This is a genomic window from Pedobacter gandavensis (assembly GCF_032678465.1).
GTDB lineage: Bacteria > Bacteroidota > Bacteroidia > Sphingobacteriales > Sphingobacteriaceae > Pedobacter > Pedobacter gandavensis_B.
The window spans coordinates 403,701-634,386 of record NZ_JAVTSK010000001.1 but is presented as its reverse complement, the minus strand read 5'-3'; the positions used below and the strand labels follow the sequence as shown (position 1 = coordinate 634,386).

The following is a 230,686-nucleotide window of genomic DNA, read 5'->3' as shown; positions in this document are numbered from 1 at the left end:
ATTGGATCACCAAGTGGAGCAAATCTTTCTACCTCTACAACTTCCCCAGGCAAGCAGCCCATTTCCATTAGTTTCACAGACATTTCAAGATCTGTAAATGCAACTATAGTACCTCTTTCCCCTGGATTCAATTGTGATAGCTTCATCTTTCTATAGGTTATTTATGTTCGGAGCGGATCTGATTTCCTTTCCTGAACAGGCGCAATTTAGCCTTAATTTATAATAATTCCAAATACCAGACCCTGCATGTGTTCAGTTAAAATCCCGTTTAAGAGCGTTATAAGGCTCATTAGATAATTCTAAAGTCACAGTAGGGTAACTATTTGGATACGCGTTGTTTTTATCGCTGTGGATAGCTGTTATAACGTACCGGAGGGCACTGACAGCCTGGCTTAAAAATACTACAGCTACTGATCGAAACTACGACAGATAACAGCAAGATTTTAATACTTATTTTTTTCATGTTGAAGCGTTTTATGATCCAGAGACTTGTGGTAATCCGACTTATGTAAGAGCACAAAACTAAACACACCCATGAACACCCCAATCATATCACAACCGAAATCCCACCATTCTGCAGACCTATAGGTAAATACCTTCCATTGCAGAAATTCAATTCCTGCACCTAAAAATGCGGTAATCACAATAACCTTAAAGATGGTTAAGGAGCCAAAGCTATAACTGTGCTGATAGTTGATTCTACCATAAAACAGCAGGATGGTCAATACAAAGAAAAAACCAAGATGTACCAGTTTATCAAATCCTTCAAAAAAAATGCCTGACCCCGAAGTAGAGGCAGGCATTTTCATATTACAAAGGATTAAAATGACCACGGTCCACAGGATGGACCAGATCTGATATTTTAAAACTTTAGTATTCATTGATTAAGCTCCTACAAGAGCTTTATAAGCATCCGCATCTAATAGACCTTCTACTTCAGCAGCGTCAGAAAGCGTTACTTTAACCATCCATCCTTTTCCATAAGGGTCAGAATTTACCAACTCAGGGTTGTCATTCAATTCAGGATTAGTTTCAGTTACTGTAGCAGTAACTGGCATAAACAAATCAGAAACAGTCTTAACAGCTTCCACTGTACCGAAAACATCGTCTTTGCGTACTTCATCACCCACTGTATTAATATCGATGTATACAATATCACCTAGCTCACGTTGTGCAAAATCAGTAATACCGATATAAGCTTCGTTACCTTCAACTTTAACCCATTCGTGGTCTTTAGTGTACTTTAATTCTGATGGAAAATTCATGTGTATAATTTTTTATTGTCGTTGCTTAAACTCTTGGCTTCTACATTACGCTTCTGCCGTTTCAAAGGTAATTAATATAAGCATTTATCACAATGCCTAATTCAGGGTAACTCTCAAACTAAATCCGAAATTACTAAATGAAGTATTGAAGGTTTGGGAAGTGTATGGCTTGGTGATGTTGGAATCATAAAACAAACGTACATTAAAACGCTGATTCAGGATATAATCCACACTAGGCCTTAAGGTAATATTCTTGGCACCTGAAGAAACCTCTGCTTCCAGGATATCTGCACGATAGATCACCGTTTTGTTATCTCTGATCGCTACATCCAGTTTAAAGTCCATATTGTTGTCCATTTTCAAGCCTTTGAACAAACCAAATGGGAACCTGAACTTTGTGGTACGATAGCCCATTCCAAACACCATGTTGCTTTCCGTTAACTGAGCCAGTTGACTATTGGCCATATTCAAGCCCAGCAAACGTGACCTTCCAATCTCAAAATTAGCCGTCAGGTTATTCTTTAAGCGGGTATCAATTCCAATCAATGGCGAGAACTGCTCTGCGATCGTTACCTGTGCATACTGGAATTCCGGAAGGAAGTTGTCGTTCAAATCTCTACTCACCACCGCACCGTCCTGCTCCTGATACTTCAACAGGGAATTAAAGCTGCTGATACTATACACAGAGCGATAAGAATGCCTTAGATCAAAAGAGCTGAAACGCTCAGCAATAAAAGGAATGCCTACCAAACCTCTGTAATTTAAGCGCCAGTTTGGTAATGGAATATTAGGCATGGAATTCAAACTGGATTTTTTAGCGTCTTTACCACTATAAGCGGCAAGGAAAGCAGCAGTTAGTACATCTTGCGATTCTCCACCATAACCATCAGCATATACACCATTTCTCACACCTGCTGAGTTTGGATTCAAAGCACCTAAACGTTGCGAAATGATCACCCTGTTCGACATAAACTGATTGAACAATTTAGAGATGGTAGCACCAGATTTCTCCGAGAACGCGGTACCTAAACTGATATAGGAAATACTGTAGTCGCCAGTAGTGAAAGGGCTAAAATTTGAAAAGCCTCTCAATTCTTCATCATATCTGAAATTGGTAGAATAGTTTCTCGTTTTATTTCTATTGGCGGTAAGCGTGATTGACAAATCTTTGATTGGTTCCACTAAACTGGTTAAGCTCAGGTCTTCCCTCATCGTATTGATATACAACTGCGACTGCAAGGTGTCCGTAGTAATCCAGCCTTTCAATAAAGCTTCATTTCTAATGTCGCGCTGACTACCCAACACGAAACCTAATCCTGGTGCACCCGTTGCCTGATCAATTCCGAAGAATTTTGTTTTTGGCAGGTAACCTGGCAGGAAAATACCTTTGGATTGAGTATAGGCACCCACCACGTTTTTCACACTGGTTAATAAACCTACCCAAACATTTTGTCCATCTTTTCCGCTTCCCTTACGCACAAAACCGAATTTATTGTAAAGAGATGCCAGATTTAAATTAGGGTTGAGTTGAATCGTTCTCGAGTTTTGAATGGTATTTCCCAGATTGATATTTGGATCTCTCAATGTAGAAAGCGGTTCGGTCTGCCAGTTAAAGGTAGTACCGTATCGGGTTGCTACACTTACCCAATCCATTCCTGGTATTTTATTGATAGGTAAATTATAAGTAAAGTTCAGATTATGGTTATAATCAGTAGTACGTCCTAACCTCATCATATTCTGCCATAGAGTATCTCTTTTCAACCCTTCAATCCTGCCATATGGCTCATCAATGATGGAGTAATTCGTAGCATCAATATCCATAGTCAAGGATTTACTCAAATTCCAGGAAATCCCGTATACTCTGGACACCAGGAAGTTTTTATTGAAAGTGGTATTCACAGGAATAGAATTCAAAGGATCATTGTTTCTCAGGCTGTTCTCTGCATAGAACCGGTCTACATCAATTCTGAAATTGATTGAGGAAGGCATCAGACTAAAATTGAAATCCTTTAAAAGGGCCAGTGTATTGTTCTTGATGATCTTTTTGAATGGCTCATAATTGCGCGGCATACCCGAGTAATTATAACCTAAGGAGGCCCTGTAAGTTTTTTGGTAATTGCTTTCTATGATAAAATCACGGTGAGAATACTTGGTGTAGGCATAGCTCACGTTAAAATTTTCTATATCCCAAACTTTAGGTTTTGCTTCCGGATCAGTTCTTTCTTTTCTCACATTGGTGAAGTTGATACTGCTTCTGGTGGTATAATCCTGTGCAAAGTTTAAAATAGAATCCCGCTGCGATTTCGAGGCTGCGTCCAGCGCATTTTTCAACTCAATATCGGGCATACTTGGATTATATTGAGGTGTAGCTACCTGGCTTGAATAACTCACAAACATCGGGACTTTAATCCCTGTTTTCTTAGGGAAGAATTTTCCAAGCTCCATAGCAGAAGAGATGTCGAAGAACACATTATCTGCCCTGTTTCTTTCGCTCACCCTGGTTTCTAAAGAACCAAAACCAATCGTTGATTTACTTCCGGACACATTAATGTCTGCAAAATCGGCTAGTTTGGCATTCATTCTGGCCGTAGCAGCCCATCCGCCACGCTCATCAAACTCTGTTAAACGAAGCTCGTTGAACCAAACAATAGCACTCTTATCCATTCCATCATCACCATTGTTCCGGTAAGGATTTTTAACCCCCAGCATATATACCCTCACCTTACTCATATCTGGCTGCCCCTTCACGGTAATTGTTCTGCCATCTACAGTATAATTAAAGGGGATATTGATTGGCCAGGGTGCACCGGTACTGGTTTTTGCATTATTCCTGGCGAGTTTTGCTTTCTGGAAAAACTCCAGTGTGATGTCCATTTTATTCTGTTCCGGCCAGATACCGTAAGGATCACTGGTTCCTGGAAGTGTTACCTTTAAAGGCTGTGTATACTCATAATAGTTATCCTGATTATCGGTACCAATCCTAAGGAAGGCACTCAGATCGTTATCTCTCAGATTACTTGAACCTAAAGCTTCCGCATGAATGTACATCTCCAGGTGTTTATAAGACCTGAAATCATTAAAACCGGTTTTAAAGGCGGCCCTGCCATAGCCATCTTTCAGATTCTTAATGGTCACTGAAAGCGACTGCTCATTCTGACGCGTATCTCCACGATAGTTACTGAAATCACGTTCTCTTTCAATTCCTGGAGGAATCACATAAGGAATCGGCGTACGCTTACCATTCTCTTCAATATTTACTGTAGCCACTTCAATGGTTGATCCATCTGGTGCATTTGTTCCTAAAGCAGGATCTACAATCGTTTGAGAAGCCTCATCATTGGCATTGTATTGTCTCCATTCTCCTCTTACCAATTGAATTTTTCCAAACCTCAATACGGTAGTGTCAGCAAAATTGGTGAGGAACATACGAATGAAACGGATGGATTTGAAATCCTGAATTCCACCAATACGGTCCTGATACTGTGCTAAAGGAATCCGGATCTGATACCAGGTTACCGGTTGTGTATTCCCATTTACAAGCTTCACCTGAGAAGTTACTTTATCCGTTACAAAATTCTGCCCCACCATCAGGTCTCCAGGACGCATAGACACTTTATACTGAAAATACTCATCAGACTGCGTCATATTGTTATCTCTGTTGATGTCTTCGCCATCAGGTAAAGCAGTGGAGGCCGAGTTCTCCACACCCAGCTCAGCACGCGATTGTTCTGCCGTTTTAGAGTTTCCTTCTGTTCCGTTATAGCGTTGGTAACGCTTTAAAATCCCCGCATTTTCACGGTCCAGTTCCGGTCCTCTGAAATAAGAATAATCATCCGAAGAAGGGTCATTTTGAATAGCAGCTGCAGCATCTGGATTTAACTGGCCTTTGATCTGGTTGATCAATGTAGAGAACTTAGCTTGCTCGTCTATATTTGCCAATCCATCTAATCCCACATCCTGTGCTTTTCTCGCATTCGGATCATTGTCGAAAGCCTGAACTACCGGTTGCAATTTAGGAACCCTACCCCAATTCGTCTCATCATATGCCGAAGGATCACCATTGGCAGGAAGGCCATTCTCCAACGACTTTCTACCGTCTTTCAAAATGTCTTCCGAAATATTACCAATATTGAAATACAAATCACCACCTAAGCCATTCGGTTTATAGATGTTCGGATCCATTACCCAAAGTTCAATAAACTCGATATTCAAGGCTTCGAAATCATTGGTTTCAATTCTTCTAAACAAACCGCCCCAGCGGGTTCTTGGATTATTCAACCTTCCATCAGGATTAAATCCTGTAGGCGTATAATTATACGGACCACGGACTGTCGGATAAAAAGCCACATCCAGGGTTGGCAATGCGAAAGGCTGTCCTGTCCCTGTTTCTTTAAAAGGAAACACCTCCTGTTCAATCACCTGACGTACATAATGATTGGAAAGTTCTTGTTTATTAGTTCTTAAACTATTGGGTAGACTACCATCAGTTCTATTATAGAAAATAGGGTCAATGTTATAGAAAGCGATTAATGCCCTATTGAAACCATAACTCAGATCGTCGATCCTCTGGGATTCAGAGAACAGTTGTGGAGTTCCTGATAATTGCCAGGCCATTGCACTCTTTAAATCGATCACTGATCGCGAAGCTTCAAAATCATCCAGGTAACTCACGCCACCTTTCTGACCGCCAAAATTCAATGCTTTTGGGTGACCAGGGATCAACTGTGCAAACTCTCCGGAAAAAGTAAGGCTAGAAGGTACTTTAGTGGAGATAAATGGTAATTTATCCACCAATTTCGTTAAGAATCTTGAAGGTGTACTATAATTCAGGTCCATTCCCCACATGGTATTGGAAATTGGTTCCTCCCCCACATTCACCTTAGGCGTTAGCGGTTTTTCCGTGAGATTCATCAAGGTTGCCCCTAAATTCAATTTATTGTTTACTTTGTAATCAAATCTGGTCCCGAATAACGAACGTTGCTGCAAACCAAAAAGCTCATTATTTTCTGTTGATATCCTAATTGGCTGACCAGAAATCAAGATCGCCGTGTTCAAAATTCTTACCCTTCCACCCTGATAATCTACAGTGAAGTCAACACCTTCCTGCAAAGGAATTGTACCAGCAAATACTTTTACCGATCCTTCGGGAACATTGATAGAGTTTAAGCTAAATTCTGAAGCCACCTGGCTTTGATAAGCTCCTTTAATAAAATAACGGTTCTGACTACTAAACAACTGTTGGGCTACTACTTTGGTAGAATCATACAAAGCAGGAAAAGTATACTGATTAATCAGCGCCAGTTCTGAAGGATCAAACTGATCCGCTAAATCCTGCCCGAAGGGTTCAAGTAAAGGAAAGATCACCCGGCCGTTTAAAGGGTCAATAGTAATATAACCGTTAATAGTATTGGTTGAGAAATTAGTCAGATTGGAATTAGAGCCGGTAGTATTCCCGGGATTGTTATTCACCGGCGTATTGAACACGATATTTTCATTCGTTCCGAAAGGTTTGTTTTCAGCCTGAAAATCAAAAACTCCATCCGGGCGACGTTCCTGTTGTTGATTTAAACGGTCTAAACCTGTCACCTGAATCCATTGTTTATTTTTTAAAGGAACCCGATCGGCATCTAATTTCTCTCCTACCTCGATATAAGGTTTTTCTACGCCTGATTTGTCGTCAATACGGAAAACATCCAACCTAAAGTTCATAGGACTAATCTGATATCCTCCGATTGAATAAATATTCTTCATCATCAGGTTCCAAATTGGCAGTCTCGTTTTCAGGGTCTCATTTTTCAACATCTTTGTGAACAAAACCTTTGGCTGAGCAGCATCAAACACAACATCAGTAGAAAACTCCCCAACCTGATATTCTACACCTCTGTACGTATACCTATAGGCTACAGACAATACCTCATCAGTATTCAAAGCATTATTCAGGGATATATAACCCAACTGTGGATGAAAGGTAAACTCTCTATCGGCCAATTTCCTGGCATAGGTTAATTTGGCATAGTTATCTGTAGCACCAGTCGCAGCAAAAAAAGGAATGATCGAATTAGAATTGGTAAAACGGGCATCCGCCGGCAATTGAGATAATAAGGTATTCGACTGTCTGGGAAACTGCGGATTGTCAAATCCGGAAGGAAGTGCTGAACCTCCACCTACAATACTCTGATTATAGGGTGTATTCTCTGCCAGATCCATCAAAGCCATAACATCTCGTGAACCCTGTGTATTTCCGGTTTTATTTGTAATCCAAACCTCTACTCTGGTAATCAACACCCCAGATGTAAGTGTTGGTGGTGTCGACAATATTTTTTTATAGTTATTTCTAAAGTATTGTGCCAGGAAATAATGCTTATTGGCTTCATAATTATCGGCACTCAGTCTGAATTCATTCTGCTGAGCGCCATTATTAATCTTGATTTCTCTTGATTGGGATTTTTGCTGGGAGAATACAGTGCTCACATTCAGTTTCCCAAACTGCAATTGTGTTTTGACCCCAAAAAGGGCTTGTGTACCGTTGATCAATGAGGTGCTGAGCGGCAAACTCACATTACCTGCCTCGATCTTCTGAATAATATCATCTTTACCACCTACATAATCCAGCTTCACCTGATTCTCAAAATCAAACTGTGCTTCCGTATTGTAGTTCATATTGACCTTCATTCGGGTACCAATATTTCCAATCACATCCATTTGGATACGCTGGTTAAAATCAAAATTACCCTGAACGCGCTGACGTTCATTAAACAGCGGATTTTCATTCTTGTTGATTCTGCCAAGAAAGGTGAGTTCCGCCTCTCCACGTGGTTGGATATCTATTGTAGTACCGCCAAAAATCCGTTCAAAAGCTTTACTGTTAACTTTTAAACTAGGGATAACCCCATTTTTTCTGACTTCATTAATTTCTTCGTTGGAATACATGCGCCAATTGTCGCGCTTCATCTCAGAGTTTACCAAACGTTGATATTCTTCAATCGTAAGGTATTGTGGAGCAGCAAACAACTGATTGCCAATCAGCTGACGAATGATATATCTTTTATTTTTCGCATCATACTCTACTTCCCTTTTTACATTGTCTGGAAGCGGTTTAAAGGAATTATTAAGATTTCTAAGGCCTAATCTTTGTTTTTCCTTCAAACTGAAGGAGTTTCTGGTTGTATCGGAATTTCTTACCTGTGGTCTCACTGTTTGTGAAAAACCATTTTGTCTGCCAAAGCAGAGTAGGAAAGTAAAGAGGAGCGTTAATAGGGTTCTCAAGGTAATGCTATAAGTTCTTCAATGCGATTTTTATCATTTGTTCTACTGTTAAATCTATACCTCCATTTTTCACTGCACTGTCAATTGATTTCTCCGCTGGTTGTTTTGCAAATCCAAGCATCATCAATGCAGATAAGGCTTCTTCTCTAGCAGTATTATTTAATGGTGCAGCGATCAATGATCCTGTACCTTCTTTTTTCAACTTATCTTGCAACTCCAATACCAGGCGTTGAGCAGTTTTTGCACCAATTCCTTTAATCCGTTGGATTAGAGGCAAATCACCATTTACAATAGCAGTCTGAATTTCTACAGGAGTAATTGAAGAAAGCATCATTCTGCCCGTATTAGGGCCGATTCCAGAAACGGAAATCAGATGGAGGAAGAGCCTGCGCTCTCCCTCCTCTGCAAATCCATATAAGGTATGCGCATCTTCCTTGATATGTGTCCAGAGGTAAACCTTACATCTTTCCACATCTGCCAGACTGCTATAAGTATTTAGCGAAATATTGATATGGTAGCCAATTCCTCCGGCCTCCACTACAATATAAGCGGGGCATTTAAAGGTCAGCTTACCATCAATATATTCGAACATGTCTTATTTCTTAATTAATTTTTTTAATAGACCACCTTTTTTAGCTAGGGCTTCCTGCTCTTTCGATTGCACATCTAAGACTGCTAAAGTTACCATATTCACAATCTCACGAACTGAACTACCTAATTGTACAATATGAACAGGCTTGTTTAATCCTAATAAGATCGGACCAACTGCTTCCGCACCACCTAGTTCCTGCAATAATTTATAGGCAATATTTCCAGATTCCAGATTAGGGAAAACCAATGTATTAGCCGGTGCATCTACTAAGCTACTAAAAGGAAAGTTATCTTTCAATAAAGAGTTATTAATTGCAAAATTTCCTTGCATTTCACCGTCTACGATAATCTCAGGGTGTTTTTCGTGAAGAATTTTCACTGCTTTTCTCACTTTTTCAGGAACGACACCTTCATTTGACCCAAAATTAGAGTAAGAAAGTAAGGCAATACGAGGCTGAATATTGAATTTACGTACAGCCTGATCTAGCAATAAAGTAATATCCACCAGTTCTTCTACTGTAGGATCTACGTTTACCGTGGTGTCACCAAAGAAAACCGGACCTTTTTTTGTCATCATCATGTACATTCCAGCCACACGGTTCACACCAGGCTCAGTACCGATCACTTGCAAGGCAGGCTTGATGGTAGAAACATAATTTTTAGTCAGACCAGAGATCATGGCATCTGCTTCACCAAACTCTACCATAGAAGCACCGAAGTAATTTCTATCACGTAAAAATTTATTGGCTTCGAACAAGGTCACACCTCTTCTTTGTCTCTTTTGATACAAAGATTCTGCATATTTTTTCATGCGTTCAGGCTCCAACATTGGATCTACGATTTCTACACCATCCAATTCCAGTCCATTTTCTTCTATGATCTGCTCGATAGTCTCCTTTTTACCTAATAAAACAGGAATCGCGATATTATCATCCTTAACGATTTGTGCCGCTTTCAGGATTTTGTAGTTATCCGCCTCGGTAAAGACCACACGCTTCGGATTAGATTTAGCTTTAGTAGTGATGGCACGCATAATCGCATCATCCATACCCAATCTCGTTTTTAATTCCTCAGTATAAGCATCCCAGTCGGTAATGATTTTACGTGCAACACCAGATTCGATTGCTGCTTTAGCTACTGCCGAAGAAACATTAGTCATTAAACGCAAATCTACCGGTTTAGGAATGATATAATCTTTACCAAACTTGATATTCTTCTCATTGTAGGCCATATTTACAGCCTCAGGAACAGGTTTTTTAGCCAGTTCAGCAATTGCTTTTACTGCAGCAATTTTCATTTCCTCATTGATGCTGGTTGCCCTAACATCTAATGCACCTCTAAAAATATATGGGAAGCCCAACACGTTATTCACCTGATTAGGATAATCAGAACGCCCTGTAGCCATAATTAAATCTTTACGGGAACTGATGGCCAGTTCATAGGCAATCTCTGGGTTAGGATTAGCCATTGCAAAAACAATAGGATGCTTAGCCATAGATTTCAACATATCCACCGTTACGCAATCTGCAGAAGAAAGACCGATGAATACATCCGAATCTTTCATTGCTTCTTCTAAAGTATTCAAATCTCTTGAAGTCGCAAATTCAGCTTTGATCTCATCTAATTTTTCTCTGTCTGCCCGGATGACACCGCTACGATCACACATCACGATGTTTTCTTTTTTAGCACCTAAAGAAACATAAAGACGAGTACATGAAATGGCTGCCGCACCTGCGCCATTTACCACGATCTTAATCTTGTCCATTTTCTTTTTCTGCAATTCGCAGGCATTGATTAATGCTGCAGCAGAGATAATGGCAGTACCGTGCTGATCGTCGTGCATTACAGGAATATTCATCTCCTCTTTTAGGCGACGCTCAATTTCAAAGCATTCTGGTGCTTTAATATCCTCTAAATTTACCCCACCGAAAGTCGGTTCCAGGGCCTTTACGATTTTAACAAAGTCGTCAACGTTTTTAGTATCCAGTTCCAGATCAAAAACGTCGATATCAGCAAAGATTTTGAAAAGAAGGCCTTTACCTTCCATTACTGGTTTGCCAGCCTCCGGGCCAATATCACCAAGACCTAATACAGCTGTACCATTACTAATTACAGCTACCAGGTTACCTTTAGCGGTGTACTTATATACATCTTCAGTATTTTCTGCTATTTTTAAACAAGGCTCAGCAACCCCTGGAGAATACGCCAATGCCAGATCTCTCTGAGAGTTCGTTGGTTTGGTCGGTATAACCTGTATTTTTCCTGGTCGCCCTTGCGAGTGGTAATCCAAAGCATCTTGCTTCCTGTTAATTTTACTCATAAATCAGTCATTTATAAAGGGCCAAAGTTACAATCTTTTAATTAGCCCTGAAATAAAAAAGGAATCAGAATTGGGAAGTAGAGATTAGCCTTTAATGGCTACTTGTTTTCGTTTACCTGCCTCAGGATTATGGATTTTCAATTTCTGACCCGGAACAATGGAGGAACTTTTCAGTCCATTCCAAACTTTTAAATCCTGCACTTCTACATGATATTTATCAGCGATTGCACTCAATGTTTGTCCAGGGGTAACTTTATGGTAGCTGACGGCCGTAGCTGGTTTTACTACAATTTTCTTCTTTGCTTTACGACGATCATCATTTGAGGCCAGAAATACATTTTGATTTATATTCAGCTCTGTATTGTTCAATACCTCATAGATCTCTGCAAACTGAGTCATACTCACTTTAGGAATAATGATACGCTTAGGTTCGAGCTCGGTACCGTTCACAATCTTCTTCTTATAAGCAGGATTTAAGCTGTACAATTCATCTTCTTCGATACTTAGCGCAGTGGATAATTGTTGCAGAGAGACAAAACGGCTGACATGAATCGTATCTGTATTTTTAATGAATGGGGAAGCTTGTGCTTTGATCTGATGTTGATTGGAGCATTTCATCACGTAAATGGCTGCAATAAATGCGGGTACATAATTACGTGTTTCCAGAGGAAGGTAAGGCCTGATTTCCCAGAAATCATGAGAATCAGCTTTAATGATAGCTCTTTTCACATTACCCATTCCGCAGTTATAGGCGGCAATCGCCAGAAGCCAGTCGCCCAACTCCTGATATGCATCCCTAAAATAAGCCGCAGCGGCGTAGCTGGCCTGGGTAGGGTCCTTTCTTTCGTCCACAAAGTTATCCATATTCAGTCCATAATCTTTTGCTGTAGCAAACATGAACTGCCATAAACCTGTAGCACCTACCCTAGAAACCGCATGTGCATTCATAGAGGATTCAATGATGGGCAGATATTTAATTTCTTCAGGGATGTTATAATATTTCAGCGCTTTTTCAAAAACGGGGAAATAGTATTCGGACAAGCCGATCATTTTCCCCATCATATCTTTGCGACCGCTGTAAATATCAATGTACTTCTGTACATGCTCGTTGTAGCTCAGTGGGACCATTTTTTGAATGGAATCCAGTCTGGCTTTAAAAATATAATTGTGGTTGTAGAAACTGGGCGTTTCTGCTAAAATCGGTACAGCAATAGTATCAATTATTTGTAGGGATTGTCGTTGTTGCTGGGCTGCTGCTGAAAAGCTGGATAATGCTAAAATACAGGATGCAAATAGTACATTTATTTTCATAGGCAATGTTTGGTGACATGGGTCTAGGTTAAAAATGTATGGGACAGAGACAAGAGCTCCTGTTCCTTAAAGTGCTTTGCCATAAGCTGTAAACTTAACGGTAATCCTTCATTATTATTGCCCAAAGGAATTGCAATTGCCGGAATTCCTGTCAATGATGCCAGCACGGTAAAGATATCGGCCATATACATCACCAATGGATCATCTATGTTTTCTCCGATTTTAAAAGCTGGAGTTGGGGCCACCGGGCTTAATATCACATCATAATTCACAAGCATTTCTTCCATTTTTTCTCGGATCAATCTTCTCACCTGTTGGGCTTTCTGATAGTAAGCGTCGTAATATCCTGCACTCAGAACGAAAGTACCAATCAGGATGCGTTTTTTCACTTCTTCTCCAAAACCTTCCGCTCTGGAAGTCTTATATAAGTCGTTCAAGGTGACCGCTTCCATATTGCGATGCCCATAATGAACCCCATCATAACGGGATAGATTGGAAGAAGCTTCGGCGGTTGTTAAGACATAGTAGGCAGGAACAAGGTAATCCAGCAAATCAAATGACACATAGTCTACTGTATGTCCCTGACTTTTAAAACGCTCGATAGCGTTAAGGATAGCAGCTTTGATTTCAGGATCTAAAGCCTCACTTTCCATAGTTTCTTTTAATACCGCAATTTTTTTCGGTCCTCCAGCTGCTAGTTCAGTAGTATAATCTGGCACCTCCTTTTTAGAAACGGTACTATCATATTCATCTGCACCTGCAAGAATTTCCAACAATAAAGCGGCATCAGAGATAGAAGAAGTAATTGTACCGACCTGATCAAAGGAAGAGGCATAAGCGATTACACCATATCTGGAAATCCGACCATAGGTAGGCTTCATTCCTATACATCCGCAAAAAGCAGCCGGTTGTCTTACAGAACCACCGGTATCAGTTCCTAATGCTGATAAGCATAGATCTGCCTGTACCGCCACGGCAGAACCTCCTGAAGAGCCTCCTGCAACGCGTTCTGCATCTACTGCGTTTTTCACTACGCCATAATAAGAAGTTTCATTGGAACCACCCATCGCAAACTCGTCACAATTGAGCCTCCCGATAATGATGGCATCTTCGGCCAATAGACGCTCTACTACGGTGGCAGAATACGGAGAAACAAAACCTTCCAGCATTTTAGAGGAGGCAGTAACAATGTGGTCTTTATAACAAATATTGTCTTTAATACCAATTACCATCCCTGCCAGTTTTCCGGCAGTACCATTGTCTATTTTCTCTTGTACTACTTTAGCCTGAGCGGCCGCAGAATAAAAAAACACCTCATTAAAAGCATTGAGGTGTTCATGAGTTTCTATTTGCTTAAAATAGTGATCCAATAGCTCAGTTAAACTTAGTTTTTTTTGAGCAATAAGGGTTTGTATCTCTGATAAGGAGTTATACTTCTTCAAATTTCAAGAATAGGTTAAATTTAAAAATCGGATTAAAACCTATAGTGGTTTGTTGGTGCGGTTTTGTTCTACTTTGTCAGCAGCATCATCCATCCCGTCTTTTCCGTCTTTAAATTCTTTAATGCCTTTACCTAAGCCACGCATTAGTTCTGGAATTTTTTTACCCCCAAAAAGCAATAAAACAATTACAAGAATAATGGCGATTTCCGCGCCACCTAAGCCAGCTATTAAGAATGTGTTTAACATGATATTTTAGTTAAAGTTGTGTTTTATCTGTTTCAATTTTTGGATTTTCATTGCTTGTTGCTGCAACTACATCCTTTTTTTCTAAATCAATTCCTTCTGCAGCAGATGAAGTACTAGTGCTACCAGGATACATTTGTTCCTCCAGGCTAGTTTCCTTTGGATGATGACGGGTATTGTCATTGATGACATCATTAAGATCATCCACAATACCTACGGAATTTATATTGCGGTGGATTTCTCTTTTCACACCTTCCGAAGCATCTTTAAAATCGCGGATTCCTTTTCCTAAGCCTCTTGCCAATTCCGGAAGTTTTTTACCTCCAAATAACAAAAGAACAACAGCCAGGATGAGCATAATCTCACCACCGCCCATATTTAAGAATTCCAATACTGTTCCTGAATACATTTTAAGCTCTATTTATTGATCAATATACAAATATAAACATTTCTCGCGCAATCCTCTATTTTGCAGACAGCCATCCTGCAGGATTTTGCGCAACCTGACCTCTATAGATCTGGAATTGAAGTTCCGGAATATCGCCTGAAGAAGCTACTGTTCCTATCGTTTGTTTGGTACTTACATCCTCTCCTTTGCCTACGCTCACAGATTTAAGGTTCTGATACACGGTAAAGTACTGTCCGTGTTTGATCAGTACATAGTACCTGCCCATTGCATTTCCTATCTGGGTAACTTTTCCGTTAAACACCGCTCTTACCGCGGCACCTTCGTTAGTTTGTATGGTAATACCGGCATTGTCGTAGCTGGCCTGTCCCTCTTTATGCTTACCAAAACTTTCGGTAGTCGTCCCTGTGGCTACCGGCCATGGCAGGGAGCCCCTGTTGCTTTCAAATGCAGCTGAAAGTTTTGCTGCCTCTGGTGTGGCGGTCAGATAATTATTGCTGCTGTTTGCTGTGCTTGCTTTAGCCTTCGCTATAGGAGCAGGTGCAGTAGGGACTGGTTTATTTTCGGCTTTTGCTTTCGCAACAGCCGCAGCTCTGGCCCGTTCCGCCGCCGCAAGAGCGGCTAATCTGGCGCGTTCAGCAGCTCTTGCCTCTTCTTCCGCCTTTTTCTTGGCAATAGCAATCTCACGCGCAATTGCAGCACGTATACTTCTGTCTATCTGTGCCTGTTGTTTCTTACGTGCTACTATGTCTTGCTTATATTGCTTTTCCTGTTTGTTGAACTTATTTAATACCTGAGCCTGTTCATTTTTATTTTTACCCAGTTTGTTTTTTTCTGTTTCCTGCTCATGCAGTAAACTACTTTTTTCCTTTAAATTCTTATCCAGTACTACAATCTTATAATTCAGGTCTTTTTGCGTACCCTGAATATATCCCGCTTGTTTTTTCCGGTATTGGCCAAACTGTTGCAGGTATTTTATCCTTTTATACGCCTGATTGAAATCGCTTGCCGCAAATACAAACATCATCTTATCATAGGCATTTTGGTTGCGTTGTGCAAAACGAATCATTCCTGCATACTCTTTTTTAAGCTGAGAGAGCTGACCTTTTAAATTGATGACTGTGTTTGTATTTTCATGAATCTGATTGTCCAGATTCTTAATCTCAGAATTGATGACCGTAATTTTGTTCTGCATTAAACTGATCTGAGTGTTTAAGGCATTGATCTGGCTTTGTGTAAGTTTCTTGTTTTTAGCCGTTTTAGTCAGATTTCGCTGAAGCAGCTCTATCTCCCGTTGTATCGCTTCTTTTTTTCTTTTAAGCTCTGAACTGTTCTGTGCAACGGCAAAGTTTGCGGATAATAAAAATAAGAAGAGGAATAATAATTTATTTAGCTTCATTGCGTCAAAAGTATAAAAAAAATCAGTTTATTACTTCATACTTCCCTGGAACATTAAACGGAAAATCTACTGGAAGATTGCTCTCTACCTTTGAAAAATCAATATTCAACGCTATTTTTTGCGTTCCCGCCATAGAGTTGATCCGGATTGCCGTGGGGAACAAAGTACCGTTCATATTTTGGTAATCGCCATAAACTACCTTCAATGCTTTTGCAGCATTCAGGTCGTTCAATTGATATTCTGAAACTTTAAACAAGGTATTGAATAAAAGGAGGTAAACCAGTTGTGCCTGCTTCCCTGTAATTTCCCAAACCCCATTTTTATAGGCTAAATCTGCATCCTGACTCATAAATTCTGGAAAAGTATTTCCAGATAAAATCGCCTGCAATAATTTATAGCTGACCTGAGGGTTGGTGAAGCGATGTACATAACTAAAAGGCTTGGCCAAATAAACACTTTGCCATTTATTCAAGACTTTAATACTATCAGGTGTGATCAATGCCCTACCTAGTTCAATCCCTACCGGTCCGCCAATGGAAACCCAGATTCCTTCATCCTTACGGATTCTGATGTTCATATTGACATTATTCGCATTTCCGTTAATATCGAGACGTGCCTTACCTTTTAAAGATAAGGTCGTATAGGAAATATCCTTCTCTTCCAACAGTTTTAGCGTCTCCACTTTTTTAGTATCTACAGGAGCGGCGTTAGTTACAGGCGGTGCCACCACAATCTTTTTCTTGGTTTTACAGGCCATCGTTAAAAAAATCAGGACCAGAAAAAGCAAACTATTTAATATATTTCTTCTCATTTATCTTTCGTTTTAAATTGGCTGCATCATTTCCTGCGTCGTTTGCTTTTTGCCATTGGATCAATGCGGCCTCCTTTTCTCCATTTAAGAATAGGATATCGCCATAATGTTCCAAATAAAGACCATTTTCAGCCCCATCATGCTGTATTGCCAGTTCTGCCCAGCTTTTAGCCTGAACATATTTCCCGCGTTTAAACAACACCAATGCGTAAGTATCCGCCACAGAGGTACTCCCGGGCATCGCTGCCGCGGCTTTCGCGATCAATGTTTCTGCTTTCTCCAGATCCTGATTACTTAAAGCCAGATAGAAAGCATAATTGTTCAATAACAAATAATTTTTAGGCGCCAGCGATACCGCCTTATCAAAAGCAGTGTTTGCTTCCCTAAACTTCTGTTCATCGAGGAAAATCTCTCCTTGTAGTGCAAAAACTAGGGCCTGAAGCGCTGGATTGTCACCATCCAACTGCATGGCAGCCTTGATATTGGTCATCGCCGCCGCATTCTGCTGATCACGATGCTGTGCAAAGGCAAGGTAATAATAAAGAATCCCCTGATTTGGGAAAATGGCCAGTGCCTCTTCACCCGTTTTAGCAGCCTCTTTATATTTCCCTATGTTATTCTGGATGACCAGTACACGTTCCCAAACCGGATACAGCTGATCGCTCATTTTCAAGACTCCCTGATATTGTTGTAATGCAGCTAACAATTCTCCCTTTTGATATAGCAAATCTCCGTACAAAGCATGCATATTAGGATCATTAGATGAAGTTTGCATGGCCAGTTTCGTCAATGCCAAAGCTTCTTCAATCAATATTGGATTTTTAGCGCCTCCGGCAATCATCAAAATAATCTTTCCTTTTCTTTGTTGCGGCATTTCAGGATTGGCAAAAGCTGTTCTTAAGGCCAGGCCAGCTTCAATGCTATTTTTTATATTTTGGTAATAATCGGCAAGGGCCAGATCAATTTCATAATTTTCAGGTGAAATACTTTTCGCTTTTTTCAGCAGGATCAGTGCATTTTCGGTTTGTCCTTTTTCTATCATAGACTGGCTGAGGTCCAGCATTCCAGGGACATCATCAACCCCTGCGGAAAGCATGTTTTCCAATTCGGCTTTAGTTGCCTCTTTTTTATTGCCTAGGTCAATTCGATGCCTGGCCTGGACCAATGCTTTTGAAACCCCGAATTTCTTCTCTAATTCGTCATAAGTTCTTAAAGCCTCCGTTGTTTTACCCAATAACAAGTAAGCGTTACCTTTATCAAAATAAAAAGCATCATCATCGGGCGACAGGCGGATCAATTCGTTAAAAACAGCAACCAATCCTTCCATATCCCCTTTACGCTTATACAATTCAGCCATCATTTTCCAATACCAGAGGTTATTCGCATCCAGTGCTACTGATCTTTTGATGGCTGTTTCTGCTTCCGTTAGTTTATTCTGGCGATAATTCAGACTGGCCAACTCATAATAAACTGCGGCATTTTTAGGATCAATGGCGAGGATCTTTTGAAAACTCTCTCCTGCCCTGCTGTAATTTTCATTCAGCTTCTCCCTGAGTCCGGCGAAGAAAAGGGTCTTCAGTTCAGTACTATCCACTAATGGCTTTTGGGGTTGTTGCGCCGCAGCCGACATGCCCGTAAAAAGTAATGACACTAAAAGAGACCTTTGCTTCATCCTTATTTTATTTATTATCCATGCCTTTAAATTCATGGATTTTATTGAGTATTCCTATTTACCAGTATGGCCATAACCACCAGCACCACGTGCGGTGTCCGACAATTCCTCTACTGATTCCCAGGAGATGGTTTCATGTTTTGCAATGACCATTTGCGCAATGCGATCTCCATTGTTTACTACAAAATCCGTATCCGAAAGATTCACCAAAAGAACTTTAATCTCTCCACGATAATCCGCATCAATCGTTCCCGGAGAATTCACAATACTGATGCCATGTTTATAGGCCAATCCGCTACGGGGACGAATCTGTGCTTCAAAACCTACAGGCAATTCAATGTGTAATCCTGTTGGAATCAATACACGTTGTAAAGGTTTAATGGTAATTTCAGTTTCCACAAATGCACGCATGTCCATACCTGCTGCATGAGCAGTTTCATATTGAGGTAAAGCGTGTCCTGAATTGTTAATGATATTGATTTTCATTCTGATAATTGTTTTTATTATTTTAAAAGCGATCAGCCTGTATCTTCATACCTAAGATGAAGCATTTACTGATCATACCCCATTTTAACATGTTATTTTTTTAATAAAATTGATTTTATCTGGTCTTTCTCGAAATATATAATTCCCCCAATAAAAGCAATCAGCAAAGCATTTCCAATATAAATGTTCCTATTGAATACCCAAAAGGATAAAACTACCAGTACCACCGAAATGATTAAATAGCTCAGAATTCTTTTTAGGTTATACGGTATAGGGTAATATTTCTGTCCTAAGATATAAGAGATCACCATCATCACAAAATACGCCAGCATAGAAACCCATGCAGACCCCATGTAACTGAATTTCGGAATCAGCACAAAGTTAAATACAATTGTAATCAACGCTCCAACGATGGAAATATAGAGACCAAAACGAGTTTGATCTGATAAACGATACCAGATGGAGAGGTTTGAATAAATCCCCAGACAAACATAACCGAACAGTAGGTAAGGAACTGCAGGTAATCCAACCCAATACTCTGGCTTACGAATAAAATACTTTAGGATCTCAATATTGGCAATTAACCCAACAAAAAGCAGCACCAATGCGATCACAAAATAATGCAGGATGATGGCATAAGTCTGCCTTGCATTTTCCTTTTTAGCATGACTAAAAAAGAAAGGTTCTGCACCTAAGCGGAAAGCAGTCACGAAAATACTGATAAAGATGGCGATCTTACAAACTGCCCCATAGACACCTACTTCATAATCCGCAATACTATCAGGCAACAACTGACTCAATACAATCTTATCCAGGTTCTCATTTACAATAAAGGAAAGATTGGCGATCAACACCGGCCAGGAGTAGGAAAACATTTTACCGAAAAGTTCTTTATCAAACTTCAATTCAAGCTTTAAGAATTCCGGAAGGAGGAGTACCAATGTAACCACACTGGCAATCAAATTGGCAACAAAGACATAGCCGACCCAGATACCGCGATACCAGGACGACAACCATTCGGCCATTGGCCAGTCGTGTTTAATGAGCCAGGGAATCACATAAATAAACAGCAGGTTGAAACCTACAAAACTCCCAATGTTCAAAAATTTGATCAGACTGTACTTTATTGGTCGCTCGTCTGCCCTTAATTTAGCAAATGGGATCACACAGATCGCATCTATAAACAGGATTCCAATAAAAAATTGCACGTAGTGTTTATAGTCTGTAAGCTGTTTCGGGTCATCCGTTAAATAGGATGCAATCGGATTTGCCAGGACAAGCCCAGTGATTAAAAAGAGCGTTGAAATGAAAGCGATCACCAGGAAAGAATTGTTGTAAACCTCCTGTTTCCTATCCTCGTGCTTATTCAGATACCTGAAATAGGTACTCTCCATCCCAAATGCCAAAATCGCATTGATCATGGAAGCATAGGCATACATTGTAGTAAAAATACCATACGTCCCCGCAGCAAATTTACTCGTATAGATTGGGGTCAGGATAAAATTAAACAGCCTGGAAAATACAGTACTTAAACCATAAATCGCAGTCTGACCGAGGAATTTTTTAATGAAAGACATGCGTTATTTTTTGATGATTTCGAAGTTACGGTAGCCTTTCATCTCTCCGGGAGTTACTTCTACAGTTTCAATCTTTGCTCTGTCTGGCCCCTCATTACACCATTCTTCAAAAACTTCTAATGAGGCATCATCGCCCTCTGCTTCCAGATACAATGTACCATCCTTTTCATTTTTCACTATTCCGCGAACCCCCATTTGATCTGCGATTGCTTTTGTGGTCGCTCTAAAAGATACGCCTTGCACCTTTCCGGTTACTCTTATATTGATGTGTTTCATTCTTATTTTTTTAGTTGATTCAATACCAGTTAAGCAATTAAGCTGGAAATTCCAGCCGATTGAGTCTCTCTTTTTCAGTTAAAAACTCCTGCCAGATGGTTTTCAAGATCTTCGCAGCAGGTTTAATTTCCTTTAGCAAGGCCGATACTTGTCCGATTTCCAGCTCGCCCTCTTCCATATTTCCTTCAAACATACCTAATTTCGCTCTTGCCCGACCTAAAAGTTGCTTAAGCGCTTCCGGATTGGCCCCTTCTGCCTCCGCAACTGCAACTGCATCGGCAAAGGTATTCTTTAGCAGCCTGACAGGAACCAATTTTTTCATCTGAAGTTTCGTATCTCCTTCGTTAGCAGCAATGATTCCCGATTTAAAATTATTATGAGCAGAGGACTCTTCTGCTACGGCAAAAGCGGATCCAATCTGAACGGCTTCAGCTCCCAATGCAAATGCAGCAAGCATGGCACTTCCACTTCCAATGCCACCAGCAGCAATCACCGGAATTTGTACTGCATCAGCAATCATTGGAATCAGACACATGGTTGTTGTTTCTTCCCTTCCATTATGTCCGCCGGCCTCAAAACCTTCCGCCACAATCGCATCCACACCGCAAGCTTCCGCTTTTGTGGCAAATTTAGTATTCGCGATGACATGGACCACCGTAATTCCATTTTCCTTCAGCAAGCCTGTCCATGTAGCAGGGTTTCCTGCAGAAGTAAATACAATTTTCACCCCCTCTTCTACAATGATCTGCATGATCTCTTCAATATTCGGATAAAGTAATGGAACATTAACCGCAAAAGGCAGATCAGTTGCGGCCTGACATTTTTGAATGTGTAACCTGAGTACTTCCGGATACATTGAACCAGCGCCTATAATTCCCAATCCTCCTGCATTCGATACAGCTGAAGCCAATCTCCAGCCACTGCACCAGACCATTCCGGCCTGAATGATGGGGTATTTGATTTGAAATAAGGTCGTAATCCTATTATTCATTTATGCTAATCTTTTAATCTGGCCTGTAATCCTCATTTCCCCATCTTTTTCCACAAATTCAAGTAGATTGATACCAGGAGTCTTTCCAACAACTAAACTACCAAAACGATCCTCAATTCCTAAAAATTCGGCACCATTTATCGTGGCCCATTCTAAAAGTTTAGATAAAGGAAGCTGGAAATGTTCCTGAAGCGTTTTCATTTCTTCAACGATACTCAACTGATCATTACTCGCCAGACTATCTGTTCCTAATGTGATCTTCAGTCCGGCTTCCAAAAACAAGGGAAGTTCCGGTAATTTATTTTCAATATATAAATTTGCGTTCGGGCATAAGCACCAATATAAATCAGGATGAGTTTTTTGTGCAAAATCCAGATCAGCAGCACTGCTGAAAGTATTGTGTACCAATAGCGTTTTTAGCGTAGCTGAAAGTTTAGGCAAATAATTGCATAAGGAGCTTTTCCCCGTTGCTTTAAAGAAATCAATATTTAAGCCCAGAAACTCGTATAACTTTAAAAAGCTCCCGCTTTTATGTTCAAAAAATTCATTCTCTTCCTGAGTTTCCTGGTTATGAATACTAATGAGGTCCTGATGTAATTCTGCTTCTCTGCAGATTTCCGCAAACAAATTATCGGATACAGAATAAGGCGCATGAGGGACGACCGAAGCATTTAAAGGATGAAACGCAGCTTTCATCATTTTAGCCGCTTCGATGATTTCAACCGCTTTTTGCGGATTGAAACCCATGGTTTCTATAAAAGTATGATAATAAATATTGCTGATTTCTTTGACTGCTTTAGAGATCAATTTATTAGAAATATCTCCCACTGCCACAATTCCTTGCGCGTACATCTCCCGATCTGCACTTTTCATGGCTTCAATTTGCTCTTGCTCATCTGCCTGTCTTTGTCGGATTATCTGCTCCACAAATCGGGGAAGACCGGTATGCTTTCCAATTTTTCCTTTCAGGTGAGAAAGTTCCAGGTGACAATGGGTATTCACAAAACCAGGAACAAGGATTCCTTCATGAAATTTAACATCTGTTATCCCTTTACCTGCTGCCTCTGTGGCCGTCAAAATCTGTAAAATTAAACCACTGGAATCCACAGCAATTACTCCCTCTTTTAAAGGGGCAACAGCCACCGGACAAATATATGATGCAGAAAGGTAGGAAATCATCCTACAAAGGAAAGGTATTTCCACTAAAATAAGGCTATAATCTGCTGTCGTTCTTCAGCCATAAACCCAAACCCAGAAAATTAATTTGAAATAATCCAGGAGACCTGACATAGGGTTGTCAGCGTCCCTTCTTTTCTTTGTTCTATAATTTTAAAACAAGCAAAATGGAAATGACTAAAATCTTATTAGAGGAACTTGAGCAGGAAGCTCAAACTACACGCAAAATGTTGGCAATTGTACCTGCCGATAAGTTCGATTGGCAGCCGCATCCAAAAAGCATGACTTTAAAAATGCTTTCTGCACATGTTGCAGAATTGCCTGTCTGGATTGCTCTTGGCCTTACTACTTATGGCCTTGACTTCGGTGTAAGCCCATACCAACCAAAAGATGTTAAAAACGAGGCTGAATTGATGGCCTATTTTGAGGAATCATTAGCAGCCGGACTAACACAATTATCTGCTGCAAAAGAAGCAGTCTTATCGGAACCATGGATTTTAAGGAACGGAGCTCAAATTTATCAGACATTCACAAAAGCGAGTCTGATCCGACACAGCTTATCCCAACTTATCCACCACAGAGCCCAATTAGGCGTCTTTCTGCGACTGTTAGACATCCCAATTCCGGGTAGTTATGGGCCTAGTGCTGATGATACTCAAGGTTAGAATCCATAGCTTTACATTTTTTTGATAGATATATGGGTATATTTTGATTTCTTTGTAAACTGAAACAATTTATACCCATACCCATGTCTGATTCTACCACCCGATTAAATAAATACATTAGTGAGAGCGGTCTGTGCTCCAGAAGAGCTGCAGACAGATACATAGAACAAGGAAATGTATTTATCAATGGCCGGAAAGCCAAGGTAGGCGACAAAGTATTTTTCGGGGATATCGTTACGGTGAATGGCCAGACCATAGAGCCAAAAGAAGTTGATAATTCCATATTAATCGCTTATAACAAACCTGTAGGCATTACCAGTACTACTGAAGCCGGAGTAAAAAGTAATATGGTGGATCATGTAAACCATAGCGACAGGGTTTTCCCTATCGGTCGTCTGGACAAAGATTCACAAGGTTTGATTTTCCTGACCAATAATGGAGATTTAGTAAACAAGATCCTTCGTGCAGGAAATAACCATGAAAAAGAATATATCGTAACCGTTAACAAACCGATCACGGAGCAATTCATCTCTGGCATGGCCAAAGGTGTTCCGGTATTGGGTGTAATGACTAAAAAATGTAAGGTAACTAAAGAAAGTACTTTTACATTCAAGATTATTCTTGTTCAGGGATTGAACCGTCAAATCAGAAGAATGTGTGAGCATTTCGGATTTGAGGTAACGAAACTGGAACGTACCAGAATCATGAACATCACGCTAAAAGGAATTCCAGTTGGCGAATGGAGGGAACTGACAATGGAGGAACAGACAGAGATTTTCAACCTTGTAGCGAAATCAAGTTCTCTGGAGGCCGCATCGTCTGCTAAAAAAGCAAGTAAAAAATCAGCTATTTCCAATTTTGACGAGCAACCAGCTCCTAGAAGAAATTCTTCTGGAAGAGCAGCTGGACCAAGATCAGGTGGCTCAAGATCAACATCTGAAGGCGGATCAAGGTCTGCTTCAGGTAAACCAAGATCGGAACAGAAATCAGGCTCTCCTTATCGTGGGTCCTCATCTACTCCAGATTGGAATAAAACCAACGGCCCCAGCAAAAGACCAACAAGACCTTCAAGGGGACAATCTGGAGCTCCAGCTGGAAAAAGCAGAGGACCAAAGCGTTAAACATAATTACACTGTCATAATCAAGCAGTAATCACTTACATTTTAAGCCAGCAAAATCAAATTTTGCTGGCTTATTCTTTTTTTAGGTAACTTTGCAACAAATGCTTACGACAAAAAAAACAGACATACGTTCACTGGATCTTCCACAGTTGCAACAACACTTTATAAACATGAAGGAACCTGCTTACCGTGCCAAACAGGTTTATCAATGGCTATGGGAGAAATCTGCACGTTCCTTTGAGGAGATGAGTAACCTTTCTAAAGACCTTAGAAAGAAGCTGGATGAAAATTATGCAATCAATGTAGTCGAAGTGAATAACTCTCAATTTAGCAATGATCAAACCATCAAAAACACATTCAGACTCTATGATGGCAATATTGTTGAAGGCGTGCTGATTCCTATGGACGAACGCATGACGGCCTGTGTTAGTTCTCAAGTGGGTTGCAGTTTAACCTGTAAATTCTGTGCGACAGGATATATGGACCGCAAACGTAACCTGAATGCAGATGAAATCTATGATCAGGTAGTTTTGATTGATCAGCAGGCAAAGAAGAACTATAATGCTCCCCTAACGAACATCGTTTACATGGGAATGGGAGAACCTTTGCTAAATTATGCGAATGTTCTGAAGTCTATCGATCGTATTACCTCTCCAGATGGACTTAACATGTCGTACAAACGCATTACTGTCTCTACTGCCGGTATTGCGAAGATGATTAAGAAACTGGGTGATGATGGGGTTAAATTTAATCTTGCCCTTTCCCTGCATGCCGCAAATGATAAAAAAAGAAATGAAATCATGCCGATTAATGAGCAAAACTCATTGAAAGCATTGGAAGAAGCTTTAAAATACTATTTCTCTAAAACAAAGAATCCGATCACTTATGAATACATTGTATTCAACAATTTCAATGATGAAATTCAGGATGCAATGGAACTGGCGAAATTCTGTAAACACGTACCTTGTAAAGTTAACCTGATCGAATACAACCCGATTCAGTTTGCAGATTTCCTAAATGCCGAAGGTGATAAAATCGATGCTTTCTCTGCTTACCTGAAAAGTCAGGGTGTAAATACCAATATCAGAAGAAGTAGAGGTAAAGATATTGATGCTGCCTGTGGACAGCTGGCTGTAAAAGAGCAAAACTAATTCCTGGAATTTAACCAAGCATGGACTAATCCGCATAGATTAGCCCATGCCATTCTTCAACCCCTATATTTCTGACCTTTTACATTTGCTGTTTCCAGCAGAATGTCCCGGTTGCGCCTTGCCACTAAATAATGTTGAATTGTGTATTTGCAGCACATGCCTTTATAACTTACCCTATACTGACCACCATCTGGATCAGGATAACCTGGTAGCCAGACAATTTTGGGGCCGACTACCCTGTCATGCCGCGATGGCAATGCTATTCTTTAAAAAGGAAGGCATAGTACAACAACTCATCCATCAGCTAAAATACGGTAACCAACCAGAGCTGGGCGAAAGACTAGGTATCTTACTTGGAGAACGGCTTTTGTACTCCCCCTATTATCAGGACATTGATTTCCTCATTCCGGTACCTCTTCATAAAAAAAGATCAGGAACTCGTGGCTACAACCAAAGCGAATGCATCGCCAGAGGAATTTCCCAGGTTTTAAAAGCTCCTGTTAGCAATCGGCATCTTGTCCGTAGTACTGCAACCGACAGTCAGACAAACAAAGGAAGGTTACTTCGATTTGAAAATATGCTAAGTGCTTTTGAACTGAAACAGCCTGAAGAATTAGCAGATAAACACCTATTACTAATCGATGATGTACTCACGACCGGCGCAACATTGGAAGCTTGTGGAATCAGCCTTCTTCAATCCATGCCTGCAAAGATCAGCATCGCTGCCCTGGCCTTTGTGCGCTGAATTAGAACCGGCCTATTAAACAATCTTCAATATAATTATATTATTGAGAGCGTTAATTTAGATGGAAAAGATCGGCAAAATTCTAAATTGGAACAGCTCGTCTTTTATTTTACAACATTTCATAGGAACTCTCAACTCACACTTTTAAACCTTATTTATCAAACAGATAAGTCTACTCATTCAATTAGGTTCCAAAATAAAATTTTAAAAGATTTTGAATATTAAAATATATTCCGTTACTTTGACCTTGAGAGCGTTAATTTAAGGGTCGATAGCTTCACACTCGTGAAATATCGGCCCTTTATCATTTCTAATAAAAACGTATTTTTAATACCCCCCATTAAAAAAAACATTTAGATCAATCCCAACTTCCAGGGAGTAAAAAGATTTATTTTTCAGCATGACTCACTGTCTTTTTATACTCAATTTGAAAACGAGAAATAACCAGGAAAGTGTTCGGGAAGATTGGTTGGAATCGGGTTCGTTTATTTTTGGTATTGTCAAACCATCTAAAGCCTATCAGTCAGCCTCCTCTGAACTAAGACTTTTGTACGGCAGTTATTCCTGCATTTTTCAAATAAATCTTAATCTTAAAAATCTTGCATCTATATTGAGATTTACAGCCTTTTAGCTGAGGTATTCAGAAAGAATATTTCTCATATCTTCAGGTTTGAAAGGTTTTAAGATATGTCCGTTCATACCAGACTCAGCAAACTTATTGTGTTCATCGTGTAAAGTAGATGCGGTTAAAGCAAGTATGGGAACTTGCTTATAATAGTCTCCATCCATAGCCCTAATCAACGTACAGGCTTCAAAGCCGTCAATTCCCGGCATTTTAATATCCATAAAGATGAGGTCGTATACCTGGTCGCGCACTTTTACAAGTGCTTCTTCCCCTGTAACCGCAAAATCCAGTTTTAGTCCCCATTTACCGAAAATTCTTTTGGCAATTAAAGAATTGATTTCATTATCGTCCACCACAAGAATCCGTTTATTGCTAAACCTATCTGGCTCTGTGAATACTTTTACCTGGGGTACATAATCAGCTGCTTTTTCAAAAGATATACTGAAATGAAACTTCGTTCCTTTTTCTTCTTCACTTTCTACCTTAATGTCTGCTCCATATAGTTCCAGCATTTTCTTCGTAATGGTAAGTCCAAGCCCCGTGCCTCCATACTTTCTGGAAATATCTGTTCTGGCTTGAATAAAAGGCTGAAAGATGTAATCTAGCTTTTCTGCAGCGATGCCAATTCCGGTATCTTTTACTTCAAAATAAATAGATACGCGATCCTTAGTCTCATTCAGCATTTTGATTTCCAATACAATCTTCCCATCATGAGTAAATTTAATGGCATTCCCCAATAGGTTCATCAATACCTGATACAGACGGGTTTTATCCCCTTTAACATATTCCGGAATATTTTCATCACAGATCAATTCCAGTTTATTATTACCGGCTGTAACATTCAATTGCAAAGAATTGATCACATCAGAAGCGAGGGCTCTGAGGCTAAAAGGAATCGTTTCCAACTGCACATTTCCGGTTTCCATTTTAGTTAGATCCAGGATATCATTGATGATATTGAGCAGATTTTCTGCGGAAAAGCGCAAGAGGTTTAAATCAGGAAGCTGCGATTCCTTCGGGTCATTATCAAGAAGCAAATGTGCCATTCCTATCACTGCATTGAGGGGGGTTCTAATCTCATGACTCATCACCGACAAGAACATTTCTTTGGCAGCACTCAATTGTAAGGCCTGCTCTTTCGCTTCTACCATTTCCTGCTCAACCTGCTTCCTTTGGGAAATATCAGTGATCAGATCAATTTGGCGCTCTACTTTTCCTTTTTCATTGACGATAGGTGTATTGGAAACAGAAAGCCAGATCGGTTCTCCGGATTTCTTTTTCGCTTGCACCTCTATGGAATAAGATTCCCTATTGTTCGCTTTCAGTCTGGATGCTACAATCAGTTCTCTCTGTGCCTCATCCTTAGAAAGAATATCACCTAATCTGAGTCCTTGTAATTCATTCAATGAATAACCAGTTAACTTTTCCATAGAATGATTAATCCAGGTGGTATAACCTTCTCCATCGGAAATATTAACTCCAGTATCGGTTTTGCTGGCGACTAAAGAAAGGAGTTGTAATTCTTCTTCTGCCTTTTTCTTTTCAGTAATGTCGAGTATGATTTCTACCTCTATTTCGACCTTTCCTTCGTCATTGAAGACGACCGTATTATAAATAGATAGCCAGATAGGTTGCCTGTCTTTGCGGTAGGCCAGCAGGTCGACAGTAAAAGACTGGTGTTTATTGGTGAGTTCACGTGCTTGTTGAATCAGCTCCAGATCCGTTCCCGGTCCCTGAATCAAATCCCCAAGGCGTTTTCCTTTGATATCTTCCAGTGTAAATCCTGTAATTTTCTCAAAGGCCGCATTTACCCAGGTCACATGGTTATCAGAATCATTGATCACCACAGCATTGTTGACCTTACTCGCCACAAAGGAGAGTTTCATCAGTTCATTTTCTACTCTTTTATTTTCTGTAATATCTCTTCCATAAGCATACCAGCGTCTGTTTTTACACACCATGTTCCAGCTCAACCAGCGGATTAACCCACTTTTAGTGACAATTCTGAAATCGATATTAAACTGTTTGGTACCATTAGACAGACCTACTTCTATTGCATGGACTACCCTATTGATATCCTCGCGATAGCAGAAAGTCCAGGCCGTTAAACCTACAGCTTCTTCCACTTCATATTCCAGCACTGTGGTAACAGCATTGTTGACAAACAACAATTCACCATTATCATCGAGGATGCAATGAATTTCGGGAGATACAGTGGAGATATTCAGGAGTTCTTCAAAGCGCTGATTTTTAAGGTTCAGCTCTTTTGCTTTTTTACGGAGGGAGATATGGGTGATAATTTCTTTGGCAAGGATCTGTAATCCTTCCTTCTGTGCGCTGGTCATTTCTTTACGCACCTGATCAAATACACAGATGGTCCCTAAGCGGTAACCATCATCGTCAATCAAAGGAGCGCCAGCATAATAACGTAGATCTGGAAGGCCAATGACGTCTAAATACTTGCTATACCGTTCATCCTCCATCGCATCACAAACTTCAAATACGTTCTCCGACTGGATAACCTGTTCGGCAAAGGAATTACTTCTGGGCAATTCTTTACGGTCAAGCCCAATCACAGATTTAAACCATAACCGGTCTTCATCAACTAATACAATGACAGCTACAGGCGCGTTGCAGATCAAGCTAGCCAGCTTGGTGATATTATCGAATTCCTGTTCTGGAGGAGTATCCAATATATCGTATTCCTGCAACGCCTGTAAGCGTTCCATTTCATGAGTTGATGAAGTCTGGTTATTCGTTAACATGGAGTAAGTTCTTCCCGTTTATTTATACAAAGGGAACTGACCTACCAGATTGATTACTTTTTCTTTTACCACTTTTAAATTATTCTCATCCTCAGAATTCGTAATTACCTGATCAATCAGATCAACAATGATATCCATTTCTTTTTCTTTGAAACCTCTGCTTGTGATGGCAGCAGTACCTACACGAATACCTGAAGTTACAAATGGTGACTTATCGTCGAAAGGAACCATATTTTTATTCACGGTAATATCTGCTTTTTCAAGCGCATTTTCTGCTGCTTTTCCAGTTATATTTTTGTTGCGCAAGTCAATCAACATTAAATGATTGTCTGTACCACCAGAAATAATACCATAACCTCTGTCAACGAAAGCTTTGGCCATCGCCTGAGCATTGGCTTTCACCTGCGTAATGTATGTTAAATATTCGTCGCTCAATGCTTCGCCGAAAGCAATTGCTTTTGCAGCGATAATGTGTTCTAATGGTCCACCTTGTGTTCCAGGGAAAACTGCCATGTCTAAAACTGATGACATCATTCTGGTTTCACCTTTAGGAGTTTTGATTCCGAATGGGTTTTCGAAATCTTTTCCCATCATGATCATACCACCACGAGGCCCGCGAAGAGTTTTGTGTGTAGTAGTGGTCACGATATGACAATGAGGAAGTGGGTTTGCCAATAATCCGCGGGCAATCATACCTGCAGGGTGTGAAATATCAGCCAATACCAATGCACCAATTTTATCTGCAACACTACGGATGAAAGCGTAATCCCACTCTCTTGAATAAGCAGAAGCACCGCAAATGATCAACTTAGGACGTTCCGCCAACGCGATTTCTTCCAATTTTGCATAGTCGATCAAACCATCTTCTTTCTTTACTCCATAAAACAATGGCTGATACAATTTTCCTGAAAAATTAACCGGAGAACCGTGCGTTAAGTGCCCCCCATGAGAAAGGTCAAATCCTAAAATTTTATCTCCCGGCTGGATCACAGCAAGCATTACTGCTGCATTTGCCTGTGCGCCTGAATGCGGTTGAACATTTACCCATTCTGCCCCAAAAAGCTGCTTTGCACGCTCAATAGCTATGGTTTCCACTTCATCTACTACCTGGCAACCGCCATAGTATCTTTTTCCCGGAAGGCCTTCAGCATATTTATTTGTTAAACATGATCCTGCGGCCTCCATTACTTGTTTGCTCACAAAGTTTTCAGAAGCGATCAGCTCGAGGCCATTTTCCTGACGGTCCAATTCCCTGTCAATCAAATCAAAAATTAGTGTATCTCTAGTCATTTATTGAAGTATTAATTTGTAAAATTAACGATTTTCCTTCTTAGTTTGGTAACAAAATACCTTACTTTGTAGTTCTATTCTATAAATCACTGCATGGAAGATATCACCCGTCCATTATTACCGAACATTAATTATCCTGCTGATTTAAAGCAGTATAAAGAAGAAGATCTCGAACAAATCTGTCAGGAACTGCGCCAGTACATCATAGATGTAGTGAGTGTAAACGGAGGACATTTTGGCGCAAGTCTGGGTGTAGTGGAACTCACAGTAGCCTTACATTACGCTTTAAATACACCTTACGACAGACTGGTCTGGGACGTTGGCCACCAAGCTTACGGACATAAAATCCTTACCGGAAGAAAATCAGTATTTCATACCAACCGCCTCCTTAATGGGATTAGCGGATTCCCAAAAATCAGTGAAAGTGAGTACGATACATTTGGTGTTGGTCACTCTTCTACCTCTATTTCCGCCGCATTAGGAATGGCTGTAGCTTCTCATTATAAAGGAGAAACAGACCGTCAACATGTTGCTGTAATTGGTGACGGAGCGATGACTGCTGGGCTTGCCTTTGAAGGTTTAAACCATGCAGGTATTGAAAATTCCAACCTTTTGGTGATTCTGAACGACAACTGTATGTCGATCGACCCGAATGTAGGGGCTTTAAAGGAATATTTAACGAACATTACCACTTCCAAATCATACAATCGCTTCCGCGATGATATTTCCAGTGTTTTAATCAAACTTTCTGAACTTGGCCCAAATGCGCATAAGTTTGTAAAGAAAATTGAGAAAAGCATTAAGGGTACCTTACTAAACCAGAGCAATTTATTTGAATCCTTAAATTTCAGGTATTTTGGCCCTGTTGACGGCCATGATGTGGTGCGTTTGGCACAGGTCATTAAGGATTTAAAAGACATTCCAGGCCCAAAAATCTTACATTGTGTAACGGTAAAGGGCAAAGGTTTTGCATTGGCAGAGAAAGACCAAACCAAATGGCATGCCCCGGGTTTATTTGATAAAATTACTGGTGAGATCAAGAAATCAGCTGTAGATAAACCTCAGCCACCAAAATATCAGGATGTTTTCGGACATACTCTGGTAGAACTTGCAGAAGAGAATCAAAAAATTGTAGGTATTACCCCTGCGATGCCATCAGGTTCCTCTATGAATATCATGATGAAAGCAATGCCTAACCGCGCATTTGATGTTGGCATTGCAGAGCAACATGCCGTTACCTTTTCTGCCGGACTGGCTACTCAAGGACTTGTTCCTTTCTGTAATATCTATTCCAGCTTTATGCAAAGGGCTTATGATCAGGTGATCCACGATGTGGCAATTCAAAACCTGAACGTAGTGTTCTGTCTAGACCGTGCAGGATTTGCGGGCTCTGATGGAGCGACTCATCATGGTGCATACGATTTAGCATACATGCGTTGCATTCCAAATATGACGATTGCCGCACCAATGAACGAAGAAGAACTCCGAAACCTGATGTATACTGCTCAATTGGAAAATCAAGGTCCTTTTTCTATCCGTTATCCGAGAGGAAATGGTGTTTTAACGGATTGGAAACGTCCTTTCAAAGCATTAGAAATTGGTAAAGGCCGAAAAATATGTGACGGAGAAGATGTGGCGATATTGACCATTGGTCATGTGGGTAATTTTGCTTTAGAAGCTTGTAAAGAGTTAAACAGTGAAGGTATTCATCCTGCGCACTACGACATGCGCTTTGTAAAACCTCTAGATGAGGCATTATTGCATGATGTATTCAAACGCTATAAAACCGTTATCACTGTAGAAGACGGTTGTCTGCAAGGCGGCCTTGGAAGTGCTGTGTTAGAGTTTATGGCCGATCACCAATATAATGCTACTGTAACCCGCCTTGGCATTCCTGATGAGTTTATTGATCATGGTGAACAACAGGAATTGTGGGCGCTTTGCGGCTATGATACTGCCGGCATTATTACCATAGTAAAAAAAAACGCTATAAGGAGAACAACTGAAACGATCGCTTCTTAACTGATTAACTTTCCTAGTTCAGGATCAAAAAAACATCAAAAAAGCCCTGCCTGCACATTTTAAAACTGCAGGCAGGGTTTTTTACTAAATATCTGATCATGTACATGATAGATCAGGATTCCATTGTTATTTCTATCCGATATGTGGCTTGACAGGTTGATTCGCAAACTCCAATAATGATTTTTCAATAATGACCAGACATTCATTGATCTGTGCTTCAGTGATCACCAAAGGAGGTGCAAAACGGATCTTGTTACCCTGAGTCGGTTTTGCCAATAATCCATTCTCCTGGAATTTAACACAAATATCCCATGCCATATTAGAATCTTCAGGGCAATAGATTACAATTGCATTTAGCAATCCTTTGCCTCTCACCTGCTCAATAATTCCTATTCTTTTGGCAATAGCTTCCAATCCATTTCTTAAGATTTCACCCAATCTCTTTGCGTTATCAGTAAGATTTTCGTCCAGTACTACCTGTAAAGCTTCCTGAGCTACGGCACATGCTAGCGGATTTCCCCCATAAGTTGAGCCATGTTCACCAGGTTTAATCGTCAGCATAATTTCATCGTTAGCCAATACTGCCGAAACGGGTAGAACTCCTCCCGAAATTGCCTTTCCTAAAATAATCATATCCGGTTGATTGGTTTTATCCTTTGAATTGATATCATAAGAGGCCAGCATCTCTCCAGTACGAGCAATGCCAGTTTGAATTTCATCTGCAATAAACAGTACATTGTATTGTTTACATAAAGCGTTAATACGGGATAAGTAATCACTGTCTGGCACCACTACCCCTGCTTCACCCTGAATGGGTTCTACGATAAATCCTGCAATATTTTTATCTTCCTTTAATAGGGTTTCAAAAGCTTCCACATTATTATAAGGAACACGAAGAATTCCGTCAACAAATGGGCCGAAGTTAGTTGTTGCACTTTCGTCGTCAGATGCAGAAATCACAGAAATGGTTCTGCCATGAAAATTTCCATTGGCAAAAACAATCTTTGCCTGATTAGCTGGAACACCTTTTACCTGATAAGCCCATTTTCTACAAAGCTTCATAGCACTTTCTACCGCTTCCACTCCAGAGTTCATTATCAGCGCTTTATCATAACCAAACAGCTTACACATAAATTCTTCCAGGTCTCCTAACTTATTATTATAAAAAGCACGGGAGGTCAGGGTCAGCTTTTCTGCCTGCTCTTTTAAAGCGCCAATAATTCTTGGGTGACAATGACCTTGATTTACAGCGGAGTAAGCCGACAGAAAATCATAGTATTTTTTTCCTTCTACGTCCCAAAGAAAAACGCCTTCTCCTTTTTCCAGTACTACTGGTAGGGGATGGTAATTATGGGCACCGTATCTGTTTTCTTTTTCGATAACTGTTTCGACTTTACTTAAATTTGCTGAAATTCTCATGTGTAACTATATGATTTGGTAGGCTGGCTAAGTTAATGATATTTATTATTTAACGCTACTAAAAAAGAGAATTTGACTTTTTATACAATTAAAAAACGTTATTTAACTTTAAACTGCCGATATTCGGCAATAAACCCAATCTTAAAACAGCGCAATGGATGCTATTGATGAATTTGATGTTCAAATTTTAAAACAACTTGAAAAAGATGGCCGAATGGCCTATTCGGCTATTGCAAGCACATTAGGTGTATCGAACACCATGGTACATCAAAGGGTATCCAGGTTGATAGAACAGGGGATATTAGCAGGGATTAAACCTGTACTGGATGAAAAAAGAATAGGTTATGATTGGGGAGCTTTTACCGGGATCTCTCTGGAAAAAGATAGTGACTCTAACCGGATCATTGAAGAATTAAAGAAAATACCGGAGGTCACCGAGTGTTATTACATTACCGGTATTTACACCTTGTATATCAAAATCATTGCTAAAAATCATGAACATATGAGGAAGATTCTTTATGAAAAAGTGGACAGTATTCCGGGAATTTCGAAAACAGATTCGATTATAGAATTGGGTTGTGCTTTTAAAAGAAACATCATTTTATAATCAGATCTACTACTGAAAAATATCGCTGGTACTGATAAAATACCAACCATTTTTTTTATCCTTAATTTAGAAGGCCGTTTACCTCATTTAAGGAAACGGCCTTCAGCTGATTTATTTTTCGGAACAATTGTGTGGATTAGTTATATCCAGGGGTTTGTACCAGTACCCCTTTTGACCTATCAATCTGTACCTGTTGAACAGGCATAGCATATAATTTATCTGACCATACCCGGTTCTTTACCAATCCGTTGTTTACAACAACAATAATAGTCTTCATTCCATCGGGAGCGATTTTCTACCTTCTGATGCCCAGCAAACGTTGACCTTCCTGTGCGAGCTCAACTATGCGTTCTGCCCTGATAAGCTCTCTCCATGTTTCTTTCAAACCATATTTCGTTCTGTTCAGGACTGGCATTACTGCCCGTGTTCTGATTTGATCCAAAGCATCATAAATAGTAATATCCCGAACAGAAACCTCATTTTTAGCCTCAGCATATGTCAATAAAAGCTCCGCATAACAAATAAGGATAGCATTTGCATACTTATCTACCAATTTACGAAATCCATAACCCGTTAAAGAATAGCCACTTCCTGTTTTCCAGTTAAAAGAAGCTTCCTACTACAGATACGCATGGTAATGGACCTTCACTGTATTTCAAAGTTCCTTTCACAACAATATCGGCAAGCTTAATCCTCAGGTTGTTTTTTTGAACCCAGGGCTTAACCAGAGCAAGGGCATCCAACACAAATAGGATCATCACTGCCATTAAAACCCAGATCCCTGCGGTTTTAAGAGGTTGTTTTTTTCATTATAATTTGTTGTTAAGAAATATTTAAATCAATATTACGTATAGTAATCACTATTTAAAGTACTTTAAAGGGCTTTCGTTTACGCAAACGGTTGTGTAAAAACATAACTGATAAAGAAACCAGATCACCCACCCCCCCTTAAAGTTCTAAAAACAGACTTTCAAATTCTCAGCTAACTATTTAATTAAGAGCACTTAGCGAAGACTAAGGATTCAGAACAAAAAAAACACCTTTATAATTATTTCATTAAAAAGAAAATACAATTTAGTAAGCAAGATCTCTTCGCGCAAACGTTTGAATAAGCCTTTTTAATATTTTTAAAGGGAGCGCCAGGCAACTTTATTCCATTATTGTTTTCTAAAAAGAACACTATTCTAAAGCGCTTTCAATTTGAAACAGAAAATGCTAAACCAAATTGAAACATCTAATTTCACACATACAAATCACTCTATAACTGAACGTTCTTCCTCCTCTCCAGTGACAGATTAAATTAATTAGTTAGATATTCAATCCTAATGAACAGAGAGTCCTTTCAAAACAAAAACAAATAGAAATACAGCAAGTTATAACTAAATAACTGGCAATAACACACCTATAAAATCTATTAAGACTATTCTTTGCAGCTTTAATTTTCAAGTCAATTAACAGTAAAGCCAAATTTGAAGATGCTACTTTTACTCACAATACAGCAACCGGTATATCTTAAAAGAACACAGCTAAAGTGTGATCAAGTGACTATTTATAGATTTTGCGTTGTAAATAAAAACTGACCTGATCAGTTATAAGAATTATGATGGCGGTTTAAACAGAATAATATACAACATATTTAAACCGTCTCCATTTTTCAAATGATTGCTATTTCAACCATTTTTTGAAAACCATTGCAATCTCTTCTTCCAGGACTGGTTTTGAAAGAAAGTCATTCATTCCTGAAACCATACATTTTTCCTTTTCCCCCTTCACATTTCCTGCGGTTAAAGCGATAATAGGTACATCCAAAAGGTCTAGTTCATTCCTAATATAGGCGGTTGCTTCATAGCCATTCATTTCTGGCATTTGAACATCCATAAGAATGAGGTCAGGAACCTGCACTTTACAATGCGCTAAACATTCCAGCCCATTAGCCGCTTCATGAATTAATGCCATTGGCACTATCCTTTTAACGATAGTTTTGGCAAGCAGCATATTGATCAGATTATCTTCAGCAATGAGTACGTGAATCTGCTGCTGAATACGCTCCATATTCGTCATCAAATGGTCTATTCCCCCATTAGCCAGGGATTTTTTCTTTGCGGCATCAGTGTTCCAGTCCACAGCAGCGAAATCTTCTACTTTTAGCTGGAGATCAAAGAAAAAAGTACTTCCCACTCCAAGGCAACTGATGAGTTCGAGTTTACTTCCCATCAGACCTAATAACTGGTTAGAAATACTTAACCCCAACCCGGTTCCTCCATATCTTTTAGTAGTTGAACCATCTTCCTGAGAAAAAGCTTCAAATACTTTACCTTGTTTATCTGATTTAATGCCGATTCCGGTATCTCTTACCTGAAAACGAATGTTCATTAAACCTTCTTCCTTAGGGGCTAAGGCCATTATCTTAAGTTCAATTTCACCTTTCTCTGTGAATTTAACTGCATTACTTAGAAGGTTGATCAGTATTTGTCTAAGACGAACCCAATCCGTCCAGATAAAGCCGGGCAAAGCTTTGTCGATGTTCAATTTGATTTCCAAGGCTTTCCGTTGTGCCTGATACATATTGATGTCGATTGCCTGGTTCCCTAACTCAAAAAGATCACACTTTTCGATTTCAAGTTCTAGTTTTCCAGATTCGATCTTTGAGAAGTCGAGGATATCACTAATGATTCCCAACAGCGCATTGGCAGACTCATTTATAATGGTGAGGTATTGCTCCTGGATAGGATTCAGTTCTGTTTTCAACATCAGATCTGAAAAACCAATCACCCCATTAAGCGGCGTACGAATTTCATGGCTCATATTCGCCAGAAATTCTGATTTTGCCAGACTCGCATGTTCCGCCTGCTCCTTGGCTTTATTCAGCTCAAGTCCTTGAGTACTACTTTCAGTGATGTCCTGACTATAGATCATAATCCCTCCAATTTTCCCATCAAACTGATACCATGGACGCAACTCCAGGCGAATATACTGATCATGATCCCAACCTTCAGGCCTCAAAATATCGGTTTCATTTTTGATCACCTCCCCCTCAAGGCAACGCTTAAATACTTCTTTTCGATGTCTGCTGATTTCCGGAAGAACGTCATAATGTGATTTCCCATACAAATCGGTTCCTTGCAACTGATACTCTTCCAACCAACGGTTACTGACCACAATATAACACAGTGCACTATCCAGCATCGCCACAGCTGCAGGCGCATGGCTTACAAAAGCAGAAAGACGGGCCTTTTCTTCTGACAATGCAATTTCTACACGTTTCTTCTCGTCAATGTCCTGAAATGTACCATATAAGCGCTTACAGACACCTCTTTCAAAATCTGCGTGTCCAAGCACGCGTACCCATATTTCTTTTCCTTTATTTGTGATCAACAGCAGCTCCAGGTCCCAGGATTCACCGAGTTCGATCGCCTTCTTTATGGTATTGGTTATTTTCTCGCGGTGTTCACCTTCTTTATAAAATTTTAATGCAGTTTCCACCAATGGTTCAAAATCTGAAGAGACTTCATGGATTTGCCTGGTGATTTCCGTCCAGCTTAGCAATTGATGCCCCAAGTCTAAGTCCCAACCTCCAATTTGTGCCACCTGACTGGTTTGTTCCAACATTTTGGTAGTTCTTTCCAACTCCCTTTCCAGGCGATGTTTCTCGGTAACATCTATTGCATTAACAATCACATACTTTTGTCCGGAAAGGTCATGTTCTACCACATTATTGTAGAATAAAACCCTTGAAGAACCGTCTTTATGCAGGATGGTCATCAAACCCGAAGCTCTCCCTTTTTTCTCCATTTCTTGCAGATACGCCTCCACAAAAGGTTGTTGCTTTTCTAGCGTAAGGTTAAACAGACTCATTTTTGAAAGCTGCTTTGGGGTATACCCTAACAACAAGGCTCCTGCAATATTTACGGAGATGAAAGCCCCTTTCATATCATGGGTACACATCAATCCCTGCGAGTTTTCAAAAAAGGATCTCATGTTATTTTCACTCAGACGAATCTTTTCATCCCGTTCATTTTCCAGACTAATGTCCCGGGCAATCGCAAATACATGATCCGTTCCGGGTTCTGGTGTGGCTGTCCATTGCAGCACTTTATACTCACCACCAGATGCTAAAACACGGGCCACAAAATTAATTGTACTTTTTCCAGCACTGAGCTTTTCCAGCTCTTTAAAGCTACTCACCAAATCATCCGGATGGACCAGACTAAAAAAACTATGAGACATCAACTGTTTTGATTTCCAGCCAAGTATTCTTTCAAATGCAGGATTAATTTTTTTAAAGAAGCCGTCCAAACCGGCAATACAAATCAAATCGTTTGACAATTCGTAGAGCTGATCAAAATACTGATGCTCTGCTCGTTCTCTACGATATAGGATGAGTGCCATGGCTTGTTTGGCCAATAAAATGAGGGCGTTCTTTTGCAAATCAGTCATGACTTTTGGCTCTGGGCCCAGTACACATAGTGAACCGATCGCAAACCCAGAAGGATCAATTAATGGGTAACCCGCATAAAATCTGATATTTGGAGCAGCAGTAACTAAAACATTATTTTTAAACCTAGCGTCTTTAGTGGCATCTTCTACCTCTAACAGGGATTCAGAAAGGATGGTATATTGACAAAATGCAATTTCCCGGGGCGTTTCCATCTCAGAAATGCCTTTTTTTGATTTAAACCACTGCCTGTTTTCATCCAATAAAGTTATCAATGAAACTGGAGCCTCACAAATCAGCGCAGCTAACTCCGTAATTCTGTCGAACTCTTTTTCAGCAGGTGAATCCAGGATTTGATAACCTTTTAACGCCTGGACACGTTCCTTTTCGTTTAAGGGTAGACTAGGTATTTTCATGGGGATAATCAATCTATGTTGAGCAATTCTCATGCCCTATAACAAATATAACATTTAGAAATAAACATCGATAAATGCTAAACAAATCAAGAATGCGATTATTTTAACAGGATGATTTCAAGTGAAAGCAACAAAAATTCAGCAATTTTGGCACTGAACCGTATTTAGACATAAGGGCAGTAAACAAGAAAGGCTCCTGGATTTAATTCAGGAGCCTTTCTTGTTTAAAGTATTTCTTATTTAATGCCTTAATAATTAAGCCAATAAATGTGGCCTTTCTTTGTAGGTTTTCCAAAGGAATTCTCCAAAGATCGTATTTGTCCAGGCAAACCATGCTCTGGTGAACTTCTTCGGATCGTTTTTATGGAATGATTCATGCATGAAACCAGTATCTCCATGGCACTTCTGCAACATATCCAGGCATAACTTAATCTCTTTATCATCTGAGCTGGTCAGTCCCCTTGCAATGATACTCATTGGCCAGATCATATCCTTACCGATATGTGGCCCACCGATTCCTTCTCCAGCTGTCCCTTTAAAAAAGAAAGGGTTATCATCTAAAGAATGAATCATTTTACGTGTGTTCTGGTAAATTGGATCTTCGGCAGCAACTGCGCCAAGGTATGGTAACGCCAATAAGCTAGGGATATTCGCATCATCCATAATGTTATAACTGCCCATGCCATTCACTTCAAAAGCATATACTTTACCATATTTTTCATGATTAAATACCGCATACTTCTGCAGGGCATCCTGTACCTCAAGCGCCAATGCATCGAGGTCTTTGGCAGTTTGTTCATCAGCTTTTATAGCTCTAAAAATCTCCGCAGCTTGTTTTAAACTCACTACAGCGAAGAAATTTGAAGGGACTAAAAATGAAAAAACAGTAGCGTCATCACTCGGACGGAAAGTAGAGCAGATTAATCCTACTGGTTTTACAGGATATCCATATCCCATCATTGGTACACCATCAGTAGCCCATGAAGTATGACGCTGGAAAGAATAAGGTCCATCGTTTTCTTTACGTTGCTGCTCTTTAAAAGTCTTTAAGGTCAGTTTTACCGATGACTGCCAGTCGGCATCAAATGGAGTAGTATCATTTGTTTCTTTCCAGTAACGGTAGGCTAAACGAATTGGATAACATAGTGAATCGATCTCCCATTTACGTTCATGTAACCCTGGTTTCATATCTGTGACGTCGTTCTTCCACTCTCCTAGTTTATTTGGATCGTTATAAAAGGCATTGGCATAAGGATCTTTCAGGATACATTTCACCTGATGATTGATCACCCCATTTACCAAATTTTTCAAAGGTTTATCTTTTTTAAGGAAAGGCAAATAAGGCCAAACCTGTGCAGTACTGTCGCGCAGCCACATGGCATCGATATCACCAGTGATCACATAGGTATCTGGTTTACCAGCCTTTTCAGTATAAGTTACAGTGGTATCTAGCGTATTTGGGAAACAGTTATTAAATAACCAGGCCATTTCTTTGTTTTTCACATTAGCAGAAAACTCCGTAATTGCGCTTTCTACAGCTTTACTATTGAAATGACGTGAAGCAAGGGGAACCCTTACAGTTGGGAAAGTCGACATTGCCCCTGAAACATCTGGTGCAGTAGCAAAAGATACCAGGTCGCTGGCCATTAACCCTGCCCCAAGGAGGCCTGCTTTTTGAATAAATGATCTTCTTTTCATTTCGAAAAAATATTTGGTTGTAATGATACTATTTTAAAAAGGCAATATACTACAAAGATCCTAAATCACAATCCTTCCAAATAGCCTATAAACGAATATATAAATAGTTTTAGCAAAAAGAATCAATTATAGAATTATACTGTCGGAGATACCATAAAGACTTAGCCTTACAAGCCGTAGAAATGACTATTGAAGTTAAAATTTAAAGCCAATAGAAAGGTACATTCTCCAGGGATTCCGTTCAAAACCGTTAGTTTTGGCAATGGCAAAATTGATCGGTCCTATAAATGACATGTATCCCAATTTTGCACCATATCCAAAAAGATAATCATTATCGAAAGCTACATTAAAAGGATTAAACCCTCGGTTTTCCCAGGCCAGATTTACCTGTGGCGTCAGGTAAAGATTACCCCTCAGGTTATATTGCAAGGCGAGGCCGAAACTAGTCAAATTTGCCAGCCCAAACTCACCGCGCTTTAATCCGATAAAATTGCTTTGTCCGATATCCTGACGAGGATCGATCCCCCCCATAGTGAAATTGGCATTTTCATACATATACAAAGGGTCGAAACCATATTTGGCCGAATAATTAAATCCCCAGGTTGCATTTGCATTCAGGGAGATTCTCCCGTTCAATTGTGCCACATAGTTTTCATTCAGGAAGAACCTGAACACCTTTCCAGGTAAGCCATCTGGTGGCGGATTTAGGAAATCATAAATCAATTGACCTTTTGTATCTGTAGAGTCCGGTATTTTGGTGCTAATTCTATTGTTAAATATATATTTTGCCTGGATGGTCAACACATTTCCTCGTTTAGGATAATAGAGATTGTCTAGTGTATTCTGCCTGAATAACACTGCCATGGCCTCATTGCTATGGCGATACAAAGTACGAATGTCATTCCCTTCCCCAAAGAAACGTTTAAATAGATTGGGGCCACGTTTGATGGCCTCATTTTCATTACTGATGCTTAATGCAATAGAACTGGAGCGCCCAAGGCTATAGCCTAGTGCCAGCTCTGTATTTAATGTATTATTGAAATAATTCTCATCAGAAATCAATCTGTAAAGGATAGAATTGTTTTGTAATGCCTGATAATTAAAAGAAGCTTTTAGCCATAAACGACTGCTGCTATTGATAAATTTATAATAGTCAAAACGCCCTTTAAAACGTTCTGAAAGATCCACAGTAGCCAGAAGCCTCGATTTTCTCAGAAAAATATTCCGGTAGGTATAATTGATAATCAGTCCGGCGCTCTGTTCTGTATCATAATGTACAGCGGCTTTAAACACACCAGGTTTCCCCTGTTTAAGCCTTATATTGAGTGTTAAAGCCGTATCCGCATTATTCTCAAAAGTGTAATATACTTTATCAAAAAACTGTGTTCCAAAAAGATCTGCCACTCCTTCGTTCAATTTTTTCACTTTTATGGCCCGCCCTGTTTTAAGATTGAGGCGGGATTTAGCAAATTGTTCCATTACCGGCAAGTCTAAAGGAAAACCTTTATCATTCATGTAGACAATTCTTGTAACTGGTAAATTAGGGTCTGCTACTTCTCTTGAAAGACTATCTTCAAGTTTGTATTTTTTCTGGTCTTCGGCGATCTTTATCAATTGGGGCAAGTATTTCCTGACTTCCTGTTCTCCGATTTCAATAATACGCTTGTTTTTATAAAAGTCGGCGGCGGAAAAATCACTAAGTGCCTGGGTAAAGTCGACCACCACATCTGCCAGAGCCTCCTGCTTTTTTGAATCCTCTACCGATCTGAAGGCATGGGTCTGATAGATCAGTTTCATTGGGTTTTCAATTTCCTTCTCCGTGAACAAACGAAAGCCTGTGTAACCACCAATAACAATATCAGCTCCCATATCTTTGACTTCCTGAACCGGAAAATTACGTTCTAATCCTCCGTCAACTAATAGATGTCCATCTATATACACTGGTGCAAAAGCGGCTGGAATAGCCAATGTTGCCCGGATTGCCAATGGCAACGAGCCTTTATGTTGCAAAATCAATCCTCCATTTACGATATCTGAAGAAGTAATGGTAGTAGGAATTGGAAGTTTATTAAAATCGTTAATGTGTTTGGCCGGATAAGTTAATGTATTGAGGATTTCAGAGATATATTGTCCTTCAATCAAGGCACTAGGCAATCTCGGCCTACCTCCCAAAACCGGAAATTCAATCATGTAATTGTCGTACTCATCTTTTTCCTCAATATTGATTTGTCTCAAGGAAACCTTATTACTCAATACTCTACGCCAATTGATCCTTAGCGCAATCTTTTTCAAAGTATCCGGAGAATAACCAATCGCATATAACCCCCCAAAGATACCGCCTGCACTCGTGCCGGAAATGTAATCAATTTTTATTCCTAAGGAATCAATAAGCTTTAACAAGCCTATATGGGCCATCCCTTTTGCTCCACCCCCACTTAAAGCCAGTCCGATCTTCGGTCGGCCAGCACCTTTACCTTTTTTTTGAGCAAATACAGGGTTACTATAAATGCAACACAAACAAAACAGCAAAGATAAACAGCAGATAACTCTCTTGAACATAAGCCTTTCATTAGGGAATTCTAAATATCAGAATTTTAATAATGAAAAGTGCTCTTGTTTAATAATCTACATGATAATCTTTCGGGAACCGCTGACTACTCCAAGCCTTTTTTGCGGTCCAGTCTACTTCCGGTCCAGTCCAAAACTCATTCGCAGCAGGTAATCCAAGAGGCAAAAAAGAAAGTGTAGCCATATACAAACTTCCTGTAGAGGTATAGTAATCTGCAATATCCGGATCATGGCCTACAAAGCCTAGTAATAGCCATCCGTTTTGGTCAAATGTTCCAGGGACATCGTACATATTTTTCTTCACCTGGGTTAATGCGGAACGTACCTGTGCAGGTTTTATGCTATCTGGAAGTTTTTCCATCAAGGCCACCTGACTTAAAGCCTGAAAAGCTCCGGTACGATAGGTAATGGATCTTCCTATAGGTGGGAAGGTGCCTTCAGGAGAAATCATACGCTCCTGTCCGACAGCATACCTGACCATCCTCGACAAAGCCAATTCATATTCTTTTGCAGTGACCATGCCCTTATCCATCATGATTTTCATGACATCAACCATCATAGGGTGAATCACAAAGGAGTTATAGTAATCAAAAGCAAAATTTGGCCCATCGCCATAACAACCATCACCTTTATACCATTCATTGAGTTTCTTAGGACCTTTATTTAATCTTTCTACATCGGGTTCTTCTCCAATTGACAGAAGGAATGCCTCAGTAATCGATCCGAACAAAAGCCAGTTGCTATTGAAAGGCTTACGGTTTCTCAGAGATTTAAAAGCGGTGATAACGCTGTCTTTAGTAACCGCATTTAAGGGTTCCCACAGGGCTTTTGGTGCCCGTATAAAAGTCTGCGCCAAATAGGCTGCATCCACAATAGGCTGATAATCGGTTTTAAAATTCAATTGATCCGGGCTGGAAGGGTCAAAACAGCTTGTCAGCCCTTGCAGCACCTCATTTCTCATCTTTTTTCTAAAAATCCCTTCCTCGGTAGCGTCGTCGGGTAAGGATAACCAGGGCGCAATGCCGGCAAAAGTTCTGCCTACAGCCTCAAGATAAGTGACGTGTATAGACCTGTTGTCGAATTTTGGAGATTTCTCCACCAGCATATTCTTTTTTAAGGTTCCATTGGCCAGGTTCTCTGTTACCGGGTTGGCGATTTTATACAAAAGCCTCCACCAGTATTCACGGTCATTTTTAGACTTGTTTCCAGTAAGTGCAGCTTGTTTTTCTATTGCTAAAAGTTCGCCTGGCTGTATTGCTCCAGCCATTCCTACCATTGATACTGTCGCTAAAAATTTCCTTCTTTCCATATCGTTTAATTAAATCTCTTTTCCGAATATAGCCGGGATAACCCGAAAAATTCCGCGATGGACTGCGCAAACGTTTGATATTCCAAATCAAGTATGATTATGTTAAAAACCAGATTTACGGGTGATCATAAAGTCACAAATCTTATTAACTTAAGGACCAATTCATACAACTTGACTATCAGAAACACCAAAATAACCGACCTAGAAAACCAATCAATAAAATCACAACCACAAATTAGAACCAAATATTTATGCAAAAAACCACCCATTATTTGCTTTTCGCTTTTTGCGCGGTCTTACTGCTATGTAATCTGACAAGCAGCCAGCTTAAGGCGCAAGCTAAATCAAAAACACTCAAAGTGATGACTTACAACATCCATCACGGAAACCCTCCCAAAAGTCCAGGGACAATAGACTTACCTGCTATTGCAAAGGTTATTAATCAGCATACGCCAGACTTAGTGGCCTTACAGGAAATCGATAAACTGACTAAAAGAACCGGACAAATTGATCAATTGAAACAACTGGCCGAACTTACAGGCATGTTTTATTTCTTTTCCAAAGGGATAGATTTTGAAGGCGGAGAATATGGTGTAGGTATACTTTCCAAATATCCGATTAAAAATGCCACACGTTATCCACTACCTTCAAAAGAAGGGCTGGAAGCTGAAGCCCGTAGTCTGGCACTGATCCAGGTTAGCATGACCAATGGAAAGCCCTTAACATTTGCATGCACACATTTGGATCTGAACAATGAACATCGAATGCTCCAGGTACAGGAGATCAATCGCATTCTAGGGAAAAGTAAAACCGATGTGATTCTGGCAGGGGATCTAAACCTAACTTCAACTACTCCTGCCATGAAAATTCTGGAACAACATTTTACCCGCAGCTGTACAGAAAATTGTGCTCCCACTATCCCTCAGGATGAGCCCAAAGAGGAAATCGACTTTATTTTATTAAAAAGAGGAAGTCGGATGAAGGTAGTTTCGCATCAGGTATTTCCAAATATTGAGGCTTCCGACCATCTTCCGGTAATGGCAATTTATCAAATCCCTGATTAAAATATCCCTGCCCTTTCTGACTTTTCAGTTTTCAAAAAATTTTCTTCAGAAAGGGCAGTCACTAAAATTGTTGATTTTTAATCAGTTAAACATCAATCAGCACAAACACCTTTAAAAACTCTGAAATTATTCAAAAAATAATTTGTCAGAACAAAAGAAAATCCTACTTTTGTGGCCTCACCAGGAAATCAAGGGCATTTATTTACTCTTGACCCACAATAAAAGCCTCCTTAGCTCAGCTGGTAGAGCAACTGACTTGTAATCAGTAGGTCATTGGTTCGATTCCGATAGGAGGCTCTTTATTTCCCTAAAAATCATTTCATTTTCAAGGTAATTTTGCAAACATGACTTCAACAGGTTAATGTTTATGCTACATTTTTTCCATTTAATCTTTCTTTGGTTTTACGGTACCTCTCTCTTCCACAAATTATACACAGATCTTTAAACATCATCAATGATTTCAAGAAGAAACCAAAGAGCCTTTGTTAAATATTAAACAGGCCCAACCTCCAACAATTAAGAGAGCTGGGCCTGAAAAATTACAGCAAAGAATTACAAAGGCTTAGTCCCTTACAAAATGTTCTCTTTCTGCTTTAAACTGTTCAATTGGCATGTCATACAGCCAGGAATGCCTTTCATCTTTACGCTCCACGAAATGAACGAAAGAGATGTCATTTTCCACGATATGTATGTTATCACTAGGTGTTACGACAAGCAATTGTAAATGCAATTGTCTACACAATGTGATCAGATAGCGTGCTTTATCTTCATCCTGTGCCTTGAAAGCCTCATCGATGGCAATAAAACGGAAGGAATTGTTTTGTAATCCTTCTTTTGTGAGGCCGAACTGGTATGCAATTGCAGATCCCAGGATCGTATAAGTCAACTGTGCCTTTTCTCCACCGGACAGCTGGCCCATGTTCTCATAAGTTTTGTATTTCTGACCGGTTTCCTTATAAAACTCTTCTGCTTTATAACTGTACCATGAACGTACATCCATCACCTTCTTGCGCCACTCTTCTTTTTCTAACTTCTCGATTAATGGCTCAATGTGCAGGTCAAAATGACGTTTCTTTCCTTCAATCAAGTCATCAGCTTCCTGTCCATTAGGAATGGCATTATTCAATAATGTTCTAAAAGTTCTCACATCTTCATAGATGCGATCCGGAGCTACCAGTTGAATATAAGTTTTAGGAGTACTTTTAAAGTCAATCTCAAATAATGCTTCATTCAAGACTTTGACGTTTTCTTTGATAGACTCCGCCCAGTTTTCGAAGAACATCCTGAAGTCACCAATTTTATTAATGATCGTTTCCTGCAGATAGGCCTCAAATTTCTGCTCGTACTTAGGCAGATTGTCTTCCTTGAGCTGCTGTAGTCTTCTTTGATACTCCGCAATGAATTCCAGATTCGTAGAATCCGGTAAGCCATTGACATCAGAACGCCAATCTTTAAAACGCTGTACCAATTGCTCATTGGGTTGTTTAAAGTTATTGATCTTAATTCTGGCGGCATTTTCTTTTTTAACCTTATCAGAGCGCAGGTCATTTCCAAGATTCATATTTTGCTCACGGAAACTGTCCTGAGTAGCTTTAAAATTAGCATGCTGAATATTCAACAAATGTTCATGACTAGCTTCAAAAGTTGTAACATCCAGCTCGTGCCCATCAAAAACAGCTAATGTTTCCTTATTCATAGCCAACTCTTTCTCCAGGCTTTGCTTCATCCATTCCGTATCGTGCTTTAGCTTCACGCTACGCTCTTTTTCTTTATCAATAGCGTCTAACTGCCCTTTTACGATTTCCAATTGTTTCTGCAGTTCCCTAACCTTATCATTGGTTTTCTCCAGACTTTCTTTTACAACCTTTTTCTCCTCAATCTCCTGTGCATACACTACCCAGTTCAAATCTTCAAAGACCGCATAATCAGAATACAACTGGTAAAATTTCTCCTTCAGTTCATCAATCTTCTTAATCGATTGGTTGATGAATTCCAACTGCCCATGGTTTTCCTTTTGCTGTTCCTGGAAAACTGATATTTCCTTTTTTAGGAGGTTTATTTTATCCTTATTGTCCCAACCAAGTACAAAGTTTTCTCTTCTGGTGATGTGCGGACGGTCGTCTTTTTCGTGCTTTCCTTTAACTGCATTGATTAGCCCTTCTTTCGTCAGTGCTTTCTCTTCATAGCGGTTAAACTCTTCCAGACTTTCGGCACAACTGTAATTGTACTGTCCAGCAATCGCATCTTCTAACCATTCAGAATACTCACTACCTTCTTTGAATTCCAGCTTGTTGACCAACAAATCTCCATCATAGGACTTTTTGCGCAGGCTTCCCATAGAGGTAAAACCTTTGTATCGCTGATAAGTAATCCGTCCTTTCAGATTGGTTCTATTTACATAAGCATTGACTTCATTGTAATATCTTTCGGGCACAATCAGCCTTAATGCGAAATTATGAAGCACTTTCTCTATGGCTGGCTCCCATTCCAGGTCTTCTTCCCTTACACGAATCAGTTCCCCGATAAATGGCAATTCATCCTTAGTGGCACCTATATGAATAAGGATATCTTCCCTAATATCAGCTTCTCTTCCGGAGATGTTGTTTTTATTTTTCTGCAATGAGCCAACAACTGCCAACAAGTTATCTACTTCTTCCTGTAGGCGATCGATCTCATTCTTGATCTGTCTTTTCTTTTCTTCTTCCAGTTCGCGTTGAGCATCTCCTTCTGCGCGCTTTTCCTGCGTTAACGCTCTTGAATCTGCAAACACCAGCGCATCTGGATTTTGAGGAAGGCCCAGCTCATTTACCAAACGGTTGTAGCTGTCTAGTTTATGCTGACGGTGATTCCTCAGTTTCTCAGCATGCTTGATCTCCTCTTCAATCTTTTCAATTTGCTTCCAAACTTCTTCATTTTCTATGGACATAGAAAGGGCTCTTTCCTGCTTTCTTGCTGCTTCATCTTTTTCCTTCAGTTGAATAAGATCGGTTTTTAGCTGCAATAGCACCTCTTTGTTTTTCTCGAGTTTGGCAGTAATCAGTTCCACACCTTTTCCGGCAAACCAGAATACGGCAGTGTCTTTATCTTTTTGCAGAACATCCAATTTGGTTTCAATTTCCGAAAGCTGAGTCGCCAGGTCATTGATAGGTGTCAACTGTGCAATCTGTTCCTTTGCCTTTTCAATGTTAGTTTTCGCATCCATTAAGGTGATAAAACTTTCTTTCAGCTGGATAAACTCCGCTTCTGCATCCTGATATTCCAGCATGTTCATACGGATAAACTCATCCAGATCCTCGAGTACTTTTACCCCTACTACCTGATTGAACAGGCTCAACGCATTTACAGAACGCATCCCAAAAAGATGCGCCAGTCTTTCCGCATATTTTGTTGGACCGTCTAAAAACTCTATACGCTTTTTAGAAACGGCATAGTTGTATATTTTCTCCAGGCGTCTTTTCCAGATCCCTTTACCATCAAACTGGCCAAAATCCTTTTCTATTTCCAGTGGTACATGAGCAATTCCGAAACTTCTTTTCAATTCCCCATTGCTAAACCAACGCACCTGAAACAAGGTGATTACCTGTCCTTCTGTATTTTCAAATGATGCCAATAAAACCGAGTATGCAGTATGATCTCTCAATTTTTGAGTTGTTGCCTTCAGCTCTCCCTCATTTTGAATGTTACCATAATGGCCATACACATAGGTTTCTTCTGTTCTATCCCCTTTTTTCTCTACACCAGAACTCTGGTTGTAAAAGCGATCCCCTTTCACCGGAACCAATAAAGTGAGTAGGGCATCAATAAATGTACTTTTACCAGAAGCATTTGCACCTGTTAACAGGGAATTGTTTCCTTTAGGCGAAATTTTAAAAATTTCCCCATCAAAGGTACCCCAATTATACACTTCCATGTATTGCAATCGGTATCCCGCTTTATCTGAACTTGTGCTAAATAAACTATACATAATCCTCCAGTTTCAGTTTAAAATCTTTTAACACATCCAGGGTTACTTTTTCCTTGATGATGCGTTGAATTCTGTAAAATGGCTCTGCATCTGCTTCCTGTAATTCTTTTAAATAGCCCAGTTCTACAATTTTTCGGATATAGCTATCCAGTTCTTTGAGGAATTTCACGCGGTTATATTTTTCAGGTAGGAACAATTCAATCTCTTCACGAATCTCTTTATGGCTCACAAACTTTTCATTGCCATCGATCAGTGTGGGGTTGTTATCGAAATCCTCGAGCATCTGGCGTAAAATCACCAGTACAATGGAAGTTTCAAAACCTATCTGGCGACGGGAGATCAAGCCCATGGTATTGCCTTCATTATTTTCAAATTGTTTAAAGAAAGCCAGACCTTCTTCTTTTTTCAGGATCAGCTCCAGACCAATTACGTTTAAATAGTGTTGAATTTCCCGCTGATAATGAATGATATCGTCCCAGACACTCGACTGAGTATATACCGGGCCTTTCAACAGTCTGATGACTGCCTTGGAATAAGGCTTTATTTTATCTTCAAAATTACTCATTGTCAGAATATATTTGTTTCTATAAGTGATGAAGCCATCATAAGGGTGTATGATGATTTAAAAGCATTTTGCTTATGATGGTTTCAATATAATTACTTCAGGTACGTTGATTGATTTCTGCCCATGGGCATCAAATAGAATACGCTGTGTGTTTTCCGGATTGATGGTATGTTTAAATTCCTTGGCTACGGATAAATAACCAAACAGCTCTGGAAGGCCATCTGCAATCCCTCCATCTGCTTCAATAATCTCAAACAGGGAAACCCGGGCTCTACCCGACAATACCGTTCTGATTTTTTTTCGCAGTACTTCCTTATCGATCTTTGTCTGGCCGAATAATTTACCCAGATGACGCGAACTGAGGATATCTTTATCCGCCAGTTTCGGTCTGGTTTTATATAGCAGTTCCTCCGGTTGCTCCAGCATTAAACGCTGTTCAAAGAAAGGATAGATTTCCAGGTTCGCTTCCAATACCAATCCGATATCCGGGCGGTTCTCCTGCTTCCCCGCCGCGATTAACATGGTTTTAATCTCCTGAATAATGTGGTGTGTGACCTGGATTTTGGAACCCTCAGATTCTCTAATGATACGACCAAGCTTCTCCGCCATCTTATCATTTGCCTTGTAAACCTTCTGACCAGAGGCATGCAAGTATTTCTTCATGTTTTTCAAGAAGAAATCCCCCACTACAATACCTCTTTCATCCAGTCTCTCGAATAACGAGGTAGATAATGTAGTCCATTCTTCCTGTAATACAGGATCCAATAAGAAAGACCAAAAGGCGTAAAAACTTTTTCCCTGCTGACTGTCCTTAATCTGATCCAGAGCATCAAAAGTAAATTCCAGGATGTGGTCTTTTGTTAAACTACCTTCTGCATGTTTCTGGTAAATCTGGCGGGTGATATTTTTAAAATTATCCTCGACCTCTTTAAAGTCAGACAATAATTCTTTTGCACCCTGATTCAATTGATTGTATCTGGGAATGACTTCATAATCCTGGTAAACCTTTACTTTTTTACCCGCTTTCAGCTGTTCAATCTGGTGTTCAATTTCCAGGCGTTTCTCTTCTAAAATGGCCAGACGATTATCCCGATCACCATTGGTGAACTCCACCAATTCTTTCAACTGATTGACAATATCTTTAAACCTGGATTCTGTACCTACAAATTCCTTTTTTTGAAGGCTCATTAACCAGTCGATGGTCTTACTGGAATGTGCAGAAATCTCGTAAAACACTTCACCCTGATCATCCTGATAATTGGTTAAAAAACCACTATCTGTCCATTTCCTTATATATTTTCTGGCCTTTACCTCATAAGAGTCGAAGCTTTCAATTTCGTTCTCTTCATCATTATCCACCTGCTTAATTTCCAGGAAATCAGCCAGCAAAGAATGAACATGATCAGAGGAAACGGTAGGTCCATCATTTATAAAAGTATAGATAAGGAATTCTATCACAATATCCCTGTTCCTCAGCTTTAGCAAATTCACACTTGCGGAGCTATTGAGTACTTCAAGAATCCTGGCACTGTCTATCATCGGCTTAAATTAAAAGACCGCAAAAGTACGTAAATTCCTCCCTAAAGGCCCATTTTACGCTGATATTTTAAAGAATTACCTGATGAGATTCCCAACTGATCAGGAGCTCAGTAAAGCTCCTGATCAGTTGGATTAAAACTACTGTCTACCAGACAGATTGCAAGAATTCCAGGAGGATCTCCGCAGCTATTTTCAGTGAAAATTCCAGGAATCAAAAATTACCTTGGCAATTCTGGTCTTCTCATATGATACTGAGTTGCGGTAATCGCATTCATAAAAGCAACCACTGCCTTGATCTCTGCATTGGTTAATTTCAATGGTTTCAGCAAGGGATCTGTTTTTGGAAATAATGGATCAGCCTTAGCTTGCGCTTCGCTTGGATCAATCATGTGCATTCCGCTATTGTAAATATTGACTACGCCTGTGATGCTATCAAACATCCCATTGTGCATCCATGGACCGGTATGCATGACATCTCTAAGTGATGGTGTTCTGAATTTCCCTACATCTTCTGCCTTTTTGGTGATGAGGTGAAGTCCTAGATCTTCATACTTGCGCTTGTAATAGGTTAAGCCGATATTATGAAACGCTTCATCTGTCAGGTATTTACCATTGTGACAATTCATACACCTTGCTTTGGTGCGGAAAAGGTGTAGTCCATGCAATTCCTGATCGTCTAAAACTTTGGTTTCTCCGTCAAGAAAGCGGTCAAATCGACTTCTTCTGCTGCGTATGGTTCTTTCAAATTCGGCTATGGATGCCACAATTTGCGGATAAGTGATCTTTTCCTGTCCATAAGCTTTCTTAAACAATTCTCTATAACCTTTTATTTTCCCTAATTTCTTAGGCAAAGCCTGAGGCTTCATATCCATTTCATGGTGTGCTGTAATCGGGCCATCTACCTGGCTTTCCAATGTTGCTGCTCTGCCATCCCAGAAGAGCGTTTTACGTTCCGCTACATTGAGTAAGGATGGTGTATTTCTATTTCCTTGCAGGTGGTCATTACCTAATGCGACTGCACGTTTGTCTGCCCAGGAAATCTCCGGATCATGGCAACTGCTACAAGAAACCTGGTTGGAACCAGAAAGCAAAGGGTCAAAAAATAGCAGTTGACCCAGCATCACCTTTGGTTCTTCCATCTTCGCGAAGTAATTACTGTCTATTGCAGGAAGCGAGCTCATTTCCGTCCAGTTTACACCGCTGTCGATTATTGGTTTTGGCCACTGACTGACTGGCTTACTATATTGTGCTCTTAAAGTATCCTGCTCATCTTCTGAATAAAAAGCAGATCCGATCACAAAGATCAAAAGGAAAGAAAAAATGATAAATATTCTGTTCATTATAAAATTTTAAAAGGTAATCCCTGCTGTTATCAGGAATTGGTTTCCGCTATACTTTGAATCAAAAGCAGTGTAACTATAAGCCGATTTCAGTGAGAGGGCAATTCCCTTGTTCAGGGGATAATCCCATCTGGCCGACAAATTTAACTGTTGGTAATCAGAAGTACGGTACTCATAATTACTTTCCAGCATCCTGTAAATCTCGCTGGAGGTTTTTAAATCTGACCATGAACGACTTGCATTTGTATTTTTTGAAAGCTTTCCGCCAATCAGAGCCTGTATCATTGATTGCCCAAAAGTACTGGTTAAACCCAGATTTAAGCCTCCACTTAGTGCAGAAAAGTCCATACTTCTTACCGGATCCACATAATCAGTTCTATCTGAGGAGTACCCAATATCAGCCAAAACCTGCCAGGATAGTGCATTTTGTTTTTGCACATTATAAATCCCCATTAGACGAAAGTCGGATTGTTCATGCAGGTAATTCTTACTTTTCGAAATGAGTAGATAATTGTCTTGTCCACGGTTGTCAAACTTTCCTTCAATTCCAGTTCTTTGTTCTGTACTTGCAGCTAATTTCAGTCCGTATTGACGTTCCTGGTCACCCAGCAAATAAGCCAATTCTCCTTTCCAAAGTTTCGATTTCAGTTCTGATACTGGTAAAGCCTGCAAATCAAGGATCGTCTTTTCAAAAGAAAAATTCCGGTATTCCAGATTGGTAAACAAACCCACTTTATCTTTTGGTGCCAGCTGGAACTGCAGGCCGTATCCTCCACCATTATAATACGTTTGTGTTTTATTACCTGCAATCAGTTTATTATCGACCCCCAGACCGCTCATATGGTAAACCATTGGGGAGCTAAATTCTCTGCTAAACTTCAGCGTATTCTCCTGGGTATATTTCCTCACTGAAAGTCCAAAGGACAACTGGTATTTCTGATTAAGTGAACGGGCTGCAGCGAGTTCAAACTCCATATCCGAAACCACATTTTTAGGCCTTGGGTCAATGTCTCTGTATTCTAATAAAGCTCTATATGTTCCGGAGATACCGAGCATCGTTTTACCAAGCTGAATCCCATATCCGCCACTAAATGAATATTCCTCATAAGATAGGTCGCCACCAACAGTATCAGCCATCACATAAGGAGCTACAATTGCATAATCAGAACTTTCGTTCCACAGCACATTTTTCCTTTTTCCATTAGAATAGGCTGCAGAACCCCAGAGCACATCTTTGTCTTTATGTTTCAAAAACGCTTCCGTATCAAAACCAAATTGCTGTATGCCATCACCTTGCTGTAGTTCATACCTTTCCTGCTTATTTTCTTTATAACCAAGATTGAACTCGGTTAAGGAATAATTACGGGAATAATACTTCATTGCCGGACTGCTAAAAAAGCCATCAGTAAAGCGATGGATTGGGGCGTAATACGCTTTCAGTTTTTGTTGTAATCCAAGGCTATCCGCTTTTTTTAGTTGGGTACTATCCAACGAAACAGTATCGCTGGCATAGGAAAAACCGATGCCAGCGACCATGATCACTATAAAAACTTTTAATTGTTTAAACATTAGGTTATTTCATTAAGGAAGGCTTCACTTCCGCATCAAAATCCAGGCTGGAGTTATTGGTATCTTTAAGAATCACCCTACCTTCAGTTGTAGTAGACAACACTTTACGTCTTACACTTTTACCATATCTGGTTTTATCACTGGCTAGTTTACCACAGAAAGTCCATCCCATATCCAAAGAAGGGTCTGTTACGATCCATTGGAATGAAGCCTGTACACTTAAGTTAACTGCATCAATGATCCAGCTGTTTGGAATTTTATATTCTTGCTGATCCATTGGATACGTGATGCCGTTTACTATCAGGTTATAATCATAGTTGTATTGGTAATTGGTCAGGAAATCATCGGTTCCATTTGGAAAACGAGCCAGAACATAACTGCTAAAGCCTCTGTTATGAAAAACGAATTTATCGTAAGTATTTTCCATATTGATCACCTGAGGATTATCAATGTCATCCATATTTTTATTGAAAATTTCAAAATCTGCTTTACTCAAGTCTATAGAACCAGGGTTAAATTCTTTATGGTTGATGCCATCATCAGCGATTAAAATGGACTTTCCTGGTAATACCGGATGATCTTTTCCAGATCCTGGGATTCTGATGACGCCTGATACCGCTACTGCCTGAGACATTACATCTGGTGTATAATTTCTTTTCTCCGTAGTTAGAAAGGCCGATTGTGCGATCACCAGGCCATCCGCAAATAATGTTTCTGATGAATTGTTATAAATCAGAAAATACTTATCTCCTGTATATTGTTTGTTTTCTGCTGTTACCGTTCCGGTGAAGAAAATCTCCTGAATTACAAATCCAGAACCTTCCTGTCCAATAAACAGGCTTAGGTTTTCCGCAGCTTGTGCACCTTTAAGTATCATTCCTTGTTTAAGTGCGGCTACTTTTCTGGTCGTTATTTTACCTTCAAGGGCATATTCAGCCGTACCATCGAGGCTCACATCATAAGAACCTTCGCTCAAGGAAATATTTAATTTCTGGTCGATTACATTGGTGCTTACCGTTTCTTTACCCGAATTAATCTCTTTAAAAGTTATTTTTACATTTGAAAGTTTAGCCTCTTTAAGGCTTTCCGGATTTTCTAGCGTCAGGGTTAGCGCTACTTGTTTTAATTCCAAAGTACTGTCCTTCTTACAAGCGCTAAGCATCATTAATGCACACAAGGGCATCCACAAACTACGTAAAGTCATCTTCATCATCTCTTTTATTATAAATTAAAACTCAATTCCATTCCAAAATAAGGGCTGTTAAATCCAGACCTCCGGATTGTAAAACCATTCACCTTATAATCTGGTGCATAATTAAAAATCCTGTTCACAAACATCCCGACGCGAACTTTGTCTTTAAAGTTTTTGACCACTTTAAAATTAACGTTGACATCTAATGGGATGGTGTTTTTCACAAATAGCTCTTCAGAATAATCCGTATTGAGCCATTGCAGGTATTTATCTTTTTTATCGGCTTCCGTATAAGGGCGAGTAACCCCGTTTACATCAACGTATTCGATTGGCGTCCCACTTTTCCTGGCATTCTGGCTGGAAGAAAACCATCTGCTTTGAATCGAGGTCGAAAATTCCAATCCAATTTTTGGCAGATAAGTGTCAATGGTAGCATTGGTATTCAATTGAGATCTGATATAACCATTATCATCATTATACAGACCTGCGTAAATGAATTCTTCATTATCGATCACCAGGCCCTTTGTTTTATAAACGGGCAGGCTATTTTCATAAACAGATTTAAACCAGGCACCATCAACCGTAATCCGGGTATTAATTTTATTTATCCTCGGACTATTGTAGCGGTATTCAATTCCTTCCTTATAAATGGCGCTTCCATTTGTCACTAAACCTATGAGCTTCATGGCTTTCAAATCCCGGTATGGAAGATCTTTAATATCCGGCGCTGCGGTGATTTTATTGGGATCAAGAACCGATGCATCGTATCTTTTAAAGTCCATAAACTTTAGTTCCGTACTATTTCTAAAGGCGTTGGACATTGATTCTTTAAAGTAGGTTATGCTCAACCGATTTCTGTTCATGGAGAAATGCGCTTTTAATTCCCATTTTCTATTTCTTGCTGGCTGAAGATTTTTATTTTCCGCCAGGAATTTATAGGTCATCACGCTGGCCGTCCTATACTCCGGATTATTGTGATAATAGTTGAGCTGTTCCAAATCAGAATAGGTATAATCCGGATACAATTGAGCAATTACCGGGAATTTACTTTGCCAGCCAATACCCGCACCCAGGTTAATCTGTAATTTTTGTGCCCCTATATTGATTTTTGGCAAGGCCCAAAGTGCATTTACACGGGGATCAATTGCTGAAAGGCCTGCCATGGTAGTCGCCCGAACCCCTGCAGCCATTTCAAGTTTATGTTTACCTAAGTTAACATCCACAAGATCCTCCGCAAAAACCGATAGGTCTTTCGTTGCAGGAATATTTTTATAGGCTCTCGGTCTGGTGCTCATCCCCGCTGCAGGTGGAAGATACGGGTCGAAAACTTGTCCACGTCCCAGGTTTTTACTATAATTTGCTTCTACTCCTACTAAAATTCCATGGTTGATTTTCCCTGATTTAAAACCCATTTTCGCCATCGCCTTAAGGAAAACATCCACAGGTTTTCCATCCACCAATAAGTGCGCAGTATAATTTGCGGGAAGAAAGCCAACCGTATGTACCCCAGCTTCTGTATAAGGATTTAAAATTGAGGCCGCTCCCGTCTGTACCCATTTGGTCTGATTGATCTGGTCGTGCTGCATGCTCAATGAAGACTTCAGATGAATGGATTTCAGGAAACGCTGTTGATGGAAATCAATATCCAGGTTATTGCTTAAAGCCAGTCGATTGTACTCAGACTTATATTTGTCTATTCCCAATACATCCACATCCGGATCAACACGCTGATTATCGAAGGAAGTCCCATAATCCAGGTCACTTTTAAAATTGATGTCCCTGGTATTATTTTCCCAAAGCTTGTTGAAGCGGATGGAGGTATTTACTCTTTTAAAATTTTCAAAACTATTGGTGGGATCGGACTTGGAATTCAGAAAATCGAAGTCTACATTCAGGAATGTTTTCTTATCCGGGAAGGCGAAACCTTTTCCAACATAAGCAAGTTTACTAAAGCCATCCGCTTTAATTCTTGCCTCAACACCACTTTCTCCCTGCTTACGGATGATCTTTACCACACCATTGGTGATATCGCCGTATTCAACAGATGGGATGCCTCTGATGATTTCTACGCGTTCAATCTGATCGGTAGAAAGCGTACGCATATCTACTCCTTTACCGGTAATATCTCTTTTATAATTCGCATCACTTTGATTCATTAAACCAGCGGTGTATTGCATATTTGCACGGGTACTGATTGGAGCCCCGTCAATTAAAAATGAAGTTCCCAGTGAAGAAATATCGTAATCTGTACTTGGTGTTCCTGTTTGCCTTAATCCGATCAGGTTGGCTGACCTTAGGTTGGGATCTTGTGATCTGCCACCAGGCAAGAGCGAAAGTAAATCTGTAAAACTAGAAGGCTGCAGGTGTTTCATTGCCCTACGATCAATAATCGAAGAGGTACTTAACCCTTTTGATTCCTTAGCCGTGATGACTACTTCATCCAGCGAAACCTGCTTCGCCTTAAGGCTGTCTAATGTAGTACTTACTGTATCTTTTTTTGAAGAACTGCTTTTTTTGTCTTTTTGCTGAGCCTGAGCCGGTAAAACGAGTGTTACTGAAATCAGGAAAAAAAACAAAAAAAGATAATATTCGCTACCCCGCATCCCTTGTTAATAATTGAAAAATAGCGAGTTAATCCCAACCCGTTATTTAGAAGAAATCTAATTAAATGCAAAAGTAGGGTTTATTATCTAAAAAAAAAGGGTTAATTCAAAAATTACAGTAATCGTTTATATTCACATTAAGAATATTATTATTTGCAATTACCACAGAAAACAGCGTATAAATAAAAAGGCCAGCATTACTGCTGGCCTTATAAAATGCTTTATTACAATTGGGATTAAAAATCCTGATATAAGTTTCTAAAGGTACTTCTTAAACCAAATGTGATCAGGCCAGTATTTTTGTTTCCAAGACTATTGCTTTCTTTTCTATAAACCCCACCTACTTCTAAGCGCAGGTTATATTTTGGATTTAAAAGATAGGCTACACGTCCTTCGGCAAAGTATAGGTTAGTTTTAATCCCTTGTCCGATATAGTTGCCATAATCAGCTACTCTTGTATCATAAGGCTTAAAAATATCCTTACCGTAGTTCTTTCCTTCCGGATCCAAACCATATCTGGCATACATTAACTGCCCCTGAAAATCGAATCGCTTATAGGTATAGTTCATCAGGCCCAATACTTCTCTAAAGTTTGCCCCCATCGGGTGAGCTAATGGTTGATTCATAGCTGCATAATTTGATACTCTATCAAAGTGTGCATAGGTATAAGGCCGCGCGGTATTAAACTCAGCAAGGTAGTTCAGTCCTTTAACCTTGAATAAGTCGGAGCCTCTGAAACCTAATTGCAAAGCCCATTTGTTTGCCCAATAGCCCTTGTTTCCAAAAAACTCTTTGGCTGTAAACTCATCTATCATAAACTGACCGTAAACCGTAGTTTTATCTAGAATCTCATATTTAGTATTGATCCCCAGGCGCATTTTATCTGGTGATGTGGTATTGGCACCTTCTACTGATCTAAGGAAAATGAATGGATGAATGTAATTAAAGTCAAAGCCCCTTTTACCTTCTGGTTCTGCATCTGCCCAGGTTACTGCCTGGAAAAATCCGATAGAGAAACGATTCGTCGCATTCCAATCAATATAATGCATTGCTGCCCATTTCCCCCTGTCTCCCAAACGTCTATCTGTAGTTAACTTATCAGCTCCAGGATCCAGCATATAGCCAAAAACAGTCTGGTATTGTACATTACCTAAACTTGCTCGCAACCTCACAAAAGAATAATTGGCTGCTACATCAGAAAGCAGCATAGAGCGGTATCCATCTCCAATAAAATTCTTGTCATAACCTAATGCAAGATTCAAATGCTTATTAGGTGTATAAGACAACAGAGCGGTTGCATAAGACCAGTCTTTAGTTGTACCTGATAATTTACCCGACATCTGACTGGGCACAACTTGATTCGTGTTGATAAAATCCGTCAGGTAATTCGCAAAAACTCCTTGATTTTCATACACATTTGTATAAAATGAGAATTCTTTACCAACTTTTCCACCCAGTTGCACACCCCTGGTATTTATCCAGGTTGTTTTACCCTCTTCAAATTCCCGTCCAATCTGAAAATCAGGCAAAAAATCTGCGTAGACTTCATAGTCTTCCCCTTTAAAATTCAAGAAATGTTCTTCAGTAATTTTTCTTCTTAGCCAGGAACGACGGTTTAAAGAATCGGTACCCATTTTCATCAATTCGTTATAGCGATGAACCAGTAAGGAGTCATCTGCATAAAAACCTTTTATAGAAGAATGAGACCGGGTATTCACATCATAAACCGATTTATTCAGTTTCTGATAGAACTGGTAAGAATATGGAATATTGACATTGGGTGTCTGTGCTTTTGCACATATGCTACCAAATAATAGGGCTCCTATCCAGGAGATATGTTTGATTTTAAAATTCATGTAGGGGATTTAATTTTGTGGCACTTCAGGAGCTTCCTGACGGCTCACATCCAACTCTTCAAAGATGGAATTTTTACTCTTAAATTCAGGTACCATGACTTTCATCTGCTGTACTACTTTGGTGGTATGATCGGTTATTGCATAACCAGCCAATCTTACCAATTGTAATTGTACTTCATTGAAATCATATTCTCTGACCTTACCAATCATGATTTTCTCATGGTGGGTCGGCATTGTATTTTCATTGTCGTTTAATAATTCTTCAAATAGCTTTTCACCTGGTCTTAAGCCAGAATAAGCTATCTTAATGTCTTCATTAGGCACCAAACCTGCCAAACGAATCATTTTTTTTGCGAGTTCCACAATCTTCACCGATTTGCCCATGTCAAAAACAAAGATCTCTCCGCCTTTACCCATACAACCCGCTTCTAGTACTAAACGGCAAGCTTCAGGAATGGTCATAAAATAGCGTGTAATTTCAGGATGAGTTACCGTCACCGGGCCTCCCTTCTCAATTTGCTGTTTAAAACGAGGAATTACCGATCCATTTGAACCTAAAACATTTCCAAAACGCGTGGTAATGAATTTGGTGATCGGTTTTGTATTGAGCTCATTGATATAACTTAAGCCATTGCTAAAAATATGATTGGTATGGTGCAAAGAATTGTTCAAGGATTGTACATAAATCTCTGCAATTCTTTTGGAAGCCCCCATTACATTGGTAGGATTTACCGCTTTATCCGTAGAAATCATGACAAACTTTTGCACACCATGCTTCACTGATTTATCAGCAATCATCTTAGTACCCATTACATTTGTTTTGATGGCTTCGGCAGGATTATCCTCCATTAAAGGCACATGCTTGTATGCCGCAGCATGGTATACATAATGTGGCTTATAGGTTTCGAAAAGAAACTCCATTCTCTTTTCGTCCCTTACATCTCCAATAAAAGCATGGAAATTGGTATTGACATGGGTTTCCTCTAATTCTAAATAAATATTGTGTAGGGGGGTCTCACTTTGATCACAAAGAATAATTAAGCCTGTTTCAAATTTTAACAATTGGCGAACGATCTCAGATCCTATAGATCCGGCAGCACCAGTAATCAAAATCCTTTTGTCTTTCAGCTGATTTTGGATTCCATTGATATCAATTTCAATGGTCTTTCTGTTTAGGAGGTCTTCAATATTCAAATTCTGAATCTGAGCAGTGGTTACCTGTCCTCTTGCCCATACATCCGGAGAAGGGATATTCAGGATTTTCACGTTATGCTCTAAACACACGTCTACTACCCGATTTTTTGTGTCGGTTGGAATGGTATAAGACGCGAAAATGATCTCATCGACTTCATGTTTTACGATCAAATGATCCAATTCTGAGGCATCTAAAATTTTCACCCCGTCAATCGTTTTTCCAACTTTTCTCAAATCATCATCCACAAAAGCAATGATGGTTTTATTTACCTTAGCATCGTGATCAAAAGTTCGTTTAGTAGCTACTCCAGCCTCACCTGCCCCGTAAATGATTACCCTGATTTTATCCAGCTTCGCATTTTTTAGGTACATAAAGAAGTATTTCACAATAATTCTATAGGTGATTAACATTAAGAAACTAAACAAGGTATAAATGACTATGGCCACATTACTCACCACAGAAGAACCAGTTCCTACTATGATCACTGCATTTGTAAAGAAAATCACTAAGGAACTCAGGATAACTGAAAACAAAATTCGGAAAGAATCTTGTGCTGAAGTATACCTCACAATGCCAGCAAATGTTTTCACACTGTAGAAAACTAAAGTATTGACGGCAATGACCAAAAGAATTGATTTGTAAAATCCTACAAAATTGATCTTATCAATGATAAAGTTGTGTTGTAGAATAACAGCAAACAATAAAGCCAGGAGACTTAAGCAAATATCAATAGTAAAGATAATCCAACGGGATACAATTTCAAGTTTAGTGAACATAGAGCTTAATTAGTACATCTTGCCAAATTTAATAAAAAATAAACCATAAAGTAATACCAAATCTTAAGTATAAATTACATTTCAGTTACTACATATATTCGAGGTTTAATCAAGATATAGATCAAAACCAAAGGTATGATTGTAATTAAAAAAACTGGCAATAAACTCCATGGTAAACAAATCACTGCAACAATAATGCCCAATTGCAATAAAGCGTATACAGAAGAGACCAGTAAATGTGGCCATTTTTGCTCGTTGGCTAAAATCTGATAAAAGTGGAGACGATGCGCATCAAAAATATTTTGTCTTAATTTTAAACGATGTATAATTGTTAATATGGTATCTACTCCATAGACTGCTAAAAATAAGACATATGTATAGTTTTCGGAAAGCAACACCAATTTTAGTAATAAAAATATGATCCAAAAAGCAACGGTCACACTTCCTACATCCCCGGCGAAACACTTTGCTTTTTTTCTGAAATTAAAAAATAAAAAAACCAAAGAGGCCAAAATAGGCAACCAAATTAGATCAGGATGGATAAAATTAACCACTCTGTAATTTACATATTGTAATCCTCCGAGAACTACCATACTATAAGCACCTGTAATCCCATTTATCCCATCCATGAAGTTATAAGCATTGATGATTCCTATAACCAGAACATAAAGCATTATAGTAGCCCAGATGGGCAAGATTTGGAAAATGTTTAAAAAAATAAAAAGTAGTGAAACAGCTGCCAAATGGAAAACAAGCCGAATCTTCCCAGACAAGCTAATTCGGTCATCCACAAAGCTAATTATGCCGATAATAAATAAGCCCAAAATAGGTATCCAGAATTCTGGATGTATAACAAGTCCTACCAGTGCGGCGAAAAGATAGATAATTCCACCTCCTCGAATGGTAATCTCCGAATGAGAACTTCGCTCATTCGGATGATCAATAATATTATAATGGTCTGCGACCTTGAAATACAAAAGCATCCCAACAAAAAAAATCGGAACTAATATCAAATAAAGCATCACTTAATTTGTTTCAATAAATAACTTCCATACCCACTTTTCACTAAAGGCACAGCAATAGTTCTTAACTCTTCTGCTGTGATGTAGCCCATGCGATAAGCAACTTCCTCAATACAACCAATCTTAAGTCCCTGTCGCTCTTCAATCACCTCAACAAACTGCCCAGCCTGCATTAATGAGGCAAAGGTTCCTGTGTCTAACCATGCCGTTCCACGACTTAAAACACCTACTTTTAACATCCCTCTCCATAAATATTCTTTATTTTCATCCGTAATTTCATATTCACCACGAGGCGAAGGCTTTATGTTTTTAGCAATTTCAACGACATCATTGTCATAAAAATACAAACCTGGGACAGCATAATCAGATTTTGGTTGCTGAGGCTTCTCTTCTATTGAAATCACATTTTTGTCATCATCAAATTCCACAACACCATAGCGTTCTGGATCGGCCACCTGGTAAGCAAATACAACACCTCCATCAGGGTTAGAACTAGACTGTAACAACTTAGCCAAACCATCTCCATAAAAAATGTTATCACCAAGCACTAGAGCAACTTTATCCTGACCAATAAATTTCTCTCCAATTACAAAAGCCTGAGCCAGTCCATTTGGAGTTTCCTGTACTGCATAAGTAACTTTACATCCTAGTTTAGAGCCATCACCTAATAGTTTTTCAAAATTTGGTAAATCATGTGGTGTTGAAATAATCAATATTTCATTAATCCCTGCCAGCATTAAAATAGAAAGCGGGTAATAGATCATTGGTTTATCATAAACAGGCATCATCTGCTTGCTCATTACTAAAGTTAGAGGATGCAATCTAGTACCACTTCCTCCTGCTAAAATTATTCCTTTCATTATGATTGTTTATCTAATTGTTCAATACATTTAAGCAAGCTATCCCTCCAATAAGGTATTGTTAGCCCAAATGTGTTTTTAATTTTTGTTTTATCCAGCACTGAAAATGCAGGTCTAATCGCTTTAGTGGGGTATGCTGAACCAGGAATCGGGTTTAATTTAACCTCAATTTTACTAAGATCAAAAATTCCTTTAGCAAAATCATACCAGGATGTTACCCCCTCATTACTGTAATGATAAGTTCCGTATTTTTCATTGTTAATTCCTATAATATCCAGAATGACACCTGCCAAATCAACCGCATAAGTTGGCGTTCCTACCTGATCAACAATAACACTAAGTTCTTCACGGTCAGCTCCTAGCTTACGCATTGTTTTCACAAAGTTATTTGCAAACTCAGAATATAACCAACTTGTCCTTAAAATATAATGGGCTTCCAAAATGCTGCTAATCCCCAATTCTCCATCCAGTTTCGTTTTACCATAAACATTTATTGGGTTTGCAATATCAAGTTCATTCAAAAGTTTTGGAAGATTTCCTTCAAAAACAAAATCCGTTGAAACATGGATTAGCGTCGCATTATATTCCGCACAAAGAGTAGCCAGGTTTTCTGCACCAATTTTATTTATTTTCTCACAAAGTTCAACATCTTCTTCTGCCTTATCTACAGCTGTATAATCGGCGCAATTAATTACAAATTGAGGAGATTCTTTCTGAAATAATCTATGTAACAAGTCCAGGTCTAAAATGTTTCCCTGGATTTCATCCAGATATAACAATGAACTCAAACCTCTTTCCTCACTAACTTTTTCTCTACACGTTCCTAATTGGCCAACACCACCAAATACCAGGATTTTAATATCTACGTTCATTTTGTTATTTCGTTATTTAACACTGTATTGATTTTGATAGTATTCCTGATAACTACCTGAAGTAACACTGTCAAGCCATAATTCATTTTCTAAATACCAATCCACAACCTTTTCCATGCCTTCTTCAAATTGTAACGATGGTACCCAACCAAGTTCATTTTGCAATTTCCTAGAATCAATTGCGTAGCGTAAATCATGCCCTGATCTATCTGTTACGTAGGTAATTAATTTAGCTGACTCGCCTGGATTCCTATTCAACTTACGATCCATAATGTAACAAAGTAGATGAATCAAGTCAATATTCTTCCATTCATTATGTCCACCAATATTATACGTATCGCCCGATTTGGCATTATGGAATATGGTAGATGAACAATACAGTTCTCGGTGTCCTCCAGAACTACCTTTTTACAATTTAAAACGTTATTATCTAAATCCTTATCAGCAATTGCTTGCAAAGAGGCCCAAGTCCCCAAATCCGACCAACCAATGTCCGCGGGGATTGTATAGACATTCTTTGCCTTTTCCAAAATGGCATAATCAATAGAAATATTGGGCGCATCAGGATAGTTTTTTAAGATAAATTCTATCTCGTTTTCAGTATTATAATATGAGTCTCCCTTTTGAAAAATATGATGAATTTCAGGAGCATGCTCTTGAAATGCACGCCGAATTGATCTGGCGGACCAAATAAAAATCCCCGCATTCCATAAATAATCTCCACTTTCCAGAAACTCTTGTGCTTTTTCCAATACCAGTTTTTCCATAAATCGCTTAACTAGAAACAAACCAGCCACTCCCTTTGGATTGAAATTAATATAACCATATCCGGTATCTGGTCGTGTAGGATTTATTCCCAAAGTAAGCAAAGCATCATTCGAAGCTGTAAATTCTAAAGCTTGCACAATTCTATCCAGAAACTCTTTTTCTTTAAGGATTAGATGATCAGATGGGGCAACTACAATAATTGCTTCTTGATTATCTTTCAAAATCTTGTAACTAGCATATGCAATACAAGGAGCCGTGTTATTTCTACTCGGTTCTAACAAAATTTGAGCATCAACAATTCCAGGGATCTGGTCTTCACCAGGTTTTCGTATTGAGAGTTACATAATACAAAGATATTCTCTGAGGGACATATCTTAAGAAACCGCTCATAAGTTAATTGCAATAAAGATTTCCCAATCCCTAAAATATCAATGAACTGTTTTGGGAAATTGTTACTACTCATTGGCCAAAACCGACTGCCGACCCCGCCTGCCATAATTAAAACGTACGTATTCTTGTTCATTTATGTAATTTTTAAACCTTCAAGAACAGACAATGGCTTCCATCCTAATTTTTGTCTGGCAAGTGTGTCATCAAATGTTAAATCTGAGGTTATTTTATTTAGTTTCTTAGTATTAATAGGGGCTCTTTCTCCTATTAAATCCCCAATTTTCGCGACGATTAAACCGAGCCATTTAGGTAAACTTATAGGTTTAGATTTATTCAACTGTTTTGAAATAACGACAGACAGTTCAGAGAAAGTGGGATTATTACCATCTGTGAGATTATATATACCTCCAATTTCAGCAGCAATTGGAATTATCTCAGCAACATCCTGAGCTAATACAATACTTTTTTTTGCAATTCCTCCACTGATATTAAAATAATACCCCCGCTTGATTCCTTCGATCATGGCTCGCAGATTACCTGGAGGATTAATACCCGCTATTAACGGCAGCCTTAATATCGTACAGACTACATGATGTTGCAAGCACCAGGCCTGAACCAGATCTTCTGCTAACACTTTACTTGAACCGTAAGCATCACTTGCATTTAATGGGTAATTCTCATTTACATTATTTCCTGAATCAAGTCCATATACAGCAACAGTACTTATAAAAACAAAGGATTTAGGCAAATTTTGACTACTTTCTAAAGCGTCTAGTAAATGCTTAGTTCCCTTTAAATTAATATCAAAGAATTCTTCTTCTTCTTCTTTCGTTTTAGGGACAACATGAGCTTTCCCTGCACAATGAATGATTAACTCGTACTTATTGCTTATTTTTATTCTCCCCCCAGCTAAATCGAAGGACAAATCGTTCATATTTGAACGGCCTAAAGTGTCCAGTTTTTTTATTCTATTTTTTAGGTGGGAATAAATATAACTACCTAAAAATCCAGTTCTCCCTGTCAGGAGTACACTATCAAACTTCATTCAACATTATTTTTTTAAACTTATTTAAAATGGCTTCTTTAGCATAATTCCCCTCCGCAACAGACCTTGCCTGCAGCCCCATTAATCTAAAAACCTGCAGATTACGCTCGTTAAGAGTATTTAGAAAATTAATGGTTTCCGCTCTCTCGTCTTTATCAAAACACACACCACATTTAAACTCATTAATCATTTGAGCAACTTCAGACTTCTTGTTTCCAATAAAAAAAACTGGTCTGCCTGAGGCCAAGATATTATAGGTTTTAGAAGGAACCCCCAAACCATAAACCTCCTGCTCCAGAGTTACAATCCCAAAGTGACATGCATTTAGAAATACATTTTGCTTACTCCTGGGTAACGATCCTAGAAACGTAACATTATTTAATTCTTCGGTTTTCGCAAAATCGTTTAATTTTTCCAACAACGCTCCATTTCCAACAAAAACAAAATGAAGCAAATTATTATCAACCTCTTTAATCAGCTCCATTAGATATGATAATCCCTGAAGACGTCCTAAATTACCAGCAAACAGAAAAACAATTTTATCCCTTAAACCAAGCTCCTCGATCAAATCATTCTCCTCAAAAGTACTTACCTGAATATTCTCCAAATCAGCCCAATTTTCTATAATGGAGATTTCAGTTTTATTTTTGGTCTTCCCAGACATAATATCTGCCATATCCCGCCCAAGAACGATAAGTTTATCTGCTTTCCTATAGCTCCAGTTAAAAACAGATTTTAACCCCATATAAATCAAATTACTTTTCGATCGGATAATATTTGCGGGAATTAAGTTTTCCGGAAAAACATCATGAACCAATATTGAATAGTTAAATTTTTTGACCTTTTTTAAAAGGCTAAATAATGGTATAGACAGTGCCGGATTTGTAACTAAAAAAACACTATCTTTTTTATTAATCTTAAACAGACCATAGAAAAACATACCCATGCTCAAAAACAACAACCTTAACAATCTATTGATGATGTTGTTCTTATCAAAGTTAAAGGCATTTAGTCTATGAAATGTAATTCCAGGCAATCCTTTGCTAGAAGACTGTAGCTCCCCGTAACCTAAAGGGCCACATAAAACATGGACTTCCGCATCTTCACTAAGTGCTTCTGCAATGTTTGTCATAATGTAAGCGGTAGATGTTTCATCTGGATAAAACACCTCCGATATTATCCAGATTTTTTTTTTATCCAACACAATTAAACTTTTAGAACATTATAGTGGGGTGTGGTCGTTAAAACAACAACCTCATAACCTCTGTTAGCAAATTTAAGTGCAATATCATTATAAAGATATGCCGTTGAAACTCCATCCGGACTAAAAACGATTGAATGTATAAGAATTTTTCTACTCATTATTTTTTACTCGGACCAAACAACACGTTTGATATAATCAACATAGCTTATAATAATTCTAACAACCTTGTCAGAAACGTTTGGCATAGAATAGTCGGCGACCCTTCTGAAGTTACGCTCAGTTCCTCTCTTTTGATACTTTAATTGAATAAGAGCTTGCATAATGCGTTCTGGATTCATCCCCACCATCATTACTGAAGCTTCTTCCATTGCTTCAGGACGCTCATGAGCATCCCTCAGATTCAGTGCAGGAAAGTTCAATGTTGATGATTCTTCAGAAATTGTTCCACTATCAGACAATACCGCATATGCCTTCATTTGAAGTGCATTATAATCGTTGAATCCCATTGGTTTAAGAAACTGAATTTCTGATCTCATTTCTATTTTTTTTGCATCAATCATATTCCTGGTTCTCGGATGCGTGCTCACAATAATAGGATATTGATACTTCTCAGCTATCAGGTTTAAGCTTTTCATTAGGTTCGTGAAATTCTTTTCGCTGCTAATGTTCTCTTCACGGTGTGAGGAAACCACGAAATATTTCTGTTCTTCCAAATTCAAGCGACTCAAGACATCTGAGCTTTCAATTTCAGGCATATAATGGCCTAATACTTCAAACATCGGAGAGCCAGTCTTAATTATTCTATCAGCTGGTAAACCCTCTCTTAATAAATACTCTCTTGCAATGTCACTATAGGTTAGGTTTACATCTGATATATGATCTACTATTTTCCTATTTGTCTCTTCCGGAACACGTTGATCAAAACAACGATTACCCGCTTCCATGTGGAAAATGGGTATGTGGCGTTTTTTTGCCGGAATTGCACATAAACAGGAATTTGTATCTCCTAATACTAAAAATGCATCTGGCTTCTCCGCTTCCAATAAAGGATCGATCTTAATTAGAATCTGTCCAACTGTTTCTGTTGCAGTTGCCCCTGCTGCATTTAAGAAAAAATCAGGTTTACGAATCGAAAGATCATCAAAAAAAATCTGATTCAATTCGTAATCATAATTTTGACCAGTATGAACAATAACATGCTCAATCGCTTCAGAAGCATCTAGTGCTGCCATTACTCTAGCCAATCTTATAATTTCAGGTCTGGTGCCAACCACCGTCATTACTTTTAATCTTTCTCTCATTTTATGTTTGTGCTGTTATTTCAAAACTCGTTAAACATTTTCAAAATATGTATCTGGATCATTTGGATCAAAAAATTCATTTATCCAAAAGATAGTATATAATTCTTCTTCACCTATATTTTTAATGTTATGCGTATACCAAATAGGCATATCCACATATGCAGGCTCTTTTCCGTCAAGGTAGAAATCTAAAACTTCTTCTGTACCTATTCTTCTCAGTTGAATCAAAGCTTTTCCTTTTATCACTGCAAATCGTTCAATTTTACGAGTATGATAATGATTTCCTCGTGTGATACCTGGGACAGTCGTAGAAAAAGAAACTTGTCCGCCTACATTTAGACGAATCACCTCAACAAAAGCACCTCTAGGGTCTGTATGCTGAGTAAATTTCACCGGAAAATGATCACCAATGTTATTATAGCATCTGAAAGTATTAAATAGATTCAATTCAAATCTATTTTTCAATTCTGGGATAATTCCCAACTTCAGGTATGCTTCAGTATATTTCTCAAGGAGAAGGAGGATATCTGAGACTTTTCTTTCTTCAGTATGAGGAATAACCAGCAAATCATTTCCTTTGCCAGTCCTGATCTCATCAATCATTACCTCTACAAGATCAGCAACATAAATCAACTTTACCACCCCGTCTACTTCAATTTTTGGCTGTTCTCCATGGCTCAACTGATGGCAAAATGTAGCAATAAATGAATTGTAATTAGGATGTCCAAAAGGGCCATATACATTTGGAATGATCAATCCTGTAAAACTACCACCTGAATTTAGGGCCCAGTTTATCAAACGCTCCCTTGCTTCTTTTTTGCTTTTACCATATAAATTATCTCGTTCCTCCTGAGATGAAGAGGAGAATAAAACATGGGCTTTACTTTCAGTTGCAGTTAGAGCTGCTATGAGTTTCGTTGCCAATCCAACATTTGTATCATAAATAACCTGAGGGTCATTGTGCCTGTTCATTCCAGCCAAATGAACAATAACATCGCAGTCACTTACAAAGTTCTGAAGTTTTACTTCATTTTCAAAGTCTTCCCTTTCAAAGGATACTCTTTCAAATTCTTCTGGGAAAAGCCCCAGTGTATTAAACAGGTGTTTTCCAACAAAACCATTCTGACCGGTGATTCCTATTTTTATCATTTAGCTATTTTATATTTATTAATAAATTGTAGTGTTGTCTGAAACCATGGCATTTTATAATCAAAATCTATCGGTTTATTATTCGGGCCCAAATAGTGGCTCCAGATAACTATACCATCGCAATATTGGTATAAAGTTTCCAATTGAAACTTCCATTGCTCCTGATCAATGAAATTAAATGGCTGATCATCAGAATAATATTGTGGCCATACAAATCCATATATTTTAGCGTCCTTACGAATGCTTTTTATTTTGGCTACCTTTTCTTGTACAATTTTCTTCCAAATTTTTAAATCTTTATTCCTAGTATAGAATGAAGGGAAAAATATATTCACGTTTAGTCCGACTTCCTTTACGTTATTGTTTGTCTCATTCCACCGCTTCATAATAATGCCTGCTCTCATTTCATTTTCATACCAGTATTCTTTATGAGGAGAAGGATGTGGAAAAACGCCGTAATATCCAATTTTACTTAGGTTATTATATCTTTTAAAAGTATTCAGAACATCCATGTACTTTAACAATGAGTTTTTCACATGTGCATCATCTAATGTCCAGGATTCAATATCAAGACAAACAGGGATATTTGGATCCTGTTTTGATTTTAATGCTGCTGCTTTTATTTTCTTTAAATCAGGAGCACCTTCTTCAACTCCAGTCGATCTGTTTATTCCTTTTGTTACTAAATCGTCTTCATAAAAAATAAAAAACTGCTTAAATCCATACTGAGTTAAGTCCGGAGTCTTCCCATATAATAAAGCATTATATATGATAAATTTTTTCGTTTTTTGTGAAGCATTAATTGTTTTTTTTTGCGCAACAGCGCTTCCACTATTGACCAAATAAAAACCTAAAAAAAACAATATCTGCAAGCACCTAAATTTCATAAAAACAATTAATCCCAATTAAACCATTCCTTGTTATTAAATCTATAGTCATCATTAACTGATTCTTCTACAGTAAAATTAGAAAACACCATCATCTTAGAATTCGGAGATAATGCCTTAAACCCATTTACATAACCTCCAGGAACATGCAATACCCCCTCAAAAGCTTTAATAGAATATTCGAAACGTTCAGTTAGTTTTGACTCCTCAATCCAATCATCCAGTTTAAGAAGTACGATCTTGAACTCACCTTCGACTACATAAAACCATTTTTGCTCCAATTGATGCCCTTGCCAAGCTCTGACAACATTGATATCTTTATTTTCAATGTGATATAACCTGGTCACTTCATCCAATTTAAAATTATTGACGAAAGAAATGCTTCCCCGGCCATCCACATGTGTGCCTCCAGGGATAAATAATGGATCTATAATCATTCTAAGCAGGATATTCAACTGCAGAAACGTCGCCAAATACCTCTCTCTTAATATAGGGCTGTTTAGCTAATAATGCTTTCATTCCTTCAACACCTAATTGTTCAGTATTATGAGAATGATAGTCTTCAATCTGTGATAAGTCGGGCTCACCTTCAGAAAAATACTGGCTGTAATTCAAATTTCTATTATCAGCAGGAACTCTATAAAAATCCCCCATGTCCTCTGCCTTTTGCATTTCTTCTCTGGTACATAAAGTTTCATAAAGCTTCTCACCATGTCTTGTACCTATCACTTTAATCTCGTTGTCGGCGTTACACAATTCCTTTAATGCAAGGGCTAAATCTCCAATTGTACCTGCGGGAGCTTTATTCACAAACAAATCTCCTTGATTCCCATGTTCAAAAGCAAATAAGACCAAATCAACTGCCTCTTCCAAGGACATTAAGAAACGCGTCATATTTGGATCAGTAACGGTTAAAGTTTTACCTTCTTTAATTTGCTTCAAAAAGAGTGGAATTACTGAACCCCTGGATGCCATCACATTACCGTATCTTGTCAAGCATACAGTTGTGGTATTTTCAGGAATATTTCTTGATGCTGCGATAGCCACTTTCTCCATCAGAGCTTTTGAAATTCCCATTGCATTAATTGGATAAGCTGCTTTGTCTGTACTTAAGCATATTACCTTCTTAACATGATTAGCAACTGCAGCATCAATCACATTTTGTGTACCAAAAACATTAGTTTTTGTAGCCTCTAATGGAAAAAACTCGCAAGAAGGAACTTGCTTTAAAGCAGCTGCATGGAAGACATAATCCACACCAGTCATTGCCTTATTTATGCTATTAAAATCACGAACGTCTCCTATATAATATTTAACCTTATCATTTTTTAAGGAATTACGCATGTCATCTTGTTTTTTTTCATCTCGTGAGAAAATACGAATTTCTTTAAAATGATCAGTATTTAGAAAGCGATTTAGGACTGCACCACCAAAAGAGCCAGTTCCACCTGTAATAAGTAGGATATTATCTTTAAACATTTATTTTTAATTTAGTATGGATTAACTCCATAAGGTTATAATTTAAGTATTTGACTATCTATTTGTTTACCAATATCATTCCAAGATTTGGTGTTTTGAATGTATTCTTTCCCGAAATTCACTTTTGACTTCAAAAGCTCTGGGTGATTAAAAGCATGGCAGACAACATTAAGTATATTTCTAGCATCTAAAGGATCAAAATAAAAAGCAGCATCCTTACAAACATCAACAGCAAAATCCATATTACTTGTAAAGATCGGTTTAGCAAAATACATGGACTCTATATATGTCCCAGAAAAAGATTCCAGAAGAGTTGGAAGAAAAAGTCCATCATGATCAGAATAAAGTTTGGCTATCTCCTCTAACTTAATATTTCCAACATTTTTGACCACATCATCAAGCCCTAGACGATCGATTTCAGATAAAAAGAACTTTCCTCCTTCACTCTCTTCTGCGTCTATGGTAATGGTAATAGTTATTGGTAGCTTTTCATTTTTTATAAGAGCTGCAAATTCATATAAAACCTCAAAATTCTTATGTGGGTAGTATTTACTTAAAAAAAGAAGCTTTATTGAATTAGAATCCACATTTTGAAAATGATTTACTACTACACTAACACTTGTAAATGATATTGCATTAGGAATCAAAAAAACATCATTTAAAGGGAAATTAAATATGTTACTAATTCTATTTTTCATCGCTTCAGTTTGAACTCCAATGAGATCTGCAAAACGCAGATTAAAACTAATAAACTTTAACATATTTCTTAGATACCGATAAAACACGGCATCTTGCTTCTTAATACGTTCCCATACAATACTTTCCGGGTATGCTAAAAAGGCCTGATGAATAAGAACTAGCTGAGGCGTTTTAAAAGCTGGAAAAGCTATATTACCCAAGCTAAAAACGTAATCACTTTTATATAAAAGAGAAAAAAATGGGAGACATAAATAATTTGAAAAAATCTTAAAAATTGAAATATTAAATATCTTAGGAAAAAAGATTACTTTGATTTTAGAGCCTCTATCTTTGAAGATTTCATAACCACATGCTACTGGAGCAATAAGTACAATACGTTCTATTTGATCATTTTTTAAGTAATAATCTACAAGATTAATCCCAACGGTCTTCCCTCCGCCAAATCTCAAATTTGAAGCATTAATAAATAATTTCATCCTTTTATTTAAAGTTTATTTAACATATCTAAAAGTTTTCCGCATTGTATTTTTGGCGTTTTATTAGTTAATACAAAGTCTTGAGCAATTTTTCCTTTTAAGGACAATACCTCGTTTGGTTGTTCGCAGATATTTACAATTCTATCTGACAATGATTGTATAGAAATGTCATCCATAACATAGCTATATGTATAATATTCATCTGGGATTCCTTCCAAGCGATACATCAACGTTGGTACTCCAGAAGCTAAATATTCCATTGTTTTGGACGGGAAGGAAAACTTTGTAAATTCCCCTTCAGGTGTCCTCGGATTAACAAGAAGGGTCGATACCTTCTGAAGCATCAATACCTCTTCTCTATCTATCTGCCCCTTGTATATTATCCTGGGATCCTTCATGGCTCTTGACTGAACCTCATTTCTACCATCGCCTTCTCCACATAAAATTAGCCTATAATTTTCATTAGGGATAGCTTCAAAAGCAGTTAATAAACGTATAACTCCGTTTCGTTCATCTATAGCACCTGAGTAAAATATTGTTTTAAGTTGATCAGATTTTATCCTTCCCTCCTTTTTTCCTTGTTCTGAATTATATATTCCTTCCATAACCATACAAGGCTTGCCACCCACCGGCAAATGCTCGTTCATATGCTTACTCAACAAAACATAACTATCCACAGATAAAAGAGATCTATCTAAAATTCTCTTTTCAATCCTGCCAAATAGATTGTATAAAACGCCTTGGGGATTCCCTGTGAATCCATGTAAATCGGGCACAATCAAACACACAACAATCTCAGGGTTTTTCTTTTTTAGATCTGAAACTGCAGCTAGGAAAGGAGCATGCAAATCATAAATAATGATTGTTTTATTTCCTACTGTTTCTTCATTCCATTTAAACAATCTTTTCTTAACATTCAGATACCTACTGAAGTGTTTAAACCCAAGCAGATTAAAAAAGCTTATTGTCTCTCCACTAAAAGCAGAATTATTGATAAATCCTGATCCATGGAAAAACAATGATTTATATTTTAAAGGAAAGGCACCAATATTAGGGGCACAAATCACTTTAAGGTTCTTCGTAAAGCTACTTATACCTTTTACATAAGACCATTGCAATGCATCATTTGCATTTGCAATAGCTCCCTTGCTATTTTGTTTAATGACCTCCCTGGATTCTTCAGGAAAAAGGCTCGCCAAGAATAGTATATTCATATTATTAACTTGCTCTAAATATATTTCTGTTCAACAATCCGTACATTATTAATATGTTTAGAAACAGTGAGTATCTCATTTCCTGACTACTAAACATCATTAAAAATGAAACAAAAATCACAGCCTTTGGCCACATCAATTTTCCTAACTGCTTTGACAACCTTAAGAAAGAATACATCATTAAAACACCATAGGTAATTCCGAATATAGCAAAGGTATTAACGATTGTATTTGTCGAGGCACTTTCAGGATCAATAAAGATCCCAAACAACTGTATAGAATATAAGGAATATAAATTCACAAAATTACTCAGCCCTGCTCCAAACAATGGATTGTTTAAAAATATTAGAAATGGAACAGAAAAAGAAGAAAGCCTTGCAAGTGTGCTAGCATAATCTGAGGAATCAGCACTAAGTTTTGAAAAAAACTGTTCAGAAAGGCCAGGTATTGCCACTAGAGATACAGCAATTATCCCAATAAAGGCACTGACAAATAAATACACCTTAAACTTATTCACGTTAAACATGTACCCTATCGCTAAGATACCCAGTACTGCAATTCCAGAGGTTGAAAAAGTAGTGATTAGTGTAATTATGTATGTAATCAAGTATTTCCTATTAGGGACACCTTTAAAGAAAAACTCGATGATTATACCAAACAAAAGGTAAATCATGTAGACCCCTGGCTCTCTGAAAATGCTGGTATTCCGCAAAAAACTCATATCCTTGAAAACAGCGCAGATAAATAGGTTACCAAATTCTGTTCCACCAAAATTAACTGTTGTTGGAAACACAGCTACAATTCCTGGAACTAAATAAACTAATACAAATACTATTATGGAGATAACTGATAATAAATACAAACCCTTTTGATAATATTGGATAAACTTAGAAAAATCTAAAAATTTCACAATTAGAATCGACAAAACAAGAGTTACAAACTGTAAAAAATACCCTGTTCTGAAATCAACATTATAAAAAACAGTTAAGGCAAAAGATGCAAATAATAAAATAATTATCGCAATTTCCCTTTCCGAATATAAAGCGATTTTTTTACCAAAATTTAAGCTGACAAAAAGCACAATTGATGCGATTGTATAAATTAGATACTTCCCAAGAATAAAAACTTGATTTATGTTTGTACCAAAAGTCAATGTATCATCTGAAATAAAAAAAACAATGAATAGAACTAATACTGCTGAAAGTTCATAGCCACTATTTTTTTTTATCGGGGGTAACATATTTACCATCTATAAAGGCTTTATAAAAAAAACATTAATACTCCTTTAATGAGGAGATGTATTCGCTTAGTAAGCCTACATCCTTCCAGGATTTCTCGCTAATTGGGAAAACTCCAATATTGCCACCTCTATCCTTTACTTTGTCAATTAACTGGGTAATATGGAAGAACTCATCATCTGGAATTTCGTCTAATAAGTGCGGCTCCAGGATGTACATTCCACTATTTATTTTAAATGTCATTTCTGGCTTTTCCTTCAGATCAATTAATTGCCCATTGTCTCCACTTTCTATTATACCATAAGGAATTGGATAGTGCTTTAATGCTGCAACGATGGTAATTTCATTTTTATGATGATGATGGTAATCCAAAATTTCAGAATAGTCTTGATCAATTAATATGTCACAATTACTAACAATTAAGGTTTCTTTAATCTTTCCTTTCAATAAGGTTAAACTCCCCGCCGTTCCCATAGGCTTTTCTTCTTTAAAAAATGTAAGAAGATAAGGTAAATTTCGACTACTTAAATAGTATTCTATCAATTCAGCCTTATAGTTAACAGAAATGAAAAAATTATCACAACCATGCTTTGCAAATCTATCAAAGATTTCCTCTAACATTGTTTTTTCTCCTATGGGAATCAGTGGCTTTGGCAGCACATTAGTTAGAGGTTTTAGTCTTGTTCCAAAGCCCCCAGCCATAACAACAACAGGTAGATTAAACTGCTTAACCGGAGCCTGTTCAGCCGCATCAAATAAATCCTCCCAAAAATATATCTGGTCTAATTCACCTATGTCAGAAACTACAGGCATAAATTCTGCTCTTATTGCAAGCATCATCTTTTTAACCTCCTCAACCGTATTTTCTGGCCGGGCAACGATATAATCTTTTCTAATGACCTCAGAAATTAAAGTATTAAGATCTATACTGTTTATTATGGCTCTCTGAAGATCCCCTATTGATAATAGTCCGATAAACTTATCTTGCCTAAAAACAAGAAGAAGTTTTTTCCTCACCTCATCCATCCGCTTTAAAGCAGATAAAAGAGTGCTTTCTGGTGATATTATAATATCTTTTAATTTTTGATTTAGTTTCATAGTCTAATAACCAGTATAGTTAGTATTAATTTCCAATTTGTCTGGCTGGAACTCCTGCAAAAGTCCCGGGCTTGACAATACTTTTAGTCACCACTGCCCCAGCTCCAACAATTACGTTTTCACAAATAGAAACATTTGGTAATATTGTTGAGTTAGCTCCGATGTAGCAAGATTCGCCTATTTTAACATTTCCCAAAATTATTGCATTAGGTGCGATAGTACTGAAACTTCCAATAGTACAATCGTGCATCACATTCGCGTTAGTGTTTAATTTAACAAAATCACCAATTTTAGTTTCTGCAGAAACATTAGCACCATGCTGAATAATCACGCCTTTACCAAGGACGGCGCTTTTGGAAATCTTACAAGTATTTGAAATAAGACTGCAAAAGTCAAATCCATACACTTGGTACATTTTACTTAAAATTGCCCTTACTTTTGGAATATCTGGAGTAATAATTATTGGACAACCCTTCAATTCTACAGACAAATTCTCTGCAGAGAGGTCGTTAGCAATGATTTTATATCCCTTGTAACTGCCTTTTTTTTCATTATCGATCAAACCCAAAATTTTGATTTTTAAATCTTCAGCAAGCTCAATAATCTCATGAAAAGCTCCAACAATTATTAACCCATTTTTCATTTACAAATTCCTTTAATTACAGTTGCAATAAACTTTACATCATCAACAGTTAATTTTGAATACATAGGTAATGTAATCATATTATCTGCCGCATAATCCGTTTTTGGCAATTCAGTATAAAAATCCTGGTAAATTGAGAATTTATGCACTGCAGGATAATGCACACTAGTCTGTATCCCCTCCTCAGCTAAGAGTTCTCTAATTTTATTTCTTTTTATATAGTCAGAGTCTTTAAGGACAATAGGAAAAACATAATTAGAGGAGAATTCTCTATTTTCCCTAAAAGGGATGATAATACTTTCTATTCCACTAAGCTCTTTAATATATGCTCTCCTAATAATTTCTCTTTCCTTCAAATCGTCCTCTATCTTTTGCAGTTGAACTAAACCTATTGCAGATCGAATATCATCCATTCTATAGTTAAAGCCAAGCTCTACTACATCATATTCTGTTGAATGACCTTTTGCTCTTTCATATGACATTGAAGTCATTCCATGAGAACGTAACAGCTTAGTTCTTTTATAATATTCTTCAGAATTTGTAACTAACATACCTCCCTCACCAGTACTGATGTTCTTATTAGAGAAAAAACTAAAACATCCAACGTCACCAATAGTACCTAATTTCTGCCCTTTATATTCAGATAAAGGAGCATGACATGCATCTTCAATTACTTTTAAATTGTGCTTCTTAGCTAAAGCCATTATTGCAACCATATCACAAGCAAATCCGCCATAGTGCATCACTACTATTGCTTTCGTTTTAGGAGTAATTTTAGATTCAATATCAGCAGGGCTCATCGTTAAATCCTCTAAACTGGAGACATCTGCAAATACAGGAACCGCATTCATATACCTGATTGCATTAATAGTCGCAACAAATGTTAAAGAAGGACAAATAACTTCGTCGTTTTCCTTCACATCAACCAATTTTAAAGCAAGATGTAAAGCAACGGTGCAATTTGCCAAGGCAACAGCATGTTTTACATTTAGCATCTCGGCAAATTTTTCTTCAAATTCAGCTGTTTTCGGTCCAGTAGAAATCCATTTTGAACGAATAACATCTAATACAGCCCGTTCTTCAGCCTCGTCAAAATTTAAGTCGAAAAGTGGTATTTTATACATATTTTTTTTGATTAAAGTCTTTTTAAAATGTCCTTATAAGCGGACGCCATTCTGTTACAGTTATTTTCTATGCTAAATTCTTTCAAACCGTGTTCATAGGCCACATTAGTAATATTTTGATAATACTCCTCATCAGACAACAATTTTCTGGTCTTAGCTGTCAAAGCTAATACATCTCCAACCTCAGTAAGTAGTATTCTTTCCCCACCCACATTAAATTGCGGAATGCTCCCTGTGGCATAAGCACAAACTGCAATATTTAGACAAACAGCTTCACGAAGAACTGTTGGAAAACGATCATTGTAAGTTGGAAGAATCAAAATTCTAGATTTTAGCACTTCTTTGTACAATTCCTCTGTACTGGGAATGAATCCAAGAAAAATAACATTTTTCTCACATCCAAGCCCAACCGCTCGCTCCTTAAGAAACTCCATATAGCTGGGTGCCACAGGTCCAATGTAACAGGCAGTGATGTTAGGGTAGTCAACTTTAAGATTCGCAATTATTTCAAGGAAATCTTCTGCCCCTTTGTCTTTGATTATCCGCCCCCAAAACAATAGATCATAAGCTTTATTACTTTCTTTCTTAGCTAATTCCTCAATATTAGTCCCATTTGGATAATAATAATTAAAGAAATCAAAATCACTTTTTCTCATACTTTGAATAAGTGATTGAGAATCCTTGTCTCCTCCAAAATAACTACATTGATTGATTATTTTAGCTTCAACATCTATTCTATTTTGCTTATAAGCATCATTTTCACCGCCCAATTCCAAACTAACAAAACCTTGAATGGTAACTAGAACAGGAAACTTTTTATAAAGATCAAGAACAGAAGAACTATAATATGAATTTTCGGCTCCCTGAAGGTTAATGAGTTGAGGTTGTATTTTATTAATCCGACGGCTAATTTTCAGCCTATTCGAAAAGAAGTTTGTAAATAAATCAAATTTGAAAAATCTTGGCCAACTCCTATTTATGAGGGGTATACCAATCGAAAAAAAATGATAGAAAATCCCGTTATCCTCAAAACTATAATCTCTTTTCAAATATTGATGAGGAGATATAACATGGATTTCGAATTCCTTAGAATTTTTAAATCCTTCCAGTGTATTCGTGATCCAGGCAGCATAAACCATACTCTTTTTCCAGAGAGGCAATTTATTCTGGATGTCGTCGCTGCTGAAATGACAAATCCATGCAATTTTTATTTTTTTATTCATTCCAAATTCCTTGAGCATTCCCACTTAGTATTTTCTTCACTTGTAAAGGCTGAAAATAAAGACCAACTGCATTTAATAAACAACTACTAATAATAATCGCTGCGCTGCTATTCATCCACTTCGCAAGAAAGAATGCCATTGGTAAGTAGAACAAAAGGGTTAAAAAGACCATGTACATACTAAATCTTATCTTTCCAATCCCATTTATAAAACTTGTATAAGGTGCAAGAAAGACATTAATAATGGCAAAACATGCCATTGATATGGAAAGTGTTAATGACATTTTAACACGATCACCTACCCAAATTTTAAAAACATAGGGACTAACCACAACCATCAATATAATGCCAATTGAAAATAAAAAAGATAACTTATTTAACTTTTTAAGCGTCACCTTCAACCATGCAAAATCTTTTTTAGTATAAGCATCTGTTACAGCACTCCAGATAGGGGTCATAACAATTCCATATACCATTATTGGCAATTGATAATACATTAATGCCGTACTGTAAACCACTACTTCAGATGGATTAAATAACTGAGAAATAATGATATTTGCACTCGAGAAAAGCAATAAGGCTGCTATCTGTATAACAAAAAACTGCATACCTAAATTTAAAAGGCTTTTAGCATGTTCCATCTTAATGTATTTCCAACCTGGACGGAGAAAACTGTACCTCCCCGAGAAAGCAAATAAGGTGGAAACAATGAGTACAAGCAATGGCGCACCTGTCAAAACAATCCCAAGGGTTAACAAATTTCCCGTCGCTGTTAATTTATATAATATAGCAATTAAAATAAAGGAAACTACACTTCCCAAAGTAATCAATGCATTATTAATTGAGGGTTTATGATTAGCGATGTACACAACACCGGTTAACTGAAAGATAAACCTCAGCAAAAACAGACTAAAAACCACAGATGTGATGATATACAATTCACTTGCATCGATTATATGCACGTTTAAAATAGATTGCCAATTTATATATGGGTTTACACATTGAAACAATAAGATCAGCCCTATAAAGATGAAAGAGATAATTCCAAATGTGGTACTCACATACTCCCTTGCTAATAGTTTATTATCACTAGCTAGAGCCTCAGCCAGTTTATTACGCATCCCATTTCCAATACCTATGTCAAAGAAGCTAAACCAGGCAAAAACTGAAGACAATGTCAACCAGACACCATACCTTTCCGTATCTAAATAATCAATTAATAAGGGCACGAGTAATACGCCTGTGCCCACACTTATAATTTTAATTAGAAATGAGAATATGATCTCTCTTTTAATGGTTTTAGTTCTATGCGAATCATCACCAATAGACGCAAAAATTTTGCGAAAAAAGTTTAGCATTATCGCAATTAAATATTATAAATATTAGCCTTATATTGTTTTAAATTATCTGGATTTTTGAACCATTCAATAGTCTCTGCCAAGCCTTGGGACAAAGTATAAGATTGCTTCCAATTTGTATTTTCCAAAATTTTCTCATTCGAGCCAAATAATCTAAAAACTTCTGACTTTTCAGGCCTCATACGTTGTTCATCTGTCACAATTTTTGCACTAGGATTTATTTGCTTAATCAGTTCTTGAGCAAGATCACCAACAGAAATTTCGGAGTTAGTGGCAATATTACAATCATGTCCAATCAATTTTTCAGATTTAGCAATTTCTATAAATCCTCTAGCCGTATCTTGTACGAAAAGCAAATCACGTGTAGGTATAATGTCTCCTAATTTGATACTTTCCATTCCATTCAAAAGCTGGGTAATAATTGTTGGGATTACTGCTCTGGCAGATTGACGAGGCCCATAAGTATTAAATGGCCTAACAATCGTTAGTGGCAAATCAAAACTTCTGTAAAATGATTCAGCAATACAATCTGCACCAATTTTTGACGCAGAATATGGGGATTGAGGTTGACGCGGATGTTTTTCATCTATTGGTATATATTGAGCCGTTCCATAAACCTCAGATGTTGAAGTCACCAAAACGCGTTCCACACCTAAATCTTTTGCAGCCTGAACAATATTCAAAGTACCTTTAACATTAGTATCAATATAAGAATCTGGCGAGTGGTAGCTAAATGGTATTGCAATTAGTGCAGCAAGGTGAAACACAATATCGCAGCCAGCCATCGCAGTTCTTACACCATTTGGATCCCTTATGTCCCCTGCAAAAATTTCAATTTGATCTAGTTTATCTTTTGAAAGGGAATCTAACCACCCCCAACTATTAAATGAATTATAATATACAAACGCCTTTACTTGCGCCCCTTCTTCAATAAGTTGCTCTACTAAATGGCTACCAATAAATCCATCTGCGCCAGTAATTAATACTTTTTTACCTAATAAGTTCATAATTTATTTTAATGAATCTTTTACAAATTTTCTAACTATAATAATAAAAACCACAATAAATCCAGACAAAAATCCTCCAAGGACCATCCCTTTAAGTTTTCCTAACTTTTCCTCTTCCAATGGCAGAATAGGCTTATCAATCACCTGTATTAGTGGCATTTCCTTTCTCAAGGATATTTTTGACAGTTCCAAGTTTTTAACCAACTCCCCAAGAATAGCTTTATTAGTTTCGGCACTAAACTGTGATCTTTGAACAGGAGCTCTTAAGGTTTGCCTAGTCGGGTTTAAATTAGGTGTAGCATCTAGAACACTCGCCGACTGAAAAATTGCACCATTCATGATTGATCGTACTGAATCAGTTTGGTGCTGTAAGATCTGAATATTCTGAATTGATTTCTTGGTTTTGGTTTCCACATAAAACTGATTAACATTAGTTACAATCTGATCAGTGAACGTTTTAGCAAACCACTCATTATTAGATTTAACCGTAACATTTATTATACCTAATTTCTTATCCGGTTTACTGACAAAAAGATAATTCCTATTTATATCTTTTATAATTTCCCTGAGGACACTATCCTTCAATCTTGTGAAATTAGTGGTATCTGAAAAGCTAATGTTTTTCAAATCATTACTTTTCCATTTATCACGCAGTTTATTAAATTGAATATACTTATCTATCAATAACTCTTTTTTATTTCCGGCAGGAACGACAGAGAGTAGTGTTTTCTGAATCATTGATCTGGATTTATATAACTCCAGAATATTATCCCCTTGAAAGATTCCGCCGCCGCCGCCGCCCAAATCAATGCCTGCCATAGAGGCTAAACCAGCATATTGTCCTAAACCTCCAGGCTTGTCACCTTCTTCAAGAACAAATGTAGTAGTTGCTGTGTAAATCGGTTTCTTATAAGAAGCATATGCAAAACCTAAAAGAGCGCCTATTGCAGCTACTAACAATATAAAGATCCATTTTGACAGTAAATATTTATACCACTCTCTAGTTTTAAAAACAATATCCCTCAAAGAAAGATCCTCTGAGGTTATTGGGTCATTATTTACATCTTCTAAATTCATATTATTAATAAATGGAACTAAAGGTTTGAGTTATCTTAATAATGATACTATAATTGCCCCCATTGAAGCGATTGCAGTTCCTAGTCCAATCCAGCTCTGGGCAGTCATACGTTCTCGCTCAGCTCTTTTTGGCACCATAATCTCGGCACCAGGCTTCACCTTAGGATAGTTATTAAAAAACAAGAACTTTCTTGCTGCTTCTACCGATCCATTCGCGTATTTAATATAAGCACCCTTCTTTAAAGCATTAGCAGTATATCCTCCAGCACCATTGATATATTGCTTAAAATTTTTGCTCGGCAAATACACAATCCCATTTGGATTAAGAACCTCTCCGGTAACTTTAACAATTTGCAATTGTCTAGGTACACGAATCACATCTCCATCCTCAACAATCAAATCATATCTGGATTGTGGCTTTTTTATAATCTGCACCAGATCTATTCCCACCAAATCCGATTGAATCAATTTCTGCTCAATTTCTGCCTTTACTGTATCCTTAGCTCCAACTTCCTGAGCGCGCTTCAGACTTAAAAATTTCTTATCCTCTTCTTCCTTGGTATTTATCGCATTCTTATCATTAGGATTCACTTTCTCCGCTCCAGGTCTTTTTAGTGAAGCTCCATCAGGATAAGCAGTCTGAGTTAAACCACCAGCTCTTTTAATCACATCTGAAATTCTTTCATTCTTATGCATTATAGTGTAGGTTCCAGGGTATAAAACTTCTCCTTCCAATTTTACTTGCTTTTGAACCTGATAGCCTTCCGCACTCCGAATAGAAACCACATCAAAAGGTTTCAATATAAAACCTGTATCAACAATCTTAAGATTAGGATCAACACTAACATTGAATACCTCAGCCGTCAGTGCAGAAGCAGACATGGCATCACTATTCTTAATCCTCCTGGAGATTTCAATACGATTTGGTGTTGCACCTTCTCTAAAACCACCAGCCATTTGAATCAGGTCTTCCAACTTTAAGTTGTCTGCATATTCAAATGTTCCGGGAGCCCTTACTTCACCCTGAACGATAACTTTATATTCATCACGAAGGTCAAAGATGGAAGAGATTGTTACTTTATCTTCACGCAACAAAGGCACATCAGCCTCTGTACCTTTTAGTACTTTATCCAGGTCAAAAGAGATTAAAGCTAAACTGTTATCCGGATTTAACCTAGAAATATAACCTCTGTTTAAAAATGCATCTTCTTTAATACCATCAGCTTTAGCGATTAAACCTTTTAAGGTTAAACCTCTATCCAATTCAAACTGGCCTGGGCGAAACACTGCTCCAACGATCTCTACTCTGTTTTCAAATCGATCCAGAATACTCTCTACAATATATTTATCCCCATTTAATGGGCCATATGTATCAAACTTTTCGGCAGGTATGTCAGATATTTTACGCTCCTTATTCGTATTTTGTAGAACCTTAATCTGTGCAGTATAAGCTTTATCGGAGAAACCGCCAGCAAAACGAATCACATCCTCCAGACTTTCATTGCCCAGTACCTCAAAAAGTGCCGGACGTTTTACTTCACCTGACATCTCCACACGACTTTGGTAAACCGGAATATTGATCACATCCTGATCCTGCAATCTGATGTTATTTTTCTGAATACCATTCAGCAAGAAATCATAGACATCAACCGTAGAAACTACTTTATTTCCTCTGATTACCTGTATTTTACGGAAGGAGCCATTTGAATTAGGTCCACCAGATGCATTTAAGGCATTGAAAACAGTAGATAAAGAAGATAAGGTATAAGAACCGGGCTTAACCACCTCACCCAATAAGGTAATTTTAATACTTCTAATGTTTCCAAGATTGATGGCCAGATTGGTTCGGCCGTTTTTTAAAGCTGGATAGGTACCAGCCATTTTAGCTTTTACTTTGGATATCGCTTGTTCAATAGAAAGACCTCCAACAGCAACAGGACCAACATATTGCAGGTTAATAATTCCTTCAGGATTTACTTTTAGCTTATAGCTTGCTTCGTTATCACCGCTTAAATCCACTAACAATTCGTCATCAGGACCAATTACATAGCTCCTTGGTGTGGCCATTCTCAGATTTGGCTCAAAAGAAATATTAGAGTTTTTGAATAATTCTGCACCAAATATTTTAGGTTTTAAATCCATAAATAAACTGGCCATATCTTCATTCCGTTGCTCTTCAGGTGTTTTAGTCCTTAAAGCTTTGGAACTTGAGTCGTGCTCATTTTTATAGATTCTTCCTTGAATTAAGTCTCCATTCGTCTCATTTCCAGAAGCAGTTTTATTAGTTGATGCAGAAGCAGAAGATCCAGCTTCTTTCCTGATTTTTTCAACACGCAACTTTAATTTTTGAATTTCCGCAGCTTTCATACCTTGCGCTGCCGCCATCTGCTCTAATTGTGCATCACCATAGCCAACAGACTCCGCACGTTGAATGAGTTGTTTAATCTGCGCATCCGTCAAATCATCGACCTTAACATCCGCATAATTATTCTGTGAATAAGCACTCTGTGCAACTAACACCGTAACAAAAAAAAGAACAGCGGTAATGGTATTTTTAACGTTCATATAGTAAAATTTGTGGTCCCCGTCCTAATCTAATCAGAACTTTTATAAAGGAGCGGAACCCGCCCCCTGATAATATTGTACTATTTTATATTCTATTCAAAATAATTCAGGGTCTTAAACCCTCCTTGTTTCAGATGCTCATCTTTCTTCATCAAATGAAGGTCTGAATGAACCATATCCTGAACCAAAGCAGGTAAATCATACTTCGGCGTCCAACCCAGTTGCGTATTTGCCTTTGTTGGATCTCCCAACAACAAATCCACTTCTGTTGGTCTGAAGTATTTTTCGTCCACCTGAACAACAACCGTACCCGGTTTTAAAAATTCATCATTTAAACCTAATTTTTTTATAACATCCTGGTCAACATCAATGATTACACCTCTTTCATATTGATCTTTTCCACTGAATTCCACTTCAATACCCAACTCTGCGAAACTCATTTTCACAAAATCACGAACAGTAGTAGTCACCCCAGTTGCAATCACATAATCTTCAGGTTTTTCCTGTTGAAGGATCAACCACATCGCTTCCACGTAATCTTTGGCATGTCCCCAATCTCTCTGAGCAGATAAATTACCCAGGTATAAGCAATTTTGCAAACCTAAAGCGATTTTGCATGCGGCACGCGTAATTTTTCGGGTGACAAAAGTTTCCCCTCTTACCGGACTCTCATGGTTAAATAAGATTCCGTTACAAGCGTACATATGATAAGCTTCCCTGTAATTTACAGTGATCCAGTAACCATACATTTTTGCAACAGCATATGGAGAACGAGGGTAGAAAGGCGTAGTTTCACTTTGTGGAACAGCCTGTACCAATCCGTATAATTCAGAAGTAGATGCCTGATAAATTTTAGTTTTTTCAACAAGACCTAAAATCCTGATTGCTTCTAATAACCTAAGTGGACCAATACCATCAGCATTAGCGGTATATTCAGGCGTATCGAAACTCACTTTTACATGGCTCATGGCCGCAAGATTGTAGATTTCATCTGGCTGAGTCTCCTGAATGATTCTGATCAGATTGGTAGAATCCGTTAAATCACCATAATGCAATTTAAAATTCAGGTTTTTCTCATGCGGATCCTGGTACAAATGGTCAATACGTTCCGTATTAAAAGAAGAAGAACGTCTTTTCAACCCATGTACAAAATATCCCTTCCTCAGTAAAAATTCAGCAAGATATGCTCCATCCTGTCCTGTGACGCCTGTTATTAATGCAACTTTCATTTAGTATTCGTATAGTCTTGGTGTATGAAGCAAATATATAGGAATTTATTTGAATTGTTAGAAAATCATGACAATGGAGGCCCCAATTAGGTGTATTCAAAGCCAGTTCATTAGCTGTCAGAATATTGTTACTGTAAAAAAAATGAACATTACTGAAAAAAGAATGGTGATTTTTAAAATCTGGAATAATTTATTGCTAAAAATAACCAGGGGCTATAAACTAACCATGACACCCGAGGCATCATGGTTATAAATCAACTAAAACACCATTCCAAGGTACTGCGTCACGGAATTCGGACTTTTTCGAACCAATTTTGGACCTACAGTAAACACAAAAACATGTACACGACGTCCGATCAAATTATGGAGATGGAACTCCGCCTGCAATTGGCTCACCGGAGCAAGTGCAAAAGTATAATTGACCTCATGCTGAGTTTCGTCGTAAAGTACCAATGCCAGCGTATTATTTCTATTCATAATATCCTTGGGTTTCTCCCAACTTAAGCCAAAAAGACCATCACCTTTATCCTCCATCTGCAGATTAGATAGAGCCGGACCATAATCTTCACTCAGCTCTAGTTTAGTCAAATCCAGAACCAATTCCGCAGCTTCCGAAGCATAAATTTTAGGATAATTAACCGAAAAAGCCTTTAATTTTGGGCATGTTTGCCGCGCATAGTTTTTAAAACCGGTCTTCAGCACAGGAGAAAAAGGCTTTAAAAATTTCTGCAAAACCCTAAACTTTTCCCGCTGTTTAATCTGCGCATCCGATGGCGCTTTCTTAGGTAATGCAGGGTTGGGCAACTCCCTCACCATTTGTTTCCCTTTTCTTACGTAATAAACTCTGGACCCAATTCTTCCTGAAACGAGACCAAATATACCTTGCTCTAAAACTGCCATAACTTATAAAATTTAAAAAGTAAATAAATTCCGACCAGACCGGTCAGCACTGATATCCAAACCCGCTTTGGCTCCTTTACCATTGCCTTTTCCTCCTTCGAGACATGTGTTTTAGCCAGCTCAACTCCTGAGGAGCTGCTCCTGCCCTTCTCTTTAAGCACCAGCTTATCGGCCTCACCTAAAAATCCAATTCCCGGCGAATACCTGAACTCCCCTTTCGGCCAAATCTGTGCTTCCTGCTCATAACCATTGGAATCGCGGTAAAAGCGAAAGACTGAAGCGTCCATATGGGACTCGGAAGAGCTTTTACTGGTAGTTCTAAAAATACCGCATGCCAGGAACATGGTCATGCAAAGTAAAATCAGCATAGCTTTCAAGGCATCCTCCTTCCATTGCTCAGCCAATCGGCAATCTTATAAACCGATTTCCGATGCCTCCTTTTCCGATACACACCATCTCCCTCTCTGCTCCCGGAAAGGTTCGTATTTCCCTCCAGCGACACCAGCCAGTCGCCATCCCCTTTTTCAATCAGACCCACATGGGCAATCCGTTTTTTCTCCGGAAAATAAATGCCAATTACATTGCCTGGTAATGCCGACTTCACCAACCTGGCATCTGGAAATAAATCCGGCGACCAGCCCGAACGCGGCCTTTCAAAACCCGCTTTGAAAAAAGTCCAGCTGATGAAAGCGGCACACCAGGGTTCTGGCTTCTTTAAACCAACCTTTGCCAGAAACTCCGCAATCCTCTCCCCATCGTTACGCCCTGTTTTTTCCCTTAAACCCAGCTCGCCCTGCGCTATTTTAACCAGCAACAAGCGATATTTATGACCTGCTACCAGCTCAGTTTTAGAAAAATCAGAGGAGCCATGCTTCAACACACTGCGCTCAGACAACCAATAGCTGCCAGCAAAAGCAATCCAAAGGAGGCCAGAAAAAAACGAACTTGCTGCCATAATAAAAGGGTCTTAAATTGTGAAACCATAAATAAAATGTCTGGGAGGCCTAAACTTGCCCAGGCTTGTTTTAACAACCACCAACACAAGCCTGTAATCAGTAAAAAGCCGATGAGACTAAGTAGAATCAATAACCAAATGCTCTGATCGATATTTCCAGCTGTCCCATCAATACTTCGTAAAACGATTGGACCAACTGTCCAAAGACAAAAGAGCAGCAGTAAAACCTTAACCGGCTCCTCCCACTGAAACACCGGAAGCTTTATTTTTTTTGTATTCATGATGATTTGATTAGGTGAAAAAATAAAAGAGTCCCGGCAAGCGCTCTTAAACACTGCCGGGACTCTTAACACTAAGCGAGTACCGTTAACACCCCTAAATAGGCTGTCGGAGATACTTCCTTGTTTTTACTTGAGGCGAAAAACAAGTAGCAATGAACCTTGTCGCCGATAAATGAACCCGGCACATAAATCGTTACCCGGTTATCTCCCCTAACCAGGCCTTCTGCCGACTGGATAATTTTATTCTTATCCGAATTGTACAGCAGGATGTGCACCCCATCAGTTACATCCGCCACTTTAGTTGGCATGGCACCAGAAACCCAGCTCACCTCAACAGTTTGCTCGGCCAATGCCTGTACTTTCAGTTTAGCTCCCAGGTCTAGTTTTCCATCCTGGCTCAGGCTGATGCCTGGAAAATCCAGTTCATAATCCGGATAAACCCCAAGAATGGCGCTTTTCATCATTTCTTTAGCCAGGATATTTCCAGCGGTAACCTTGCCATCCAAATTTCTAAACCCAATCGCAATAAGATCTGCTGCTTTTGAGGTAAAGCCCGTCACCAGGCCAAATCTTGCGCGCTGATCCAGTTGATTCGCCGTTGCCGGCTTCGTTGATTTTGCCGGGCGGTTTTTCACCACATTCAGGCCTTTCCATCTTGAGGCAACCACGTCGCCAATTCGTCCGTTAAATGGTCCAAAAGCACCAGGTTTGTACGTTCCCATAATTTTTAAATTTTAAAGATTAATTATTCTGTTCATTCAAATCAATTGCCTACCGGTAGCGGAGATTTGTTGAAACGAATGTAGAGAGAGCATACCTATCCGACTAATTTACAGAGGAAAGCTGCCGGAGATTGCTGCGTTTTGCCGGAGATTGCCGGAATCTTCCAGGGCAGTCAGAACTCCTGATGAACCAGTTTGTAAACATCCGACTGCAAATAAAAAGTGGTTCCACCAATGACACGATACCTTAGCATTCCTGCTTTACGCCAATTATAAATGGTCCTCTCGCTTTTGCTAAAAATCCTCATCACATCCTGAGTATGTAACCAAACCTCTTCTTCCTTTTTCTGTTCAGGAAGCAGCTGAGGAGGTTCCAGCTTTAACAGTGCCGCCAGCTGATCCGTCTGAACTTTTAAAAGCTGCCGGAGCAGTTTTAACATTAAATAATCCTGCTTCATGGCTACCACTTTACTTTACCTGTATACACACTATTGGAAATGCTCTTCCTATCATTGGCAATAAATGCGATATAGGTTTCAGCGATCTCCCCATGGTCGATATCAAATATGGATAGCAAGTCTTTTCCTTTGTATCTGGAGGTTCCAGCGGTGAGGTATATGGCCTTATTCAATTTTGGGAAATAAGCCATGAGCATCACCTGATCTGACCAATGAGTTCCGGCCACATTTTCCTGTAGATCCCAGCTAAAAAGCAAGCCATCCCGATCTACAACAACCTGAACTCCTTTTGGAACTGGCATCGAGCCAAATGTGAGGAGGATCTTTCGATAATCCAGGCTGATCTTTGGAAACTCGCCTTTAAATCCATGCCGCCAGTTATACGCGAAGGCCGGATTCTGCGCATGTAAGGCGAGCCGACGGCCTTCCTCTTCATAACCTACCTGGATAAACTCTTTAATAGGATTCAAAAATTTAGAAAGTAACCTGGTTTTTAACCTCACCCTTTTCTGGGGCAGGCTGATGGGTTTATTAGAGCGACCGATCAGGCGGGTCACAATTTTTCCATTCAACACATAGGTAGTGGTGTCGCCAAGCTTACCTAAATTGCGACCATTTTTTAAAATTGCCATACTGATTAATATTTGGTTAATAAATGATAAAAAAGCAATGATTTCGTCCGGAAAAGACGGAGGTTCAGTAGGACTTGACTTAGGGTTCAGTAGGAGTTCAGAAGGGTAAATCCTACACCAACTCTTACCCGACTCCTACTGAACTCCTACCGAACCCTACGGGAACCCGCAACTCTTCCCGAACACTTCCCCTACTCAGTCCGGGGACTTTCATCCATTATGGATCGGATCATTTTCATGGAAAATTCTATCGCTCCCCAGTCCTTTACAAAGAGACTGATGCGAAAAGCATGGATCGGTTGATCGGATTCGAAATTGAAATTTTCCTCTTCATAAAATAGAGGATGCTCGCAAAGTTTGACTGCCAATGCGCCAGTCAATGGTCGTTTGAATTTTAGAAAAGCATAAGATCCACCTTCAGGCAACGTCAATGTGGCAAATTCCGGTAGGTAATTTTTATATAACAGCTGTAGGTTAAAAGCACTTTTTATGCAATAGTCCCGACTTTTCCGCAGCTGCATTTTTAATTCAGACCTGGAAAAAGAAGCCATCAATGCTTTTTCCGCGGACTTTTCCCAACCTATATAAATGCGTTTTGTGATTTCCCGTAATCCGGCAATAAAGTTCTCAGGACCAGCTACCATACAGGTTTCATGAAGCATCGGGTAAAGTTTGCTATATGGAGAGAGATAGATTAAATTCCCATGTCCAAGAGAAAAATCAAGGCGGGGTAACTTTTTACTTCGGAACTCATAATCATCATCCAATACGACAATACAGAAACCATATCGCGCTGCCAGTTCTAAGATCTGGGTCCAGCGTGTCTCCGCCATACGTACCGGAACCGGAAAATCAGGTTCAGGCCTCACAAAAATGACCTTTACAATACTTCGTTCGCAAATTTCTTCTAGTCGTATGGCCGACATTCCCTGTCCATCAGATCCGCTGAACTCTACGTTCAGTCTAAGTTGCCTGGCTTTTTCTATCAAATCTACATCCTCGGGAGAGCTGATCACCAACAAATCCCCCATATTGGTGGTCATCTTTAATACTTTAGAAATGGCTTCCCCATAGGGGATGATGCAAAACTGCCGATCATTATTAATCAGCTTTCTCTTTCTGAGCAACGTCAATGCATCGGAGAACAAACAAGGTGTTTTCTCCTTAAAAGGAAAGCGGACGCTGGGTCGCTTTCCTGTGCTTAAGTTCAACACTTCATTCCCACTAAAAGGATAGCTGCTGCCCAGGGTCATCAAATTCATTGCCCCTTGGCCCCGAACCGGTAGAGTAACAGCATCAAGCTCCCTAAAAGGAAACAAAGCCGAACTCGCTACACACACATCGGCTGGAGCAGAGGGATGATACATGTAAGTCCCAACCCTATTTAAGGTATAAAGTATCTCTTTGCGCTTAATCCAATATCGGTAAGCCGCTTCTATCTGGTGTCTTTTTACCTTGAGAACTTCCGACAACTGTCGGACTGATGGCATTTGAAAACCATACGGATAATTCCCCTGCTCATATTCATTCGCAATCCACTTAATCAATTGTTTTTGAACGCTCTCTCCAATTTGCTTAAAATACAGTTTCCAACTATGACACCAACTCAGGTCTAAATGATACTTCATGATAAAAAATTAAATTAATTCAAAGAAATTTTAGTTATCACAAATAATCGTTATTAATTATATTATTCCTAATAAAAATAACTGTCTTTGTGTTTTTAGCACTTCTGTCTCAAAAAGATTAAAGTAAGGTTGAAAAAACAGGGGAATTGCAATAAAAAAAGAAAACAAAGCACTAATAGTTAAGAATACACCGTTTGAAAGAAAAAAACTTTGAGTACTGTGCTTAAAGAAGCTAGATCTTGGACATAAAAAAACGACAGTAGAATATCCATTAGTGAAATTAGCAGGCTTTTATCAGGAGTTTAAAACCAATAGCGCTAATCGGATTTTCAAGAGAATAAATCAACATAAGAAATATTTACATTGATTTTATTGTTTTAGTTAATTTAAATAGTAAGATTAGACTTCTAAGATCGCAGAATATGGAGCTCAATGATGTGAGACAGGGTAGTGCTTATGATAAGATTTTTAAGGAGAATATGGAAGCCAATCTGGAAGGTATTGTTGAGCAGGTATTGAGTATGAAAATAGTACTGAGCGAAGAAATTCCAGATGATTTACAACAAACGAAGGAAAGAAAACCGGATTTATTAAAAAAGGTCCAGGACGAGAAGGGTCAGATTTTCATTTTACACATTGAATATCAACGTAAAAACGATCAGGATATGGCTTATCGCATGGCTGAATATAGCATCATGTTACAAAAGAAGTACAGGCTGCCTGTAAGTCAGCACATGATTTACATCGGTAAAGAGCGAATCAACATGCCGATCAGTATTGACACTACAAATTTTAAATTCAGCTACAATGCGCAAGCAATTAGCACAGTAGATTATAAGCTTTTTCTGAGCAATAAGGTATTAGAAATGAAATTACTCAGCATACTGGGAGATTTAGGCACTGTAAAGCCGAGAGAGGTACTAACTACCCTTGTCAACATCATAAAAACGCTGGTTCCTGAAGAACTTGCTTACAACAAATATATCAATCAATTGAAGGTTTTAACCCAATTAAGGGACTTAGAGCATACATTAAAAGACGTTATGGACGAAGTAGAAAATTTCTATGTAAAAGAGAGGGATCCTTATTATAGGGTTGGAAAAGAAGAAGGCATATTGGAAGGCAAGCTGGAAGGCAAAAGAGACGGGAAACTTCAAATTGCCAGAAAAATGATTAAAGAAGGAATTGCTATACCTTTGATCGTTAGATTTACAGGCTTAACTAAAAAAGAGGTTTCAATTTTGAAGAGCAGGCTTTTTCCTTTTCCGAAGCCAGATCAGGAAACCGCTAACAGGTAAAGTTGCACAAATAAAACTGGCAAAAAATGCAAGGATTTGGCTTGGCCAGCCATAAATCCTTCCCGTATGAATCGCCTCGTTAGAGTTGCGCCATTTCATCGCCATCGCTTTATCCGAATGAGTGATGCGGTCAAATATGGCACCAGTATTCTGATCAATAGAATAGTAATTCATTCCCAACCAGGCATCACCGCTATCCTTCATGATCATGTAAGCCGATGCAGATTTCGCTGTTTCTGAAGGAATAGCAATGCCAATAGTTTCATAATTTCCTTTTGCTTCTTTCATGAGCGACAAAAGAGCCTGATCCAGAGCAAGTCCATGTAATGGAAGAAGGGCGGGTACAGGCTGAACATTCGCCAGCTTAACCCTTGTCTTTCCGCCCAAAGCTTTTAACATGCCGGTCTCCCACCATTGAAAAGCCCAAGTAAGTCCGGTAAAGACGATGACCAATGCAAAAGGTAAAACATATATTCCAAAAACCGTATGCAACTGATGGTTCAGTTTTTTAAACTTGCCAGAAAAGTTAATTTTTAGTTTTTTTCGGAGGTTTCTGATTTTTTTTGGCAACCAAATGATCAGACCAGTCAACAATAAGAGCAAAAATAAAAGCGTAGCTATGCCAGTCAACTGTCCGCCAATTTCCTTTTTCAACAACAGGTACCTGTGTAGGTACAACACCACATTGAAAAATTCATACTTGGCATTAATTTGCCCTAAAACTACACCGTTATAAGGATTCACATACACCTTTCTGTAATACTTCACTTGATCAAAATAGCTGATCCCTGTAGGTTTTTTATCCGCTTGCTGTGCAATAAACACATAACTTTTATCCGCAGCAGAAATTTCGATCCCCGTAATCTTGTTTCCTTCAGGCAATGCTTTTGCTGCAATTTCTGAAAGCGCCGACAAGCTCAAAGGAGTTGTTTGTTCAGCTTTTACTGATACCAGATCCCGGTGAAAAAAATCAAATAATTCTGTATTGAATACATTGATACAGCCGGTTATGGAAATCACAACAATTAGGGAACCAATCAACAGACCAGCCCAGAGATGAACTAAGGCCGCGATCTTTTTAAAACGCATAAGCCATGGTCAGGTTATAACGCGCACCATTTGCTTTGATATAAGACTCTGTACGAACTTTTCCCTGCGACAATACCGGATAATAATCTGCATTGAACAAATTATCAATCCCCAGTTTTAAAGTTGCCTTTGGCGTAAAATGATAGGCAGTATATAAGTTGAAGAAATTAAATGAATTTACCGGGCCTTCACCTAGTGCATAGTTTCCTTTAGCGTCTGGTTTAAACTCTTTTCTTGACCCTGAATAGATCCAGAATAAACTCAGATCCAATGCTTTTATTGGAGAATAAATGATACTACTGGTTAACTTATCCGGACCAATTCTGGTGGTTGGCAATGGCAATTTCTTACCATTTACTTCTTTGGTACCCTCTAAATGAGAATAGCCAACAGACATGGAAAGGTTAGGTAAAAAAGCATAATTCGCTGTCGCCTCAAAACCAGAAACACGTTCCGGCGCTCTTTCAGGCGTAGCTACGCCATTCACATCTTTTAAGCTCGAACCCAAATCCGAAGTGCTCACATAATAGGCACCAGTTATATTTAAACGCTCCCAATTGCTGCTAAAGCCGATCTCATAATTATTGGTAATGATCGCTTTTGTTTCAATCTTACTGACATCATCTACCGCACTCAAACGAAGCGTTCTACCCAAGTCATACAAGGAGAAACTTTGAGAGAAACTTACAAATGGGTTGAATAAATTCCATTTGCTATACCTCAAACCCGCATTGTAAACGAGAGTATGGTAACTTAAATCAGCGCCTTTAACAGCCACCCCACCCGCATAATTTCCGAAAGGAATGGTCGTATAATCCGGAACACCAAGCTGAATGTTCTCATAACGTGCTCCGGCTTTAAATACCAGGTTGTCGAATAAAAACGTACGCAACTGTGCATAAGGTGCATAATTCTTCATGTTCATTTCCGGCACAAACTCCCTTCCATCGGTCAGGTTTTGCTTGGTAATATCATTCAACACATCTAAACCATAGGTTACATCACCCTTCAGCTGAGGTAAAATATGGTATTGGGTATTAAAATTAAATCTGATCCCCTTTTTCTTCGAGGCAATGGCAGAGTTTCCTGCTGGTTTATAGAAATCAGAATACTCGAATATCGAGTAGAAATCCTGCATATACAGGTTCACATTCAGGGAAGTCCCTTTAAACAATTCCTGATTGGTATATTGAATATAGGCATTGTGGTTATAAGGTGTACCTTGCTTATCGCCAATTGGCGTCCCTGGTTTCCCTGTAATCGGGCGAACGCCATAAATCCCTGCAGAATCCACATATGTCGCATTTTGCAAAGTATGATAATAATTATACATCACTTCGATGCGGTTTTTCGGATTGATATTGTAGCCTAATTTCGCATACAGGTTTTTACTATTGGTCTGGCTCAAAGATTGAAAGGGCGACACTACTTTCCCATCCGCATCTTTATATACACCAGTATGTTCATAAGTACCACTCAACACATAATCCAGTTGATTGACCTTTCCGCTGAACAACTGTGAAAATCGCGTGCCTATAGAATTTTTAGGACTCACTAAGGAACCCATTGAAGAAAGCTCTGATAAAGAGCTGAATTTTTTATTGGTATCGGCTTTTTTAGTAATGTAATTGATGATCCCGCCATCGGCACCATTGCCATAAATAGCCGTAGAGCCTTCAATCACTTCGATTCTGTCGATCACAAAAGGATCAATACTTCTAAAATCCCGCTCTCCATTTCTTAAAGGAGTAGACTGCGGAATTCCATCGATCATCACCAATGCATTTCTTCCCCTTAGCGTTTGCCCTTTGTTTACCACGGTATTGGTCCCTAAGGTTAAAGCCGGGATATTATAGGTTAGAATCTGGTTCAAATCTGTGGAAATCCCCCTTTGCATCTCAATCTGTCTGGAATTAAGAATTTTGACAGAAGAAGGCACATCTTTTAAGGTTTCTGAATTTCTGGAAGCGGTCACTACCACCTCATTTAAGTCGCCATCTGTACTGGAAATAGTGAAATCAAGCTGGAGTTCCTGTTTTCCATTCAGGACTACCGACTTAGAAACTGATTGATAGCCGACTCCGGAAGCCGTTACTTTATAGCTGCCGCTATCCAAATCATTAAACGCATAAAAACCAGTCAGGTTGGTCTGACTGGTTTTATTTATTCCTTTTAAGGATATCGTTATATGGGCAAGTGGACTTCCTTTTTGGTCCCTTACTTGTCCTTTAATTACACTTTGTGCAAAAACACCAATTGGAAAAACCAATAAGCTCAATAGTAAAAATCTTTTCATTCCCCCTGACACTCTATTTGAAATTAATCTAAATAAAGTGCAAAAGTATAAAATTATTTTTATTTATTGCTACCCAGATGGAAGCTGATTCCCACAGAAACAGGATTTAAAAGAAACTCTGATTTATTGGTCCTGGCAAGAGAACGATAATTGTTCGCATCTTCTGTTACTGCTTCCTGTCGTTCATACGAATAGAAGAAATCCAGACTACTTTCTACAAAGAAAGTCAACTGAGGTAAGGGATGGAATTTTATCCCTACAACCGGCCCTACTATGAAACCATTTTTAGAAGTTTCCATTTTATTTGGAGGCATGGTTGCCTGATCAACCTGTGCTGCCTTTAAGGCATTCACATTTTGCGATAAGCCAATGAAACTATTTGCCCTGTATCCGATATCCGCTCCAATGTAAGGTTGTATCCTGGAAAAGTTCATATTCTTCTCAAAACCCACTTTAAAGGTATAATCCTTTACATCGCCGGTTACGATCTCGCAATTGATACAGTTGTTAAAAAAGGTTTTAGATTGTTTGATATAGCTACCCGAAATCCGATAGCTAATTTGATTGTCATTGAACTTCACCATCATTCCGGAGAAGTAGGTATTGATATACTTTACAGGATCGGTTTCATTGAACAGTTTTGGCATCTGCATGGCTCCATACCCCCTTAAAGTAATGGAATAGTTGTAGTCTGTGTTCATTTGAGAAAACGCAGTTCCCCCAGATAACAACAGTACTAGAATTAGTAGTTGTTTTTTCATTAATTGTCCCCCACGGATTTTTTTTTCGCCATAAAAGTACAGCAATAATTAACATATACAATACCTAAATATTTGTATTCGGGAGAACAAACACCTAAAGCGAATTCCTCGGGCTGAATATCGAAAATCGTCTTTTTCCTCTGAAAAAGCGTATAGGCAACGTTTTGTAACATTGGATATTTTACATTTTTCTGAGGAGAACTAAAAACGTGCCACAATATAATAATGATTATATATTTTTTTTCCTACAACCTTGCATCTGTAAATTTACGCTCAATAAACGATTTTGTGTCAAATACTATTGCGCCGTTCAACTGGTATTTTTCATAATCAATGGCTAAAAATTCCTGATGAGAAACCGCAACAATAATGGCCTTATAATTTCGGTCAATTAGCGTACTATCAAGCCTAAAACCGTATTCCTGCTGCACCAGTTCAGGATCTGCCCAGGGATCATAAACATTTACTTCCATGCCAAACTGTTGCAATTCCTGATAAATATCGATTACTCTGGTGTTCCTGATGTCCGGACAATTCTCCTTGAAAGCAAAACCAAGAATTAAAACCTGCTCTCCTTTTACCGGGTAACCTTTTGCTATCATCAGCTTGACTACTTTATTGGCCACAAACATGCCCATGTTGTCATTTACCCTTCTTCCGGAAAGAATCACCTGTGGATGGTAGCCCAATGACTCTGCTTTATGCGCCAGGTAGTATGGATCTACACCAATGCAATGTCCGCCAACCAATCCAGGCTTATATTTGAGAAAATTCCATTTGGTACCTGCAGCCTCCATCACATCATTCGTATCGATGCCAATCCGATCAAAAATCAGCGCCAGTTCATTCACAAAGGAAATATTTACATCCCTTTGTGCATTTTCTATAGCCTTTGAAGCTTCTGCCACCTTAATACTTGGGGCTTTGTGTGTACCAGCAGTTATGATTTGGCCATATAGCTGATCGATTTGCTCCGCAATTTCCGGGGTAGAACCGGAAGTTACCTTTTTTATCTTCGTTAAAGTATTGACCCTATCTCCGGGATTGATCCTTTCCGGGGAATACCCACAGAAAAAGTCTTCATTAAATTTTAATCCGGAATATTTTTCCAAAACAGGTACACAGTCCTCTTCTGTACATCCAGGATAAACTGTAGATTCATAAATGACAATATCCCCTTTTTTCAAAACAGCCCCAATCATTGCTGAAGCTTTTAATAAAGGTTTTAAATCTGGTGCTTTAAAACGGTTAATAGGGGTCGGAACGGTTACAATATAAACCTGACAGGACTCCAGCTCCTCAGTTGCATAAGAGAAATATAAACCATGGTTTGCAGAATTGGAATTCAAAACCTGTTTTAGCTCCTCCAGGTCAGCTTCCTTCGTCCGGTCCTCTCCTCTGGAAAGCTCCTGAATACGCAGCTCATCAATATCAAATCCCAGTACCTGGTACTGCTTGGCGAATTCAATAGCCAATGGCAAACCCACATAACCTAAACCTATAATTCCAATTTTACACGCTTTATCCATATTCATTTAATTTCCCTGAGCTTCGGCTTTCAGATCAAAACACCGAAATTTTAAGAACGTTTTAAAGGTAGAAAGAATTTTTCTGGTACATGGGTACGGTTATTGAAATATTGACCCAGGATTTTTTAAGCAGTCCGACAACATATGAGAATGATCGCCTTAACTATTCTAGCTATTTGCTTCGGATTTTTCCAGATTCAGGCACAAGACAGCATTGCCAGGAAGGTAGATTTTTCGGCTCCTCCGGTGGCAAAAAAAACGGTTATGCTGGACCGCTCCAATGCGGCATTGGGAATTTCTGAGCAAGCCATAGCCCGACAAAAAAAACTTCAGAATCCTCAGGTCAACATTGCCTTATTTGCGGTAGACAGGCGTACCGAAGCCGAAGCTGGAAACTCCGATGTGGTGATGGTGATATCTATCGATCAGCGGACAGGGAAAATCAAAATGTCATCGATCATGAGGGATACTTATGTCAATATCCCCGGTTCAGGCATGAACAAGCTCAATTCTGCCTTTTCGATAGGTGGACCGCAGCTGGCGATTAAAACCTTAAATCAAAACTTCGACCTCGATATCAGGGATTATATGAATGTTGATTTTTATAGTGCAGCAAGGATTGTTGATGCCCTGGGTGGTGTACAGATTCCTTTGAAAGCAGAAGAAATTCCCTACCTAAATAATTACCTGCATGAACTTTCTCTATATGATAAAATCCCTGAAGTTCCGCTTGCTCAGTCAGGACTCCAAAAACTGAATGGAAAGCAAGCAGTTGCCTACAGCCGGATCAGGGCAGTTGGTCATGGTGATGCCGAACGAACCGAGCGTCAACGAAGGGTACTCATTGCGATTTTTGACCAGTTGAAATTGAAAGGTAAGGAAATTTTTCCCGTTTTTGCCACAGAGGTTCTGCCTAATCTGGAAACAAGTATGAACACCATGAGTCTTTTTACTGTTGCAGGCAGTATTTTAAATTCAAAAAATAAAACCATTGAACAGGCCAGATTCCCATTAGACAAGGAAAGTAGCGGAAAAAGAATCAATAACATCTGGTACCTCAGCACTGACTTAAAAACAACCAGTAATTCCATCCATAAATTTATATATGGCACAACCTTTGTAAAAACAAAATCCTAAGGAAAACACAGAGACGACGCTCAAAAATTCGAATTTAAATCAGCAGAAACTCCCCTATGCCTAAAGATGAATGGCAGCTACCAAAAGGGTGACTTGCAGTTTATTGATTAAAATTTTATAAAATTTATAAAATAAATCTTTTAACAACTATAGGTTGTTTCTTCAGGTTACAGCCCACTACTTTGGGTATAAATTTCCACATTCTTACCAAACTTATTTTTTTTTCTATAATTTTACTTTAAGTATTGATAATTAACGCCTCAACCTAATTGTCTCATGGACATTTCCTTTTCTTATAAAGGTACGTTGCTAAAGGAACAAATTTCCAAATTTGCGCCTATAGGTGTTAAGCACACCCTCAATTCTCCAATAAAATTTCTTGATTTTAATTCAAAGGTGATCCCATTGCTATGGATCAAACCAGGAGTTTTATTTCGCTGCTCAAATCAAACAATTATAAACATACAACACAATTCAATTTATTATGGAAGAATACTTAGGAATGATTAAAGCCTTTGCTGGAAATTTTGTACCTAGAGGCTTTATGGCTTGCAACGGACAACTTATTGGAATTCAACAATATGCTGCACTTTATGCACTTTTAGGCACCACTTATGGTGGAAACGGGCAAACTACATTTGGCCTTCCAGACCTTAGAGGCAGGACGGTAATTGGTACTGGGCAGGGACAAGGTTTACCCACCAACCACCTACTTGGTGAGCAGCTTGGTGCCGAGACCAGCTCCATTGGCATTAACAATATGCCGGCACATAACCATTTGGCTAGTTCAGCAATTACTTTCAAAGTAAGCCCGGAAGAAGGAAGCAAGGCTGTTCCTGAAGCAGGAAATTCTTTAGCGGCATCAATAGATGGCAATACAAACCCTATATCCACTTACAATACGGCTGCACCTACCATTCCGATTACTGGAGGCTCTGTAGCAACAACTGTTGGTGCAACTGGAGGTTCAATACCTCTTTCTATCTGGCAGCCAACATTGGCCATTAACTACATTATATGTATTGATGGAGTCTTCCCAAGTAGAAACTAATTTTATTAATTATTAGAATTAACGCTCTCATTCTTATGAAAAAACACCTTTCCTTTAAATTTTTTTTACTCAGCATCATTTGTTTTTGCTTTTTTTCAGTTAAAACAAGTTATGCTCAGTTAGGTCCAGGCGACATCGCCATTGTTGGAGTAAATGGTGACGATCGGCCAACTCCAATATCACCTTTTAATGCAACGCTTGCCATCGTTGCCCTGGTGGATATTCCTTCGGGAACTGAGATTAAACTCACAGATTACGGATGGGATGGAACAGCCTTTAGAGTCAATTCCTCAGACGGTCGCCTCACCTGGACATTAACCCAGCTAGTTCCTAAAGGAACAGTGCTTTCTTTTACCTTCAGCAACATAGGTGGACCAGCTCCAACAATTCAACCCTCCACCTATGGTTCAGTAGCTAGCATCGGCTGGTCAAACGTGGGCATCCGGCCTATTAATAACATCAGCGGAGACAGTTGGTTGATTTACACAGGTACAGAAGCCAGTCCAAATTTCATCTATGGATTTATAAACACCAATTATACCAATCCCGTTCTTGCAACTTATGATAGTACAACGGGCTGGACCGCGGCGGGAAATATTCCTAATAACCAATCCTCAATCCTTCCCAGTCAACTGGTGGGAACAAATGCCTACAATTCCAGGGCAACCTATCCAGGTGGTCCAGATTTAAGCAGACATTACAACTCTTTCAACCAATCATTTGTTGGATCAAAAGAATCTCTTTTAAACAGTATCAAAACACCTGCAAGCTGGGTGGGTACAAATAATCAACCTGAACTAAAAAACCTTATCCCAGGAACGGCTGGTGGCGCTTTCGAAGGTGCACAACCTGTTTACACCGTTTCTGAAGGCCCCACTGTAACCAGTGTGACTTCAACTGCAAATGGAGCTAAAAAAATCGGCGATATTATACCGATCAGTGTTACCTTCAGCGAAATCGTAAATGTAGTAACCACTGGCGGAACGCCACAATTGGCACTTGGTACCACACCTGCTGCTGTAGCAACCTATTCCTCAGGAAGCGGTACAAATACCTTAGTTTTTAACTATACTGTAGGTACTGGACAAACCAGTCCGGATCTCGATTATGCAGCTACCAGTTCCTTAAGCCTTCAAGGTGGAACCATTAAAAACGCAGCAGATCAAAACGCCACACTGACCTTACCAGCAGTCGCCTCCGCCAATTCACTTGGTGGAAGTGCTAATATTGTTGTGGATGGAATTGACCCAACTATCATGTCAGTGACTGGATCACCTCTAACCGGTAGTTTTCGTGCCGGACAAACGATCAGTATTCAGGTAAATTTTTCTGAAAATGTAACCGTTACTGGAACACCCATACTAAACCTAAATGTACCTGCAACGGCAAGTTATGTATCAGGATCAGGAAGCAGCAGTTTAACCTTCAGCTATCAGGTGCTTGCTGGACAGAATAAAGTGGACCTTGATTATGCCAGCATTAGTGCATTGGCACTGGCCGGCGGAAGCATCAAAGATGCGGCAGGAAATAATGCAACAATTACCCTCCCTGCACTAGGTGCCGCAAACTCCTTAAGCGCAAATACCAATATTAACGTAGACACCACTATTCCAACGGTGACCAATGTAAGCGGCACCGACGGAAGTTATATTATAGGGTCAGTCGTACCCATCAGCATTCATTTTTCAGAAGCCATTTATGTAACTGGCAGCCCCCAACTGGCTTTAAATACGAGTCCGGCTGGAAATGCAATTTATGCTAGCGGAAGCGGTACAAATACCCTGGTTTTTAATTATACCGTACTTTCAGGCCAAAGCAGTCCTCTTCTTAATTACACAAACTCCGCAGCACTTACTTTAAACGGCGGAACCCTAAAAGATCCTGCTGGCAATGACCTCGACCTCACATTACCGGACCCGGCCTCCCCAAACTCATTGGGAACGCTCTCCAATATTGTGATCAAAGGAATTCCTCCTGCAGTACAGAGCATCAGCAGGGTCAGCGCAGCGCTCACCAACGCACTCGCAGTAAATTTTACGGTTACCTTTAATGAACCAGTAACCGGAGTTAGCCTCGATGATTTTTCTATTTCAACTACAGGTGTTATATCAGGCCCTTCAGTTGTAGGCATAAGCGGCTCAGGAACGACCTATACCCTAACCACAAATACAGGAACGATCAATGGAACTGGTACCTTACGTCTGGATTTAAAGAGCTCAGGTACTGGAATTGTTGGGGCGTCTGGAAATGCGATCGCAACCGGATATACCTCTGGTCAGAGCTATACTGTGGATAGAATTGTTCCTACAACCACATCAGCTACTATCGCTTCAAACAATAGTAATCCTCTAGTTGCAAAAACAGGAGACGTAGTTACGCTATCTTTATTGTTTTCAGAACCGATAAATATACTTACAGTTACCATCAATGGAAATGTGGCCAACACTGTGAACTCAGGTTTAAGCTCCACTTCAATCTATACCGTCTCAGGCACTGATCCTGAAGGCCAGATCACGTTTAATGTTGGTTATAGTGATGCGGCAGGAAATAATGGCCTTCCTGTTACCGCAACCACGAACGCTTCCAAGGTTTTCGTAGATAACATTCCAACCATCATTTCCTCGGTTAGTTCCTCAGCAACTAACGGACCACATGGTATTGGAACAGTCATTCCCATCACCGTAAATTTCTCGAAACCTGTGATCGTTACTGGTGTCCCTCAGCTTGCTTTAAATTCGGCTGCTAATGCATACGCATCTTATGCAAGTGGTAGCGGAACTACGGCTCTAACCTTCAATTATACTGTAGCTTCCGGTCATACCAGCCCAGGATTGGATTACCGCAACACTACGGCATTGACCCTGAACGGAGGAACAATTAATAACCAAAGTACACTTGCTACTCCACTTGACCTTCCTGCTCCTGGAACAACAGGATCTTTGGCAGATGGAAGAAATATTATCATCAATGGCATCGCACCAACCGTATTGAGCATTGTCAGACAAACTCCGACGGGTCAATATACCAATGCCAACAGCGTGCAATACAGCATAACCTTCAGCGAACCTATAAGCGGGTTAGATGTGCTTGATTTTCAAATGACTACCGGCTCCGCACCGGCATCTTCCGTTGGCCTCGTCGCAGGATCAGGATCAGTTTATACCATAACTGTAGGAACCGGACTTGTGGACGGGAACATATCGATTAATTTAAAAAGCAGTGGTACAGGAATTACCAATATGGTGGGAAATCCTATCCTCACTGGATTTGGACCTTCTGAAACCTATATCATAGATAAAACCCTGCCGACCATTTTCAGCACAACCATCCAGTCAAGTCGCCCTGGTGCTCCTAGTGTTGCCATACCAGGAGACATCATTACGCTTAACTTCACGAGTTCTGAACCCATCTCAACGCCAACAGTATCCATAAGTGGAAATGCTGCAACCGCTCAGAACACAACTGGTAATAATTGGGTGGCGACCTATACCATGCAAAGTGCAAACAATAATGGTATTATCCCTTTCAACATCATTTATTCTGATCTTGTAGGAAATGCAGGCACACCTAAAACTACCACTACTAACAGTTCATTTGTGAGCTATGACAAAACGCCACCAACTTTACCCTCGGTGAGTATTACCTCTAACAGTGGTAATCCATTCTATGCGAAAGCTGGCAGTATGGTCACGTTCATATTTACGGCTTCAGAGACACTAAGTGGCGCTCCAGTAGTGACTATTGGAGGGGTTAATGGTGTAGCTAATCCATTCGGTGCATTAAATTATTTTTACACCTATACACTCCCTTCCGATATACCAAGTGGCCTGCTATCATTTGCCATCAATTTCAAAGATGTAAATGGAAATCCCGGAGTAACTGTAACTACAGTAACAACCGGCTCCATGATCACTGTAGACAATAGCTTACCTACATTAAGTAATGTGAATATCAGCAGTAACAATTCAAATCCTATTTGGGCAAAATCCGGAGATCAGCTGACCTTAACTTTTACGTCTTCAGAAGAAATTCGTGTCCCAACCGTAAAATTCTTTACCAATACATTAGGAACGGTGACCTCACTTGGAAACAACAATTGGAGCGCAACTTACAATTTAGGCAGTTCAGATCCAGAAGGACCTATTCCTTTTAACATCAGCTATGTAGATTTAACAGGGAATGATGGTGTTCCAGTAGCTACAACAACCAATAGCTCTTCTGTAACATACGACCGCACAGCTCCAGTTTCGCCTACTTCTCTGAGTGTAACACCAGGAGACAAACAAAATACAATGCTCTGGACTTTGAACGCCGATTATGCAAAGTATGAATTGATTGGAGGAACTACAGGCTTCTTGAATAATCAAGTGCTGACTACTGTTTTGGCTGCAAATGCCAGCAGCCAAATGAGCTTTACTCAAACAGGTCTGACCAATTCCCTGACCTATCTTTATGCACTTCAGGTTTCAGACGCTGCAGGGAACTCGTCCAGAAGTTTGATATCGACTGGAATGCCAGCAGTTGGACAGACCATTACTTTTGATCAACCGATAGCAGCGGAATATGGCAGCTCATTTACGATCAATGCGACTAGTGATTCAGGTTTACCAGTAAGTTTAAGCTCCAACAATCCTGCTCTTGCTACAATTTCCGGGAATACGGTTACCATTGTAGGTGCCAATAATCTACAGTCAGTCTCTATCACTGCTAGCCAGCCTGGAGATGGGAATTATTCTGCTGCGCAACCGGTGATCCGACAAGTGCAGATTAAACCAAAACCAGTTACGGTTACTGCAAATGCTCAATCGAAATCATTTAACGATACAGAACCTGTATTAACAACGCCATCGATTAGCCCTGCACTCATTGGCACAGATCTGAGCACTGGTCAGTTGGCTAGAGAGACAGGAGAAAATGCAGGAACCTATGAAATCCAGCAAAACACTTTCAGCTTAGATCCGTATAAATATGCGATCACTTATTTACCTGCCAATTTTACCATTAGCCCTAAAATTGTAACGATTATACCTTACCCAAAAACGAAAAACTATAACGCAGCGGATCCTACACTAGCCTTTGGTATTGATATTCCAGCTGTAACTGTAATGGGACCATTAACCAGAGCGGCGGGTGAAGATGTAGGAATCTATGATTACAGCATCAGTTCAATGAGCATAGGATCTAACTATCAGCTTGCCATGAACCCAACGCCTAAATTCAGTATTACCCCTTTAGTCATCAATGTGACCGCAACAGCTGGGAACAAACAATATGGCGACACTGAACCGGTGTTGGCTTACACGAATACACCGGCATTAAAATCTGGCGACAGCTTTAACGGGACCCTCACAAGGCTTCCAGGAGAAGCTCCAGGAACTTATCCGGTAATTCAGGGAACTTTAGCATTAAGTACCAATTACCTGCTCAACTACAACCCTGCGCTGGTGATCTTTACAGTGAAAAAGAAAAACATCAGCATTACACCTACTGCAGGACAAGGGAAAGTTTATGGACAAGCAGATGGAATTATCAACTATGTGGAAAGTCCTGCTTTAATAAACGGTGATACTTTTAGTGGTGCTTTAGGAAGAACTGCAGGTAACGCTGTGGGTGTTTATCCAATTGCAATTGGTACGCTGACGACCAGCAATCCACAAAATTACAACCTGCAACTCGCTGCCGAAAACTATGCCATTACCCAAAAAACCATCATGGTTACTGCAACTGCAGTAAGCAAGGCTTATGGAGATGCAGATCCGGTAGCTTTAACTTATACCTTATCGGAACCTTTATCAAATGGAGATGTGCCAACAGGTGCATTGTCCAGAATTGCCGGGACTACTGTAGGAACTTACCCTATCCAAATCGGAAACTTGTCATTAGGTACAAATTATGACATGACCTTTACTCCCGCAAACCTGACCATTACTCCGAAAGCAATTGCAATTACTGCAGTAAACACTTCAAAAACTTACGGAGATCCTGACCCTGGATTTACTTACACCAATAGCCCAGCTTTAATTGGCGGAGATGTGTTTACAGGTGCATTGGGAAGAGATGCAGGTGAGGATGTGGGTAGCTACCCGCTATCGATTGGCAATTTAGCAGTAAATAGCAATTATGCCCTGACTTTAAACCCAGGTACACAATTGAGCATTATCAAAAAAGTAATCAATGTGGTTGCTGATGCCAAGTCTAAAGTTTATGGAAACAATGATCCTGTGTTAACCTACCAGGCAAGTACAGCATTAATTGGCGCTGATCAATTCAGCGGTGCATTAAGTCGACTGCCAGGTGAACATGTTGGCAATTATGAAATCACACAAGCTGGACTTGCTTTAAGCTCCAACTACAGTCTGAATTATACACCAGCCAACTTGTCGATCACCGCTAAACCTATCGATATTCAAATCAATGCCAAAAGCAAGGTTTATGGTGCACCAGATCCGGAACTGACTTTCAGCAGCACGCCATTACTCGTAAGTGGAGATGTATTTACCGGAGCAATCAGCAGAGCCCCTGGCGAAAGCAAAAATAATTATCTGATTTCTAAAGGCTCACTGGCTGCTAGTACAGATTACATCCTGAACTTTAGCAATGCGAATTTCGAAATTAGTGCCGCACCATTAACCATTACTGCGGATTCGAAGACGAAATTCCTAGGCACCGCCAATCCTGTATTTACGGGTCAGTTCAATGGTTTTGTAAATGGTGAAGATCAATCTGTATTGTCCAGCCAGCCAAGTTATACTTCTGTGGCAACTACCAATAGTCCGATTGGAACTTATCCAATTGTGGCTTCAGGTGCAGTAGCTGCGAATTATCAGATTACACATTTAAATGGTGTTTTAACTGTAGTCCCTGGCGCGCCAACAAATGTATTGTTTGCTGGAACTACACTTTTCGAAAACCAGGCTGCAGGAACGCTGGCAGGTACTTTAAGTAGTACTTCTGATGATCCAAATGCGACTTTTACTTATACATTGACCAGTGGGAACGGTGACACCGACAATGCTTTATTCCGCATTGCTGGCAACCAATTGTTAACCACAGCGAGTCTGGATTATGAAAACAAAAAGGTATACAGTGTAAAAGTGAGCAGTACTACACAACATGGCTTCTCTCTGGATAAAACGTTTACCATCAATCTGACTGATGTGAATGAAATCCCAACGCTGGATGCCATTGCCAATAAAACCATTTGTTATACCAACGCGACTCAGACGATTGCCCTGACAGGTATCAGTGCTGGTCCGGAGGCCGGGCAAAATACCACGCTAACTGTAACAGGTACTAATGCAGCCTTATTACAGAGCCTGACTATTTCATCAGGTACTGGCGATAAAGGAACCATCAGCTACCGCGTTAAAAACGGCGCATCAGGAATCAGTACAATTACTGTTACGGTAAAAGACAATGGTGGTACTGAAAATGGTGGTGTAGATACCTATAGCAGAACATTTGTGCTCAGCGTAAATGCGCTTCCAGTGGTTTCTATTAGTGCGAATATCGGTATCAACAACAATAGCAACAGTACAAATGTAAGTAAAGGTGAGTCCGTAGTATTGACCGCAAGTGGTGGAACTAATTACACCTGGGCCTTACACAACAGCATCATCAGTGGCCAGAATTCAGCAAGTCTTACTGTTAGACCTAGAGAAACCACGACCTACACGGTGACTGTGACTAATGCCAACGGCTGCTCAGAACAGAAAAGCTTTACCATTAATGTGATGGATGACTTATTGACCATTAAAGCCACCAATATTTTAACTCCAAACGGAGATGGCTACAATGATAAATGGGTAGTTGACAACATTGATTTCTATCCGAACAATAATGTGAAAATCTTTGACAAAGCTGGAAGATTGGTTTACAGCAGAACTAATTATGACAATGGTTGGGATGGAACGCTTAATGGCTCGCCACTTAATGAAGGCACCTATTATTATGTGATTGACTTCGGTAAAGGCAGACCATTAACCAAAGGATTTATCACCATTGTAAGAGAGAACTAATGAACGCTTTAACTTCCACAGAAATAAACATCTGCAAGATGAAAAACACTTATAAATATGGTTTAGGATTATTGATGATCTTTGCCATAGGTAGCACCGCAAAAGCACAGCTGAATCCTTTAGCTGCACAATATTATAGCAATCAATACCTGATCAATCCGGCCATGGCCGGAACTGATCAGGGCTTGAAGCTGAATGGCGCCTATCGTAAATTATGGAGTAATGTTCCTGGATCTCCACTGACCCAAAATTTTACTGCCGACTATGGTTTCAACAAAGTAGGCCTGGGGCTAAATGTCTATAATGAAAGCGCAGGCTTACAAAGACAAACACGGGTAGTAGGAACCTATGCCTATCACCTGAAAATGAACAATGAGGCCAATCAACTTCATTTTGGAGTATCGATTGGTTTTATGAGTCAGCGTCTGGAGAATAGCGACATTTACGGCAATCCCAATGACCCTATGGTTGGTCAGTATAACGATCGCAAAACCTACCTTGATGGTGATTTTGGAGTTGCTTATACCAGCAACAAACTGACCATCCAGGGATCTATTCCGAATTTGAAAAGCGTACTGAAAAAGGATGTCATTAAACTGGCTGACGTATCTACCTTTTACGCTGCAGCGAGTTACCGTTTCAGCTTATCAGAAGCTTCCGGAAATTTTGACCTGGAGCCAAAAGTAGCTTACAGGGGAGTGCAGGGTTATGACAACATCTGGGATGCAGGTGCACAATTGGAAATTGCCAACAAACAGGTATTCCTTACTGCACTGTACCATAGTACAGAAAACGCTACATTTGGACTGGGGATGGACTTTAGAAAAAAATACCTGATCTCAGGAAACTACACCACACAAACCTCTGCATTAAGCGGTTATACAAATGGAAGTTTCGAGTTGAACCTTCGGTTGAACCTGAGTAAATAAACAGGTATTGGTTTACTAAAATTTACCTTATATTCTTTAGGAGGTAAACCATTCAAAGTATTTAAAAATATTCATGATGAATCAGCACAGGAGATTATTTTAATCTCCTGTTTTGTATATATTAGAATCTTAAAATTATGCTCCCAACCCACCTAAAATTTAACATCAATTATGATTGCAAACAGTTGCAACAGGAATTGAACTACTGCCTTCAGCAAGAATGGCCATTGCATTTCAATAACGCAGATTTCAATGGCGATTGGAGAAGTATATCCCTTCGTTCTGCTTCCGGTAAAAGCAACGACATCTATGCCCACGCTGGTAGTTATCAAGATACAGAATTATTAAAAAAGTGTCCCTACTTCAGTAGCCTGATCGCTTCATGGAGGTGTGAAAAGGAATCCATCAGACTCCTTGCCCTCGCACCTGGAAGTATCATCAAACCCCACAGAGATATGGGTTGCAGCTATAAAGAAGGCAGCTTTAGAATACATGTCCCCGTGCGGACCAATCCTGGAGTTCATTTTATCATTAATGAAGAACGCCTGCATTTAAAAGAAGGAGAATGCTGGTATCTGGATTTCAATGAAACACACAGTATCATTAATGAAGGCGATGAAACCAGGGTTCACCTGATTATTGATGGCATCAGAAATGACTGGACCGACGAATTGTTCAAAGAACAGGGCTACCCCCTTCATCAGGAAGCCAAAAGCGCAATGTATGATGAAGACACTAAACTTAAAATTATCGCAGAGCTGGAACGCCTGGATACTGATGTTGCCAGGAGTATCATCAGCAAAATGAGAAATAATTAGGCAAGTAAATAAGAATGAATAAAGTCAATACACTACATCCATTAACGAACTGGTTTCCATACCAACTGGCACGATCTGAAAACGAAGAATGGACGGTTCGCTGGATGGATATGGAAGACCTACCATCAGTTGATCCCTTTTTTGATGAAACCATTTCAAAGTGTCGGATCCGAAGAATAGAGAAAAGAAGGTTGTCCAGTGTAAGTAGCCCGGAGTTCTTATCGGAAGTTGCCAGTCATATTCCACATCTACCACCAACAGCATTTGTATTTCATGTATCCCGCTGCGGCTCTACATTACTCAGTCAGGCTTTTGCCGAAGATGCTGGAAATATTACCATCGCAGAAGCACCGGTGTTAGATGAGATCCTAAGGGCCTCAGAAAAACAAGAAATCACCGATTTAGAAAAAAGAAACTGGTTTATGTCGGCAGTCCAAATGATGGGCCAACATAGGAATGGACAGGAATCTGCCTATATCATTAAACTAGACAGTTGGCACCTGCATTTTTATGATACTTTACGCAGCTGGTATCCTGATACACCCTTTTTCTTTCTACTGCGCAGGCCCGATGAAGTGATCGCTTCCCATGAAAAGCGTGCAGGGATACATACCGTTCCCGGGATGCTGAGCAAAGAGTTGCTTAAAATTGATCCTGAAATGGATTATGGCGGAAATTTTAGTCGCTTTACCGCTGATGTTTTAAAAGGATTTTATCAGCAAATAGATGCCATTCAACAGTTACAACATCATAAAAATGCTTTTGCGGATTACGAAGAAGGAGTAACTACCATCATAGCGCGTTTTTCTACATTTTCAGAAATCCCTGTCAGGGATCTGGAACGCATCCAACATCGTTTAAATTACCATAGTAAATCAATTCTATTACCATTCCAAAAAGATCGGAAGCCGGAGGCTAAACACCACTACCCGAATTGTATGGAAGCTTACCAAAAAATTAAAAGATAGATATGAAAGACTGTATATTCAGTAACCTATTTTACGAATACCATGACCACATCAAGAGCGGGAAACCAAATCCTGCAGCCGAAGATTTTTTCCATACAGAAGAAATCTGGTTAAACTTTTATGGACTTGGAAAATTTGAAACTTATGCCTTCCTCTACCGCGATTGTCGGGATTTTCAACATTTTACAGAGTGGGTGACACAATTAAAAGGAGCCGAATTTATTGAGAAAGCAAATAAGGAATTCAATAAATGGCATGAGAACAAAAACAATTCGAAGCCAGATGCCCAAAAACTGGCGCAGGTACTTACTGATGATCAAGTCCGGTTCTGGGAAGAAAATGGATATTTAAGAGTTCCTTTAGCCATAGAAGAAAGCCATTGTGATCAGGTCAAAGCATTGATTTGCAAACACCTTAACCTCCACTTAGATTACCCGGAAACCTGGTATATTCCTCATCCCGACTGGCAGGGTACAATGCTGCAAATGTATCAGCATGAAAAGATCGAAGTCGTTAGACAATCGCCATTGATCAGGCAAATTTTTGCACAACTTTATCAGTCAGACCAACTGATTGCCATACCCGAAAAGCTGGGATACAATCCTCCGCAAACAGAGAACTGGGTACCCGGACAAACAAAATTGCACTGGGATCTGGATATTGATCAACCCATAAAAAATCACATCCAGGGAATGGTGTATTTGGATGATGTTCCTGAAAACAGAGGCCCATTACAGGTTATCCCTGGTTTTCATCTTCAATTTGAGGAATGGATCAAAGATTTTTCATCCTTAGAAAGGGCACATGAGTTCATTAGAATTACCGGCAAGCCAATATTGGTTCCTGGGACAAAAGCAGATTTGATCCTATGGCGCAATACTTGTCCACATGCCGCAAGTATAAACAATTCTGAACTTCCAAGATTCGTACAATATGTGAGTTACAGCAAACTATAGATGATGGGTATGATTGTTCAGTTTTGTGGTTTATCTGGTGCAGGAAAGACAACTTTAGCAGCAGCGCTGGCTCTTAAATTGACACAGGAAGGGCTAAAAGTTTTGGTCATGGATGGTGATCATTACCGAACTACGCTGTGCAAAGATCTTGGTTTTAGTAAATCTGACCGCCTGGAAAATGTCCGTAGAATCAAGGAAGAAGCGCTGAGGTTAAGCATAAATTTTGACCTGATCTTATTGGCCCTGATCAATCCTTTTGAGGAAGGAAGAACTGCTCCAGCTGATGGAGCAGAACTGATCTGGATTAAATGTGACCTGGCAACTTTGAGGGAAAGAGATACGAAGGGTTTATATTTTAAGGCCTATTTACCAGATGGACATCCCGATAAGATTTATAACCTAACCGGAGTGAATGATACTTTTGAAGTTCCAAAGCAGGCAGGATTAATTGTTGAAACAGATGTAATGAACGAAGAGGCCTGTGTGGAATGTTTGTATGACTTTTTAAGTCCGGCTTTAGGAAAAAATAGGATGAGCTACTCCAAGGCATTATAGCAGCCCATCCTATTTTTTACGACCGCATTACCTGAATGGTAACTTAACCTGATATGCGATTCCTTTGCCAGCAACTATAATAAAGCAGGTATTCTTTGTTCATGGATTCTAAACAGTTGCAAAATGACAAACTTTTAATCCTTGTAAAACATATGATAAAACCTGCTTAATCTGAAAAAATTATATTTATTTGCGCTACATTTAACACGAACATATATAAAATTAATAGCCCGGCGAGCGTATTTAGATTTCCTGATTTTTCGGGAAATGGGCATACCTCTTCCAAAACCTTTCTTATGAAAACCTTAATCTTTACAAATAGCGCTTTATATTTAAATACCGCTTTAAGCATCCACGAACATTGCGAAGTCGCAGGAATTGTAATTCCGGAAGAACTAAATTATGAGCTTTTCAACACAGTTGCTTATGCAGAGAACAGACAAATTCCTTTATTAAAAATAGCAAAATCAGATCTTGAAGAAAATGGCGCAGTAGCCACACTTATAAAGGATTTACAGGTTGAGGCTGTCCTGGTCATGACTTTTCCATTTATTATTCCCGAACATTTACTAAAATCAACTGAAAAGGGATTTTTCAATGTTCATTTCAGTAAACTTCCTACATACAAAGGTTCCGCCCCATTGTTCTGGCAATTGAAAAATGGAGAAAAAGAAACAGGTTTAACCATCCATAGAATGACCACTAAGATAGATGGTGGCCCTGTAGTTTTCAGACAGGAATTGCAACTGTATCCGGGAGAAAACTATGGTCTGGCTAAAGCCCGATTAACCGCCTTACTGGGCGAAAGTATGCCACAGATTCTGGAAAGAATCAAGGCAGAACAATACCTGTATATAGGTGATGAAGAAATTGAAAGTTCCTTCCCGGTTCCGGAAATAAATGACCTGACTATCGATTGGGATACGCACACTGCTATCGAAATTGAGCATATAGTAAATGCTGCAAACCCATTGTATCAAGGCGCGATTACCTATATCGGCGGACAACAAGTCAGAATATTTGAAGTAACGTCTGTTACAGGAGAATTTGATCCCGGAACGGTTGCAGCAGGTACCGTTTTTCATGTGGATCCGGAACACGGTCCGATGGTTCTGACCTCAGATAAATCATTGTTATTATTAAATGTAGTAGGTACTATGGAAGGTGTCTTTAGTGGAAAGAAAATGTGTGCCATCGGTCTAAAAGTTGGTGATCAGTTCATTACATTGAGATAAAGCCTGGCTGAATACGGCTTAAGAAATAAAGGCCTGAAATTTTAGATACTGTTGATATCTTAAATTTCAGGCCTTGTCGTTTTCAAACCTATCTAAACTATCTTTTCCACTATAAAACTAGCTTTATCCACACACAAACAAACACATTATAGCACTGTAATACTGATAATTAACAATACTATCCTCATAGTTATCCACAGCAATAGTTGGTAACTATTTACAATTGTTACCAACAACCAGATGGATACAGATCAGATTGAACAACTGACAATTAACACCATTATCCTCAAGGTTATCCACAAAAAATGTTAATAACTCGGAGTTATTCAACAGAAAAGCCCAGTTTATACACAATTCATCAGGTAATCCACATATCTCTTCCAGGCGACTCTAATGCTTAAGGTGCGATTCCGGCCATCATCTCTTCTTCTCTTTTGAGGATCTCCTGTCCCCGGAGCCTTCTTCTTATGTTGACCAATTTGCGGAAGTTGACCGGTACAAAACGATAGCTCATAATGAACATTAAAACCAGTCCACCTCCCAATACAATCCAGCCAAAGATTTCCTTTGCCGCAGCCATTGTTGCCTGTACCTGAACTATGCCCCAAATGCTAGAAAGGCCTAAGGATTGGGCAAGCTCTATACTTTTACCTTGCGCCACCCCCGCTTGAATTATCGCATTTAATCGTCCACTGAGTAAAGGATCATTGGCATCCATATGCTGAACTAGAAAAGCAGTATGTCTCAACTGCCCTGCATATAGTTCATAAGAATATACCGAACTCCAAAAAGCCGGCCCAATAAAAGAACGAAACAAAATTAATATGGAAACCGCAGCCAATAGCTCTGAAAGCGATAAGCCTTCCGCACAGTATACACCAATAGAAATATAAAGAATCGATAAACCCAATCCCTTTAGAAATAATGGAAAAGCAAGGTCATTAATTTCAATCACCGGACTAAAAAGAAAATACAAGAGTAAATGATAAAGTGTAAATGCAGCAAATCCACAACAGACCAAACCTTTAAGCGGCCACTTTTTTCGAAACCAGCCAAAGCAGAATACACCTCCGGCAAGGGCTCCAACTGCCAGGATCAGGTTGATTTCGGCGTTGCTTAATGCGCTGTATTTTAATACACCTGTAGTAAATGCGCTCTGTATTCCACTACTGGCAAAGAAGATTCCCATAAGAAATATAAATAGCAGCGACATCAACACAGGCTTTCTTTTGAATACCTCCAGACTCAGGAAGGGTCTTTTCAGTATCATTTGACGTTGGATAAACCATACACCAAACAATACCGCAGCAAAAAGTGCAAATTGAATACTTTGATCATTCCACCAATCCAGAATCCTTCCATAAGAGAGTACATAATTCAGGAACATCATCGAACTCAGAATCAACACAAAACTGAACCAGTCTACCTGATAAAAAGGAACTTTCCTGGAACCTCTGTAGTTATGCCCGAAAATCAGAACCAACAATAAACAGAACAGCAATATGGCAATGGTGTAGAAATAAAAATAGTGCCAACTGTATTCAAATGAAAGCCTGGTCGCATAATAACTAAACAACTGTGCCAGCGCAATAGACAGCGGATAAAATACGGAATAAAACTTTGGCCTGTCACCAGTAGGACTAATGATAAACATAATCGGTAAAATCACCTCCATCATAGCAAAAGCTTTAATCATTCCCATCAAAGTATTCGCTGCAATCAAAACCCAGGCATGATCCGTTGTTGCACAAATATAGCTGAGCAGGATCAAATTGCTGAGCGTAAGGATCAGGATATGCCTGGTTCTAAAAAATTGCTTCATCCGCAATGCCAGTGGAAAGACCAATGCCATTCCGATCGCAGAAGCGTAATTAGCCATCATTAAATCTTCGCTGAGCATCCCCTGACTACCTAACATATCTCCAATATTTGTACTGTATATCCCAGTGATTCCAAGAATCGGAACCGTCAATAGAATAATCAGCAGCAGCTGGACAGGCTTAGGCACCCAATCATGAAATAATCCTTGTTTATAGGTCTGCATCTTAAATCGATTCTACTTCTACATTCATACCGGCTCTTAATAACTTTAGCGATTCCGGCTTGTTATCAACAGTGAATTCAATTCGTATCGGTATGCGCTGCTGCACTTTAACAAAGTTACCAGTAGAGTTATCCACAGGAACTGTTGATAACTTTGCGCCAGTTGCCTGAGAGATTGCGGTGATTTTTGCCTTGTAAGATTTGCCACCCAAAGCATCAACTTTCACCAAAACATGCTGTCCGACGCTGATCTTATTGAGTTGTTTTTCCCGGTAATTGGCTACAATCCATTTCAATTCTCCACTCACAAATGAAAGTAATGATTGACCGGGTTGAATTAACTGTCCCTCCTGCAAGGTTCGCCTTCCCACTACCCCATCATATGGTGCTGTAATCACAGTATAGGAAAGGTTCAGTTTAGCCATATCCAAAGCCGCCTTGCTGCGCTTCAGCTCTGCTTCATTCACAGCGATTCTGGAACCGGCTTCTACTGCCGACAATTCCATTGTCCCCTTCTGATGTTTCAGGGCTTCGTATTGTGCTTTTAACGCATCATAGTCCGTTTGCACCTGCTCATATTGTTGTTGTGTAACCACTTCGTCCTTTAATAATGCAGTATAACGTTTATAATTTTTCTCTGCATTTAGTACTCTGGCTCTGATGGCCGCAATATTAGACTCCGATACGGAGACATTATTTTTTACCGTATTTACTCCTGAAGAAGTTACCTTCATAGCCGCCTTAGCATTCATATAGGCCGCCTCTGCCTGTGCAAGAGCAATATTCAATTCCCTATCGTCAATGACTACCAGCGTATCTCCCTTTTTCACAGATTGGTGTTCTATAAAATGAATTTTTTTAATGTAGCCACCAACACGGGTATTAATTGGTGAAATGAATTCCTCTACCTGCGCATCGTTTGTATATTCTGATTTATCAAGCTTGAAATAAATGGCACCAGCCCAAATCAATCCGGTGCTGACCAATAGGATAAGCAAGGTATTAATGATACTGAAGTGTTTCTTTTGTAATGATTTCTTTTGATGTGACATATGAGGATTAATTTAAATTTCCTGTTGTTTTTTGCAATTGATAATAAGTGTAAAGAATGCTGATTTCTGCATTTTTTTGTTGAAGTTCAGCCGCTAATTGGACATTGGTGGCATCCATCAGATCGGTTAATAAAGCCATCTGGTTCAGGTATTTCTTTTCCACAATTCTGAAATTTTCTGTAGCAAGCTGCAGACCTTTCTCCGCCGATTGCAGGAGTTGCTTCGCTTCCCTATGCTTAATGAAAGCTGCCTTTACCGCAATTTCTGTATTTTGTCTCAATTGCTCTGCGACTGCAAACTGCTGGCTCTGCTGCGTTTTAGCCAGGCTGATATTTTTTGGAGCATTGTATAAAGAAGAGATGTTGAAAGCAACACCTACTCCTACCTGCCAGCCATTGCTGTACATATCACGGGCTGGCATTGTGCTTGTTAATGGTCTTAGCATGGAATTCCCGGCATTTAACTGTATACCTGGTAAACGATCGGCTTTTGCCAGGGAGACGTTACGCGCTGCAATTCTATTATTCAATTCTGCAGAACGCAACTCAGGATATTGCTGATAAGCCTGATCCAAATACTCCTGAAGACTAGCCACTATAGGTTTATTACTTAATATCGTGGTATCAGGAAGGATATAAGTATTGTCGGACAAGCCCAAAGCAATGCTCAACTGCTGATTTAATACATCAATATTGTTATTGAGCTGTTGTACTGCTGTTTCAAGGTCAGTAATCAGTAACTCATTTCTAATTACATCATTTTTAGTCACCATACCACTTTTATACATCTTGTTGATGTTGAAAAGTCGCAACTGAGCTAGCCTGATATTTTCCTGATACACCTCTCGCTGATTGTACATCCTGAATAGGTCGAAATAGTTTCCTGCCAAAATAATTTTAACATCCAGACTATTCTTTTGATAGGCTAATGCGGCCAGTTGTTCTTGTAGCCCGGCAATAGCAATGTTGTGATGAATCGTTCCACCTTTGTAAAGCGTCTGACTTGCCTGTACGGCAAAAGAATTGCCGAAATGAGGCATTGGAATTGTAGTTCTTCCAGAAAAATCGTTGTTAAAAACAGTCACATCGCCGATATAAGAAGCCGTAGCCGAAGCGGTAAGTACTGGATTTCTCTGTGTTTTTACCAAATCAAGACGTTGTCTTGCGGCAACTAAACCTATTCTGGAAATTTTGAGTTGCTGATGACTGGTATCTGCAATTTTAAACAGTTCCGGGATACTCAGCTTTTGATAAAGGGTATCCTGTGCCGAGGCAAATTGAGCGTAAGCTACTGTCAATACAGTACTCACAAAAATTATTATATTTTTCACAGAACGAAGGTCGGAATACCAGGAAGGCCAGACTATGTCCGTATAGCAGGGAAATATGTCAGGATGTCGTATTTTGAGGTCGCCTGATCCAGAAAAATGATATTTCCGCCAGAATTAGTGATCTGTACGAAACTGTGTGGGGGTAATTCCAGTATGCTTTTTGAAGTATTTGGCGAAAGTAAATTGATCCGCAAAATTCAACTCTTGAGCCACCTGGGCAATGTTCAATGAGGGATCTCTGAGTAGTACTTTCGCGCCAACTATCACAGCCCGATCAATAAAAGACCCTGTAGTTCTTCCTGTACCTACTTTCAACATTTGACTGAGGTGTTTAGGTGTTACAAATAACCGATCCGCATAATATTTTACACTTCTTTCTTCTTTATAATGTTTGGCTAGTAGCCTCAGAAAACCTATGGTCAACTCTTCCCTTCTGTTTAGTTTTACCTTATGTGAAACATTATACCTGGCATAAATAGAGGCCGCGTGATAAAACAACGACAAGAAACTATGCTTCCTCATCTCCGGCAGGAAAGCAACAGTCGACTCCTCTGCCAATGCTTTTCTAAGTATCTCCTGAAGATTCAACAGTAAGTCCCTTTCTTCATTATTAATTGCATAATAAGGTTGATACGCACCTGTCATCACCTTTACCACACTTGAAGTATTCAGAATAATCCCTGTCTGGCTCATGTAATCAACAGAAAAAACACTACCTACCACTTTAAAGTCAGGGCTGATCTCTGTGAACTCATAAATAGTAGAAGGCAAAATGAAAAGCAATGAGTTTTCTTTTACCAAAAACTCCCTGAGGTTGTGCTTTACAAGCATACTTCCCTTAGTCACAATAAATATGGAGAAATAAGTGGATTTATAGACCTCGCCTACGACAATACGGCTGGAAAAATCCTGCTCCGTAAATACCTTTAACGTGAGTGGAGCTTGTTCCTCCACTTTCCATATCCCCTGATGATGAGCAGCCATTTTCTTCATTTCAGCGTAAAAATAAGAACAATTCCCGCATAAATCAGCACTTGGAGCCTGTATTCCAGCTTGAAAGCAATTGACTAGCATCTATGCGCAGAATGGACCGTGCAGCCATATTTTGTAGAGGAATTAAAATCCATAGCTTTGCGTTACTCGATAGACATAAAAAAGCTAAACCATGACATATCAGGAAAAATTAAGTGCGATACGTTCTCAAATGAAGGCCGACAATGTACAGGCCTATATCATTCCCTCTGCAGACCCACACATTAGTGAATACTTACCCGATCATTATAAATGCATTCCATTTGCTTCGGGTTTCACCGGATCCGCAGGAACATTGGTAATTACACATGATTTTGCTGGTTTATGGACAGACTTCCGTTATTTTGAGCAAGCAGCAGAAGAGCTGGAGAACAGCGGCTTCGAACTGGTAAAACAAAAAATACAGCATGCTCCGGAATACATACAATGGTTGGGTACCCAACTTGAAAAAGGGGCTATTGTAGCCAGTAATGAAAAACTGGTTTCTATCCTTCTAGGCGACTTACTCACACAACAATTCGCTTTAAAAGGGCTTATTTTAGCCGACAAAGACTATTTAAGTCCAATCTGGGAAAACAGGCCTGCATTACCTGCAGAAAAAGCCTACCTGATTGATGAAAAACACATCGGACAAGCGGTAGCCTCAAAGCTAGATGCCGTAAAAGCAGAATTGAGGAATAAAGGGGCTCATTATCATTTGATCTCTTCTTTAGACGATATGGCCTGGTTATTCAATATCCGTGGAAATGATGTCAGCTATAATCCAGTTGTGTTGAGTTTTGCTTTAATCGGGCAGGATCAAGCGACAATTTTTATTCATCCAGATAAGTTAAATGAGGCGGAAACTGCATCATTATTAGCCAGTGGTGTACAAGTAAAGCCTTATGAAACAATTGAAACGGCACTTGCAGCAATTCCAGAAAACAGCAGCATTTTTATTGACCCTAAACGCAATTGTTTCGCTTTTTCCAAGCAATTACCTGCTTCAGTAAAGCTAATAAAAGACACCAACCCTTCTACTAGCCTGAAAGCAATAAAAAATGAAACTGAGCTGGCCAATACCCGCATTGCAATGAATAAAGACGGCGTGGCGATCACAAGGTTCCTAAAATGGCTATCAGAAAACATTGGAAAAATCAAAATCACAGAACTTTCAGCCGCAGCACAATTGCGTAAATTCAGAGCTGCGCAAGATGGCTTCGTTGGCGATAGTTTCAATACAATCAGTGCCTACGCTGCACATGGTGCTTTACCTCACTATGGGCCAACTCCGGAAAGCGATGTAGAGGTAAAAGCACAAGGACTATTCCTTGTTGACTCTGGAGGTCAATATAATTACGGTACGACCGATATCACACGTACCATCCCTATGGGCAACAATACAGGAGAAGAGAAGACAGATTATACTTTGGTTTTAAAAGGTATGATTGACGGTTGTAAAAGCCGTTTCCCAAAAGGCACCTGTGGTTATCAAATCGATGCCATCACCCGTAAACCTTTATGGGATTACGCCATTAACTATGGTCATGGTACAGGACACGGTGTAGGTTATTTCCTGAATGTTCATGAGGGTCCACAGGTTTTTAATCCAACAGCAACGCCTGTTCCTATTGAATTGGGCATGATTACTTCCATCGAACCTGGTGTGTATCGTCCTGGCAAACATGGCGTAAGAATCGAGAACCTGGTCAATACGATCACAGATGTGAGCAACGAATTTAATGAATTCTATGCATTTGAATCTTTAACCATCGCTCCAATCAGTACAGAAATCGTGAAAACAGAACTTTTGGAACAAGGTCAAATTGATTGGTTGAACAGCTATAATGCATTGGTTTATGAGAGACTAAGTCCGATGTTGGAGGAAGAAGAAGCAAAATGGCTGAAGACTTATACAAAACCTATTTATAAGTAAAATAGCTGATACTCCTGTTCTTTTGTTTATAACTCATTTCAAGAAAAGAAGTAGAAGTAGAAGTAGAAGTAGAAAAAATAGTTTTAATAGGACTCGACTGGAATCTTTTGCCCTGAAGAAGGGCAAAACTTCCTATGTCTCTCCTACAAAAACTATTTTTTCTTTAGCATATGTAAAAAAGAAAGGCGCATTTTCTACTCTTTCCCTACTCCACCTTAATGGACTCGCGAAATCTGTGGGCAATTTGAAAAAAAGAAATATGCTTTGACGACATTCAAATGTTTGCTCTTCAGCAAAGATTTGAGGAGGAAAAGGATTTTCTTTTTTAAATTGGGCTAATTGAACGGTCCAAATGCACATAACCACCATCAATGTAAACCAGCTGACCAGTTGTATGACTTGACACTCCAGAAAGCAAAAACACCGTTGCATTCGCAATCTCTTCGGCAGTAGTCATTCTATTCTCAAAAGGAATTTTCGCTTTAATATCCGCCAATTTTTCTTCAGAGTTCGGAATAGAATTGATCCAGGTTTGATATAGTGGGGTATAGCACTCAGCAACAATCACTGAATTCACTCTAATTCCATAAGGCAATAATTCTACAGCCCATTCTCTCGTCAAGGCATTTCTACCACCATTTGAAGCAGCATATGCAGAAGTACCACCTTGTCCTGTATCAGCCACTTTAGAGCCAATATTAACAATTGCACCTTTAGATTTCTTCAATGCCGGTAAAGCATGATGTGCCATTAGATAGTAATGGATTACATTTTTATGCAAACTCTCTACAAAGCTTTCATAATTTCCAGTTTCCAATCCGACGCCATCATTTACTCCGGCATTGTTAACTAGACCATCAATTCTACCATATTTTTCCAGGACGATCTGAATCGCCCTTTCACTGTCTGACGGGTTGGTTAATTCGGCGACCAACTGAAATGCCCTATCCCCGTCAGCAGTAATATCATCTGCAAGCCTTTGGTTATCGGCTGCATTTCTTCCCACAATTACAGGTATCGCTCCTTCTTTTGCCAGAACTCTGACAATTGCTTCACCAATACCTTTGGCTCCTCCGGTAACGACGATTACCTTATCTTTTAATTGCAAATCCATTGACTGCTTATTTTAGGTTATAAAAGTTCTTTGCATTGTTTCCCCAGAAATCTTCTTGTACTTCTTGCGGGAACTTCTCGATATAATTCTTCATCAGGCTGATCACCCTTCCATAATCTGCTGCCAATAGGCATACGGGCCAATCTGAGCCATACATGAGTCGCTTTGGACCAAAAGCCTCGAATATTACATCCAGATAAGGCGTAAAATCCTTCTGCTTCCATTTCTTCCAATCGGCTTCAGTAACCAGACCAGACACCTTACAGGCTACATTTCGGTGTTTTGCAAGATTAATGATGTCTAGTTTCCATTCCTCTATTAAGCCTTCTTTAATGTTGGGTTTAGCCAGGTGATTCAGAATGAACTGTTGTTGAGGAAATTTCGAGACCAGTTCTTCTGCGTATTTCAATTGATGAGGATAAATGAGAATATCGTAGGTAAAGCCATAGTCACTTAATTTACTAATGCCATTTAAGAATTCTGGTTTTAGCATTAAGGCAGGGTCAGGCTCCCCCTGGAGGATATGCCTGAACCCTTTTAACTTTTCATATTTACTCAACTTTCTCAATTGAGTATCAATATCTGCGGCCTGAAGATCTACCCAGCCGACTACACCTTTGATAAAAGGATGTACAGCTGCATGATTCAATTGAAAATCATTTTCCTCCTGACTTTGGTCTGCCTGCACCACAATACAACCATCAAAGTTGTAATGTTCCAGAATAGATTTAAGGTGCTGGGGTAAGAAATCATCCCGAAGCACATCCATATCTTCTGTGATCCAGCTATCTCTTACCTCATCATAATTCCAAAAATGTTGGTGTGAATCAATTTTTAACATAATCTACCAGCAGCTGTTTTGAAGTACCAAGGCCGTCAATACCAAGCTCCACAACATCACCCGCTTTCAAGTACACCGGAGGGTTAAAGCCTAAGCCAACACCTGCTGGAGTTCCCGTAGAAATCACATCCCCTGGCAGTAAAGTCATAAACTGACTCACATAAGAAATTACAAAAGGAATGTTAAAAATAAAGTTAGAAGTATTACCATCCTGCATTTTCTGACCATTTACAGTCAGCCACAGTCGAAGGTTATTTACATCTGAGATCTCATCCTGAGTAGCCATGAAGGGACCTAATGGTGCGAAAGTATCACAACCTTTTCCTTTATCCCATGTACCATTTCTTTCCAGTTGGAATTCACGTTCTGAAACATCATTATGCAACACATAACCTGCCACATAATCCAGGGCATCAGCTTCTTCCACATAAGATGCTTTTTTGCTGATGACGACAGCCAGTTCCACCTCCCAGTCTGTTTTCACAGAGTTCTTAGGAATCGTAATGTTATCATTTGGTCCGGCTAAAGATGTCGTAGATTTCATGAAAATCACTGGTTCAGGTGGCATTGGAGCATTGGTTTCCTTTGCATGATCTGCATAGTTTAAGCCGATACAAACAATTTTTGAAGGGCGTGCTACCGGAGATCCCAGACGTATATCTGCAGGAACAACAGGTAATTTACCTTCATTTTCCTTCACAAAAGCTGCTAATTTTGTAAGGCCATCATTTTGAAAAAACTGTTCGTTATAATCTGCTCCGAAAGCAGAAGTATCATACCAAATATCGTTTATAATTACACCGGTCTTTTCCTGATCGGCTAGTCCCCATCTGATTAATTTCATTGCTGTTTATCTATAATTTGTGTGTATTCTGTTATTGCTTATTGCTTGATTACTAAAGCTAATTTATAAATATAGTTTAGCTAGTTATTCAATTTAATGAAACCACCATCCAGAGGATAGTCATTACCAGTAATAAAACCCGCTTCTTCTGAGCACAGGTAAAGTGCCAATGAGGCTACTTCTTCCGGTTTACCCATGCGCCCTACCGGCTGACTTTTCGATAACTTCTCAAAAATCTCTGCTTCTTGTCCGGCGTAGTTCTTGGCAATAAAGCCATCTACGAATGGGGTATGTACCCTGGCTGGAGAAATGCTGTTACAACGGATCCCCTCTGCCATATAATCACGGGCTACAGAAAGGGTCATCGCAAAGATGGCTCCTTTACTCATAGAATAGGCAAAACGGTCTGTGATCCCCACTACAGCCGCAATAGAGGCCATATTTAAGATTACCGCTGAACTACTGTTCTTCAATGCCGGAATAGCTGCATATAAACAGTTGTACGCACCTTTTACATTTACATTGAATACTTTGGTGAAATCTTCCTCAGAAGTCGTATCTGCTTTTCCGATATGTGCAATACCTGCGTTATTCACTAAGATATCAATCGCACCGATCTTTTGAAAAACATCCAGTACTGCTTCCTGCTTGCTCACATCACAACCATAAGCATCAGCCTGACCGCCTGCGGCTTTAATTTCTGTTACCGCTTGTTCCGCGGCTTCCACATTTAATTCAATAATGTGAACATTTGCTCCTTGTTTAGCAAAGAGCATGGAAATTGCTTTTCCGATTCCACTGCCTCCACCTGTAATAATTGCTGATTTTCCTTTTAAACTAAACATATGATGATAAAATAATGAAACTCTATTGGTACAATGAATTTCTAATTTCTATATTATTTCTTTAATGAGATACTGATTTATAATGAAACTCCTCTTTTCCAGGGAATGAAATCATCCTGGTTCAGTAATACTGCCTTTGGCGTGATTTCTCCGCTTGCCGCCTTGATACAATACTCCAGGATTTCCAGTCCCATTTCTTCAATAGTTTTTTCTCCGCGAATAATTGCACCGGTGTCGATATCGATGATATCTCCCATTCTGGTAGCCAGAGCTGTATTTGTGGCTATTTTAATCACCGGACAAACTGGATTTCCTGTTGGAGTACCTAGACCAGTGGTAAACAAGATCAGCGTTGCACCACTTGCCGCCTTTCCTGTTGTGGCTTCCACATCATTTCCAGGGGTACATACCAGACTTAGTCCGGCTTGAGTAACAGGCTCCGTATAATCCAGCACATCTACTACCGGAGAGGTCCCAGCTTTTTTAGCTGCCCCTGTGCTTTTGATGGCATCAGTGATCAGGCCATCTTTAATATTCCCAGGTGAAGGATTCATATGAAAACCTGAACCTACCGCATGCGCTTGTGCATCATATTCCTGCATCAGGCGGATAAATTTATCAGCTGTCGCTTTATCAACACATCTGTCGATAATGTTCTGTTCTGCACCACACAATTCAGGAAATTCTGCCAGCAGAACTTTAGCTCCAAGTGCCACCAACAAATCGGAGGTATAACCCACTGAAGGATTTGCAGAAATCCCGCTAAAGCCATCACTACCGCCACATTTTACGCCTACACATAGCTCACTTAGCGGAGCAGGGGCACGTTCTATTTTATTGATTTCCGTTAAGCCTACAAATGTTTTCAGAATCGCTTCTTTTATCAATTGTTCTTCACTCTGACTCTGTTGTTGTTCAAAAATCAGGATGTTCTTATCGAATGCCGGGTTTCTCTTTTTAATATCCATTAACAGATCCTGAGTTTGCAAATGCTGACAACCAAGGCTCAACACCGTGATTCCCGCCACATTGGGATGATCTGCATATGCAGCCAGCAAATTGCTCAACAATGCGGAATCCTGTCTGGTTCCACCGCAACCACCCTGATGATTTAGAAACTTGATGCCATCTACATTTTTAAACACCCTGTTCTTTGCAGGCTGTGCCGTAGAAATCTGGTCTGACTGAAAAGATGCCAGTGCTGCCCCTTCATTAAAAGCACTGAGCAATTGATCTGTAAAGGACCTATATTTATCTGTTACGGCATATCCCAAAGTATGGTATAAAGATTCTTTAATCACATCGAGGTTTCTGTTCTCACAGAAAACCGTAGGAATGAACAACCAATAATTTGCGGTGCCCACCCGGCCATCTTTACGATGGTAACCATTAAAAGTACGATCTTTAAATCTGGAAACATCAGGTTTTTGCCATTGGTAATTGATGTCTCTGAAACTATAATCCTGAGAAGCATGGTGGATATTATCTGTAGTCATTAATCCTCCCTTTTTAATGGGAGTTGTTGCTTTTCCTACCAATACCCCATACATGATTACTTCATCCTCCACCTTCATATCCTGGATAAAGAACTTGTGTTTTGCCCGGATATCATCCTGTAAGATAATTTGCGAGTTGTTCCATTCGATGACCTGTCCTTTCGGTAAATCCTGCAGGGCTACCAGCACATTATCATCGGGATGGATCTGTAAAAAACTGTTGTTATTGCTTGCTGACATCGTCCTTTATAATTGAAATATTTTATCCATCATCATCCATTTCTCACCAGGTTTAGCGCCTGGTAGGGCCTGTTGATATTTCCACATGAGATTTTCCCATTCCTGTACCTTCTCATTTCCTGCATCCATTGCTGCTTTTTTATCAAAGCTAAATTCATCGCTGACCTTCATGATCATGAAAAGGCGATTTCCAACCCTATAGATCTCCATATCCTCGATACCGGACGAAGTAATGCTCTCAATGATTTCCGGCCATACTGCCTGGTGCATTGCTTCGTATTCTGCGATCAATTGATCATCCGCTTTTAAATCCAGCGTTAAATAATACTTTTTACTCATAACTTAATTTGAACTAGCTGCTGTAATTGGAACGACCTTATGGCCTTTAATTCCGAATAGGAATACCACTACAAAGCATATTAATGGAACGATATATCCGAGTTGAATGTTGTGGGTAAAGTCAGCAATATGGCCCATTCCTAATGGCAGAACAGCACCGCCAACAATCGACATAATGATCAAACTACTGCCGAATTTTGTGTCTTTTCCAAGATCTCTGATACCCAGCGAGAAGATTGATGGAAACATAATTGACATAAAAAATGCGATTCCAATTACAACATAAACAGCAATCATACCTGTAACGGTCATTGCTGCTGCAGATAATAGGATACAAATTGCCGCATAAATCGACAACAATTTTGGAGGTGCTATAAACCTCATCAAAAATGTGCCAAAGAACCTGCCGATCATGAAAGCCATCCCTACACCAAAACCGGCATACCATGCCGCTTCCTGCTCGTCAATTCCGGCTGCTTTAGTCGCATATAAGATAAAAAGACTAAACACGCATACTTGTGCGCCTACATAGAAAAACTGAGTCACTACTGCCCAGCTCAGGTGTTTATGAGCTAAAGCATGAATGATACCGGTTTTTTCCCCCTTCTTTTGCGCTGTTTCTTTGATTTCAGGGAGTTTAAGAAAAATAAAAATGATGGCGATTACCAGGATGATACTCCCAAGAATCAGGTATGGCATTTTCACACTGGATGCTTCAGAAGCCAGGGCAATTTGTCTGGCTGATTCCGTCATTGCATTTAATTCTTCTTCGGTATTTCCCTTGGTCATGATAATTTTGGCGCCAATAATGGGAGCTAAAGTAGCTGCTAAACCATTGAAAGATTGGGCAAAATTTAAACGAAATGTAGATGTTTCCTCTGGCCCAAGTAAAGAAGCATAAGGGTTTGCTGCAGTTTCCAGAATTGTCAATCCGCAGGCGATGATAAAAAGTGCAATCAAAAAGAAAAAATAGGATTGCATATTCGCGGCAGGAATGAATAAAAACGAGCCTATGGCAAATAAGATCAAGCCAAGGATGATTCCTGCTTTATAACCGAATTTCTTCATCACAAATCCTGCAGGCAAGGCCATCAGGAAATAGGCAATAAATACAGCTGAATCCACCAAAGAAGCTTGCAAAGTCGACAAACTAAAGGACTTTTTAAGATGGGGGATTAAAATTGGATCAAGATTATGAACAAAGCCCCACATAAAAAAGAGGGAGGTAATCATGATAAACGGAAACAGGTATTTATTTTTAGTCATTGGTTTAATTTATTTGGTTACCCAAAGGACGCGAATTCTCTTACATTTTATTTTATGATATTATCATATCATTAAATGATTTTGGCTACTTAGTATGGATTACAAGGCTAACATTTGACAATTGAAGCGTACTATGTGGAGAAAGCGGTTTATGTAACTTCCAGCTGACAGGATAATACTTTCCCTTTTCAAGGGAGATGGAGGGAAGTTCTTTATAATATAATTCCTGGGCTTGCCCATGATCAATTCCAAGATCAATATTTTTTTGATAACCATTGTATAGCTTTACTAACAACTGATTTTTGCCTTTCTTTAATGGCAGCAAAATCAGGTCATTTAGCTGATTTTCCTTAAAAGGATTATTGTGCAAAGCCAAAACTTCTCCATTAAGCACCACTACAATGCCATCTGTACTGGTAAAGTCAGTCAGATAAGGCTGATCCTCTGTTGCATGGATCTCCTGTAAGAGGTACACGGCCGTACTTCGGTCTGCTTCCAATGAATACTTTTCATTGTTTTTCCAATCGGCCTTTTTTGTCCAACTTAGCGACTTCTTATTACCCCATACCTGAGTAGGATCGATATTTTTAACTGCTCCTGGAAAACCTTCAATGCCAGTTTCCTCCGCATCCGTTAAATAAATTGATCCCCAGCTGAGGCTTCCCTTTTGTTTGATTGCTTCAGTTTTACCATCTGTTAAAGTCAATGGGATTACTTTACCATCTAATTCCAGGTCGATCGTCTTTCCTTTGTCCTCTGCAGAATAATAAATCCGAGGGACAAATTCCCCGGTTTTTACAGGCTCCAAAGTCCAGGATTCTTTAACCGTACTTTGAAATCTGGTATTGTAATCTATCCCTGAACTGCTGTAATGCTTAAAAGCATTGTGTGAATTTAAAACCAATCCGGCCACAGGATGGCTTACATGTAAACCGGAAGCAGGTATAGGAATCACATTTGCTGGCGGTACATGATAGCCATTTACAAAAGTAACCTCGATTACTTTAAACGCTTTATCTGGGTCTATTGTAGCCGGAACTTTGATATTAAGCCCCTGACTGTTTTGTGTAAAACTGAGTTTTTGATTTTTCTCCCCCAGTATTCCTATGCTTTTAATTTTTCCGGTAAGCCCTGGCAAAACGATCTGTCCATTCTCAGGACGGCTCATCACGTGCAGATAAAGCTTATTCGGTTTTGATGTTAAACTTCCCCATTTAAAAGAAACATGAAAAGGATCAGGATCTGCCCCATAAATGGCTTCTCCATTTTTATCCAGCCATTTTCCAATGCTGAGTAAAATATCCCTTTCAAAACCGACTACAGATCCATCGCCTTTGGGACCAATATTCAACAGGAAGTTTCCTCCTCTACTCACTACACGGATCAGACTAGTCAATTTTTCTTTGGCTTTAACCCTCTCACTCCCTCTCTCCTGCCATGACCTGTAACCCCAGGTATCATCAAAGAATGAAGCTGGCGATTGCCATGGAACACCAATCGCATAATCTGGTTCCTGGTTATCTCCCATTACATTGAAATCCCCCATATCATTACCAATACGGCTACCGATCATACAATCAGGTTGTAGTTGATGTACCAAATCCCTCAGATCCTTACTTTCATCAGCATTTTGAGATCCCATATCGAACCATAATTCAGAAATTGGGCCGTAATTACTTAACAATTCTGTGATTTGTTTTTTATTGTATTGAACGTGTTCTGGAGTGATATAATCAGAATTACTACTCGAAATGGGCGAAGCCTGAGGATAGTGCCAGTCGATTAGAGAAAAGTATAGACCAAACCTCAATCCAGCACGTTTACAGGCATCCGAAAGCTCTTTCAAAATGTCTCTCTTAAACGGTGTGGCATCAACCACATTGAAATCGGTAGTTGCCGTTTTAAACATGCAAAAACCATCATGATGTTTAGAAGTCATCACAATGGAGCGCATCCCGGCTTTTTTAGCCAGGGAAACGATAGAATCTGCATTCCAATCTTTTGGATTAAACCTTTTAGCAACTTTTGCATAAGTATCGCTATAAATTCCTGCATGAGCCTGAATCTGTTCGCTCAAACCTTTACTGATTTCCTTTCCTTCCCATACACCACCTAATACGGAATAAATGCCATAATGGATAAACATACTATATTTTTGATCTTGCCAGGCTTTCAATGCTTTAGGGTCGTGTTGTGAAAAACCAACACAACTACATAAAAGGAAGAATAGTAACAAAATACCAGATTTCAGTTTCGTTGTCATTAGATAATAAGATTTGGTTATACAGGATCCTGGCTATGAATATAGCCAAAAGCACCTAAACTCAAAGAAAGCAGATTGTTAGGGAGAAAAATTACTGCATTTGTCAAAACACTAAACTATTTTGGCATCCATAAAAATGTTACTTTGTTGTTTGAAACATCAAAATCACATGTATAAAAAAACCCGGCAATTACCGGGTTCTTGACTATATTTTAAATAAGTACGATTTTAAGCTCAGATTTACCTGGTCATTGCCCGCTCTTATTTGATCATTTTTAATAAATAAGCGCCATAACCACTTTTCACTAATGGTGTAGCAATCTTACACAACTGTTCTTTATCTATAAAGCCCATACGATAGGCCACTTCTTCAATACATCCGATTTTCAGGCCCTGACGTTCTTCAATCACCTGTACAAACTGACCAGCCTGCATCAAGGAAGCGAAGGTTCCGGTATCTAACCAGGCCGTTCCTCTACTTAAAACCCCAACTTTCAACTTATTTTGTTCCAGGTATACTTTATTCACATCTGTGATTTCATATTCACCACGAGGGGAAGGCTTAATATTCTTTGCAATCTCCACCACACTATTGTCGTAAAAATAAAGTCCAGGAACTGCGTAATCAGATTTTGGCGCCTCTGGCTTTTCTTCGATAGAAATTGCACGGTTTTCTTCATCAAATTCCACCACACCATAGCGCTCAGGGTCAGAAACACGATAAGCAAATACCACACCTCCATCAGGATCTGCACTTGTCTGTAAGAGATTTGACATGCCATCACCATAAAAAATATTATCACCGAGAACTAAGGCCACCTTATCTGTTCCGATAAAGTCAGCACCGATGACAAAAGCCTGTGCCAAACCGTTAGGTACAGCCTGCTCTGCATAAGAGAATTCACAGCCCAGCTCTTTTCCATCGCCCAATAACTTTTTAAAATTTGGAAGATCATGAGGTGTAGAAATGATCAGAATTTCTCTAATACCAGCCAACATTAAAGTTGACAAAGGGTAATAAATCATCGGTTTATCGTAAACCGGCATCATTTGTTTACTCATGACAAGAGTTAGTGGGTGCAGTCTTGTACCGCTTCCACCGGCTAAAATTATTCCTTTCACTTCAGTATTTGTTTTATGTTTTATTGGTTTAGGTTAATTAATCGTAGAGGAGCGTCCAGCTTAACCTTCGCGATTTAAAGATACACTATTTTCCAGTTCAGCATACCATTCGGCGCCATACTTTCTGATGAGTGGTCCTTTTAAAAACTGATATACCGGCACTTTTAATTCTCTCCCAAAAGAGCAGGCATCATGGCAAATATGCCATCTATCGTAGTTCAACACTTCAAATTCGGGATATTGAGTCACACGGATCGGGTACAAATGGCAGGAGATTGGCTTTTGCCATTCCACGATACCCAGTTCATATCCTTTCTCTATGCCACATTTAGTAATGCCATTCTCGAAAGTTACATAGGCACATTCCTTATTTCCATCCACACAAGGCGTAGTTAAGTCACCATCAGCATCAACCACTGAGGTTCCCTGCTCTTCAATCGCCTGAATTCCTTTTTCTTCCAAAAGATGTTTAATCTTCGGATAAATATCCTTAAGAATTGCGGTTTCTGCAACATCCAAAGGGGCACCTGCATCACCTTCCACACAGCAAATGCCTTTACACTTGTTTAAGTTGCAGACAAAGCTTTCGCTAATCAGGTCCTCGTGAACGAGTGTATTTTGTACTTCTATCATTTTATTTATTTTACGATCGCCAAAGGATACTTCAATCCTTCCACTGATTTAATTTCCATAGTCACTGCGCCCACAATAATCTCCACCTGGGCCTTTACAGGCACCCTGTTTCCATCATCAGTGATCCACAGGTATAATCTACTGTCTTTTCTAAAAACCCTTCCAGGCTTAATAGAAGGGCTAAATTTCAAACATCTGATTTTGCCCATTTTTGTTTTAATGACTTCCCGGCCAATAAATTCGATTTGAAGCTGATTAATTTCATCGCCTAAAAAGTAGTTTAGTTTCACCTCATCTCCTGGGTTCAGCTTACTGATGTCCAGACTTCTGGCGAAATAATAGGCAGACACGAGGTCGAATGTTTGTTTATCAGGAGTTTTAAAAGTCCCTTTTGTAGCCACCACCTTTTGCTCATTCTGATAAAATCTGGCTTTATCCTCTCTGCGATACCCACCTTCCCGGATTTTCTCCTGGTAGAAATAAGGCTTAAGGTTTACCCGATCGATATAAGAATCATAATGGTCTCTTACTTTATAAAAAATATCGAAGGAACCTGAGGTCTCTCCATCCACGGAAAGCCGGTAGGTCGGTTTACCATCAAATTTAAGGTCAGAATCCAATACCTTTATGGTGCCTTCGGCAGCGGTAATGAAACCATATCTTAATCTATATTTCAACACTTCCCCTACCTGAAAAACAGGTTCTTTAACAAAAGGAAGCTCCTGAGCCAGACCCCTGAAACTTAATAATGCAATAGTGATGATCAATAATGATTTCTTCATATCAGGATTTAAACAAAAAACACTCCAAACTTAATCCTTTCGCTTATAAATTGGCACAGTAGAACAAGGCTCACCATACATAATGCTTTTTACCACTGGTGTCAGCAAGCTGGTAATCTCCACATAAGCGGAGGTTGGAACGTCGATATCTGCACAGCCCTTAATTACCACACGCTCACCTGCGAAGGCATTCAGGTCAATTTTAGCCAGGGCTTTGCTAAATAACACTGCTTCCAAAGTCTCCAGGCTTCCAAATACCACTTCATGAGCATAAGGTTTTAATTTATTGGCTAGCAACATGTAAGCCCAGGTAGGTACAATTGCGTCGGTACTGCAGATCACTGCGATATTTTTTCCGGTATAGCCAGCCCAATCATGGGTTTTAACAAACTCTCTAAAGTCTTTTTCTCTCAACATGAGTCCATGAAAAAGATTGTCTTTGATATCATAAACCACTCTTTCACCAGAATGGTAATACTCTTCCAGATTGAAGGTGATCAAGCCACTTGCAGCTACTTTGTTAACGAAGTTTTCTTGAATGTCCATGCTTATAAAATAAAAAAACCGGAAGCAAAAATACTTCCGGTTACAAAATTACGTAAAATAAGATTAATAGAATTTCACTCTATTATCTTTTATCTTGGCTTTATCCTGCAATGCCTGAAAAGCTGAACCTAGAGAACGTTGAGCAATACTCTGCATCATCGCTTCTTTTTGTTTGTAGGTATTCGCTAAAGGTGCTGGATTAATGAAGTTATCTACTGTGAACACATATACACCACGCTCACCATCTACTGGTTTAGAAACTTTGCCTGGTTGAGAACCGAATACAGAACCCACCAATTTATTTTCCTGAGCAGCACCTGGAATGATTGGGTTAGCAAACACGATATTCTGAACCGGGTTAACCGCTTTTCCTAATTTCTGTGCTACCTGATCAATATTTCCTGCGCCTTGTACGGCTGCATTTGCTTTTTCCACCAATTGTTTTGCTTTTACAGCATTCATTACCAACGGCTCGATTTCTTTCTTAACTGCTTCTAATGGCAATGTACCTTTTGGATTTACACCAGTTACACGGGCAATCACAAATGCATTATCCATTTGATAGATTTCTTTTAGGATATCACCTTTCTCAGCAGCATACGCATCGCGGATCAACTGACGAGGGTTATCTAAACCTGGAGCGAAACCTTGAGAAGCAGTCACCTTATCGGCTACACCAACAGTATAACCTTTTTTCTGTGCCAGCTCGCTAAAGTTATTGTCTTTCACTTCAGCAAGGAAGCTACTTGCTTTTTTGTAAGCCGCATCTTTAGTTTTATTACTTGGAGAAAGGTTTTTCTCGATATAAGCCAATTTAGCTACTTTCGAGTTTCCTACTTGTTTCTCTACTTTAATCAAGTGCACACCGAACTGAGAAGTGACCACTTTAAGATCACCAGGTTTACCATTGAAAGCAGCGTTCTCAAATTCAGGAACCATTTGTCCGCGGCTGAAAGTACCAAGGTCGCCGCCTTTATCTTTCGAACCATCTACGCTGTATTGTTTTGCCAAAGTAGCGAAACTTGCACCACCTTGAACCAAAGCTTTTAGGGAATCAGCTAATTTGATCGCTTTATCCACACCACCTAATTTAGCTGGATCGATTAAGATATGGCTTGCTTTTACTGAATCCGGAGAGAAACGAGTATCCACAACTTTTACTAATTTATAAGAGTTACCTGAGAATTTAGGGCCATAATAGCTACCTGCAGGAAGATTAAAAACTACAGAATCAACAGCAGGATCTAATTTACCTTTAGTCAGGTACGTATAAGGAACTTTAACATCTGAATTTAAAGCAGCAAATAAAGAATCATTTGCAGCAGTTTTGAAATCTGCAGCTAATTTCTCTACTTGAGTTCTTACCGCAACAGAATCATCTTTTGTTGGGTTAACACTGAAAGTAACATACTCGAATGAACGGGTTTCTGCAGGACTTTCAAAGCGAGCTTTATTGGCATTATAATAATCAGAGTAATCTGATTCTGTCAATTTCACACTTGCATCAGGAATACCAGCATAATCAAGGGCTACATATTTAAAGTTAGCCAGTTTATTACGGTTGATATATTCATCGTTTGCTTCCAGAGTGGTTACATATACTGAATTACGAACCAGGTTCGCATATTTTTGTTGTAAAGCTTGTTTTTCAATTTCTGCCTGCAACATATCCCATTGTTGTTTCAACTGAGGATTTTTTGCCTGTTGCTTTAGAGAGTTGATCACTTCAGCACGGTTTACCTGACCTGTTTGTGGGTTACCAAAATATTGAACAATCAGTGGACTAGGGTTTTTACCTTGCAATAAATCAAACAATTCATCACCAGAAATAGTCAAACCAAGACGGCTGTATTCTTTACCTAAAAGAACCGTTGCAATTTCACCGTTCCAAACGTTGTCTACTGCCATAGCCTGCATTTGGGCATTGCCAGAGCCACCGTATTGTTGTTTAAACTGCGCTAAACTCTGGTCAACTTTAGGACCAAAAGTATCAATGCTAATATCTTCACCGTCAATCGATCCTACAACCTTTTGAGATTCCGCCCAGAAAGGCTTACCTACGTTAATTGCATCACCAACTAAAAATGCAACAATTGCAAAACCGATGGCACCGATCAGAATGTAGCCTGCGCGATTCCGCAAAAATGTCATTAAACCCATAATATTCTTATTTATAAATCCTTTTTAAGAGGGCGCAAGATACAACTTTTGCGAAAAAAAGAAAATATAAAATTGTTTTTGATTAAGTATTTAAAAATTAAGGAAATATGGGCTTTTAAATCCTAAGATTATTCGCCGAAATTTTTGTCAACATAAGTCTCACCATACCCCTGTTCGAAGTTAAAAACGCTAAAATCCTGCGTTGCGCTGAAGTTAATCGCATTGATAACCGTACCATCAGGTTTGGTGATGACTCCTGATGGAGAAAAAAACATTTTTTTGTTTTGATCCCAGGTCAGTTCTTCCGTGTTGAAAGTAAGTTGTTCGTCAACTACGATCACATTGCGTTTAAAGATGATGATTTTCTCCACATCTTTGGAGATCGCATAGTCAGAAGTAATAGAACCTTTGACCTTTAGACTATCGTTAAGAAAATTAATTTTTACCCCTTTAGGCATCTCCTGATAGGTAGCTCCATTCTTAGGGGTAATTTTATCCATGATCGGTGCTGTTCCTTTTGCTTTTACAACAGAAGAATCACTGTAAATGATTTCCACCCCTGTAGTCCTGTCCCGGTTGAGCACCATGTCCTCTTTAGAAAGTGGGGCGGCTTTTTTCAAATCGTCTTCCCCACAAGAACTCAAGCATAGCTGGAATAAGCAAAGTACAGCCAAACCAGAAGGTATGCCTAAGAATCTCATCTGCTGCTTAATAAAGCTTATTTTTAATAAACCAGGTATCATTAAGTGTAAATCCAATATGGAAATTGATGTAATTTTCTTTTACCAATCCATTCGACAACGTTCCTCTTTGTCCGATTTCCGTTGTGAAGTTCAATTTATAGATTGAGTATCGGCTCGAAGCTAAAGGCAATCCCAAACCAAAAGTCACAGCTTGTTGTTTAATATCCTGACCGGCTTTCTGGATATACGTCTTATCGTAAGTATAACCTAAGCGGTAATCGATACGCTCGAAATAGTTATTGATAGAACCCATGTCAGGAGTGTATTGACCTCCTGCAGAAACTCCCCAGCTATCTTGTAAACCTTGATTCACACCAGCAATGGTTAATTTTTTCCATCCACCCATTCTATAATCCGCACCAAACAACCATTTGTTATCCTTTTGAATGGTAAAACCAAAGTTATGCGTTAATGGAAGTTTTAAGTTTGTTTTGGCACCGTTAATATGAGATATCGTATCAGCAACACCGGAATCCTCCCCTTCTGAATCTCTGATGAACTGTGAAGCCAAATAAGATCGGGTAGAATTGATTGTAGAGGAAGCAGAACCAGAGTAGCCCAGGGTAATTCTCTTTTTACTACCTAATTTAATCTCATACTGAGCACCATAAGAGAAGCTCAGTCCACCTACACTATTTTTATTTTGCATCCTGGTGTAAATCGAATTTAACCGTTGTAATTCGAATGAGCTACTGTTTTCGATTTCCCCAAAGATATATTCTACGTTTGCTCCAATTCTAAAGTTATCACCAATAGCCTGACCAATTCCTAAATACGCTTTATTTAAACCACCCTGACCTGTAAATCTGGAGATCGCATTCGAGGTATCAACTCTGCTCGTATTTTGGTAATCATAACCTACTTGTGTAAATGGCATTAAACCAAAACTCAATCCTGTTTTTCCTTGCTTAACAGGGAATGCAAATGCGATATGGCTTAATGAACCATTGAAACTTTTCTCAGAAAGACTTCCTTTATTTAATGTATAAAATGTACCTGATAAGCCAATATCAGCAGTAGTCATATTAATTCCAGGGTAGGACGCTGGATTTTGCATGTTAATATTGTTGTATCCATTCGGCTTATACACACCAGCAGATATTCCACCCATTGCCCTTAACTGAGGAAGCACGAATGGTTTCATATTTCCAAGGCCATATTGTGAATATGGAGACTGAGCTGTAATCTGTGCCTGGGCAGTAAGGCCGGTAAACAAAACTAATACTGCTGCTATATAATTAATTTTTTTGTACATATTCGAAAGCAATGACTTCATTTAATCCTTTTATCACCAGATACGGATCATGAATAATTTGAGGCGCAAAGATGCTGTTTTTTAATTGTTTCAGCAAAAATGCAGCATTACCCCCTGTTATCAATACCGTAAGGTCACTATATTTATTATTTTGTTGAGCGATAAAGCCCTCCACTTCATTAATTACACCTTGTAAAACACCATTCTGGATCGCGGTAGTGGTATTGGTACCTTCCGGTACAATTCCGCCTTCACGATCCCAGTCTACCAATGGCAATCGCCCTGTATAATGGTTTAATGCTTTGAAACGCATGTCTATTCCTAAACTGATACTCCCTCCAAAATACTCATTCTGCGCGTTCAGCAGATCATAAGTAATACAGGTACCTGCATCAATCAGAAAACAATTTTTTCCCTGATGGTAATGATTCGCAGCAATAATTTTTGCCCAGCGATCCAGTCCCAGCGTAGCAATTGTTTGATAATAATTTTTAATTCCTGTGTTCACACCGGTAGAAAAAGGGATATAAACCGTATTGTTTTTCAATACTTCTACGACCTCTTTCAATTCGGGTCCAACACTAGAGATGGTGGAGCAGGTGATTTGGTATTGTTGAATCAAATCTATCAATACCTCCGGAGCAAGTTGCTTAAATACCTGAGTATGAACAATAGTTCTGTCATCAAAAACAGCCACCTTACTGTTTGTATTCCCGATATCTATAACCAGATTATGCACCAAATAATTGTTCTAATAATTGAGCTCCGACTCTAACCTTCATGTCACAAAGCTATTAATCTTTAGCAAGTTTCAAGGCTGTAAATTGTTAAAAAAAGTTAAACAAACAAAAAGAACTGGATTGCCAAAACCAAAATCAGGAATAAGCTCTCGTAAAACCAGCGCTTTTTAGCGTTAGAAAAATAGTAGGCCAGCAGAACAGATCCGGGTGGCACACAGAGCAGGAAATGATAAAGCCTGAAATCCGGCTTGGTATAAACACTGAGAATGGCCAGAACAAACATAATGAACAGCATTTGAAATGCTTTTCTGGTACTGATAAAACTCCTGAAGAAATTCTCCCGCAACTGAATAATGGCCAAAACCATCATGACCAATACCGGCACTAATACCAGATAATCATTGTAATTGATCTTAAATACCGAAGGGAATTTATTCCCTAATGGCAACCAGATTTTATAGAACATCGAGAGGCTATCGTTCCAGTAATAAAAGACCCAAACGAAGAAAAATATAGTTAGAAAGCCAACCAGACCGGCAATCCACTCTTTACCATTAAAGGAACGGTACAACAGTAATGTAAACCAAATCATGGCCAGCATCACAATAAAGGGAAAATAAATGAGGGTACCGATCGCGATGAGCATGCCAATGTCGAACATAATCATCAGGGCATTTGAAGATTTACCCACTTTCAGCAATTTATCCATAATCCAGATCAATAGAAAATTACAGATTAGCGTAGGACTCAACACCAGGAATGGCATAAATAATCCCGCAGCAGTTACATACATTAGTGCAGGTAAGAAATTCGGTTTATTCAATAAACCGTTATTGTTCACGACCCTGTTGAATAAAATTGCCTGAACGTAAATGATAATGGCGGCAAAAAACGCATTGCCTATCGGCGAAAATGTATTCTGAACCGGAATCTGAATAAAAAACTTGGTATAAGGCTCCAGGAATTCAAAATTCAGGTGTTCTGGCGGGTCTGCAAAAATCGCCATGCGCATAAAAAAAGTATATGCGAATAACAGGAGCAGGTTAATGGGGTTTAAATTTCTAAATTGATTGATCATGCCTGTATATTAGGGCAAAGTAAAGCAATTTATCTGGCAAAATCCTTTACTACTTTATCAATTACGGCAGCCGTTTCATCAGGAAAATGGAACTGATGTTCCTGGGCTTGCTCAACCCAGCCTTTAATAATGGGCAGCCAGTTCTTATTGCTAGCCCAGATCACCGGCAAGCCCAATTTCTTCAACGCGAAAGCATTACATTGCTGTTCGTATTGAAATTTCATTGGGGCTACCAACAATTTTTTGCCAAGAAACAATGCTTCTGCGGGGCCTTCAAAACCACCACCGGTGAACAAACCTTCGCAGGAAGCCAGACTTTTGTTAAACAACTCATTGTTAATCGGGGAAACTTCTACATTCCCATCTATATAACTCAATTTGGTATGTTTTGAAAATACCTGCCACTTTATCAGGGGAATCTGTTTAAGAATGGGCACCAGATATTTATCGTCGATTGCGGGTAAATACACTGTATAATGCCCCAGATTACTGATTTTCATATTGCGGATTTCCGCACGAATCACCGGGGTAAAGATAAAATCGTCGTAACGTTCAAAATGAAAACCGACATAGTTCGTTGCCGGTGCATAATACTTCATCACCAATTGTGCCCAGTCGATACTTTTAGGTTTTGGCACTTTTTTAGATTGAAATGAGGCCTGGTGACTTAATCCCACACTTTCTACACCTTGCATACGGCAAGCCCATGCGGTTACCGGCTCAAAATCATTCAGAATCAGGTTGTACTCCTTTAGAGGAACCTTGCGCATATCTTTTACAAAACGAGGAAGATTCATACTTTTCCAGGTTTCATAGTGATTCACACCTCCTTTTTTTCCGAAAACAAAACTAAAACCATGAAGTTGGTATTTCACATTCTGTACCAACTGAACATCTGCCTGAGTACCGCTGATCAGTAAATCCAGCTCTCCATATTTTTGCAATAGTGGGACGATTTCCCTTGCTCTGCTAATATGTCCATTTCCTGTACCCTGAATAGCGTATAGTATCTTCATCCGCACCGAATATCTACAATTTTTACGCTTTAGACAATTTCTAATTTAATCTTTTGGAGCAGCACATTGATATCAAGCTTACTGTGAAGGTCTTCGCTATCGGACAATTCACCTTCTTCCAGCTCCTCCTCTTCAAAATCTTTAGGATCATATTTAAAGACCTTCCAGGATTTTTCTGAATATTCCAATGCCGTCAGATTTTCCACCCAATCTCCACTGTTTAAGTACAGTACTTTCCCCTCATCATTGGCAATCGTTCTCATTTCCGGTTGATGGATATGTCCGCAAACCACATATTGATAGCCATTTTGTATGGCCAGGTCGGCTGCTGTATTTTCAAAACTATTGATGAATTTAACGGCATCTTTAAAGGCCGCTTTAATTTTTTTAGAGAAACTCATTTTCTCTCTACCGAACAGTCCGAGAAACCAATTGGCGAGACTATTGATGAGAATGAGCGAATCATAACCTACTGCGCCTAATTTGGCCAGCCATTTGGAATGCTGCATGGTCACATCAAAAATGTCCCCATGAAAAAACCAGGCCCTTTTACCGTCCAGTTCCAAAACCAATTTATTTTGAAGGTGAAAAGCACCCAGATGCATATCAGCGAATTTGCGCAACAATTCATCATGGTTACCCGTCAAATAATAAACAGGAACACCTTCTACCACAAATTTCATCAGCTTCCGGATTACTTTCATATGTGTTTCCGGCCAGTAGCGCTTGCTAAACTGCCAGATGTCAATGATATCGCCATTGAGGATAATCTGTTTTGGCTTGATACTTTTCAGGTATTTTAAGAGTTCTTTGGCGTGGCAGCCGTAGGTTCCAAGATGAACGTCGGAGATGACCACGATATCGACTGCTCTTTTAGACATCATCTTCCTCCAACCAGAATTCGTAAGGACTGAAAAAGAAAGCAAGCCCTACGACTAAACAAATGATCAAAAACAATTCCTGCATAGGTTTAACAGTTTATGATACAAAAATGCAAAACCAAGATGAAGAGAGGGTTAAGAAATCATTATCTATAACACTTTGGTTAACAAAAAGATGAAATCAAAAACAGTTGCAAATAAAAAGGCCCGATGTGTTCAACATCGGGCCTGCTATCTATTTTAAAAGCCTTATGCTTTTTTCTTTTTCTTTTCAGAGTAGAAGGCAAAACCTAAACCTGCAATTAACAAGATCGACCCTGCTAAAGAGATGTTTTCACCCATATAGTAGGAAACCGGTTCAAATTTGAATTCAACTTTATGATTTCCTGCTTCCAACTGCGCTGCACGCAATACGTAATCTGCTCTGAAATAAGGTTTTTTAACCCCATCTACATACATATTCCAGCCTTTATCATAGTAAATTTCTGAGAATACAGCGATCACATCTCTTGGTGCACTGTAAGAATACACCAGATGATCCGGATGATAGCTGTCTAATTTAATGAAAGCTGTTGGATCTGCACCAAGACGCTTGGTATCAATTAAAGGTTTATACCTAATGTCTACAATCGCTTCCTTTTTAGGATCAAAACTGCTGATTGCTTTCATTTCCTCATCTGCGTCTTTTGCGAATTGTACATTCTGCACAATCCAGGCATGACCCGCAGCCGTTGGATTACGCTGCATTTTATAAGAACCATTTTGCTGATCCTGAGTGATGATGTATTTCGTATTCAACATATCCAATACATCCTGATTTACGCTTTTCGAAAGCTGGCTATCGATCAGTTCCTGATAACGTTTCAACTTAGCTGCATGGTAACCACCAATCGTTTTATGGAATTGTGAAGTACTGGCATCCGAGAAAGTAGAAATAGACAAATCCAACACCCTGTAGTTAGGGTCTTTGTCTGCCATGATAAACGTATCCACATCACGAGGTTGGAAATGGTTCGTCAAATCGCTTTTGTTTGCGAAGTTGCCATTATTTAAATAACGACGATCTACCTGCCAAAGGTCCGTTAGGATCACCAATCCCAGAATGATGATGGTCGTCTGAGCGTTCAGTTTTTTATTGATGAAAGCCCATACCAATCCATAACCAATTGCAATTAATAATAAAGAGCGTAAAGCATCTGCGCGAGCGATATCTGCACGATCCTGAATTAAGGCATTGGTAATACTTTGGGCCACACCGCTGTTATTTTCCAACATCTGGGTCAAAGCCTGTAGCATTTGAGGATGCATAGAAGAGGTGAAGCTGAAGAAGGCAGTTGGCATTACCGCTACCAATAGCGCAAAACCACCAGTAATTGCTCCGGCAATGGTCAGTTTCCTAGTCAGTGTTTTTTGATCATAAGCCCCTTCCTGCGCTTCTTTAATTGCAAGAACTGCTAATATTGGCACCAATAGTCCAACCAGGGCAAGAATAGATTCAACTGCTCTAAACTTGTTATACATTGGGAAGTAATCGAAGAAAAGGTCAGATACGAAAGGTGCATTTTTTCCGAATGACAACAGCATAAATAAGACTGTAGTGCCTACGATCCACCATTTTAATCTGCTTTTTACAATCAATAAACCGAATACAAACAGGAAACATACGATCGCACCGAAGTAATAAGGCCCAGAAGTACCTGGTTTTTCGCCCCAGTACTGTTGCAAGCCAATCTGACCGGCTAATTGTTGGATTGCCTGAGTAGGATCTCCTCCGGTAATACCTTGTAATGCTTTATAAGTATGGCTTTCAGGCTTAACGATCTGGTCGATACTTGTTGCACCACCATATAGATTAGGAATCAGGAAGGTTAAACTCTCCCCTACACCCTGGCTCCATCCGTAGGCATACTCTTTTGAAAGGCCATTTTTCTCTTCAGCTTTATCTGTAGTAATGTTGGATTTTCCGCGGTTAGACTCTAAACCATATTCATAGGTAGTCCATAGTTTACCGGCATTGACCATTAAGGATACTAGTAAAGCAAGGCCTAAGAACATCATAGACTTGCCAAAAGCGGCCATTTTCTTCTCTTTAAGGGCATGGTAAACTTCGATACCGATGAAAATCAACAGCGCAATCATCAGATAATAAGTCATCTGGATGTGATTTGCCCGAATTTCCAATGCCAGGAATAAAGCGGTTAAACTTCCTCCCAACCAATATTTCCCTCTTAAGGTCAGGATAACACCTGCTATAATTGGCGCAATAAAAGCAATGGCCAGAGCCTTATTGCTATGTCCGGCGGCGATAATAATAAAATTATAGGAAGTAAAGGCAAAAGCAATTGCACCTACTGCGGCGAGCCATGGGTTTACCCTAAGCACACAAAACAGCAGATATGCACCAACCAGGTACAATAAAACTGCATCTACAGGATCAGGAAAAATGGCTTTAATGCCAGAAATCACATAAGTTGCTGCATTCATTGGGTGTTGTACCCAAATTTGATAGGCAGGCATACCGCCAAACATCTGATTGGTCCAAAGAGGGCCTTTGCCATCTTTAGCCTTATAATCCATAATTTCTTTAGCAGTAGCTTTTGCCTGGATGACGTCACTTTGTGCAGGGGCTTTTCCTTGCATTACAGGACTGAAATAGACAAAACAGATGATTACAAAAAATCCAATGATGGCCAGGTGGATGCCATTCGCTTTTAACCAATTATTCATTAAGGTTTGTTTAAGATTTAAACTAAGCCCAAAAATATAAAATTGGAACAGATTAGGAAGGAAATTTATCGATTAGACTAAAATACTTTACTTGACTTCCTCGTAATCTACGAAATCACCTAGTTTATCTGTTTTACCACCTTTAGTTTGAGGTGGCATATAATCAATAGTAATCGAGCCCTCAGGCTTGCTGTCTTGCTGTCTGGCCTGGCCTTGAGCTTGTCTCGCCTGGTTTTCAGCCTGACGCTGTACCTTGCTAAACATACTTTTTAATACCATAGGAAATATCAGACGCAAAATTAAGCGCAACAGATAAAGCACTAAAAAGGTGATTACAATAAATTTTAAAAATGCCATTGTGTTAAATTAATATTTACAAATATAGACGGAATTAGAATTTCATTATTACAAAATTCCGTAGATTATTGCTTTTTGATTACAATAAACGGCCTAATCTTCTACAATTTCGGCCACACGGCCCACCTGTCCATCTTCCAAACGCACCTTAATTCCCCTGGAATGATAGGCCGATGAAGTGAGTAAATTGGCTACAATTCCTCGGGTTAGCTTTCCTGTTCTCTGATCCTTTTTAAGGATAATTTCTACTTCCAATCCTGGATATATATCTTTTCTGTTTTTTCCGTCCATTGTTATTTTATAGGTTGTTCAGCCTTTGCTGATTTACTAAATCTTTCTTCAAATACTTTTTCCATAGCAAACATCTCATCACGAAGTCTTGCTGCCATAAGGAAATCCATTTCTTTGGCTGCTTTAGCCATTTCTTTACGTGTTTTATCAATAGATTTCTGCATTTCCGCTTTAGACATAAACTGTACAATCGGATCTGCAGCCATGCTTACTTCATCTACTTCCACGTAAGCTTTTGCTCTTGTCGCATTTCCCGAGAAGTCCAATACAGAGGTCTGCTCCAGAATTGCTTCCCGGCTTTTACCTACTGTTTTTGGAACAATGCCATTCTCCAGGTTATAGGCGATTTGTCGCTCACGACGCCTATTCGTTTCGCTGATTGTTCTTTCCATGGATTCGGTGATCCGATCTGCATACATGATCACTCTGCCCCGATCGTTACGCGCAGCCCTTCCTATGGTCTGGATTAAAGCCCGGTCGGAACGCAGGAAACCTTCTTTATCAGCATCAAGGATGGCCACCAATGAAACTTCCGGCAAATCCAGTCCTTCCCGCAATAAGTTGATCCCGATCAATACATCAAATTCACCAAGGCGAAGTCCGCGGAGAATCTCTACCCTTTCCAGGGTTTTAACTTCGGAGTGAATGTAACGGCATTTGATGTTCAGGCGATCCATGTATTTAGTAAGCTCCTCTGCCATTCTTTTGGTCAAAGTCGTCACCAATACCCTATCCCCCATTTTAATGGTTTTATCGATCTCATCCAACAGGTCATCCACCTGATTTACGGCGGGTTTCACCTGAATTAATGGATCCAATAATCCTGTAGGACGAATCACCTGTTCAATTACTACCCCTTCTGTTTTCTGCAGTTCATAATCTGCAGGGGTAGCACTTACATAGATCGTCTGAGGCGCAAGCCGTTCAAATTCATCAAAATTCAGAGGTCTATTGTCCAGTGCAGATGGCAAACGGAATCCGTATTCTACCAGCGACATTTTCCTTGACCTATCCCCACCATACATGGCGCGAATTTGCGGAACGGTTACATGGCTTTCATCGATCACCATCAGGTAATCATCTGCAAAGTAATCCAGCAAACAGAAGGGTCTCATCCCTGGCGATCGACCATCAAAGAATCTGGAATAATTCTCAATTCCTGAACAGTAGCCGAGCTCTTTCATCATTTCAATATCGAAAGTCACCCTTTCTTCCAGTCTCTTCGCTTCCAGCATGTGCCCATCCGAGATCAGTTGATTTTTTCTAATCTCCAGTTCTTCCTGAATTGCCCAGATAGAAGTGGTAAAACGGTCTTTTGGAGTAACGAACAGATTGGCAGGATATACGGCCATATCTTCCATCTTATCTAATGTTTTTCCGGTTACCGGATCAATCAGACTGAGTTCTTCAATGTCATCGCCAAAAAAGGAAACGCGATAGGCTTCATCCAGATAGGCCGGAAAAATATCAACCGTATCACCTTTTACCCTAAATGTTCCACGTTTAAATTCTGTGGTGGTTCTGGCGTATAAGATTTCTACCAGGCTATGTAAAAAGCTATTTCTTGAGATCCTGGTTCCTACAGAGAAACGGAATACTGATCTGGAAAAATCTTCGGGATTTCCCATACCATAAATACAGGAAATCGAAGAAACCACGATGATATCTCTCCTTCCGGACATTAAGGCAGAGGTAGTCCTCAGTCTGAGTTTCTCAATTTCCTCATTAATACTAAGGTCCTTCTCTATATAAGTATTCGTACTGGGCATAAATGCCTCAGGCTGATAATAATCGTAATAGGAGACAAAATAATTGACCGCATTTTCAGGAAAGAACTGTTTAAATTCTCCATAAAGTTGCGCCGCCAAGGTTTTATTGTGACTTAAGATTAGGGTTGGCTTTTGAGTTTGTTCAATCACATTGGCGATGGTAAAGGTCTTACCCGAACCTGTTACCCCAAGAAGTGTCTGATAATTCTCTTCACCATTTACTCCATCCACCAATTGCTTAATTGCTGTTGGCTGATCTCCGGTTGGTTTATAGTCTGATACAAGCTGAAACTTCATGTGTAGATTTTCTTATTTATCTTGATAGTGACTTCGAAAGCTACAAAGATAAGGAATTATTTGCTGTGGATGGGGAAGTCCGGATGAACAGGCGATCAAATCAAAATTCAAACAATTTTAATTTTCAAATGTATAAGTAAAACAAAATCACAGCCATGAAGCTACTTATTTATGCTCCATTGATCAACCCTCGTATCAAATACATTTTCAATTTCATGTTTAACGAAATCCTCGGACTGGAGTTGGAATACCCTAAAAGCCTGGAACAATTTCTCCATGCTGATGTACCAAAGCTGTGTTATGCAAAACACCCAATTCAAAAGACCCTGTTTTTTAAGAGCAGTGGACTGCTTACAGAACATTCTATCAAACGACAGAAAATTAAAACCAGCATTTTCGGGACGCAAAAGGTACCTTTTGCAGTAGAAGGGAGTACCTTACCATTTGATCCCTTTGCTGCTTCCTTCTATTTCCTGAGCAGATATGAAGAGTACCTGCCTTTTAGGCAACAGAAAAGTCCTGGTTTTCCTGCGAAATTAAGTCTGCAGTATAAACTGGGCCTCTTACAAGTCCCGGTCATCGATGAATGGGCGATTATTCTAAAAAACATATTACACCTGCATTTTCCAAACCTTAAATTTCCTAAAAGAAATTTTAGCTTTAAAGTGGCTTATTCCCTGCATCTGGAACAACAGCCTGCAGCTCATCCGCTTAAAAAGGTCTTTGGACTAATCAATCAATTGGTAAAAGAACGGTTTGGAGGAAAAAGAAAAGAACAACAAATGACTGATATTCGTCAGTTGATTGCGGAGATGAAAAAAAGCGGGCAGGCTAAAACACCGGATTTCTTACTCCCAAACACCCAGCAGCACAGCAACTGGGAAGAAGTATTGATGCTTCCGAAAAGTTACATCAAACTCAGCACAAAAAATATCAGCAAAGATTACAGCATGTACTATTCAGATACTCCTGGATTCAGGGCCGGGACCTGCAGTCCTTTTTACTGGTACGACCTGCAAATGGAAAAACAAAGTCAATTGAGGGTATTTCCTTTTGCAGTAAATTATGCTGGAATTACCGGCGGGAAAAAAACCAATAAGGATCCATTGTTGTTACTTAAAGAGTTAGTGGATCATGTAAAGCTTGTAGACGGCAGCTTCTACAGCCTTTGGAACCATAAAATAATTGCGCTCGCATAATTGATATACCCATTCATCTTGCTTATTTTCAACCGTTTTCTTCTGCTTATCCTTAATTCATAGAACGATGATTTTCAACCTAGACAAAACCAGCTCCATTGCCAATGTATTCCTTGCCGAACTACGTGATGAAAACATCCAGAAAGACGCCATGCGTTTCCGAAAAAACATGGAGCGATTGGGTGAATTTTTCGCCTATGAAATTAGTAAAACCCTGGAGTACGAAAGAAAAGAAACGCAAACCCCTCTAGGCGTGGCAAAAACAGCCTATCTACTTGAACAGCCGGTATTAGCGACGATATTAAGAGCTGGAATCCCATTGCATCAGGGTCTCCTGAACATCTTTGACCAGGCAGAATCTGCTTTCATTACTGCTTACCGAAAAGTACATAAGAATGGGAACTTCATCGTAGAGGTCGAAAATGTTTATTCACCAGACCTGAATGATAAGGTGGTCATCATAGCAGACCCAATGTTGGCAACAGGCTTAAGTATGGTCCTTTGCTGTAAGGAATTATTAAATAGATACCGCATCAAGGAACTTCATATTGTCTGTGCAATAGCCAGCTCAGAAGGCATCAACCATGTGAAAGCCAACCTTCCTAAAGCGAAACTATGGTTTGGGGCAATTGATGAAGAAATGACCAGTAAATCTTATATTGTACCCGGATTAGGCGATGCAGGAGACCTCGCCTATGGTGTCAAACAATAACCATGGCTACTACAAAAAGACCCGTAATTAAACTGAAACTGTCTTTATTTGACAAAATAGTGGAAGGAATCGGGTTTTTACTGTTAACGCTGCTGTGGCTATGTGTGTTTGTGCAATATGCCGGACTACAAGAATCTATCCCTATTCATTTTAATTTTTCAGGAAAAGCAGATAGTTTTGGTCATCAATCTGATATTTATAGTCTGCCGATGCTTGCCACAGCACTATACATCCTGTTAACCTTTGTCAACAATTTCCCACATTATTTCAACTATTTAACGCCAATTACTGCTGAGAATGCCCGCCGACAGTATATCATGGCTACCCGATTACTTCGTTACTTAAAAGTTCTGGTTGTTGTTATCTTTGCTATGCTCATCAGCATCACCATTCACTACTGATGAACAGTATAAAAAAACACGATCATGATTAAACATATTTTCTTCGATTTAGACCACACGATTTGGGATTTTGATAAGAATGCAGAAGAGACACTGATGGAATTATACCATCATTATAAACTGGCTGAATTAGGACTAAGTTCGGTCAGCTCATTCATCGAAACCTATACGGAAAACAACCATTTGCTTTGGGCAGAATATCATCTGGGAAAAATCAGTAAGGAAACCTTACGTTCAGAACGTTTCAGTAAAACCTTTATACAATTAGGAATCTCACCGGAACTTATTCCTGCACAATTTGAAGATGATTATGTAAGGCTCACTCCCATAAGAACCAATTTGTTTGAAGGTTCAAAAAAAGTGCTGACCTACCTGAAAGAGAAATACACTTTACATATCATTTCAAATGGCTTTAAAGAAAGTACGCTGACTAAAATGGATAAATCCGGTCTAAACCCTTACTTTTCAAATGTGATCATTTCTGAAGATGTAGGTGTAAATAAACCAGATAAAGCCATTTTTGAGTATGCGCTCGACAAAGCCAAAGCCACAAAACCAGAAAGCATAATGATTGGGGATAGTTTGGAAGCCGATATCCGTGGTGCACAGGACTTTGGTATCCAGGCGATATTTTTTAATCCGCTACATAAGGAAAAACCAGCGGATGTGATCTGGCAAATCAATCACCTGGAAGAGTTATTGCTTCATTTCTAATCGCCCTAAGCGATTCTTCGGATTAAATTCGTATACTTATCTTTTGCCATACCTGAACAAAATCCTTATGAAAAAACTTTTGTTACTGATCACCATCCTTGTCCATAGTATGACTATTCTTGCACAGAATGGGCGTAGCTCTTCCGAATTGTTTATTGAAATTCCAGACCGTGGAGATTACGTCATTCATGTAGACGGTGACCTCGTAGGAACTTCAAAAGGACGTTTCCGTTTTTATGACATTAGAAATACTGCGCCTACAGTGGTGGTAATGAAGGACAATGCAGAAATATTCCGCCGACGCATCAATTTACCATACAACACGCGCTTAGTGGCTAGTTACTCGCAAAGAACAGGCTGGAGAAACCTTACTACATTGAACCTTTTTGACCGTGGGGAATACGCACTGGACAATTGGGACCGAGCAATCTTTTCGGATCGCCCTGCTCCCGGACCTGATTATGGCCCAGGTTCAAAGTATGATGACCTGATGACTCCGGAAGAATTCAAACAATTACTGGCTACAGTTAAAAAAGAACCCTTCTCTAAACAACAGCTAAAAATCATCAAGATTGGTTTAAGAAACTCCTTGATTAGCACAGGGCAGCTGGTGGAATTAATGAAAGTACAAACATTTGACGGGGACCGCCTGGAAACGGCAATAGCAGCCTACCCTTCCCTAGTTGACAAAAAGAATGCGCTCAAAATTGGAGATGCATTTGGCTTTTCAATGAGTAAGGATAAATTTTTTGAGTTTCTAGATAAACAAAGGTAATCATCGCATCATCTTCAGGAATCATGGATATTGAAAAGAACTATCAAAAAATCCGGAACAGCGTGTCGGCCTATCAAAATAGACTGGCAGAATTGGATGAAGATCGATTTCTTCAAAGCCCGCCTATCGGAGGCTGGTCTTACAGTGAAGTGTATTTTCATATTTTTGATTCCAGTATACTTTCTTTAAGTGCTATGATTGATGCCACAAAGGGTCAGCGAAAACCTACTGCTTTTGCAGTAAAACTGATCTTATTTTTTGGGACTCTTCCCCCTGGAAAGAAATATAAGGCGCCAAAAAGGCTGGCGGAAAGGTTGAAAAAAATCAGCAGAAAGGAATCGAATGCATTGATCCTGGAGTTCTTACAACAATTAGAAAAAGACCTGTTGGTCCTCAAAAATGCCGACAAAACCTTAAAGACAGCTCATCCCAGATTGGGTTACCTAAATGCTTTTCAGTGGCTCCGCTTTATTGGAATTCATCTGGATCACCATTTGCAACAATTACACAGGATTGATCAAAGCTTTAATCGATAACCCAACAAATTTCACATCTTTGCCTATCTTTTATCTCTTTTTAAAGATAAATAAATCCAAAACTTATGAAAAGGATCCTTTATATCAGTTGTTTTGTCCTGGCACTTGCTGCCTGTAACAGTGAACCTAAGCAGAGTCAGAATGTAATTACTCCTACTCCAGGAGGTCTTCCTTCTTCAACTCCCGTAATGGCAAATGGCGAAAGACCAGCAAACAATCCAGCACATGGACAACCTTTTCATGATTGCGCATTACCAGTTGGTGCACCATTAAATGCACAAAATCCGGCAGCCGGACCAGCAACAAATGCAACAGCAAGCCCGGCAGTGCAGCAAAATCCTGCTGGCACTACACCAAATCCTCCTGCCAATCAAAAAGAAGCAAAGCTAAATCCTGCCCATGGATTGCCAGGTCATGATTGTGCAATTCCTGTTGGCGCCCCCTTAAGTTAATTCAGCAAAGAGCAAGCGAGCATGAAAATCCCAAATATCCCTGGTTTTGACCAGGGAGCGATAGAGAAATACGCTAAAAATGCAGGCTGGTTGATGATTGCCCGTGTGGGTAGTCTGGGAATAAAAATTGTCGTGAGCATCTGCGTCGGAAACTATCTTGGTCCCAAGGCATTTGGGATTTACAATTATCCACTCGTATTTACTACATTTTTCATTGCTGCTGCAGCTTTGGGATTAGATGGCTTTGTTACCCGTGAACTTTTAAGGTTCCCGGAAAAGAAAAATGAATTGCTGGGGACGGCATTCCTCTTAAAAATGGTTGGCGGTATCCTTGTCCTCCCACTCGTCTATATCGCTTATCATCTTGCAACAGATTTCACCAGAATCGATGCCCCGCTGTCCTATATCCTGGTGGTCAGCTTAACTGGAATTATCCAGGCATTTAACATCATCGACAGCTATTTCCAATCCAGGGCGCAGGGCAAATTCATCATGACTGTGCAAGTCATGGGTAACCTCTTATCTGCTGCTTTTAAGATCATTCTGATCCTGCTCGACAAAAGTCTGAACTGGTTTATTGCTGCGCTATTGATCGATGTGATTGCATTGGCAATAGGTTATATTTATGTCTACCAAAAACAAGGAGGATCCATCTTTGATTGGAAATTTGAAAGCCCCTTAGCCCGGTTTTTACTAAAAAACTCCTGGCCAATCGCATTTTCGGCCATACTGATTTCAGTCTATATGAAAATAGATGCCTTGATGATCCAGGGATACCTGGGTTCTGAACAACAAGGAATCTACTCCAGTGTAGTACAGCTCTCCGAAGCCTGGTACTTTATTCCCGTAGCTATTGTGACCGCAGTTTTCCCTGCCATCATGAATGCGAGGAGAGATGACCCTGAAAGGTACCAGAGGAGAATGCAGAACATGTACGACCTGATGGTCTGGATCAGTCTCAGCATCGCGATTTTTATGAGCATTGCTTCCCCTTTGATCTACCATTTATTTTATACCCCCGACTACTGGCCAGCAGCACATGTGCTTACCATACACATCTGGGCAGGGATTTTCACCTTCCTGGGTACCGCAAGCGGACAATTTCTGATTGCAGAAGGTTATACCAAACTGTCCATGCTTCGCACGGGTGCCGGTGCCTTTATCAACATCGTTTTAAACATCTGGTGGATTCCTAAATACGGAATTACCGGGGCAGCTTTCGCTACCTTAATTGCCTATGCCAGTTCAAATTTCATGATTCTACTGATTCCTAAAACACGTCAGCAGGGAATCATGATGCTCAAATCTCTATTCCTCATTACCCTGTTTGAAAAGCTCAAAAACAGGACATCCGCAGCTAAATAATTTATCTGATTCAATAATTATACGGATATATTAGCTTTTTGCGTTTAACATTTTAACTTTGACAGTCAAATGACCTATTTCATATCGTTTAGATATGATTGAAAATTGGCTGAAATTTGCTGATCCTATCGCTTTTGTCCGATCAGGACTCAAACTGATAAGGTAAGAAAACAAACAAACACATATTTACAGATGAATTCCTTAAGAAAGGTAGTAAGATCAATCGTTTTTAAACCAAAAAACATCCTGGACCTCATACAGTTGAAGTCTAAAATTAAAAATTCATCAGGGCCATTGAACATCATCATTGGATCAGAGAATACTGCCTACGAAAATTGGCTGCCTACCAATATAGAGAGTTTAAACTTATTGGAGACAGATTCTTTTGAGAACTTGTTTGGCGGAAAGAAAGCTGCAAAATTCCTTGCGGAACACGTATTTGAACACATCAGCTATACTGATGCCTTAACCGCTTTGAAAAACTGTTATGCCTATATGGAGAAAGGTGGCAGCATCAGAATTGCAGTACCAGACGGTTTTCATCCCAATCCGGATTATATAGAACAAGTAAAACCGGGTGGACATGGAGAAGGTTCTCATGACCATAAGTTACTGTACGACTACCAGAAACTAAGTAAAGTGCTGGAAGATGCTGGTTTTCGCGTTAAGCTATTGGAATATTATGATGAAAATAAACAGTTTCATTTTGTCGACTGGAAAAGCGAAGACGGCCATATTTTAAGGTCCAGAAGGTTCGACAAACGCTTTAACGAGCCATTAGGTTATTCTTCATTGATCATTGATGGTATAAAAGATTAATCAAATGGCCATCATCACAGAAGATATCGTAGCCTCATATAACGACTTCTACACCGATAGCGATGTAGAATGGCGAATGCTTGGAGCAAAATCCAAAGCAAAAAACATCATAGAGGTATGTCAGGGAATTCAGCCAAAAAAGATATTGGAAGTAGGCGCGGGAGATGGCAGTATTTTACATTACTTAAATGAATGGAATTTTGGTTCAGAACTCTATGCGCTGGAAATTGCGGATAGTGGTGTTGAATTGATCAAAAAACGTAATTTAAGCAAACTTAAGGAAGCCAGCCGTTTTGATGGCTATACCATTCCTTATCCGGACAACAGTTTTGATCTGGTGGTTCTGGCACATGTTTTAGAACATGTGGAGCATGAACGCGTCCTGTTAAGAGAATTAAAAAGAGTCGCTACACATGTAGTGATTGAGGTACCACTGGATTATCGTTTTGGTGTAGACCGTAGGATGAAACATTTCCTGGATTATGGCCATATTAATATGTACAGCCCTACATTGATCCGGTTCCTGGTACAAAGTGAAGGTTTTGTAATCGAAGCGGATAAAACCAGCCTTACTCCTATTGATACCATTAAATTTTGCGAATTTAAGGTAAAGAAAACACCAAAAACACTCCTCACTGTTTTAAAAATTGAGCTGGAACACCGGGTTAAAAACATCCTAGGTGCCCTTCTTGGAAAGAATAAAAAGGAACAATTTGGGAACGCTTATACCGTTCTCTGTAAAAAATCAAACCAAAATCTGGAGATCTTCTAATATGCAGCTTTTTGCGCCCATTGCTTTATTTGTTTATAACCGTCCACAACATACGGAGCGTACCATAAAATTTCTTCAACAGAACGAATTGGCCTCAGAAAGTCGTTTATTCGTGTTCTCTGATGGTGCAAAATCAGCAGAAGACCAGGCTAAGGTGCAGGAGGTCCGTGACTTGTTAAAAAACATAGCGGGCTTTAAATCTGTAGAAGTCATTGAGCGTCCCGAAAATATGGGCCTGGCCAATTCAGTGATTGCCGGGGTAAGCCGACTGGTTAAAGATTACCAGCAAGTGATTGTTATGGAAGATGATCTGATCACTTCTCCTTTCACACTCAGTTATTTCAACGAAGCATTAACACGTTACCGAACAGAAGAGCAGGTGATGCACATCGGTGCATACATGTACCCACTAAAAGAAAACAACCTCCCGGAAACTTTCTTTTATCGTGCAGCCACCAGTTGGGGCTGGGCAACATGGGAACGTGCATGGCAACATTTTGAACCAAACATTGATACTTTAATGCATCAATTTGATGCGCGTAAAAAATCGGCGTTCTCTATAGAGCATAAAATGAATTTCTGGAAGCAAATGGAGGATTTTAAGAAGGGGAAGAACAATTCCTGGGCAATCCGCTGGTATGCTTCCATCTTTTTAAAAGGAGGTTTGACACTTAATCCTGCTCAATCGCTGGTCAACAATATTGGGCATGATGGAACAGGAATTCATTCCGGAATCAACGATATATACAATGTGATCATTCATCCCAAGCCAATTCAGCAATTTCCTACAGAAATTAAAGAAAATCAACAGGCTTACGAAACCATAAAAAGCTTCTTATCTACCCGTAAAGGGACTTTATGGGAACGGATCAAAAGATACGTAAAGCAGCGTCTGAACTAAATTTTCTTTTTAAGAACCCTAAAGGGATTGGGATAGACCTTCAATAGCAGAGTGGTTTTCCAGTCTCTTTAAGGGCAGCCGGGAAAGCTTTTGGAAGCCATTTACCCCTACAAAGCCCTACCAGAGCCCCAATAGCGCTCTAGTAGGGCCCTCAAAGATGGAAGTTCAGTATCAACTGCATATCCCTCCAGGCCCTTTTAATTCTGCCATCCTCGTTTATTTTCTGCTACCTCTGAAATTTTAATGCGCTATCCCCTGATTAATCCTATAATTCCTCATCAAAGCGATTTGATATCCTCTTTTGGCGAGTTATTCAGTTTACATTTTTCTAGCTTCTAAAATAATGTAAGGAGATAACATTTTCGAATTAAAGGGAAGCACTTTCGTGAAAACTTTACCTGCAAACCAGATCACTTTCTTTAAGAGACGAACGCTGAAGGGTTTTTGTTGTTCATTTTCTAGCCATAAGCTGAAATTACCAAAGTATTTAGCCTGAATCACTTCCAGTCCTGCCTGTTTACAGATATCGGCCAAAAGCTTAGGATCCATACAATCGATGTTATGCTTATCATAATTCTCCCGGTCGTAAGTTTTTTGAAACCAACCGTTCAAAGCTTTAAAATTAGGAAGTGTGATGAACAAAGTTCCACCAGATTTTACAAAAGCAATATGACGATTAATGATGTCCGCAGTATCATTGAAGTGTTCAATCAAGCCACAAGACAAGACCAGGTCAAATTGTTGTGTTGGCTGGTAGCTGAACAAATCTGTTTCAATGATATTGATGTCACTTGGCTTCAAATGATTGGCTTCCAATAAGGCATTGGTCACCGGCTGATGTACGAAATAATCGAGCAGTGTGACATCAAGTTTAAAGTACTTTTTCAGAAACACTGCATAATATCCAGGAAAACCGCCCAGTTCAATTGCCGTTCTTACCCCTCGTTTGGTGATAATTTCGCCAAGTTCCTGATGAAACAAGTAATTTGATGGAATATTCACCGTAAGGCCGGTTTTACTTTCCCAATAATTTACCCAAAACTGTCTGTCGGTTAACAGGTTTTCCATATGTTATTTATCGCTTTTTTTTATTTTAAGGGCTGTTTTTTCTTTTAAAAACCTTGATTCATTGTCATATTCCGATTATAAGCCATTTGTCAGCTTACAGCTTAGGATTGTTTCAATTTTTAAATTAATTTTAGCGGGATACAAACCAGCTCCTCATTTTGGAACGAAAATACAGAAGAATTTAACAATAACCGCTAATTTTGATAGATTGAAAGTAGTTCACCTAAATACATACGAAGGAAATGGCGGCGCCGGAAGGGCTTGTCTGCGGCTAAATGATGCACTAAAAGCAGTTGATGTTGATTCTGAGGTAATGGTTTATTTTCAATTTAAAGAAAGTAAACTGACTACTGCTTTCAACAAAAATCCATTTCAAAGGGCTATAGCTGTTTTTAAAATACTGGCAGAACGTTATTTATCGAAAGCTTTTTCCAAAGCCCTGAAGACTCCCTTTTCCTTACAATGGTTTGGCAGATCGGTGATTCACCATCCAAAGGTAAAAGCAGCAGATGTGATTCATTTGCATTGGATCAATCATGGTTTTATGTCTCCGAAATTCCTGGCCCAACTGGATGAGCTGGATAAGCCGGTGGTCTGGACTTTTCACGACAGTAATGCTTTTACAGGAGGTTGCCATGTGCGTTATTCCTGTGAAAATTACCATAAGGAATGTGGAAATTGTCCATTGTTAAAATTTAGTGGAAAAGATGATTTTTCCCATAGCAACTGGTTGCAAAAGAAGAAAGCATATTCTGAATTGAATTGTCACATTGTGGCTCCCAGCCATTGGATGGCAGATTCCGTAAAATTGAGCAGTTTATTGGGGACAAGAGCGATTACGGTCATCCCAAATACAATAGAAACCAAAGTATTTAAGCCTTATGTTAAATCTGAAGCAAAGAAGGTATTAAAAATCAATCCTGATAAGTTTGTACTCATGAGTGGCTTTATGCCTTCAAAAAACGACAAACATAAGGGTACAAGCTACCTTATTGACGCTTTAAATGACCTGGCTGGCAGACCAGGAATCATCAAAGAAAACATTGAACTGGTAATTTTCGGTAACAAAGACAATGCAGACATGCCGGAATTCCCTTTCAAAACTACATTTCTGGGAACCATCAATAACGATAGTCACCTGGCCAAATGTTACTCTGCGGCGGATGTCTTTATCACGGCTTCTCTGGAAGACAATCTGCCAAATACAGTAATGGAGAGTCTGGCCTGTGCAACACCTGTGGTCGCTTTTAAAACCGGTGGAATCCCAGACATGGTAAAACACCTTGAAAATGGATATTTAGCAGAATATAAGTCTTCGGAAGATCTGGCCACCGGAATTGAATGGTTATACCATGATGAAAATGCTCCGGATATCCAAAAAGAAGCCCGAAGAACGATATTAACTGAGTTCTCGGAGTCTGTTATTGCGGAAAAACACTTATTATTGTACCAATCCCTGATTAATTCACAGCCCCGTTAATTTTACCGTCTACATATGCAACCAAAGCTCAGCGTCATTACCATCGTTTATAATAATGTAAAGGATATTGAGCGTACGATGCTTTCTGTGTTAAATCAGACTTATCCGAATATCGAATATATCGTCATCGATGGTGCCTCTACTGATGGCACTAAAGACACGATCTACAACTATAAGTCGCGCCTGGCACAGTTTATTTCTGAACCAGACAAAGGGATTTATGATGCGATGAACAAGGGACTTGCACTGGCTACAGGTGATTATGTATTATTCATGAACTCTGGTGATGAGATTTATGCTCCGGTAACGGTTGCCGAAGTATTTGAAAGCGCTTCTGCTGCAGATATTTATTACGGAGAGACGGAGATGTACGATGAAAACTGGCATAGCTTAGGGCAACGAAGACATCAGGCGCCGGAAACCTTTAGCTGGAGAAGTTTTAGGTTTGGCATGTGTATTAGTCACCAGGCAATATATGTGAAACGCAGTCTGGCAGAACCATTTGATTTACAATATAAATATAGTGCTGATATCGACTGGATCATCAAGGCCGCAAAAAACGCTTCGAGCATCGTGAATACACACAGTTACGTGGCTAAGTATTTAGTAGGCGGGATTTCTAAGAAGAAACACATGGCGAGCCTAAAGGAGCGTTTTAAAATCTTCAGCAAATATTATGGTTTTGTGCCTAATGTAATCAACCATCTTTTCATTGCGATCAATTTAGGACAATATTATATCCGTCATCGTCGTACCAACGATTAAGACTGAGGGAATCAGCAGATTCTTTGCTTACAAAAAAGGGACAAGCTTTTAGCTTATCCCCAAAAGGTATTTCTATAAAATATTATGGGTTGGTAGACCACAGTCCTGCTTCTTTCACAAAAACTCTGCGATTTAATTTCAATTGAGAAACCACCAGTTCTGCAAAATCTTCTGCCTGCATCACGCGATCAGGATTACCGTCCGTTAATTTCAGGTCAATGGCCATATCTGTTGCCACAGTACTCGGTACCAGTGTGGTCACGCGGATATTGTGCTTGCGACTTTCCTGCATTAATGATTCAGACATTCCGATTAATCCAAATTTAGAGGCACTATAAGCACTGGTAACTGCTCCTCCATTTTTTCCTGCAGTAGAGGAAACGTTCACAATGTCACCTGTTTTTCTTTCGATCATTTCAGGAAGAACAGCACGTGTTACATAATATGGTCCTAATAAATTCACTTTAATGATCTCTTCCCATTTGGCTGGTTCCAGTTCCATAAAAGATCCAAAAGCACCAATTCCGGCATTGTTGATCAGGATATCAATAGGACCTAATGCTGATTTAAGCACATCTACCGCAGTATTTACCGCATTGATATCTGAAACATCCATCGTTGAAATGGCGGTTTTAACACCATATTGCTGGAGCTCTGCAGCAACCTTCTCCAGGTCGGCAGCTGTTCTTGCGGCTAAACCTACATTCACACCTTCCTGTGCTAATGCAATTGCGATCGCACGTCCAAGTCCTTTTCCCGCACCGGTAATGATTGCATTTTTTCCTTTCAATGATTCCATATGATCTTCTGTTTACGTTTAATAAAGCACAAAACTAAGAAAAAACAGGGTCGCTTAATCAGGCTAATGATACAAATGACTTCAAAATAGAAAAGCTCCTGAACATGAGGTTCAGGAGCTTTTTCCAAATATGATTAATTCTAAAGAATTATCCGATTTTGTTGTTTTTACGTGCAGATTCTGTTAAGTGAATCTTACGTAAACGCATGCTCAATGGAGTAACTTCAATGTACTCATCAGCCTGGATATATTCCATACACTCCTCTAAAGAGAATTTAATTGCCGGAGCAATACGTGTATTGTCGTCTGTACCTGAAGCACGCATGTTGGTTAAAGCTTTACCTTTAACAATGTTAACTACTAAGTCATTGTCACGGATGTGCTCACCCATAATCTGACCTTCGTAAACATCAACACCCGGATCAACGAAGAAACGACCACGGTCTTGTAACTTATCAATTGAATAAGCAGTAGTTGTACCTTTTTCCATTGAAACCAATACACCGTTTAATCTTCCAGGGATAGTACCTTTCCAAGGCTCATAAGCTTTGAAACGGTGTGCCATAATCGCCTCACCACCAGTAGCAGTTAATACGTTATTTCTTAATCCAATGATACCACGTGCAGGGATTTCAAATTCTAAGTGTTGTAAATCACCTTTTGGTTCCATGATCAACAACTCACCTTTACGTTGAGTTACCAATTCAATTACTTTACCAGCAACATCACCAGGAACATCCACGATTAAAGTTTCAATAGGCTCACATTTTTTACCATCAATTTCTTTAATGATCACTTGTGGCTGACCTACCTGAAGCTCATAACCTTCGCGACGCATGGTCTCGATCAATACTGATAAATGGAGAATACCTCTACCATAAACCAGGTATGAATCAGGAGATTCAGTTTCCACTACTTTAAGTGCCAAGTTTTTCTCCATCTCTTTGTAAAGACGTTCTTTGATACGTTGAGACGTTACAAATTTACCTTCTTTACCGAAGAATGGTGAGTTATTAATGGTGAACAACATGTTCATCGTTGGCTCATCAATTTTGATTACAGGCAATTGTTCTGGTGCCTCAAAATCAGCAATTGTATCACCGATATCAAATCCTTCAATACCTACAACAGCGCAGATATCACCAGATTTTACTTCAGTAGCACGAACTTTTCCTAAACCTTCGAATGTATATAATTCTTTTACTCTTGATTTTACAATCTTACCATCACGTTTGATTAAAGTAACCGGTTGGTTTTCTTTAATTGAACCGCGGTGAACACGTCCAACTGCAATACGACCTACGAAAGATGAATAATCTAAAGAGGTGATCTGCATTTGTAATGTACCTTCGTTTGATGGTGCAGCAGGAATATTCTCAACAACAGCATCTAATAAAGCAAAGATATCTGTAGTTGGAGTTTTCCAGTCTGTACTCATCCATCCTTGTTTAGATGAACCATAGATTACAGGGAAGTCTAACTGCTCTTCTGTAGCTTCAAGGTTAAAGAACAATTCAAAGATTTGCTCATAAACCTCTTCCGGGCGACAGTTTTCTTTATCTACCTTGTTTACAACAACGATTGGTTTAAGACCAAGAGCCAATGCTTTTTGTGTAACGAAACGAGTTTGAGGCATTGCACCTTCAAACGCATCACACAATAACAATACTCCATCAGCCATTTTCAATACACGTTCTACTTCACCACCAAAATCGGCGTGACCAGGGGTATCAATAATGTTGATTTTTACATCTTTATACATCACAGATACGTTTTTGGAAACGATGGTAATACCACGTTCACGTTCCAAATCGTTATTGTCAAGTATTAAATCTCCTGATTGTTCGTTATCACGGAAGATTGAACAAGAGTGTAAGATCTTATCAACCAGTGTAGTTTTGCCGTGGTCAACGTGTGCTATGATAGCTATATTTCTTAATTTTTGCATAAATGCGTGTGAATTTTTGCGCAAAGATACAATTTATTATCGACATATCAATCAATTAGTTAAGAGCAAATAATGAAAAATAACGAGGGTTTTATAATAGCATCGTAATGACCCTTTTATTATGAAGCTTTATTGTAGCTACGGGAAGGAATTTGTACTTTACAGCACCATATCCCGATGCTGATTCGGAAGGGTAAAAAAAGCAAAAGATTTTTATACTTTCTGAAAAAACAAAAGCTTACTGTATAGAAAAACAATACTCCTGACTTTAGAAAATTCAATTTACCCCTAAAAATCCTCATGAAAAAAAAAGCAATAGTACTTGGTGCCAGTGGTTTAATCGGATCTAGTTTGTTGACACAATTACTCGCTAGTCCGGATTACGAAGCGGTTTTAGTGCTGGTTAGAAGGAAATTGGATCGGGAGCATCCGAAACTGCAACAGTTGTTGGTTGATTTTGACAAAATAAATGATTATCGGTCAGAAATTACCGGAGATGTTGTTTTTTGCTGTCTGGGAACCACCAGAAGTAAAAGCCCGGATCTGAATGCTTACCGTAAAATTGATTATTTGTATCCCTTGGATATCGCTTCCATTGCAGAAGCAAACGGTGCCAGTCAATACCACCTGGTCTCTTCTATGGGGGCAAACCCAAAATCCAGCATTTTTTATTCACGCCTCAAAGGTGAAACAGAACGCGACCTGCAAAATATTCCCTTCAAGAGTATTCATATCTACAGACCCTCTTTACTGGATGGTGAACGAAAAGAACACCGTACTGCAGAAGGATTTATGATTGGCCTGATGCGTGTGCTGAACCCGTTTTTAATCGCTGGTCTACGGAAATATAGAAGTATAAAAATAGAAAAAGTCGCTTTGGCCATGTTAAAAGCATCTTTAAAAGATACAGAAGGCGTATTTATTTACCCCTCAGATGAAATCTTTGAAATTGCTTCAAAAAATAATTCTGAGGCATAGGACTTACAGCCTATAGGTCTTACGGCCAAAAGCCCAGCATAAAAACGCCGGCATCGCTTTAGCCCAGGTGGAAACCTCGTGCTTTCCTCCTACCATTTCATAATAAGCGATGTCCTGTGGCCGCTGGTATCCCTTTTTCAATAGCTCTTTAATCACATCAATCGTATCATCTATAGAATCGATAATCATGTTGTGGTTTCTATCGGCAGTTTCATCTTCTGTACCTGTCATCAGCCAGAATTTTAAATCCGGATGCGCATTACTTTCCCGGATCATGCGGTGCAGGATACGATTTTCATCAGTATATCCCTCTTTAAGGTCTTTATCTCTCCACCAAAATGCGCCGGAAAATACACCTGTGAGGTCAAAATAATCCGAATTGTTCCAGGCGATGTCGAATGCGGAGATTCCCCCAAGCGAACAACCTGCAAAGCCCTTTTTCCCATTAATTGTTATCCCCAGTTCCTGCTGAATATAAGGCAACAATTCTGTCATCACAAAATCGCGATAAAGACCTGCGTTCGAGCCCCTGCCCAAATAATCCGGAACACCAGCGACACCATATTCCTGAATTCGATGCGCTGAGGCATGTATGGCCACTATGATTAAAGATTCCAACCTGTTTTTTTCATTCAGCGCATTCAAGGTCTGCTCAATATTTAAGGCTACAGCATCCTGACCATCATTTAGAAGCAACAGATTTATGGTTTCATTACCCAATAAATTGTCAGGGATAAAAAACTCAAGAGGAACTGTTCTTTTTAAAATGGCAGAAGAAATTGTATTCTGACTTCGGATAACTGTGGAAAGGAACATAACAATAGAATAGTCTACAAAGGTACCAATCTTCATAAAACCTTCGTAAAACAGGCCGCTTTTTTACTTAATCACCAGATTTATAGAAAGAAATGCAACAATCAACTTGTGTTTGAAAATAGTTTTTTATACCTTAAAGCAGCTAATTTCCTTGTTATGGTGGAAACTTATAAAAAGTGGTATAGTCCACATTTAAGTGGAGATTTCGAGCTGTTAACCTTCGGAGAGTCTGGCTATCCTTTGGTATTATTCCCAACCAGTATGGGCCGCTATTATGAGTCCAAAGATTTCTATTTACTGGAATCCGTACGTCAATTCCTGGAAGAAGGGAAAGTAAAAATTTATTGTGTAGACAGTATTGATAAAATGAGCTGGTACAACAAAACCATTTCCCCTGCCGATCGCATCAGAAACCATATTTGGTATGATCAACTCATACTTAAAGAGCTTGCTCCTATGGCCCGACAAGAAACTGGTCAGGAGAAAATCATTACGGCAGGATGCAGTTTTGGAGGGTACCATGCGGCAAATTTTGCCTTTCGCCATCCATGGCTGGTTAGTCATCTGTTCAGCATGAGTGGGATATTTGACATTCGCGGCCAACTGGATGGCTTCTACAATGATGATGTCTATTTCAATAATCCCGTCGATTTCCTGCCACATGACCAGAACAGAGAATTGTGGAATATGAAGATTGTTTTGGGAACAACCGACAGAGATCCTTGTAAAGCAGACAATGAAAGGCTTTCCAGGATACTGACAGAAAAAGGAATTGACCATTGGCTGGATATACGTGAAAATGCAGCGCATGACTGGCCCATATGGCGGGAAATGTTCCCAGCTTACCTGGCTCAATTCTGAGTTGGAAAAACCAGCCCCCTGCTTCAGCCTCCAAGAACATCGAACTGAATAACAAAACAATAAACAGCAATACGAGCAAAATCCATTAAACCCAGGAACGAATGAAAAAAATCGGAATCTTATTCGGGCAGGAAAGATCCTTTCCAGCAGCCTTTGTAAAGCGTGTCAATGAAATAGAAGGAAAGGATATTATTGCAGAACCTGTAAGTATTAACAAAATTTTTCAGGCCAAGCCCTTAGACTATGCTGTGATCATTGACCGTATTTCGCAGGATGTTCCCTTTTATCGCGCAGCGATGAAAAATGCAGCAATTACAGGAACTGCGGTGATCAATAATCCATTTTGGTGGAGTGCGGACGAAAAATTCTTCAACAATGCATTGGCTGTAAAATTAGGAATTCCAGTCCCGAAAACGGCTTTAATTCCATCATACGATCAACCTGAAGATACCTCAGATGCTTCCTTTAGCAACCTTGCTTTCCCAATGGACTGGGAAGGAATTTTTGAATACACCGGATTTCCTGCTTACATGAAGCCCTTCGATGGTGGCGGCTGGAAGGAGGTTTACAAGCTCAATGATCAGGAAGATTTCTTTGATAAGCACAGCAGAACCAAACAAACGGTCATGATGCTTCAGGAAGAAATCGTCTTCGACGAATATTACAGATGTTATTGTATTGGTGGGAAATATGTGAAAATTATGCAATATGAACCGAGAAATCCCGCACACCTGAGATACGTTGTAGATACAGCACCATCTAGTGAAAAACTTTTGAAGACCATTCACAATGAGGTGATCAAACTCAATCAATACCTTGGTTACGACTTCAATACTGTGGAATTTGCAGTTAGAGATGGAATTCCTTATGCCATTGATTTCTGTAATCCAGCTCCGGATGCAGATGTATCGAGCGTTGGATTGGAAAACTTTGAATGGGTGGTGGAAACTTCGGCAAGGTATGCTATAGAAAGGGCAAAAGCACATATTGAAGACCAGGATAACCTAACCTGGGGTGAATACATCAGGACTGCTGCCAATGGAACTCCGCTGACTGGTAAAACGCCCATATAAATTTCAAATGACAGTAATAAGATCAATAAAACTGCTAAATACCAGCCTCCACAATATTTAGCTATAAATAACAGGTATCAAAAGCTAAAAACTAAAACATGAACATTTTTACACTTGGCGTAGAGGAAGAATACATGGTGATCGATCCTGTAACCCGCGAATTAACCTCACATGATCAAAAAATTGTAGAGGCAGCACAAAAAATACACAAAGACCAGGTTAAGGCAGAAATGCACCAGGCCGTGGTGGAGGTAGGTACAGGTATTTGTAGAAATACCACAGAAGCCCGTGCAGAGATCTCCCAGCTACGCTATACCGTTTCTCAATTGGCAGGAGAACAAGGCTTAAGGATCGGAGCTGCAGGTACACACCCCTTCTCCCATTGGGAAAAACAGCTGATCACAGAGCATCCCAGATATAATGAGATTGTGAATGAACTTCAGGAAGCTGCCAGATCTAATCTCATCTTTGGTTTACATGTTCATGTAGGCTTCCAATCCAGAGAACTTGCCATTCATATCGCTAATCAGGTGCGTTATTTTTTACCGCATGTATTTGCTTTATCCACCAATTCCCCCTTCTGGGAAAGTAGAAATACTGGATATAAATCCTTCCGCACGAAAGTTTTTGATAAATTTCCGAGAACAGGTATTCCGGATATTTTCAATAGCATTGAGGATTATGATAATTATGTGAAATTGCTGATCAAGACGAATAGTATTGATAATGCTAAAAAAATATGGTGGGACATCCGAGTTCATCCATTCTTTGAAACGATAGAATTTAGAATTTGTGATTGTCCGATGCTGATTGATGAAACTATGGCATTTGTAGCCTTGTTTCAGGCCTTGTGTGCCAAATTGTACAAACTTCGTCTGCAAAACATGAAATTTATCAGTTACTCCAGGGCATTAATTAATGAAAATAAATGGAGAGCAGCCAGATATGGTATCGATGGCAATCTCATCGATTTTGGAAAAGAAATGGAAGTGAACTGCAGAAATCTGGTCTTGGAATTACTAGATTTCGTAGATGATGTAGTAGACGATCTGGGCTGTAGGGAGGACCTGAATTACGTACATACAATCCTGGCCAACGGAACCGGTGCGGATCGGCAATTGGCTGTTTACGAACAAAATGGTAACTTTGAATCTGTGGTCGACTATATTACCACACAAACATTATTAGGTGCCAGATAGCTATGAACAAGGATAAAAATAACATAAGAGTTGCTGTAATTGATATGAATAATGGAGTAGCAAATCAAGGAATGCGTGGCATCCAGGAGATTTTACATCGTTACCGCAAAGAAACAGCAACCAATCTCTCTTTTGATCTTTTTGATTTGAGGTTAAAGGGAGAAATTCCTGATAGTAGCTATGACATCTATATTTCCAGTGGAGGTCCGGGCAGCCCATTTGATGGTATCGGAACACAATGGGAAAATGATTTTTTTGCATTGATGGACGAACTGGAAGCTTTTAACCTTCAAAATGAACACCATAAGAAACATGTTTTCTTAATTTGCCATTCCTTTCAAATGGCTTGCCGCAAATTTGGAGTAGGTAAAGTCATCAAAAGACGCTCTACAGCTTTCGGTATTTTTCCCATCTTTCTAACCGAAGAGGGTGAAAATGATCCTGTTTTTAATGGCCTGCCGAATCCTTTTTATACGGTAGATAGCAGAGACTGGCAAGTCATCAATCCCGAAGATATCTTTTTCTCCAATAATGAAGCAGAAGTATTGGCATTGGAAAAAGACCGCCCGCATGTTGAACTGGAACGTTGTGTCATGGCCATTCGCTTTACTCCGGAAATTGTAGGCACACAATTTCATCCGGAAGCAGATCCTGTAGGCATGAAGTTATATTTGCTGCAAGAAGATAAGAAACAAGCAATTATAGAAAATCATGGGGAAGAAAAATACCTGGATATGCTGAATAGTGTGGATGATCCAAATAGAATTACACTGACCCAAAGTCTGATTTTACCAAACTTTTTAAACGAGGCATTGAATGCCCTCCAAGAAGCATAGAGCATTTCACAACTGGCTTTTTACTTTTTGTAAACAGGATAAAATATGATCGAAAGCTACAGAACTTCTTTCAATGAGCAATTTTCTACTGATAAGTATGATCTATTTTTGAAAACGCTGGAAAATGGCCTTACTGAAATTCCATTTCGGGTGGCAGAAACCCCCGTGTTCATTCCTTCTTACCTAAAAGATCAATTGATTGCTGCGGGTGATGAAATTATCGCTTTGATCAAGGACAAAAACTTTAAAAAACTTACCGAACATTCGATTCCTGCAGAATGGAATGTCCCAGGAGAAAATGACCATCCACATTTTCTTACTTTTGATTTTGGAATTTGTAAAGATCCATCAGGAAAACTGATACCAAAATTAATTGAGTTACAAGGCTTCCCCTCACTTTACGGTTTTCAGTCGCATTTAGCAAAGACTTATCAGCAGTCTTTTGGCTTATCCACCGACTTAAGCCCTTATTTTAATGGTCTTGATGAGCAGAACTACCTTACTTTACTAAAAGAAATAATCGTCGGTAAGCATGAGGCACAGGAAGTTGCATTAATGGACATTGACGCCCCTCATCAGAAAACCGCAATTGATTTTATCCTTACCGCAAAATACCTTGGCATCAAAATCTTGAGCCTCTCCGACATTAAAAAAGAAGGAAATCACCTTTTTTATGAGGAAAATGGGAGCAAAATCAGGTTAAAAAGAATTTATAACCGTTTGATCTTTGATGAGATTAGTCATAACACTGCTATTTTCAATGGTAGTTTTGATCCACGGCAAACCTTGGACATTGAGTGGATCACACACCCAAACTGGTTCTATCGGATCAGCAAGTACACCATGCCTTTCTTGAAAAGCGATTTTGTTCCCCTCACCTATTTTCTGAAAGACCTAAAGGAGATTCCTAATGATTTAGAAAACTATGTATTGAAACCTCTATTTTCCTTTGCAGGTATGGGCGTGATTATTGATGTACAAAAAAAAGACATCGAAAGTATTACTGATCCTGAAAATTGGATACTTCAGGAAAAAGTAAATTACGAAGCTGTGGTTCAGGCTCCTGATGACGGTATTAAAGTAGAAATCAGACTGATGTATTTATGGCCGGAAGGAAAAGAACCAATACTGACCATCAGCCTGGCGAGATTAAGTCGCGGGAAAATGATCGGTGTCCGGTACAATAAAGATTTTGATTGGGTCGGCGGAACAGTTGGCCTGATGGAAAAGTAAATTTACATTTAACAGACCAGCCTAATGCAGGCTTTACCTAGTTTTGTATTTATGGATACTCAAACCATATTAGTTGTCATTCTTTTCATTGCCGCTATATTTTACATTGGCCGCATGATTCTTAGATCAGTATCTCCTAAAAAAGGAGGCTGTGCATCTAACTGCAAATGCGGTGTAGATTTTTCCAATATAGAACCTAATAAAAAATAGATTTCATCTATATCATATATGTTCGAACAGTTCAAACTCTATTTACAGCAGAAGGTTGCCATTACAGATGAGCAATTCGACTTAATTTCAGATCGTCTTAAAGTAAAGAGTTTTGAGAAAAATGAAATGATTCTGATGAAAGGTGAAGTCTCTTCTCATGGTTATTTTGTACTGAGCGGATTGTTGCGTAGTTACGCTATAGATGCCAAAGGTAAAACCCATATTATCCAGTTTGCACCGGAACAATGGTGGCTTTCTGATCGAAATGGGATGTTTAATGAAGCCTCAGAGTTTTTTATCGATGCGATTGAACCTACTCAAGCAGTAGTAATGCCCAGAAATTTTATTGACGAGGCCGCAAAACATGTCCCTTGCATGTATGATCTGAACAATTCTATGCTGAACAATTCCATTCGTTTCATGCATAAGAGAATCAATATGCTACTAAGCGCTACGGCAGAAGAGCGATATCTTAACTTTATTCAGCTTTACCCAAACCTTACTTTAAGAGTGCCACAATGGATGATTGCCTCCTATTTAGGCATCACACCTGAGTCGCTCAGCAGGGTTCGTAAAGATCTAGCACACAAGCATTTTAAAGTTTAATACTTTCTTAACATACATCAATGTATGCCAGCCATTATGGCCGTAATTTTGTGTTGTAAATCAAGAACATTTAAAAACAACAATATTATGGCAACTACTCAATGGACATTAGATCCAACTCACAGTGAATTACAGTTTAAAGTAAAACACTTAATGATCACTACAGTAACCGGAAGCATGAATACCTTATCAGGGTCTTTAACTTCTGATACCGAAGATTTTGAAAATGCAAAGGTTATTTTTGAAGCAGACATCAACTCAATTGATACTGGAAATACAGATAGAGACAACCACTTAAAGAGCGGTGATTTCTTTGATGCTGAACAGTTTGCAACAATGAATTTCACTTCCAGTTCTTTTGAGAAGGATGGTGGTGATTATGTGTTAAAAGGTGATTTAACGATTAAAGGTACTACCAAACCGATCAAATTAAATGTAGAATTTGGTGGTATTGCTACTGATCCATGGGGTAATACTAAAGCAGGATTTACAGTTAGTGGCAAAATCAACCGAACTGATTTTGGTTTAACCTGGAATGCAGCATTGGAAACTGGCGGAGTGATGGTGAGTGAGGACGTTAGAATATTAGGCGAATTACAGTTTGTGAAACAAGCTTAAAACTACACGTCCATTTAATTTAGAATGGAGAGGTAATGAATGAAAATATAAAACAGGTATCGGCGGTTTTGAATCCGCCGGCACCTCACATGGTTGGAGATGGATTTAGGGTTCATAACTTTTTCCCAAATGGGTATAAACTTAAAATGAGTCCTTTTTTCCTATTGGATTACAATTCAAAAATCCAGTTTTCTGCACGCAATGAGCCTAGAGGTGTTGGTGTACATCCACATCGTGGATTTGAGACAGTGACCATCGCTTACCATGGGGCGGTTGCACATCATGATAGCGCAGGAAACAGTGGTGTCATCTACCCAGGCGATATCCAATGGATGACTGCTGCAAGTGGCATTCTACATAAAGAATATCATGAAGAAAACTTCAGTAAAAAAGGTGGTGCTTTTCAAATGGTACAATTGTGGGTTAATTTACCTGCAAAAGACAAGATGAGCAAGCCGAAATATCAGGCGATTAGTCAGGCAGAAATTGCAAAACATCAATTGCCAAATGCTGCTGGTACGATTGAGGTGATTGCAGGACAATACCAGGGCACAAAAGGAACTGCAAGTACTTTTACACCAATTCAGGTATACAATCTACACCTCAACCAAGGCGGAAAGGCCACTTTCAACTTTCCAGCTGATTTCAATACGGCCTTTATGATCATTGAAGGGGAAGTAAAAGTTAATGGTAAGGAAAGCGCAAAAGCAGACCAGCTGATTCATTTCAGGAATGAAGGTGAGGAAATTCTTGTAGAAGGTCTTCAGAATAGTATTGTACTTGTATTAAGCGGCGCCCCGATCCATGAGCCGATCGTACAATATGGGCCTTTTTTAATGAACAAACCTGAAGAAATCCAGCAAGCCATTTCGGATTATAACCAGGGTAAATTTGGCTATCTCGAAGAATAACATGCTTTCTATAAGGAGCCGGTATCTGAAATACCGGCTTTTTTAACACCTATAATTTTTGAATCAAACAAACTGCGTAAGCCACCACACCTTCTTCTCTCCCAATAAAGCCCATTTGTTCATTAGTGGTTGCCTTAATTGAAATGTCTTCTATATCCATACCCATAGCTATTGCAATGTGTTCTTGCATGGCTGGAATATGGGGATTGATTTTTGGCGCTTCCAAACAAAGCATCGCATCAATATTTCCAATTTCAAATCCCTTTTCTTTAACTAGCTTCACACTCTCCTGCAATAAGATCAGGCTGCTTATTCCTTTCCAACGAGGATCTGTATTTTTAAAATGATAGCCAATATCACGCAGGTTTGCTGCACCAAGTAAGGCATCACAAATGGCATGAAGCAACACATCCGCATCAGAATGACCAAAAGCACCCTTATGGTGTTCCAAATTTACACCTCCTACGATAAAAGGATGTCCATCCTTTAATTGGTGTACATCAAATCCAAATCCTACCTTAATCTTCATGTCTATATCTATTATATTATACGTAATTACCGCTTTTTCAAACCAGATCAGGCCTTTTTTCTAATCTTAGGCCAATTCCTCCGAAATTAAACAATTAAGCTAACCTTAAGGCCTACAGATTGGAATTTTTAAACAATCATTTGCAAATGATATAATTCACTACTGAAATGCTGATCGTTTGCCCGTACTTCCTCCATACATTCCAAACTGAAAAATGAAAGACATGCAGGGGGTATTTTTGAAAAAACCGCCTCAGATATGCGCAAAACATATTTTACAAAAGATTATTTTTTACTTAACTCGTATTTTTAGTTGCTCAATAACTCTTTTTTTATGTAATTTTAACAGTTAAAGCACTATGAGATCCCTCAATATGAAAAAATCATACTTATATTATTCGATTGCATCAATTGCAATCGTTGCTTCTCTCTCTTCCTGTAAGTCAAAATCAGGAACTTCAGAGAAGACAGGAATGGCGTATAACAAGCGCGAGTTTGGTGGCTTTGAAGTAAATAAAAAATTTAAACGAGGCCCAGGTCCAGGATTAGTAGAAATTGAAGGTGGAGTTTTTGTGATGAGTGGCAGTGCCATTAATGTTGCTGGAGAGGAACTTAGCAATTACAACCACAAAAGAGAAACTACTGTATCTTCCTTCTATATGGATGAGACCGAAGTTTCAAACACAAACTGGCTGGAATACTTAAACTGGATCCGTACCAACTATCCTACAGATCACGAATATTATTATAACGAACTACCTGATACCTTGGTATGGCGTAGACCTTTATCTTACAATGAACCTTACGTAGACAATTATTTAAGACATCCTGCTTATCAGGACTATCCGGTGGTAGGCGTTACCTGGGAGCAAGCTGACAGATATTGTGCATGGAGAACTGATCGCGTGAATGAATTGCTGCTTCGTGAAAAAGGTTATATGACCAGTTTCAAAGATCTGAATGGTGGAAACGCTAAATCCGCAAATGCCGCTGCTACTGCCAACAAAACACAAGGAGCATTCAATACTGACATTTACCTGAGCGGTCAGTACGATGATAAAGGAAAAAAGGCAATGAAAGACCTTAATCCATCCAATGCCGGCAATCCTAACGGAGGTGCAAATTCAGGTAGTAAAGGTGCAACCAGAAATGTTCGCTTGGAAGATGGAATCATCAAACAGCCATACCGTTTACCCACAGAAGCAGAATGGGAATATGCCGCGCTTGGCTTAATTGGCAACACTCAATATGAAAATATCAATGCCAATAAAATTTATCCATGGAATGGTCTTGGATTGAGTTCCGCTAAAAAAAGTACCCGAGGACTAATCTTAGCCAACTTTAAAAGAACTAAAGGAGATTATATGGGTGTTGGTGGATCATTAAATGATAAAGGTGGTTTAACCGTTGCTGTAAGGTCTTATACGCCTAACGACTTTGGCTTATACAACATGGCTGGAAATGTAAACGAATGGGTAGCTGACGTTTATCGTGCAAAAACATTCGAGGCTGCAGATGCATTTAATCCTTATAGAGGTAACTATTACCAGGATAAAAAAGTAGCTGACCCAATCAGCGGAAAAATAGAGATTGATAAGTATAACAGGCCAGTACTGACTGATGCCAAATCTTATAAAAAACAAACCTGGGCAGAAAAACAAGCTGCAGCATCAGCCCCTACACAAACTGCCACAAATACTTATGCAGATCAAAGGGGTTACCGTGATAAAGCGAATGAATTGTACGGTGAAATCACACTTGTAACCGATAAATCAAGAGTTTATAAAGGTGGATCATGGGATGATCAGGCATTATGGTTAAACCCGGCAACGAGAAGATTCCTGCAACAGGATGAGTCTACCGCCGATATCGGCTTCCGTTGTGCGATGACTATGTTAGGTGCATCTGAGATTAGGTCTTCAGGTAAACCACAATTTAAAAATAAAGCTGGAAAGGCGTTTAAATCACGCTAGTCAGCATTATAATCTAAAAAAAAAGGGGAACATTAATGCTCCCCTTTTTTTTTAGATTATAATGAATAAAGTATCAGGTTCGATGTTAGGCAAATTGAATCAAAAGGCCGTTCTTTTCTACCTTATCTCCTTTTTTTACCAGGATGCGTTTTATTATCCCTACCGCAGGTGATTTAATAATATTTTCCATTTTCATCGCTTCCAAGACCAATAAGCTATCTCCTTTATTCACTTCCTGGCCTTCAACAACCATAACTTGTAAGACTAAACCAGGCATAGGTGCTTTAAGCTCCTGAACCTTACTTGCAGCACTGGTATCCATTCCCAATTGTTTTAACAATTCGTCATACTGATCTTCGAGTTCTACCTGATATAAGTTACCATTTACCTTAACAATAGACTGTTTACCACTCACTTCACGCTCCACTATTTCTACCGTATAAGATTTATGCTGGTAAATGACATGTTGGATGTTCGCCGATAATTCCTTAGCATCAATATCCAATGGTTTTCCGTTGAGGAGTAAGCATTGATCCGCAACGGCTACCTCAAAATTGTACTGTTCATTTACTTTTACCTTCATCTTTATTGTGTTAATGCATACTGAACCAAATTAGCGCCCATTTTTAGCGCGCTCAAGCGCTTATCTTGTGTGTCTTCTGGATATGTACCGAAATCTTCCCAACCATTCCCCAGATCGCATTCAAATGTGTAATAACAGAGTATTCTTCCTTCTTGAATTAATGCTAATCCCTGAGGAGATTTTCCATCATGTTCATGGATTTTAGGTAAACCATTAGGGAATTTAAACTTTTGCTGATAAAGCGTGTGATCCGGTGGAAGTAGCACAAAAGAAAGCTCAGGAAAAACCTTTTTCATTTCTTTGCGGATAAACTTATCCAAACCATAGTTATCATCAATATGGAGGAAGCCTCCACCATTAAGGTATTTTCGCAGATTCTGAACTTCAGCATCACTAAAAACCACATTACCATGCCCGGTCATGTAAACAAAAGGGTAATTAAATAATTCTGGGCTTCCTACTTCAACAGTGGCATCCTGAGGAGCAAAGTTGGTATTTAGATTTTTATTGCAAAATTCAATGAGGTTCGGCAATGCAGTTCTATTAGCATACCAATCGCCCCCCCCATTATATTTCAGCTTAGCCATTTTATACGTTGGCGGCTTAAAGCCACACAACAAAAAGATCAATCCGACAACTAAGCCTACTTTTAATTTCATCTGTTTAAATAATTCACCTCAAAGCAGGCTGCTAATGCAGCAGTCTCTGTTCTTAGACGTGTATTACCTAAAGTTAAGGGTTTAAAGCCATTTTGCAAAGCGAGTTCGATTTCTTTGGGACTAAAATCCCCTTCAGGACCGATCAAAACAGTATAGTTTTGATGAGGTTCAACCACCTGACTGATATACAAACGAGGTTCTCCATCAATACAGTGCGCAATCATTTTAACAGAATTATTTTCTGTTTTTAGAAAATCACTAAAGGAAATTTGTGGATTTAATTTTGGGTGATAAGCCTGTAAAGACTGCTTTACCGCCGATGTGATCACTTTGTTTAGTCGATCTTCCTTGATGATTTTTCGTTCTGAGCGCTCACAGATGATCGTTGTAATTTCATCAATTCCTATCTCTGTTGCTTTTTCAAGGAACCACTCCAGACGATCAATATTTTTTGTAGGTGCCACCACAATATGTAGGTGATGGTTACGCTTTTGATATTCCTGCTCTGCTTTAATCACACGAAGTAGGACATTTTTCTTTCCTTCCCCTATAATTTCCGCCTCGTAAAAACCTCCCCTTCCATCAATTAGATTCACCAGATCACCTAATCCCAATCTCAGGACCTTTAAGCAGTGTTTACTTTCTTCTTCATTCAAAGAATACTCGTTGGCATCAATATCGGGGGTATAAAAAACGTGCATTGTTTAAAAGGTTTAGTGGTTATCCACCATGTCGCTTTTATCAATTACCAGTTCAAGCTTTATGGTTTCAATATTTTGCTCAGTTTTCTTTAGTATAGTGAATAAGTATCCATAGCATTCTTCGCTATCACCTACCTCTGGTATTTTACCAAAAGCATGGGATACCAATCCGCCTACCGTATCAAAATCCTCGTCTTCCGGAAGATCATGAGGTAGATGCTCATTCACATCATAAACAGTAGCATAAGCATTAATGATGAATTCAGTATCAGAGATTTTCTCAACTGTTGGTTTTTCTTCATCGTACTCATCCTGGATCTCTCCAACAATTTCTTCTACGATATCCTCTAGTGTGACCATACCAGCGGTACCACCAAATTCATCAATTACAATCGCAATCTGAATCCGTTTCTGCTGAAGTTCACTCAGCAGGTCATTAATTTTTTTCGTTTCAGGAACGAAATAAGGTTTTCTGATAATGTCTTGTAAAACCCAATCCTTTTTAGACGCCAGTAATGGTAAAATATCCTTGGCATGAATAATACCAATGATCTTATCAATAATTCCATCATACACTGGTAATCTGGAATAACCATCACCTATGATTTTGTCAATCACAACTGCTGGAGGGGTAGACAATTCAATACCTGATATTTTGGTTCTGGGAACCATAATATTTTTTACAACTCTTTCGTTGAAGTCAAAAACATTTTTAATTAATTCATGCTCATTAGTATCTAAAGCACCACTCTCTTTACCCTGATCTAACAAATAATGAAGTTCTTCCGTACTATGTACTGACTCATGGCCACCTACAGTAGAAATTCCGAAGATTTTAAGGATCATATTTGCAAAACCATTCAGCACCCAAATGAAAGGTCTGAAGATCAGATAAAATGCTTGTAGAGGCACTGCTATAAACAGTGTAGTCGCAACAGGACGTTGTATCGCCACCGATTTAGGTGCTAATTCACCAAATACAATATGCATTACAGTAATCAATAAGAAAGCAATTGCGGTAGAGATGGAAGTGATGTAAACTTCAGAAAAATTAAAGCCAATTAACATGTCGTGGATAAGGCTGTGCATCACAGATTCACCAACCCAACCTAAGCCCAGAGAGGCTAAAGTAATACCTAGCTGCGTGGCAGCCAGGTATCCGTCCAGATGCTGGGTAATATATTTTGCAATATTGGCTACCCTGCTACCTGATTTTGCTTTAATTTCAATTTGTGATGCCCGAACCTTTACAATTGCAAACTCTGCTGCAACGAAAAATCCGTTCAGTGCGACTAAGAAGAATGTTAAAAATATCTTGAATCCTTCCATTAAGATTTTTGATTTCTAAACTTTTCATCATAAAGCTGAATACTTTCTTGTATCACTTTATGTGCATATCGAACGCCCAGAAGATGCTCAATCGTAACTTGCTTTTCTTCTAAAGCTTTATAATCCTGGAAGAATTTCACAATCTCCTTCATGGTATGAGGAGGTAATTCTGATAAGTCATTGATGTAGTTTACAGACATATCATTCTTTGCTACTGCAATAATTTTATCGTCTTGTTCACCATTATCCACCATATGCATTACACCTATAACTTTTGCTTCAACAATTGACATTGGATAAACGTCAACAGAACAAAGTACCAGGATATCCAGAGGATCATTATCGTCACAATAAGTTTGTGGGATAAAACCATAATTTGCCGGATACATTACAGAAGAGAAAAGTACCCTATCTAATTTAATCAGATGGGAATCCTTATCGATTTCGTATTTTGCTTTAGATCCTTTAGGAATTTCAATAATTGCATTTACTGTTTCAGGTAAATTATCACCTGGAGAAACAAAATGCCACGGATGACGCTCGTCTTTAATCATTTTTAATGTTCAGTGTTTGATATATCGTCATTGTCTTCCTTCACCACTTTCTTCTTTACAAACGTGTAAACCAGCGGAATGGTGGTGATGACAATAAAACCTATAATTATGTATAATAAATAATCGTTAATTTCTTTTTCAAATCTTTTGCCAAGAAAATAACCTAGCAAAGTTAAGGAAGCTATCCAAATAATTGCACCTGCAAAGTTATATAATGCAAATCTTTTAAAGTCCAGTTTGACTACCCCAGCAAAAATCGGTGCAAAAGTTCTTACAATTGGAACAAATCGCCCCATAATAAGTGCAAAGGCTCCCTGTTTATTATAATAATCTTCGGCAGCCTTCAAATAGCGTTTTTTAAAGAAGAAAGAGTCCTTTCTATCGTACAGGACAGGGCCCGTCTTTCGACCAAACCAATAACCAGTAAAATTGCCTGAAACGGCGGCAACAATTAGTCCTAAAATCAACACGTATAGGTTGACGTCTAATTTGCCTGTAGCGACGAACATTCCAGCAAGAAACAACAGGTAGTCTCCTGGTAAAAAGAAACCAAAAAACAAACCTGTCTCGGCAAAGATCACAAACATTACAACATAAAAACCACCTTCTTTAAGTAGTTTTTCAGGATCAATGAATTGCTGTAATGAGTTCCAGAAATCTTGCATAGTTCAATTATTCGTAAAACTACATATAATTATCTACAGAAATGACTATATCAGATTTAAAATTACAGTGGGGTAAATCCCAAGGAAAACAGTTATAATCAGTGACAATACCAATACAACCTTATACTGCACAGGCGTTTCCAATTGCAGCGCTGAGCCCTCTTTGAAATACATTGCTACAATTACTTTGAAATAATAGTAAAACCCTACCAAAGCATTCAAAATTGCGAAAGCAACTAAATAGAAATGATAATCGTGCATTACATTTAGGAACATCAGATATTTACCCATGAAACCAGCGGTCAAAGGAATACCTGCTAATGATAACATAGCTACAGTCAAAGCGAAAGCCGCAAAAGGATTGCGTTTTCCCAAACCATTGAAATTTTCAAAGTTGTCATTTCCTGTTTTCTGTTTTACAAGAATCAGTACACCAAAAGCAATAATACTCGCAAAAGTATAAGCAGCAGCATAAACCAATACATTGTTCATAGAACTAGCAGTAAGAGATACTAAAGAGAATAATAAATAGCCAGCATGAGAAATACTGGAATAAGCCAGCATTCTTTTGAAGTTCTTCTGAAATAAAGCAGTAACGTTACCAATAAATAAGGTCAGGCATACGATTACCATTAATGGAGTCAGCCAGAAATCATGTAGTGGCGCAAATGTATCTGCAAATAAACGTAGAATCGCTGCGAAACCTGCTGTTTTCACGACAGTAGACATGAAAGTTGTCACCCATGTTGGTGCACCTTCGTACACATCTGGGGTCCAGAAATGAAAAGGAGCAGCACCAATCTTAAAACTCATTCCTACCAATAACAGGATCACTCCGGTATAAAATAATGGAGAAACTGATTGAGGGTTTTCTACCAGGTATTTATTGATCGTATCCAGATCAAAAGAAGCCGTAGCACCATAGATCAGGGTAATACCGAATAAAAGGAAGCCCGTAGAGAAAGCTCCCATCAGGAAGTATTTTAAAGACGCCTCATTGGATGCGAAATTATTTTTCCTGATCCCCGCCAGAATATAAAGGGCCACAGACATAATTTCCACACCGATAAATAACATCGACATGTTTTTATAAGAAAGCATGATCACAATTCCCGTTAGGGCAAAGAGCATCAGTGTAAAGTACTCTGCGATGTTTTCACTATTAGCTGCAAAGTAATTCTGCGTCAGCAGGAAAATGAAAATAGTTCCTAAAATAGTTAGGCCAGCGAAGGCTAATGCAAAATTATCCATTTGCATCATTCCATAATAAGTCTGGTTTGTGTTCCAGGAAGTCACTACAAAAGCCAGCGAAGTAAGCAAACCAATTAAGGAAAGGGGTAATAACGCTTTTTTAGCTTTAAACAAACCTGCATAAAGCACCACTAAAGCTGTAACAGTAATTGTTATGATGATATTCATTTGCTTAGTTTACCGATGTTAATTTTTGTGTTACCTGTTCTATTAATTGTTGTACCGAAGCTTCAGATAAGTGAAGAATTGGTTTAGGATAAACTCCTAAAGCAAGGATCATGGCACAAATGACATACAATACGACTTTCTCAGATCCTTTGATATCTGTAAAGCCGATGGTGAGGTCATTGGTTTTTCCTAACATCACATTCTGATACATTCTAAACATATATACCGCACCAAAGATGATAGACAATCCAGCGAAAACGCCAGCCCATACCTGATACTGGTAAATACCGATCAGCAGTAGAAACTCTCCTATAAAACCATTTGTACCAGGAAGTGCAACTGTACCCAATACAATGATTAGAAATGCGATAGCCAACTGAGGTGCCTTTTTAGCAATCCCACCCAGTTCGGCAATTTTATTAGTTTTCATCCGGCTGGCAATGATATCCAGTACAAAAAATAACCCAACTACGTTTATACCATGGCTTAACATCTGCACCATTGCACCTTGCATACCCTGTGTATTTAAAGCAAAAATACCGGCAGAAATTAATCCAACGTGTGCTATAGAAGAATAAGCAACCATCCTTTTCGCATCCTTTTGTGTAAACGCAATCAGAGAAGCATAAACTACGCCTATAATGGAAAGAATCATCGCTAAATGGCCCCAGTCCTGAATACCTGCAGGTGCAATAGGTAGCAACCACCTAATCAACCCGTATATACCCATTTTTAACATAATTCCAGATAATAACATGCTACCAGGAGTTGGAGCTACTGTATAGGTATCTGGCTGCCAGGTGTGGAATGGGAAAATTGGCATTTTAATCGCAAACGCAATAAAGAAGGCCCAGAAAATCCATCCTTGTTGTACTGCATCAAGATTTAGATTATAGAAAGCCTGAATCTCAAAATTATGAGCAGGATTTTGTAGATATAGATAAATGATACCCATCAACATGAATAAAGATCCTGCAATGGTATACACGAAAAACTTCATGTTTACTCTGATTTTATCTTTCCCACCCCATATCGCGCAGATAAAGTAAATTGGAATCAGGGCAGATTCCCAACCGATATAGAATAAGAAAGCATCTAAAGCTGTAAACACCAATAGTAAACCGAACTGCATAAACAAGATCAATGCAAAGAAAGCGCTGGCCTTCTTATATTCATGCTGATAAGCGGACAAAATAATGATCGGAACCAATACATTGGTCAATAATACAGTGATCATGCTAATGCCATCAATTCCAATATGAAAATTAATGCCTAAATCCTGAATCCAGGGATAGTTTACCGCAAATTGCGTGCTGGCATCGGGTGTAAAATTACATACCGTGATTAGAGTCAACCCTAAGGAAAGGATTGCTGAGCCCAGGGCCACATGTTTCGCCGCATTACCTATGAATGCAGTAACCACGGCGCCAACCAATGGTAGAAAGATAAGAAGTATTAAAAGTTGTTCCATTATGTTTTCTTGAACGATCTTTTACAGAGATAAATAAGTATACAATAACAATGATATGATGCCTACAACCATCATTAACAGATAGAAACCAACGTTTCCTGACTGCAGCAGGCGTAAACCTTTACTGGTTTCTGAAGTACCCCAACCTAAACCGTTTACTATACCATCAACAATTTTATTGTCAATAATTTTATAGAAGAAATTGGAAAGTGCATCCAAAGGCCTTCTGATTAAGAAATCATAAATTTCATCAATATAGAATTTTTGGTAAGACAAATTAGCCAAAGCAGATCTTTTGCCTTCGTCAGGCAGCGGGATATGATTTTGTTTTACATATTTAGCATAAGCAAAACCTATTGCAATCAATACACCAATGACCGAAACTGCCATCAACATATATTCTGTTGCATGGTCAGGAGCTTCGCCTGTGTGTTTAATAACCGGAGCCAACCAATGAGATAACCAGTGACTTCCTCCCAATGCTTCGGGAACTCCAATCATTCCACCAATAGCAGATAAAACTGCCAATACGATCAAAGGAATGGTCATTGATTTTGGAGACTCATGAATTTTCTCTTCGGCATGATGCGTTCCACGATACTTTCCAGAGAAAGTAAGGAACAACATCCTGAACATATAGAAAGCCGTAAGGAAAGCGGTAAATACGCCAATTGCCCACATGGTTTTATCATGTGCATACACATGCGCCAAAATCTCATCCTTCGAAAAGAAACCTGAGAAAGGTGGTAAACCAGCAATTGCGATGGTACCGATTAGCATGGTCATAAAGGTAACTGGTAATTTCTTACGTAAGCCCCCCATATGTCTCATGTCTTGTTCATGGTGTAGAGCGTGAATTACAGAACCCGCACATAGGAACAGTAATGCTTTAAAGAAAGCGTGTGTGATCACGTGAAAGAAAGCACCATTGTAAGCACCAACTCCTAAACCAAGGAACATATATCCCAACTGAGATACTGTAGAATAAGCCAGTACCTTTTTAATATCAGTTTGTGTCAAGGCAATAATTGCACCTAATACTGCCGTTGCTAAACCAACAATAGCAATCACATGTTGAATCATTGGCGCCAGGTCAAAGAGTACATTTGATCTTGCAATCATATATACACCAGCAGTTACCATTGTAGCCGCATGGATTAATGCAGAAACCGGAGTCGGACCAGCCATCGCATCCGGTAACCAGGTAAATAAAGGCAATTGGGCAGATTTACCACAGGCACCGATAAACAGCAATAAGGCAATTAAAGCTATGCTACCATTTCCTGGAAGCATGTTTGCTGCCTGAGGAAAGATTTTTGCGAACTCTACCGTACCAAAGGTTGTAAAAATAAAGAACACACCTAATAAGAAACCAAGGTCCCCGATACGGTTCATGATAAAGGCTTTCTTCGCCGCTGAAGCATAACTACTATTCGTATACCAGAATCCGATCAACAGATAAGAACAAAGACCTACTCCTTCCCATCCGATAAACATCACGATATAATTAGAACCCAATACCAACAGCAACATGAAGAAGATAAATAGGTTCAGGTAGCTAAAAAACTTCCCAAAAGCCTCATCAGCATGCATATAACCGATGGAATAAATATGGATTAAGAAACCTACACCTGTAATGATCAATAGCATAATAGAACTCAATGGATCTACAAGGAAGGAAAGTGGAATGTTCAGCTTACCAGCACTGATCCAATCGAACAAAAAGATCTCGTGCGATTTATTCGCACCTGCACCCAATTCGAAGAAGATACCTACACTGATGGCAAAGGAAATGAATATCACGCTGCTTCCGATAAAACCGATTAGGTTTTTAGAAAGCGTATTTCTTCCCAGGCCGTTGATAACAAAGCCTAAAAGAGGAATTAAGGGAACCAGCCAAACTAAATTTATCATGTTATTACTTTATTCTTATTAATTACCACTTAAGGCGATTCAACACATTTATATCTATAGATTGTGTATTTCTGTACACCATTACAATAATACTTAGTCCTACTGCAACTTCAGCAGCGGCAAGAACCATAATGAAAAATACGAATACCTGTCCTGACGGATCATTGTTATGTACCGAAAATGCGGTCAGCAATAAATTTACTGCATTCAGCATTAATTCTACCGACATAAAAATGACAATGGCGTTTCTACGGGTCAATACCCCAATTACACCAATCGTGAAAATGATCGCACTTAGCCAGATATAATGGTTAAGTGGTACTCCCTGCAATCCCTGAGTTATGTTTTCCATTCCGTTTATAATTATCTATGGTAATGAGCTTTACATCAAATGATGCAAACTCAATACTATACTTTTTCTTTTTTAGTTAATAATACTGCACCTACCATCGCAGTAAGCAATAAAATAGAGGACAGCTCAAAAGGCAACATATAAGGACCAAACAACTCCTTACCTAAATTCTTCACCAATCCCAAATTAGGGTTTTTCAACAATACCGGATTAGAAACCGCCGTTGCTTTTAAAGAACCAATGATGGTTACTACCAGGCAACATCCCGCAATCACCCCCACGACCTTAACCAAAGTCGATTTTAATGGCTCATTGTCCTTGTTAAGGTTGAGCAACATCAATACGAATAGAAAGAGGACCATAATGGCGCCCATGTAAACGATAAAATTCACGACTGCCAGAAACTGTGCGTTCAGTAGAATGTAATGAACCGTTAATGTAAAGAAAGTAACGATTAAGTAAAGCACACTGTGCACTGGGTTCTTTGAAAAGATGACCATCAGTGAAAAAATGACGCTTAATGCTGCTACAAAATAGAATACCGATGTACCCATTTATTATATGTTTAAACTGTTTATATTAATAACCCAAAGGTTACGTATGCTAATTATTTCTTTTCTAATGGTGCCTCTACCAATTTATCCTTACCATAAATAAAATCTTTACGAAGGTAATCTGCAGGGACAATCGGACCGTCTAAGTAAATGGCTTCTTTTGGACATGCTTCTTCACACAATCCGCAGAAAATACAACGTAACATGTTGATTTCATATACTGAGGCATATTTCTCCTCACGGTAAAGATCTTTCTCTTCTGGTTTGCGCTCTGAGGCAATCATAGTGATGGCTTCAGCTGGACATGATAAAGCACAAAGGCCACAGGCCGTACAACGCTCTCTACCTTCTTCATCCCTTTTCAAGGAATGCATTCCTCTGAAGTTCGTAGAAAATTCTCGCTGCTCTTCTGGATATCTGATGGTCGCTTCTTTCTTAAAGAAGTGGCTGATGGTAATAGCTAAGCCTTTAGTAATTGCAGGCAAATACATGCGCTCTGCAAGTGTTAAAGGTTTTTTTTCTAATACTTTCTTTTTACTGGTTAATGGTTCCATTAAACCTCCTAATTATACCGCTAAACGCGGACAGTTAAAACTTTTCAATTATAGCAATCACAATACTTGTGATAATGATGTTTGCAATGGCTAAAGGAATTAATACCTTCCAACCCAGGTGCATCAGCTGATCATAACGGAAACGAGGGATTGTCCATCGTACCCACATGAAGAAGAAGATGAAAGCAAAGATTTTAAGGAAGAAAACAGCTGTTCCAATTAGCGGAGCTATCACTGGTCCGGTTTGTACCAAAACCCAGTCCATCCCAGGGTAGTTATAACCACCGAAATATAAACTTGCCATCACTGCTGCAGAAACAAACATATTAATATACTCTGCGAAGAGGTAAAAGCCCAGTTTCATAGACGAATATTCTGTATGGTAACCACCGATCAGCTCAGTTTCACATTCCGGTAAATCGAAAGGTGCTCTGTTCGTCTCTGCAAAAGAGCATACCATAAACAATAAGAAACCAACTGGTTGATAAATTACATTCCAACGCCATCCGTGTTGGTTAGCTACAATCTCTCCCATACTCATAGAGTTGGTCACCAATAAAAGTGCAATTATAGATAAGCCCATGGCAATTTCATAACTAATGTTTTGTGAAGCTGCGCGAATTGCACTTAACAAGGAGTATTTATTGTTGGATGCCCATCCACCAATCATGACACCATATACACCCAGAGAAACTACGCCGAAAATATATAAAATACCTACGTTGATATCCGTAACCTGTAAGGGAATCACACGGTCTCCAACAGTTATTGGACTTCCCCATGGAATTACTGCGGTACCGATACAAGCTGTTAACATCGCTAAACCAGGTCCTACCATAAACAACCATTTACTGGAGTTTGTAGGAATGATTTCCTCTTTCATGAACATTTTCACCCCATCAGCTAATGGCTGAAGAATTCCAAAGGGACCCGCTCTATCTGGTCCTAACCTATCCTGCAAGAATGCAGCAACTTTTCTCTCTGCATAAGTGGAATACATGGCTATTAATAAACTTATACCGAATATAATCGCTACCAGTACAAATTTCTCTATTACAAAAGCTATATCCATTAGAATTTAGTGGTTTTTTCTAGTTCAATCCTATTTGCTTCCTGTAATCTCTCATCTACCTGAATTACCGGCAAAGGTATTAAAGTCTCATAATGGTTAGATGAAATTACAGAGGTATCTGGAATTGGTGTAGGATGCTCAAGCGTCCAGTCTGCAGTCTTCTTTTTATCGAAGCGACAAGTATTACAGATAAACTCTTCTACTTCACCGTAGATATCTTTACGTGCAGTTACACGCAAAACATCAGCACCTTTATACCAAAGTGTTACTTTACCGCTACAAGTAGGGCAATCTCTATGCGCATCGATAGGTTTAGTAAACCAAACCCTATTTTTGAACCTGAACGTTTTATCTGTTAATGCACCCACCGGACAAACATCGATCACATTTCCAGAGAAATCATTGTCGATCGCTGTTTGGATATAAGTAGAGATTTCTGAATGATCTCCACGATTTAATATACCATGAACACGTTTATTAGTAATCTGGTCGGCAGTGAATACACAACGGTAACACAAGATACATCTGTTCATGTGTAACTGAATTTTATCACCTATATCAATGCGTTCAAAAGTTCTTCTTTCAAACTCATATCTTGTTTTCTGCAAACCATGTTCATAACCTAAGTTTTGAAGGTCACATTCGCCTGCCTGATCGCAAACCGGACAATCCAATGGATGGTTGATCAACAACATTTCCACTACACCACTTCTTGCTTCGATCACTTCTGGAGAAGTAATGTTCAATACTTCCATACCATCCATTACGGTGGTACGACATGAAGCTACTAATTTCGGCATTGGACGCGGATCTTTTTCAGAACCTTTGCTCACCTTTACAATACAGGTTCTACATTTACCACCGCTACCTTCTAATTTTGAATAATAACACATCGCCGGAGGAACAATATCCCCACCGATTTGGCGCGCAGCATTAAGGATGGTTGTCCCTGGTGCTACTTCTACGGTTATTCCGTCTATGGTTACCTTAACTTTATCACTCATTGTTAAAGATATTCTTTATCATCGCTCCGCTCTTCCTGTTGTTAAACGCTCCAAGCATCGGTTTGATTGTTAATTTTCTGTACTAACTGCTTTAGCTATTGGCTCGGCATAATTTGCCAATCCGTAATTTGTATCCAGGGATAACTGAGGATTTTTCACATGCCATTCGAATTCATCTCTGAAATGTCTGATGGCACTTGCTACCGGCCATGCTGCAGCGTCACCTAGTGGACAAATGGTATTTCCTTCAATTTTCTTAGAAACATCAACCAACAAATCAATATCGCTCATTTTACCATGGCCATACTCAATGCGGTGAAGCACTTTTTCCATCCATCCAGTACCCTCACGGCAAGGTGAACATTGTCCACAACTTTCATGGTGATAAAAACGGGAGAAATTCCAGGTGTTTCTAACCATACATTGGTCTTCATCAAAAGCGATAAAACCACCAGAACCCATCATTGTACCAGTTGCAAAGCCACCTTCAGATAAAGATTCATAACTCATTAAACGAGGTTCCCCGTTAGCAAGTTTTAAGGAAAGATTAGCAGGAAGTACTGGAACAGAGGACCCACCAGCAACAGTTGCCTTTAATCTTTTTCCATTAGCAATACCACCGCACCATTCATCGGAATAGATAAATTCTTCAACAGGTAAACCCAATTCAATCTCATAAACACCTGGTCTAACCAGGTTTCCTGAAGCAGAAATAAGTTTTGTTCCTGTACTACGTCCAATACCGATTTTTGCATACTCATCGCCGCCATCATTAATGATTGGTACCACAGCTGCTATAGATTCCACATTGTTGACAACAGTAGGACAGCCATACAAGCCTGCAATTGCAGGAAATGGTGGTTTGATTCTCGGATTGCCACGTTTTCCTTCCAGTGATTCCAATAATGCAGTTTCTTCACCGCAGATATAGGCACCCCCACCTGGTTGAACATACAATTCCAGATCATAACCTGACCCTAAAATATTTTTACCTAGAAATCCGGCATTTTTTGCTTCAGCAATCGCTTTTTCCAGAATACGGATTTGAGGCATCATCTCACCACGCACATAGATAAAAGAAGTTTTTGCACCCAAGGCAAAGCTGGATACAATCATACCTTCAATTAATGCGTGAGGAATATGAGTCATTAAATAACGATCTTTAAACGTCCCAGGCTCCGATTCATCGGCATTACATACCAGATAACGCGCTACTCCTTCAGGTTTAGCTAAAAAACTCCATTTCATTCCCGTAGGAAATCCTGCACCACCACGACCACGTAATCCGGACTTCTTTACCTCTTCTACTACTTCATCAGGAGTCAAAGTTTTCAGTGCCTTTTCCACAGAGCGGTACCCACCTTTTTGGCGATAGACATCCAATGTATGAATGCCAGGTACATTTATATGTTCTAATAATAGTTTACGACCCATTATTTCTTGCGTAAGTCTTGTATCAAATCATCTACCTTTTTTTCGTCAAGGTTTTCATAGAAAGTGTATTCAGGACCGATTTGTAACACCGGGCCATAACCGCAAGCAGCTAGACACTCTACACCTCTCCAGCTAAATAAGCCGTCAGGAGTCACCTCATTTTCCTTAACGCCAAGGCTTTTCTCAATATGGTTCATCAGTTTCTCTGCACCAACCAGACAGCAAGGCCCAGTTCTGCACACTTCCAGAACATATTTTCCTTGTGGCTTTAAGAAATACATACTGTAGAACGAAGCTACTTCATATACTTCAATTGGTTCAATGCGCAGATATTCCGCAACTTGATCCATAGCATTTGGACTTAACCAGCCCAATTCGGCTTGTACTTCATGCAAAATTGGCAATAAAGCGGATTTTTGCTTTCCTTCCGGATACCGTTTAACAATCTCTTCAAACTTTTCAACTAAAGCCGAGGAGAACTGTACAGGTTGTGTTTCTTCTACTTTAAGCATCTAATTCTCCTGCAATAATATTCATACTACTCATGTTAATGATGGCATCTGACAACAGCATACCAACACTCATGGGCGCAAACATTTGATAATTTATAAAGCTTGGTCTTCTAAAGTGCAAACGGTAAGGTGTTCTACCACCATCGTTGATCAAATAGAAACCCAATTCTCCGTTACCACCTTCTACTGCATGGTAAACCTCTGCTTTTGGTGCATCAATCTCTCCCATCACAATTTTGAAGTGATAGATTAAGGCTTCCATATTGTTGTAAACTTCTTCTTTAGCTGGCAAATAGAATTCAGGAACCTCTGCATGAAAAATCCCAGCAGGTTCGTGCTTCAGTTTCTCCAAAGCTTGCTCAATAATGCTAACACTTTCCCACATTTCTGCATTACGCACCAGGTAACGATCATAAATATCACCACTGGTACCAACAGGAACCTGAAAATCGAAATCTTCGTAAGAAGAATAAGGCTCGCTTACACGAACATCATAATCTACTCCGGCAGAACGCAATAATGGACCAGTCCAACCATAATCCAGCGCCATTTCTGCAGTAACTGCAGCGACACCAGAAGTACGATCAATAAAGATCCTGTTACGGTCTAACAAGCTTTCAAATTCTTTTAAGGCTGCCGGGAATGTTTTTAAGAATTTATTGATTTTTGCAAAAGCAATTTCGTTGAAATCTCTTTCAAAACCACCGATTCTACCAATGTTAGTCGTTAAACGTGCACCACAAATCTCCTCGAAGATTTCATAGATGTGCTCTCTAAACTGGAACAGGTAAAGGAAAGTAGTGGTTGCACCAGTATCCTGAGCAATAATGGTGTTACAAATGATGTGATCGGCGATCCTGGACAACTCCATTACGATTACCCTTAGGTAATCTACCCTTTTAGGCATTTGGATGTTCAGCAATTTCTCTACTGTCATGTGCCAACCCATGTTATTGATTGGGGATGAACAGTAGTTCAATCTATCTGTCAGCGGTGTGATCTGATAGAAGGGGCGGTGTTCTGCAATTTTCTCAAAAGCACGGTGAATATAGCCAATGGTAGAAACACCACTTACAATACGCTCTCCGTCTAATTGAATAACATTTTGAAAAACACCGTGTGTTGCAGGGTGAGTAGGCCCTAAATTCAGGGTTACTAACTCATTCTGAGGATCATTATCTGTATATACCGGTTGATTGTGATTCATGTTCTTATCTACCAAAGTATTCGTCTTTTTTATCTACTCTGTTTGGATCCTCCAAAGGATATTGTTTCAACATAGGATGAACACCTAAGTCGTCCATGTTCAATATTCTTCTTAGATCCGGATGACCTTCAAATTTTACACCGAAGAAGTCATAAGTTTCTCTTTCCATCCAGTTCGCTGCATTCCAAAGAACGGTAGCGGTAGGAATAGTAGGATGATGTTCATCAATAAAGACCTTCACCCTTACCCTTATTTTCTTTACCATACTATGCAAGTGGTAAACCACTGCAATACCATGTTTTTTTTCAGGATAATGAACTGCTGTTATATCAGTAAGGAAGTTAAAGTTAGTGTCGCTTTCTTTTAAGAACCTCAACACATCGATGATGACATCTTTTGTGGTTTCGAAAGTAAGCAAACCATAAGGTTCATTTACACCTGTAATTTTAGTACCAAATTTTACATTTAGTGCGTCTAAGATTTCATTGTTTGTCACCTCTGCCATTATAAAATTCCGTATGAAGCCAACATTTCTTTGTATTGATCTGAATCTCTTCTTCTTAAGGATTCGTTTTTAACTAACTCCTGAATCTTCCCAAAGCCATCTAAGATTGCCTCTGGTCTTGGAGGGCAACCAGGCACATACACGTCAACAGGAATGATCTCATCGATCCCCTGAAGTACTGAATATGTATCAAAGATACCGCCACTGGAAGCACATGCACCTACAGCAATCACCCAACGAGGTTCAGCCATCTGTAAATATACTTGTTTTAACACAGGGCTCATTTTTTTAGCGATGGTACCCATCACCATTAATAAATCTGCCTGACGAGGAGAAAAACTTAAGCGTTCAGATCCGAAACGACCAAAGTCATAATGAGAACCCATTGTAGCCATAAATTCTATACCGCAACAAGAAGTGGCGAATGGAAGGGGCCATAATGAATGGGAGCGTGCCAAACCAATTACTTTATCTAAAGAGGTGGCAAAAAAACCAGATCCTTCTATGCCTGGAGGCGCGTCTACTATATTGATGTTACTCATGATACAAAACGAAAAAAGGTTCATTCCTACAAAGAATGAACCACAAATTTACAATATTTTGAAAGGAATTGACCTAAACCTTGATCATTTAGAAACAATCTAAATAGGTTAATTCCAGTCTAAAGCTTTCTTTTTCAAAATGTAAATAAAACCTAATAATAAAGTCCCCATAAAGACAAACATTTCAACCATACCAGCCATTCCAAGTTCTCTGAAATTTACTGCCCATGGGTACATAAATATCACCTCAATATCGAACAATACAAACAGAATGGCCACAAGAAAATACTTAATAGAGAAAGGCTGACGTGCATTACCCACCACCTTCACACCTGCTTCAAAAGTCTCTAGTTTATCAGCTGTCTTTCTTTTAGGGCCTAAAAAGTGTGTGGCAATCAAAGTCACAACAACAAATCCTAAAGCAACAATGATTTGAAATACTATAGGTAAAAAATCTACGGGTACACTTTGAGTTTCCATGGTATTAAATTTGGGACAAAATTAAAAGAAAAAGGCAGGATAACAACCCTGCCTTTTTCTTTTATTGGAAATTATTACTTTTTCTTTACCGGAGTCTTAGCAGCTGGAGCAGTTAATTGCTTCAAACGCTCCTGAGCTCCTGAATTTGATGGATCAATTGCTAAAGCTTTATTCAAGTAATCTTTAGCTTTTTCTTTATCCGTTTGCGCATAATAAGAACCTACATAAACATAGGCTTCTACTAATTCCTTTGGTTGAGCTGTAGCCAATTCAGGCTTAGTTACTGTTACCAATTGGATCAATTGCTCATAGAATGGAACGGCTAACCATTTTGGATTATTTGCATCATCTAGATACTTAGCAATACGAGCTCTGAAAGCATATGCTAAAACAAAATCATTTTTTGCCTTAATAATATTCTCAAAAGCAGCATCTGCATCCGTTAAAATCTTTCTATCCGGGTGTTTACCATCTCTATCTTTGAAAGCGTAATCATAATATTTCGCTGTTCCTAAATAATAGTTATTAGTAAGGCTATTTGGACCATTAGGATTTAATTTAATCGCAATTGCATAAACATCACCTGCTTTATCATACTTTTTACCTTTGAAAAGGGCCAATGCAATTTCTTCTAATGCATCTGCTTTTGTTGAATCCTTCTCTACAGCTTTTACAACATTTACTAAAGCTAAGCTGTCATTTCCATTTTGCATTTGAGCTCTACCAAGGTAAAGGTAATCGTCAGCAATGATGCGTGAAGTATCTTTTACTTTGGCAAAGAAATCATTCATGTATTCTAAACTCTTAGGGTAGTTCTTGTTCTCATATGCAGAATAACCACGTAATCTTGATACCACAAGCGCTTTCTCATTGTTAGGGCTCATTGTAGCCAAGTCTGAAGTTACCTGCTCTAATGCCTGGTAATCCTTTGCATAGAACAAGAACTGCGCATAACGCAACTTAGATTCGTAAGAATTATCCGTTAAATCAAGATACTTTTTATAGTTAGTCAATGCCAAAGCAGATTTAGCAGCTTGTTCAGCAGCTACCTGATTTGCCCATTGCATATATAATTCTGCAAGTTCTCTATAAGCCGGACCATAGTTTGGATCAGCAGCAATAGCTTCTTTTAAACGGTCCTCTGCCTCTGGAAATGCTCTTGATTCAGTGTACATTCTACCAATTTGAGTCGTCGCCCTTAACAGATTAGCATTGATGTTCAATGCTCTCATATAGTTTTGCAAGGCTTCAGAGTTCTTTTTCTGTGCAGCATAGTAATCACCTAATGCTAAAAAAATCTCTGCATCTTTATCATTTGCATCTAACTCATCTGCTTTTTGCAAGAATGGCAATGCAGCAGTAAAGTCTTTGTTATCTGCAGCGATATAAGCTTTACCAATGTATAACTGGGGGATATAATCTTTTTTAGATGATACCTCTACAGCTTTATCAAAATTTGTTTTTGCTGAAGTTGGATTTTTCTCAAATAAATCTGCTTCACCTAAACCAATATAGTTTAAAGGATTTTTAGGATCTGCGGTTACACCCTGGCCAAAAGTTGCTCTAGCTGAATCGATGTAATCCATTCTAAGATAAACATCACCTAAATTGAAGTAATTCTCTCCTTTATTCGCTTGTGATTTTACCAATGCTTTCAGCATGGTTGTCGCTTTCTGGTACTGTTCGGCATCTATAGCCTTCTTTGCATCATTTAAGCTTTGAGCAAAAGAGGCAGAACCCATCACTACTAAACCTAAACTTAAGGTTATTGCTTTCTTTGTCATTTTCATGGTTCACTATGGTTTTAATTGTAATGAAGCTTCTTAACGAACTTCATAGTTCAAATATAAAATTTAGTTTGTATTCTTTAAATTAAATTCTCTTGGCATCATTTTATGCGGTCCTAATCCCGATTTAAGTACGATCAATTGTCCACGCGGGCTCACTAACCAGTTTGCAAAACCTGTGCCTAAACCTTCACGGCCTTCCGCATTAATGATGTAGATATTTCTTAGAAAAGGATATATCCCATTAATTAAATTCTGTTGAATAGGCGTATAATACGCATCATCCCCTTTTTTTCCTGGTAAATTCTTAACTCCCAGCATCTTCACCTTCGATATTGGCCCAGCCATAGCTGATTGGTTGGCGATTAACCAGTTTACGCCTACAACGCCAATAAAACCCTTATTATCCGCAACGTATTTTATAACGTCATTATTGTCCTCTAAAGTATAAATCCCCTTTTTTGGCAATTCTTTAATTCCAGCCAGTTCTTTAAAGTAACGTAAAGTACTGGAATAGGCATTGTCAAATACAAGCTGCTTTCCTGTAGTTGATTTTCCTTGCAAAATATCAATCACTTCCTGCACGGTAATTGTACTATCCACGTTCGCGGCATTGGTAATCAAAGCGATCCCGTCAATAGCAAATCTGGATGTTTTAGGAACAATACTTCTATTTCTATACATTTTATCCTCTTCAGGGCTCAGCATCCTGGATGAAATCATTACCCTTATACTGTCATTTAAAAAGGTCGGGAGAATTTTATTCTCATTACCTTCAATCACCGTAAATTCTGCCTTTGGATAATCCGTTTTGAAAACCTCAATCTGATCTGCCAATACTCTGGCAAAAGATGCATCTACCAGAATTTTCACAGTTCCTGTTGTACGACTTTGTTCTACTGCCTCTTCAGGCTTAGGCTTACGCTTACACGCCACAAATACAAACAGCAACAATATCAGACTTAAGTGTTTCATTTGAACAATAATTAGGATTAGATGCGAGTATTCTAAGCTATTTTCAACTTTTTAGCTTAGAATGATCAAAATCTAGTCGTCTTTTGGATTGATTAAGCGGGCAAATCTAATGGCTGCATAAACGATTAGTAATACCCCAAACAAGATGCGATAAGTTTTTTGGATTTCAAAGGGAATATCTGCCCAGAAGATCAACAATAGACCCAATACGAAATAAAACGTAAACATCACCAGGCCTAAAATGAACAGAAATCGCTGTTGAGGCGATTTCTGTTTAAATGTTCTTAAATTAAACATTCTTTTAATACTATTGAGATAAGGTAAAGCTGATTGGAATATTGAACTTCACACGAACCGGTTTTCCGTTCTGAATACCCGGAGTCCAACGTGGACTAGCTTTCAATACTCTGATTGCTTCTTCATCAGTACCACCACCAAGTTTTCTTTCCACTTTGATGTCAGTTAAGTCTCCATTTTTCTCTACTACGAAAGATAAGAACACTTTACCTTGAATGTTATTCTCTTGAGCCATTGGTGGATATCTCACTGCTTTTTTCAAATAAGCATAGAATTTATCCATACCTCCAGGAAAACTTGGTTGAGTTTCAATACTCACAAAGTCATAAACCTTAGTATCTTCTACAACAGCTGCTTGTTTAGGGCCATCTCCAACAGGACCGGCAATTACAATATCAGCAGTAGGGTCACCTTCAATGGTTTTCTGACCTGGGTCTGCCTTTTTCAAATCTTCAATTTGAACAGGCTCTTTGTCAATTACCTCATTATCCGGTTTTACAATCGGAGGAGGGAATTTAATCTGATCCTGTTTCGGTGGCGGAGGCTCTACCGGTGGAGGTGGAGGGGTATCCGGATTCACCGGTGGAGGTGGCACAACTGTAACCTCTACTTGTTTCACGATCTCGTCTTCAGGAAGACTACCTTTGATCATGTTTATTACTTTTGGGGCCGCGAATGCTACTACGAAAAGAGTAGAAGCAATCAGCAAAGCTTTTGTGGTATTTGCGGCACTCGTACTACGAAGCTGGTATGCACCATAGTTCTTGTTTTTACCCGCGAAGACGACATCAAGCCATTCCCGTTTCAATAAATCTATTTTAGAACCTAACATAGCTTACTATTTAATATTATTAATTCTTTTATTATAAAATTCCAGCACTTTTCATGAAATCTTTTTCAGCATCAGTAATGTTCTCATCATCGATCGCAGGAGCAGTCTTGATCTTAGTGATCGACAACTCATCCATGATATCAACAAAGTTCTTGTAATTCGCCCCTGATGTAGGCTTGATCACCATGATGATCTGTCTGCCACCAGTAGTTTCAGCTACTTTCTTTTTATTATCTAATATTGATTTTCTGATGTCAGCAAAACTTTCAACATTAGGTTTTGATTTACCAGCTTCTCCCATGTACCAGGCAACTTTATTGTCTTTACCCAATAAAATAGTCATGGTTTCAGAAGCACGTAGTTCATTCCTTTCTACCGATTTGTCTTCTTTATCAGGCTTTGCAATATCCATTGCAATTGGTTTCGACAGGGAAGTGGTCAACATAAAGAAGGTGATTAGCAAGAAGGCTAAATCTACCATCGCCGTTAAATCGACTTTGGTGTTCGCTTTCTTACTCCTTACTTTTTTGCCTTTTTTCCCCCCACCGGAGGTATCTAATTCAGCCATAATATTTATCTATTGAGCATCGCCTTCGGCAGATGTGATTAAACTAAACTTGTTGATTTTTTGCTTCTGCAGAATATCGATCACTTTCTTCACCGCAGGATATTCTTCCTTAGCGTCACCTTTGATACTGATACGCATTGGCGCAGCGTGTAATTCAGCTACAGCCTGACGTGATTGCATCACCCATTCCGCCAATTGATTATTTGTAGAATCCGTTGGAATACCTGTGTCAATGCCCGATTTGGTACGCTCATCGCCATTCATATTAATGAACTGCTTTAAGCTCTGAATTGGTACACCGAAAGCACCTACCACACCAAAACGCTTTCTTTCTTCTGGAGTGAATTTAATTCCGTACTTCTCTCCCATTTTATCAAGGGTCGCCATTTTAATGTCGTTCCCTACGATTTCATAGAACACTTTGCCTTTTCCAATCGACAATATACCCATGTCCAAATCTGGAACTTTAAGTTTATATGTCGATGAAGGGATAGTAACATCCAAAGGATCAGGTTGACGTGCTGTTGCTGTTAAAATAAAGAAAGTAAGCAATAGGAAAGATACGTCGCACATGGCGGTCATATCGATCGAAGTACTCTTTCTTTGAACCTTTGCTCTTGGCATAATTTTAAAAATTACTTATGTATTTAACTAATGATGTTTATTCTTCCGGTTTTCCATAAAGCCGGTAAAAAAAAATACATTATTTTTTATTTATGCGTAGAAGCGTAAGTTTGGATGATGCTGAAACCTGCTTCATCAATAGCGTAAGTCAATTTATCAATTTTCGAAGTTAAGATGTTGTACATGATAATCGCGAAAGTAGAAGTACCAATACCTGTAGCTGTGTTAATCAAAGCCTCAGAAATACCAGTTGCTAATGCAGCTTGATCCGGAGCACCAGAGTTAGCTAAACCACCGAAGGCCTTGATCATACCTGTTACAGTTCCTAATAGACCTGTTAATGTACCTACTGATACTAATGTTGCAATTACAGTTAAGTTTTGCTCTAACATTGGCATTTCTAATGTAGTTGCTTCCTCGATATCTTTTTGGATAGCTAAACATTTTTGATCTGTATCCATGTTTGGCTCAACTTCCATTTCTCTGTATTTTTTCAAACCAGATTTGATTACGTTCGCAACAGAACCTTGTTGTCTATCACACTCAGCCATAGCACCTTCGATGTTGTTTGAGTTTAAAAGTGATTGTACTTTTTTAACAAAAGCATCTAAGCTACCTTTACCAGTTGCTTTACCGATTACGATCATACGCTCAATTGAGAAAACGATAACCATTAAGAACATACCCATTAATACTGGTACGATGAAACCACCTTTATAAGCCATACCCATGTAGTTACCTACTTTTGGCATAGTCTCATGCAAATCTGGATCTGCTCCGTCAATAAAGTTATCTCTACTACCCAAGACAAACTTGAAAATACAAATACCGATAATGATACAAATAGGAATTACTAATGTTGCAAATAAATTTGAAGCAGATGAAGAGCTTTCTTTTTTAACTGATGTTGGTTTTGGTGCGTTTGCCATTGTTTTTTAGTTTTTTAGTTTTTAGTACTCGTGTTTTTTTTAAATTTAGATTATTATTCTGTAATACACACAACGATCATTACAAACAATTGTTGCAAGAACAAATTTATAACTTTGATTTTAATTCCAAATTAAATAATCGTTAGTTTCTTCCCTTGAACTAAGTCTCCCCCCTGTCCGCATCGGCGTATATTAAAAAAAGATTGTCCCCTAGCGGAGACAATCTTTCACAATTAAAACTAAAAAAAAATTGATATGCAAATTTTTGAGCAAAAAAAAAGCTTTATGAGGCGTTTTCCACAACTTTAGGGAAGGATGCGAGGATTTCAGCACTCGCATATGCTTCAAATTGCTTAAAGTTTGTAATAAACTCCTGTGAGAGTTCATTTGCTTTTTGGTCATATTTTTTCTGGTCTTCCCAGGTATTTTTCGGTTGTAATATTTCTGATGGAACGCCAGGACAAGACACTGGTATCTGCAATCCAAATACAGGATCTGCATTGAAACGCTCTTTTTCAAGTTCGCCTTTCAATGCCGCAGAAATCATTGCTCTTGTATACGATAATTTCATTCGTTTACCGACACCATATGCTCCCCCACTCCATCCGGTATTCACTAACCAGACATTTACATTATGCTTGCGCATCTTCTCACCAAGCAATTCTGCGTATTTTGTCGGGTGCAAAGGCAGGAAAGCCTTTCCAAAACAAGCCGAAAAAGTAACCTGAGGTTCTGTAACACCCGCTTCAGTTCCTGCCACTTTTGCTGTATATCCGGAAATAAAATGGAACATCGCCTGACCTGGAGTTAATTTTGAAATTGGAGGCAAAACCCCAAAAGCATCTGCCGTTAAGAAAAAGATATTTTTAGGCACCCCTGCAATAGAAGGCAAAATGGCATTATCAATATAATGAATAGGATAAGCAACTCTGGTATTTTCTGTTTTCTCGATATTGCTGAAATCCACTTCACGGCTGCCAGGGAAATAGTTTATATTCTCTAAAAGAGAGCCAAATTTAATGGCTTTAAAAATCTGTGGTTCCTTTTCTTCTGTCAGGTCTACACATTTTGCATAACAGCCCCCTTCAAAGTTAAAGATCGTATCACTGCCCCATCCATGCTCATCATCGCCTATCAAACCTCTTTCCGGATCTGCGGAAAGTGTCGTTTTACCAGTACCTGATAAACCAAAGAAAATTGCGGTATCGCCATCCTTACCCACATTCGCAGAACAATGCATGGAAAGCGTGTTTCTTTGTTGAGGTAAAATGAAGTTTAATACAGAAAAAATCCCTTTTTTGATCTCTCCGGTATAACCTGAACCACCTATAAGGATCATTTTTTTACTGAAGTTCAATATAGAGAAATTCCCCTGACGCGTACCGTCTATAGCTGGATCCGCTAAAAAGCCTGGTGCTGCAATGATCGTCCATTCCGGGCTTTCAGGCAATTCCTCTTCCGCAAATCTTAGGAACATATTATGGGCGAACAAATTCTGATAGGCACTTTCAGTCACCACTCTGATCGTCGTTTTATAACTCTCGTCAGCGCAGGCATAAGTATCCCTCACGTAGAATTTCTGCTGATTCAGGTAGTCAGTAACCTTTTTTAGTAGCGAATCGAAGTGATCAGGGCTAAATTTAATGTTAATATCTCCCCACCATACGGTGTCTTCCGTCAAGCCATCGCTAACAATAAATCTGTCTTTTGGAGAACGTCCTGTAAATTTCCCGGTGTCAATAGCTAATGCTCCGGTATCGGCAAGAGTTCCTTCTCCATTTTTTAAGGCCTCTTCAACCAATTGTGATACATTAAGCTGATAGAGGGCATGATCTGAATTTAAATTCAAATACCCTAAATCCGGCTTAAGCGTAAGTGCTTTGCTCATAAATAAATAAGTTAGTGAGACAAAGTTATACAGATAAAAAGGTATTATCAGCGCTTTTACAGGAAAAAATTTACTTATTGTCCTTGTTACACTAACAATAAATCAACTAAAAATCAGCGAATTACAAATTAACAAGGGCTTTTGTTAGCCTCCGGATTTTTTAACTTTATATCCTTCTTTTTGCAATAGCAACATCACCTTATCCCTGAAATCGCCCTGAATCAGGATCTCACCATCTTTTGCAGCACCACCAACACCACATTTGGACTTCAGCATTTTAGCCAGTGTTTCCAGCGCTTCTGTAGTTCCAATAAATCCAGTCACCAGCGTTACCCCCTTCCCAGCACGATTTTTACGATCCAATTGCACACGAAGATCCTGCTGATTGGCCGCTAATGGGGCCTCTTCCTCTTGAAGGTCCTGCTCATATACAAAAGAAGGGTCTGTAGAAAACATAATCCCCCCAAAATCATTCAATATTTTCTTTTTAGCTTTCATGTCTAGGTAATTTATGAATTAGAAAGCGCTCCCGCCTCATAATCTGGTGTAATGATATTTAAAGATAAAGGAACCATAGAGATGTTCAGTTCCTTACCCATAAAAAAAGGTTCGCCATCAATATGAATGGCATCATTTCCCGCCCGGACAATCCGGATTTCTCTTCCCTGAATGATCTCAATCATCGAAGTCCGATTTGCGGAACGATTCAACATGTGATAGGCTAATATTGGAATCTTGATCAATGGAAATTTTTTAATAATGCAAACATCCAGTAATCCGTCAGTAATAGAAGCATTCGGTGAGATGTGCGCATTATTTCCATATTGCGAGGAATTTGCCACACTCACCACAAAGGCGGTACGGATATATTCTTTACCATCTATATATATATGGTAGCTTTGGGGTTTATAATTCAACATTTCCTTAAGCCCTAACTTAAGGTATCCAGATAAGCCCCTCGATTTATTTCCAGCAAAAACAGAACTGATATGTGCATCAAAGCCCATGCCTGCCATGTTAAAAAAACATTTATCATTAAACTTCCCGGTATCTATCACCCGCACCTTGAAATCATTGATCACTTTTATTGCCTGTATCGTCTTCATTGGAATTTTCAAAAACCTCGACAATCCATTTCCAGATCCAAAAGGAAGAATTCCCAGGACCTTATTTTGCTGCATAACCTTGGTCCCTATCTCATTGATCGTTCCATCGCCACCCACTGCTACAATGACGTCAAAGTTCTTACTGGCAGCCTCTTCAGCTATTTCTGAGGCATGGCCAACATATTCCGTAAAGCTGTAATTCGCATTAAATTTGGACCTGTCCAAATGTGCATCTATCAATGCTGGAATTTTCAACTTGTCCTTCCCTCCTGAAATAGGGTTGATAATAAATAATATATTCGATTTTGACAAAACACTGGTTTAAATACACTACAAAATAATTGATATTTTTTGACTATTTGAATATATATAGTAATTTTGCATCATTAAAGTGGACTGATTTGCGATGCTATCATCAAAAATAGCGGGATTGCAACCACGTAAAAAAAAGTGCTAACCTATCATACACTTCAATTTACTGCCTGCATTGCAGAATCAGAGGCCATTTTATATAATTGTTTATTATAAAATTAATTATTTAAGATGTCATATTTATTTACATCAGAATCTGTTTCCGAAGGTCATCCTGATAAAATCGCAGATCAAATCTCCGACGCACTAATTGATAATTTCCTGGCTTTTGACGCAGATTCAAAGGTTGCATGTGAAACTCTTGTTACAACCGGTCAGGTAATACTCGCTGGTGAGGTTAAATCAAAAACTTATCTTGATGTTCAGCAGATTGCACGTGACGTCATCAAAAAAATTGGTTATACCAAAAGTGAGTACATGTTCGAGGCCAACTCTTGTGGAATCCTTTCCGCTATTCATGAACAATCACAAGACATCAATCAGGGTGTAGATAGAAGCAGCAAAGAAGAACAAGGCGCCGGTGATCAAGGCATGATGTTCGGTTATGCTACTAACGAAACGGAAGATTACATGCCATTGGCACTCGATCTTTCTCATAAACTATTACAGGAACTTGCTGAGCTAAGACGCGAAAATAAGGAAATTACCTATTTACGCCCGGATGCTAAATCTCAGGTAACTCTTGAATATAATGACAACAATAAACCAGTTCGTATTGATGCCATCGTAATTTCGACTCAACATGACGACTTCGACGAAGAAGCAGCCATGCTGGCAAAAATCAAATCTGACCTGGTATCGATCTTAATTCCAAGAATCATTGCAAAATACCCACAATACGCACATTTATTTAATGATGCTATTGAATACCACATTAACCCTACCGGTAAATTTGTAATAGGTGGTCCACATGGTGATACCGGTTTAACTGGCCGTAAAATCATCGTAGATACTTATGGTGGTAAAGGTGCACATGGTGGTGGTGCTTTCTCTGGAAAAGATCCAAGTAAAGTAGATAGAAGTGCAGCTTATGCAACCCGTCATATCGCTAAAAACCTGGTAGCTGCAGGTGTTGCAGAGGAAATTCTGGTTCAGGTAAGTTATGCTATTGGTGTTGCAAAACCAATGGGTATCTATATCAATACTTATGGAACAGGTAAAGTAAATAAAACAGACGGTGAGATTGCTGCGATTGTAGAAGGCCTATTCGACATGCGTCCTTATTTCATTGAACAACGTTTGAAACTAAGAAATCCTATTTATAGCGAAACTGCTGCTTATGGTCATATGGGCCGTAAAAATGAAACCGTTACTAAAACTTTCAGAACCCCATACGGAGAGGAAAAAACAGTAACCGTAGAATTGTTTACATGGGAGAAACTAGATTTCGTAGATCAGGTGAAAGCTGCTTTCTCATTGTAGTACGAAAACATTATACCTTAAAAAGGCGCTATTCCTATCGGAGTAGCGCCTTTTTTGTTGAAACAAATCTCCCGGAATACATAAAGAAAAAACCATTTCCCGTCATAAATGTTAGTTTATACAAACAATCAGCAATCATTATGGAACAGCCAATAGAAATGAATACCCTTAGCCAGATCCTTGAAAAGTTGAGACTTAAAGGACTGGACAATGAAATAAAGATGACAGATCATGGTAAAATGCAAGGTGTTGGCCTTAATAAAATATACAACCCGGAAGATTTAAGCATTATTAAAACCTATCGATTTGAAGGTGATTCTGACCCCGGAGATAATGCTGTCCTTTATATTCTGGAAGATAAGGACGGTCAAATTGGATATATCCTGGATGCCTATGGCATGTACAGCTCTCAGGAAGGAGCTGGATTTGATGACTTCCTGAAAAAGATCCCTACTGCAGACCGTGATCTACAGGAACTTTTTAATTAACACTATACAATTTGTGATAAAGGCCCATCGCAATAGCGACGGGCCTTATTTATTTATACTTTTTTATCCATTACACTTATCCATAACACGATTATCCCATCAATAATCGCTAAAACTAATATTGCCCATTCGTAGAGTTGCATATATATATTGTTTTAATAAGTAATAAAATGATTTACACGCTAATTATAACTTGCAGGCTAATTTTTAGCTATTTCATAAATACGTAGTGGTTCAGTAGCATTTGTTCTAAAATACAGGGTATCTATTTTCTTCAACGCCGACTTTTCAATTTTAATATAGTCATCACTTCCTGTATATAAAATATTTTCCCTACCTTTCTTATCCTTCGAAAACACAGTAATGGTTTCCCCATTTAATCTAAGTAAAAACTTTAAATCTGTGATCTGAAAGTCCTTAGGCAAATGCAGCATCCCCGGTTCATTATTTGAGAAAGTACTATAGGTTTCCAGATTACCGTCTAGCACGTAAACCCCATTATCTGCCTTATTCCTGGTATTCACTTCCATTTTAAACAGCTTAAGGTAGAACGTCTGGGCCTGATCAGACTTATTCCTAAACCTAATGTACTGATCTTCCGGACGGTCAAATTTGCTGATCAGACCTTTCCCTTTTTTCTCTTCTACAGAAAGGGCTTTCCAGGTCTGCGCATCATTGGAAGTTTCGAAAACTCCCCAATTCCCTAGTGTTGAAGACTCCAGATTAAACGCCAGTGAAGTCGCCTGTAAGTTTGGATGCAGATGTAAACCAAAATAATCTCCAGGATTCATCTTAATGGTCTCCAATGCAGGTGAAATGGCTACCAGCTGATTGCCAATTTGCAATGGCTGACTTTTCAGCTTAGCATTATTGGTATACAAGATGGTCTGATCCTTAACCAACAGCCCTGTGTGAGCAAGTACACCATTTCCAGCCGTCATCTGCTGACCAATCTTTAATAATACTTCTTTTACAAAAGGTGTCATGACCAGTGAACCGGTTTTAACACCTGGCTGATAAGGATTCAGGTTCGATTTCTGATCAAATTCTACCATCTGTTCAAGGTATCTTTCTGTGGCCAGATATTTTTCCCATGCCGAATCATATGATTTTTTGTTCCAGTTCTCCGCCAATTCCATTACCGCAACACCAGCTCTTCCCAATAAATCAAACTGTACTAACCATGGATGAATCTGTGCTACCAGCCTTTTATTCTCTGCTTTCGTAGAAATATCCTTCGAAGCAGCAATCATTCCTTCAAATTCCGCTTTAAGACGCTTCGCATCCTCAGTGGAATAACCTCCTTCATTTAAAGATTTCAGGAAAGCTACAGTGTAAGGTTGTATCACCACTGATTCCGATCTTCTGTATCTGTGGCCATTGGGTCCCGGATCACTATTATGCGAATTAAACAACTGAAATGCTTCTGACGCTTCTGGCATGATATAACGATGCGAAGCCAGCCAGGCCTGTTCGGGCTGATAACTTTTCATGTTCCAGGTGTACAATGCCACTCCAAAAATTGCTGTTTTGGATGGTTCTGCCTTATCCATCGGATTAGACACAAAGCCAGACATCTGATTTTGGGCCTCAGTATCGATTCCATAGGATGGTCCCATTAATAAGTGGTCACGTACATAATCGCTTACCGGGAAATTCCACCATACAAATGCAGGTCTTCGGATGCGCTTATTCACCCATTCCAAACCTTCTTTTGTGATATCAGCAACCACTGTATTCCCGGTCCACATGATCTGAATGGCAGGATCTAACTTTTCGCCCAATATATCCAGGTAAGTACCCGGTTTCGGATCAGACCATCCTTTATTGTATTCTGTGGGACACATGACCAAAGGAGTTACATCTTTTTTCTTATTTACAAACTGATATTGAAGGTAATTCAACAGACCGGCTTGCTTATTGGCGTCTGTTCCTACACCAGAAATATCATCAAAAAATACAGCAAAAGAACGTACGCCAAGGGCATACATCATTTCAAATTTTTTAAGTACTGCTGTACTATCTCCCAGATTCCATTTGATGTCTTTCCCAGGATGGATCGCCCAGACAAAATCTACATAATTCTTTTTTGCTTCCTGTACCAGTTGTTTGATATCTGCCTCCTCTTTTTCCGGATAATGTAACCTCCAGTTAGGAGAAGAATGGTAAGGGTCGTCTTTTGGACCATATATATAGGTATTCAATTTCAGCTGACCATAAAAACGCAGTTGCGCAATCCGATCATCCTGCGTCCATGGATCACCATAAAAACCCTCTACAGTACCTCTAAAGAGCACATCCGGATAATCAGTTACCTTTATAAAAGGAAGATTAGCTTTCCCCTTAGCCAATTGAATTAAAGTCTGCGCTGCATAAAAAGCGGCTCTATCATCCGCAGCGGCGATCTGAATCCCTGATTTATTAATGGTTAGTTCATAAGCTCCTGAACGCTGACCGGCAGATTTTTGTATTTGAACCTTTAGAGGCAATTCTTTCTTTCCACCATCCAATTTTATCACTGTACCAAGAAGGCTTTGTAATTCGGCCTTAACAGCTCCTGGTTTTACATAAAAAGCCTGATTCAAAGGAATCGAACCGCTTTCCATCAGCACTTGATGAGGCTGGGGATAAATCACAACTGGCAGGTCCTGAGCGATAGCAGATTTAGTGAGTACACATAAAATAATGGGGATCAGTCGTCTTTTAAAGTTTAGCATCATATTCATTCGTTTCTTTCTTTATTAAAGGGCATCTATTAAAAAAATGGGGCCCTGGACTAAGCCAAGGCCCCTACAATAATAGGATTAATAAAATTATTTTCTTGAGTAGGCTTCAAAATTAGCCAGACAAGGATATGGAGATCCAATTAATAAAGTCACTTTTACATATCTGATAGCTAGCGATGAGCTCACTGGAAACATTTGCTCTTTTGTAGTTGCCGGGTTAAAAGTCAACTGTCCTCCTCCAATATCTGTAAAATCGATCCCATTTACACTTCCTTCAATCTTAAAACTTGTAAAGCCTTGATTTGGATCGGTATGTGCATTCAAACCAATTTTTGTAAGCTTTGTAGCTTCCTTGATATCCACCATTAACCAATGTGGGTAAGGGAAGATAGGGTCAAGATTATAGTCCGACTGCCAAAAAGATGGCGTACCTGGGCTGGTTAAACTGATTACTTTAATGTCATCAACAATATTTTCAGCACCATTGCGCTCATCATCAACGTCATTAATTTCACTGGAAGCTGTTGCAGTCCATCCGGTCTTCGTCAATTTAACTTCCGGTTTTAAAATAGGCAAGACACCCATTGAGCGGGTAGCCACAGCTTTTCCATCAGTGTTGGAAACCAATATCGAAAAATTAGTCAGGCCAGAAATGGGAACTGTAAATGTCCCAACTGCATCCTTATTATTTTTCAATATGACTTCTTTATTCAGCCCATCCTCCACATACTTGAATTTTAAATCTACAGATTTCTTAGCATCATTTTGCCAATCAAATTTAGCACCATTAAGTACTGGAGAAATTTCGACCGTATTAGATACGTTGAGGTAATTCTGATCTTCAACTACCACCACTGGAGCGATTACCGGTTCTATTTCTTTTATAACCTTATCCTTCTTACATGAAGAGACCGTTGTAGCTGCAAATAACATCAATAAATAGAAACCTTTTCTGTTCATTATCTTCATTTTTTTAAACATCTTAAGCTGATTACTTGATAAATTCCAATTCAAAATTTGAGATCCATGGTGATCCGTCAAGGCTCCAGTCCGATTTAATCGGAACTTTCAACCAATAAAAAGTAAGGGCAGCAATATCTGGACCTATAGAAACGACAGAAGTGGCACCATCAGGGATCATCATTGGTGTTCTGCTCACCGGAATATCATTCCCTAAACTCTCCCACTTACCTGATCCAGTCATTAAAAAGTTTAATCCAACTGGTGCTATATTTGAAACTACTGCGCCAGCCCCATCATCAAATGGCCAGAAGCCAATTAAATTAGCATATTTGGGATGCTTGGTGATGTCCTTCAAATTGATATTTGCCATTACCGTGGCGTCGTCCAGTGCAACATTAAAATACGAAACATCACCCGCATTAAAATCCAGCTGTGTACCGCCATTATCCTGATTTCTATAGCCTAGTTTAAATGGTTCGGTGGTCGACAAATTCTTCGTACCTGTAATATCTTTACTTACATTCTTTACCCCATCTGTATACATAGTTGCCGTTCTGGTAGCCCCAACAGTTTTTACGGTTAAAGTTAGCGTATGCCATTTCCCTCCTGCAACCTGAGGGCCTCCCAAACTCACTGAACTACCTCCATTATCTTTACCACCCAAAACAACCTCCCAGTTTCCACCGTTGAAAATCATCGTCCACCCGGTGTTTGCATGCGCATGAACATCTGTACTTTTTGAGAAGAAACCAGGCCAATAAGCATTGTTATTAAATTTAGCCTGCAATTGCACAGTAAAATCCTTGCTAGTTCCCGGATCGTATAGGCCTTTATCATTTCTGATCACAGCCGTTGTTGTCGGTGCATTAAAACGCATGGTATTAAAACCTATTTTTTTCACCTCTTCCTGTTTAAGATTAGGATTTGAGCATACGATAAAACCTTGTTTTGGGCTGATTTCATTACCTCCACGGTTAGTCGTCACCAGGATCAACCAATCTTCAGCAGCATAGTTTTTACGCTTCTTCAGTGCAGCGGTAAGTTCTCCAATATAGCCATCTACCTTTTCAATTACAGCTTTATAAGCCGGCACATCAGCCGAAAAACCTACCGAATTCCCTACAACTTTCACATCTCTAAAATCAGCAAACACAATTTTAGCATTATTAGCCTGCAGAATATTAACTGCAGAATCCTTAACCATAGCATCGTCTGCTGCTAAAATACGGTGATCTGCATGAATCAAATATTTATTCAGAGCAGCATCTGTAGTTATGGTCACTGCCTTGAAGTCTGGTCTTACATCCAACAAACGTGAAAAGAAAGTAGGGTAATTCGTAATTGCCCCGTGTTCTTCATCTGTATTATCTGGATTCTTTACTGCTGTATAGTTATCGTCTATAATGGCATGCTTTGCGGAAGCTACCCCTGTTAACATACTCGCTAAAGAGCCCGCATCAGAGGAAACCGCATCAGTAAGCGCACTGAAACTGAATTTTCCGTTTTTGATCAATGCTGCGATATTAGTTGGATTAACCTTCATTACCTCGGAGCCAACGGCACCATCAATATTGATAATTAGCACCTTTCTTTCTGATTTCCCCTGCATGTTATCACCGTACTCTTCAAATACCTGAGGAGGATTTTCATATTTCCTACAAGCATTAAATACTACACTCATTAATACCAGCACCATACTCATTATTAAGGCCCGATTTTTACTTTTATAGTTCATCATGATTTTCAATGATTTATATTTACTTATTATTTAATGACACTAAGCTCTGCAAGTGCCGCATCCGCATTACCTACCCAGTTATTCTTAATAATTACTTTATAGAACCTTGCCTTTAATGGGGTGTCGAAAATAAAATCGTTCTTTTTCCCTGCTGTATTAGCAAGTTGAAAGTTCCCTAACTTCTCCCAATCTGAAGCTTCGTTTGTATCACTGCTATAGATCTCAATATCTTTCGGAATCTGCCTCGCGCTGGCCCTTGCAGTCAAAGAAAGTCCTTTCGCCAGTGGTAGTTCAAATTTATTTAGTCCCTGATCCCAGATAATGGTATACGGCATTGTTCCTAAAGGAGTGCCTTGCCATTGAGAGTGCCAGAATGTTGCTGGATTACCATCCAATAAGGTAGAAACGCGTCCATTAACGGATCCCTCTCCTACAAGCTCTTGAGAACTGGATATGATTTTTACCGGGTTGAAAATTTCTTTCCCACCAGTCTTAGTCATAGGATTATAAGTCCACTTCCGTGTCTTCAACAATGGATATTTTGCGCCAATACTCAAGTAAGACTGCGAGCTGACACTGATTCCCCAGTATTCAAAAAACGGCCTTAAATCTACTTTAGCATATTCAGAAAACCGTTCATAGACAAAGTCATGTTTATCCTGATCGGTATTTGAATAGCGAGCTGCATGTCTTGCCGCAGTATATAAATAAGGCATCGCGTCATAACCATATTGTTCAAATATTTGAAGAAATGGTACCATTCTCTTAAAAGGATCATCGATTCCTGGGCCATCAAAATCCTTTTTAACCCCAATTCCGATTTCTGTACTCGCAAAGTTTAATGCTGGTTGCACCCAGTCACTACCATGTTGAATAGCAAAATCAGCCCCATTTCTATGGGCTACTTTATAATTGAAAAGATTATTTGTTGTTTCCCCTAAGGTAGACCAGCTCCAGATGCTACCTTGCTGGCAATTGTGACCAAATTCATGGTAAGTTCCCCAATTCGCCCCGTGTAACAATTGATCAAGGCTGACCACGCTATTGAACCATTCGTTATCCATCGTCGCTACGGTTGGAAAACCATTGTGTCCATAACCTACCGATGGTTGAATATCCAGGACTTCACGCCATGCACCTTGTGGACTTTGGTCCCTGATGTCGCTGGCATTATCGGAAAGGCCCATCCAGCCGTTAAAATCCAATTCAAAAACATTATTCCATGCCGTCATTAAAGCCGTCGGCTGAGTTAATGGTTTTGCAGAATTGAAATTTCTAATCAGAAAATCTCTGGGAATCAGAAAAATAACTCTGTTACTACGTAATTCTAACCAGGGCACTGTTGAAGCTTTAACTTCCGCAATCCATGCCGCGTCATTGCTCTTCCCCAGTACAAAATCAGGTGATTTTACCGCACCAGTAATGGTAAACTCTACAGGTTGTTGAATTGCAAAAGCAGCGCGGATATAGATCGTTCCCCCATATCCATTACGGACATAATTTGCTCCCGGATAAAGCTGCTGCACACTAAATATTAAAGGATCTCTTTTTAGATTCGCCTGACCGGTCAAATTATCGGTATGGCCGCCAACCTGAACACTCAATCCATTGACTCCTGCAGGAACCATGATTTTAATCAATTCACCAGCTGGGGCATAAAATCCCGTACTAAACTGCGGCTCTGGTGCCACCGAAATACGCAATAGAAATTTATTAGAAGCGGAAAAATTCAGATCAAGGGTAAATTTAGTATCCTTTACCCTGGGTTCATTTGCATCCACCATCCCTGGAAATATGCGGGCTCGGGAATACAGAGACCTGTCCACCCTGGACATGGCCGTATCTAATGGGACTTCATTACCTTCTGCTGAACCTGGTTTATTATAACCATCCTCAAAGTGATAACCATATTTTTTGCAGGAAACCATGCTCAAAAGCAAAACGCCACAGAGCATATTAAAATATATATTCTTCATTTCTATAGGTTTTAAGGCTTAATATCTAAATAAATTGGACTCCATGTTTTACCATCGAGACTCCATGAAGCTGGCACCGAAACGCCAAGCCATTGATAAATTTCAAAAGGGATATCTATGTTGTTCGGAACCATTCTATAAAATGAATCGCTGATCTCAGGACATAGTGTAGGCGCAATATCATTAAAAGCTTCCCAGGAAGGATTCTTGTTTACGGTAAAATTAATTCCTTTACCACTAACCTCTTTCAATGATTTACCCGAGCCATCATTTAAAGGCCAATAACCGATCAACTTACTATAACTTGGATTTGATGCTGTTACTATTGTTTTACATGCATAATCCTTAATTTGCTGCGCAGTTAACGCTACGTTATAAATTTGCAGATTATTCATCAATACGCTGGCTTCGGTGTTCTCACTTCCTGGAATATATCCTATTCTCAAAGGAGAGGTATTATTCACATTATTGGCATCCATATCCACCTGTGCATCCAGGACTCCATCAGTATAGCCCCTGATTTTTGAATTTACCCCATCAATGACTACAGTTACCTTATGCCAATTCCCATCATTAATTTTACCTCCTTTAACCTGGCCTCCTATATTAGAATTAAAAGTCCAGTTGAACCCTTCCAAAAATAGATTCCAGCCGGCTCCGGTAAATCCTTCAGCCCTTTTTGATAAAACTGTCGGGTAAATAAAACTACCTTCTTTACTTTTAATCAAAAACTGAATGGTAAAATTCCCTTTGGATCCGAAATTGTAAAGAGCCGTATTTGAAATCGCAGCTACCGGTCTGGTAGCTGTTGTATAGTCAAACCGGATGCTGTTACCCGAATAAGGGATATGTTCAGAATCGGGCTTTGGAACAAAAAGAGTACTGAATCGAGGATTATAAAATAGGACGAAATTATTCCTTGAAGCATCAGCATAAGCGGTGAAATCCGAAGCATTTGGATCTGCAGGAATCAACCCTCCTTTATTGGAAGTCACAACTACCAACCAGTTTTCATTGGAAAAATTCTTTCTGTTAGTTAAAGAGGTCATGATCTCTCCTACATAATTATCAAGTTGAAGTATTGCATTTGCATAGGTTGGAGATGTTTCTAAATAGTCACCATTCTTTCCAGCCAACTCAGCACTATGAAATTGAGCCACTACTAAAGCTGCATCATCCCTTTTTAACTCCTCTTTTACCGCATTTTTCACGGCTAAATCACTGCCTTCAAAGGTTTGACTTGCTGTCGCATCTGATGCGAGATTGGTATTAAAAGATTTAGAGGCTGCAATTGAAGTGGTTCTAAAATTAGGTTTCACTTGCTTTAAATGAGTAATGAGCGATGGATAACTGGCCAGTTTATTACCTATAAAGTCTTCAGTTGTCACCAAATGCTTATCAGGTTTAACTCCGGTCATCATATTTGCCCAGGCTCCGGCATTAGTCAGGATATAATTTCCATCTGTACTTAATCCATCATAGGCATAAATGGAATTTTTAACCATTTTGGAAATATTAGGAGCATTAAGTGACCTCAATGCTCTTCCTCTAACTCCATCTACTATGATATATAACACTTTTCGTGTTTTTGCTTTGATTCCAACCGTATCATTTACGGACGACTCTTTTAATTTATTTGGGAAGTCTTTATTACAAGAAAAAATCGTCGTCAGGAAAAATGCGACCGTTGCCAAAACAAATGCATGTTTTACCAGGGCTTTATAAGTATGTGTTTTCATTTTTTTCATATCTAATTTGTTTGTCAGAATCTACCCCGATTATTGTTTTAACTCGACGCGCACAATATTCCCAACTCTGGTATTGTTAAACTTATTGAAAGCTCCTACAAGGATCACAGCAGGATTTCCAAGAGCTGAAGTCGTTTCGACAACCTTAAGGACCTGCCCTTCGAAAGCACCGGTATTGTTATATCCCGCAGCAAGGGTTCCATTTTGACCAAGGATCATAAACCCTTGTCTAATCACCCCATGATAGCTGTTAAAACCTCCAGAAACCAATACTTTACCATTGTTTAACTGATGAGCAAAGTTGGGTACACCACCCACAAGCTGATTAAACTGAAATAGATCATCCACAGTACCATTGGTATTTAACATTACCACACCTTCTCTTGGCTTTCCATTAAAATTCTTAAAAGCGCCGGCAAGCATTATTTTACCCGTAACAGCATTGTAAGTAATAGAGATCACAGGCCCATCTGCTCCGGATCCGGTATTAAAAGTTTTATCCACACTACCATCGGTATTGATACGGACAATATGATTCGCTGGAACTCCATTAAAAGTAGTAAAGGATCCTATCGCCACAATTTTTCCATCGGCCTGCATAAAACCATCATAAATACTCCCATTTCCACCCGCATATCCTTGTTTAGTATCCGGATTGTAGTTAAAAGTAGAATCCATTGTTCCATCTTCTGTCATACGAACCATTTGGTTCATACCAGTGATATCAGTCACTTTGAAATCACGCGTAGAACGTTCATAGAAGTATTTAACGTAATGAGTAAATGACCCTAGCACGGTGATTTTATTATCCCTGACGAACGTCCTATAGGCAACGCCAAACACGCCACCATTAAATGTGGCCACTGTATCAAATCCCATTCCCGGGATGTCGGGCTTTACATTGACTACCCTAATGCGTGTAGAATCTAAGGACCCATCCACATTCAGTCGGGTAATTCCATTCATTCCCAAACGCTTATTATAGGAGTTTATAAACCCTCCCACAATATATTTTCCACTATTCAGCCGATTGATAGACAAAATTGAACCGTCAGAGCCTTTGCCTGCTTTCAGTGAGTTCTGAAATGCCCCGTCTCTGGAAATGAGCACAATTCCATTAATAGGAACCGTTGCGGCCTGATTCTCAAAGTTATTGAAACTACCCACCATCATGTAATCCCCGGATGGAGTTTTATAGAGGTCATAAATTGGCCCGTTAGTGCCATTTACAGCCTTAAATGAAGCATCTACAGCAACCTTACCATCTACAGAAAATTTTGGTCCGAAAAACGACTGTCCTTCCAGTAAAACGGTTGTACCCCCACTACTGGCGTTTTCGGGAACCTTTACTGTAACTGTACTATCTGAAACAGTAACAATTTCTGCCTTTGTTTCATTAATAAAAAAGTCAAACTTTCCTTGATACTTCGCTAAACCATTGATTTTGAAGGTGACTTCTTCACCAGTACTTCCACTGGATGGGCTTGCTTCATCACCGATAAACTTAACCCCCAATGCCAGCTTCCCTCCACCATAAGGATCAACTACAAATCCTTCTTTCTTCTTGCAGGAAACCTGAACGAGTACAAGCAGCAACAGCAGCAGACTCATCAGGTTCACTCTTATATTTAATGTATTGATTGAGATCATAACTTTTATTTAAAATATATATATAAAGGACTTCATTAGGCTACTCGCCTGCCTTGCCTATACCAGCGGAAATCGCGGCAATAATAAATCGATCGGTTCCAAAGCCAAATGAATGATTCTGATAGACTAATGCATGGATCACCCCGTTGGTAGGTTGTATATCTGAACTGGCAATAGGGGTATTAATCAAACCAATTTTTGGAGTAGAAAAATCGGGAATATAAGAAAGGATCAGCTGTCTGTATCCTACATACTTTACTCCAGATGCGTCATTATAAAACACACCAATATTCATTGGTCTTCCCCCTAAAGAAGTATAACCCTGGCCACCAAAAGCATTTATCGCAAGCGTATCAAGCTGTGGAACATCCTTTAAAAGATAACTACCTTTAAAGACATATAAGGAAAGCATTTCCTTCCAGACTTGTGGTTTCACTTGTTCCAACTGAGAAACAGTATCCTTACCAGTAGTCCTTAAATATCTATTCAGATTTTTTACAGCCTTGTAAATACAAGAGCTTGGTGGCGCAAAGAAAGTCACATTCTCTTTCTGGAAAACATCTTCCATACCTGCCACTTTTATGACCCTGGTTAAGCTGTCAAAAATAATAGGCTTAGCCTTTAAGTACTCTAAGATGGTTCCATTATACTGTGCCTTGTGTACACCAGTGTCTACAAAATAATCCTTTTTACAACCTACCATGAAGCAGCAGGATAGGATAAATACAGCTGTTATTGTTTTTATAGTATTCAACATAAATTTCTTTTTTTAATATCTAAACCTGATTATCTCCAATAATTATTAAGAACCATGTATGGATTGTTATTCATCGCACTTGCATCCATTGGCCATGTCCATGCACCAGCCTTGAAATTCTCTATTGGCATTACGCGGTAACAGTACTCTTTGTCCAATATTTTTTTAGTACGAACAAGGTCATAGAAATAATGTCCTTCACCCATCAATTCGCGACAACGCTCATAATAAATTGCATCCTTCAAGTCTTTTCCACTCTCAATTATTGGTGTCGCTTCAGCTCTGGCTCTTACCAGGTTTACGGAAGCCCTTGCTCCAGCATCATCACCCAATTCAGCCTGAGCCTCTGCGCGTAATAAAATCGCATCTGGCAAACGGAAAACCATCAAGTTATCATCAGGCAAAACATCTTCTCCTTCTGCCGCAAAGATGTTTACGAATTTCAACAGCTCCCATGAACCATCTGTGTTATACATAGTTGCCGGATCAAACCAAACCTGTAATCTTTTGTCCACCGAACTCAAAGGGTAAATTTTCAACATGAACTTCGTGTCATAATAAACATAACTCTTGGTAATTGATTTTATCGGTTTATGAGGATAATGCAATACCATGTCCGTAAAAGTATTATAGAGGTAATCTCCTGTGGAGTACTCGCCATAGTTTAAACTACGCAGTACTTCAAACAAGCTTTCTCTGGTTCTACCTTTAAATATTTCCTTAGTTCTGTTAAGCGGTAACAAACCATAGTCATTGCTGCTCATGATATCAGCACCTAACTCATTAACTGCGGTATAGTAATTCCTTTTGTTCGGTTCATCAAAACCAGCAGCCCACATGTTAAGGTGCATTAATAACACATCAGCCCCCCCACGCATTGCACGTATGCCTACTAAGGAAGGATCCTCATATGTCCAGGGAAGATCATTTTTAACCGCCATCAAATCGGCAATACAGTTATTTAGAACTTTAACCATAGGTGTTCTTGGGATGGCATCCTGGTGGTAAGCATCCGTATAATAAGGAACATCACCAAACTGACGTACCAAAAACAGATAGGCCAGGTTACGAAGAAAGACGGCTTCTGCACGATACTGTTTTCTATCTGCAGCGGAAAGTGAAACCACCTTATCAGCCTGTACATATAAAATATTGGCCGATTGAATCATTTTATACCAGCCATTCCACATTGTTAATCTTTCATAGCGAAAATATGGCAGATAAGCATTGCTGGATGACAGGATAGATTTCAAATCGTTGTTTGAGATTTGCGATATGTAAGGGCGCCCAAGACCTGAAGTCATATTGATTGGGGCACAACGCATGTCACCAGTAGTTGCAAAATAAGGTGTAGACAATGTATTCTCCCTAAATTGGTTGTATATCCCTAGCGTAAAGGATTCAACATCCTTTTTATTTTGCCAATAATTGTTCCCGGATAAATTATCTATTGGGGTAACATTAAGAAATTTTTTGCATCCTGAAAGGATTGATCCTCCGGTCAGCAAGAATAAAAATGCACATATAAATCGTTTCATATAATTTCTTTTAATATTAGAATTGAACTTGGACACCTAGAACAAAAGAACGCGGACTTGGGTACCCCCCAGAGTCATCCCGGCCTAATGCAGTTACAGTCTCTGGATTGGCTCCTGAATAATTACTAAAGGTGTAAACATTAGCAGCAGTACCATACACACGTGCAGAAGAAATTCCCCATCTTTTAATCAGGCTTTTATTTAAATTATAAGAAAATGTTACCTGGTTAATTTTAAAATATGATCCATCCTCCTGGAACAAAGTTTGGTCATAACGGAATGGAGTATATTGCGAAAATCGCGTATAATCGAATGGATTCGGATAAGTCGCGTTGTCTCCGGATTGTTTCCAGTAGTCATAAGCCTCCAGTGGAACCAATCCACTCAAAACAGTTGGGTCATTAAACTTTTGAAAACGGGATGATAAATCGTTGTTTAAAATATCTCTGATCAATGTAAACGAGCCATTGATGGTTAGGGAATAGTTTTTATACTGCATGGATGAAGTGATACCACCATTAATCAGGGGTTGCGAATTACCAACTGGCACGTAATCATTTCTATCTAAAACATAATCCCCATTTAAGTCAGTCCATCTTGGATCTCCCGCCTTAAAATAGGTGTAGTTTAAGCCACCTGTGCGGTACCTTAAGCCTGTCAATGGATCCACTGGAACATCGGCATTCGTAGAATAAACACCATTGGTATTTAACAAGACATTTGTCAAACTATTTCTTCCCAAACGGTAAAGAATGTTCTGGCCAGTCTCAGGATCTGTTACCAGCAACTGACTCACTCCATCTGGGAGGTGAACCAGTACATCCTTGTTCAAAGCTGCATTTGCAGACAATAACCAGGATAGCTTGCTATTTTCGGATAATGGACGTGCAGAAATGGACAACTCGTAACCATAATTCACCACACTCATTTCATTGGTACTCACTTGCTTAAAAGCATTGATATTGGCAACATCCTTTTTGCGGAGCATATTGTCTACCTGCTTATAGTAAGCGTCGAAAGTCACACTGAATTTCCCATTTAAGAGTCCTAAGTCTAATCCCGCATTGAACTGGGTAGAGGTTGTTGGCGTAAGCCGTGTATTTGGAATCACATCCAGATCCAGATTAGTTGTAGGAATCTGATTGTAATTGCCACCGGCAACATAACGTCCGTAAACATCATAAACCGAACCTGTAGGCACAATATTTTTACCATAAGTAAAGCGCAAGGAACTGTAATCAACCCATTGAAGAGATTTCATAAAGTCTTCCTTATTGAAGTTCCACCTCAAACCCATTGAAGGACTCTTAGAATAACCCGCATCAGGACCATTCGTTGAAGATCCGTCAATACGATATGTTAAGTCTAACACATACTTTTTATCATAGTCATAAGAGAAGGAACTCGCAAGAGAGGCGGTTCTTAGATCAGAAAGGTTATTTAGCGTTCCTCCCTTTGACATGAACCAATCGTAGCCAAATGGCCCTTTTATCTGGTCATTCGGGCTTCCTATTTGTTGGATTACGTCAGCTCTGAAGCTAGTTGAGTTCAGCTCTCCAAAGACAGCTGCATTAAAATTATGTTTTTCATTAATTGATTTGGCATATGCTACTCTCGTCCTGTTGTATAGCGTATTTTTTCTATCAAAATAATTATACAGGATATTCGAATTGTCATTCAAGCTACCCGGCTTAAAATTATCCTTAGCGGAAGAAAAATAGTTAAAACTGAAGGAGTTTGAGGCCCGTAAACCTTTCACAATTTCATAATCAATATCCAATGCGGTAGTCATATTGATCGTCTTATTCTCATCCTGGGTATTTAAAGTACTTAATAAGCCATTACCTGCTGAAAATAAAGATGGAGCTGGCAATAAAGAGGATGCCTTACCATTTTCCGCGACACCCTTTTGCGTTAAACTATTTCCTCCACCAGTACTGTTATTGGCCAATGCATTAGAGGCGGATGCTACCAATTTGAACCGCTGATTTGGCTGGTATTGAGCATTCATGTTCAGTGTATATCGGGTAAAATCAGTATTTTCTACAATACCTTTTTTACTGAAATAACCAAGGTTAACTTTATAATTGAATGTGTTCTCTCCACCAGAAATATCTACGTTATGTGTCTGGTTAACCGTATTTCTATAGAATTTAGCTTGCCAGTCTGTAGAATTATTGTAATAAGCATTCAAACTATCTGCAAGAAATGGAGTTTTATTTATGGTATTTAATCCATGGTAAAAACTACTGTCATTTTGTAGAATCTGATCAATACGCATCAGTCGTTCTCCCTTTCCTCCTATCACCTTTCTCAGAGCAGGTGCAATATCGAATGTAAGGTTTGATACGTATTTAATAATCGGGATTTTAGAATTTCCTCTCTTGGTGGTAATCAGGATCACTCCATATGCACCCCGAGATCCATAAAGCGAAGTGGCTTGAGCATCTTTCAAGACTTCAATTTGTTGAATATCCTCTGTTGGGATCAATGAAATCGGACTCAAGCCCGGACCTGCCTGATCAAAACCGTAAGAATAATCGGTATTGTCGTCTACAGGAATACCATCAACAACAAATAATGGAGAGGTTGGGGTTAAAAAGGCTTTCCCCCCTGATGTTGAAACATTCACGTTAGAAATACCGCGGATGTTTACTGAACCACGCATCCCTGGAGTACCATTATTATTTTGAATGTTCATCCCAGGTACCTTACCCTGAAGCAATTCCATAACGTTCGCAGCCGGAACATCCTGAATATCTTTAGCGGTTATGATCACACTGGATCCTGTAGATACCTCTTTTGTCTTCTTCGCATAACCGATAATAACGGTCTCATGTAAAGCATTCACTTCTTCTGCTAAAACAATGTCCATTTTCAAATTACCAGCTACTTTCCTGGTAACTGTTTTGTAACTGATGTACTTAAATGTAAGTTCAGCATCTTCAGACACGCTCACACTAAATTTTCCATTGCCATCTGTGGCACCGAGGGTAACAGCAGGTCTACCCGTCGAAATTATTACGCCTGGAATCGGTTTTCTTCCAACCTTATCCGTTACAGTTCCCTGCACTACAACTTTCTTTTGTTGTGCAAACGCCTCCTTATTGAAGCTGAATAGCATAAACAAAGAAAATATTATAACCGTATATCTCATATCAGATCTTATATAAATTAAAAATTCTGTATATTATTAATCATTAGTAAATTTTGGACTTTCATTGAGGAACCAGATTGTAATGAGCCAATCGCCCTTCTCATAGATGGCAAAATCCATATTCAATGATGCCACTTGTCGAAAGTTCCCAAATCCAAGCCTGTCATAAGAAAATGAGAGATGAGCCTTATCACCTAATGTATTGGTATACTTCGTTTTATAAGCTATTAATGGAATCGGATAAGCGACATCGTATTTTACAGAATCGCTTGTCATCTTCATGTTAAATCCATGCAATAGCTGATCCCATTTGGTGAGGTTGAACTTCTTTGGATCAATCGGTTTATACAAAGAGTCGACAAACTTAATGGTGATTGAGTTTCCATTCCCAACCTTTTTAAAAAGTACACCAACATCATTATTAAATAAAGGAATATCTGTTTTCTCCCCACTCATATTGATCAGGCTGGCAGATGTTAATCCAATATATTTTGATAGACCAGTAATGGGATCCAATACCGAAGGTTCGAAAGCACGTTCCTTAAGTGGCATCAGTTTTAAGTCTCTGAAATATCTACGTCCTCCAGTGTTTGACATTTCTACATCAAATACATAACCCGAATCCGGTTGTGTTCTGACAAGAGATGAGTTGGCTGCAGACCACATTAAAAACTGACCGGAATGCTCTCTGATTTCAAATAACGGACGATGCTCGATCTTCCTTTTTGCTTCAATCTCTGCAATAGACTTTTCATCGCCCAAATAAGGCTTAGTCCATACCTGAACAGGATAATTGTCGATCAGCTCTTTCGCTGCAACACCATCTCTTGTTCTCATATTAATAATTTTAAATGTTAAAGGCTGCGAGGAGTTTCCAACAAAAAAGTTATCCGAAAACAGGGTATTTCTTCCCAGAACCGGCATATAAGTTGACACTGTAAAACGACTATCTGTACCAATAGATTCCCGGTCAACCGGCAAATTCTTTTTACAACCAATGGTACTTACTAACAGTACCAATCCCATAAAAAGAGCGTTAAGTGATGCTAATGGGTATTTATTCTTCATTTCTTTAAACCTTAATGATTAAATCTTGTTACAAAATCACTGAACCCAAAATCATGTCCGGGGGCGACTACATTGACGATTGCGTTGTTCGTTTCAATGTTCACTGCATTTGTTGGGGTACTTTGCCAGTATCTGATAAAAATTGAATTCTTAGGATCCGTAAAAGTGATGATCCCAGGGCCTCCACCAATAAATCCTGATGCATCTGCGTTGGTATATAAAATATGCATTGGGTATTTATAATGCAGACTCTTCACCAGTAAACCATCTGCGAAACTCTTAAAGGTCTCCGTATTCAACCTGCCTGGGATAATGTATTTGCTGACCATACTGTCTAACTCTACAATGTCGACGTCAGCCAGATAAAGTGGGCTTTTATTCGTTTTCTTACGTACCGCATTTAAATTCTCTACTGCGATTACAAAACTCTTATTGGTTACGGCAAACAAGGTAACTTGCTTATTTTTCAATGAATCTTCAATCGCGGGTAAACGATGAAGAACTACCAATAGAGAATCATATATTCCCGATTGTGCCTTTAGATAATCTAAAGCATTTCCATCAAACTTCTGCAGTTTATTTTCATAGTTGTAATAGGTGGTATCACCCTTTTTACAAGCAAAAAGCATAGTACTAAGTAGGACAACCAGCAGAGTATGGAAGAAAAAGTTATTTTTATTTCTCATCTGTATATTTTTGTAAAAATTAAAATTGACACTCATCATCATTTAATTGTGAACTTTACTTCCAGTAACTATTTTGACTTAACCTACTGTTTGCATTGAGCACCTCTTTCGCTATTGGCCAATAGATTCCTTTTTGAGCGATTAAAGCATTAAAGACTGGGTTATTATTTTTGATTTTATGGTAACGAACCTGGTCATACCATCTCCATCCTTCTCCCATTAGTTCTCTTCTACGTTCATCAAAAATTTCCTTAATTAAATCTGATCCAGGGACATCTGCGAATCCACTCACCCCCCTGTTTTTCTTAACTGTATTTAATAGGATGATTGCATCCTGACGTTGGCCTATTACAGCTAAAGCTTCTGCACGTAATAGCGCGAGCTCTTCTAATCTGGTGAATAAAATACTTGAGCTATAAATGGCAAAATCACCATTGGTAGATCCTCCTCTCAGCACTTTAATCTTGCTAAACACCGGGGTTTCACCGCTATAGTTGACAAAATAATTGGTTCTGGAAAGGCCAGAGATCGTATCCAAACCAAAACGCTGATCATTTAAATCTGTGAACACTGAAGTAATCGTATCTTTTGATACATATAGATCTGGTGTTTGCTTGGTAATCAAGGGAGCAGCCAACACCAATTGCTCAATATGTCCATTTGCAGTCGACTCACCATAAATGTCGTTAAAACCAAAACCGATCACCTGTTTAAAAGACTGTCCGTTAAAGAGTCCGTCAGCGCTTGTTAATTCAGTGGTAGTCGAATAATCCACACCTGCTTTGGCATAATTCTTCATGATGAAATCGGTATAAACCGCGGCATCAATATAATGCGACTGCCATGCTGAAATATGTGCTAAAACTGCGTAAGCGGAAATTTTAGTAAATAAAGCACCCCTCCAGCGTTCGAATGTATACCCATAATATGGGCCAGGCAATTCTTCATTTCCATCGGCACCATATACGTAAGGCAGATCTTTTACAGCAGCCATTAATTCTGATTCTGCATAAGCCAGGACTTTGGATTGATCAGTAGTGGGTTTCATTTCAAAACTTCCATCATGAGAAGAAGTAATCAAAGGAACATCTCCCCAGATTCTTACCATGTAGAAATAGATAAAAGCTCTCAGCGCTCTTGCCTGAGCCACATCAACTTTATTATTCGTTTCTGTATAACGAATATCTGCTTTCACTACCTCTGGGGAACGTTCAATGAATAGACTTGCATTATTGATGACTGCATAAAAGCTTCTCCAATTCATGATATTTTGAAGTAGTGGATAAGAGGCATTTAACTCCCCTTTCACAATCGCTTTCAAATCGGTCTTTTTTGTGGCATTAAAATCACCATTTCTGAACTCTCCCCACAACCAATGCGCATTGTTGTTCGCCAAAGCTGCACGGGTAAGGCCATAAGTTGCCATTAATCCAGCTCTGGTATCTTGAATGCTCTTCCAATGCTCGCTTTCTTTCGCCAGTCTGGTAGATTCAACATCCAATACTTTCTTGCATGATACACTCAGGCCCATTACCGCAGCCGTTAATAAAATTCCAAGAACTTTATTAACCTGAATGTTTCTATTTACAAAAGATATCATATACAATATTTTTTTTATTTGTGAAAACTTATAAATCTAACTTGATGCCCAAGGTGTAGGTTCTTGGAATTGGTAAGCCATAGCTATTGTATATTCCGTTATACTCAATCAATTCTGGGTCACTTCCAGAGAAAGAGGTCACAGTCAACAGGTTATTTCCTGTCACATATACATAAGCCTTTTTAATGGTAGATCCCATCTTCTTCATAAAACCGGCTTTTGTAAAATCGTAACCGAATGAAAGGGTTCTTAACTTTGCATAGGAAGCATTTTCAAGGAATAAATCCTGATCAAGGCGATATGGGACAACACTGCTCCAAGGGTTATAAACAGGATATTTTGTCAAATCAGCATCGGTCTGCCAAGAAAAGATCTCTCTGATAGAATTGATATCATTTGCTGATTCCCTGTTGATGAAATCAAATTGAGATGCAGCTGTTTGATTTAACGCTTTCTGTCCAATGGCATAAATGATATTAACATTCAGGTTGAATTTACCATAACGGAAATCATTTGACCATCCCCCACTCAGCTTAGGCATTGAATTTCCCGCAAGAATTTTATCATCGCTATTGATAATAAAATCGCCATTGTTGTCTTTCCATTTAGGATCGCCGGCTTTCATCATTGTTCCTTCAAAGGTCATGCGACGATTTGTAGAGGGATCAACTGGAATTTCATCATTAGAATTATAGATTCCCTGATTTTGGTAAACATAAAAACGATCGATTGCCTCACCAACTTTCAGTTTTCTATCCCCCAAAACCAATTCATTCAATCCATTTGGTAAAGCCGTTAATTTATTACGGTTAACATTGAAATTTAAACCCGACTCCCAATTTAATCCTTCAACGCTTTTAATGATGCTGGCCTGAAGGCTAAAATCAATACCTGTATTTCTTACCGCCATTCCACTTGCAAAAGAATTTGAATAACCAGTTTCTGATGGTACAGGTACATTCAATAACATTCTTTTATCATCTTTTCTATATAATGCCAGGTTGGCATAAAGTCTGTTTTTTAATAAGGCTGCATTGAAACCAAGGTTCAGCTGATCAGTATAAGCCCATTTCAGATTGTAGCCAATCCATCCTGAAGTATAAGGTCTTGAAATTGCACCAACACCATTGTACCCAGGAATTGTTGGCTCAGAATCCCAACCAATTTCTACACGATATTGCGGTCCGGCTGCAAAACGATCATCTGTGAAAGGTTTTCCGATTCTTGACCAGGAAACATTCATTTGCAACTCATCAAATAGGTTATTGTTTTTTAAGAATTGGTTCTTAAGGTTCCATTTTCCACTAAAGGCTGGGGCTATGAACCAACGGTTCCCTGGTTGTGCATTAGATGAACCATCATCTCTAATTAGCGCAGTAAAAGTCAGTAAGTCTTTATAATCATACTTCGCTGTTCCATATAATGAGAACAAACTGTATTTTTCCTGATCAATATATCTGTAAACCAAATAACTTACCGGAACCAGATAGTTTGATTTTTGATCATTCCCTTCTACAACGTTTATCTTTATAAAATCATTAGGTCCATTATAAGCATTTGCATAATTGTATTTATGCGTATCACCTTGAATAGATTGCCCCAATGCAAAGAACAACTTGTGGTTTTTATTAAGCTCTTTCGTATAATTCAATGCATTATTGAAAACTATTCTTTCGTTATATCCGAAATAATTAGAAACATAATTATTTCCTTCCATTAATGTTCTAGGATAGAAAACGTCTCTAGTACCTTGATTATAATCAAAATAAAGGCTGGTCACGAAAGAAAATGGATTCAGATCGACCTTTAGGGATACATTAGCTTGAAGCGCTGTAGTTCTATTGTCGTCGATGGCTTTATCATACTCAGTTAAAAAGGATTTATAAACATCCGCATTTGGTGAAATGGGATTATATAAATCTGGAATATACCTGGTTTCTGCAAAACGATCACGAAGGTTACGGTTCCTATTACGATCTAATCGAGTCGCATTCACGGCACTCGAAACTGTAAGCCAGGAGAAAGGCAACATATTAATCTGGAAAGAAGACAGGTAACGGTTTAAGCTGGTTTCATCAGCATTTCCAGCACTGGTAGTTGCAGAACCAAAAAAACGGAAATTAGCTCTTTCAGATCCGCCGGTTAAGCCCAGGTCAACAGAATGAATTGGTGTAGTTTTATAATAAGTGTCATTCCATCTCGCAGGACCATAATAATTGACATTTGTGGAATCTCTTAAATATCCCACATAGTTCAAATAGTCATCTGAACTCGCATATTTTTGATAGAAAGGTTTACGAAATCTATTCTCGTATTCTGCATTGACTGGCGTGATGTTACTTGCCTGAACCATTCCAAAATAACTGTTTATACTCAGCTGTCTTCTACCTGATTCTGCAGCCTTTGTGGTGATCCAAATGGCTCCATTCACCGCATTAGGCCCTAATTTTGCCAATGAAGCAGGATCTTTGATCACCTCAATGGCGCTTATATTATTAATATCTATTCCCGCCAATAAGTTTGTTGCAGGCCCCAGACGGTTAAAATCATATTTCTGAATATCATAAACAAAGGAACCCTCCTGTATCATGGGAACCCCGTTTACATACACCATTGGCTGCTGCTTAAAAATATCATTTTTGTTGAATAAGGGAGCTGATAATCCACGTACCAGCATACTTTGCTCTGATCCTGGCTCTCCACTTGTTTCCTGAACATACAATCCAGGAACATTCCCTTTGAGCATTTGTTGTAAAGTCAGATTCGGACTAAGTGAAGACCTCCTGATATTTAAAGAGTCGTTACTCCCTTTTGACACCACCTGGTTATTCACTCTGGAAACCGGAATAATCTTTGAAGTATCAGGAACAGTGTCTTGTCTGAGAAGCACGCTGTAATTGAAAGTGGCAGTACAGTAAGTTACCGCATGTACCTTTGTAACTCCCAAAGGAGACAATAAAGCAACATAAGTAAGAACTGCAATAATTCGGACAATTTTCATTCGCATTAATTGTTTGAAGGTTAGCTTTGTTAATTATTTGTTTCCCATAAGCTTATGCTTATTTAGTTGCCTAAATTTTAAACATAGCTGTCCATAGACGACAACTGCTTATAGTTGTTGAGTGGATTACTTAATTAAAAAACATGCTGTTAAATAATAAATGTCATAGGGAGGTCCTATGATAAGAGAACTTATTATCTAAAGTTGATAATTGAATAATCAGATTGCTTTATTTATAAAATGGTGCTTAGATCCTGATAAAACAATTGAAGTTCAATTTTTGAAGAAAAGTAGAAGTTGTGGTCATAGTTTATTGGTTTAGGTGTTGGTTTTGGTTAGTTATAACATATTTTGTTAAATGTCTTTTTCATGGCCATTCCTATGGCTATCCCAATGTTGCAAAATAATTTATTTTGGTGGTTGATCAACACTACGGGATTATGTATTACTTATTGACAGCAATTTAGGATAATATAATCGCGACTTTTTGGCGAATGACAGCGCAAACGTTTGACTAAGGCTTTTTTATCGCTCATAAATTTAAAATCCAAACAAAAACACAATTAAATTTCAAATAGTTGCCTGTTGTTTAATTAATTTTAAAATAAAAAGCAGAATTAACTTCAAAAATGCAAATGGTAAAAACTTATTAACCGAACGATTATTTACAAAAATTTAGACTTCTTATTATTCTTAGGGTAAACACGCTCCGCTTTCTCTCAGCAAAAAATCAACAACAAAAACATTAATAACTGAAAAACAACAGGTTACAAACAAAGAATCAGTACATATATTCGGCTAATCAAGCAAAATTGGATCAGCTTTTAAGTCCGAAATAATACAACACAGGGCATTTTCGATTAGAAAGATTCTAATTTCTTCTTTACACAAACGTTTGCACTCCTGAACAATTTGTCAAAATATTGCGTTTCTATACTTTTTTGACACATTTCATACATTTCCTTGAAGAAAATAGAATGATAAACAAGTACTCAGCGCCATTATTTACTCAAAATCGCGGGTCTTTTTCATTTTTAACTGAAATGATTTTAGAATGATTTTAAAAAAACATTAGGATGCTTGTGCTTTTTTTTATGGAAAAAGACAAGAATTTCAAAGCCTCAATTGCTCCATCAAATTAAGGCTTCATATTTCCTCCAACTGACTGTTATTTCTCCCTTTCAAAACAGAAAAATAATTGAGTAATTATTAGGGTAGCGTTAGGAAAGTGTTCGGGAAGAGATGCGGGTTCCCTTAGGGTTCAGTAGGAGTTCAGAAAGAGTTGCCGTAGAGTTGACTTAGGGTTTAACTAACTGAACTCCTACCGAACTCCTAGTCAACCCCTACCAAACCTAAGCCCCTTCCCAGATCATCCGCTCCCACATCTCATTAAAAAAAAGGATAAAAGCGGCTGAAAAATGGTAGCCATTAAAACTGATAATCCTTGAGGGCAATTCGTCACCCCAACGCTCTTTTTTGAAATTATAGGGAATCTACATCCTGTTGGAAAGTTGAAATGATGTTAAAGATCCAACTGTAGTAAACCGCTAATAATCGCAGATATATTGAAAATCATAACTGAAGTGAAACCGGATTTCTATAAATAAAGCTGGTACAGAATTAATGGAAAAATTCTGGCAAATTACCTCCTTAACTTAAATTACCGTAAAATAGTTGAATCTGTACTACTAAAATAATTCTCGTCGGGAAATGAGCGTTCATTTTGCGCAACACCAAGTTTTTTTTGCGTTAAAATTTCCACTTTATCTTTTTAGTATTTAGGAGATTACTGGATTTCCAATTCTGATTTTGAATTATTGATTTTGTTTTTTATTTCTTT

The 230,686-nt window shown here is 39.1% G+C and carries 190 protein-coding genes, 1 tRNA gene and 2 pseudogenes (1 of these 193 running past the window's edge); 45 read left to right on the top strand and 148 right to left on the bottom strand.

Annotated elements, in window-relative coordinates; all coding sequences use genetic code 11:
* From R2Q94_RS02650 to R2Q94_RS02565, 18 genes are all read right to left on the bottom strand, one after another.
* Positions 1-146, bottom strand: the 5' portion of a protein-coding gene (locus tag R2Q94_RS02650; protein WP_316819880.1) for a FeoA family protein. Its footprint begins 70 nt before the window's first position; 146 of the gene's 216 nt are visible here — the first part of the coding sequence; its start codon is at positions 144-146; the stop codon falls past the left edge of the window.
* A 297-nt stretch (positions 147-443) separates the two neighbouring features.
* Positions 444-881, bottom strand: coding sequence for a VanZ family protein (locus R2Q94_RS02645; protein WP_316819879.1), 438 nt, complete (start codon positions 879-881; stop codon positions 444-446).
* Between the two features lie 3 nt (positions 882-884).
* A complete protein-coding gene (gcvH, locus tag R2Q94_RS02640; RefSeq protein WP_316819878.1) occupies positions 885-1,265 on the bottom strand; it encodes a glycine cleavage system protein GcvH in 381 nt (126 codons plus the stop codon).
* A 96-nt stretch (positions 1,266-1,361) separates the two neighbouring features.
* Positions 1,362-8,531: a cell surface protein SprA gene (sprA, locus tag R2Q94_RS02635; RefSeq protein ID WP_316819877.1), complete on the bottom strand. Its 7,170-nt coding sequence runs from the start codon at positions 8,529-8,531 to the stop codon at positions 1,362-1,364.
* Between the two features lie 7 nt (positions 8,532-8,538).
* A complete protein-coding gene (gene ruvA, locus R2Q94_RS02630) occupies positions 8,539-9,123 on the bottom strand; it encodes a Holliday junction branch migration protein RuvA (RefSeq protein WP_316819875.1) in 585 nt (194 codons plus the stop codon).
* Positions 9,124-9,126: 3 nt separating this feature from the next.
* Positions 9,127-11,442, bottom strand: coding sequence for an NADP-dependent malic enzyme (locus tag R2Q94_RS02625; RefSeq protein ID WP_316819874.1), 2,316 nt, complete (start codon positions 11,440-11,442; stop codon positions 9,127-9,129).
* 84 nt (positions 11,443-11,526) lie between these two features.
* Positions 11,527-12,753, bottom strand: a complete 1,227-nt coding sequence (locus R2Q94_RS02620) for a lytic transglycosylase domain-containing protein (protein ID WP_316819873.1) — start codon at positions 12,751-12,753, stop codon at positions 11,527-11,529.
* Positions 12,754-12,776: 23 nt separating this feature from the next.
* Positions 12,777-14,195: an Asp-tRNA(Asn)/Glu-tRNA(Gln) amidotransferase subunit GatA gene (gatA, locus tag R2Q94_RS02615; protein ID WP_316819872.1), complete on the bottom strand. Its 1,419-nt coding sequence runs from the start codon at positions 14,193-14,195 to the stop codon at positions 12,777-12,779.
* Positions 14,196-14,234: 39 nt separating this feature from the next.
* Positions 14,235-14,441 (bottom strand): twin-arginine translocase TatA/TatE family subunit, encoded by a 207-nt coding sequence (locus tag R2Q94_RS02610; protein WP_265843322.1) that lies wholly within the window; start codon positions 14,439-14,441, stop codon positions 14,235-14,237.
* 10 nt (positions 14,442-14,451) lie between these two features.
* Positions 14,452-14,847: a twin-arginine translocase TatA/TatE family subunit gene (gene tatA, locus R2Q94_RS02605; RefSeq protein ID WP_316819871.1), complete on the bottom strand. Its 396-nt coding sequence runs from the start codon at positions 14,845-14,847 to the stop codon at positions 14,452-14,454.
* A gap of 55 nt (positions 14,848-14,902) precedes the next feature.
* Entirely contained in the window at positions 14,903-16,243 is a 1,341-nt protein-coding gene (locus R2Q94_RS02600) for a murein hydrolase activator EnvC family protein (protein ID WP_316819870.1), read from the bottom strand.
* A gap of 22 nt (positions 16,244-16,265) precedes the next feature.
* A complete protein-coding gene (locus tag R2Q94_RS02595; RefSeq protein ID WP_316819869.1) occupies positions 16,266-17,054 on the bottom strand; it encodes a DUF4292 domain-containing protein in 789 nt (262 codons plus the stop codon).
* On the bottom strand, positions 17,032-18,726 hold the full coding sequence (locus R2Q94_RS02590; RefSeq protein WP_316819868.1) for a tetratricopeptide repeat protein: 1,695 nt from the start codon (positions 18,724-18,726) through the stop codon (positions 17,032-17,034). The genes R2Q94_RS02595 and R2Q94_RS02590 overlap by 23 nt, the downstream gene beginning before the upstream one ends.
* Positions 18,727-18,780: 54 nt before the next feature.
* On the bottom strand, positions 18,781-19,212 hold the full coding sequence (gene dut, locus R2Q94_RS02585; RefSeq protein WP_316819867.1) for a dUTP diphosphatase: 432 nt from the start codon (positions 19,210-19,212) through the stop codon (positions 18,781-18,783).
* 92 nt (positions 19,213-19,304) lie between these two features.
* Positions 19,305-20,789, bottom strand: coding sequence for an oligosaccharide flippase family protein (locus tag R2Q94_RS02580; RefSeq protein ID WP_316819866.1), 1,485 nt, complete (start codon positions 20,787-20,789; stop codon positions 19,305-19,307).
* Between the two features lie 3 nt (positions 20,790-20,792).
* Positions 20,793-21,065, bottom strand: coding sequence for an acylphosphatase (locus R2Q94_RS02575; RefSeq protein WP_316819865.1), 273 nt, complete (start codon positions 21,063-21,065; stop codon positions 20,793-20,795).
* 37 nt (positions 21,066-21,102) lie between these two features.
* Positions 21,103-22,056, bottom strand: coding sequence for a nitronate monooxygenase (locus R2Q94_RS02570; RefSeq protein WP_316819864.1), 954 nt, complete (start codon positions 22,054-22,056; stop codon positions 21,103-21,105).
* Positions 22,057-23,235 carry an amidohydrolase family protein gene (locus tag R2Q94_RS02565; RefSeq protein WP_316819863.1) on the bottom strand — a complete coding sequence of 393 codons (1,179 nt, stop codon included), beginning with the start codon at positions 23,233-23,235 and terminating at the stop codon, positions 22,057-22,059. It lies immediately after the preceding gene.
* A gap of 164 nt (positions 23,236-23,399) precedes the next feature.
* On the opposite strand from R2Q94_RS02565, the gene R2Q94_RS02560 reads away from it, so the two are divergent.
* From R2Q94_RS02560 to R2Q94_RS02545, 4 genes are all read left to right on the top strand, one after another.
* The gene (locus tag R2Q94_RS02560; protein WP_316819862.1) at positions 23,400-23,897 is read left to right on the top strand and encodes a DinB family protein; all 498 of its coding nucleotides are present in this window, start codon (positions 23,400-23,402) and stop codon (positions 23,895-23,897) included.
* Positions 23,898-23,980: 83 nt separating this feature from the next.
* Positions 23,981-25,018, top strand: coding sequence for a 23S rRNA pseudouridine(2604) synthase RluF (gene rluF, locus R2Q94_RS02555; protein ID WP_316819861.1), 1,038 nt, complete (start codon positions 23,981-23,983; stop codon positions 25,016-25,018).
* Between the two features lie 101 nt (positions 25,019-25,119).
* On the top strand, positions 25,120-26,169 hold the full coding sequence (gene rlmN / locus R2Q94_RS02550) for a 23S rRNA (adenine(2503)-C(2))-methyltransferase RlmN (protein WP_316819860.1): 1,050 nt from the start codon (positions 25,120-25,122) through the stop codon (positions 26,167-26,169).
* Between the two features lie 139 nt (positions 26,170-26,308).
* Positions 26,309-26,914: a ComF family protein gene (locus R2Q94_RS02545; protein WP_316819859.1), complete on the top strand. Its 606-nt coding sequence runs from the start codon at positions 26,309-26,311 to the stop codon at positions 26,912-26,914.
* A gap of 627 nt (positions 26,915-27,541) precedes the next feature.
* Here the strand turns inward: R2Q94_RS02545 and R2Q94_RS02540 are convergent.
* Positions 27,542-30,304: a PAS domain S-box protein gene (locus tag R2Q94_RS02540; RefSeq protein WP_316819858.1), complete on the bottom strand. Its 2,763-nt coding sequence runs from the start codon at positions 30,302-30,304 to the stop codon at positions 27,542-27,544.
* Positions 30,305-30,322: 18 nt separating this feature from the next.
* Positions 30,323-31,594, bottom strand: a complete 1,272-nt coding sequence (glyA, locus tag R2Q94_RS02535) for a serine hydroxymethyltransferase (RefSeq protein ID WP_316819857.1) — start codon at positions 31,592-31,594, stop codon at positions 30,323-30,325.
* Positions 31,595-31,687: 93 nt separating this feature from the next.
* Here glyA and dxs point away from each other — a divergent pair, with 93 nt between their 5' ends.
* On the top strand, positions 31,688-33,616 hold the full coding sequence (dxs, locus tag R2Q94_RS02530) for a 1-deoxy-D-xylulose-5-phosphate synthase (RefSeq protein WP_316819856.1): 1,929 nt from the start codon (positions 31,688-31,690) through the stop codon (positions 33,614-33,616).
* 132 nt (positions 33,617-33,748) lie between these two features.
* On the opposite strand, the gene rocD is transcribed toward dxs, so the two are convergent.
* Positions 33,749-35,035, bottom strand: a complete 1,287-nt coding sequence (gene rocD, locus R2Q94_RS02525) for an ornithine--oxo-acid transaminase (protein ID WP_316819855.1) — start codon at positions 35,033-35,035, stop codon at positions 33,749-33,751.
* A gap of 154 nt (positions 35,036-35,189) precedes the next feature.
* Between rocD and R2Q94_RS02520 the strand changes: the two genes are divergently transcribed.
* A complete protein-coding gene (locus R2Q94_RS02520; protein WP_316819854.1) occupies positions 35,190-35,642 on the top strand; it encodes an Lrp/AsnC family transcriptional regulator in 453 nt (150 codons plus the stop codon).
* 136 nt (positions 35,643-35,778) lie between these two features.
* On the opposite strand, the gene R2Q94_RS02515 is transcribed toward R2Q94_RS02520, so the two are convergent.
* From R2Q94_RS02515 to R2Q94_RS02490, 6 genes and pseudogenes are all read right to left on the bottom strand, one after another.
* Positions 35,779-35,919, bottom strand: coding sequence for a hypothetical protein (locus R2Q94_RS02515; protein WP_316819853.1), 141 nt, complete (start codon positions 35,917-35,919; stop codon positions 35,779-35,781).
* 18 nt (positions 35,920-35,937) lie between these two features.
* Positions 35,938-36,204: pseudogene (locus R2Q94_RS02510) on the bottom strand (RagB/SusD family nutrient uptake outer membrane protein); the annotation flags it as partial.
* Positions 36,205-37,307: 1,103 nt separating this feature from the next.
* Entirely contained in the window at positions 37,308-40,493 is a 3,186-nt protein-coding gene (locus R2Q94_RS02505; RefSeq protein ID WP_316819852.1) for a PAS domain S-box protein, read from the bottom strand.
* Positions 40,494-40,748: 255 nt separating this feature from the next.
* Positions 40,749-42,191, bottom strand: a complete 1,443-nt coding sequence (locus R2Q94_RS02500; RefSeq protein ID WP_316819851.1) for a glycoside hydrolase family 125 protein — start codon at positions 42,189-42,191, stop codon at positions 40,749-40,751.
* 195 nt (positions 42,192-42,386) lie between these two features.
* Positions 42,387-44,750: a patatin-like phospholipase family protein gene (locus R2Q94_RS02495; protein ID WP_316819850.1), complete on the bottom strand. Its 2,364-nt coding sequence runs from the start codon at positions 44,748-44,750 to the stop codon at positions 42,387-42,389.
* Between the two features lie 58 nt (positions 44,751-44,808).
* A complete protein-coding gene (locus R2Q94_RS02490) occupies positions 44,809-46,068 on the bottom strand; it encodes a DUF2264 domain-containing protein (RefSeq protein ID WP_316819849.1) in 1,260 nt (419 codons plus the stop codon).
* 362 nt (positions 46,069-46,430) lie between these two features.
* Here R2Q94_RS02490 and R2Q94_RS02485 point away from each other — a divergent pair, with 362 nt between their 5' ends.
* Both R2Q94_RS02485 and R2Q94_RS02480 read left to right on the top strand, forming a co-directional pair.
* A complete protein-coding gene (locus R2Q94_RS02485; protein WP_316819848.1) occupies positions 46,431-47,132 on the top strand; it encodes an endonuclease/exonuclease/phosphatase family protein in 702 nt (233 codons plus the stop codon).
* Positions 47,133-47,356: 224 nt separating this feature from the next.
* A tRNA-Thr gene (locus tag R2Q94_RS02480) sits at positions 47,357-47,429 on the top strand.
* A 265-nt stretch (positions 47,430-47,694) separates the two neighbouring features.
* On the opposite strand, the gene R2Q94_RS02475 is transcribed toward R2Q94_RS02480, so the two are convergent.
* From R2Q94_RS02475 to R2Q94_RS02270, 42 genes and pseudogenes are all read right to left on the bottom strand, one after another.
* Positions 47,695-51,096, bottom strand: a complete 3,402-nt coding sequence (locus R2Q94_RS02475; RefSeq protein WP_316819847.1) for an ATP-binding protein — start codon at positions 51,094-51,096, stop codon at positions 47,695-47,697.
* Positions 51,089-51,661, bottom strand: a complete 573-nt coding sequence (locus R2Q94_RS02470; protein ID WP_316819846.1) for a DUF4194 domain-containing protein — start codon at positions 51,659-51,661, stop codon at positions 51,089-51,091. The genes R2Q94_RS02475 and R2Q94_RS02470 overlap by 8 nt, the downstream gene beginning before the upstream one ends.
* A 72-nt stretch (positions 51,662-51,733) precedes the next feature.
* On the bottom strand, positions 51,734-53,200 hold the full coding sequence (locus R2Q94_RS02465; RefSeq protein ID WP_316819845.1) for a DUF3375 domain-containing protein: 1,467 nt from the start codon (positions 53,198-53,200) through the stop codon (positions 51,734-51,736).
* A 218-nt stretch (positions 53,201-53,418) separates the two neighbouring features.
* Positions 53,419-54,540, bottom strand: a complete 1,122-nt coding sequence (locus R2Q94_RS02460; protein WP_316819844.1) for a cytochrome-c peroxidase — start codon at positions 54,538-54,540, stop codon at positions 53,419-53,421.
* Positions 54,541-54,549: 9 nt separating this feature from the next.
* The gene (locus R2Q94_RS02455) at positions 54,550-56,109 is read right to left on the bottom strand and encodes a DUF6850 family outer membrane beta-barrel protein (RefSeq protein WP_316819843.1); all 1,560 of its coding nucleotides are present in this window, start codon (positions 56,107-56,109) and stop codon (positions 54,550-54,552) included.
* Between the two features lie 4 nt (positions 56,110-56,113).
* On the bottom strand, positions 56,114-57,322 hold the full coding sequence (locus R2Q94_RS02450) for a DUF4876 domain-containing protein (protein ID WP_316819842.1): 1,209 nt from the start codon (positions 57,320-57,322) through the stop codon (positions 56,114-56,116).
* An 8-nt stretch (positions 57,323-57,330) separates the two neighbouring features.
* Positions 57,331-59,877: a TonB-dependent receptor gene (locus R2Q94_RS02445; RefSeq protein ID WP_316819841.1), complete on the bottom strand. Its 2,547-nt coding sequence runs from the start codon at positions 59,875-59,877 to the stop codon at positions 57,331-57,333.
* A 263-nt stretch (positions 59,878-60,140) separates the two neighbouring features.
* Positions 60,141-61,760, bottom strand: coding sequence for a gliding motility protein RemB (locus tag R2Q94_RS02440; RefSeq protein ID WP_316819840.1), 1,620 nt, complete (start codon positions 61,758-61,760; stop codon positions 60,141-60,143).
* Between the two features lie 9 nt (positions 61,761-61,769).
* Positions 61,770-63,731 carry a nucleoside-diphosphate sugar epimerase/dehydratase gene (locus tag R2Q94_RS02435; RefSeq protein WP_316819839.1) on the bottom strand — a complete coding sequence of 654 codons (1,962 nt, stop codon included), beginning with the start codon at positions 63,729-63,731 and terminating at the stop codon, positions 61,770-61,772.
* Positions 63,732-63,805: 74 nt separating this feature from the next.
* Positions 63,806-64,753 carry a glycosyltransferase family 4 protein gene (locus tag R2Q94_RS02430; protein ID WP_316819838.1) on the bottom strand — a complete coding sequence of 316 codons (948 nt, stop codon included), beginning with the start codon at positions 64,751-64,753 and terminating at the stop codon, positions 63,806-63,808.
* Positions 64,753-65,613: a glucose-1-phosphate thymidylyltransferase RfbA gene (gene rfbA / locus R2Q94_RS02425; protein WP_316819837.1), complete on the bottom strand. Its 861-nt coding sequence runs from the start codon at positions 65,611-65,613 to the stop codon at positions 64,753-64,755. Before rfbA (R2Q94_RS02425) ends, R2Q94_RS02430 begins: the two co-directional genes overlap by 1 nt.
* The gene (gene rfbD, locus R2Q94_RS02420) at positions 65,613-66,485 is read right to left on the bottom strand and encodes a dTDP-4-dehydrorhamnose reductase (protein ID WP_316819836.1); all 873 of its coding nucleotides are present in this window, start codon (positions 66,483-66,485) and stop codon (positions 65,613-65,615) included. The genes rfbA (R2Q94_RS02425) and rfbD overlap by 1 nt, the downstream gene beginning before the upstream one ends.
* A gap of 12 nt (positions 66,486-66,497) precedes the next feature.
* Positions 66,498-66,848, bottom strand: a pseudogene (locus tag R2Q94_RS02415) (GDP-mannose 4,6-dehydratase); the annotation flags it as partial.
* Complete coding sequence (locus tag R2Q94_RS02410; protein WP_316819835.1) at positions 66,776-67,534, bottom strand: mannose-1-phosphate guanylyltransferase; 759 nt, start codon at positions 67,532-67,534, stop codon at positions 66,776-66,778. The pseudogene R2Q94_RS02415 and the gene R2Q94_RS02410, both read right to left, overlap by 73 nt.
* Positions 67,528-67,716, bottom strand: coding sequence for a hypothetical protein (locus R2Q94_RS02405; RefSeq protein ID WP_316819973.1), 189 nt, complete (start codon positions 67,714-67,716; stop codon positions 67,528-67,530). Before R2Q94_RS02405 ends, R2Q94_RS02410 begins: the two co-directional genes overlap by 7 nt.
* 60 nt (positions 67,717-67,776) lie before the next feature.
* Complete coding sequence (locus tag R2Q94_RS02400; protein ID WP_316819834.1) at positions 67,777-68,688, bottom strand: NAD-dependent epimerase/dehydratase family protein; 912 nt, start codon at positions 68,686-68,688, stop codon at positions 67,777-67,779.
* On the bottom strand, positions 68,678-69,820 hold the full coding sequence (locus R2Q94_RS02395; protein WP_316819833.1) for a glycosyltransferase family 4 protein: 1,143 nt from the start codon (positions 69,818-69,820) through the stop codon (positions 68,678-68,680). The genes R2Q94_RS02400 and R2Q94_RS02395 overlap by 11 nt, the downstream gene beginning before the upstream one ends.
* Before the next feature lie 236 nt (positions 69,821-70,056).
* Complete coding sequence (wecB, locus tag R2Q94_RS02390; protein WP_316819832.1) at positions 70,057-71,193, bottom strand: non-hydrolyzing UDP-N-acetylglucosamine 2-epimerase; 1,137 nt, start codon at positions 71,191-71,193, stop codon at positions 70,057-70,059.
* 30 nt (positions 71,194-71,223) lie between these two features.
* Positions 71,224-72,342: an NAD-dependent epimerase/dehydratase family protein gene (locus R2Q94_RS02385; RefSeq protein ID WP_316819831.1), complete on the bottom strand. Its 1,119-nt coding sequence runs from the start codon at positions 72,340-72,342 to the stop codon at positions 71,224-71,226.
* The gene (locus R2Q94_RS02380) at positions 72,339-73,229 is read right to left on the bottom strand and encodes a hypothetical protein (RefSeq protein WP_316819830.1); all 891 of its coding nucleotides are present in this window, start codon (positions 73,227-73,229) and stop codon (positions 72,339-72,341) included. The genes R2Q94_RS02385 and R2Q94_RS02380 overlap by 4 nt, the downstream gene beginning before the upstream one ends.
* 8 nt (positions 73,230-73,237) lie before the next feature.
* Positions 73,238-73,666, bottom strand: coding sequence for a hypothetical protein (locus tag R2Q94_RS02375; protein ID WP_316819829.1), 429 nt, complete (start codon positions 73,664-73,666; stop codon positions 73,238-73,240).
* Between the two features lies 1 nt (position 73,667).
* Entirely contained in the window at positions 73,668-74,708 is a 1,041-nt protein-coding gene (locus R2Q94_RS02370; protein ID WP_316819828.1) for a polysaccharide biosynthesis protein, read from the bottom strand.
* 35 nt (positions 74,709-74,743) lie between these two features.
* Positions 74,744-75,883 (bottom strand): glycosyltransferase, encoded by a 1,140-nt coding sequence (locus tag R2Q94_RS02365; RefSeq protein WP_316819827.1) that lies wholly within the window; start codon positions 75,881-75,883, stop codon positions 74,744-74,746.
* Positions 75,884-75,891: 8 nt separating this feature from the next.
* Complete coding sequence (locus R2Q94_RS02360) at positions 75,892-77,097, bottom strand: glycosyltransferase (RefSeq protein WP_316819826.1); 1,206 nt, start codon at positions 77,095-77,097, stop codon at positions 75,892-75,894.
* Between the two features lie 4 nt (positions 77,098-77,101).
* Positions 77,102-78,346 (bottom strand): hypothetical protein, encoded by a 1,245-nt coding sequence (locus R2Q94_RS02355; RefSeq protein WP_316819825.1) that lies wholly within the window; start codon positions 78,344-78,346, stop codon positions 77,102-77,104.
* Between the two features lie 25 nt (positions 78,347-78,371).
* Complete coding sequence (locus tag R2Q94_RS02350; protein WP_316819824.1) at positions 78,372-79,433, bottom strand: nucleotidyltransferase family protein; 1,062 nt, start codon at positions 79,431-79,433, stop codon at positions 78,372-78,374.
* Between the two features lie 25 nt (positions 79,434-79,458).
* A complete protein-coding gene (locus R2Q94_RS02345; RefSeq protein ID WP_316819823.1) occupies positions 79,459-80,076 on the bottom strand; it encodes a NeuD/PglB/VioB family sugar acetyltransferase in 618 nt (205 codons plus the stop codon).
* Complete coding sequence (locus R2Q94_RS02340) at positions 80,073-81,200, bottom strand: DegT/DnrJ/EryC1/StrS family aminotransferase (protein WP_316819822.1); 1,128 nt, start codon at positions 81,198-81,200, stop codon at positions 80,073-80,075. The genes R2Q94_RS02345 and R2Q94_RS02340 overlap by 4 nt, the downstream gene beginning before the upstream one ends.
* A gap of 11 nt (positions 81,201-81,211) precedes the next feature.
* Positions 81,212-82,441, bottom strand: coding sequence for a glycosyltransferase (locus R2Q94_RS02335; protein WP_316819821.1), 1,230 nt, complete (start codon positions 82,439-82,441; stop codon positions 81,212-81,214).
* Positions 82,416-83,672, bottom strand: coding sequence for a hypothetical protein (locus tag R2Q94_RS02330; RefSeq protein ID WP_316819820.1), 1,257 nt, complete (start codon positions 83,670-83,672; stop codon positions 82,416-82,418). The genes R2Q94_RS02335 and R2Q94_RS02330 overlap by 26 nt, the downstream gene beginning before the upstream one ends.
* Before the next feature lie 116 nt (positions 83,673-83,788).
* A complete protein-coding gene (locus R2Q94_RS02325; RefSeq protein WP_316819819.1) occupies positions 83,789-84,787 on the bottom strand; it encodes an NAD-dependent 4,6-dehydratase LegB in 999 nt (332 codons plus the stop codon).
* 3 nt (positions 84,788-84,790) lie between these two features.
* Positions 84,791-85,864 (bottom strand): Wzz/FepE/Etk N-terminal domain-containing protein, encoded by a 1,074-nt coding sequence (locus R2Q94_RS02320; RefSeq protein WP_316819818.1) that lies wholly within the window; start codon positions 85,862-85,864, stop codon positions 84,791-84,793.
* A 30-nt stretch (positions 85,865-85,894) separates the two neighbouring features.
* Positions 85,895-88,429, bottom strand: a complete 2,535-nt coding sequence (locus R2Q94_RS02315) for an SLBB domain-containing protein (protein WP_316819817.1) — start codon at positions 88,427-88,429, stop codon at positions 85,895-85,897.
* A 92-nt stretch (positions 88,430-88,521) separates the two neighbouring features.
* The gene (gene gmd, locus R2Q94_RS02310; protein ID WP_316819816.1) at positions 88,522-89,658 is read right to left on the bottom strand and encodes a GDP-mannose 4,6-dehydratase; all 1,137 of its coding nucleotides are present in this window, start codon (positions 89,656-89,658) and stop codon (positions 88,522-88,524) included.
* A gap of 258 nt (positions 89,659-89,916) precedes the next feature.
* Positions 89,917-90,558 carry a DUF6266 family protein gene (locus R2Q94_RS02305; protein WP_316819815.1) on the bottom strand — a complete coding sequence of 214 codons (642 nt, stop codon included), beginning with the start codon at positions 90,556-90,558 and terminating at the stop codon, positions 89,917-89,919.
* Entirely contained in the window at positions 90,546-90,962 is a 417-nt protein-coding gene (locus R2Q94_RS02300) for a hypothetical protein (protein ID WP_316819814.1), read from the bottom strand. The genes R2Q94_RS02305 and R2Q94_RS02300 overlap by 13 nt, the downstream gene beginning before the upstream one ends.
* Positions 90,932-91,513 (bottom strand): peptidoglycan-binding protein, encoded by a 582-nt coding sequence (locus tag R2Q94_RS02295; protein WP_316819813.1) that lies wholly within the window; start codon positions 91,511-91,513, stop codon positions 90,932-90,934. Before R2Q94_RS02295 ends, R2Q94_RS02300 begins: the two co-directional genes overlap by 31 nt.
* Entirely contained in the window at positions 91,432-91,794 is a 363-nt protein-coding gene (locus R2Q94_RS02290; protein WP_316819812.1) for a hypothetical protein, read from the bottom strand. Before R2Q94_RS02290 ends, R2Q94_RS02295 begins: the two co-directional genes overlap by 82 nt.
* A 71-nt stretch (positions 91,795-91,865) precedes the next feature.
* On the bottom strand, positions 91,866-92,516 hold the full coding sequence (locus R2Q94_RS02285; RefSeq protein WP_316819811.1) for a DUF6266 family protein: 651 nt from the start codon (positions 92,514-92,516) through the stop codon (positions 91,866-91,868).
* Between the two features lie 173 nt (positions 92,517-92,689).
* Entirely contained in the window at positions 92,690-92,974 is a 285-nt protein-coding gene (locus R2Q94_RS02280; protein ID WP_316819810.1) for a helix-turn-helix domain-containing protein, read from the bottom strand.
* Between the two features lie 2 nt (positions 92,975-92,976).
* Complete coding sequence (locus R2Q94_RS02275) at positions 92,977-93,606, bottom strand: DUF6266 family protein (protein WP_316819809.1); 630 nt, start codon at positions 93,604-93,606, stop codon at positions 92,977-92,979.
* A gap of 191 nt (positions 93,607-93,797) precedes the next feature.
* Positions 93,798-95,234, bottom strand: coding sequence for a hypothetical protein (locus tag R2Q94_RS02270; RefSeq protein ID WP_316819808.1), 1,437 nt, complete (start codon positions 95,232-95,234; stop codon positions 93,798-93,800).
* Positions 95,235-95,656: 422 nt separating this feature from the next.
* Between R2Q94_RS02270 and R2Q94_RS02265 the strand changes: the two genes are divergently transcribed.
* Positions 95,657-96,532 (top strand): Rpn family recombination-promoting nuclease/putative transposase, encoded by an 876-nt coding sequence (locus tag R2Q94_RS02265; RefSeq protein WP_316819807.1) that lies wholly within the window; start codon positions 95,657-95,659, stop codon positions 96,530-96,532.
* On the opposite strand, the gene R2Q94_RS02260 is transcribed toward R2Q94_RS02265, so the two are convergent.
* From R2Q94_RS02260 to R2Q94_RS02245, 4 genes are all read right to left on the bottom strand, one after another.
* The gene (locus R2Q94_RS02260) at positions 96,470-97,621 is read right to left on the bottom strand and encodes a PepSY-associated TM helix domain-containing protein (RefSeq protein ID WP_316819806.1); all 1,152 of its coding nucleotides are present in this window, start codon (positions 97,619-97,621) and stop codon (positions 96,470-96,472) included. The genes R2Q94_RS02265 and R2Q94_RS02260 overlap by 63 nt on opposite strands.
* On the bottom strand, positions 97,611-99,917 hold the full coding sequence (locus R2Q94_RS02255) for a TonB-dependent receptor (protein ID WP_316819805.1): 2,307 nt from the start codon (positions 99,915-99,917) through the stop codon (positions 97,611-97,613). The genes R2Q94_RS02260 and R2Q94_RS02255 overlap by 11 nt, the downstream gene beginning before the upstream one ends.
* 59 nt (positions 99,918-99,976) lie before the next feature.
* On the bottom strand, positions 99,977-100,678 hold the full coding sequence (locus tag R2Q94_RS02250; RefSeq protein WP_316819804.1) for a hypothetical protein: 702 nt from the start codon (positions 100,676-100,678) through the stop codon (positions 99,977-99,979).
* A 245-nt stretch (positions 100,679-100,923) separates the two neighbouring features.
* On the bottom strand, positions 100,924-102,213 hold the full coding sequence (locus R2Q94_RS02245; protein ID WP_316819803.1) for a nucleotide sugar dehydrogenase: 1,290 nt from the start codon (positions 102,211-102,213) through the stop codon (positions 100,924-100,926).
* A gap of 144 nt (positions 102,214-102,357) precedes the next feature.
* Here R2Q94_RS02245 and R2Q94_RS02240 point away from each other — a divergent pair, with 144 nt between their 5' ends.
* The 9 genes from R2Q94_RS02240 to R2Q94_RS02200 all read left to right on the top strand — a co-directional run bounded on the left by R2Q94_RS02240 (position 102,358) and on the right by R2Q94_RS02200 (position 117,874).
* Positions 102,358-103,344, top strand: a complete 987-nt coding sequence (locus R2Q94_RS02240) for an LCP family protein (protein ID WP_316819802.1) — start codon at positions 102,358-102,360, stop codon at positions 103,342-103,344.
* A 484-nt stretch (positions 103,345-103,828) separates the two neighbouring features.
* Positions 103,829-104,395, top strand: coding sequence for a phage tail protein (locus R2Q94_RS02235; protein ID WP_316819801.1), 567 nt, complete (start codon positions 103,829-103,831; stop codon positions 104,393-104,395).
* A gap of 35 nt (positions 104,396-104,430) precedes the next feature.
* Positions 104,431-112,413 (top strand): MBG domain-containing protein, encoded by a 7,983-nt coding sequence (locus tag R2Q94_RS02230; protein WP_316819800.1) that lies wholly within the window; start codon positions 104,431-104,433, stop codon positions 112,411-112,413.
* A gap of 38 nt (positions 112,414-112,451) precedes the next feature.
* Positions 112,452-113,342, top strand: a complete 891-nt coding sequence (locus R2Q94_RS02225) for a type IX secretion system membrane protein PorP/SprF (protein ID WP_316819799.1) — start codon at positions 112,452-112,454, stop codon at positions 113,340-113,342.
* Positions 113,343-113,479: 137 nt separating this feature from the next.
* Positions 113,480-114,160, top strand: coding sequence for an aspartyl/asparaginyl beta-hydroxylase domain-containing protein (locus tag R2Q94_RS02220; RefSeq protein WP_316819798.1), 681 nt, complete (start codon positions 113,480-113,482; stop codon positions 114,158-114,160).
* 14 nt (positions 114,161-114,174) lie between these two features.
* On the top strand, positions 114,175-115,128 hold the full coding sequence (locus tag R2Q94_RS02215) for a hypothetical protein (RefSeq protein WP_316819797.1): 954 nt from the start codon (positions 114,175-114,177) through the stop codon (positions 115,126-115,128).
* Between the two features lie 2 nt (positions 115,129-115,130).
* Positions 115,131-116,084, top strand: a complete 954-nt coding sequence (locus R2Q94_RS02210) for a phytanoyl-CoA dioxygenase family protein (RefSeq protein ID WP_316819796.1) — start codon at positions 115,131-115,133, stop codon at positions 116,082-116,084.
* Positions 116,085-116,639, top strand: a complete 555-nt coding sequence (locus R2Q94_RS02205; RefSeq protein ID WP_316819795.1) for an adenylyl-sulfate kinase — start codon at positions 116,085-116,087, stop codon at positions 116,637-116,639.
* Between the two features lie 296 nt (positions 116,640-116,935).
* Positions 116,936-117,874, top strand: a complete 939-nt coding sequence (locus tag R2Q94_RS02200; protein ID WP_316819794.1) for a methionyl-tRNA formyltransferase — start codon at positions 116,936-116,938, stop codon at positions 117,872-117,874.
* 397 nt (positions 117,875-118,271) lie between these two features.
* On the opposite strand, the gene R2Q94_RS02195 is transcribed toward R2Q94_RS02200, so the two are convergent.
* From R2Q94_RS02195 to R2Q94_RS02180, 4 genes are all read right to left on the bottom strand, one after another.
* Positions 118,272-119,918 carry a hypothetical protein gene (locus R2Q94_RS02195; protein WP_316819793.1) on the bottom strand — a complete coding sequence of 549 codons (1,647 nt, stop codon included), beginning with the start codon at positions 119,916-119,918 and terminating at the stop codon, positions 118,272-118,274.
* A gap of 1 nt (position 119,919) precedes the next feature.
* Positions 119,920-120,969 (bottom strand): HlyD family secretion protein, encoded by a 1,050-nt coding sequence (locus tag R2Q94_RS02190; RefSeq protein ID WP_316819792.1) that lies wholly within the window; start codon positions 120,967-120,969, stop codon positions 119,920-119,922.
* Positions 120,970-120,976: 7 nt separating this feature from the next.
* Positions 120,977-122,299, bottom strand: a complete 1,323-nt coding sequence (locus R2Q94_RS02185; protein ID WP_316819791.1) for a TolC family protein — start codon at positions 122,297-122,299, stop codon at positions 120,977-120,979.
* Positions 122,300-122,413: 114 nt separating this feature from the next.
* Positions 122,414-123,292, bottom strand: a complete 879-nt coding sequence (locus R2Q94_RS02180) for a helix-turn-helix transcriptional regulator (protein ID WP_316819790.1) — start codon at positions 123,290-123,292, stop codon at positions 122,414-122,416.
* A gap of 172 nt (positions 123,293-123,464) precedes the next feature.
* On the opposite strand from R2Q94_RS02180, the gene R2Q94_RS02175 reads away from it, so the two are divergent.
* A complete protein-coding gene (locus R2Q94_RS02175; RefSeq protein ID WP_316819789.1) occupies positions 123,465-125,246 on the top strand; it encodes an aminopeptidase P family protein in 1,782 nt (593 codons plus the stop codon).
* Positions 125,247-125,571: 325 nt separating this feature from the next.
* On the opposite strand, the gene R2Q94_RS02170 is transcribed toward R2Q94_RS02175, so the two are convergent.
* From R2Q94_RS02170 to uvrB, 23 genes are all read right to left on the bottom strand, one after another.
* Positions 125,572-126,360: an SDR family oxidoreductase gene (locus R2Q94_RS02170; RefSeq protein WP_316819788.1), complete on the bottom strand. Its 789-nt coding sequence runs from the start codon at positions 126,358-126,360 to the stop codon at positions 125,572-125,574.
* 7 nt (positions 126,361-126,367) lie between these two features.
* Positions 126,368-127,201 carry an amidohydrolase family protein gene (locus R2Q94_RS02165; RefSeq protein ID WP_316819787.1) on the bottom strand — a complete coding sequence of 278 codons (834 nt, stop codon included), beginning with the start codon at positions 127,199-127,201 and terminating at the stop codon, positions 126,368-126,370.
* The gene (locus R2Q94_RS02160; protein ID WP_316819786.1) at positions 127,188-128,045 is read right to left on the bottom strand and encodes a fumarylacetoacetate hydrolase family protein; all 858 of its coding nucleotides are present in this window, start codon (positions 128,043-128,045) and stop codon (positions 127,188-127,190) included. Before R2Q94_RS02160 ends, R2Q94_RS02165 begins: the two co-directional genes overlap by 14 nt.
* An 80-nt stretch (positions 128,046-128,125) precedes the next feature.
* The gene (locus R2Q94_RS02155) at positions 128,126-128,890 is read right to left on the bottom strand and encodes an SDR family oxidoreductase (protein WP_316819785.1); all 765 of its coding nucleotides are present in this window, start codon (positions 128,888-128,890) and stop codon (positions 128,126-128,128) included.
* Positions 128,891-128,967: 77 nt separating this feature from the next.
* Positions 128,968-130,626: an altronate dehydratase family protein gene (locus R2Q94_RS02150; RefSeq protein ID WP_316819784.1), complete on the bottom strand. Its 1,659-nt coding sequence runs from the start codon at positions 130,624-130,626 to the stop codon at positions 128,968-128,970.
* Positions 130,627-130,632: 6 nt separating this feature from the next.
* Positions 130,633-130,965 carry an L-rhamnose mutarotase gene (locus R2Q94_RS02145; RefSeq protein WP_316819783.1) on the bottom strand — a complete coding sequence of 111 codons (333 nt, stop codon included), beginning with the start codon at positions 130,963-130,965 and terminating at the stop codon, positions 130,633-130,635.
* Between the two features lie 3 nt (positions 130,966-130,968).
* Complete coding sequence (gene fucP / locus R2Q94_RS02140) at positions 130,969-132,231, bottom strand: L-fucose:H+ symporter permease (protein WP_316819782.1); 1,263 nt, start codon at positions 132,229-132,231, stop codon at positions 130,969-130,971.
* An 85-nt stretch (positions 132,232-132,316) separates the two neighbouring features.
* A complete protein-coding gene (locus tag R2Q94_RS02135; RefSeq protein WP_316819781.1) occupies positions 132,317-134,494 on the bottom strand; it encodes an alpha-L-fucosidase in 2,178 nt (725 codons plus the stop codon).
* Positions 134,495-134,755: 261 nt separating this feature from the next.
* Positions 134,756-135,616, bottom strand: coding sequence for a glucose-1-phosphate thymidylyltransferase RfbA (rfbA, locus tag R2Q94_RS02130; RefSeq protein ID WP_316819780.1), 861 nt, complete (start codon positions 135,614-135,616; stop codon positions 134,756-134,758).
* 60 nt (positions 135,617-135,676) lie between these two features.
* Positions 135,677-136,249, bottom strand: a complete 573-nt coding sequence (locus tag R2Q94_RS02125; RefSeq protein ID WP_316819779.1) for a DUF3109 family protein — start codon at positions 136,247-136,249, stop codon at positions 135,677-135,679.
* Positions 136,250-136,254: 5 nt separating this feature from the next.
* Complete coding sequence (locus R2Q94_RS02120) at positions 136,255-137,031, bottom strand: DUF3108 domain-containing protein (protein WP_316819778.1); 777 nt, start codon at positions 137,029-137,031, stop codon at positions 136,255-136,257.
* A gap of 30 nt (positions 137,032-137,061) precedes the next feature.
* Entirely contained in the window at positions 137,062-137,577 is a 516-nt protein-coding gene (locus R2Q94_RS02115) for a DUF2480 family protein (protein ID WP_316819777.1), read from the bottom strand.
* A gap of 63 nt (positions 137,578-137,640) precedes the next feature.
* Entirely contained in the window at positions 137,641-139,737 is a 2,097-nt protein-coding gene (locus R2Q94_RS02110; RefSeq protein ID WP_316819776.1) for a peptidylprolyl isomerase, read from the bottom strand.
* 128 nt (positions 139,738-139,865) lie between these two features.
* Positions 139,866-140,438 carry a hypothetical protein gene (locus R2Q94_RS02105; protein WP_316819775.1) on the bottom strand — a complete coding sequence of 191 codons (573 nt, stop codon included), beginning with the start codon at positions 140,436-140,438 and terminating at the stop codon, positions 139,866-139,868.
* Positions 140,439-140,445: 7 nt separating this feature from the next.
* Complete coding sequence (locus R2Q94_RS02100; protein WP_316819774.1) at positions 140,446-141,756, bottom strand: hypothetical protein; 1,311 nt, start codon at positions 141,754-141,756, stop codon at positions 140,446-140,448.
* Positions 141,719-142,474 carry a type III pantothenate kinase gene (locus R2Q94_RS02095; RefSeq protein ID WP_316819773.1) on the bottom strand — a complete coding sequence of 252 codons (756 nt, stop codon included), beginning with the start codon at positions 142,472-142,474 and terminating at the stop codon, positions 141,719-141,721. The genes R2Q94_RS02100 and R2Q94_RS02095 overlap by 38 nt, the downstream gene beginning before the upstream one ends.
* Positions 142,475-142,572: 98 nt before the next feature.
* Positions 142,573-143,553 carry a DUF6427 family protein gene (locus tag R2Q94_RS02090; protein ID WP_316819772.1) on the bottom strand — a complete coding sequence of 327 codons (981 nt, stop codon included), beginning with the start codon at positions 143,551-143,553 and terminating at the stop codon, positions 142,573-142,575.
* A 29-nt stretch (positions 143,554-143,582) separates the two neighbouring features.
* Positions 143,583-144,569 carry a glycosyltransferase family protein gene (locus tag R2Q94_RS02085; protein WP_316819771.1) on the bottom strand — a complete coding sequence of 329 codons (987 nt, stop codon included), beginning with the start codon at positions 144,567-144,569 and terminating at the stop codon, positions 143,583-143,585.
* 29 nt (positions 144,570-144,598) lie between these two features.
* Positions 144,599-145,450: a UDP-2,3-diacylglucosamine diphosphatase gene (locus R2Q94_RS02080; protein ID WP_316819972.1), complete on the bottom strand. Its 852-nt coding sequence runs from the start codon at positions 145,448-145,450 to the stop codon at positions 144,599-144,601.
* Between the two features lie 249 nt (positions 145,451-145,699).
* Positions 145,700-148,177: a hypothetical protein gene (locus R2Q94_RS02075; protein WP_316819770.1), complete on the bottom strand. Its 2,478-nt coding sequence runs from the start codon at positions 148,175-148,177 to the stop codon at positions 145,700-145,702.
* A gap of 87 nt (positions 148,178-148,264) precedes the next feature.
* On the bottom strand, positions 148,265-148,534 hold the full coding sequence (locus tag R2Q94_RS02070; protein ID WP_316819769.1) for a DUF4834 family protein: 270 nt from the start codon (positions 148,532-148,534) through the stop codon (positions 148,265-148,267).
* Positions 148,535-148,627: 93 nt separating this feature from the next.
* Positions 148,628-148,825 carry a YwbE family protein gene (locus tag R2Q94_RS02065; protein ID WP_316819768.1) on the bottom strand — a complete coding sequence of 66 codons (198 nt, stop codon included), beginning with the start codon at positions 148,823-148,825 and terminating at the stop codon, positions 148,628-148,630.
* Between the two features lie 2 nt (positions 148,826-148,827).
* Entirely contained in the window at positions 148,828-150,891 is a 2,064-nt protein-coding gene (uvrB, locus tag R2Q94_RS02060) for an excinuclease ABC subunit UvrB (protein WP_316819767.1), read from the bottom strand.
* A 155-nt stretch (positions 150,892-151,046) separates the two neighbouring features.
* Between uvrB and R2Q94_RS02055 the strand changes: the two genes are divergently transcribed.
* From R2Q94_RS02055 to R2Q94_RS02005, 11 genes are all read left to right on the top strand, one after another.
* Positions 151,047-152,090, top strand: a complete 1,044-nt coding sequence (locus tag R2Q94_RS02055) for a DUF7033 domain-containing protein (protein ID WP_316819766.1) — start codon at positions 151,047-151,049, stop codon at positions 152,088-152,090.
* Between the two features lie 67 nt (positions 152,091-152,157).
* On the top strand, positions 152,158-152,802 hold the full coding sequence (gene upp / locus R2Q94_RS02050; protein WP_316819765.1) for a uracil phosphoribosyltransferase: 645 nt from the start codon (positions 152,158-152,160) through the stop codon (positions 152,800-152,802).
* 2 nt (positions 152,803-152,804) lie between these two features.
* Positions 152,805-153,203 carry a DUF1648 domain-containing protein gene (locus tag R2Q94_RS02045; RefSeq protein WP_316819764.1) on the top strand — a complete coding sequence of 133 codons (399 nt, stop codon included), beginning with the start codon at positions 152,805-152,807 and terminating at the stop codon, positions 153,201-153,203.
* Between the two features lie 24 nt (positions 153,204-153,227).
* Positions 153,228-153,917: a YjjG family noncanonical pyrimidine nucleotidase gene (locus tag R2Q94_RS02040; RefSeq protein ID WP_316819763.1), complete on the top strand. Its 690-nt coding sequence runs from the start codon at positions 153,228-153,230 to the stop codon at positions 153,915-153,917.
* A 67-nt stretch (positions 153,918-153,984) separates the two neighbouring features.
* Positions 153,985-154,692 (top strand): DUF4476 domain-containing protein, encoded by a 708-nt coding sequence (locus R2Q94_RS02035; protein ID WP_316819762.1) that lies wholly within the window; start codon positions 153,985-153,987, stop codon positions 154,690-154,692.
* Positions 154,693-154,715: 23 nt separating this feature from the next.
* Complete coding sequence (locus R2Q94_RS02030; protein ID WP_316819761.1) at positions 154,716-155,228, top strand: DinB family protein; 513 nt, start codon at positions 154,716-154,718, stop codon at positions 155,226-155,228.
* A gap of 65 nt (positions 155,229-155,293) precedes the next feature.
* Complete coding sequence (locus R2Q94_RS02025) at positions 155,294-155,680, top strand: hypothetical protein (protein WP_316819760.1); 387 nt, start codon at positions 155,294-155,296, stop codon at positions 155,678-155,680.
* A 21-nt stretch (positions 155,681-155,701) separates the two neighbouring features.
* Entirely contained in the window at positions 155,702-157,045 is a 1,344-nt protein-coding gene (locus R2Q94_RS02020) for a flippase (protein ID WP_316819759.1), read from the top strand.
* A gap of 192 nt (positions 157,046-157,237) precedes the next feature.
* Positions 157,238-157,864 (top strand): hypothetical protein, encoded by a 627-nt coding sequence (locus R2Q94_RS02015; RefSeq protein WP_316819758.1) that lies wholly within the window; start codon positions 157,238-157,240, stop codon positions 157,862-157,864.
* A gap of 4 nt (positions 157,865-157,868) precedes the next feature.
* Positions 157,869-158,636, top strand: a complete 768-nt coding sequence (locus tag R2Q94_RS02010; protein ID WP_316819757.1) for a class I SAM-dependent methyltransferase — start codon at positions 157,869-157,871, stop codon at positions 158,634-158,636.
* A gap of 1 nt (position 158,637) precedes the next feature.
* Positions 158,638-159,537: a glycosyltransferase gene (locus R2Q94_RS02005; protein ID WP_316819756.1), complete on the top strand. Its 900-nt coding sequence runs from the start codon at positions 158,638-158,640 to the stop codon at positions 159,535-159,537.
* A 318-nt stretch (positions 159,538-159,855) separates the two neighbouring features.
* Here R2Q94_RS02005 and R2Q94_RS02000 read toward each other — a convergent pair whose 3' ends face one another.
* The gene (locus R2Q94_RS02000) at positions 159,856-160,605 is read right to left on the bottom strand and encodes a class I SAM-dependent methyltransferase (RefSeq protein WP_316819755.1); all 750 of its coding nucleotides are present in this window, start codon (positions 160,603-160,605) and stop codon (positions 159,856-159,858) included.
* A gap of 208 nt (positions 160,606-160,813) precedes the next feature.
* Between R2Q94_RS02000 and R2Q94_RS01995 the strand changes: the two genes are divergently transcribed.
* Both R2Q94_RS01995 and R2Q94_RS01990 read left to right on the top strand, forming a co-directional pair.
* Positions 160,814-162,085, top strand: coding sequence for a glycosyltransferase (locus R2Q94_RS01995; protein ID WP_316819754.1), 1,272 nt, complete (start codon positions 160,814-160,816; stop codon positions 162,083-162,085).
* A 15-nt stretch (positions 162,086-162,100) separates the two neighbouring features.
* Positions 162,101-162,850, top strand: a complete 750-nt coding sequence (locus R2Q94_RS01990) for a glycosyltransferase family 2 protein (protein WP_316819753.1) — start codon at positions 162,101-162,103, stop codon at positions 162,848-162,850.
* 82 nt (positions 162,851-162,932) lie between these two features.
* On the opposite strand, the gene R2Q94_RS01985 is transcribed toward R2Q94_RS01990, so the two are convergent.
* Both R2Q94_RS01985 and typA read right to left on the bottom strand, forming a co-directional pair.
* Positions 162,933-163,649 (bottom strand): 3-ketoacyl-ACP reductase, encoded by a 717-nt coding sequence (locus R2Q94_RS01985; RefSeq protein ID WP_316819752.1) that lies wholly within the window; start codon positions 163,647-163,649, stop codon positions 162,933-162,935.
* Between the two features lie 148 nt (positions 163,650-163,797).
* Positions 163,798-165,597, bottom strand: a complete 1,800-nt coding sequence (gene typA / locus R2Q94_RS01980; protein ID WP_316819751.1) for a translational GTPase TypA — start codon at positions 165,595-165,597, stop codon at positions 163,798-163,800.
* A gap of 300 nt (positions 165,598-165,897) precedes the next feature.
* Here typA and R2Q94_RS01975 point away from each other — a divergent pair, with 300 nt between their 5' ends.
* A complete protein-coding gene (locus tag R2Q94_RS01975) occupies positions 165,898-166,575 on the top strand; it encodes an oxidoreductase (RefSeq protein WP_316819750.1) in 678 nt (225 codons plus the stop codon).
* Positions 166,576-166,578: 3 nt separating this feature from the next.
* Here the strand turns inward: R2Q94_RS01975 and R2Q94_RS01970 are convergent, their stop codons facing one another.
* Positions 166,579-167,427 carry an alpha/beta hydrolase gene (locus R2Q94_RS01970; protein ID WP_316819749.1) on the bottom strand — a complete coding sequence of 283 codons (849 nt, stop codon included), beginning with the start codon at positions 167,425-167,427 and terminating at the stop codon, positions 166,579-166,581.
* A 120-nt stretch (positions 167,428-167,547) separates the two neighbouring features.
* Here R2Q94_RS01970 and R2Q94_RS01965 point away from each other — a divergent pair, with 120 nt between their 5' ends.
* From R2Q94_RS01965 to R2Q94_RS01925, 9 genes are all read left to right on the top strand, one after another.
* A complete protein-coding gene (locus R2Q94_RS01965) occupies positions 167,548-168,252 on the top strand; it encodes an esterase family protein (protein WP_316819748.1) in 705 nt (234 codons plus the stop codon).
* Between the two features lie 101 nt (positions 168,253-168,353).
* Positions 168,354-169,325 carry a hypothetical protein gene (locus R2Q94_RS01960; protein ID WP_316819747.1) on the top strand — a complete coding sequence of 324 codons (972 nt, stop codon included), beginning with the start codon at positions 168,354-168,356 and terminating at the stop codon, positions 169,323-169,325.
* Between the two features lie 98 nt (positions 169,326-169,423).
* The gene (locus R2Q94_RS01955; protein ID WP_316819746.1) at positions 169,424-170,524 is read left to right on the top strand and encodes a carboxylate-amine ligase; all 1,101 of its coding nucleotides are present in this window, start codon (positions 169,424-169,426) and stop codon (positions 170,522-170,524) included.
* A 2-nt stretch (positions 170,525-170,526) separates the two neighbouring features.
* Positions 170,527-171,360, top strand: coding sequence for a glutamine amidotransferase-related protein (locus R2Q94_RS01950; RefSeq protein ID WP_316819745.1), 834 nt, complete (start codon positions 170,527-170,529; stop codon positions 171,358-171,360).
* Positions 171,361-171,405: 45 nt separating this feature from the next.
* The gene (locus R2Q94_RS01945) at positions 171,406-172,593 is read left to right on the top strand and encodes a hypothetical protein (protein ID WP_316819744.1); all 1,188 of its coding nucleotides are present in this window, start codon (positions 171,406-171,408) and stop codon (positions 172,591-172,593) included.
* A 24-nt stretch (positions 172,594-172,617) separates the two neighbouring features.
* Positions 172,618-172,803 (top strand): FeoB-associated Cys-rich membrane protein, encoded by a 186-nt coding sequence (locus tag R2Q94_RS01940; RefSeq protein WP_316819743.1) that lies wholly within the window; start codon positions 172,618-172,620, stop codon positions 172,801-172,803.
* 18 nt (positions 172,804-172,821) lie between these two features.
* Positions 172,822-173,409, top strand: a complete 588-nt coding sequence (locus R2Q94_RS01935; protein WP_316819742.1) for a Crp/Fnr family transcriptional regulator — start codon at positions 172,822-172,824, stop codon at positions 173,407-173,409.
* An 87-nt stretch (positions 173,410-173,496) separates the two neighbouring features.
* A complete protein-coding gene (locus tag R2Q94_RS01930) occupies positions 173,497-174,027 on the top strand; it encodes a YceI family protein (RefSeq protein ID WP_316819741.1) in 531 nt (176 codons plus the stop codon).
* 35 nt (positions 174,028-174,062) lie between these two features.
* The gene (locus R2Q94_RS01925; protein ID WP_316819740.1) at positions 174,063-174,938 is read left to right on the top strand and encodes a pirin family protein; all 876 of its coding nucleotides are present in this window, start codon (positions 174,063-174,065) and stop codon (positions 174,936-174,938) included.
* Between the two features lie 49 nt (positions 174,939-174,987).
* On the opposite strand, the gene ispF is transcribed toward R2Q94_RS01925, so the two are convergent.
* Complete coding sequence (gene ispF, locus R2Q94_RS01920) at positions 174,988-175,467, bottom strand: 2-C-methyl-D-erythritol 2,4-cyclodiphosphate synthase (RefSeq protein WP_316819739.1); 480 nt, start codon at positions 175,465-175,467, stop codon at positions 174,988-174,990.
* A 373-nt stretch (positions 175,468-175,840) separates the two neighbouring features.
* Between ispF and R2Q94_RS01915 the strand changes: the two genes are divergently transcribed.
* Positions 175,841-177,439, top strand: a complete 1,599-nt coding sequence (locus R2Q94_RS01915; protein ID WP_316819738.1) for an SUMF1/EgtB/PvdO family nonheme iron enzyme — start codon at positions 175,841-175,843, stop codon at positions 177,437-177,439.
* A gap of 85 nt (positions 177,440-177,524) precedes the next feature.
* On the opposite strand, the gene R2Q94_RS01910 is transcribed toward R2Q94_RS01915, so the two are convergent.
* The 30 genes from R2Q94_RS01910 to R2Q94_RS01765 all read right to left on the bottom strand — a co-directional run bounded on the left by R2Q94_RS01910 (position 177,525) and on the right by R2Q94_RS01765 (position 204,268).
* Positions 177,525-178,022: a biotin/lipoyl-containing protein gene (locus tag R2Q94_RS01910; RefSeq protein WP_316819737.1), complete on the bottom strand. Its 498-nt coding sequence runs from the start codon at positions 178,020-178,022 to the stop codon at positions 177,525-177,527.
* Between the two features lie 2 nt (positions 178,023-178,024).
* Positions 178,025-178,681: a DUF4159 domain-containing protein gene (locus R2Q94_RS01905; RefSeq protein WP_316819736.1), complete on the bottom strand. Its 657-nt coding sequence runs from the start codon at positions 178,679-178,681 to the stop codon at positions 178,025-178,027.
* A complete protein-coding gene (locus R2Q94_RS01900) occupies positions 178,678-179,382 on the bottom strand; it encodes a 16S rRNA (uracil(1498)-N(3))-methyltransferase (RefSeq protein ID WP_316819735.1) in 705 nt (234 codons plus the stop codon). Before R2Q94_RS01900 ends, R2Q94_RS01905 begins: the two co-directional genes overlap by 4 nt.
* Positions 179,383-179,394: 12 nt before the next feature.
* On the bottom strand, positions 179,395-180,711 hold the full coding sequence (locus tag R2Q94_RS01895; RefSeq protein WP_316819734.1) for a hemolysin family protein: 1,317 nt from the start codon (positions 180,709-180,711) through the stop codon (positions 179,395-179,397).
* Positions 180,711-181,265, bottom strand: a complete 555-nt coding sequence (locus R2Q94_RS01890) for an inorganic diphosphatase (RefSeq protein ID WP_316819733.1) — start codon at positions 181,263-181,265, stop codon at positions 180,711-180,713. The genes R2Q94_RS01895 and R2Q94_RS01890 overlap by 1 nt, the downstream gene beginning before the upstream one ends.
* A gap of 2 nt (positions 181,266-181,267) precedes the next feature.
* Positions 181,268-181,930: a DedA family protein gene (locus R2Q94_RS01885; protein WP_316819732.1), complete on the bottom strand. Its 663-nt coding sequence runs from the start codon at positions 181,928-181,930 to the stop codon at positions 181,268-181,270.
* Positions 181,931-181,975: 45 nt separating this feature from the next.
* Positions 181,976-183,349 carry an NADH-quinone oxidoreductase subunit N gene (locus R2Q94_RS01880; protein WP_316819731.1) on the bottom strand — a complete coding sequence of 458 codons (1,374 nt, stop codon included), beginning with the start codon at positions 183,347-183,349 and terminating at the stop codon, positions 181,976-181,978.
* A gap of 4 nt (positions 183,350-183,353) precedes the next feature.
* Positions 183,354-184,820: an NADH-quinone oxidoreductase subunit M gene (locus R2Q94_RS01875; RefSeq protein ID WP_316819730.1), complete on the bottom strand. Its 1,467-nt coding sequence runs from the start codon at positions 184,818-184,820 to the stop codon at positions 183,354-183,356.
* A 21-nt stretch (positions 184,821-184,841) separates the two neighbouring features.
* Entirely contained in the window at positions 184,842-186,734 is a 1,893-nt protein-coding gene (gene nuoL / locus R2Q94_RS01870) for an NADH-quinone oxidoreductase subunit L (protein ID WP_316819728.1), read from the bottom strand.
* Between the two features lie 22 nt (positions 186,735-186,756).
* Entirely contained in the window at positions 186,757-187,086 is a 330-nt protein-coding gene (nuoK, locus tag R2Q94_RS01865) for an NADH-quinone oxidoreductase subunit NuoK (protein ID WP_062546552.1), read from the bottom strand.
* A gap of 56 nt (positions 187,087-187,142) precedes the next feature.
* A complete protein-coding gene (locus tag R2Q94_RS01860; protein WP_316819727.1) occupies positions 187,143-187,640 on the bottom strand; it encodes an NADH-quinone oxidoreductase subunit J in 498 nt (165 codons plus the stop codon).
* A 53-nt stretch (positions 187,641-187,693) separates the two neighbouring features.
* A complete protein-coding gene (locus R2Q94_RS01855; RefSeq protein ID WP_316819726.1) occupies positions 187,694-188,194 on the bottom strand; it encodes an NADH-quinone oxidoreductase subunit I in 501 nt (166 codons plus the stop codon).
* 34 nt (positions 188,195-188,228) lie between these two features.
* Complete coding sequence (gene nuoH / locus R2Q94_RS01850) at positions 188,229-189,266, bottom strand: NADH-quinone oxidoreductase subunit NuoH (RefSeq protein WP_316819725.1); 1,038 nt, start codon at positions 189,264-189,266, stop codon at positions 188,229-188,231.
* Positions 189,266-190,270, bottom strand: coding sequence for a 2Fe-2S iron-sulfur cluster-binding protein (locus R2Q94_RS01845; RefSeq protein ID WP_316819724.1), 1,005 nt, complete (start codon positions 190,268-190,270; stop codon positions 189,266-189,268). Before R2Q94_RS01845 ends, nuoH begins: the two co-directional genes overlap by 1 nt.
* Before the next feature lie 69 nt (positions 190,271-190,339).
* A complete protein-coding gene (gene nuoF / locus R2Q94_RS01840) occupies positions 190,340-191,704 on the bottom strand; it encodes an NADH-quinone oxidoreductase subunit NuoF (protein WP_316819723.1) in 1,365 nt (454 codons plus the stop codon).
* On the bottom strand, positions 191,704-192,216 hold the full coding sequence (locus R2Q94_RS01835) for an NAD(P)H-dependent oxidoreductase subunit E (RefSeq protein ID WP_316819722.1): 513 nt from the start codon (positions 192,214-192,216) through the stop codon (positions 191,704-191,706). The genes nuoF and R2Q94_RS01835 overlap by 1 nt, the downstream gene beginning before the upstream one ends.
* Positions 192,209-193,423 carry an NADH-quinone oxidoreductase subunit D gene (locus R2Q94_RS01830; RefSeq protein ID WP_316819721.1) on the bottom strand — a complete coding sequence of 405 codons (1,215 nt, stop codon included), beginning with the start codon at positions 193,421-193,423 and terminating at the stop codon, positions 192,209-192,211. Before R2Q94_RS01830 ends, R2Q94_RS01835 begins: the two co-directional genes overlap by 8 nt.
* A 4-nt stretch (positions 193,424-193,427) precedes the next feature.
* Positions 193,428-193,928, bottom strand: coding sequence for an NADH-quinone oxidoreductase subunit C (locus R2Q94_RS01825; protein WP_316819720.1), 501 nt, complete (start codon positions 193,926-193,928; stop codon positions 193,428-193,430).
* A complete protein-coding gene (locus R2Q94_RS01820; RefSeq protein ID WP_062546543.1) occupies positions 193,928-194,470 on the bottom strand; it encodes an NADH-quinone oxidoreductase subunit B in 543 nt (180 codons plus the stop codon). Before R2Q94_RS01820 ends, R2Q94_RS01825 begins: the two co-directional genes overlap by 1 nt.
* Positions 194,471-194,578: 108 nt before the next feature.
* Positions 194,579-194,950 (bottom strand): NADH-quinone oxidoreductase subunit A, encoded by a 372-nt coding sequence (locus R2Q94_RS01815; RefSeq protein WP_316819719.1) that lies wholly within the window; start codon positions 194,948-194,950, stop codon positions 194,579-194,581.
* Positions 194,951-195,024: 74 nt separating this feature from the next.
* Entirely contained in the window at positions 195,025-196,740 is a 1,716-nt protein-coding gene (locus R2Q94_RS01810; RefSeq protein ID WP_316819718.1) for a tetratricopeptide repeat protein, read from the bottom strand.
* A 63-nt stretch (positions 196,741-196,803) separates the two neighbouring features.
* On the bottom strand, positions 196,804-197,712 hold the full coding sequence (locus R2Q94_RS01805) for a substrate-binding domain-containing protein (protein WP_316819717.1): 909 nt from the start codon (positions 197,710-197,712) through the stop codon (positions 196,804-196,806).
* Positions 197,713-197,784: 72 nt separating this feature from the next.
* The gene (locus tag R2Q94_RS01800; protein WP_316819716.1) at positions 197,785-198,009 is read right to left on the bottom strand and encodes a hypothetical protein; all 225 of its coding nucleotides are present in this window, start codon (positions 198,007-198,009) and stop codon (positions 197,785-197,787) included.
* 10 nt (positions 198,010-198,019) lie between these two features.
* Entirely contained in the window at positions 198,020-198,841 is an 822-nt protein-coding gene (locus R2Q94_RS01795) for a TonB family protein (RefSeq protein ID WP_316819715.1), read from the bottom strand.
* A gap of 31 nt (positions 198,842-198,872) precedes the next feature.
* Entirely contained in the window at positions 198,873-199,409 is a 537-nt protein-coding gene (locus R2Q94_RS01790; RefSeq protein ID WP_316819714.1) for a biopolymer transporter ExbD, read from the bottom strand.
* A 9-nt stretch (positions 199,410-199,418) separates the two neighbouring features.
* On the bottom strand, positions 199,419-200,033 hold the full coding sequence (locus R2Q94_RS01785; protein ID WP_316819713.1) for a biopolymer transporter ExbD: 615 nt from the start codon (positions 200,031-200,033) through the stop codon (positions 199,419-199,421).
* Positions 200,034-200,119: 86 nt separating this feature from the next.
* Positions 200,120-200,962, bottom strand: coding sequence for a MotA/TolQ/ExbB proton channel family protein (locus R2Q94_RS01780; protein ID WP_316819712.1), 843 nt, complete (start codon positions 200,960-200,962; stop codon positions 200,120-200,122).
* Positions 200,963-201,245: 283 nt separating this feature from the next.
* A complete protein-coding gene (gene pckA / locus R2Q94_RS01775) occupies positions 201,246-202,850 on the bottom strand; it encodes a phosphoenolpyruvate carboxykinase (ATP) (RefSeq protein WP_316819711.1) in 1,605 nt (534 codons plus the stop codon).
* 144 nt (positions 202,851-202,994) lie between these two features.
* Positions 202,995-203,348 carry a translation initiation factor gene (locus tag R2Q94_RS01770; protein WP_316819710.1) on the bottom strand — a complete coding sequence of 118 codons (354 nt, stop codon included), beginning with the start codon at positions 203,346-203,348 and terminating at the stop codon, positions 202,995-202,997.
* Positions 203,349-203,359: 11 nt separating this feature from the next.
* Entirely contained in the window at positions 203,360-204,268 is a 909-nt protein-coding gene (locus R2Q94_RS01765; protein WP_316819709.1) for a diacylglycerol kinase family lipid kinase, read from the bottom strand.
* Between the two features lie 231 nt (positions 204,269-204,499).
* On the opposite strand from R2Q94_RS01765, the gene metK reads away from it, so the two are divergent.
* On the top strand, positions 204,500-205,750 hold the full coding sequence (gene metK / locus R2Q94_RS01760) for a methionine adenosyltransferase (protein WP_316819708.1): 1,251 nt from the start codon (positions 204,500-204,502) through the stop codon (positions 205,748-205,750).
* A gap of 140 nt (positions 205,751-205,890) precedes the next feature.
* A complete protein-coding gene (locus R2Q94_RS01755) occupies positions 205,891-206,238 on the top strand; it encodes a hypothetical protein (protein WP_316819707.1) in 348 nt (115 codons plus the stop codon).
* A gap of 200 nt (positions 206,239-206,438) precedes the next feature.
* Here the strand turns inward: R2Q94_RS01755 and R2Q94_RS01750 are convergent, their stop codons facing one another.
* From R2Q94_RS01750 to R2Q94_RS01690, 13 genes are all read right to left on the bottom strand, one after another.
* The gene (locus R2Q94_RS01750; RefSeq protein WP_316819706.1) at positions 206,439-208,964 is read right to left on the bottom strand and encodes a beta-N-acetylglucosaminidase domain-containing protein; all 2,526 of its coding nucleotides are present in this window, start codon (positions 208,962-208,964) and stop codon (positions 206,439-206,441) included.
* An 87-nt stretch (positions 208,965-209,051) separates the two neighbouring features.
* Positions 209,052-209,924 carry a discoidin domain-containing protein gene (locus R2Q94_RS01745; RefSeq protein ID WP_316819705.1) on the bottom strand — a complete coding sequence of 291 codons (873 nt, stop codon included), beginning with the start codon at positions 209,922-209,924 and terminating at the stop codon, positions 209,052-209,054.
* Between the two features lie 31 nt (positions 209,925-209,955).
* The gene (locus R2Q94_RS01740) at positions 209,956-211,665 is read right to left on the bottom strand and encodes a LamG-like jellyroll fold domain-containing protein (RefSeq protein ID WP_316819704.1); all 1,710 of its coding nucleotides are present in this window, start codon (positions 211,663-211,665) and stop codon (positions 209,956-209,958) included.
* A gap of 26 nt (positions 211,666-211,691) precedes the next feature.
* Positions 211,692-213,641 (bottom strand): M60 family metallopeptidase, encoded by a 1,950-nt coding sequence (locus R2Q94_RS01735; protein ID WP_316819703.1) that lies wholly within the window; start codon positions 213,639-213,641, stop codon positions 211,692-211,694.
* Between the two features lie 11 nt (positions 213,642-213,652).
* Positions 213,653-215,389, bottom strand: coding sequence for a LamG-like jellyroll fold domain-containing protein (locus R2Q94_RS01730; protein WP_316819702.1), 1,737 nt, complete (start codon positions 215,387-215,389; stop codon positions 213,653-213,655).
* 30 nt (positions 215,390-215,419) lie between these two features.
* Positions 215,420-217,039: a DUF5008 domain-containing protein gene (locus tag R2Q94_RS01725; RefSeq protein WP_316819701.1), complete on the bottom strand. Its 1,620-nt coding sequence runs from the start codon at positions 217,037-217,039 to the stop codon at positions 215,420-215,422.
* 40 nt (positions 217,040-217,079) lie between these two features.
* Entirely contained in the window at positions 217,080-217,796 is a 717-nt protein-coding gene (locus R2Q94_RS01720; RefSeq protein ID WP_316819700.1) for a fasciclin domain-containing protein, read from the bottom strand.
* 29 nt (positions 217,797-217,825) lie between these two features.
* Positions 217,826-219,334, bottom strand: a complete 1,509-nt coding sequence (locus R2Q94_RS01715; RefSeq protein WP_316819699.1) for a RagB/SusD family nutrient uptake outer membrane protein — start codon at positions 219,332-219,334, stop codon at positions 217,826-217,828.
* 16 nt (positions 219,335-219,350) lie between these two features.
* A complete protein-coding gene (locus R2Q94_RS01710) occupies positions 219,351-222,458 on the bottom strand; it encodes a SusC/RagA family TonB-linked outer membrane protein (RefSeq protein WP_316819698.1) in 3,108 nt (1,035 codons plus the stop codon).
* 69 nt (positions 222,459-222,527) lie between these two features.
* On the bottom strand, positions 222,528-223,559 hold the full coding sequence (locus tag R2Q94_RS01705; RefSeq protein ID WP_316819697.1) for a DUF5007 domain-containing protein: 1,032 nt from the start codon (positions 223,557-223,559) through the stop codon (positions 222,528-222,530).
* Between the two features lie 11 nt (positions 223,560-223,570).
* The gene (locus tag R2Q94_RS01700; protein ID WP_316819696.1) at positions 223,571-224,245 is read right to left on the bottom strand and encodes a hypothetical protein; all 675 of its coding nucleotides are present in this window, start codon (positions 224,243-224,245) and stop codon (positions 223,571-223,573) included.
* 55 nt (positions 224,246-224,300) lie between these two features.
* Positions 224,301-225,845 (bottom strand): RagB/SusD family nutrient uptake outer membrane protein, encoded by a 1,545-nt coding sequence (locus R2Q94_RS01695; RefSeq protein WP_316819695.1) that lies wholly within the window; start codon positions 225,843-225,845, stop codon positions 224,301-224,303.
* 28 nt (positions 225,846-225,873) lie between these two features.
* Positions 225,874-228,846, bottom strand: coding sequence for a SusC/RagA family TonB-linked outer membrane protein (locus R2Q94_RS01690; RefSeq protein WP_316819694.1), 2,973 nt, complete (start codon positions 228,844-228,846; stop codon positions 225,874-225,876).
* Between the last annotated feature and the right edge of the window lie 1,840 nt (positions 228,847-230,686).

What these genes read in the sequence shown, in the direction of transcription:
- R2Q94_RS02265 (WP_316819807.1), top strand. Translation starts at nt 95,657, where the DNA reads ATGGAGCTCAATGATGTGAGACAGGGTAGTGCTTATGATAAGATTTTT.
- rlmN (WP_316819860.1), top strand. Translation starts at nt 25,120, where the DNA reads ATGCTTACGACAAAAAAAACAGACATACGTTCACTGGATCTTCCACAG.
- R2Q94_RS02400 (WP_316819834.1), bottom strand. Translation starts at nt 68,688, where the DNA reads ATGAAGTTTGATAGTGTACTCCTGACAGGGAGAACTGGATTTTTAGGT.
- R2Q94_RS02460 (WP_316819844.1), bottom strand. Translation starts at nt 54,540, where the DNA reads ATGAACAGAATATTTATCATTTTTTCTTTCCTTTTGATCTTTGTGATC.
- R2Q94_RS01875 (WP_316819730.1), bottom strand. Translation starts at nt 184,820, where the DNA reads ATGGAACAACTTTTAATACTTCTTATCTTTCTACCATTGGTTGGCGCC.
- R2Q94_RS02255 (WP_316819805.1), bottom strand. Translation starts at nt 99,917, where the DNA reads ATGAAAAGATTTTTACTATTGAGCTTATTGGTTTTTCCAATTGGTGTT.
- R2Q94_RS02450 (WP_316819842.1), bottom strand. Translation starts at nt 57,322, where the DNA reads ATGATGAAGATGACTTTACGTAGTTTGTGGATGCCCTTGTGTGCATTA.
- R2Q94_RS02120 (WP_316819778.1), bottom strand. Translation starts at nt 137,031, where the DNA reads ATGAAGAAATCATTATTGATCATCACTATTGCATTATTAAGTTTCAGG.
- R2Q94_RS02375 (WP_316819829.1), bottom strand. Translation starts at nt 73,666, where the DNA reads ATGATTATAGATCCATTATTTATCCCTGGAGGCACACATGTGGATGGC.
- R2Q94_RS01735 (WP_316819703.1), bottom strand. Translation starts at nt 213,641, where the DNA reads ATGAAGAATATATATTTTAATATGCTCTGTGGCGTTTTGCTTTTGAGC.
- rluF (WP_316819861.1), top strand. Translation starts at nt 23,981, where the DNA reads ATGTCTGATTCTACCACCCGATTAAATAAATACATTAGTGAGAGCGGT.
- R2Q94_RS02505 (WP_316819852.1), bottom strand. Translation starts at nt 40,493, where the DNA reads ATGAAAATACCTAGTCTACCCTTAAACGAAAAGGAACGTGTCCAGGCG.
- R2Q94_RS02580 (WP_316819866.1), bottom strand. Translation starts at nt 20,789, where the DNA reads ATGTCTTTCATTAAAAAATTCCTCGGTCAGACTGCGATTTATGGTTTA.
- R2Q94_RS01955 (WP_316819746.1), top strand. Translation starts at nt 169,424, where the DNA reads ATGAACATTTTTACACTTGGCGTAGAGGAAGAATACATGGTGATCGAT.
- R2Q94_RS02045 (WP_316819764.1), top strand. Translation starts at nt 152,805, where the DNA reads ATGGCTACTACAAAAAGACCCGTAATTAAACTGAAACTGTCTTTATTT.
- R2Q94_RS01905 (WP_316819736.1), bottom strand. Translation starts at nt 178,681, where the DNA reads ATGAAATTAAAAGTAGGCTTAGTTGTCGGATTGATCTTTTTGTTGTGT.
- R2Q94_RS02500 (WP_316819851.1), bottom strand. Translation starts at nt 42,191, where the DNA reads ATGAAAAGAAGATCATTTATTCAAAAAGCAGGCCTCCTTGGGGCAGGG.
- R2Q94_RS01815 (WP_316819719.1), bottom strand. Translation starts at nt 194,950, where the DNA reads ATGGAAACTCAAAGTGTACCCGTAGATTTTTTACCTATAGTATTTCAA.
- fucP (WP_316819782.1), bottom strand. Translation starts at nt 132,231, where the DNA reads ATGACTAAAAATAAATACCTGTTTCCGTTTATCATGATTACCTCCCTC.
- ispF (WP_316819739.1), bottom strand. Translation starts at nt 175,467, where the DNA reads ATGAAGATTAAGGTAGGATTTGGATTTGATGTACACCAATTAAAGGAT.
- R2Q94_RS01725 (WP_316819701.1), bottom strand. Translation starts at nt 217,039, where the DNA reads ATGATCTCAATCAATACATTAAATATAAGAGTGAACCTGATGAGTCTG.
- R2Q94_RS01690 (WP_316819694.1), bottom strand. Translation starts at nt 228,846, where the DNA reads ATGAAAATTGTCCGAATTATTGCAGTTCTTACTTATGTTGCTTTATTG.
- R2Q94_RS02110 (WP_316819776.1), bottom strand. Translation starts at nt 139,737, where the DNA reads ATGGGTTTAATGACATTTTTGCGGAATCGCGCAGGCTACATTCTGATC.
- R2Q94_RS02170 (WP_316819788.1), bottom strand. Translation starts at nt 126,360, where the DNA reads ATGGATTTGCAATTAAAAGATAAGGTAATCGTCGTTACCGGAGGAGCC.
- R2Q94_RS02490 (WP_316819849.1), bottom strand. Translation starts at nt 46,068, where the DNA reads ATGGAAAGAAGGAAATTTTTAGCGACAGTATCAATGGTAGGAATGGCT.
- R2Q94_RS01975 (WP_316819750.1), top strand. Translation starts at nt 165,898, where the DNA reads ATGAAAAAAAAAGCAATAGTACTTGGTGCCAGTGGTTTAATCGGATCT.
- R2Q94_RS01820 (WP_062546543.1), bottom strand. Translation starts at nt 194,470, where the DNA reads ATGAGTAACATCAATATAGTAGACGCGCCTCCAGGCATAGAAGGATCT.
- R2Q94_RS02010 (WP_316819757.1), top strand. Translation starts at nt 157,869, where the DNA reads ATGGCCATCATCACAGAAGATATCGTAGCCTCATATAACGACTTCTAC.
- nuoH (WP_316819725.1), bottom strand. Translation starts at nt 189,266, where the DNA reads ATGGATATAGCTTTTGTAATAGAGAAATTTGTACTGGTAGCGATTATA.
- R2Q94_RS02295 (WP_316819813.1), bottom strand. Translation starts at nt 91,513, where the DNA reads ATGGCAGCAAGTTCGTTTTTTTCTGGCCTCCTTTGGATTGCTTTTGCT.
- R2Q94_RS01745 (WP_316819705.1), bottom strand. Translation starts at nt 209,924, where the DNA reads ATGAACAGAAAAGGTTTCTATTTATTGATGTTATTTGCAGCTACAACG.
- R2Q94_RS02560 (WP_316819862.1), top strand. Translation starts at nt 23,400, where the DNA reads ATGGAAATGACTAAAATCTTATTAGAGGAACTTGAGCAGGAAGCTCAA.
- R2Q94_RS01790 (WP_316819714.1), bottom strand. Translation starts at nt 199,409, where the DNA reads ATGGCTGAATTAGATACCTCCGGTGGGGGGAAAAAAGGCAAAAAAGTA.
- R2Q94_RS01890 (WP_316819733.1), bottom strand. Translation starts at nt 181,265, where the DNA reads ATGATTAAAGACGAGCGTCATCCGTGGCATTTTGTTTCTCCAGGTGAT.
- R2Q94_RS02025 (WP_316819760.1), top strand. Translation starts at nt 155,294, where the DNA reads ATGAAAAGGATCCTTTATATCAGTTGTTTTGTCCTGGCACTTGCTGCC.
- R2Q94_RS01740 (WP_316819704.1), bottom strand. Translation starts at nt 211,665, where the DNA reads ATGATGAACTATAAAAGTAAAAATCGGGCCTTAATAATGAGTATGGTG.
- R2Q94_RS01700 (WP_316819696.1), bottom strand. Translation starts at nt 224,245, where the DNA reads ATGAGAAATAAAAATAACTTTTTCTTCCATACTCTGCTGGTTGTCCTA.
- R2Q94_RS02455 (WP_316819843.1), bottom strand. Translation starts at nt 56,109, where the DNA reads ATGTTTAAACAATTAAAAGTTTTTATAGTGATCATGGTCGCTGGCATC.
- R2Q94_RS01925 (WP_316819740.1), top strand. Translation starts at nt 174,063, where the DNA reads ATGAATGAAAATATAAAACAGGTATCGGCGGTTTTGAATCCGCCGGCA.
- R2Q94_RS02200 (WP_316819794.1), top strand. Translation starts at nt 116,936, where the DNA reads ATGAAAACCTTAATCTTTACAAATAGCGCTTTATATTTAAATACCGCT.
- R2Q94_RS01795 (WP_316819715.1), bottom strand. Translation starts at nt 198,841, where the DNA reads ATGTTAGGTTCTAAAATAGATTTATTGAAACGGGAATGGCTTGATGTC.
- R2Q94_RS02485 (WP_316819848.1), top strand. Translation starts at nt 46,431, where the DNA reads ATGACTTACAACATCCATCACGGAAACCCTCCCAAAAGTCCAGGGACA.
- R2Q94_RS01880 (WP_316819731.1), bottom strand. Translation starts at nt 183,349, where the DNA reads ATGAATATCATCATAACAATTACTGTTACAGCTTTAGTGGTGCTTTAT.
- R2Q94_RS02135 (WP_316819781.1), bottom strand. Translation starts at nt 134,494, where the DNA reads ATGACAACGAAACTGAAATCTGGTATTTTGTTACTATTCTTCCTTTTA.
- R2Q94_RS02540 (WP_316819858.1), bottom strand. Translation starts at nt 30,304, where the DNA reads ATGTTAACGAATAACCAGACTTCATCAACTCATGAAATGGAACGCTTA.
- R2Q94_RS02105 (WP_316819775.1), bottom strand. Translation starts at nt 140,438, where the DNA reads ATGAGATTCTTAGGCATACCTTCTGGTTTGGCTGTACTTTGCTTATTC.
- R2Q94_RS01885 (WP_316819732.1), bottom strand. Translation starts at nt 181,930, where the DNA reads ATGCAAGATTTCTGGAACTCATTACAGCAATTCATTGATCCTGAAAAA.
- R2Q94_RS01705 (WP_316819697.1), bottom strand. Translation starts at nt 223,559, where the DNA reads ATGAAGAATAAATACCCATTAGCATCACTTAACGCTCTTTTTATGGGA.
- typA (WP_316819751.1), bottom strand. Translation starts at nt 165,597, where the DNA reads ATGCAAAAATTAAGAAATATAGCTATCATAGCACACGTTGACCACGGC.
- R2Q94_RS01710 (WP_316819698.1), bottom strand. Translation starts at nt 222,458, where the DNA reads ATGCTATTCAGCTTCAATAAGGAGGCGTTTGCACAACAAAAGAAAGTT.
- R2Q94_RS02520 (WP_316819854.1), top strand. Translation starts at nt 35,190, where the DNA reads ATGGATGCTATTGATGAATTTGATGTTCAAATTTTAAAACAACTTGAA.
- upp (WP_316819765.1), top strand. Translation starts at nt 152,158, where the DNA reads ATGATTTTCAACCTAGACAAAACCAGCTCCATTGCCAATGTATTCCTT.
- R2Q94_RS02125 (WP_316819779.1), bottom strand. Translation starts at nt 136,249, where the DNA reads ATGATAGAAGTACAAAATACACTCGTTCACGAGGACCTGATTAGCGAA.
- rfbD (WP_316819836.1), bottom strand. Translation starts at nt 66,485, where the DNA reads ATGAACGTAGATATTAAAATCCTGGTATTTGGTGGTGTTGGCCAATTA.
- R2Q94_RS02260 (WP_316819806.1), bottom strand. Translation starts at nt 97,621, where the DNA reads ATGCGTTTTAAAAAGATCGCGGCCTTAGTTCATCTCTGGGCTGGTCTG.
- R2Q94_RS02065 (WP_316819768.1), bottom strand. Translation starts at nt 148,825, where the DNA reads ATGGACGGAAAAAACAGAAAAGATATATATCCAGGATTGGAAGTAGAA.
- gmd (WP_316819816.1), bottom strand. Translation starts at nt 89,658, where the DNA reads ATGAAAGTTGCATTAATAACAGGCGTCACAGGACAGGATGGAGCATAT.
- R2Q94_RS01930 (WP_316819741.1), top strand. Translation starts at nt 173,497, where the DNA reads ATGGCAACTACTCAATGGACATTAGATCCAACTCACAGTGAATTACAG.
- R2Q94_RS02645 (WP_316819879.1), bottom strand. Translation starts at nt 881, where the DNA reads ATGAATACTAAAGTTTTAAAATATCAGATCTGGTCCATCCTGTGGACC.
- R2Q94_RS02405 (WP_316819973.1), bottom strand. Translation starts at nt 67,716, where the DNA reads ATGAGTAGTAACAATTTCCCAAAACAGTTCATTGATATTTTAGGGATT.
- R2Q94_RS02355 (WP_316819825.1), bottom strand. Translation starts at nt 78,346, where the DNA reads ATGGTAAATATGTTACCCCCGATAAAAAAAAATAGTGGCTATGAACTT.
- R2Q94_RS02225 (WP_316819799.1), top strand. Translation starts at nt 112,452, where the DNA reads ATGAAAAACACTTATAAATATGGTTTAGGATTATTGATGATCTTTGCC.
- uvrB (WP_316819767.1), bottom strand. Translation starts at nt 150,891, where the DNA reads ATGAAGTTTCAGCTTGTATCAGACTATAAACCAACCGGAGATCAGCCA.
- rocD (WP_316819855.1), bottom strand. Translation starts at nt 35,035, where the DNA reads ATGAGAATTTCAGCAAATTTAAGTAAAGTCGAAACAGTTATCGAAAAA.
- R2Q94_RS01805 (WP_316819717.1), bottom strand. Translation starts at nt 197,712, where the DNA reads ATGAAACACTTAAGTCTGATATTGTTGCTGTTTGTATTTGTGGCGTGT.
- R2Q94_RS02090 (WP_316819772.1), bottom strand. Translation starts at nt 143,553, where the DNA reads ATGATCAATCAATTTAGAAATTTAAACCCCATTAACCTGCTCCTGTTA.
- ruvA (WP_316819875.1), bottom strand. Translation starts at nt 9,123, where the DNA reads ATGTTCGAATATATTGATGGTAAGCTGACCTTTAAATGCCCCGCTTAT.
- R2Q94_RS01855 (WP_316819726.1), bottom strand. Translation starts at nt 188,194, where the DNA reads ATGGAACCATTAACCAGTAAAAAGAAAGTATTAGAAAAAAAACCTTTA.
- R2Q94_RS02055 (WP_316819766.1), top strand. Translation starts at nt 151,047, where the DNA reads ATGAAGCTACTTATTTATGCTCCATTGATCAACCCTCGTATCAAATAC.
- R2Q94_RS02325 (WP_316819819.1), bottom strand. Translation starts at nt 84,787, where the DNA reads ATGAACTTATTAGGTAAAAAAGTATTAATTACTGGCGCAGATGGATTT.
- R2Q94_RS01825 (WP_316819720.1), bottom strand. Translation starts at nt 193,928, where the DNA reads ATGGCAGAGGTGACAAACAATGAAATCTTAGACGCACTAAATGTAAAA.
- R2Q94_RS02100 (WP_316819774.1), bottom strand. Translation starts at nt 141,756, where the DNA reads ATGAAGTCATTGCTTTCGAATATGTACAAAAAAATTAATTATATAGCA.
- R2Q94_RS02240 (WP_316819802.1), top strand. Translation starts at nt 102,358, where the DNA reads ATGATCGCCTTAACTATTCTAGCTATTTGCTTCGGATTTTTCCAGATT.
- R2Q94_RS02180 (WP_316819790.1), bottom strand. Translation starts at nt 123,292, where the DNA reads ATGAAGAAAATGGCTGCTCATCATCAGGGGATATGGAAAGTGGAGGAA.
- R2Q94_RS01695 (WP_316819695.1), bottom strand. Translation starts at nt 225,845, where the DNA reads ATGATATCTTTTGTAAATAGAAACATTCAGGTTAATAAAGTTCTTGGA.
- dut (WP_316819867.1), bottom strand. Translation starts at nt 19,212, where the DNA reads ATGAAAATCAATATCATTAACAATTCAGGACACGCTTTACCTCAATAT.
- R2Q94_RS02345 (WP_316819823.1), bottom strand. Translation starts at nt 80,076, where the DNA reads ATGAAAAATGGGTTAATAATTGTTGGAGCTTTTCATGAGATTATTGAG.
- R2Q94_RS02020 (WP_316819759.1), top strand. Translation starts at nt 155,702, where the DNA reads ATGAAAATCCCAAATATCCCTGGTTTTGACCAGGGAGCGATAGAGAAA.
- R2Q94_RS02565 (WP_316819863.1), bottom strand. Translation starts at nt 23,235, where the DNA reads ATGATTTCCTACCTTTCTGCATCATATATTTGTCCGGTGGCTGTTGCC.
- R2Q94_RS02570 (WP_316819864.1), bottom strand. Translation starts at nt 22,056, where the DNA reads ATGAATAATAGGATTACGACCTTATTTCAAATCAAATACCCCATCATT.
- R2Q94_RS01990 (WP_316819753.1), top strand. Translation starts at nt 162,101, where the DNA reads ATGCAACCAAAGCTCAGCGTCATTACCATCGTTTATAATAATGTAAAG.
- R2Q94_RS02030 (WP_316819761.1), top strand. Translation starts at nt 154,716, where the DNA reads ATGGATATTGAAAAGAACTATCAAAAAATCCGGAACAGCGTGTCGGCC.
- R2Q94_RS02235 (WP_316819801.1), top strand. Translation starts at nt 103,829, where the DNA reads ATGGAAGAATACTTAGGAATGATTAAAGCCTTTGCTGGAAATTTTGTA.
- R2Q94_RS01970 (WP_316819749.1), bottom strand. Translation starts at nt 167,427, where the DNA reads ATGAAGATTGGTACCTTTGTAGACTATTCTATTGTTATGTTCCTTTCC.
- nuoL (WP_316819728.1), bottom strand. Translation starts at nt 186,734, where the DNA reads ATGATAAATTTAGTTTGGCTGGTTCCCTTAATTCCTCTTTTAGGCTTT.
- R2Q94_RS02315 (WP_316819817.1), bottom strand. Translation starts at nt 88,429, where the DNA reads ATGAACGTTAAAAATACCATTACCGCTGTTCTTTTTTTTGTTACGGTG.
- R2Q94_RS01750 (WP_316819706.1), bottom strand. Translation starts at nt 208,964, where the DNA reads ATGAATATGATGCTAAACTTTAAAAGACGACTGATCCCCATTATTTTA.
- R2Q94_RS02080 (WP_316819972.1), bottom strand. Translation starts at nt 145,450, where the DNA reads ATGTCTAAAAGAGCAGTCGATATCGTGGTCATCTCCGACGTTCATCTT.
- R2Q94_RS02625 (WP_316819874.1), bottom strand. Translation starts at nt 11,442, where the DNA reads ATGAGTAAAATTAACAGGAAGCAAGATGCTTTGGATTACCACTCGCAA.
- R2Q94_RS02285 (WP_316819811.1), bottom strand. Translation starts at nt 92,516, where the DNA reads ATGGGAACGTACAAACCTGGTGCTTTTGGACCATTTAACGGACGAATT.
- R2Q94_RS01715 (WP_316819699.1), bottom strand. Translation starts at nt 219,334, where the DNA reads ATGAAACGATTTATATGTGCATTTTTATTCTTGCTGACCGGAGGATCA.
- dxs (WP_316819856.1), top strand. Translation starts at nt 31,688, where the DNA reads ATGGAAGATATCACCCGTCCATTATTACCGAACATTAATTATCCTGCT.
- R2Q94_RS02440 (WP_316819840.1), bottom strand. Translation starts at nt 61,760, where the DNA reads ATGAATTTTAAAATCAAACATATCTCCTGGATAGGAGCCCTATTATTT.
- tatA (WP_316819871.1), bottom strand. Translation starts at nt 14,847, where the DNA reads ATGTATTCAGGAACAGTATTGGAATTCTTAAATATGGGCGGTGGTGAG.
- R2Q94_RS01960 (WP_316819747.1), top strand. Translation starts at nt 168,354, where the DNA reads ATGAAAAAAATCGGAATCTTATTCGGGCAGGAAAGATCCTTTCCAGCA.
- nuoK (WP_062546552.1), bottom strand. Translation starts at nt 187,086, where the DNA reads ATGGAAAACATAACTCAGGGATTGCAGGGAGTACCACTTAACCATTAT.
- R2Q94_RS02165 (WP_316819787.1), bottom strand. Translation starts at nt 127,201, where the DNA reads ATGTTAAAAATTGATTCACACCAACATTTTTGGAATTATGATGAGGTA.
- R2Q94_RS02245 (WP_316819803.1), bottom strand. Translation starts at nt 102,213, where the DNA reads ATGAATATGGATAAAGCGTGTAAAATTGGAATTATAGGTTTAGGTTAT.
- R2Q94_RS02270 (WP_316819808.1), bottom strand. Translation starts at nt 95,234, where the DNA reads ATGAAGTATCATTTAGACCTGAGTTGGTGTCATAGTTGGAAACTGTAT.
- R2Q94_RS01720 (WP_316819700.1), bottom strand. Translation starts at nt 217,796, where the DNA reads ATGTTGAATACTATAAAAACAATAACAGCTGTATTTATCCTATCCTGC.
- glyA (WP_316819857.1), bottom strand. Translation starts at nt 31,594, where the DNA reads ATGACTAGAGATACACTAATTTTTGATTTGATTGACAGGGAATTGGAC.
- R2Q94_RS01800 (WP_316819716.1), bottom strand. Translation starts at nt 198,009, where the DNA reads ATGTTTAATTTAAGAACATTTAAACAGAAATCGCCTCAACAGCGATTT.
- R2Q94_RS02035 (WP_316819762.1), top strand. Translation starts at nt 153,985, where the DNA reads ATGAAAAAACTTTTGTTACTGATCACCATCCTTGTCCATAGTATGACT.
- R2Q94_RS02160 (WP_316819786.1), bottom strand. Translation starts at nt 128,045, where the DNA reads ATGAAATTAATCAGATGGGGACTAGCCGATCAGGAAAAGACCGGTGTA.
- R2Q94_RS02600 (WP_316819870.1), bottom strand. Translation starts at nt 16,243, where the DNA reads ATGAAGCTAAATAAATTATTATTCCTCTTCTTATTTTTATTATCCGCA.
- R2Q94_RS02205 (WP_316819795.1), top strand. Translation starts at nt 116,085, where the DNA reads ATGATGGGTATGATTGTTCAGTTTTGTGGTTTATCTGGTGCAGGAAAG.
- wecB (WP_316819832.1), bottom strand. Translation starts at nt 71,193, where the DNA reads ATGAGAGAAAGATTAAAAGTAATGACGGTGGTTGGCACCAGACCTGAA.
- R2Q94_RS02595 (WP_316819869.1), bottom strand. Translation starts at nt 17,054, where the DNA reads ATGAGAAGAAATATATTAAATAGTTTGCTTTTTCTGGTCCTGATTTTT.
- R2Q94_RS02155 (WP_316819785.1), bottom strand. Translation starts at nt 128,890, where the DNA reads ATGTTTAGTTTAAAAGGAAAATCAGCAATTATTACAGGTGGAGGCAGT.
- R2Q94_RS02475 (WP_316819847.1), bottom strand. Translation starts at nt 51,096, where the DNA reads ATGTATAGTTTATTTAGCACAAGTTCAGATAAAGCGGGATACCGATTG.
- R2Q94_RS02000 (WP_316819755.1), bottom strand. Translation starts at nt 160,605, where the DNA reads ATGGAAAACCTGTTAACCGACAGACAGTTTTGGGTAAATTATTGGGAA.
- metK (WP_316819708.1), top strand. Translation starts at nt 204,500, where the DNA reads ATGTCATATTTATTTACATCAGAATCTGTTTCCGAAGGTCATCCTGAT.
- R2Q94_RS02175 (WP_316819789.1), top strand. Translation starts at nt 123,465, where the DNA reads ATGACATATCAGGAAAAATTAAGTGCGATACGTTCTCAAATGAAGGCC.
- R2Q94_RS02610 (WP_265843322.1), bottom strand. Translation starts at nt 14,441, where the DNA reads ATGTTAAACACATTCTTAATAGCTGGCTTAGGTGGCGCGGAAATCGCC.
- R2Q94_RS02495 (WP_316819850.1), bottom strand. Translation starts at nt 44,750, where the DNA reads ATGTTCAAGAGAGTTATCTGCTGTTTATCTTTGCTGTTTTGTTTGTGT.
- R2Q94_RS02145 (WP_316819783.1), bottom strand. Translation starts at nt 130,965, where the DNA reads ATGAGTAAAAAGTATTATTTAACGCTGGATTTAAAAGCGGATGATCAA.
- R2Q94_RS01845 (WP_316819724.1), bottom strand. Translation starts at nt 190,270, where the DNA reads ATGAGTGATAAAGTTAAGGTAACCATAGACGGAATAACCGTAGAAGTA.
- R2Q94_RS02070 (WP_316819769.1), bottom strand. Translation starts at nt 148,534, where the DNA reads ATGGCATTTTTAAAATTTATTGTAATCACCTTTTTAGTGCTTTATCTG.
- R2Q94_RS02590 (WP_316819868.1), bottom strand. Translation starts at nt 18,726, where the DNA reads ATGAAGCAAAGGTCTCTTTTAGTGTCATTACTTTTTACGGGCATGTCG.
- R2Q94_RS02210 (WP_316819796.1), top strand. Translation starts at nt 115,131, where the DNA reads ATGAAAGACTGTATATTCAGTAACCTATTTTACGAATACCATGACCAC.
- R2Q94_RS01985 (WP_316819752.1), bottom strand. Translation starts at nt 163,649, where the DNA reads ATGGAATCATTGAAAGGAAAAAATGCAATCATTACCGGTGCGGGAAAA.
- R2Q94_RS02230 (WP_316819800.1), top strand. Translation starts at nt 104,431, where the DNA reads ATGAAAAAACACCTTTCCTTTAAATTTTTTTTACTCAGCATCATTTGT.
- R2Q94_RS02195 (WP_316819793.1), bottom strand. Translation starts at nt 119,918, where the DNA reads ATGCAGACCTATAAACAAGGATTATTTCATGATTGGGTGCCTAAGCCT.
- R2Q94_RS01965 (WP_316819748.1), top strand. Translation starts at nt 167,548, where the DNA reads ATGGTGGAAACTTATAAAAAGTGGTATAGTCCACATTTAAGTGGAGAT.
- R2Q94_RS02115 (WP_316819777.1), bottom strand. Translation starts at nt 137,577, where the DNA reads ATGGACATTCAAGAAAACTTCGTTAACAAAGTAGCTGCAAGTGGCTTG.
- R2Q94_RS02340 (WP_316819822.1), bottom strand. Translation starts at nt 81,200, where the DNA reads ATGTATAAAATACCACTTTTCGACTTAAATTTTGACGAGGCTGAAGAA.
- R2Q94_RS02350 (WP_316819824.1), bottom strand. Translation starts at nt 79,433, where the DNA reads ATGAAACTAAATCAAAAATTAAAAGATATTATAATATCACCAGAAAGC.
- R2Q94_RS02250 (WP_316819804.1), bottom strand. Translation starts at nt 100,678, where the DNA reads ATGAAAAAACAACTACTAATTCTAGTACTGTTGTTATCTGGGGGAACT.
- R2Q94_RS01730 (WP_316819702.1), bottom strand. Translation starts at nt 215,389, where the DNA reads ATGAAAAAAATGAAAACACATACTTATAAAGCCCTGGTAAAACATGCA.
- R2Q94_RS02430 (WP_316819838.1), bottom strand. Translation starts at nt 64,753, where the DNA reads ATGCTTTATTTGATATTAGTTCCGATTTTTTTTGTTGGGATGCTTTTG.
- R2Q94_RS01895 (WP_316819734.1), bottom strand. Translation starts at nt 180,711, where the DNA reads ATGGAAGGATTCAAGATATTTTTAACATTCTTCTTAGTCGCACTGAAC.
- nuoF (WP_316819723.1), bottom strand. Translation starts at nt 191,704, where the DNA reads ATGGGTCGTAAACTATTATTAGAACATATAAATGTACCTGGCATTCAT.
- R2Q94_RS01810 (WP_316819718.1), bottom strand. Translation starts at nt 196,740, where the DNA reads ATGAAAATGACAAAGAAAGCAATAACCTTAAGTTTAGGTTTAGTAGTG.
- R2Q94_RS01830 (WP_316819721.1), bottom strand. Translation starts at nt 193,423, where the DNA reads ATGAATCACAATCAACCGGTATATACAGATAATGATCCTCAGAATGAG.
- R2Q94_RS01755 (WP_316819707.1), top strand. Translation starts at nt 205,891, where the DNA reads ATGGAACAGCCAATAGAAATGAATACCCTTAGCCAGATCCTTGAAAAG.
- R2Q94_RS02290 (WP_316819812.1), bottom strand. Translation starts at nt 91,794, where the DNA reads ATGAATACAAAAAAAATAAAGCTTCCGGTGTTTCAGTGGGAGGAGCCG.
- R2Q94_RS01915 (WP_316819738.1), top strand. Translation starts at nt 175,841, where the DNA reads ATGAAAAAATCATACTTATATTATTCGATTGCATCAATTGCAATCGTT.
- R2Q94_RS01835 (WP_316819722.1), bottom strand. Translation starts at nt 192,216, where the DNA reads ATGCTTAAAGTAGAAGAAACACAACCTGTACAGTTCTCCTCGGCTTTA.
- R2Q94_RS02465 (WP_316819845.1), bottom strand. Translation starts at nt 53,200, where the DNA reads ATGATAGACAGTGCCAGGATTCTTGAAGTACTCAATAGCTCCGCAAGT.
- R2Q94_RS02470 (WP_316819846.1), bottom strand. Translation starts at nt 51,661, where the DNA reads ATGAGTAATTTTGAAGATAAAATAAAGCCTTATTCCAAGGCAGTCATC.
- R2Q94_RS01860 (WP_316819727.1), bottom strand. Translation starts at nt 187,640, where the DNA reads ATGGGTACATCGGTATTCTATTTTGTAGCAGCATTAAGCGTCATTTTT.
- R2Q94_RS01780 (WP_316819712.1), bottom strand. Translation starts at nt 200,962, where the DNA reads ATGGCAAACGCACCAAAACCAACATCAGTTAAAAAAGAAAGCTCTTCA.
- R2Q94_RS01900 (WP_316819735.1), bottom strand. Translation starts at nt 179,382, where the DNA reads ATGCACGTTTTTTATACCCCCGATATTGATGCCAACGAGTATTCTTTG.
- R2Q94_RS02385 (WP_316819831.1), bottom strand. Translation starts at nt 72,342, where the DNA reads ATGATAAAAATAGGAATCACCGGTCAGAATGGTTTTGTTGGAAAACAC.
- R2Q94_RS02015 (WP_316819758.1), top strand. Translation starts at nt 157,238, where the DNA reads ATGAATTCCTTAAGAAAGGTAGTAAGATCAATCGTTTTTAAACCAAAA.
- R2Q94_RS02220 (WP_316819798.1), top strand. Translation starts at nt 113,480, where the DNA reads ATGCTCCCAACCCACCTAAAATTTAACATCAATTATGATTGCAAACAG.
- R2Q94_RS02360 (WP_316819826.1), bottom strand. Translation starts at nt 77,097, where the DNA reads ATGAATATACTATTCTTGGCGAGCCTTTTTCCTGAAGAATCCAGGGAG.
- R2Q94_RS02575 (WP_316819865.1), bottom strand. Translation starts at nt 21,065, where the DNA reads ATGAAACACATCAATATAAGAGTAACCGGAAAGGTGCAAGGCGTATCT.
- R2Q94_RS01945 (WP_316819744.1), top strand. Translation starts at nt 171,406, where the DNA reads ATGATCGAAAGCTACAGAACTTCTTTCAATGAGCAATTTTCTACTGAT.
- R2Q94_RS01910 (WP_316819737.1), bottom strand. Translation starts at nt 178,022, where the DNA reads ATGAAGGTAAAAGTAAATGAACAGTACAATTTTGAGGTAGCCGTTGCG.
- R2Q94_RS02190 (WP_316819792.1), bottom strand. Translation starts at nt 120,969, where the DNA reads ATGTCACATCAAAAGAAATCATTACAAAAGAAACACTTCAGTATCATT.
- R2Q94_RS02515 (WP_316819853.1), bottom strand. Translation starts at nt 35,919, where the DNA reads ATGAAGACTATTATTGTTGTTGTAAACAACGGATTGGTAAAGAACCGG.
- R2Q94_RS02040 (WP_316819763.1), top strand. Translation starts at nt 153,228, where the DNA reads ATGATTAAACATATTTTCTTCGATTTAGACCACACGATTTGGGATTTT.
- R2Q94_RS02280 (WP_316819810.1), bottom strand. Translation starts at nt 92,974, where the DNA reads ATGAAGCAGGATTATTTAATGTTAAAACTGCTCCGGCAGCTTTTAAAA.
- R2Q94_RS01770 (WP_316819710.1), bottom strand. Translation starts at nt 203,348, where the DNA reads ATGAAAGCTAAAAAGAAAATATTGAATGATTTTGGGGGGATTATGTTT.
- R2Q94_RS02370 (WP_316819828.1), bottom strand. Translation starts at nt 74,708, where the DNA reads ATGTTTAAAGATAATATCCTACTTATTACAGGTGGAACTGGCTCTTTT.
- R2Q94_RS02620 (WP_316819873.1), bottom strand. Translation starts at nt 12,753, where the DNA reads ATGAAAATAAATGTACTATTTGCATCCTGTATTTTAGCATTATCCAGC.
- R2Q94_RS02435 (WP_316819839.1), bottom strand. Translation starts at nt 63,731, where the DNA reads ATGTTCACTAAACTTGAAATTGTATCCCGTTGGATTATCTTTACTATT.
- R2Q94_RS02215 (WP_316819797.1), top strand. Translation starts at nt 114,175, where the DNA reads ATGAATAAAGTCAATACACTACATCCATTAACGAACTGGTTTCCATAC.
- R2Q94_RS02320 (WP_316819818.1), bottom strand. Translation starts at nt 85,864, where the DNA reads ATGAATTTAGAAGATGTAAATAATGACCCAATAACCTCAGAGGATCTT.
- R2Q94_RS01785 (WP_316819713.1), bottom strand. Translation starts at nt 200,033, where the DNA reads ATGCCAAGAGCAAAGGTTCAAAGAAAGAGTACTTCGATCGATATGACC.
- gcvH (WP_316819878.1), bottom strand. Translation starts at nt 1,265, where the DNA reads ATGAATTTTCCATCAGAATTAAAGTACACTAAAGACCACGAATGGGTT.
- rfbA (WP_316819837.1), bottom strand. Translation starts at nt 65,613, where the DNA reads ATGAAAGGAATAATTTTAGCAGGAGGAAGTGGTACTAGATTGCATCCT.
- R2Q94_RS02305 (WP_316819815.1), bottom strand. Translation starts at nt 90,558, where the DNA reads ATGGCAGTTTTAGAGCAAGGTATATTTGGTCTCGTTTCAGGAAGAATT.
- R2Q94_RS02085 (WP_316819771.1), bottom strand. Translation starts at nt 144,569, where the DNA reads ATGAAGATACTATACGCTATTCAGGGTACAGGAAATGGACATATTAGC.
- pckA (WP_316819711.1), bottom strand. Translation starts at nt 202,850, where the DNA reads ATGAGCAAAGCACTTACGCTTAAGCCGGATTTAGGGTATTTGAATTTA.
- R2Q94_RS02365 (WP_316819827.1), bottom strand. Translation starts at nt 75,883, where the DNA reads ATGAAATTATTTATTAATGCTTCAAATTTGAGATTTGGCGGAGGGAAG.
- R2Q94_RS02380 (WP_316819830.1), bottom strand. Translation starts at nt 73,229, where the DNA reads ATGAAATTTAGGTGCTTGCAGATATTGTTTTTTTTAGGTTTTTATTTG.
- R2Q94_RS01940 (WP_316819743.1), top strand. Translation starts at nt 172,618, where the DNA reads ATGCAGGCTTTACCTAGTTTTGTATTTATGGATACTCAAACCATATTA.
- R2Q94_RS02075 (WP_316819770.1), bottom strand. Translation starts at nt 148,177, where the DNA reads ATGAATAATTGGTTAAAAGCGAATGGCATCCACCTGGCCATCATTGGA.
- R2Q94_RS02005 (WP_316819756.1), top strand. Translation starts at nt 158,638, where the DNA reads ATGCAGCTTTTTGCGCCCATTGCTTTATTTGTTTATAACCGTCCACAA.
- R2Q94_RS02275 (WP_316819809.1), bottom strand. Translation starts at nt 93,606, where the DNA reads ATGGCAATTTTAAAAAATGGTCGCAATTTAGGTAAGCTTGGCGACACC.
- R2Q94_RS01950 (WP_316819745.1), top strand. Translation starts at nt 170,527, where the DNA reads ATGAACAAGGATAAAAATAACATAAGAGTTGCTGTAATTGATATGAAT.
- R2Q94_RS02395 (WP_316819833.1), bottom strand. Translation starts at nt 69,820, where the DNA reads ATGACAAACATTGCAGAAGCACTTAGTGAAGATGCGGAAGTCCATGTT.
- R2Q94_RS01935 (WP_316819742.1), top strand. Translation starts at nt 172,822, where the DNA reads ATGTTCGAACAGTTCAAACTCTATTTACAGCAGAAGGTTGCCATTACA.
- R2Q94_RS02150 (WP_316819784.1), bottom strand. Translation starts at nt 130,626, where the DNA reads ATGTCAGCAAGCAATAACAACAGTTTTTTACAGATCCATCCCGATGAT.
- R2Q94_RS02335 (WP_316819821.1), bottom strand. Translation starts at nt 82,441, where the DNA reads ATGCTCAAGGAATTTGGAATGAATAAAAAAATAAAAATTGCATGGATT.